The sequence below is a fragment of the Micromonospora matsumotoense genome (assembly GCF_900091525.1).
GTDB classification, from domain to species: domain Bacteria; phylum Actinomycetota; class Actinomycetes; order Mycobacteriales; family Micromonosporaceae; genus Micromonospora; species Micromonospora matsumotoensis.
Genome location: NZ_FMCU01000001.1, coordinates 287,693 through 518,378 on the forward strand (window position 1 = coordinate 287,693; position 230,686 = coordinate 518,378).

Genomic DNA, 230,686 nt, shown 5'->3' on the forward strand with positions numbered 1-230,686 from the left:
CGGCTTCGACTGCGACGCCTTCTGGGTGGCCGACCGGGGCGAGCTGATCGAGGCGCTGACCGTCATGCCGGAGTTCCTCCGCAACGCCGCCAGCGAATCCGGGGCCGTCATCGACTACCGGGACTGGCAGGTCCCGCTGGGCCGCCGGTTCCGGGCGCTCAAGCTCTGGTTCGTCCTGCGTTGGTACGGCGTCGAGGGGCTGCGCGCGCACCTGCGCTCCGGGATCGCCCTGGCCGACCGGTTCGCCGCCCGGGTACGCGCCGACGACCGGTTCGCCCTCGCCGCCCCGCACCCGTTCTCCCTGGTCACGTTCCGGCTCCGGGCCGGTGACGAGGCCAGCGCGGCGCTGCTGGCCCGGGTCAACGACAGCGGACAGGTGCACCTGACGCACACCCGGGTCAACGGCCGGTACACCCTGCGCCTGGCCGTCGGCGCACCGCTGACCGGGCCGGAACACGTGGACCGGGCCTGGGACCTGCTGTCGGCGGCGGCCACGGACATCCTCGCCGGGGTCACCTCGACCGGCGGGTCCGCCCGGGCCAACACACCCCCCGGGTGACCGTCACCGCCCCGCCCCGGGTCGACCGGGGTCCGCGACGCCCGCGACGGTCATCGCGACGGGCGATGCCGGCGGCGTACCCCGTCGCCGGTCAGCGCTCGACGACGGCCAGCCGGTCATCGGCCCCGGCCGGGTCGCTGCCGGTCGGCGCGGTGCTGGCCGGCTTGGTGCCGGTCGGCGCGGTGCCCGTCGGGTCGGTGCCGGTCGGGGCGGGCCCGGCGACGGCGGTAGGCGCGGTGCCCGTCAACGGCGGCGTGCCAGCGGCGGTGGCACCGGCGTCGGCGGCGGTGGCACCGGTTTCGGTGGCGGCGTCGACGATGGCGCGGGCCTGGCGGGTCCGCCGCAGCGCGCGGACGGCCAGCGTCAGGGCCACCACCCACCCCACCGCGAGCAGCGCGTAGACAACGGGACGGACGGTGGACCCCGCGTCGCTGGTCTTCAGCAGGATGCGGGCGTTGGTCAGCACGATCACCCCGCCGATGGTGGCACCCAGCAGTTGCGCGGGGACGATCCGCACCAGCCAGGCGGCCACCGGCGCGGCGATCAGGCCACCGATCAGCAGCGCCGCGACGGTGGGCAGCAGGAAGCCCTCGCTGCCCAGGCCGATCAGGAAGCCGATGCTGGCCGCCCCGGCCACCACGAACTCGGCGGTGTCCACCGAGCCGATCACCTTGCGGGGCTCCATCCGACCGGACACCAGCAGCGCCGGGGTGGCCACCGGCCCCCATCCCCCGCCACCGGTGGCGTCGACGAACCCGGCGACCAGGCCGAGCGGGCCGAGGAACCGGCCGCGCAGCCGCCCGGCGCCGGAACGCTGGCGCAGCGGGCGGGAGAAACGCACCAGCAGGTACGCCCCGAGGGCGAACAGGATGCCGGCCATCCACGGGGCGGCGTTCTCGGTGGAGATGGAGCTGAGGAAGGTGGCCCCGAGGAACGCGCCGACCGCGCCGGGCAGGGCGATCCGGGTGACCACCCGCCAGTCGACGTTGCCGAACCGCCAGTGCGCTACACCGGCGGCGAGCGTGGTGCCGATCTCGGCGAGGTGCACCGACGCCGAGGCGGCGGCCGGTGCGACGCCGACGAAGAGCAGCAGGGTGGACGAGGTGAGCCCGTACGCCATGCCGAGCGCGCCGTCGACCAGCTGCGCAGCCAGCCCGACCAGGGCGAGGATCAGAAGCTTGCGCACGAGCCCTCCGTACTATTCGGCATCTCCTATCGACTTGGTCGACAATGCGGCACGGACGCTCCCGGGTCAACCCCCCGATCGGTGGGTGGGACAACGCAGGGCGCGGTGGGGCGACTCCACGCGCGGGGTCAACTCCACGCGCGGGGGCGACTCCTGGCGGGGTCAGCTCCAGGCGCGGGGGTCGGCGGCCAGCTCGGTGATCCGGCCCGGCAGCACCCCGGCCGCCACGTCGGCGATGGTGACCTGCTCCAGGATCTCCCGCTCGCTGGCCCGCAACGCGATCCAGACCTCCTGCAACGCCTGCGCCGCGCCGTGGTAACCGAGCTGCTCGGGGCGCTGCCCCCGGACGTGGGCGAGCGGACCGTCGATCACCCGGATCACCTCGGCGAGGGAGATCTCCGCCGCCGCACGGGCCAGCCAGTAGCCGCCCTCCGGGCCCCGCTGGGCGTGCACGATGCCACCCCGGCGCAGTTGGAGCAGGATGCTCTCCAGGAACTTCGGTGGGATGTCCTGCGACCGGGCGATCTGCTCGGCGGTGACGGGACGGGACCGTCCGGAGTCCGCGCCATCGGCGACCGACGCGAGTTCGGCGGCCGCACGGAGGGCATAGTCGACCCGAGCGGAGAGGCGCATGGCCGCAAGGTTAGTCGGCGACCCGGCCGGCCGGGTCGCCACCCTCCACCGAACGGGTAGGGTGCCATGTCCCGGTGGCGTGGGCATGGCACCATACCCGTGTCGCCGGCAGGGTCGCCGGGGCACGACACACACACCAGCGCACCGAAGCACCGGCCGATGGGGGCAGCGACAGCGATGCCGGACGTGACGCCGCTGAACCCACGGGACCCACGCCAGGCCGGGCCGTACGAGCTGATCGGTCGACTCGGCGCGGGCGGTCAGGGCGTGGTCTACCTGGGCCGCGACGAGCAGGGCCGGTGGGTCGCGGTCAAAGTGATCAATGTGGACCTGCACCAGCACCCCGCGGCGAAGTCCCAGTTCACCAAGGAGATCGCCGCCGCCCGGCGGGTCGCGCCGTTCTGCACCGCGCAGATCCTCTTCGCCGACGTGGACGGCGACCTGCCGTACGTGGTCAGCGAGTTCATCGAGGGCGTCACCCTGCAACGGCACGTCCGCGAGCAGGGCCCGATCGGCGGCAACGCGCTGCACCGGCTGGCCGTGGGCACCGCCACCGCGCTCGCCGCGATCCACCAGTCCGACGTGGTGCACTGCGACCTCAAGCCGGACAACGTGATCCTCGGGGCGGACGGCCCCCGGGTGATCGACTTCGGCATCGCCCGCGCGCTGGACGTCACCGAGACGATGACCAACCGCATCATGGGCACCGCCCCCTACATGGCCCCGGAGCGGTTCCGTGACGACGCGGTCGGGCCGGCCAGCGACGTGTTCGCCTGGGCGGGCACCATCGCCTTCGCGGCGGGCGGACAGCCGCCGTTCGGCACCGGCCCGATCGCGGTGGTGATGCACCGGGTCCTGCACGACCCCCCGGCGCTGACCGGGCTCTCCGGCCCGCTGGCCACCCTGATCGGGCAGTGTCTGGACAAGGACCACCAGGCCCGGCCGACCGCCCAGGAGGTGCTGCTGCGGCTGCTCGGCCGGGACACCCACCCGGGGGCCGACGTGCCGTTGCAGACCGTCCTGCGGGCCGGCACCGACGCGGCGGCCACCCAGCAGCTGTCCCGGACCCTGTCCACCCCGCCGCCCCCGCCGGTCACCCCGCACGCGCCGACCAGCGCAGCGGCCGATCCGTGGCCGACCGGCGCGGCGGCGGACCCCTGGCCGACCGCCGGGGTGGCGCAACCCTGGCCGACCACATCGACCGGCCACCCGGCACCGCCCGTGCCGAGCGGGCAGCAGCCGCCGGCGGCGGCACCGTGGCCCACCACGTCGACCGCCCACCACGCGCCGCAGCTGCCGACCGACCCGGCCACGGCCCCACCGGCGACGGCCTGGTCCGCCCCGCCCGGACCGACGGCACCCCCGGGGACCCGGGCCACCGCCCCTGCCCCCGCCCGCCCGCCCGCACCCGCCCGGACGGCCACGGCCCCACCGGCCACGGTGGTCACCGCGCCGGCCCGGCGCGACGGCTTCGGGCGGCGGCTGCGCCGGCAGTGGGCCGACCCGTGGGGGGTGTCCACCGCGATCTTCCTCGGCGCGGTGGGCGGCGCCACCGGGTACGTCGCCAGCACCGCCGTGGGCACCGCCGCCGCCGTCGGCTCGCTCACCCTCGTCGTGGTCTACGGTGTCCGTCTGCTGGTCGCCGCCGCGCTGACCCCCTCCGCCGCGCCCCACGGCCCCCCGCCGCAGCCCGCCGGACAGTCCGTGCCGGCACCCCGTACCGACGCCTGACCCGCCGCACCAACCCCTGGAGGAGCCGATGGCCACCGGTGAGCGTCCCGCCCGACCGTTGCTCCCGTACGCGGTGGCCGTCGTCGCGGGGCTCGCGGTGATCGCCGCGGCCTACCTGTACGTCCGGCCGACGGACCGCGCCGACTGCGTACGGCTGGAGGTCAGCTCCTCCACCGAGAAGAGCGAGTTGGTCGCCCAGCTCGCCGACCGGTACAACGCCGCCGACCGGCGCTTCGGCGGCCGGTGCGCGCAGGTGACCGTGCACGGCCTCAACTCGGGCGAGGCGATGGAGGCGCTGGCCGGCGGGTGGGCGCTCACCCAGCCGAAGGTCGCCGAACCGCAGGTGTGGCTGCCCACCTCGTCGCTGTGGACCGGGCAGCTGCGCCTGCTCGACAAGGCGGCGGGCCGGCCCGTCCAGACCCCCGGGCAGTACCCGTCGATCGCCAACAGTCCCCTGGTCATCGCCATGCCCAAGGACCGGGGCGAGGTGGTGCAGCAGCGCGGCCCGCTCGGCTGGGCCGACGTCCTCGGCCTCTCCGGCGACACCGGCTGGGCGGCGTTCGGCAAGCCCGAGTGGGGCCGGTTCACCTTCGGTAAGGACAACCCGCACCTGTCCACCTCCGGCCTGGCCGCCACGATCGCCACCTACTACGCGGCGGTCAACCGGGCCAGCGATCTGACCAGCGAGGACCTCGCCCAGCCGGCGGTGACCCAGTTCGTCCGGCGGATCGAGGCCAACGTCTCGCACTACAGCGACGACTCGGTGGATCTGCTGCGCAACCTCGCCGAGGCCGACGCCGCCGCCACCGGGGACGCCCCGGCGACCGACATGAGCGCGATCGTCCTCCAGGAGGAGCTGGTCTACCTCTACAACCAGGGCCAGCTCAGCCCCACCGGCAGCAAGCCCCGGGTCCCGCTGGTGGCGGTGCACCCCAAGGAGGGCACCTTCAACCTCGACCACCCGTACGTGGTGCTGCCCTCGGCCGACCCGGTGCAACGCCAGGGCGCCGAGGACTTCCTCACGTTTCTCCAGGACGGCCCGCAGCAGCGCAGCTTCGCCGCCCTGGGTTTCCGCGACGACGAGCGCCAGCCCGCCGACACGCTGCTGGCCACGGTGGCCGGGCCGGGTGGTGACCGGCTCACCTACTTCGACCCGCCCACCCCGGAGGTGGTCGGTGCGATCCTCGGCAGCTGGGACACCCTGCGCAAGAAGGCCAACATCCTGCTCGCCGTGGACACCTCCGGCTCGATGAAGGCCAGCGTCGGCGACCAGACCCGGTTCCAGGTGGCGAGCGACGCCGCCAGCAAGGCGATCGAGCTGCTCAACGCCGCCGACCAGGTGGCGCTCTGGTCATTCTCCAGCGAGACCCCGCAGCGGCCGAAGAAGCCGTACAGCGAGGAGGTGCGGCTCGCGCCACTGAACCGGGGCGCGTTCAACCGGAAGCTGGCCGGGCTGCGCATCGGCGGCAACACCGCGCTGTACGCGACGGTCCGCGCGGCGCACCGCGCCCTGCTCGACAAGTACGACCCGAACCGGATCAACGCGGTGGTGGTGCTCACCGACGGCAAGAACGAGTACCAGAAGGACAGCGACCTGAACCGACTGCTGCGGGACATCGCGTTGGACCCGAAGCAGCCGGTGAAGGTCTTCTGCGTGGCCTTCGACCAGGAATCGGACCTGACCGCGCTGGACCGGATCGCCAAGGCGTCGGCCGGCAAGGCATTCGACGCCAGAAACCCGGCCACCATCGACGAGGCGTTGGTGAAGGTCGTCAGCAGCTTCTGACCGGTCGCCCGGTCGGCACCTGCCGGGTGGCCTTCTGCTCGCGCAGGTGCCGGGCGGTGGGTCGGCGGCGCTGCCGGGTCAGGTGCCGACGCGGCGCAGCAGGCCCTCCTGGACGGCGCTGGCGATGTGCCGGCCGTCGAGGGTGAACAGCCGGCCGGTGGCCAGGCCCCGCGCGCCGGAGGCGGACGGGCTCCAGCAGTCGTAGAGGAACCACTCGTCGGCCCGGAACGACCGGTGGAACCACAACGCGTGGTCCAGGCTCGCCCCGACCAGGCCGCCCGGACCCCAGACCTCGCCGTGCACCGACAGGACCGAGTCCAGCAGGGTCAGGTCCGAGGCGTAGGTGAGGGCGCAGGCGTGCAGCAGCGGATCATCGGGCAGCTTGCCGTCGATGCGCATCCAGACCCGCTGGTACGGGTCGGCGGGGCGGTCGCCGGGGCGTACCCAGCCGGGTTCGCCGACGTAACGGACGTCGATCGGGCGGGGGATCTGCCCCCAGATGCCGAGCCGCTCCGGATAGCGGGCCAGCCGGTCGGACATCGTCGGGACGTCGTCCGGGGCGGGCACGTCGGGCGGGGTGGGCGCCTGGTGTTCCAGGGCCTCTTCCTGCCGCTGGAAGGACGCCGACATGAAGAAGATCGGCTTGTCGTGCTGCAACGCCACCGAGCGGCGGACCGAGAAGGACCGCCCGTCCCGGACGTTCTCCACCTGGTAGTCGATCGGCTCGGCCGGGTCGCCGGGCCGGACGAAGTAGCCGTGCAGGGAGTGCACGAACCGGTCCGGGTCGACGGTGCGCCCGGCGGCGACCAACGCCTGGCCGGCGACCTGCCCCCCGAACACCCGCTGCGGACCGACCGAGGGACTCACGCCCCGGAAGGTCATCGCGCCGGTGTGGTCGAGGTCGAGGACCTCGAGGAGCTGGTCGACCGCGGCCTGGCCGGTCGCCGCCGGACGCCCGTTCACCGGATTCTCTCTGTTCGCGACTGCGGGGCGCGCAACCCCGGCGCACTCCTCGCGCTCACCGGGCGGACACTGTTCGCTGCGCCGACGGGCTCACTGGAGCGCCCGGGCGGAGGCGGCGTCGACCAGGGAGCCGAGCTGGTGCACGCGCAGGGTGTTGGTGGAGCCGGGGGTGCCGGGCGGGCTGCCCGCGACGATCACCACGTAGTCGCCGGGGGTCGCCTGGTTGAGGCCGAGCAACGCCTGGTCGACCTGGCGGAACATGTCGTCGGTGTGCTGGACGAACGGCATCAGGAAGGTCTCCACGCCCCAGCAGAGCGCGAGCTGGCTGCGCACCTCGGGGACCGGGGTGAAGGCCAGCAGCGGCAGGTCGCAGTGCAACCGGCTGAGCCGCTTGACGGTGTCGCCGGTCTGCGAGAAGGCCACCAGCGCCTTCGCCCCGATGGCGCGGGCGATCGAGGACGCGGCCACGGTCAACGCGCCACCGTGGGTGCGCGGGTCGTGCTGGAGCCGGGGCACCCCGATCGAACCGGCCTCGGTGGTGGTGATGATCTTGGCCATGGTGCTGACGGTGAGCACCGGGTACTTGCCGACGCTGGTCTCGCCGGAGAGCATCACCGCGTCCGCGCCGTCGAGCACCGCATTGGCCACATCGGAGGCCTCGGCGCGGGTCGGCCGGGAGTTCTCGATCATGGAGTCGAGCATCTGGGTGGCCACGATGACCGGCTTGGCGTTCTCCCGGCACAGCTGCACGGCCCGCTTCTGCACCAGCGGCACCTGGTCCAGCGGCATCTCGACGCCGAGGTCACCCCGGGCCACCATGACGCCGTCGAAGGCGAGCACGATCGCCTCCAGGTGGTCGACCGCCTCGGGCTTCTCGACCTTGGCCAGCACCGGGCGGCGTACGCCCTCCTCGTCCATGATGTTGTGGACGAGCTTGATGTCCTCCGCCGAGCGGACGAAGGAGAGCGCGACCAGGTCGACGCCCAGGCCGAGGGCGAAGCGCAGGTCCTCGGCGTCCTTGTCCGACATCGCCGGGACGCTGACCGCCACGTTCGGCAGCGAGACGCCCTTGTTGTTGGAGACCGGGCCACCCTCGGTGACCAGGCACCGGATGTCGTTGCCGGTGACGTCGCTGACCTCGACGGCGACCCGGCCGTCGTCGATCAGCAGCCGGTCGCCCGGCTTCACCTCCTGGGGCAGCTTGCGGTAGGTGCAGGAGACCCGGTCCCGGGTGCCGAGGATCTCGTCCCCGGTGATCACCACCGAGTCGCCGGTACGCCACTCGTGCGGCCCGTCGGCGAACTTGCCGAGCCGGATCTTCGGGCCCTGGAGGTCGGCCAGGATGGCGACCGGCACGCCGACCGCCTCGGCTGCCTCGCGGACCATGCGGTACACCGACTCGTGGTCGGCGTGACTGCCGTGGCTGAAGTTCAGCCTGGCCACGTTCATGCCCGCCTCGATGAGGCCCCGAAGCCGCTCCGGGGACGAGGTGGCGGGACCAAGAGTGCAGACGATCTTCGCGCGGCGGTTCACGCCCATCAGGCTAGTCTCTCCTCCGGGTCGACCTGGGGGCCGACCCCTTGCGGACTGAGGAACAGGGGTCCGACGACGCGCGGGGTGGGCACCTGGCCGGCGGGACGCAGGCCACGCCGGGACGTCGGGGAGTCGCGGGCATCGGCGACCGCGCGCCGGGAATCGTACCGCCCGGGGGCCAACGCCGTCCGCGCGCTCCCGTGCTCAGCCGCCCCGGTACCGGCACCGTCGGTCACCACGACCCGACGTCCTCCCGCCGTAGCTCCTAGCTGTCGGTCTTGACCAGCGGGAACTCCAACGAGCCGGCCGGGCACAGGAAACTCAGCACGTCGACCATGTAGAGGCCGGCCTGTACCGCCGGGTCCGCCTCCATCACGCTGCGTACGCCGTCGACCGAGCCGGTGCGGGCCAGGCCGATGCCGATCGGCGGGGCGGGTTCCCGGGCCGGGCCGTCGATCGAACCGGCCACCAGCACCAGACCCCGGCGTTGCAGGGCCCGCATGTGTGCGGTGTGCTCGGCCTGGAGCCGCTGCACGGTCTCCTTCGGCAGCACCCGACCGGCCGGTCCGGGATAGAGCACGATGCACTCGTACGTGTCGAGTGCGAAGTCCAGCCGCGGCGTACCCGCCATCGCGTCCCCTTCCCCCGCGTCGGCGCCACCCCGCGCCGGTCTCCCCCGGACCCGGCCAGCGTCCCACGATGGGGACGCCCTCGGCGGCGGGTCGGGACAACTCCCCGGCGGCCGTCGTGCACCGGTCGGATGCGGCAGCGGGCACCGGGACCGGCGGCGCGGGGGCGGCGGCCGGGACGGGCGGCGCGGCGCGGATCCGCCGGGTGGCCCCCGGTGCCGGTCCGCCGGACAGCGGGGGTGACGTTCCGGCAGGCCGTACCGGATGATCGACAGACGTACGCGTCGGCCGACGCTGGTACGGTCCGACTGATGGGGAAGCGCTCGATCCGCAGAGCGGAGGTCCCGACATGACTCGCGCCGCCGCCGCTCCCCGGCCGACGGACGACGCACGCTGGCGGGCCCTCGTCTCCGGCGCGGGCCGGACCGGCCGCTGGATCGTCGCGCACGACTGGACCGGCAGCCCGCTCGGGCCCCTGCGGGACTGGCCACAGAGCCTGCGTACCGCCCTGGTCATCTGCCTGCACAGCCCGACCCCGGCGGCGATCTGGTGGGGCCCGGAACTCGTGCTGCTACCCAACGACGGATACCTGGCGCTGCCCGACCCGACCGGCCCGCAACTGCCGGGCCGCCCCGGGGCGGCGGTCTGGCCGGACGCGGTGCCGGCGCTGACCGGGGTGCTGACCGCGGCCGAGGTCACCTGCCGGCAGGAACGGGAGTTCGACTCCGGCGGGGAGCGACGCCGGTGGGTCTTCTCCTCCGGTCCGATCGTCGATGCGACCGGCCGGCCGGGCGGCGTCTTCACCACCGTCACCGCAACGGTCACCCCCGCCGACCGGGCCACCGACGTGGCCGAGGCCACCGACGTCGACGAGCCCGCCGCTGCCCGCCGGCCGGACGCCGCCGGCACCGGCACCGGCACCGGGATTCCCGCTGCGCGCCGTGACCTCGATCCACCGGTCCCGCATCAGCATGGCGGGGAGCGGCGGCGGGCGCTGCGGCAGGCCGAGGGGCTGGCCCGGCTCGCCGGGGCGCTCAGCGCCGCCGGGAGCCGCGAGGCGGTGACGGAGGTGGTCACCACGGTCACCCCGACGCTGGTCGGGGCGGCCGAGGTCCGCGTCGCGGTGGCCGCGGCGGGCGCGTTGGACCTGACGGTCACCGGCGGGAGCGGCCCCGGACGGCTCGCGGTCGCCGACGACGCACCGCTGGCCCGCGCGGTACGCGAGGAGACGACCGTGGCGCTGCCCGACGGGCTCTGCCTGCCGTTGCGCGACGGAGGCGGCGCGGTGCTCGGGGCGTTGCAGGTGCGGTGGGCCGGACCGGTCGCCGACGAGGAGGCCCGCCGCATCCTGCTCGACGCGGTGGCGGGGCTGTGCAGCCAGGCGTTGCGCCGGGCCGAGCTGACCGCGTCGGCGCGGGCGATGGCGGCGTTCGCCGCCCGGCTCAGCGTCACCCGGTCCACCGGTGAGGCGATCGAGGTGATCCTGGACGCCGCACCGATGGCACTCGGCGCGGCGCTGCCCGGCCTGGCGATGCGGGACGAGGGCCGGCGGATCCGGCTGTGGCACGGCGGGCTGCCCACCGGGCTGATCGCCACCTTCGACGACCTGACCATCGACGATCCGCGGCCGTTCGCCCGCGCGCTGCGCACCGGTGAGCGGATCATCCTGCGCAACCGGGCCGAGTTCGCCGCCCGGCATCCCGGCCTGCCGGACCCGGCCGGCGCGTACGGCATGGTGACCACGGTGGTGCTGCCGCTGCTGGACGCGTCCCGGCGACCCATCGCCGCGCTGGGTTTCGGCTGGTCCCGGGAACGCCCGCTGCACGACGACGACCTGGCGTTGCTGGACACCATCGCCGACCTGTGCGAGCAGACCCTGGAGCGGGTCCGGTTGGCCGCCGCCGAGCACAACCTGGTGACCCGGCTGGCGGGCCGGCTGCGCACCTCGGCCGCGATCGGGCCGCCCGGCCTGGAGGTGGCCACCCGCTACCAGCCGGCGATGAGCGGCCTGCACCTGGGCGGCGACTGGTACGACCTGGTCGACCTGGACGACGGCCGGCTGGCCGTGGTGGTCGGTGACGTGGTGGGCCACCAGGTCGAGGCGGCGGCCGACATGGCGCAGCTGCGGACGGTGGTGAACACCCTGATCCGGTCCGGGGTGCCGCTGGCCGAGGTGTTCCCCCGGTTGACCGGGCTGCTCGGGGTCGGTTTCCTCGGCACCTGCCTGGCGATGGTGGTCGACCCGGTGGCCGGCGAGGCGCAGGTGGCCCGGGTGGGGCATCCGCACCCGGTGCTGCTGCCGTCGGGACGGCCACCCGAGACGGTCTGGACGGGGCACTCGCTGCCGCTGGGGCTGGTCCGCGATCCGGTGCCGGTGACCACTGTGGCGTTCGGCCCGGGTGACCTGCTGGTGGCGTACACGGACGGGTTGGTGGAGCGGCGCGACCAGGCGTACGACGCCGGGGTGACGGCGTTGCACGAGGTGCTCGTGCCGGTACGCGACCAGCCGGTGGAGGCCATCGCGGACACCCTCCTGGCCAAGCTCTCCGGCTCCGACGACGACCAGGCGCTGGTGGTCATCCGGCACGTCGGCTGAGCGCGTGTCGGTGCCCACATTCGGCCCGCGGGTGTTGCCGACGGCGATCTTCGGGAAAGGCGTTGTGGTGGTGGCTAGATTTGCCGCTGACGACAACGAACAGGATCGGGGTACGGCACATGGGGTCCAGCAGTCAGCCCGCGAAGGCGTCCGGCACCTACCGGATCGGTGGCGACCTCCAGGTCGACCGGCTCGGTTACGGGGCCATGCAGCTCACCGGGCCGGGGGTGTGGGGTGACCCGAAGGACCCGGCCGAGGCGGTCCGGGTGCTGCGCCGGGCGTACGAGCTGGGGGTCACGTTCATCGACACGGCCGACTCGTACGGGCCGTTCGTCTCCGAGTTGCTGATCAGGGAGGCGCTGCACCCGTACGCCGATGATCTGGTCATCGCGACCAAGGCCGGCCTGACCCGTTCCGGGCCGGGCGACTGGCGGCCGGTGGGACGCCCGGAATACCTGCGCCAGCAGTGCGAGCTGAGCCTGCGGCACCTGGGCGTGGAGTCCATCGGGCTCTACCAGCTGCACCGGATCGACGCGAAGGTGCCGCTGGAGGACCAGCTCGGCGAGCTGGCCCTGCTCCAGCAGGAGGGCAAGATCCGACACATCGGGCTGTCCGAGGTGACCGTCGCGCAGATCGAGGCGGCCCAGCAGATCACCCCGATCGTGTCGGTGCAGAACCTCTACAACCTGGCCGACCGCAGCGCCGAGGACGTCCTGGACCACTGCGAGCGCCACGACCTGGCGTTCATCCCGTGGTTCCCGATCGCCACCGGCAACCTGGCCAAGCCGGGCGGCCCGCTGGACGCCATCGCCACCGGCCACGACGCGACGCCCGCCCAGCTGGCGCTCGCCTGGCTGCTGCGCCGCTCGCCGGTCATGCTGCCCATTCCGGGTACGTCCTCGGTCGGTCACCTGGAGGAGAACGTCGCCGCCGCCCAGGTGCAGCTCACCGACGAGGAGTACGACGCCCTGGCCAAGGCCGCCTGACCGGCTCACCCCTCACCCGACGACCGCCCCGGCGCGCCACCACCCCCGGTGCCTGACCGTGGCGGCCGCAGCGGACCACGGTGCCCGCGGGCGACCACGGTGCCCGCGGGCGACCACGGTGCCCGCGGGCGACCACGGTGCCCGCGGGCGACCACGGTGGTCGCGGTACCGACGGCAGGCTCCCACCGACAGGCGGCGGTGACGGCGTCGGCCCTCTGCACCGGCGTGTCGCGCCTGATGGCAATAGGCCGAACAACGCTTATGCCTGTCCGTCATCAATATGACGGACAGGCATAAGCGTCTCGGTGGGAAGTACACCGGGAATCCTCGCCGCGCCGGGCACGCCACTGGGGCGATGTAGCGGTATCCACAACCCGGGATGCCGCTACATCGCCCCCCTTGCTGAGCGCCAACGGGCATGGAGGGGCCCACGGGCGGGCCGCGGGGCCGGGGGGCGCGGGGCCGGGGGGCGCGCGCCCGCCGGCAGTGGGTCAGCCGGCGGGGGTAATCTCGCTGCCGGGGTCGTCCCGGTGCAGGGCCCGCTGCGCCTCGTCGAGCAGCTTCGCCGGGTCGGTCCGGCCGTTGACCTGGATCTCCACCTCGGAGTCGCCGACCTGGAGCCGGATGCTCACCTCGGTACGCTGCTGGTCCACCCAGCTCTGCACCAGGTTGAACAGGCCGGGCAGCAGCCCCTGGGCCACCACCGCGATGATCACCGCGTCGCTGAAACCGGGCCGGCCACCGGCCTGCCCGGCGTCGCGCACCAGGGTGCGGTAGCGCGGGTCGCGGTGCAGCCAGGTCAGCAGCGGCACCCGGTGCGGGCCGGCGGCACGCGGGGCCAGCACCAGCCGGGCCGGGGCGGTGGAACGGGGCGCGGTCATCTCGATCTCCCTCTCAGTCGTCGCCCACGGTGCGGTCCGGCACCGGGCGGCTCCGTCGGCACCGTGGGCCCACCCGGCACCGCGTAGGCCAGTCGTCACCGGGCGGCTCAGTCGTCCACGGGCGGCTCAGTCGTCCACGGGCGGCTCAGTCGTCACCGGGTTGGAAGGTCAGCTTCCCGTCGACCACCGACAGCACGCCGCTGACCCCGAACGTCCCGGTGTCGGTGAACGGGGTGGTCCCGAAGTAGCCGACGGTGCTGCCGGTGGCGCGCGCCGAGCCCTGCGACTCGTACGCGGTGGAGACCCGGGCGGTGGTCGGGCCGGTCAGGGTCAGCTCGATCGTCGGGTACTCGGTGATCTTCCAGGCGATCTTCTTCACCGTCGCGCCGCCGCTGTAGTAGCGCAGCGGGCAGCCCTGGGGCGCGGCCACCGCCTGCGCCGCGCAGGCGTCCAGGTAGGACCGCACGCTCTGCTCCGCCGCCGACTGCGCCTCGGGTCGCAGCGTGGGCGTCAGCTCCGCGCCGCTCACACTCTGCTGCCCGGGTACGACATAGACCACCCGCGACGCCGTCTCGCTGAGCGCGTTGCTCTCCCCCGCCACCGTGTACGCCCCGGGCAGCAGCGGCACCGCCACCTGCTCCGGACCGGTCGGCGCGGGCACCCCGTTGACGGTTAGCCGGGCCGGCCCGCCGGGCAGGGTCAGGCTGGCCGGGGCTGCGGCGATCCGCCACCGGTGGAACAACCCCAGCACGGCCGAGTCGTCACGGCGCAACGACAGCTCGGCGGTCAACTGCTGCCCGCCGAGGGTGTAGGCGACGGTGGCGGACGCCTCGTCGCCGTCGCGCTCCACCGCCGTCACGGACACGTCGGTGGGCGGCTGGTAGCCCTTCGCCTCCACCATCCGGGCGAGCTGGCCACCGTCGCCGACCGCCGCCCGCACGTCGGGGATGAGCTGTGCGAGGGCGGCCGGGGCGTCGTGGTCGTCCAAAGCCGCGAAGTAGTCACCGACCGCCGCCTGCGGCCGGAAGAACGCCCACTGGGCCGCCGTCAACCCACCGCCGAGGCAGCTCACCAGCACCAGCGCGCCGACCAGCAGCAGGGCCCTGCGGGAATTGAGCGCCGCTGTCCCCGTACCGCCGAACAGCGCGTCGAGGTCGCGCGCGGTGGCGGCCCGGTCGGTGACCGGGTCCGGGGCGGGCTGGTCCAGCCGGTCCAGGCGCAGCTCGGACGGCGGGTGGGTGGCGCAGACCGCCTCGTCCCAGCCGCTGCGCCCGGTCTCGAAGGAGCGTCGCCGCTCCAGCATGGCGCGCATCCCCTCCCGGTGTCCGGCGAGCACCGCGCCGGTGTCGGCCCGGTATTCGGCGGCCCGGACGTCCCGGCGGTGGCAGGGCAGGACCAGGTAGCGCATGGTGAGCAGCACCGGCCAGAAGAACAGGAACACCACGAAGTCGGTGGCCGGGTGCGGGAACCGGCGCATCAGCCAGGCCGGCAGCGCGTGCACCAGCACCAGCGGCAGGCCGACGCCCCGAATGAACGCGCTGGTCACCTCGTCGCCCGTCCGCCAGTGCACCAGCTCGTGGCTGAGCAGCGCGGCGATCTCCTCGTCGGAGCAGTCGAGCACGGCGGTGGTCACCACCACGTGCCGGGCGTACGCGCGGGCGTTGGTCAGCACCGGGTCGTCCTCGATCAGCAGCCGGGGTTCACCGGGCAGGCCGAGCCGGGCCGCGCAGTCGGTCAGCAGCGGACGCAGCCGGTCGGCCTCCCGACGGCTGAGCGGACGCGCGCCGGAGACACCCAGCAGCCACGGTTCCAGCAGCACCCGCCCCACGGTGTACAGCATCCCGACCAGGCCGGCGGCCACCACCATTCCGGCCAGGCCGGTGAACAGGTTGGCCGGCTCGTCGAAGGCGTTGCGCCAGGGCAGCACCAGCACGACCAGAAAACCGACAAGCGCGCCGACCACGAACCCGGCGAACCCGCCGACCACCCCGCCGGACCGCGCCACGAAGGCGTCCAGCAGCGGCCCGACCAGCGGCGCGTCCCGCAGCAGCGCGGGCACCGCCTCGTCGGACCGGGTGCCCCCGGCGATCAGCCCGTACAGGCCGAGGGCCAGGCCACCCCAGACGGCCGACACCAACGCCAACGGTACGTAGAACCAGGTGGCCAGGAATGAGCCGAGCACGCCCCGCCAGTCCCGCAGGATGCCGGCGCGCAACCAGACCAGGGCGCTCGGGTAGCCGGGTGGCCGATGGGCGAACCGGTCACCGTCGGATCGGGGCCCGGTCGGCTCCGCCCCATCGGCCGGCCCTGCTCCATCGGCCGGCTCAGCTCTACCGGCCGGCCCTGCTCTACCGGCCGGCTCAGCACCGCTGGCCGGTCTGAGCGGAACTTCGCCCGTCGGGGTGGGTCGCGCACCGGCGGTCTGCGCGGGCGGGGTCGGACGGGGTTGCGGCTCGGGGCCCAGGTCGGACACGGGAGGCTCCTCGACTACGGATGTCGCCGGCCGTGACGACGGGCCCGGCGGACCGAACGGCCGGCGGATCGGACGGTCGGCGGATCGGACGGTCGGCGGATCGGACGGCCGGCGGGTGAGACGGCCGGCGACCCGCAGGGGTCGGCAGCCCGATCGTCGCCGGCGACAATGACACGAAGCTGTCGACCGACTCCGCGGTTGGCGGAATTCGATGCCGCTGGACATTACCTATCGCGAATGCCGCCCGCGATCCCATTTCGCGTTCCCGCAGGGCTTTCCGAAACAGTGTCGGATATCTGTCCATCGGCAGTTCCGTGCCGACATTCGGGTGCGCCGTTCAGTCGGCGGCGAGCAGGGCGGCGAGGTGTCGTACCGCCGGGTTGGTGGTGCCCCGACGCCAGGCCAGGGCCACGTCGACGGTCGGCACCGGGGCGGCGAAGCGCCGCAGGCGTACCCCCGCAACCTTCAGGGCGCGGGCCCGGCCGGCCGGGACGGCCGCGACCACGTCGCCGCCGGCCACCGCGCGCAGCAACTGCTCGTCGTCGGGTTCCTGGCGGACCAGGTGGAAACCGCCGTCGGGCCAGATCTGGGCGATGGTGCGGTCGAACATGCCGGGGCCGTTCTCCCGGGGCCACATCACCGCGGGCAGCCCGACCACCTCGGTCCGGCGCACCCGGGCCCGGCCGGTCGCGAGCGGATGCCCCACCGGCACCGCCAGCAGCAACTCCTCCCGATCGACGGTACGGCAGGTCAGGCCCGCCTCCGGCACCGGCGGGCGGACGAAGGCGACGTCGAGCCGGCCGGTGAGCAGCCCGGTCACGTTCGGCGCGGTCCACCCGGTCTCGGGCACCACCTCCACCTCGGGATGGGCCGCCCGGAACCGGGCCACCAACGCGTCCACCCGGCCACCCCGGGCCGACCGGGTGTACGCCAACCGCAGCCGGCCGCCGCGCCCACCGACCAGGTCACGGATGCGGGCGGTGGCGGCGTCCACCTCGGCGAGCAGCCGACGGGCCTCGCCGGCCACCTGCGCACCCACCCCGGTCAGCGTGCAGCCGTGACTGTCCCGGTGCAGCAGGGTGACCCCCAACTGCCGTTCGAGGGCACGGATCTGCTGGCTGAGCGCGGGTTGGGCGATCCGCAGCCGGGCGGCGGCCCGGGTGAAGTGCAGTTCGTCGGCGAGCACCACGAAGTACCGCCACCGGCGCAGGTCCCACCCGTCCCGCCCGACCTCCGGCCCGTCCGACGCCGGCTTCGGACCGGCCTGACCGCCCGGCGGCCGATCCCACGCTGCCGCCGCCCGGCCCCCGCCCCGCTCCGGTCGGTCCCGGCCCAGCTCCGGTCGGTCCCCGCCCCGGGCCGGTCGGGCCGGGTCGCCGGTCGGTGGCAGCCCCATCCGGTGAGCATAAGCGGGGCTTATCGCCGGCCGCCGGATCTGTCTTGGACCGGGCTGTCGGGTCGGGGCGACGATCCAGGTCCGGCCGCCCGGACCGGGGCGGCACCGACGGGAGGTCGACGATGGACACGGACGTGCTGGTGGTTGGGGGCGGGGTCATCGGGTTGACGGCGGCGGTGCGGCTGCGGGAGCGGGGCGTACGGGTGACGCTGCTGACCGCCGACCCACCCGAGGACACGGTGTCGGCGGTCGCCGCCGCCGTCTGGTATCCCAGCCACACCGACGCCGACCCCCGGGTGCTGCGCTGGGCCACCGAGACCCACGCGGAGCTGGGCCGGCAGGCCACCGCGGGGGTGCCCGGGGTGGTGGCCCGGGCGACCCGGATGCTGCTGCGCCGGCCGTGGGCCGGCCCGCCGTGGTGGGCGGCGGCGACCGGCGACCTGGTGACCGGGCCGGGCTTCGGCCCGTACACGGCACAGTTGCGGTTCACCGCGCCCACGGTGGAGATGTCGCCCTACCTGGACTGGCTGCGGGACCGGTTCACCGGGGCCGGTGGGGTGCTCCGGGCCGGCCGGCTGGACCGGCTCGACGACGGATTCGCCCTCGCCCCGACGGTGGTCAACGCCACCGGCCTGGCCGCCGGCCGGCTCGCCGACGACCCGGCGGTGCACCCGGTACGCGGACACCTGGTGCTGGTGGCCAATCCGGGCCTGACCACCTCGGTCCGCGACGAGGAGAACCCGGCGGGGATCACCTACGTGCATCCGCGCCGGCACGACGTGGTGCTCGGCGGCACCTTCGAGCCGGACGAGTGGGACATCGGCCCGGACCCGGCCACCTCGGCGGCGATCCGGGCCCGGTGCGTGGCGCTGGTGCCGGAACTGGCCGACGCCCCCGTGCTCGCGGTGCGGGTCGGATTGCGACCGGCCCGGCACGGCGGGCCGAGGGTGGCGGTGCAGGCCACGTCGGGGCGGCGGCTGGTGCACGCGTACGGCCACGGGGGTGCGGGGGTGACCCTGGCCTGGGGCTGTGCGGACGAGGTGGCCCGGTTGGCGCTGGACACCTGACCGGCCGGGACGGGACGCCACCCGGCCCTGCCCCACCGGGCGGGGACCGTGGGACAGGGCCGGGGGTCAGGACGGGGAGGGTGGCGGACTCCCCGCGCTACCGGCGTTCGTAGAAGGTGATGCTCACGCCGCCCGGGGCGGAACCCGGGTCGGAGCTGAGCCAGGTGTTGGCGTTGAGGAAGGCGTACGGGCCGGCGGCGCGGGCCTCGAAGGTCGGCACCAACCGGCCGAACGCCCCGCAGTTGCGGACCAGGATCAGCTCCCGGTCGTTGGTGGACAGCACGTACCGGGCGTCCAGCGTGCTGGTCGCGCCGATGAGCTGGTAGTCCGCCCCGCCGGGCAGGACCGAGCCGGCCACCCGGCCGGTGGTGGTGCCGCCGGTGATGGGGATGATGTTGCGGGTGCCGCGCTTGCTGGCCCCGACCGAGACGCTGCCCCCGAGCGTGACGGTCTCGGTGAACACGGTGGCGCCCCGCGTGCCGCTGCCGGTCAGGCAGTCCCACGACTGGTGGGCCACCCCGGCCGGGTCCCGCAGTTGCACGCGCGGGTCGGCCGGCGAGACCCCGGAGACGTCGTACACGGCCAGGGCGAGGGTGTTCGTCGTGGTGTCGACCGTCCGGGTGCCGACGTACGTCCCGGTGTTCAACCAGGCGTACGCGCTGGAGTTCGGGGCCTCGAAGTCGGGCACGATCCGCACGGTGGACTCGCCGGCCGGTGCGACGCCGCAGCTGCGCAGATAGATGGGGGTGCCGTCGCCGGTGCGCAGGATGGCGACCTGTTCCAGCTCGGTAGCGCCGTCGCCGAGGGTGAGTTCGAGGTCGAGGCCGCCGGTGAGGATGGTGCCGTTGATCCGGTCCCCGGTGATCGTGCCGCCCCTGATGTCGAGGATGCGGCGGTGGCCGTACTGGGTGACGCCGACGTCGCGGATCGCCCCGAGCTGGGCGGTGGCGCGGAAGACCAGCCGGCCACGGGGCGGGGGCACGATGCCGGCGGACCGGCCGCAGGTCCAGGACGGGTCGGGCACGATGGTCGCCTCCGCGCCGCTCGGGGTGGTGCTCGGGGTGGGGGGCGGGGTGCTCGGCGGCGGCGTGGTGGGCGGCGGCGTGGTCGGGGTGGGTGGCGGTGTGGTGGTGGGTGGTGGGGTGCCCGGGGTGGGCGTGTTCGGCGTGGTGGGCGGGGTGGGCGGGGTGGTGCCGCCGGTGCAGGGGGTGCCGTTGAGCGCGAAGTCGGTGGGCACCGGGTTGCTGGCGTTGTTCCACGAGCCGTTGAAGCCGAACGAGGTGCTCGCCCCGGTGCCGAGCGCGGCGTTCCAGGTGGTGTTGCCGACGGTGACCCGGCCGCCGTTCTGGGTGACGGTGCCGTTCCAGTACTGGGTGACCTGCTGCCCGGCGGTGAACGACCAGGTCAGCTGCCAGCCGTTGAGCGGGTCGCCGAGGTTGGTGACCGCGACGTTGGCCCCGAAGCCGCCGTTCCACTGGCTGGAGACCGTGTAGGTCACCCGGCAGCCGGTGGCGGCGGAGGCCGCTGTGGCGACCCCGACGACGCCGACGAGGGTGGTGGCGGCGAGCGCTCCCGCGAGCAGGGGCCGCCGGTGTACGAGCCTCATCTGGTCCTCCCGGAGCGGCAGCGCCACGCCTTGCATGCACGGTTATGTTTCAACCAGTGTCCCGATCGGACAAAATTCTGTCAATCGACGAATCTCGATTGATAGACGTCAACTCCCAGCCAGCGGCACGCCCGCCTCGACGCCCACGAAGATCGTTTCGTGTCCTGTTGGTGACCCTCGGTAGGGTGTCGCGCATGAATCAAGGTGCCTGGCGGCGGCATGCGTGGTGGGTGGGTATCCCGGCCACGGTCGCCGGGTTCGGCGCGTGGGCCGCGCTCGCCGACGACAAGACCGGTTGGACGGTGGTCTCCGCTGCCGCCGCCGGGGTGGTCGGGGGCTTCGGGCCGACGGTCGCCGACCGGCTGGCGGCGAAGCGGGAGACCCGGCGGCAGCGGGAGGACGCGCTGCGCGGGGTGACGTCGGCCGAACTGCCGGAGTCGGTGGCGTGGCTGCTGCACCCCGGACAGGCGGTGGTCGACTTCATCGGTCGCGGCTGGGTGCTGCGCCAGTTGGAATCCTGGACGACCGACTTCGACACGGTGGCGGTACGCCTGCTGACCGGCGCGGGTGGGGTGGGCAAGACCCGGCTGGCCCGGGAGTTCGCCGGCCGGCTGCCCGGTTGGCGGTGCGAGTGGATCCACGCCGGGGCCGAGGAGCAGACGGCCGCCCTGATCACCTCGGGTGGCGTACCGTCGCGGTTGCTCGTGGTGGTCGACTACGCCGAGACGCGGGACCGGGCCGGCGTGGCGGCGCTGGTCTGCGCGGCGCAGCGGGCCACCGGGGTACGGGTACGCGTGCTGCTCATCGCCCGGGGTGCCGGGCTGTGGTGGGAGACGCTGTCGGCGGCGTACCCGCAGCAGGCGCAGTTGCTCGACGCGCTGACCGGCCGGTCCCAGGTGGTGCAGTTGCCGGCCCGGATCGAGGAGAGCGAACCCGACGAGATCGTCGCCCTCGCGGCGGGGGAGTTCGCCGCCCACCTGGCGCTGCCGGTGCCGGCGGTCGAGGAGCGGGACCGCCCGGCGGACACGCCGGTGCTGCGCCTGCACGCCGAGGCGTTGCTGGCCGTCCTGGACGGGGAACCCCGGCACGGCCGGTACGATGTGCTGACCGAGGTGCTGGGGCACGAGGCCCGCTACTGGCGGTTCGCGGCTCGGCGGGCGGGCCTGCTGACCGCCGACGACCCGGCGTCGGACGCGCTGCTGCGGCAGGTCGTCGGGGTGGCGGCGCTGCTCGGCGCGGACGGGCCGGACGAGGTCGCCGGCCTGGTCCGGCGGGTCCCCGCGCTGGTGGCCGCCGAGCAGGAGCGGGTGGCCCGGTACGCGGCGTGGCTGGCCGACCTGTATCCGGCTGCCGACGGCACCGGGCTCGGCGTGGTGCAGCCCGACCTGCTGGCCGAGGCGCTCGTGGTGCGGGTGCTGCGGGACTACCCGGCGGCCGACCGGGCGCGGGTGTTCACCGGCCTGACGGTGGCGCAGGCGGTACGGGCGCTGACGGTGCTCGGCCGGGCGAGGACGCACCAGGCCGACGCGGCGGCGCTGATCGAGGTGGCGTTGGGGGTGGACGTGCCCCGGATGGTCGAGGCGGTGCTCCAGGTTGGGGTGCAGTTCCCGGGGGTGTTCACGCCGGGTGCGGTGCGGCTGCTGGCGGACGCGGACATCGATCTCGACTGGGCGCAGTGGACCGCTGAACGTGTGCCGTACCCGTCGATGGAGTTGGGGCGGCTGGCGGTGGCGCTGACGACCCGCATCGTCGCCGGCTTCACCCCGGACACCCCGCGTGAAGTCCATGCTCGCTGGATGAGCACGCACTCCATCCGCCTAGCCGAAATCGGGCGACGGGCTGAAGCCCTCACCGCAAGCCAAGAAGCCGTCTGCCTTCGACGCGAACTCACCATCACCAACCGCGACGCCCACCTCCCCGACCTCGCCAAATCACTCAACAACCACGCGAATCGACTCACCGAAGCCGGACAACACACCGAAGCCCTCACCACCAGCCACGAAGCCGTCAACCTCTACCGACAACTCACCACCAACCGCGACCCCCACCTCCCCTACATCGCCAAATCACTCAACAACCACGCGAACCGACTCACCGAAGCCGGACAACACACCGAAGCCCTCACCACCAGCCACGAAGCCGTCAACCTCTACCGACAACTCACCACCACCAACCGCGACGCTCATCTCCCCGATCTCGCGAACTCGCTGTGGAACATCGGATATGTCGGACTCATAGCCGACAGCGTGACCGAAGAGGCTATTGCTTTGACCGCCGAAGGTGTCTGCTATTTCGACGAACTCGCGGCGGCGTATCCGGCAGCGTTCGAGGAACGTCGTCAAGCAGCCAGACGCACCCTTGACGAGTTGCACCGTGCGGCTGGCGGAGCCGAGGTGAACGAAAATCTCCGCGACGCGGAGGGATGATCGCCTCGGTCATCGGCTCCGAGTCACTGCGGGCGGGGGCGGTCGGGTCGATGGGACGCGCCGGGAGGTGGCGGCGCGGGAGGCGGGGACGGGCCGGCGGGTCGGGGTGGCTTGCGGGGCGGGCTCGGGTGGCAGGAGTTCGGCGGGTTGGACGTAAATCGAGCGGCGGGCCACCGCGTCACCCTTGGCGTTGATCTGGTAGCCGTCGAGCCAGGCCCAACCGTCGTACGTGATCCACTCGGTGCGGACCCGGATCAGGCGGAACAGGATCGGCTTGACGAACTGCGGGCTCGCCTTCCGCGTCACCTGCACGAGCACCCCGGCTCGCAGCGCGATCATCGCGGCCCCTCCTGGCTCGGCCAGTGCCGCTGGTTGATCGGGATGCGGTGCCGGTAGCGACAGGCCAGTTCGTTGCCGCACCGACAGACGAACCGCCACCGCCGCCACGACCACGCCGGCCGGTGCCGCCGCGCCAACGTCATGGCCGTAGCGAGTAAATACTCCTGGTATGACACGTTCCGTCGCATACGAACACGATGCCCGTCAGCCAGTCGATTAGTCAACTGGCAATATCCTCTTGACTAGAAGTTACCACCATACGTTCGCTTCATGGATCGTGGCCCTGGGAGCCTGATGGGTCCCTACGAGATCGCCCAGCGGATGGGTGTCTCGCGGCAGCGGTTCCAGCAGCTCACCCGGCATCCCACCTTCCCGCGGCCCTACCAGGAGCTACGCGGCATGAAGGTGTGGCTGGCCGAGGACGTCGAAGAGTGGATCACGAAGCACCGGCCGCCGCGCCCCACCGAGGACGACACCCCGGAGTAACCGGCCGCCCCTCGGCGCACGTCCGCTCGTGGCCGGCACTCACGACGTACGCGACACAGTCGGATCTTGGCGTGAGCGGGTCGGGCAACGACGGCAATGTCCCCGCCGTCAGAGGTCAACATTGATTGTGAAGAGTTCTTGCCGCCAGGACGGCAAGAACTCTTCACAAAGGAGACCGAGGGCCGGCGTACGGCGGAACGGTGTGTCGCGGGGTGGCCCGACGTACCTCGGCAAGGCGGTGTCGGAGCTGTGCGTTGCGCAGTTCCTGTTTGCCAGCTTCGACAGCCTGTTCCCCACCGGCCTGTTCGACGTGCTCCACGCGGATGTCCTTCCACCGCACGTAACCGCTGTTCACAGCACCCTCGTTCCTTCACACATGCCCCATACCGGTCTACGGCACAGATGGGCTGGCCTCACGGTAGTTCATGGGTACGGCCGGGCGAGATCGAATCACGCCCGGCCGTCGTGCCGAAGGCCCCGTCCCGAACAGCAGTTGCGGTCAGTCGGTGTCGACCCGGGTACCCGTCGCGCCGAGGGCTTCGGCGATAGCGGCGAACTCGCGTAGGGCCGCCTGGAGGTCCTCGACGATCTCCTGGGCGATCACCTCGGGTGGCAGCAGCGCGTCGGCGTCCTCCAGGGAGGCGTCCTTGAGCCAGGTGATGTCCAGGTTCACCTTGTCGCGGGCGATCAGCTCGTCGTAGGAGAAGGGGCGAAAACGTTCGGTTTCCACCCGCTCGGCGCGGTCCTTGCCGGGCAGGTAGCAGTCGACGAAGTCCTGGAGGTGTTCCCGGCGCAGCGGGTTCTGCTTGAGCGTGAAGTGCTGGTTGGTGCGGAAGTCGTACACCCAGAGGTTCTGGGTCCAGGGTTCCTCGCGGGCGCGCTTGCGCTCGAAGAACAGCACGTTGGCCTTGACGCCACCGGCGTAGAAGATGCCGGTGGGCAGGCGCAGCATGGTGTGCAGGTCGTACTGCTTGAGCAGCCGGCGGCGGATGGTCTCCCCCGCGCCGCCTTCGAACAGCACGTTGTCGGGCAGGACGACCGCCGCCCGGCCGTCGATCTCCAACAGCGCGGCGATGTGCTGGACGAAGTTGAGCTGCTTGTTGGCGGTGGTGGCCCAGAAGTCGGCGCGTTCGATCTCGCGTTCCTCGCGGGAGGACCGGCCGTCCTCCCCCACCATCCGGATCGACGAGCTGCGCCCGAACGGCGGGTTGGCGAGCACCAGGCTGACCCGCTGGTCCGGCTCCCGGCCGAGGGCGTCGCGCACGGCGATCAGCGACGGGCCGTTGGGGGTGCCGATGCCGTGCAGCAGCATGTTCATCGCCGCCAGGCGGGCGGTGCCGTCGACCAGCTCGGTGCCGGTGATCGCGCCGTGGGCGAGCCGCCGCCGCTGGTCGGGAGTGAGGGTGCTGCCGTGGTGGCGCTGGATGTGGTCGTAGGCGGCGAGCAGGAATCCGCCCGTGCCGCAGGCCGGGTCGGTGATCGTGTCGTCGGCGGTGGGCAGCATGCAGTCGACCATCGCGGCGGTCAACGCACGCGGGGTGAAGTATTGCCCCGCGCCGGATTTCGCGTCCTCCGCGCCCTTGGCCAGCAACTCCTCGTAGGCGTCGCCCTTGACGTCGACCCCGGTGCCCGACCACTCCTGCTTGTCGATCAGGTCGACGATCAGCCGCTTGAGCTTCGCCGGGTCCTGGATCTTGTTCTGCGCCTTGCGGAAGATGGTGCCGAGGGTCCCACCCTCCCGGGCCAGCCCGGTGAGAATGTGCCGGTACTGCACCTCCAGGTCGTCGCCCTCGGCGTCCAGCAGGGTCTGCCAGCTCAGCTCGTCGGGCACGATCTGCTCCGGCCGGAACGTCCGGTTGGCCCGCTCGTCGGCCATCTTGAGGAACAGCAGGTAGGTCAACTGCTCCACGTAGTCGATGGTCGACACGCCGTCGTCCCGCAGCACGTCGCAGTAGTTCCACAGCTTCTGCACCAGACGGCGCGAATCCACAGTGCTCACAGTGGCAAGGTCTCCTGCTGATAGTCGTCGCCGGTCACCCTGGTCGGCGGCGCCGCCAACTCCTTCGGGGTACGCCGGGAGCGCGTCCGCTGCTTCGGAATGGTCGCCGCCCGCTCCGCTTTGATCCGGGCCAGCAGTTCCGAGGCCGGCTCGTCATTTGGATCCTGCGCCACCAACCGCCCCGCGAACGCCTCCGCCAACAGAGAGCGATGCAGGCTTTTGGCCTTCGCCTGGCTATGCAGAACAGCCTTTGCCACCGTCTCCTGCACTGCCAGCAACTCATCTACCTTTTGCACGATGGCAATTTGCTCAGAGGGATGCGGTAGCGGGAACGGCATCTCCCGCAGATCACTGATGTTGACACCTTTGACCGCAACACCCCTTGCGATTCTCGTTAGATGTCGCTGCACCTGAGGACTCCGCAGGTAGATGCATGCGAAGTTCGGATCCACACCCGCCAGAAAACTCAATCGAGCCGAATCCTGGGTAATGTTCGCACCAGCCAAGCCTGGGGTCACTTTAACGACACGACCATAGGTTCCCCTGATGGATATCAACACATCATCCGAGGCAAGTCGGGCTCGCGAATACTGGTCGTCGATCTCGGAGGATGTCCGATGGAGATCCCCCGACGAGATTCGATCATTCCTCATATTAACGACACGCACATACGGAACACCATCGGAAAGATTAGGGCCAGGCTTCAGTATCCCATAGGAAATGGTTCTTTCCGGGTGAGTCAACTCCTCCATCGACATCACAGCCCAGCGCTCCGGAAAGTCAAGGCCATGACCAGCAACAACAGGCAGAGGATCAGGTCTACCGCGTCGGACATTTCCAGAGATCTCTCGGCGCAATTCCAGCATCTGCACCCTCCGACACTCGGCCGCATACGCATTCTCTTCGAAATTCGAGAGCCGACCGGCTATAGCGCTTCTCAGAACAGCAGCCTTGAGCTGGACAGATCGCCCAGCACCCTGCACCAGGCCGACCTCCGCAGCCCGCAGACGCAGCAAGCGCTCGTCAAGGGTAGCAACGATGCGGCGCTGTTCGGCAAGTGGCGGAAGTAGCAGGGCGATTGACTTCAAACTCGCACCCGAGACACCCGCTTGTCCGGCGGTCGTGCGCGCAACAGCACGCACAAGCGACCGCACTCGTGCAGTTTCAAAAGAATATTGAATATAGCGGGGATCAACGAACGCTGGATTCACTCTAACCCGGATCAGCTTGTCGGGATAAGTGAGATCGCCAATACCCTCAGGAACCATCGCACATGCACCGACATAATCGATATTTCCGTTGTAGCGGGTAAAGAGCAGGTCACCAGGCAGAAGCAGCGCGTCGGAGTCTCTTAGCTCGCGTATGCCTTTGGCACTGTAGCGAACATCGCGAAGATTCAGAACACCCGGTCGCACAGAGCTAATACGGAGAATTGGAACCCCATTCGGCTCAAACCCTGGGCGAGAAACGAAGATGCCGTTCTTCACAGATTCGGCGATATCTCCAAGAGTTACTTCAGTCCAACCAGGTGGCAGGTCGGTCACGCGGTTAGCTCCTGGTTGAGTTCGCTGAGGAGGGGTTCGGCGCGGTTGCCGAAGGCGCCCGCGTACCCGTCGATGCCGCCGCGTTCGGTGAAGGGTGCCCCTTCCAGGTCGTCGGGGGTGATCTCCACGCTGACCGCTATCACGTCCTTGATCCTCTCCAGCCACCACACCTGATCGGCAGTGAAGGTAGCGCCCGCCTGTTGCTGCCGCAGCAGCCACCCACGGAAACGCTCCTCTGTGGCCGTACGAAATGGACGTAGCTCCTGGTCAAGGCCGAGTTCGTAGCGGATCAGGGCGACCAGGTCGGTCACCCCGCGCGGCCCGGCCTGCTCGGCGGTCCGGCCGAGCAGCACGTACGCCTTCCACAGCGACTCCGGCGTCCACGCCTGCGGAGGCCGGGCGATCCGCGCCGCCAACTCCTTGAGCTGGTCGTAGCTGATCCGACCCTTGCCCTCATAGAACACCTGCAAAGCAGTGATCTCGTCGCGGTGCTGATCCAGGTAGTCGTGCCAGCTCCGCACGGTCACCTGGGCGCGTTCGGCGGCGGGCACCCCGGCCGCCGACACCAGCTTGTCGACGTTGACCTCGTCGATGGTGATGTCGTGGGCGCGGCGGATCTCCAGGATGCGGTCGCGCAGCTGCGGGTTCGCGGCGAGCGGGCGCAGCGCCCCGGCCAGCAGCTCGCGGACGGCGTCCGGCCCGGCCTGGGTGGCCGGATTGAGCTGTTCGGGGGCGACGGCGTCGACCAGGCCACGGACGATGCCGGTGAGCGGCTGCCCGCCCAGCTCCGCCAGCTCGGCACGCTCGGCGTCGGTGAGCTGCCGGTCGAGGCGGGACAGCCGCGAGGCGAGAGTGGCCACCTCGTTGGCGTCGGCGGTCAGGGTGCCGGCCTTGCGCAGCAGGTCACGCAGCGAGATCTGCTGCTCGGTGTGCCGTTGCAGCGGCACCGCCTCGTCGAGGTCGGCTTCGGTGACGCCGACCGCGTCGACGATGACGAACCGGTCCTTGACCTGGGCGTCGGGGGTGACGGACTGGAAGTCGGCCGGGTCGATGGTGCGCGCCCCGCGCCCCTTCATCTGCTCGAAGTAGGTGGCGCTGCGCACCGGCCGGAGGAAGAACACACACTCCAGCGGGCGTACGTCGGTGCCGGTGGCGATCATGTCGACGGTGACCGCGACACGCATCTCCGGGCTGTTGCGGAACGCCTGGATGAGGGTGTCGGGGTTGTCGCCGTCCCGCCGGGAGGAATAGGTGATCTTCCTGGCGAACTCGTTGCCGCGCCCGAACACGAGCCGGACCATGGCGACGATCTCCTCAGCGTGGTTGTCGTCGCACGCGAAGATCAGCGTCTTGGGCACCGTGGAGCGGCCGGGAAAGATCTCGGTGAACAACCGCTCGCGGAAGGTGTCGAGCACCAGCTTGAGCTGCCCCTTCGAGATCACCGACCGACCGACCTGGCGGCCCGCGTACGAGAAGTCGTCTTCCAGCTCCTGGTAGCGCTCGGCGCGGGTGCGGCGGTCGCGCAGCGGCACGACGGTGCCGGCCTCGATCTTCTGCCCGCCCTCGGTGATCTCGGTCTTGATCCGGTAGACGTCGAAGTTGACGTTCACCCCGTCGGCGACCGCCTGCTCGTAGGTGTATTCCGAGACCAGGTTCTGCTGGAAGAAGCCGAGGGTCTGCTTGACCGGGGTCGCGGTCAGCCCCACCACGAAGGCGTCGAAGTACTCGATGACCGCCCGCCACTTGCCGTAGATCGACCGGTGACACTCGTCGACCACGATCAGGTCGAACGTCTCCGGCGGAAGCTGCGGGTTGTAGCCGACCTCGGCCGGCTCGTCGAGGTCGTAGCTGTCGTAGGCCCGATCGTCGAGATCGATGTCGGGCAGTTCGGTGCCGCGCAACGCCCCGTACAGGCGTTGGATCGTCGAGATCACCACGTTCGACGAGTCGAGCAGGCCGGCCCCGGAGAGCCGGTCCACCGTATACAGCTCGGTGAACTTCCGCCCGTCGTCGGGGGTCTGGTAGCCGGCGTACTCGCGCAGGGTCTGCTTGCCGAGGTTGTTCCGGTCGACCAGGAACAGGATGCGGCGGGCACGGGCGTGCTTGAGCAGCCGGTAGCTGCCGGTGACCGCCGTGAAGGTCTTGCCCGCCCCGGTGGCCATCTGGATCAACGCCCGGGGCCGGTCCTCGGCCAGCGAACGTTCCAGGCCGTCGACCGCGTCGATCTGCGCCGGGCGCAGGCCCAGCCGGTCCAGCGCCGGCATCCGGCGCAGCCGGGCCCGCAGCGTCGGCGCGGCCGGCTCGTCGTCCGCCTCCCGCATCCACCGCGCGAGCGTCTCCGGCCGATGAAACGCGAACACCTCCCGGGTACGCGGAAACGGGTCGAGCCGGTTGACGAACGCGGTCTCGGTGCCGGTGGCGACGTACCCGAAGGGCAGCGCCGCCTCCCGCCGCCAGGCGCTGAGCCGCTGCTCGGCGGTCAACCCGTTGAGGTAGCGGTCTAGCTGCGCCTCGACACCACGCGGGGCGGTGCCCTCCCGCTTGGCCTCGACCACCCCGACGAGACGCTGGTGGACGTAGAGCAGGTAGTCGGCCCGGCCGGTCGCCAGGGTCACCTCGCGCACCGCGACGCCGCTGCCCGCGAAGAGGTTGAGTTGGTTCTGGTCCTGTACCTGCCAGCCGGCGGAGGTGAGCTGACGGTCGATCTCGACCCGGGTCTGCACCTCGTTCAGCGGCTCGTGTGAGGCTCGGCGGGCGCGGGCGATGAAGGCCTCACGCTTCGCGGCGGACACCTTCACCGGCTGCGCGGTGTCGAATGCCTGCTGCGCCGCCTCGGCGGCCGGTTCGAGACTGGCGACCAACGCGGCGGCCTGCGGGCGTCGGGCGTCGGCGTCCCGCACCGCCTGCTCGGCGGCATCCGTCGCGGCGGCCTGGGCCAGCGCCAGCGAGGGTTGCCCGTCCAGCAACAGCTTCGTCTGGGCAAGCTCCTGCTTGTATCGTTCGATCTCGGCGCGCAGCCCCTCGGCAATCGACACCGGGATCTGTGCCGGAGGTGGGGTCGGGGGCACGAAGCCACGCGGGGAACGGTCGTCGGTCAACGCCCGGTGGTACCAGACGCCCAGCTCGAAACAGGTCCGCAGCAGCACCAGTGCCTCACGGACCTCGCCGAGGTGGTCGTGGACCGCCCGGTTGCCGGTGTCCCGCAGGCGGTCGAAGGCGGCGTAGACCTTCGCGGTGACGGCACCCGAGGTGTGCAACGCCTGCACCTGGTGAAAGAACGTGTCCTTGGCCGGGGTGACCTGGGTACGCCGTACCAGGTCCCGGGCGAGGACGTCGCCGAACGCGCGGGCCTTGAACATCGCCGACTGCGCGTCGACGTAGACGAGCAGTTCCGCCCCGGCGCCGTACCAGACCAGCAGCGGATGGTCCGCCAAGAATCCGAAGTTGGCAGACTGCTCTGCCAGGCGGCGTACCTCTCGATGATCCACGACTCTCCACGTCCATAGCCGACGGTGAACACGTCAGAATATGAACGGGCGTACATCTTCGGAACCTGGTGCGTTATCGGAAACCCGACAGTGTTCTTCACCGACCAGCGGGCAGCTCCGTGACAGTGCCGGCCACCTCGATCGCGGCTTCCGCCTCGAACCGCTCGACGTCCACCAGCACGTCGACGGCGAGGCCCGGCCGGACGAGCCAGAACGCCTCACCCCCGCCGGCCAGCCCGACATCCCCGCCACGGGCGAACTCGGCCAGCGGCCACTCGGCGGAATCCCGTTCGTGGTAGCCGGCCAGGAACTCGTGCAGGCGCACCAGCGTGGTCAGCTGTTCACCGCGCAGCACGTGCACCCGCAGATCCACCTGGTAACCGGCTTCGACCGGGCGTTCCCAGACTCGGGTGGCGAAGGTGACGTCCTCCCACTCGGACGCGAAGTCCGACACCAGATCGCCCGCTTCGGCCGGCACCCACCCGACGTGGAACCCGTCCAGCTCGCCGCCGTCACGCCCACCGGGGCCGGTCGTCGTCACCACGTCATCGCCTCCACCCTGTCCGGCCGGCCCCCGGCGGCCCGGCACGCGCACCGTCCACGATAGAGGGCCTGTCAGGGGCCGGGGCCGGCACCGGGACCACCTGCGGGTGCTGCGGACCGGTCCAGGGTGCCGGCGGCCCCGGGGATTCGGGGCCGCCGGCACGGTGTCGGGCCTGATCAGCGCGGCAGGCGGCGCAGGAACACGTCGATCACGCCGTTGGTGTCGCCGGGGACCAGGTTGGTGGCCCCCGAGGCGAAGGCGACCTGGCGGCCGTCCGGTGTGACCACCCCCTGGTAGCTGTGGTTGTTGGCCTGCCTGCCGCCGGCCGACAGGCTGACCCGGACCGTCGTGCCGGCGCGCAGGAACACGTCGGGCACGCCGTTGGTGTCGCGCGCCACCAGGTCGGTGGCATCGGAGCTGAGGACGACGTACCGGCCGTCGGCGCTCAGCGCCGGGCCGTAGCTGCCGCCACCGGTGGCCGGGCCGCCGCCGGCCGCCGAGCTGGCCCGGACGGTGGTGCCGGCGCGCAGGTCGCGGACGTACACGTCGTTCACGCCGTTGGTGTCGTCGGGGGCCAGGGCCGCATCGGAGGTGAACGCCACGAACCGGCCGTCCGCGCTCAGCGTCGGCGAGACGGTGATTCCCTCCACGTAGTCACCGGTGGTGGACACGTTGACCCGCTGGAGGCTGCCGGCGCGCACATCATGGACGTACACGTCGTACACGCCGCCGATGTCGTCCGGGACCAGCGCCGCCTCGGTGGTGAACGCCACGAACCGGCCGTCCGCGCTGATCACCGGCCCTTCCGACGGCGCGTCGGCGTTCTCACCGCTGACCCGGACGATCGTGCCCGCCTGCCGGTCCCGCAGGAAGATGTCGGTCAGACCGTTGGTGTCACCCGGCACGTGGTTGGTTGCTTGAGAGGCGAACGCCACGAACCGCCCGTCGGCGCTGATCGCCGGTGCGTAGCTGTGGGCGTCAGCCTGGGTGTCGCCGTCGGTCAGGGTGACCCGGGTGGTGGTGCCGGTCCGGCGGTCGTGGACGAAGCCGTCGTACACACCGTTGGTGTCGCCGGGCACCAGGTTGTCCGCGTCGGAGGCGAAGGAGACGTACCGGCCGTCCGGGCTCAGCGACTGGCCCAGGCTGGCGCTGTTGCCGGGAGTTCCCGTGGTCGACCGGCTGACCTGGCTCGTGGTGCCGGTCCGACGGTCGTGGACGAACACGTCCGAGTTGTCGTTGGTGTCGTCCGGCGTCAGGTTCGGCGCCTCGGAGGTGAAGGAGACGTACCGGCCGTCCGCGCTCACCCCGAAGGGCTCGCTGTAGTACTCGACGGCCTGGCCGCCGGTGCTGTCCACGCTGATCCGGGTGGTGGCCGGCGGTGCGGCGGCGGAGGCGACGGGCGCGGGGACGGCGGCGGAGGCGGCGGCTCCGGGGCCGGCGAGGCCGGCGAGCAGGGCCAGACCGGCGGCGGCAATCGGGCGGTGGAGACAGCGCGGTACGGTCCTGCGACGCGCGGCGGATGCCCGCAACAAGGTTGTCATGTCTGGTTGGTCCTAGGCTGCGCCACGATAGTTCGCCGGTGTCGGCCACCCGACATCCGGGTGGCCGCGGGACGTCGTCGGAGCCGCCGACGGGTTCACCCGTTCGGCCTGCCCGTGGCGAGGTGCTCGCGGCCCCGCTCCCGATGCGGCCCGTCCGCAGCCACCGAGGCGTTCCCGGCTGCGGACGGGCCGGCGTCGGTCAGTAGTCGTGCAGGGACGAGACCCGGTTGTCCCAGGCGGAACCGAAGTTCTTGCCGCCGACGTACGGCTCCGAGTGCCGGAAGTCGCCGGAGTAGCCGGGCAGGTCCCAGAAGTCCCAGTGGTGACCACTGTTGTTGTAGAAGCTCTCGATGTTGTTGTTCATACCGGTCGGGCCGTTGCTGTCGCCCAGGTCGCCGTCACCGACCGCGAAGGACGCCATGGTGCCGGAGCCGTTGGGGCCCGTGAACACACACATCCTGAACTGCGGGCAACGGTTGTAGCCCGTCGCGGCCTGGGCGGGCAGGGCGCTGACGCCCACCAGCGCCGCCGCCATCGACGCGGCGGCGATGACTTTCCTCAATGGCATAAGGCCCTCATCTCATCCCAGTGAACGCGGCGGGGGCACGTCGTCCGACGTGATCCCGGTCGTCTCTCCCCCGTGGTCGTACGCCCGGCAGATGTCCCTGTCGCGAGCGCCCGGCCGTAGCCGGGGGCCGACGCACGTCAGCATCGCAGATCCACTCCGGTACCGCCGGGTGAGCGACTCGCGGCCTGGTCCACAAAGGACGGCTGCCGGCCACCCGCTCAGCGCACGAGGCGGAACAGCAGCAGCGTCACGCAGTACGCCAGCGGCACCAGCAGGACGCAGATGACGAAGCCGAGTGGGGCGTACCGGGGCGGATCGGTGCTGGCCAGGGCCGGCCGCCCCCAACGCCCGAGGATCAGCCAGCCGGCGACGAAGGAGATCAGCGGCAGCCCGGCACAGGTCAGCGCGCCCAGCGTGACGCCGTTGACCACGCCGATGCCGTTGGCGACCACCAGCACCAGCATGACCAGCGCCCCGATCGCGGCACAGCCGACATAGACGGCGACCGCGCGGGCGGTCGGTGACCAGGTGGGCAGCAGAGCAGGCTGCTGGGCCAACGCCTCGGCCTGCTGGCCCAGCCGGTCCGCCTCGTCGACCAGCCGCCCGGCCTCCGCCAACACGACCACCGGATCGACGTCACCTCCCGTCCCGTCCACCCCGTCGTGGCCCGCACCCGGACCGGCCCCGGCCACCGGACCGGCCCCAGCCACCGAGTCCGAGCCAGGCACCGAGCCCGGCCCGACGGGACCCACACCGACGGCCGGACCAGCGCCCGGGGCCACGACCGGACCGGGACCGGTTCCCGACGCAGGGTCGGTCACCGGGGGCAGGCCGGCGGCGGCCCCGAGCTGGGCGAGGCGCTGTTCCTGGGCGGCCAGCCGCTGACCGAGCCGGCTGACCCCGGTGTGCAGGGTGCGGCGGCGTTCCGCCTCGGCGGCGGCACCCCGCTCGCCCTCCCGGATCCGGGCGGAGAGCTGCCGGACGGCCGCCGCGTACTCGTCGTAGCCGGCCACTCAGCGCTCCTCTTCGGGGTGGTGTCCGGGGCGGACGAACGGCACGATCAGCGCGGTGCGCTGGGCGTGCCGGTCGACCAGCAGGGCCCGGTCCGGGCGCGGGGTCCAGGCCAGGTCGGTCACCCCGAGGTACAACCCGAGGTCGTCGGCGGGCACGTTCAACGCCACCAGGCACGCCACGTCGTCCCGGTTCTGGCTGCCGCCGAGGTCGTCGGCGAGCCGGCGCAGGCCCCGCCACCAGCCGAGCAGGTGCACCCCGCGCCCCGGCCCCGCCCGCAGCAGCGCCCGCAGGTCGTCGTGGCCCGAACGGTAGGTGTCGGGGTCGGCGGCGGCGAGCACCGCGCCGGCCGCGTCCACCCCGAAGACCACCAGGTAGGTCCGGCTACGCTCCCCCGGGCCGGCGGCCAGCTCACCGATCCGCGCCCGCAGCCCGGCCGCGTCGACCTGGGTCACCGGGTGCCCGGCGGCCTTCAGCCCGGCGGCCGTGTCGTCGGCCAGCTCGTCGGCGGCGGCCACCAGCGGGGCCAGCACGAACTCGGCCTCCCCGGGCCGGTGCTGGCCGGCCAGGCTCAACGCGGCGGCCCGCAGCACGTGCCCGCCGGTCGCCGAGGTGCCCACCACGGCCAGGTGCCGGCCGGGCGAGGCGTCCAGGTCGCACCGGGCGGTGCTGCCGGCCACGTCGACCGTCCGGCCCACCAGCACGGCCGGGCGGCGGGTGGTGGCAGCGGACGGCGTCGGCTCGTCCTCCAGGTGCGCGGTGGCATAGCCCCGGAAGACCGCGGGCGGGGCGGTGCCGTCGGGGCGGGCGTCCCACAGCTCGTAGCGCAGCCGGGCGAGCTGCCGGGCGTCGGCGTGCGCGTCGGGGAACCGCAGCAGGATGTCCGCGCCGGCTGCCCCGGCGGCGGTGTTGACCACCGCCGTGCCGATCCGCGTCGCGCCGCCGACCACCCCGCGCGGGCCGAGCACCGGCTCACCGCCAGGCAGCGCCACCCGCAGCGCGAACTGCCCGAACAGCGACTCGGCCCGGCCGTACAGGGCCTCCACGCCGCTGGTGCTCTGGCTGGCCAGCACCAGGTGTACGCCGTACGAGCGGCCCTTGCGGGCCAGCTCCTCCAGCAGGTCGACGGCCTCCCGGGCCAGCCGGTCGTTGCCGGCGAACAGCACGTGGAACTCGTCGATCACGGCCACCGTGCGGGGCACCGGTTCGGTGTCCGGCAGGTCGGCGAGCTTGGTCACCCCGTGCCGCTTGAACAGTCCGGCCCGCCGGCCCAGCTCCCGGCGCAGCTCCCGGAGCACGGCCAGGCCGTACTCCCGGTCGGACTCGACGCCGACGGCCCGCGCGTGCGGCAGGAACGACGGGTCGCGGTCGGTGGGGACGAACTCGGTGAAGCTCACCCCCTCCTTGAAGTCGAGCAGCCACAGCTGCAACTCGGCCGGGGAGTAGCGGGCCGCCAGGCCGTAGAGCACGTCGAGCAGGAAGACCGTCTTGCCCGCGCCGGTGCGGCCACCGACCAGCCAGTGCGGGGTCGCGTCGTCGAAAGCCAAAGTCACCGGGGTACGACCGGAGCGGCCCACCACGGTCCGCAGGCCGGCGCGGGCGGACTCGGTCCAGCGCCGCTCGGGCAGCAGGTCGGCCAGGTGCAGGGCGGTGTCCCGGCGCACCTGCGCGCCCAGCCGGTCGGCCAACGCCTGGACGGCCGGGGCGGGCGGATCGCCGTCGAGCAGCACCGGCACGGCCAGCCCGGTGCCGTCGTCGCTGAACGGCTGCCCCGGCGGGTCGCCGATGCGGGCGTAGCGTTCGTCGAGGCGTATCTCGGTGGTGCCGCCCAGCGCGGGTGGGGCCTGGCCGGGCGTGGTCACCGCGCGCCCGGCGAACAGCACGCACACCCCGGCGGTCGGCCCGGCGTGGGTGAGCGCGGCGAGCCGGGCCAGCTCCCGTGGGCCGGGCGCGGACGCGGCCACCACCAGCAGCAGTTCCGCCTCCCCCGCACCGACCTGGCCGCCGCCCGACGCCACGCCGGCCTGACCCACGCCGCCCGACGCCGCGACGCCCGACACCGCGCCGGGCTGGCCCACGCCGTACGACGCCACGCCGGGCTGGCCGGCGGCGGACCGGGCCGGGTCGGCGTGCTGGGCGGCGCGGGCGTGCGCCTCGGCGGCGTCCAGCAGCGCGCCGATCTCCGCCTCGGTGGTGGCGACGCCGCCGAGCACCCCGGCGTCGCGCAGCGGGCGCAGCGGAATGAAGGTGGCACCCCACGCGGCCGGGTCGATGCCGACCACCCGCACGCTGCCCGGCGCGGCCGTGGTGAGCAGCCGCAGCACCAGCACCCGCAGCAGCACCGCCACCCGGGGATCGCGGGCGTCCCGGTCGACCGCCAGGTGCCGGCCGGCGCCCAACGGCAGCAGCAACGGGAACCGACCGTCCGCGGTGGACGCCTCCCCGATGCGCACCGGCGCCGGGCCGTCCACGGGCGCGACGGTGCGGGTGGCACGGGCCGGGCCGGCACCCGGGGACACGGCGACGTACCCGGGCGGCGGGCCACCGGGTGACGCTCCGACGGGGCCGGTCGGCGGGCCCGACGGACCCACCCGGTCGCTGCCGCCGGGTGGCGGGGCGGCCAGCGCGTCGGCGAGCCGGGCCAACCGGGCGACCAGGTCGGCGGTACGTTCCGGGACGGGTTCCCCGGCCAGCCGGTCCAGCAGCGCACGGGCCGCCGTCCACCGCTGCCGGGCCTGCCGGTGCGCGGCGACCGCCTGCCCGTACGCCGATGCGAGCCTGCCCACCCACTGCTCCCCACCGACGCGCGGACGAATCGAGGGGAACCCTAGCGCCCCACCGGGTCAGGGCGCACGACCCGCCCACGGGCCGGACCGGCCGGCAGCCGTGGTCACGTCGGGCGGCAGCCCGGGTCCGGCCCGCTGTCGGCGGCACCGCAGTGGAACACCTCGACCGGCTCGGCGGCGACGTCCGGCACCCGGGCCACCCGCAGCAACGCCAACCGCTTGGCGACCGGCTCCCCGGAGTCGGGGGCGTACCGGATCACGCCGGCCACCCCCGGGTAGCCGGCGGCGGCGTTCTGCCGCAGCACCTCGGCGTGCACACCGACCGGGTTGACCGAGCGGGGCTCCCAGCGCCGGCCGGTGTCGGCGTGCCGCAGCCGGGCGGCGAGGCTCTCCACCGCCCGCACCACCATCATCGCCGCGTCGTAGGCGAGGCTGACCCGCTCGCCGACCGGTGCGCCGGCCCCGTCGCGGCAGCGCGGCGGGTCGAGCAGGTCGGCGGCACCGACCCAGGTCAGGAAGCTGCCCCGGGCGTCGTCGCGGGCGGCCTGCGCGGCCCGCAGGGAGGCACAGGTGGCCAGCGACGCCTTCGACACGTACGTCACCGGGAGGTTGCCCGGGGCGCTGGCCCGCAGCCCCGGATTGGCCATGTACCGGTTGACCGAGTCGTCGGCGACGAGGTGCCGGGGCGGGTCTGCGCCGCACTCCTTCAACGCCCGCAGGAACCCGTCGAACTCCGACCAGCGCCCGGCGAAGAGCAGCAGCCCCCGGTAGCCGCACTCGGCGGTCAACCGTCGCCCGGTACGCCACTCGTCGAGCCGGGTGAGCCGGGTGCCGAACCGCTCGCGCAGCCCGTCGACCAGGGTGCCGACGTAGAGGTCCTCGGTGAGGGAGCTGTCCTCCCCGGTGCTGTAGTAGGCGTGCGCCTCGGTCACCCGCAGCACCTGCCGGGCGTACGTCTCGATCATCGCGACCTGCGCCGAGTTGGGCGCGGAGATCTGGAGGTAGAGGCTGGAGTTGTCGTCCATCCGGTCGGCCGACAGGGTGGGCGCGAGCACCGGCAGGCCGACCCGGTTGAGTTCCCGCAACGCCGAGGCGGTGCTGGTCCGGCTCTCCACCAGCCCCACCACCCCGAGCACGGTCGGATCGTCGCGGGCCAGGGCCTCCAGCATCCGCACCGCCGGCCCGGCGTGGCGCATCTGCCGGCCCCCGTTGGCGACCACCACGTGCAGCAGGGCCGCGCCGTCGGCCGCCGCGGACTCCTTGAGCAGGGCGTACTGGGCGGTGGCCAGGCCCTCCAACTCCTCCCGTTCGGAGACGTACGACTCCTCGTCCGCCCGGGTCCGGTTGCCGGTGAGGGTGCCCAGGTAGACCAGGGTGAGATAGGGACGACGCCGGTCGCTGCGCTGCCAGACCTCCTCGGCGGCCCGGTTCTGCGCGAAGATCCGCCGTTGCACCGCCCGCAGCCGGTCCTGGCCGGGTTCGCTGTTGAACACCTGCGCCGCGCCGTCGCTGTAGCCGACGCACTCCCCGGCGATCAACTGGACCCGCACCTGACCGGTCAACGCCGGGTGGCAGTCCAGCGTCCAGCGGCTGTCCGCCCACGCGCCGGCCCCGACCAGCAGGGCCAGCACCACCGCCGCCGGCAGGAACCGCCGCGCCCACCACGGCGGGTCTGGCGCGACCAACGCGGGCGGGGCCAACCCCGGTGGTGGCGTGACGTCGTCGTCGTCCGGGCGCAGCGTCACCAGCCAGGCGGCGGCCCGCCGCAGCCGCCGGGTCTCGGGCAGCGCCTCGGCCCACTCGTCGCAGGCGTCGTCCGCCTCGCGCAGCGGACGGGTGCCGGGCAGCTCCGGTGGTGGTGCGGTGGCGAGCGCCACGACCAGCAGCGGGTCGTTGCGTCCGGTCTCGTTGCGCACGTCGTTGAGCAGCCGGGCCAGGGTGTGCCCGACGCCGTCGACGGTCACCCCGTCGAGCAGCAGCACCGGGTAGGCGGTGCGCCGCCAGTCACCGGGCCGCCAGACCCGCCGCCGGTACGCCTGCCGCAGGTCCTCCAGGAACGCGTGCAGCAGCAGCTTGTCCACCTGGGCCGGTTGTTCGCCGTCGCGCCAGCCGGCGGTGAGTCGTTCGGCGAACCCGAGGAAGGTCACCGACTGGCGGGGGGCAAGGTACTGCTGCCGCATGAACCAGCGGTACTGCCCCCCGACGACCGGCACCCGGCCGGAGACGGCGACCCGGAACACCGCGCTGGGCACCGCGCGGCGCAGCAGCCAGAGCAGCACCTGAAGCGCCGTACCGACCACCGATTCCCCGCTGACCTGCGGCTCCTCGACGGAGCGCCGCCCCCGCCAGTCGCGCAGCCGGCGGACCAGGGTGGCCCGGCCGCTGGCGGCGGTGTCGGCCCCCACGTCGAGGCTCTGGTGCATCAGCCAGTCGGCCAGCGGGTAGTGCCGGAACCGCAGCCGGGCCGCCCCGAACGCCTCCAACGACAACTGCCGGTGCAACTCGCGCAGGACCGCCGGCACGTCCGCGACGTCGGGCCGGGCCGTCAGGTCCAGCACGGCGTGCGGTACCCGACGACCGGCGCCCTGCCCGACGAAACGCCGCAGCAGGGCACCCGGGTCGCCGCCGGTGGCGGCCCGCACCAGCCAGAGCACCGGCAACCGCCGGTCGCCCCGGCGCGGCCGGCGCAGCAACCGGGTCAACAGGGACGGCAGCTCCGCCCCGCCGGTCGGGGGACCGTCCGGGACGGGCCGGGCCAGCGGTGGCGTCACCGGCTCGCGCATACGGGTACCTCCGCCGCGTTCCTGGGAACCAGACTCCCCATTGTCGACGACGTGGGCAACTGACGGTGTCCGGTGGATCGCCACCGGTGACCCGGGCCGACCGGCCAGGGTCCGGGCGCGTCGGACGTGGGCGTCCCGCCATGGTGGGCGCGCGTGCGTCCTGACGCGCCAGCGACGGCGTCGGACCTGCCCGGCCTGGCCGACGCCGGGCGCGCGGCGGTCGGCGACCCGGGTGCCGGGCCGCCGACCGCCGGTGCCGGTCAGCGCAGCGCGGCGGTGAGCGCCGGCAGGTAGCCGTACCGGTAGCCGTCGGCGTTCGGGTGGTACGCCTCGATGACGCCGCTGACGTCGCGGATCCACGGGGCGGCGGCACAGACGCCGTGCCCGGTGAAGAACGGCCGGGTGTCGGCGAAGGTGGCCCCGGCCGCGCCGGCCCGCGCGGCGGTGACCGTGGCGAGCGCGTCGGCGGCCTCGTTGAGGATGGTCCGCTTGTAGCTGCTCATCGCCAGCACGCCGCAGGAGCCGGTCTCGAAGAGCCGGGGGTAGCCGAGCACCACCAGTCGGGCGTTCGGGGCCCGGTTGCGGATCGCGGCGTAGGTGGCGTCGAGCCGGCCGGGCAGCGTCGAGGTGGCGAAGCTCTTGGCCTTGTCGACCGCTGCCGTGCAGTTCGCCGTGCTGCCGAACCGGCAACTGGTGATCACGTCGGCGAAGCCGGCGTCGTTGCCGCCGATGGTGATGGTGACCAACGTGGTGCCGGCGCTCAGCGTACCGACCTGCTTGTTGATCACGTCGGAGGTGACCGCACCGCCGCAGGCGGGGAAGGCGAAGCTGCTCACCGCGTTGGCGGCGGCCCAGAGCGGGGCGTACGACTTCTGGCTGCGCAGGCAGGTGGACAGGTCGTACGGGCCGGCGCCGACACCGGAGGAGTACGAGTCGCCGAGCGCCACGTAGTGGACGGTGGCGGCCTGGGCGGCGGTGGGGACGAGCACGACACCGGCGACGGTGGCGAGCAGGGCGGCGAGTGCGGTGACGGCACGGGCCAGGACACGGCGGGGTAGGGCGCGGTGGGGCATGACGGTCCTCCGGGGGCAGGAAGGGAAGAGCCTCTGGACCGCGCGCGTGGCCAAGGGGTGAGGCGTTGTTACTAGTCGGTAATGCTAGCGAAACATCGACATAAAGAGAACAGGTGATCCCCACCGTCCGGGACGCACGGTTCCACCGCCGTCGATTAGGTTGTCGGTGCGAACACCCCGATGGAGGGAGTCCACCCCGTGCGACGTGTTTTCACGGCGGCCATCGCCGCCCTGACCGTCACCACCGCCGGCACCCTGGTGACCGGCACCCCCGGCCAGGCCGACGCCCGACCGGGCAAGAGCCGGTCGGTCGCGGTCTCGGCCGCCCCGAAACCCGGCAGCCCCGGTCTCGGTGACCCCTACTTCCCCGACTACGGCAACGGTGGCTACGACGTCGACCACTACGACGTGCGGCTGCGCTACGAGCCGGCCACCGACCGGCTCAGCGGCACCACCACCATCCTGGCGACGGCCACCCAGGACCTCTCCCGGTTCAACCTGGACTTCCTGCTCGACGTGGAGTCGGTGCGGGTCAACGGGTGGACCGCCCGGTTCGCCCGGGAGGGCGTCCACGAGCTGGCGGTCACCGCGCCGCGCGGCATCACCACCGGCCAGGCGCTGACCATCGTGGTCACCTACGCCGGCGTGCCGTCGGAGACCCTGGTGGACGGCTACTCCGGCTGGACCCGCACCAGCGACGGCGCGCTCGCCGTCAACGAGCCCGAGTCGGCCTGGTGGTGGTTCCCGTCCAACGACCACCCGCTCGACAAGGCCACCTGGGACGTCTCGGTGTCCGTGCCCAACGGCGTCGAGGTGATCAGCAACGGCGTCCAGCCCCGGCCCCCGCTGGCCGAGGCCGGCAACCGGATGCGGTGGGGCTGGCGCAGCACCAAGCCCGGCGCCACCTACCTCGCGTTCCTGGCGATCGGCCAGTACGACATCGTCACCGACACCGCACCGAACGGCCAGCCGGTGATCAACGCCTACAGCACCACGCTGGGCGATCGGGGTCCCGCCGCCCGGGCCAGCATCGAACGCACCGCCGAGATCGTGGACTGGGAGAGCGGCATCTTCGGGCCGTACCCGTTCGAGGCGCAGGGGGGCGTGGCCGCGCCGATCGACAGCCTGAGCTTCGCCCTGGAGACGCAGACCCGCCCGGTGTACGGGCCCGGCTTCTGGCGACGCGGCAGCAACCCGTACGTGGTGGTGCACGAGAACGCCCACCAGTGGTTCGGTGACTCGGTCTCGGTGGCGAACTGGAGCAACATCTGGTTGAACGAGGGCTTCGCCTCGTACGCCGAGTGGCTCTGGTCGGAGGCTCAGGGTGAGGGCACCGCGCAGGAACTGTTCGACTTCACCTACGCCGACTACCCCGCGGACGACGAGTTCTGGCAGGTCCTGCCGGGCAACCCGGGTGCCAGCGCGGTCTTCGACGGCGCGGTCTACGACCGGGGCGCGATGGCCCTGCACCAGCTCCGGCTGACCGTCGGCGACGACGCGTTCTTCCGGATCCTGCCCGCCTGGACCGCCGAGCACCGGTACGGCAACGGCACCATCGCCCAGTTCCAGGCCCTCGCCGAGCGGATCTCCGGCGTCGACCTGGACCCGGTCTTCACGACCTGGCTGTTCACCCCCGGCCGCCCCACCCCGGCCGCTGCCACCCGCACCACGACCGCTCCGGCACAGCCGAAGTCGTGGTCCCAGATCCGGGCGGCGCACCAACTGCTGGCGCGCTGACCGACCCCGGTTCGGGCTGCCTGCCCCCGGCACCGGGCAGGCAGCCCGAACCGGCCCCGTCCCCACGCATCTCCCGAGCACCCCCACCGCCCCGATAGCCCCCACCGCCCAGCTGTCCCAGCGGCCCGGCGGCCCCAGCGGTCCCGACGGCACAGCGGCCCCGGCCTTGGGCGGCCTAGGTGGGCCAACTGCCCCGACGGCCCGGCTGTCCCGGCGGCCCCGGCTGTCCTGCCACCCCAGCGGTACCAGGGCCCCAGCGGTTCCGACGGGCCAGCGGTTCCGACGGGCCAGCGGTTCCGACGAGCTCGACGGGCTCGACGGGCTCGACACTCACCGCTCGCAGGCTCCGACGCTGGCACCATCCCGCTGGTCCCCACCCCGACCCCGGTGTTGGCCCCTGCTCCGACTCGGCGTGAGACCAGCTTCGGGGCCAGCTTCGACCCGGCCGGAACAGCAACCCCCGGAGAGCACTATGCCCAGCAGGCATATTCATGCCTGCTGGGCATAGCTTCCTCTGCGAGACAGTGCCCCCCGGGGGCCGACCCGCAACGGCCCTGGCGCACCGCACGAAACCCGGGACAGGTACAGCACGGGAACCGTGACAGGTCATGCCGCGAAACCAGCTGCCAACTGGCGGAGTGGACCGGGCGACCCCAGCCGTCAGCCGACCTGCGGACCAGGTCGACTGACGGCCACCAACCGCTCTGCTCCGTCGGGGTGGACCAGCCGGTCGAGCACACCGAGCGGAACAGCGAACGGAGCGAGACCGCGAACCGAACGCGACAGCGAACCGAGCGGAACAGCGGGTTAAGGGGGTCAGCGGGCGGCGAGGGGTTGGCGGGCCGGGTCGACCGGGGCGGGCAGGGAACCGATCCCGCCCAGGTAGGAGTGGATCGCGGCGGCGGCAGCCCGTCCCTCGGCGATCGCCCAGACGATCAGCGACGCCCCCCGGTGCATGTCCCCGGCGACGAAGACGCCGTCGGCGTCGGTCTGCCAGTCGGGGCGGGCGTCGACCGCGCCCCGGGCGTTGCGGGTCACCCCGAACTGGGCCAGCAGCGGCTGCTCCTCGGTGCCCTCGAAGCCGATGGCCAGCAGCACCAGGTCGGCCGGCAGCTCGCGCTCGGAGCCGGGCAGCGCGGTGACCACCCGTCGCCCGTCGCGCCGTTCCACCGTCACCTCGGCGATCCGGACGCCCTTGACCTGGCCGGTGCCGTCGTCCACGAACTCCTGCACGGCCACCGCGAAGACCCGGTCGCCGCCCTCCTCGTGCGCCGGGTAGTTGCGCAGCACCCATGGCCAGGTCGGCCACGGGTCCCGTTCGGCGTCCCGGCCGTGCGGCGGCTCCGGGTAGAGGTCGAGCTGGTGGACGCCGGCCGCGCCCTGCCGGTGGGCCACGCCCAGGCAGTCGGCGGCGGTGTCGCCACCGCCGATGATCACCACGTGCCTGCCGGCCGCGTCGATCGGCGTGCCGTCGGGCAGCACCGCCGGCGCGGGTCGACCGTCCCCGGCCGCCGCGACCACCCGGTTGGCGGCGACCAGGTGGGTCATCGCCTGGTGGACGCCGCGCAGCGGCCGACCGGGCGTCTCCGGGGTGTCCCGGCCCTGGAGCGCGCCGCAGGCCAGCAGCACCGCGTCGTGCCGGCCCCGCAACTCCTCGGCGGTCACGTCGACGCCGATGTTCACGCCGGTACGGAACTGCACACCCTCGGCGGCCAGCTGGGCCACCCGCCGGTCGATGTGCTGCTTCTCCAGCTTGAAGTCGGGGATGCCGTACCGGAGCAGGCCACCGATCGCGTCGTCCCGCTCGTACACGGTGACGGCGTGACCGGCGCGGGCGAGCTGTTGGGCGGCGGCGAGCCCGGCGGGCCCGGAACCGACCACGGCGACCGACCGGCCGGTCGACGCCGGCACCGGGTGGGGGTTCAGCCCGCCCCGGGCCACCGCCGCGTCGGCGATCTCCACCTCGACCTGCTTGATGGTGACCGGCTGCTGGCCACCCAGGCCGAGGACGCAGGCCGCCTCGCAGGGCGCCGGGCAGAGCCGGCCGGTGAACTCGGGGAAGTTGTTGGTGGCGTGCAGCGACTCGACCGCAGCGTCCCAGTTGCCGGTGCGGACCAGGTCGTTCCAGTCCGGAATGCGGTTGCCCAGCGGGCAACCGTCGTGGCAGAACGGGATGCCACAGTCCATGCAGCGGGTGGCCTGCTCCCGGATCAGCTCGGCACCGGCGGGCGGGTAGACCTCGCGCCAGTCGGTGATCCGCACCGCCACCGGGCGACGCGCCGGCAGCTGCCGCTCGTAACGCAGGAATCCGTTCGGGTCAGGCACGAGCCACCTCCTGGGCGACCGCCCGCGGGACGGGCGGCACCGACGCGGTCAGCGCTGACATGACCGCGTCGTCGACGTCGCGGCCGGCGGCTTCGGCGGCCTTCATGATCTCCATTACCCGGCGGTAGTCCCGGGGGACCACGGCCGTGAACTCCTCCACCGCCTCCGCCCAGTTCTTCAGCAGCTCCGCGCCGACCGCCGAGTCGGTCTCCGCGACGTGCCGCTGCACCAGGTCGTGCAGCAGCTCACGCTCGGCGTCGCGCAGCGGGGCCAGGTCGACCAGTTCCGCGTTGACCCGGCCGGTGTCCAGTTTGTGCACGTACGCCGTACCGCCGGACATGCCGGCGGCGAAGTTGCGGCCGGTCGCACCGAGCACCACCACCGTGCCACCGGTCATGTACTCGCAGCCGTGGTCGCCGACGCCCTCGACGACGGCCACCGCGCCGGAGTTGCGGACCGCGAAGCGCTCCCCCACCCGGCCGCGCAGGAACAACTCGCCGCCGGTGGCCCCGTACAGGATGGTGTTGCCGGCGATGATCTGGTCCTCGGCGCGCTGCCCGGCGACGGCCTCGGGGTCGACGAACGGCGCGGCGGCGTCCGGGCGGATCACGATCCGGCCGCCGGAGAGCCCCTTGCCGACATAGTCGTTGGCGTCGCCGTGCAGCCGCAGGGTCACCCCGCGCGGCAGGAACGCGCCGAAGGACTGCCCGGCGGTGCCCCGCAGCACGAACTCCACGGTGTCGTCCGGCAGGCCGGCACCACCGTGGCGGCGGGTCACCTCGCCACCGAGCATCGCGCCGACGCTGCGGTGCTCGTTGCGCACCGCCACCTCCACCCGCACCGGGCTGCCGTCGCGCAGCGCCGGTTGGGCCAGCGCGATCAGCTCGTTGTCCAGAGCCAGCTCCAGGCCGTGGTCCTGGGCCCGGATGCCGCGCCGGGCGGCACCCTCGGGCAGCTCCGGGGTGTGCAGCACCCGGGCCAGGTCGAGCCCGTGACCCTTCCAGTGGTCGATCGCCGGTACGACGTCGAGCACCTCGGTCTGCCCGATCGCCTCTTCGATGCTGCGGAAGCCCAGCTCGGCCAGGTAGCCGCGGACCTCCTCGGCGAGGAAGAGGAAGAAGTTCTCCACGAACTCCGGCCGGCCGGTGAAGCGTTCCCGCAGCACCGGGTTCTGGGTGGCGATGCCGACCGGGCAGGTGTCCAGGTGACAGACCCGCATCATCACGCAGCCCTCGACGATCAGCGGGGCGGTGGCGAAGCCGAACTCCTCCGCGCCGAGCAGCATCGCCACCACCACGTCCCGACCGGTCTTGAGCTGGCCGTCGACCTGCACGGTGACCCGGTCGCGCAGCTTGTTGAGCAGCAGCGTCTGCTGCGCCTCGGCCAGGCCCAGCTCCCAGGGGGTGCCGGCGTGCTTGAGCGAGTTGAGCGGGGACGCGCCGGTGCCGCCGTCGTGCCCGGAGATCAGGATGACGTCGGCCTTGAGCTTGGCGACCCCGGCCGCGACCGTGCCCACGCCTACCTCGCTGACCAGCTTGACGTGCACCCGGGCGGCCGGGTTGACGCACTTGAGGTCGTGCACCAGCTGGGCGAGGTCCTCGATGGAGTAGATGTCGTGGTGCGGCGGCGGGGAGATCAGGCCGACGCCGGGGGTGGCATGCCGGGTCCGGGCGATCCACGGCCAGACCTTGTTGCCGGGCAACTGCCCGCCCTCGCCCGGCTTTGCGCCCTGCGCCATCTTGATCTGGAGGTCGTCGGCGTTGACCAGGTATTCGCTGGTCACCCCGAAGCGCCCGCTGGCGATCTGCTTGACCGCCGAGCGGCGGGCCGGGTCGTGCAGCCGGTCGACGTCCTCGCCGCCCTCGCCGGTGTTGGACTTGCCACCGAGCCGGTTCATCGCGATGGCGAGCGTCTCGTGCGCCTCCGCCGAGATCGACCCGTACGACATGGCCCCGGTGGCGAACCGCTTGACGATCTCGGTGGCCGGCTCGACCTCCTCGATCGGCACCGCCGGGCGCAGCCCGGTCCGCAGGGTGAACAGCCCCCGCAGGGATCCGGCCCGCGCGGCCAGCTCGTCGACCTTGGCGGTGTACTGGCGGAACACGTCGTACTGCCGGCTGCGGGTGGCGTGCTGGAGCAGGAAGACCGTCTCCGGGTTGAACAGGTGCAGCTCGCCCTCGCGCCGCCACTGGTACTCGCCGCCCACCTCCAAGCGGGCGGAGCCGACGGTGCCGGGCGTGGGCCAGGCCTGCCCGTGCCGGGCCGCGACCTCGGCGTGGATCTCGGCCAGCCCGATCCCGCCGATGGTGCTGGGGGTGCCCCGGAAGTAGCGGTCGACCAGGCGGGTGTCCAGGCCGACGGCCTCGAAGACCTGCGCGCCGCAGTACGACGACACCGTCGAGATGCCCATCTTGGACATGATCTTCAGGACGCCCTTGCCGAGCGCCTTGACATAGTTGCGGACCGCCTTCGCCGGCTCCACCCCGGCCAGGGCCCCGGTGGCGATCATGTCCTCCACCGACTCGAAGGCCAGGTAGGGGTTGACCGCCGCCGCGCCGTACCCGATGAGCACCGCCGCGTGGTGCACCTCGCGGCAGTCGCCGGACTCCACGATCAGCGCCACCTGGGTCCGGGTCTGCTCCCGCACCAGGTGCTGGTGCACCGCCGCGGTGAGCAGCAGCGACGGGATCGGCGCCAGGTCGGCGTTGGAGTCCCGGTCGGACAGCACCAGGATCCGGACGCCGTCCTCGATCGCCTCGGACACGTGCCGGCAGATCTCGGTCAGCCGGGCCTTGATGCCGGGCCCGCCGTCGCGGATGCGGTAGAGCCCGGAGACCCGGACCGCCTTGAAGCCGGGCAGGTCGCCGTCCTCGTCGACGTCGAGCAGCTTCGCCAGCTCTTCGTTGTCGATCACCGGGTAGGGCAGCACGATCTGCCGGCAGCTCGCCGCGCCCGGGTCCAGCAGGTTGCCCTCCGGGCCGATGGTCGACGCCAGGCTGGTCACCAGCTCCTCCCGGATGGCGTCCAACGGCGGGTTGGTGACCTGCGCAAAGAGCTGGTGGAAGTAGTCGTAGAGCAGCCGGGGCTGGGTCGACAGCGGCGCGATCGGGGTGTCGGTGCCCATCGAGCCGAGCGGCTCCGCCCCGGTGCGGGCCATCGGGGCGAGCAGGATCTTCAGCTCCTCCTCGGTGTAGCCGAAGGTCTGCTGCCGCCGGCGCACCGAGTCGTGGGTGTAGACCACGTGCTCGCGGGGCGGCAGGTCGTCCAGCTCGATCAGGCCGGCGTGCAGCCACTCGTCGTACGGCTGGGCGGCGGCCAGCTCGGTCTTGATCTCGTCGTCCGAGACGATCCGGCCGTTGACCGTGTCGACCAGGAACATCCGGCCCGGCTGGAGGCGGCCCTTGGCGACCACCGTGGCCGGGTCGAGGTCGAGCACGCCCGCCTCGCTGCCCAGCACCACCAGCCCGTCGGCGGTACGCCACCAGCGTCCCGGCCGCAGGCCGTTGCGGTCCAGCACCGCGCCGACCACCTCACCGTCGGTGAAGGCCACCGACGCCGGGCCGTCCCACGGCTCCATCAGGCTGGCGTGGAAGCGGTAGAACGCGCGCTTGTCCGGGCTCATCGCCGGGTCGTTCTCCCACGCCTCCGGGATCATCATCAGCACCGCGTGCGGCAGGCTCCGACCGGCCAGGTGCAGCAGCTCCAGCACCTCGTCGAAGTTGGCCGAGTCGGAGGCGGCCGGGGTGCAGACCGGGAAGACCCGCCGGATGTTGCCCGGCAGCTGCGGGCTCCGCAGCAGCGCCTCGCGGGCCTGCATCCAGTTCCGGTTGCCCCGGATCGTGTTGATCTCGCCGTTGTGCGCGATGAACCGGTACGGGTGGGCCAGCGGCCAGGACGGGAAGGTGTTGGTGGAGAACCGGGAGTGCACCAGCGCGATCGCGCTGTCGACCCGCGCGTCGGTCAGCTCCGGGAAGAACTCCGGCAACTGGTCGGGGGTGAGCATCCCCTTCCAGGTCATCGTCCGCGCCGACAGCGACGGGAAGTATGCGGTCACCCCCCGCTCGGCGGTCTCCCGCTCGGCCTGCTTACGGACGCAGAACGCCACCCGGTCCAGGTCGATGCCGGCCAGTGGGGAGCCGGCCGGGCCCGCCGGGGTGTCGGTGAGCCGGTGCGCGGCCAGGAAGAGCTGCCGGATCCGGGGCATCGCCGCCAGCGCCGTCTCGCCCAGCCCGCTCGGGTCGGTCGGCACCTCGCGCCAGCCGAGCACCTCGGCCCCCTCGACCAGGGCGTACTTCTCCACCACCTGACGGGCGCGGGCCTCGCCGCCGTCGTCGTCGGGGAGGAAGACCAGGCCGGTGGCGTACTGGCCGGCCGGGGGCAGCGGGAAGTCCACCACCGCGCGCAGGAACGCGTCCGGCACCTGGATCATGATGCCCGCGCCGTCGCCGGTGTTCTGCTCGGCGCCCCGGGCGCCGCGATGGTCGAGCCGGCAGAGCGCACCGAGGCCGTTCGCCACCACCGCGTGGGAGCGCCGCCCGTAGAGGTCGGCCACGAAAGCCACCCCGCACGCGTCGTGCTCGTGCGCCGGGTCGTACAGACCGGCCGCGGAAGGGACCGGCTGCGGGCTGTGCGGGTACGGAAGGGCCACCGGGTCTCCTGTCGTCACTCAGGTTGTTTCATGGTCGGGACGACGTCGGCCCTGGGCGGTCTGTTGAGTCTACGTTAGGGCGACCCGGGCAGGGCCAGTGCAGATTGATCACACCTTCCAGACTCTGGGACGTGTAGTCTCGCGCGGTGGATCCTGCACACCGCGAGCTGTTCGACCGGTTGGAACGTTTCTACGACGCGGTGCCCCGGGACGCCGCCCGTGCGGAGGAGCACGGCGCACTGGTGTTGTTCGCCCGGGACGGGGCCGGTTGGCCGTTCTATGCCCGCCCCCGCCTCGACGCCACCGCGCCACCGTCGCTCGCCGACGTGCACACGGTCCGGGAACGGCAGCGTGAGCTGGGCCTGCCGGAGGCGTTCGAGTGGGTGCACGAGACCACCCCGGACCTGCTCGCCACCGCCCGGGCTGCCGGCCTGAGCGTGCTGGAGGCCCCGCTGATGGTGCTCGACCCGGGTGCCACCCCGGCCGACCCGGCGACGCTCACCGACGTACCGGTGCGGGTGCTGGACCCGGATGCGCCCGGCTTCGCACTCGACGTGGCGGCCCGGCGCGCGGTCGCCGCGGTCGGTTTCTCCGCCGCCGGCACCGCCCGGGGTGACGCCGGCCCGGCCGAGCGGGACGCCGCGATGACCGAACTGGACGTCGCCGCGCTGGACGAGGAACGGGCCCGGATCGCCGACGGCCGGCGAATCTCGGCGATCGCCTGGACGCCGGACGACGGCGCCCTGGCCAGCGGGATGGCGATGCGGGTCGACGACATCGCCGAGATCGCCGGGGTGGCCACCCTGCCCGCCGCCCGGCACCGGGGGCTCGCCGCGGCGGTCACCGCCACCCTGGCCCGCACCCTGCGCGACGCCGGCACCGACCTGGTCTTCCTCTCCGCCGGCAGCGAGGACGTCGCCCGGATCTACCTCCGCGTCGGCTTCCGCCGCGTCGGCACCGCCTGCATAGCCGAACCCACCGCCCTCATCTGACCTCCCCGCCCTCCCCCGCCACCCTCGGCCCAGCTCGCCCCGGCTCGCCCCCGGCCCGGCTCGCCCCGGCCCAGCCCGGTGATCAAGAAGTTTGCGTCAGGAAATGCGCCGCGAATGACGTAAACCTCTTGATCACCGACCAGGGACGGGCGGGAACGGGGGCGGGGGCGCGCGGCGGGGTGGGGGGTGGGGGTGGGTCAGGGGGTGGGTGGGGGGCGCCAGGCGGCGGCTGCGGCGGCGGCGCCGGAGAGCAGGCGGGGGCTGATCGTGCCGAGGGCCGCGTCGCGGGCGCGCAGGGCCAGCCGGCCCCGGGTCTGGAGCACCGCTGACATCCGGCGGGTCTGCCGGACCACGGTGGCCGCCCGGGGACGGCGCAATCGGTCGTACGCCAGCACGGCGTCGGGCAGCCGGGACTCCCGCAGCAGCGACGACAGGGTGGCCGCGTCCTCGAAGGCCAGGCAGGCGCCCTGCCCGAGGTGCGGCGGCATGGCGTGGGCGGCGTCGCCGAGCAGCACCACCCCGCCCGGCCCGGCAGGAAAGCCGTACGCCCGGGGTAGCGGGCGCAGCTCACGGATCTCCTGCTGGACCAGGTCGGCGGGCTCGGTGGCCGCCAGGAGGTCGCCGATCGGCGCGGGCCAGCCCGCGTACCAGCGTTTGAGCAGGGCGAGCTGGGTCTGCGGGGGCTCCGGGCGGGGCGCACCGGCGGCGGTGGCCACCCAGTAGATGCCACCCCGACGGGACGCGCCGGAGGACCCCCGCTCGCCGAGCGAGGCGGCCACGAAGCGGTAGCCGGCACCCAGCACCTCGCCACCGACCGGCTGGTCGGCCGGCAGCGGCGCGCGGTACCAGGGGATCACCGCCCGCCAGGCGGCGCAGCCGGAGCTGACCACGGCGGCCTCGGGAGCGAGCTGACGGCGCAGCACGCTGTCCGTGCCGTCGGCGGCGACCACCAGGTCCGCCTCGAGGAACTGTCCGTTCAGCCCGACTCCCGGCCGCTCGTCGGCGTTCGCCCGGACGCTGTCCACCGCGACCCCGGTCCGCAGCTCGACCCGGTCGCCGAGGCCGGCGATCAGGGCGTCGTGCAGATCCTCCCGGTGCACGACCACCGGCATCCGGTCGGCCGGGGTGGGCCGGGGCTGCGCCAGCCAGTGACCGTCGGGGCGGCGGATGCCGCCGTCGGGCAGCGGGGTGGCGATGGCGTCCAGGCCGGCGCCGAGGCCGAGCACCCGCAGGGCGCGTACCCCGTTGGGCCACAGCACCACGGCGGTGGGCTCCGGGCGGACCCGGTCGGCCCGTTCCAGCAGGGTGACCTGCCAGCCGGAGCGAGCCAGCGCCCCGGCCACCGACAGCCCGCCGAGCCCGGCGCCGACCACCACCGCGCTGCGCACGCCGCGCCCGCTCAGCTGTCCCGGTCGGCGGGCCGGCCACCCGCGCCGCCGGCCCGGTCGGCCCCCGCCGGCGCGTCGGTGCCGTCGCCCGCGTCGGGCTCGTCACCGGTTCCGGCGGGTCGGTCACCGCCGACCGTCGCGTCCGCACCGCCGCTGAGCCGGTCGTCGGGCTCCGACGACCGGTCGTCGTGGCCCGCGGGCTGGTCTTCGTGGCCCGAGGGCTGGTCGTCGGTCACCGGCACGTCGTCGTCGGCGGGTCCGGCGGGCCGCACCCCGGTCTCCTGGTACGTGGTGAACTGTTCCTCGTCGACCACCTGGTAGCCCACCGGCGCGACCGGCGCAGATCCCTTACCGGCGCGGGACAGGTCGACCTGGGAGACGTCGCCGCCGGTCACCGGGGCCGGCGTGGGGGCGTCGATCGGGATCAGGTAGTCACGGGGGCCTCGCACCCGCAGGAAGTAGATCAGCGCGCCGACGAAGACCAGACCGGCGGTCCACACGTTGAGCCGGACACCGAGGATCCGGTTCGCCTCGTCGCTGCGCATCAGCTCGATCCAGAACCGGCCGGCGGTGTAGCCCATCACATACAGCGCGAAGGCCCGGCCACGACCCAGCTTGAACCGGCGGTCCAGGGCGAACACCAGGCCGGCGACGCCGAGGTTCCACAGCGCCTCGTAGGCGAACGTCGGGTGGTAGAGGCCGGGTTCCAGGATGGGCTGGTTGGCGTCGTCGCGCAGCGCGTGCCCGGGATTGTCCGGGTCCATCCGGTGGATCTCCAGGCCCCACGGCAGGCTGGTCCGCCCGCCGTACAGCTCGTTGTTGAACCAGTTGCCGAGCCGGCCCACCGCCTGGGCCAGCGGCAGGCCCGGGGCCAGGGCGTCGCCCACTACCGAGAGCGGGATGCCGAGCTGCCGGGCGGCGATCCAGGCGCCGACCGCGCCACCGGCGACGGCCCCCCAGATGCCGAGACCGCCTTCCCAGATGGCGAAGGCCTTCCAGGGGTCGCCACCGGTGCCGAAGTACTTCTCGGGTGAGGTGATGACGTGGTAGATCCGGGCGCCGATGATGCCGGTCGGGACCGCCCAGACCGCGATGTCGAGCACCGCGCCGGGGGCGACGCCGCGCTGGCGCAGCCGATGCTCGGTCACCAGACAGGCGACCACGATGCCGGCGACGATGCAGAGGGCGTACGCCCGGAGCGGGACCGGCCCGAGCTGCCAGACGGCGGTTGTCGGGCTGGGCAGCGCCGCCAAGGGCGTCATCGAGACATGGGTCACGGGTGCACAGGCTACCGCTGCGGACCCCCGCCGTGGCACCCCGGTCCGGTCAGACCTGCCGCCGGGCCACTCCACCCCACCGCGACCCGATCCCACGGTTGACACCGGTGGGGCGAAATGGCGGTATCTACTCCGGCGGATACCGCCACTTCGCCCCCATTGAGTTGATCAGCCCCAGACAGGCCAGGTCGGGCGGGGGCCGGATCGAGCCGGGTGGAAAGGCCCCGCCGGGCGGCTCAGCGGGTGGGGTTGCGGACGCCCTCGGCGAGTTCGGCGGAGAGGGTACGCAGGGCGGCCAGGCCGGCGTCGAGGTCCGGTGCCTCCAGCAGGCGGCGGATCAACGCGCTGCCCACGATCACCCCGTCGGCGTACCCGGCGACGGTGGCCGCCTGCGCGCCGGTGCCGACGCCGAGCCCCACCCCGACGGGCAGCTCGGTGACCTCCCGCAGCCGGGAGACCAGCACCGGGGCGGCGTCCGAGGTCTGCGACCGGGCCCCGGTCACCCCCATGATGGCGGTGGCGTAGACGAAGCCCCGGCAGTGCTCGACGGTCATCCGCAGCCGGGCGTCCGTGGACGACGGGGAGACCAGGAACGTCCGGTCCAGCCCGTGCGCGTCCGAGGCGGCCAGCCACTCGCCGGCCTCGTCGGGAATGAGGTCGGGGGTGATCAGGCCGGTGCCCCCGGCGGCGGCCAGGTCCCGGGCGAACGCGTCCACCCCGTACTGCTCGATCGGGTTCCAGTAGGTCATGGTGACCACGGGCGCCCCGGTGGCCGCGACCGCTTCGATGATGCGCAACGTGTCGGCGGTACGGACGCCACCGGCCAGCGCGATGTCACTGGCCTTCTGGATCACCGGGCCGTCCATCACCGGGTCGGAGTAGGGGATCTCCACCTCGATGACGTCCACCCCGGCCTCGACCATGGCGGTCATCGCGGCGATGCTGCCCTCGACGGTGGGGAACCCGGCCGGCATGCAGCCGACCAGGACGGCCCGCCCGTCGGCCCGGGCCTTGTCGAAGGCCACCCCGATCCGGCTCACGGTCTCACTGCTCCTTGTCGAGGATGCCGAAGTACTCACCGGCGGTGTGCACGTCCTTGTCACCACGACCGGAGAGGTTGACCACCAGGACCGGTTCCCGGCCCAGCTCGGCGGCGAGTTGCGGGGCGACCTGCACCACGCCGGCGAGGGCGTGCGCGCTCTCGATCGCCGGGATGATCCCCTCGGTGCGGCAGAGCAGCTCGAACGCGGCCATCGCCTCCCGGTCGGTCACCGGCTGGTAGCGGGCCCGGCCGGTGTCGTGCAGCCAGGCGTGTTCGGGGCCGACCCCGGGGTAGTCCAGGCCGGCGGAGATCGAGTGCGACTCGATGGTCTGGCCGTCGGCGTTCTGCAGCACGTACGTGCGGGCGCCGTGCAGCACCCCGGCGCTGCCGCCGGTGATGCTGGCCGCGTGCCGGTCGGTGTCCACGCCCTCGCCGCCGGCCTCGAAGCCGTACAGCCGCACCTCGGTGTCGGGCACGAAGGCGTGGAAGATGCCCAGCGCGTTGGAGCCGCCGCCGACGCAGGCGAGCACCGCGTCCGGCAGCCCACCGGTCAGGTCGAGGCACTGCTGACGGGCCTCGTCACCGATGCCGCGCACGAAGTCCCGGACCATCTCCGGGAACGGGTGCGGGCCGGCGGCGGTGCCGATCAGGTAGTGGGTGTCGTCGACGTTGGCGACCCAGTCCCGCATCGCCTCGTTCATCGCGTCCTTGAGGGTGCGCGAGCCGGTGGTCACCGGCACCACGGTGGCGCCCAGCATCCGCATCCGGGCCACGTTGAGCGCCTGCCGCTCGGTGTCCACCTCGCCCATGTAGACCACGCATTCGAGGTCGAACAGGGCGGCGGCGGTGGCGGCGGCCACCCCGTGCTGGCCGGCGCCGGTCTCGGCGATCACCCGCCGCTTGCCCATCCGCCGGGTGAGCAGCGCCTGGCCCAGCACGTTGCGCACCTTGTGCGCGCCGGTGTGGTTGAGGTCCTCCCGCTTGAGCAGCACCCGCGCGCCGACCTTGGCGGAGAACCGCTCGGCGGAGTACAGCAGGGAGGGGGTGCCGGCGTAGTCGCGCAGCAGGGCCGCGAACTCGGCGAGGAACTCCTCGTCGGTCATCGCCTTGCGGTACACGGCGTCCAGCTCGTCGAGCGCGGCGACCAGCGCCTCGGGGACGAACCGGCCACCGAACCGGCCGAAGTGACCGGCGGAGTCGGGGAACCGCTCGGCCGGGGTCGACACGTCGGCGCTCATGCCGCCGCTCCCCGGCCGCCCGCGCACCGACGCTCCGTCGCGTCGCCGGTGACGAATCGCTCGCGCTCGCTCATCGCGATGTCCTCTCGCTGCGCAGATCTGCCCATCGGGTCAGCGCGCCGGGCGGGGCGTGGCCGGGTGGTTCCCGGCGTTGACCAGCTCGGCGACCGCCTCGCGGGGACTCTTCTGGGTGACCAGCCCCTCGCCCACCAGGACGGCGTCGGCGCCGGCCGAGGCGTACCGGATCAGGTCGTGCGGGCCCCGCACGCCGGACTCGGCGATCTTGACGACGCTGCTGGGCAGGCCGGGGGCGATCCGCTCGAACACGGACCGGTCGACCTCCAGGGTACGCAGGTCACGGGCGTTGACCCCGATCACCTGCGCGCCGGCCTCCAGGGCCCGGTCGGCCTCCTCCTCGGTGTGCACCTCGACCAGCGCGCACATGCCGAGCGACTCGATCCGCTCCAGCAGCCCGACCAGGGCGTTCTGCTCCAGCGCGGCGACGATCAGCAGCACCAGGTCGGCCCCGTGCGCCCGGGCCTCGTGCACCTGGTAGCTGGAGACCACGAAGTCCTTGCGCAGGACCGGCACCTGTACGGCCGCGCGGACCGCCGCCAGATCGTCGAGCGATCCGCCGAACCAGCGCCCCTCGGTCAGCACGCTGATCGCCCGCGCGCCGCCCGAGGCGTACTCACCGGCCAGTTCGGCCGGATCGGCGATCTCGGCCAGTCGGCCCCGGCTCGGCGAGGAACGCTTCACCTCGGCGATCACCGCCACGCCGGGCTTGCGCAGGGCCGCGTACGCGTCCAGCGGCGGCGGCGCGGCGGCGGCCAGTTCGCGCAGCCGCTCCAGCGGAAGCTGCTCCTGCCGCCGCGCCACATCCTCGCGGACGCCGGCCAGGATCTCGTCGAGCACGCTTGCGGACGCCGCCGAACCGGCCCCGTCCCCCTCTGCGTGCGCATGCTCAGCAGTCACCAACGGACTCCCCTCTCCGGGTGTCATGGGCCGATGCTAGGGGGCGCCACCTGGCGACAAGCGCCGGGGGTATGGCGCTCCTCACGAGATGGGCTGTGGCATGATGCCGGACCTCCGGTGAACGGAATGTCACACAGCGCCACCATACCCGTCGGTCGGTGTCATCGACATCAGTCGTCCGGAGCACTCCGGACCATCGATCGACACCCATACGCTATGAGATCACGTCCCGGCGCGGCGCGCAGCTCGGCCCGGCTCCCGGTGGCTGTGACGAAGCTCAAGGACGCCCGTCCGGTGCAGGTGGAGGCCGTTGACCGGCCCGTCACCAGGGCGAAACGTGAGCCCGGCAGCATCGTTTCGGGCAGACTCGACGATGCGCCTGCCCACCATCGGATCTCATCGTGCGGGGTGATCTATGAGCACTGCGGAGCCGAACGCCGGCATCGGACTCACCACCATCTCCCGAACCGTCGTCTCGCTGGCCGTCGAGGTGGTGCACACCCTGGAACGGGTCGTGGCGGGCGAGGGGCGGGTGCGGACCGCCCGGGGCAACGCCTGGGAGGCGGTCTGCGCCGACCGGGCCCGCGCCGACCAGCGCGCCGAACTGGACCGCCTGGTCGCCGAACTGGCCGCCACCCGGGCCGCGGCCCGGGACCGGCACGCGAGCCAGGACCGGCACGCCGCCCGCGCCCCGCAGCCGGTCAGTTGACGGTCGGGTCCTCACCCCGGTCGAGCGCGTCCCACGCCGCCCGGTTGCCCCGGTCGGCGATCGGCAGGCCCGGCCCGTCCGGGGCATCGGCGCGTGCCGTCCGCTCGTAGCGGGCGCCCATCCCCGGCCAGCCCCCGCCGCGCCGTGCGGTGAGCAGGCCCCCGCCGGCCGCCACCAGCCCGCCGAGCAGGCAGAGCGCCGGCCACTGCCGGTGCGCCTCGGCACCGACGTCGGCGACCAGCCCGTAACCGCCGCCGACCGCCACCGCCAGGCCGAGCAGGGTGATGAGGCCGCCGAGCAGTTGCCGGAGCCGTCCCCGGGTGGCCAGCACCGCACCGCCACCGGCCAGCGCGACCAGCGCCAACGCGGAGAGCCACGGCAGCAGGTCCGCCCCGGAGCGGTCCTGCCGGGTCGGCGGCAGCGCCCCCCGGGCGAGCACCTCCACCGACCAGGTCCGGGTCGCCGCCCAACTGGCCAGGCCCGCACCGACCAGGCAGAGCAGCACGGCGTACGTCAACTCGCGCCGGCCGGTCGAGGCAGCGGCGGACGGGCCGGTCGCGTTCGTCCCGCCGGCCCCGGTGCAGCTCACCGGGCCGGTCGCAGGGTCTCGGCGGCGGCGATCGCGGCCAGCACGGCGGCGGCCTTGTTCCGGGTCTCCTGGTCCTCGGCGGCCGGATCGGAATCGGCCACCACCCCCGCCCCGGCCTGCACGTACGCCCGACCGTCGCGGATCAGCGCGGTACGGATCGCGATCGCCATGTCCAGGTCGCCGCCGAACCCGAAGTAGCCCACGGTGCCGCCGTAGAGGCCCCGGCGGACCGGTTCCAACCCCTCGATGATCTCCATGGCCCGGACCTTCGGTGCACCGGACAGGGTGCCGGCGGGAAAGGTCGCGGCCAGCGCGTCGAAGGCCGTCCGGTCCTCGCGCAGGGTGCCCACCACGGTGGAGACGATGTGCATCACGTGGCTGTACCGCTCGATGGTGGCGAACTCCGGCACCTGGACGGTGCCCGGCTGGCAGACCCGGCCCAGGTCGTTGCGGCCCAGGTCGACCAGCATCACGTGCTCGGCCCGTTCCTTCGGGTCGGCCAGCAGCTCGGTGGCGAGCCGGGCGTCGGCGACCGGGGTGGCCCCGCGCGGCCGGGTCCCGGCGATCGGGTGCAGCATCGCCCGGCGCTGCCCGTCGGTGTCGGCGTTGACCTTGAGATGTGCCTCCGGGGAGGAGCCGACGATGTCGAACCCGTCGAAGCGGAGCAGGTACATGTACGGGCTCGGGTTGGTGGTCCGCAGCACCCGGTAGACGTCCAGCGGGTCGGCGTCGGTGGCCCGCTCGAACCGTTGGGCCAGCACGATCTGGAAGCACTCCCCGGCCCGGATCGCCTCCTTCGCCGCCTCGACCGCCTTCGGGTAACCGCCGTCCGGGGTCCGGCTGACCACGTTGCCGGCCGGTGGCCGACCCACCGTCGAGATCATGGGCGGAATCGGTCGGGACAGCGCGGTGGTCATCGCGTCGAGTCGACCCACCGCATGGTGGTAGGCGGCGGTGACCCGCTCCGCCCGGTCCGGGTCGTCCAGCGGTGGCAGCACCGCGTTGGCGACCAGGATCGCCGAGCCGTCGTAGTGGTCGAGCACCACCAGGTCGGTGGCGAGCATCATGCCCAGTTCGGGCACCCCGAGGTCGTCCTCGGTCAGCTCGGGCAGCCGCTCGAACCGGCGGATCAGGTCGTACCCCAGGTAGCCCACCATGCCGCCGGTCAGCGGCGGCAGGCCGGCATCCGGGTCGGGGGTCCCACCGGCGAGCGCCGCGACGGTCTCCCGCAGCACGTGCACCGGGTCGCCGGAGGCCGGCACCCCGGCCGGCGGGGTGCCGGTCCACGTCGCGACACCGTCCCGCTCGACCAGGGTGGCGCTGCTGCGCACCCCGATGAACGAGTACCGCGACCAGGCCATGCCGGCCGAGCCGACACCCTGTTCGGCGGACTCCAGCAGGAAGGTGCCCGGCCCACCGGCCAGCTTGCGGTAGACCCCCACCGGGGTCTCCGCGTCGGCCAGCAGCCGCCGGGTCACCGGCACCACCCGCCACCGGGCCGCCGCCGCCACGAAGCCCGCCAGGTCCGGGCTGAGCGCGCCGTCGGTCATGAGGACGCTCCCTGCGGGGAGGTGACCGGGAGTTCGGTGAAGAAGCAGGTGCGCTCGCCGGTGTGGCAGGCCGCGCCGACCTGGTCCACGCCGACCAGCAACGCGTCGCCATCACAGTCCAGCGCCACCGAACGGACGTACTGGTGGTGGCCGGAGGTGGCGCCCTTGACCCAGTACTCCCGGCGGCTGCGCGACCAGTAGGTGGCCCGGCCGGTGGTCAGGGTGCGGTGCAGCGCCTCGTCGTCCATCCAGGCGACCATCAGCACCTCGTCGGTGTCGTGCTGGCGCACGACCGCGGCGACCAGGCCGTCCGGGGTGCGGCGCAGCCGGGCGGCGATGGCCGGGTCGAGACGGGACGGGCGGGCCGCGGCGGCGGGTCCGCCGTCGCTGGGAGCAGAGTCAGGTACGGGCACAGTTACCGATTGTCCCGCACGCGGCGCGGGCACCTGCGCCCCGTCCCCGATCGCCCGGGACAACTGGACGACGTACCGGTCCAGCCGACCGTCGCGCAACGCCAGGGCGAGGTCCGGGCCGGCCGTCTCGGCGATCCGGTCCGCGTACGGCCGGACCAGCGGGAGCACCCCGGTCACCAGGCGGGCTGCGGCGGCACCGACCTCGACGGCGGCGGCGGGGCGTACCCCCAGGCAGAGCAGCATGTCGTCGCGGTAGCCCGGCGGCGCGACCGGCAGGTCCAGGGCGGCGGCGAAGGCGGTCCGGCGGGATGCCACCCGGACGCCCGGGTTGGCCGGTCGCAGCACGCACGGGCAGAGCCGGGCCAGGTCGGCGGCGGCCAGCCGGACGCCGAGCGGGTCGTCGGCGGCGAGGGCCCCGGCCACCTTGCCGAGGGTGGCGACCAGTTCCTCCAGGCGGGGCTGGTCGGCGGGTTGGCAGAGCACCGGCAGGTCGATCCGGCGACGCCAGGTCGGGTCGGCCCAGAGCAGTCGGGCGGGGGTGGTCACCGGCAGCCCGAACGCCCAGTCGGCCGGTTCGCCGAGCCGGTCGACCCAGGTGCGGACGTCCCGGGCGGCCACCGAGACGTGCACGATCCGCCCGTCCACCTCGGTCAGGTAGGCGCGGCGGGCATCGTACGGCGTCTCGGCCGAATCCGACGGCGGCGGCGGGTGTGCCGAGCCCGGCGGGACGGGCTGGTTGGCCGCGGCGACCAGGACGTCGAGGTCGACGTCGCTGTAGGCGGTGGCGGCCGACCGGGCGTGACTACCGCGCAGCAGTATCCCGACCACCGGGCGCTCGGCGGAAGCGCGCAACCGGTCGGTCCAGTCGGCCAGGAAGGCGGCCTCCGGCAACGGAGCGTGATCCACCGCGCCATCGTGCCGTAGGTCCGATCGGGGCGCAATGCCCGAAGGCGGACTTCCTGTCCGATCCGAAGGCTAGCGCCCGATCCCAAGACAAGCGCCCCGAGTCGGAGGCTAGTGCCCGGGACGATGCTTAAAGTCCGATACGAAGGCTGGCGCCCGATGGGTGGCCGCCGACCGATGCGGCCGGGGCCCTGGCCCTGCCGCGCAGGTGGCACGCCGGCAGCGCGGGGTCGGGCCGGCGCGCCGGCCCCGGCGGCGCTGCCGGCCGGTGCCGGCAGCGCCGCGCCCGGTGCGCAGGTCAGTGCCCGACCGTCTGCATCCCGGAGGTCGGATACCGCGCGCCGACCACCGCATCGGCGGGGACCGCCTCCCGCAGCCGGGCCTGCTGGGCGGCGGTGAGCCGCAGCTCGGCGGCGGCGGCGTTCTCCTCCAGGTAGCGGACCCGCTTGGTGCCCGGGATCGGGAGCACGTCCGGGCCCTGGGCGAGCAGCCAGGCCAGGGCGGCCTGGGCCGGCGTGCAGCCGATCTCGTCGGCCACCGCCCGGACGGCGGCCACCAGGCGCAGGTTGGCGTCCAGGCTCTCCGTCGCGAACCGGGGCGCCGCCGCCCGCCAGTCACCCTCGGTGAGCTGGTCCCGGCCGGTGATCGCCCCGGTGAGCAGCCCCCGCCCGACCGGCGAGTACGCCACCAGCGTCACCCCCAGCTCCCGGCAGGTGTCCAGCATCTCCCCCTCGACGTCCCGGGTGAACAGGCTGTACTCCATCTGCACGGCCGAGATCGGGTGCACCGCGTGGGCCGTCCGCAGGGTCGCCGGGCTGACCTCCGACAGTCCGAGCAGGCGCACCTTGCCCGCCTCGACCAGCTCGGCCATCGCCGTGACGGTCTCCTCGATCGGGGTGCCCGGGTGGCGACGGTGCAGGTAGTACAGGTCGATGGTGTCGACCCCGAGCCGGCCGAGGGAGGCGTCACAGGCCTGACGGGCCCAGGCGGCGCTGCTGTCGACGTACGCCCCGGAGCCGTCGGCGGTGCGCCGGTTGCCGAACTTGGTGGCCAGGAAGACCTCGTCGCGACGGGCCCGCACCACCGGGGCGAGCAGCCGCTCGTTGGCGCCGAAGCCGTACATGTCGGCGGTGTCGAGGTGGTTCATCCCCAGGTCGAGGGCACGGTGCAGGGTGCGCGTCGACTCGGCGTCGTCCGGCCCGCCGTAGGCGAAGCTCATGCCCATGCAGCCCAGCCCGATGGCGGAGACCTCCGGGCCGGCTGCCCCGATCCGTCGACGGATCATCGTTCCTCCTCGGTGCGGCGGTAGAGATCGATCTTGTAGTCGAGCATCTTGAGGTCCTCCTCCAGTTCGGCCATCCGGGTCAGCACCCGGATGCGGTGGCTCTCGAACAGCGCCCGGCGGGCGGCCAGCGTCCGGTCGCCCAGGCGGGCCAGTTCGGCGTACCGGCGCATGTCGCGCACGGGCATGCCGGTGCGGCGCAGCCGGGTGAGCAGCACCAGCCAGTCCAGGTCGCCCTGGGTGTAGCGGCGGCGGCCGGCCGAGTCGCGGCCGACCGGGGCGACCAGCCCCTCCTGCTCGTACCAGCGCAGCGTGTAGGTGGTCAGGCCGACCCGGGCCGCCGCCTCGCCGACCGACAGGCCGCTGTCCCGCGTGCTGATGTCCACGGGCTCCAGGCTTCCAGTTCGAGCGCGCTCGAAGTCAACAGTTGCGCGCGGTCGGTTAATTCATCTAGCGTTGATTTCAACGAACGATGAGTTTCTGAGGAGGCGCGATGGACGACGCCATCGCCGTCCGCGACCTGGTCGTCGACCGGGGTCGACGACGGGTGCTGGACGGCATCGGCTGCACGGTGCCGCGCGGCGCGGTCACCGGGCTGCTCGGCCCGAGCGGCAGCGGCAAGACCACCCTGATGCGGGCCGTGGTCGGGGTGCAGACCATCAACTCGGGCACGGTCACCGTGCTGGGCCGACCGGCCGGCACGGCCGAGCTGCGCCACCGGGTCGGCTACCTGACCCAGGCACCCAGCGTCTACGCCGACCTCACGGTCCGGGAAAATGCCCGCTACTTCGCCACCCTCCAGGGACGCCCCGCCGCCGACGCCGACCGGGCGGTCACCGACGTCGGCCTGGCCGCCGCCGCCGGCCAACTGGTCGGCACCCTCTCCGGCGGGCAACGCAGCCGGGCCTCGCTGGCCTGCGCGCTCGTCGGCGAACCGGAACTGATCGTCCTGGACGAGCCCACGGTCGGGCAGGACCCGGTGCTGCGGGCCGACCTGTGGGCCCGGTTCCACGCCCTGGCCGCCGCCGGGACCACCCTGCTGGTGTCCAGCCACGTGATGGACGAGGCGGCCCGCTGCGACCGGCTGCTGCTGATCCGTCAGGGCCGGCTGATCGCCGACGACACCCCCGACGCCGTCCGCGCCGCGACCGGGGTGGACGACCTGGAGGAGGCGTTCCTGCGCCTGATCCGGGCCGGCGGAACCGACCCGACGACCACCGGGGAGACGGCGTGAAACCGACGATCCTGGCCGCCACCACCGGACGCATCCTGCGTCAACTGCGGCACGACCGGCGTACGGTGGCGCTGCTGGTGGTGGTGCCGACGGTACTGCTCACCCTGGTCTACTACATGTACGCCGACCAGCCCGCCCCACCCGGCCAACCGGCCCCCTTCGACCGGGTCGCCCTGGTGATGCTGGGCTTCTTCCCGTTCATCATCATGTTCCTGGTGACCAGCATCGCGATGCTGCGGGAACGCACCAGCGGGACGCTGGAACGGCTGCTCACCACCCCGCTGGGCAAGCTCGACCTGCTCTTCGGCTACGGCATCGCGTTCGGGCTGGCCGGGGTGGTGCAGGCGACCGTCGCCGCCGCTGCGGCGTACTGGCTGTTCGGGCTGACCACGGCCGGGGCCGCCGGGCTGGTGATCCTGATCGCCGCCGTGAACGCGGTGCTGGCCGTCGCGCTGGGGCTGTTCTGCAGCGCCTTCGCCCGTACCGAGTTCCAGGCGGTGCAGTTCATGCCGGTGGTGGTCGCCCCGCAACTGCTGCTGTGCGGGCTGTTCGTGCCGCGCGGGCAGATGGCCGGCTGGCTCCAGGCGGTCAGCGACGTGCTGCCCCTGTCGTACGCGGTGGAGGCGCTCCAGGAGGTCGGCGCACACGCCGAACCGACCGGCCTGATGTGGCGGGACGTGACGATCGTGGCCGGTGCGGCACTGGCGGCCCTGGTGCTGGCGGCGGCTACCCTGCGCCGGCGCAGCGGGTGACCCCGGTGATCCGACGGACCGGCCGCCGCCCCGGCAACCCGGACACCCGGGAGGCGATCCTCACCGCCGCCCGGTCGGCCTTCGCCGAACGCGGCTTCGACGCCGCCTCGATCCGCCAGATCGCCACCGCCGCCGGAGTGGACCCGGCCCTGGTGCACCACTACTTCGGCAGCAAGGAGGAGCTGTTCCGGGCCACCATCGACATCCCGATCGACCCGGCCGTGCTGCTGCCGGCCGTGCTGGCCGGCGACCCGGACCAGATCGGGGAACGGCTGGTCCGCACGTTCCTCGGGGTGTGGGACTCGCCGGCCGGGTCGGCGGCGGTGGCGCTGCTCCGCTCGGCGACCAACAACGAGTGGACGGCCCGGCTGCTGCGCGAGTTCCTGGTCACCCAGGTGCTACGCCGGGTGCTCGACCAACTCGACCTGGACCCGGCGGAGTTGCCGCTACGCGGCGCACTGGTGGCCACCCAGATGATCGGCCTGGCCATGATGCGCTACGTCATCCGCCTGGAACCGGTCGCCTCCGCCACCCCCGACACCCTGGCCACCACCCTCGGCCCCACCATCCACCGCTACCTCACCGCCCCCCTCCCCTAACCCCCCGCGCCCACCCCCACCCCCACGCCCCGCCCGTCCGGCCCCGCCCCGCCCGGCCCCGCCCCGCCCGGCCCCGCCCGGGCCGGGCCGGGCCGGGCCGGGCCGGGCCGGGCCGGGCCGGGCCGGGCCGGGCCGGGCCCGCACCGGTGATCAAGAGGTTTACGTCACGACAGCCGTCCGGCATGACGTAAACCTCTTGATCACCGGGAGCCGCCGGCGGCGGGCGGGAGGCGGCGAGTGGAGCGGGGGCGGGGGGCGGGGGGCGGGGGGCGCGTCAGGGGTGGGGGTGGGCGGGGGTGGGGAGGGGGAGCAGGGGGAGCAGGAGGTGGGGCAGGTCCGCCGGGTCGGCGAGCGGGTGAGGGAAGGGCAGGCGGGCCCGGCGGCGGTCGCCGGGGCGGCCGTACGCCACGACCAGGCCGTAGCGGTCGAGGCGTACCACCCGGGGTTCGTCGCCGGTCAGGTGGAGCCGACCGCGCAGGTACGCGACCACCTCCGGCCCGTGGTGGTCGGCGAGGTCGGCCAGCAGCGCGGCCTCGTCGGCGTGCAGCGGGTCCGGCTCGGCGGCGGCGTACTCGCCGGGATCGACCCGGTGCACCACGCCGGCGGTCTCCAGCCGGGCCTCGGCCACCTCGAAGCGGTGCAGCCGGAAGCGGCTCCCCACGTCGAGCAGATCACCGGTCGGGTCCACGGCGGCGAAGTCGACGGCGGCGCGACGGGCCGACTCGCCGTCCAGTGGCACCGCCCAGCCGGAGACCCAGGCCCGACCGGCCGACGGCGCTCCGGCGGCCGGGGGCAGGTCGAGCACGTCGAGCACCACGGCGACGTCCCGGGCGGCACCCGGGTCCAGTTCGGCGGCCAGGTCGCTGAAGACCGGAACGAGCAGCAGCACCCGCCCCTCCAGGTCGGTGGCGTGCCGGACGTGGAACGGTCCGGGCCGGTGGGCGAGGTGCACCAGGCCGGGCAGCCGACCGGCCACCAGGGTGCGGATCAGCTCAGCAGGGGTCGGGGCCACCGGGCACCTCCGATAAAGGTTAGCCTTACCTAACCGCAGCGTAGAGCACCCGGGGCGACGGCGTCCACCGACCACCGACTCCACCGTGGGACGCGCTTTCGGCGACGCCCGACCCGGGGCGGTGCTCCCCCGCCCCGGTGCCCACGTCGAACGTCAGCGGGTCTGTTCCAGCCAGGAGGCGTAGAGCAGGGCATACACCGAGTCGGGGTCGCGGAGCAGCTCCTCGTGCGGGCCGCGCTGCACGATCCGGCCCCGGTCCACCACCACCACCTCGTCGGCGGCCTGCGCGGTGGAGAGCCGGTGCGCGATGGCCAGCGTGGTCCGACCCCGGGTCACCGCGTCCAGGGTGCGTTGCAGGCGTACCTCGGTGGCCGGGTCGACGGCGCTGGTCGCCTCGTCCAGGACGAGCAGATCCGGATCCGCCACGTAAGCCCGGGCCAGCGCCACCAACTGCCGCTCGCCGACGCTCAGCGCCTCCCCCCGCTCACCCACCGGGGTGGCCAGGCCCGCCGGTAGACCGTCCAACCAGTCGGCCAGGCCCAGCTCGGTGAAGGCGGTGGTGAGCTGCGCGTCGGTCAGCTCGGGACGGGCGAAGCGGACGTTCTCCCCGACCGTGGCGTCGAACAGGAACCCGTCCTGCGGCACCATCACCACCCGGGACCGCAACGAATCGAACCGCACCTCGTCCAGCGGCACCCCGGACAGCAGCACCCGCCCCTCGGTCGGGTCCATCAGCCGGGTGAGCAACTTGGCGAAGGTGGTCTTGCCGCTGCCGGTCTCGCCGACCACCGCCACCCGGCTCTTCGCCGCGATGTCCAGGGTGACGCCGTGCAGCACCGGCGGCCCGCCCGGATAGGCGAACGTCACCCCGGCGAAACGAATGTCCAACGGCCCGGCCGGCAACTCCCGGCCCTGCTCCCCCGGGTCGGCCACGTCCGGCGCGATGTCCAGCACGTCGAGCACCCGCCGCCAACCGGCGATGGCGTTCTGCGCCTCGTTGAGGACCTCGGTGGCGATCTGCACCGGCTGGATGAACAGGGTGACCAGGAACAGGAAGGCGGTGAGCTGGCCGACGGACAGCGTCCGGTCCGCCCCGAGCGACACCCCGACCACCACCACCCCGGCCAGCGCCACCCCGGCCGCCAACTCCCCCACCGAGCTGCCCATGATGCTGATCCGGATCGCCCGCTGCTGGGCCACCCGCTGCCCCTCGATCGCCGTGTCCAACCGGCGGGCCGTCCGGCCGGAAACCCCGTACGCCCGGATCACCGGCGCACCCACCACGCTCTCGGCGATCGTGCCGAGCAGGGTGCCCATCCGCTGCCGGACCACCCCGTAGGCCCCGGCCAACCGACGCTGCAACAGCCGGATCATCAGCACCGCCGGCGCGAAGGCGACGAGCACCACCAGCGTCAGCTGCCAGGAGTACGCCAGCATCACCGCCGTGGTGACCGCGAGCTGACCCAGGTTGACCAGGAGGATGACCCCGCCCCACTGGAGGAACTGGGTGATCTGGTCGACGTCGCTGGTCACCCGGGAGACCAGCGAACCGCGCCGCTCCGACTGCTGGTGCAGCATCGACAGGTCGTGCACGTGCCGGAACGCCCTGGTCCGGACGTTGGCCAGCGCGGTCTCACTGACCGTGAACAGTCGCCGCATCATCAGGTAGCCGCAGGCGGTGGTGGCCACCAGCACCGCCGCCGTGGCGGTGACCACGGTGACGATCACCCCCAGATCCGGGCCACCGGGCACCGCGATCCCCTGGTCGATGCCGCGCTGCACGGCCACCGGCACGGCCACCCGGCCGACCATGTAGAACAGCGCCAGCGCGACGGTGCCGGCCAGGCCGGTACGCAGCTCCGGCGAGAGCGCCAACCCCCGCCGCAACGTCTGCCAGGTCCCCTCGACCCGCTCGTCCCCGTCACCCGCGCTCACCGGTGCCGACCTTCCGTTCACGACTGCGGGGCTCCGCTGCGCTGCACTCCTCGCGCTCACCGGGCCAACCCTTCGTTCACGACTGCGGGGCTCCGCTGCGCTGCACTCCTCGCGCTCACCGGTCCACCTCGATCTCCAGGCCCGACGGCAGCGGGGCGGCCTCGTCGTATGTCCGGTTCTGTTCCCGTTCCTGCTCGGCCTGCTCGTAGGCGGTGACCAGGTCGACGTAGCCGGGCACGCTGGCCAGCAACTCGGTGTGGGTGCCCCGGGCCAGCACCCGGCCCTGCTCCAGATAGATCACCTCGTCGGCGAGCGCGATGGTGGCCCGCCGGTACGCCACCACCAGGATCGACGCGGCGGCCTGCTGCCCGGGCGCCGGGGCGCGCAGCCCGGCCAGGATGGCGGCCTCGACCCGGGGGTCGACCGCGCTGGTGGCGTCGTCGAGCACCAGCAGCCGGGGCCGGCCGGCCAGCGCCCGGGCCAGGGTGAGCCGTTGCCGCTGACCACCGGAGAGCGAGGTGCCCCGCTCACCGACCATGGTGTCCAGCCCGTCGGGGAGGGCCGCGACGAAGCCGTCCGCCTCGGCCAGCCGCAGCGCCGCCCAGACGTCCTCGTCGTCGATGCCCGGCCGGTCCAGGCCGATGTTGGCCCGGACGGTGTCGTCGAAGACGAACGGCACCTGGGCGACCAGGGCGGCGGTCGAGGCGAGTGACGCGGCGGTGAGCCGGCGTACGTCCACCCCGTCCAGGGTGACCGTGCCGGTGGCCGGGTCGACCAGCCGGACCGCCAGCGAGGCGATGGTGGACTTGCCGGCGCCGGTCGGGCCGACCAGCGCCACCGTCCGCCCGGCGGGCACGGTGAAGGCGACCGCACCGAGCACCTGCGTCCCGGGCAGGTGCGCCTCGGCGGGTTCGTACCCGAAGTGGACGCCGTCGAAGGCGAGGGTGGCGGGCGTCCCGCCGTCGTCGAGGGTGTCGTCCCCGTAGGGCATCTCGCCGGTGGCGTCGAGCACCCGGCTGACCCGGTCCCAACCGGCCACGCTGCGGGGCAGTTCGGCCAGCACCCAGCCGATGGCCCGCACCGGGAAGGCCAGCACGGTGAAGAGGAAGGCGACGCTGACCAGTTCGGTGACGGTGATCGCGCCCTGCCGCAGTCGGATCGTGCCCACCACGAGCACCGCCAGGGTGCCGAGGCTGGGCAGCGTCTCCAGTAGCGGGTCGAAGACCCCCCGCAGCCGACCGACCGAGATCAGCGAGTCCCGCAACTCCCGGGCCCGACCGGCGAACCGGGCGGTCTCCTGGGCCTCCCGGCCCATGGTCTTGACCACCAGGGCGCCGTCGAAGCTCTCGTGGGCGATGCCGCTGACCTCGGCCCGCAACCGCTGCGCGAGGGCCTGGCGGGGGGCCATCCGGCGGGAATAGACCACGTTGAGCGCGAACAGGGCGGGGAACACGGCCAGCCCGACCAGGGCGAGCGCCCAGTCGGTGAAGAAGAGCGAGCCGACCGCACCGACCAGCATCACCAGCGTGCCCACCGCGAACGGCAGCGGCGCGATCGGATACCAGGCCGCCTCGACGTCGGAATTGGCGTTGGACAGCAGCGTGCCGGTGGCGTTGCGGTGGTGCCAGGACAGCGGCAGTTCCAGGTAGCGGCGGGTCACCCGGCGGCGGTAGGCGGCCTGGAGGCGGAACTGCATGTAACCCGCGCCGAGCCGGCGGCCGAAGATGCCGACCACCCGCAACACGCTGATCCCGAACAACGCCACGGCGGCCAGGGCCAGTGTGCTGGTGCCGACCTCGCCGGACTCGACCGCCGGCACCACCACGTCGCCGACGACCGCGCCGACCACGTACGCGCTGACGATCACCAGCCCACCGAAGAGCACGCTGCCGGCGACCGCCACCGCGAAGATGCGTGGTTGTTCCCGGATTGCCCGGCCAAGGACCCACAGCCCCCGGTGGATCACGTCCCGACTCGTCCCGCTCGCCACGCTCTCCCCCGCCGTAAGCCGCAATTATCTCCCTTATCCTTACCGCTCGCAGCCACCTACGCCGCCCGGCGTGGTATGTCGACCATCACGTCGCCGATCGCACCGCCCGCACGCGTCCCCCGCCGGTGGAGCGGACCGCTCGCCGCGCCGACGGCGGCCCGCCGACCTACGATCGCTGCATGCCGCGGTACGCCCGAGCGGAGCGCGAGGCGCTCGCCGACCTGATGCTGGAAGTGGGCCCGGACGCCCCGACGATCAACGAGGGGTGGACCGCCCGGGACCTCGCCGCCCACCTGGTGGTGCGGGAGCGCCGCCCCGACGCCGCCGGCGGCATCCTGCTGCCGCCCCTGCACGGGTACGCCGAGCGGGTGCGGCTGCGGGTCGCCGCCCGGCCCTGGCCGGAGCTGCTCGACCAGGTGCGCCGCCCCCCGGTGTGGAGCCCGGTCAGCAACCCACTCACCGACGAGCTGGCCAACACGATGGAGTTCTTCATCCACCACGAGGACGTCCGGCGGGCCCGGCCGGGGTGGCAACCCCGGGACCTCCCGCCCGGGCTGGCCGCCCGGTTGTGGAAGCCGGTCGCCCTGCTCACCCGGACCCGGGCCCGACGGTTCCCGGCGAACCTGCTGGTCCAGGCACCGGGCCAGGGTGAGGTGACCGCCGGCCGGGGTGGCGACCGGGTACGCCTGGTCGGCTCCCCCGGCGAGCTGGTGCTGTTCCTCTCCGGCCGGCAGCGGGTGGCCCGGGTCCAGATCGACGGTCCACCGGCGCTGGCCGAACGGCTGCGTACCGCCCCCCTGGGGTTGTAGGCACCCCGGCGGGCCCGCCCCCTGGGGTTGTCGGCACGCCGGGGGGACCGGCCCCTGGGGTTGTCGGCACGCCGGCGGGACCGGCCCCGGGGTCGTCGGCACCCGGTGGGACCGGCCGCGCCCACCCGGGCACGGGACCGTTCGCCCCCGCGACGAACACCCTGCGCGGCCGACGGATCACCCGACGGAGCGGACCACGTCGCTGTTGGCGGTAGCGGTGGAATCGGTCACTTCGACCCCCGCCAGCAATGATCGATGTCGATTCCCTTGGCGTACTCTCCGGCGACGCCACCGGTGGGGGGTGGCCGACTGGGGAAACCATGCACAGTTTCAACGTCTCGGCGTTACTCGAACCACCCTTCGTCAGCCGGCGGCACGCCGCCACCGACGGGGTGGCGGCGGAGAGTACGGAGTGGGCCCGCCGGCAGGGCCTGATCGAGGGCGGGCGGGCGACGGCCCGACTGCACCGGGCCGGTGCCGCCGAGCTGGCCGGACGCGCCTGCCCGCAGGTGTCGGTGGCGCAGCTGCGGCTGCTCACCGACCTGCTCTCCTGGCTGTTCGTGATGGACGACGTCTGCGATGACGACGGGCTGGGCAGCGCGCCGGCCACCCTCGCGCCGACGATCGCCGCGCTGCTGGACGTCCTCGACCGGCACGGCGCACCGGCCGACCGGTCGCCCCCGGCCGGCCACACCGTGCCGACCAGCCGACCCGCGCCGACCGACCGCGCCGTACCGACCAGCCGACCCGCGCCGACCGACCGCATCGGGCCGACCAGCCGGCCCGCCGGCAGCAGGCCGACCGACCACGCCGGGCCGGACAGCCGGGGCGCACCGGGCGGGGCGCTCGGTGCCGCCCTGGCCGACCTGTGCCGCCGGGTCCGCGACCAGCGCCGCCCCACGCTGCTGCTGCGGCTGGTCAGCCAGTTGCGGGCGTACCTGCTCGCGCTGCTGTGGGAGGCGGCGAACCGGGAGCACCGACGGGTCCCGGGGGTGGCCGAGTACCGCCAGATGCGGCGGCACACCGGCGGGGTACGCCCCAGCCTGACCCTCACCGACCTGGCGTACGGCCGACTGCCCGGCCCGACGCGGCGGGTCGATCCCGCGGTGATCGCGCTGGACGACCTCGCGGTCGACCTGGTCTGCTGGTGCAACGACCTGTTCTCCTACCGCAAGGAACAGGACACGGCGGCCGACCCGCACAACCTGGTGACCGTCCTCGCCACGCAGACCGGGCGGGGCGAGGCGGCGGCGTTCCAACTGGCCGCCGGGTGGTTCAACGACGGGCTGGCCGGCTACCTGGTCCGCGAGGCGGCGCTGGTCGCGCACGGCGGGCCCGCACTGACGCCCTACCTGGCGGCCCGCCGCTCGTGGCTGCGCGCCACCTACGACTGGTCGGTGCGGGTGGACCGGTACGGCTGACCACGCCCCCGCACCGCACGCGGCAGCCGGTCCGGCGCGGGCGTCGGACCGACCCCGTCGGGACTCAGCCGCCTCACAGGTACGGGGGCTAGCCGATGCCCCGGCGCAGGCAATACCCTTCGGTAACCGCAGCGCGACGTGACCCCCGTCACGTCACCCACCCCCTGAAGGCGGCTATCACGATGGCTCTCGATATCCCATACCGTTCCATCCCTGACATGTTCCGCAAGCGGGTGGCCGCGACCCCCGACCAGCACGCCTTCGCCCACCCGGCGCCGGACGACTCCGGGCCGGTCTGGTTGACCTGGGCCCAGGTCGGCCGGCGGGCCGACGCGGTCGCCGCCGGCCTGCACGGGCTCGGGGTCGGGCTGGAGGACCCGGTGGCGATCCTGGCGAACACCCGGCTGGACTGGATCATCGCCGACTTCGGCGTCATGTGCGCGGGTGGGGCGACCACCACCGTCTATCCCACCACCGAGCCGCAGGACGCGACGTACATCATCGCCGACTCCGGTTCCCGGGTGCTGTTCGCGGAGAACCCGACCCAGGCGGCGAAGATCGCGGGCGCGCAACTGCCCGCGCTCACCCACGTGGTGCTCTTCGACGGCACCCCCGACCCGACCGCCGCGGTGCCGCAACTCACCCTCGCCGAGTTGGAGGCGCAGGGGGCACAGGCCCTCGCCGCCGAGCCCGACCTGATCGCACGGCTGGTCGCCCCGGTCGGCCCGGAGCACCTGGCGACGCTGATCTACACCTCGGGCACCACCGGCCGGCCGAAAGGCGTCGAGTTGCTGCACGGCGGCTGGTGCTGGGAGGGGGTGGTGCAGGCCGAGACGGGTCTGCTGCGCGACGACGACGTGCAGTACCTGTGGCTGCCGCTGTCGCACTCGTTCGGCAAGACGCTGCTCTGCGGCTCGACGCACGTCGGGCTGCCGACCTACGTCGACGGCCGGGTGGACAAGCTGGTCGAGATGCTGGCGGTGATCCGGCCGACGCTGATGTGCGGGGCGCCCCGGGTCTACGAGAAGGTCTACAACAAGGCGGTCACCACCGCGCAGGACGCCGGCGGCGCGAAGGCGAAGATCTTCGCCTGGGCCGTCACGGTCGGCAAGGAGAAGGTCGCCCTGGAGCAGGTTGGCCGGCCGGTGCCGGGCGGCCTGAAGCTCAGGTACGCGCTGGCCGAGAAGCTGGTGTTCAGCAAGCTCCAGGCCCGGCTCGGCGGACGGATCCGGGTGCTCGTCTCCGGTGCGGCCCCGCTGAGCGCGGAGATCGCCACCTTCTTCGCCGCCGCGAACCTGCCCATCTCCGAGGGGTACGGCCTGACCGAGACCAGCGCCGGCAACTTCGTCAACCCGCCCGACGGGCTGCGGATCGGCACGGTCGGCCGGGCGATGGGCGACCTGGAGTGCCGGATCGACACCGACGGCGAGATCCTGGTCCGGGGTCGGCCGGTGATGCGCGGCTACCACAACCTGCCCGGGGAGACGGCCGCCGCGTTCACCGAGGACGGCTTCTTCCGTACCGGCGACATCGGCAGCCTCGACGACGACGGCTACCTGCGCATCACCGACCGCAAGAAGGACCTGGTCAAGACCTCCGGCGGCAAGTACGTCGCGCCGTCGCACATCGAGGGCATGTTCAAGGCGATCTGCCCGTACACCTCGCAGGCGATCGTGATCGGTCAGGCCCGCAACTACTGCACCATGCTGGTCAGCCTGGACCCGGACGCGATCCGGGGCTGGGCGGCGGGTGGCCCGCTCGACGGACGGGACTACGCCGAGATCGTCGCCTCGCCCGAGGCCCGGACCATGGTCGAGGAGCACGTCGCCCAGCTCAACGCCAAGCTCAACCGCTGGGAGACGATCAAGAAGGTCACCGTCCTGCCCCGCGACCTGACCATCGAGGACGGCGAGATGACCCCGTCGCTGAAGATCAAGCGGCGCGGGGTGGAGAGCAACTTCGCCGCCGAGATCGACCGGATGTACGCGGGCAGCCTGGCCGAGATCTGAGCCGTCCGGGCTGGTCGGCGTCCGTGTCCCCCCGTCCCGGGACACGGACGCCGACCGGTCACAGGTGCTCGTGACGCCACCGGCTCTGCTCGGCCTCGGTGGCCTCCTGTTCCGCCAGGGCCAGCTGGCGCACCCGGTGCCGGCGACGGCCCTGCCCCCGGGTCTCCACCACGACCAGGGCGACGCAGACCAGTGCCAACAGGGCCAACGCGCCCACCTCGGGCACCCGGGCCCCCAGCGGGGCGAACGCGCCCAGCGCCAGCACCGCCAGCACCGGTGGCCAGCGCAGCACCCGTACCGTCCGCAGTCCGCAGGCGACCAGACTGAGCAGGTAGAGGCTCACCCCGCCGTAGAGCACCAGCACCCACCGGCCGCCCAGCGGCAGGCCCCAGTCCGGATTGCCCGGGTCGGCCACCTCGGCCAGCAGGTCCTTGAGCCCGAGGGCGAAGAAGATCACCCCGGCGACGATCGGCAGGTGCAGGTAGGTGTAGGCGTCCCGGGCCAGCCGGGCCCGGGACACCGGATCGCGGCTGCGGTGCAACGCCTGCTCCATGGCGAGCGCCAGGGTGTCGAAGTAGGTCCACCACAGCACCGAGGCGACGGCGATGCCGAGCGTCGCGGCGATCACCACCGGCCAGGTCAGCGGCAGGCCGGTGACGAATTTCGGGCCGACCCCGAGCGCGATGATCGACTCGCCGAGGGCGATCAGCACCATCAGGGCGTGCCGTTCCGCCCAGTGCCCGGCGGAGAGCACCGACCAGTAGGCCCCGCCCAGGCGTACCCCGGCCACGTACTCCAGCAGCAGGGCGAGCGTCCAGAGGGCGAGTTGCAGGGCGGTCGCGATGCCGTCCCCGGCGATCCGGTGGGGCAGCACCGCGGAGACGACCAGCAGCGCCGTGGCGCCCACCGGCAGCAGCGCGAGCCGGGTCCACTGCCGCCACCGGACCGGGTCGCCCCGGGCCAACACCCCGAAGACGGACAGCTGGCTGGCCCTGACCAGAAAGTAGCAGCCGGCGAAGACCAGCGGGCCGTGCAGACCGCCGGGCTCGTCGAGGAACGCCCCCGGCATGCTCAGCGCCAGCAGGAAGGTGGCGGTGACGGTGACGAAGCCGAGCACCGGCAGCAGCCCCTGGTCGGCGCGGACCGCGTTGCCGAGGCCGGCGAACCCGGTCCAGCACCACCAGAGCAACCCCAACACCAGCAGGCAGCGCAGTAGGTTGCTGGCAGTGGGCTCCCGGGAGGTCAACGCGGTGACGTTGAAGAACGCGAAGACGAAGACCAGGTCGTAGAAGAGTTCCAGCCGGGTGGTCCGGGAGCCGGGCGCACCGAGCCGGACGCCGCGCGACCACCCCGGGCTGCCCACCTCGGCAGTCTCCCAGCCGCCGCCGGCCGACCGGGCCGGTTCGTCCCGACCGCGTCCCTCGGCGGCCCCGGGGCGGGTGGGTCAGGCGATGACGGCCGGTTCCCGCCAGCGCGGGCGGCCGGCGCCCCGGTCGAGGTCGTAGCGGATCGCGGCCAGCCGGCCGACCGCCTCCACCAGGTCGGCGGCGGGCAGGGTGAAGGGCAGCCGCAGGAAGCGCTCCAGGGTGCCGTCCAGGCCGAACCGGGGGCCGGGCGCCAGCCGTACGCCGACCTCCTCGGCGGCGCGGGCCAGGGCACTGGAGATCGGGCCGTCCAGCTCGGCCCAGAGGGTGACGCCGCCGCGGGGCACTTCGACCCGCCAGTCCGGCAGCCGCTCGGCCAGCACGTCGAGCAGGGCGTCCCGCTGGGTGACGAGCTGGTCACGACGGGCCGCGACGATCGCCGGGGCCTGGGCGAGCAGGTGCACCGCCACCAGTTGGTCGAGCACCGGGCTGGCCATGTCCACCCCGACCCGGGCGGCGGCCAGCCGCTGCACCTGCGGCGCGGAGGCGCGTACCCAGCCGATCCGCAGGCCACCCCAGTACGGCTTGCTCATCCCCCCGATGGAGATCACCCGGGAGTGCCGGTCGAAGACGGCGGTCGGCGGCGGCAGCGGCGTGCCGTCCAGCGGCAGATCCACGAAGGACTCGTCGATGACCAGGTCGGTGCCGGCGGCGTGGGCCGTGGCGACAAGCCGTTCGCGCAGCTCGGCAGGCATCAGGTGACCGGTCGGGTTCTGGAACTCGGGGATCAGGTAGGCAAGCTTGGGCCGGGTCTGCCGGACGCTGCCCAGCAGCAGGTCGGCGTCCCAGCCGGGGCCGTCGACGGCGAGGCCGTGGGTGCTGATCCGGGCCCGTCGGGCGGCCAGCGCGGCGAGCGCGTTCGGGTAGGTGGGCGATTCCACCAGGACGTTTCCGCCGGGCGCGAGGGCCAGCCGCAGCACCAGGTCCAGCGCGTGCTGGGTGCCGCTGGTCACCATGATCTGCTCAGCGCTGGTGGGCAGCCCCCGTGCGGTGTACGCCCGGGCGACCGCCTCGCGCAGCTCGATGATGCCGGTCGGGTGGTAGCCCGCGCCGGACAGGTAGCGCGGCAGGTCCTCCACGGCGGCGTGGGCGGCCGGCACCAGCTCGGGCGGCGCGGCCAGCGCGGCCACCCCGAGATCGATCATGTCGCGGTCGTCCAACGGGGTCCACAGGCCGGTGCTGGCGACCCGGTGGGTGCCGGGCAGCATGGTCCAGCTCCCCGCGCCGCGCCGGCTGGCCAGGTGGCCGGTCTCCCGCAGCTGCCGGTACGCGGCGGTGACCGTGGTCCGGCTGATCCGCAGCGCCTCGGCCAGTTCCCGCTCGGCCGGCAGGCGTACCCCCAGGGGGAGCCGGCCGTCGGCGAGCAGTCCCCGGACGGCGGCGGCGAGCGCGGCGTAGTCGGGGCTGCGGCGGCGGCCCGGCAGCGCGTGCCACTGCCCGAGCAGCCGGGCCAATTGGACCCCTCGCACCTGGCTGGTCACGGCCACCCCTTAGGAATTGGCTCTTCTCTGGGCAGTATTGGACCCTAGGGTGGCATGCATGGCTCCGATTGGCAATCTCCGGCACCGCCCCGTCCGGCGGCTCACCCAGCTCTATGCCGGGCTGGTCCTCTACGGGGTCAGCATGGCCATGATGATCCGCTCCGGGCTCGGGCTGGACCCGTGGGACGTCTTCCACCAGGGGCTGGCCCGGCAGACCGGTCTGTCGTTCGGCACCGTGACCATCGCGGTCGGCGCGGCGGTGCTGCTGCTCTGGATCCCCCTGCGGCAACGCCCGGGGCTCGGCACGGTGAGCAACGTGGTGGTGATCGGGCTGGTGGTGGACGCCGCGGTGGCCCTGCTGCCGGCCGGGCTGCCGCTGGCCGCCCGGATCGGCCTGCTGCTCGGCGGGATCGTCGCCAACGGCGCCGCCACCGGCCTCTACCTCGGCGCGCGGCTCGGCCCCGGCCCCCGTGACGGCCTGATGACCGGGTACGTCGCCCGCCGACCGGGCCGCTCGGTCCGGCTGGTCCGCACCGTCATCGAGATCACCGTGCTGGCCCTGGGCTGGCTGCTCGGCGGCACGGTCGGCATCGGCACCGTCGCGTACGCGCTGGGCATCGGCCCGCTGGCCCAGTTCTTCATCCCCCGCTTCGCCGTCCCCGCCGAACCGGTCCAGTCGAACCGGGCCCGCCCGGCACCGGTCGGCACGGCATCGGGTGGCAGGGCATTGGATGGCACGGCGTTGGGCGGCACGGCATTGGATGGCACGGCATTGGGCGGCACGGCACCGGTGTCCGTGCCGCCGGTGTCCGCCGACCCGCCGGCCCCGGAATCCGGCCGCGGGAAACCGGTTTCCGGCGGAATCGCTCCCCGAGGGTCCGGAGGTGACCACGCTGAGCTGCGCTGACACGACAGGGGGAAAGTAGGTGTTTCCTCAACGGACACCTACGGGCATCATTCGTGCATGGGGGAGAACGCGTGGCGCTGGACGGACGCCTGGATCTTCGTGTCACTGGTGATCGCCAGCGGTGCCGGACGGCACCGCCGCGCGGCGGATTCCCGCCGCCCGGAGGGGGTCCGGCTCACTGACGTGTTGTCCACCGCCGACCACCTCAACCAGGCGATACCCGAACGGCACGACGTGGAGACAGCGGTCCAGCGGCTGGTCGGCGCGGGGTTGGTCACCGTCTCCGACGGCTGGTTCCGGATCACCCCGGACGGCGAGCAGCTCTGGCGTACCCGGCCCCGGGCCGGCGTGGGCGGCACGGTCGACAGCGTGCAGGGGGTGCTGGTCCGGCGGCACGCCCCCGGCAGCGCGCAGTGGCACCTGCCCGAGGAGGACCACGCCGCCGCCGTGCAGGAGTACGTGGTCCGGTCGATTCCGGCCCCGCGCCGCTCCCCGGAGGGGCAGACCGGCCGCTGAGCCACCCGCCCGCGCGCAGAGCAGGGGTGACCGGCGGCGCCTTGTCCAGGCTCCGCCAGGAGCCACCCGCCCCGCGCGCGGGGCAGTGTCCCTTGCCCAGCCAGCTGGGTGAGGGAGCCACCCGCCCGTGCGCGGAGCACCCGCCGTGTGTAGAGCGCGGGCGGAGCGGCGGGGATCAGGGTGTCCCGGTGGCGTGGATCGTCAGCGGACGGGGTGGCCGGCGTCGCGCAGGGCGTCCTTGACCTCGCCCACGGTCAGCTCGCCGAAGTGGAAGACGCTGGCGGCGAGCACCGCGTCGGCGCCCGCGCCGATCGCGGGCGGGAAGTGCGCCACCCGGCCGGCGCCGCCGCTGGCGATCACCGGCACGTCGACGACCGCGCGGACCGCCTCGATCAGGGTGAGGTCGAAGCCGGCCTTGGTGCCGTCGGCGTCCATCGAGTTGAGCAGGATCTCCCCCGCGCCCAGCTCGGCACCGCGCGCCGCCCACTCGACCGCGTCGAGCCCGGTGCCCCGGCGGCCACCGTGGGTGGTCACCTCGAAACCGCTGGGGGTGGTGCCGGTGGGCGCCCGCCGGACGTCCAGCGAGAGCACCAGGACCTGCCGGCCGAACCGGTCGGCGATCTCGGCGATCAGTTCGGGGCGGGCGATGGCGGCGGTGTTCACCCCGACCTTGTCCGCCCCGGCGCGCAGCAGGGTGTCCACGTCGGCGACCTGCCGGACGCCGCCGCCGACGGTGAGCGGGATGAAGACCGACTCGGCGGTACGGCGTACCACGTCGAGCATGGTGCCCCGGTCACTGGAGGACGCGGTGACGTCCAGGAAGGTCAACTCGTCCGCGCCGGCCCGGTCGTACGCCGCCGCCAGCTCCACCGGGTCACCGGCGTCGCGCAGGTCGAGGAAGTTGACCCCCTTGACCACCCGACCGGCGTCCACGTCCAGACATGGGATCACCCGTACCGCCACCGTCATGCGATGAGCCTATCCAACACCCCCGCCCCGGCGACCGCCCTGTGCGACCGACCTGTGCGACCGACCCGGGGCTCCCGACGGTGATCAAGAGGCTTACGTCAGTTCGATCTCCAAGAATGACGTAAACCTCTTGATCACCGCTGCGGCGCCGGGGCGGCGGGGCGCCCGGGGGGCCCGGGGGCCGGGGGCGGACTGCGGGGTGGGTGGGGGCTAGAGGCGGACTAGCATCTTGCCGAGGTTCTCGCCGCGTAGCAGGCCGAGGAACGCGTCGGGGGCGTTGCCGATGCCGTCGACGATCGTCTCGTCGTAGGAGAGCCGGCCCTCGCGCAGCCAGCCGCCGACCTCGGCGACGAACTGCTCGCGCAGGCCGCCGTGGTCGCCGACCAGGAAGCCGCGCAGGGTGAGCCGCTTGCCGATGACCAGCGCCAGGTTGCGCGGCGCGGCCGGCGGCTCGGCCGAGTTGTACTGCGCGATCATGCCGCAGATCGCGGCCCGGCCGTGCAGCTTCAGCGCACCGATGGCGGCCTCCAGGTGCTCGCCGCCGACGTTGTCGAAGTAGACGTCGATCCCGTCCGGGGCGGCGGCCTTCAGCGCGTCCCGCACCGGCCCGTCGTGGTAGTCGAAGGCGGCGTCGAAGCCGAGCGCCGTCAACCGCTGCACCTTGGCCGGCGAGCCGGCGCTGCCGACCACCCGGCCGGCGCCCCGCAGCTTGGCGATCTGACCGACCATGCTGCCCACCGCGCCGGCCGCGCCGGAGACGAACACCGTCTCCCCCGGCTGCATCGCCGCCACGTCGAGCAGCCCGGCGTACGCGGTCAGCCCGGTCATCCCGAGCACGCCCAGATAGGCGCTGACCGGGGCGACGTCCGGGTCGACCCGGCGGGCCGACGCGCCGTCGAGCAGCGCGTACTCCCGCCAGCCGAGCCCGTGCAGCACGGTGTCGCCGACGTTGATCCCGTCGGCCCCACCGGCCACCACCTCGCCGATCGCCCCGCCGTCGAGCGGCGCGTCCAGGGCGAACGGTGGCACGTAGGACTTGGCGTCGTTCATCCGGCCGCGCATGTACGGGTCGACCGACATGAACTGGTTGCGGACCACGATCTGCCCCGGACCCGGGGTGGGCACCTCGGTCTCGACGAGGCGGAAGTTGTCTGCGGTCGGCCAACCCTGTGGGCGGGAGGCCAGGTGGATCTCACGGTTGCTGGTCATCGGCTGTCGTCCTCTCGTACGCGATGGTGGTGGCCCGGTGCGGCGCTCAGGCCGCGGCGGCCTCGCGCACGGTGAGCGCCACGTCGATGTTGCCCCGGGTGGCGTTGGAGTAGGGGCAGACCTGGTGGGCGGCCTCGACCAACTGCTGGGCGGCGGAGCGCTCGACGGCCGGCAGGTCCACCACCAGGGTGACGGCCAGTCCGAAGCCACCGCTGCCGTTCGGGCCGATGCCGACCTCGGCCTCGACGACCGAACCGGTCACGTCGGCCTTGCTGCGGCGGGCGACCATGCGCAGCGCGGAGTGGAAGCAGGCCGCGTAGCCGGCGGCGAAGAGCTGCTCGGGGTTGGCTGCGCCGCCCGCGCCGCCCATCTCCTTCGGGATGGCCAGGTCCAGCTCGACGGTGGCGTCGGAGGTGCGGACGTGGCCGTCGCGGCCGTCGCCGGTGGCCGTCGCGGACGCGGTGTAGAGCACCTGCATGGGAATCACTGCTCCTTCTGTCGGTGGATCGTCTCGGTGACCCGGGTGAGGGTGTCGCGCAACGCGACCAGCTCGGCCTCGTCGAGGCCGGTGGAACAGGCCACCCGCAACGGCACGTCGGTCATCCGCTGGCGCAGGGCCGCGCCGTCGGCGGTCAGCCCCACCTCCACCCGCCGCTCGTCGAGCACGGAGCGGGTGCGGACCACCAGGCCCGCCGCCGCCAACCGCTTGAGCAGCGGGGAGAGCGTGCCGGAGTCGAGCCGCAGCGCGGCACCCAACTCGGAGACCGTGGGTGGGTCGTCGCCGCGCTCCCAGAGCACCAGCAGCACCAGGTACTGCGGGTAGGTGAGTCCGAACTCGTCGAGGATGGGCCGGTAGACGTCGGTGAGCGCGCGGGACGCCGCATAGAGGGCGAAGCACACCTGCCCCCGCAACACCAGATGGTCACTCACCCGGAAAACGTAGCTCGCAATCCAATTGCGCACAACTTATCTGGCCCGAAGTGACCCACGTCTCGCACCGGGGAGACCGGGACGGATCAGGACGGCGGGAGGTACGCCTCCAGCTCGATCTCCACCAGGTGGTCCGGATCGACCAGGCCGGCGACCACGACCATCGTCGCGACCGGCCGGATCGCGCCGAAGACGGCGTTGTGGGCCCGGCCCACCTCGTCGACGACGAGCCGATCGGTCACGTACATCCGGGTCCGCACCACGTCGGCGGCGCTCGCACCCACCTCGGCCAGGGCGGCCAGGCCGATCCGCAACGCCTGGGCGGTCTGCGCGGCGGCGTCCCCGACGTGCGTCACCACCCCGTCGACGGTCGACGTGCAGCCGGCCGTCCAGGCCGACCGACCGGCCCGCACCACCCGCGAGTAGCCGTACACCGCCTCCCACGGGCCGCCCGAGCCGAGCCGGGTGACGGTCGCGTCACCCGGCTCCCGGCCGGCGTCGGTCACCCGGCGGCGCGCAACGTGGCCAGCGCCTCGGCCACCGTGAACGCGCCCGCGTAGAGCGCCTTGCCGGCGATCACGCCCTCCACGCCCGCCGGCTCCAGGGTCGCCAGGGCGCGCAGGTCGTCCAGGGTCGAGACGCCACCGGAGGCGATCACCGGGGCATCGGTGCGGGCGCAGACCTCGGCCAGCAGCTCCAGGTTCGGCCCGCGCATCGTGCCGTCCTTGGTGATGTCGGTCACCACGTACCGGGACGCGCCGGCCGCGTCCAGCCGGGCCAGCACCTCCCACAGGTCACCGCCGTCGCGGGTCCAGCCCCGCGCCGAGAGGGTACGACCCCGCACGTCCAGGCCGATCGCCACCCGGTCGCCGTACTCGCCGCAGATCCGGTCACACCACTGCGGGTCCTCCAGCGCGGCGGTGCCGATGTTCACCCGGGCCGCGCCGGTGCCGAGTGCGGCCCGCAGCGACGCGTCGTCCCGGATGCCCCCGGAGAGTTCCACCCGCACGTCCAGCTTCCCGACCAGCTCGGCGAGAAGCGCGGCGTTGGAGCCCCGACCGAAGGCCGCGTCCAGATCGACCAGGTGGATCCACTCCGCCCCATCGCTCTGCCAGGCCAACGCCGCGTCGAGCGGGTCGCCGTAGGCGGTCTCGCTGCCGGCGGCGCCCTGCACGAGCCGGACGGCCTGGCCGTCGGCGACGTCCACAGCGGGCAACAGGGTCAGGCTCACGTTCTCAGACTCCTCGTATCAGATCCGACGGTCCAGGGCGATCACCACGATCGCCGGCAGGACCAGCAGCAACAGCACGACCAGCGCCACCCGCAGCGCAAGATCGTCGACGAACACCCAGATCAGCACCAGCGCCGCCCCGGTCAACCCGACGATGGCGGCCCGCTCCCCCCGGCTGCGCCGGGCCAACCGGCCGGTCCGGCCCCGCCGCCACTGCGGGGTGACCCGGCGGACCAGGGCGCGGCGACGCTGCCGACGCGCCAACTTGCGCTGCCGTACGACGCGGTCGCGGGCGGCCTCCGCCTCCCGGACGGCCCGCCGACGGGCCCGCTCCTTACTCACCGCGCACCCGACCCGGTCCGGCCGGATGCGCCGCCCCGGGTCTCAGTCAACCGTGGCCAGCCAGTTGCGCAGCAGCAGGGCACCGGTCTCGGCCGACTTCTCCGGATGGAACTGGGCGGCCGACAGCGGACCCCGCTCCACCGCGGCGACGAAGTCCGTGCCGTGGTGGGCGGTGGTGACCCGGACGCCCGCCTCGGCCAGCGCCGCCCGGTCGAGCACCCCGTAGGAGTGCACGAAATAGAACCGGCTGTCGGCGGGCAGCCCCGCGAAGAGCACCGAACCGGCCGGCGGCGTCACCGTGTTCCAACCCATGTGTGGCAGCCGCTCGGCGGGCAGCCGGGTCACCCCGCCCGGCAACAGTCCCAGCCCCTTGGTCACCACACCGTGCTCGTCGCCGTGCGCGAAGAGCACCTGCATGCCCACGCAGATGCCGAGCACCGGGCGGCCGGTGGCGACCCGCTCCGCGATCACCGGGCCGGCGCCCGACGCCTCGATCCCGGCCATGCAGGCCGCGTACGCCCCGACGCCGGGCACCACCAGCCCGTCGGCCCCGGCGGCGGCGGTCAGGTCGGCGGTGACCGTCACGTCCGCCCCGGCGTGGGCCAGGGCCCGCTCGGCCGAACGCAGGTTGCCCGAGCCGTAGTCGAGCACCACGATCCGCTTGCCGCGCCCCCGCCCGGCCGTGCCGGCGTCGTGCGCGCCCATCAGCCCTCCCCGGGTAGCAGCCAGAGCACCCCGCCGACGGTGGCCAGCACGGCGAGCAGCCCGGTGACCACGATCGCACCGCGCGGCGCGTCCTGCCGGTACAACGACCAGGCCCCGCCGACGAGGATGCCGGCGAGGATCAGCAGCAGGGTCGGCAGCACCGGGCCCATCAGCGCGACCCCCCGGCCCGGTCCGCCCCGACCGGGAAGCGCCGGTCCGGGCCGGGCCCGGTCGCGACGGCGCGGTCGGGTCGGGGCAGGCCGGTCACAGCGCGCCCTTGGTGCTCGGCACCACGCCGGCGTTGCGCGGGTCGAGCGCGGTGGCCTCCCGCAGCGCCCGGGAGACCGCCTTGAACTGGGCCTCCACCACGTGGTGCGCGTCCGGGTGGCCGCCCGGGCGGGCCGCCCGCAGCACGTCCACGTGCAGGGTGACCCGGGCCGACTGGCCGAAGGACTCCCAGATGTGCCGGGTCATGCTGGTCGGATAGACCGGCCCGATGTACGGGGCCAGCGCCGGCTCGTCGTGCACCACGTACGGGCGGCCGGACAGGTCGACGGCGGCCCGGACGAGCACCTCGTCCATCGGGACGGTGGCCGAGCCGTACCGCCGGATGCCGGCCTTGTCGCCCAGCGCCTGGTCGAACGCGGCGCCCAGGGCGAGCGCGGTGTCCTCCATCGTGTGGTGGGCGTCGATCTCCAGGTCGCCGACGGTGCGGACGGTCAGGTCGAAGCCGCCGTGCCGGGCGATCTGGTGGAGCATGTGGTCGTAGAAGCCGACCCCGGTGCTGATCTCGGCCTGGCCGGTGCCGTCGAGGTCGATCTCGACGAGGACCTTGGTCTCCTTGGTGATCCGCTCCACCCGGGCGGTGCGACTCATGACAGTTTCTCCATCGCGGTGAGGAAGGCGTCGGTCTCGGCGGGGGTGCCGGCGGTGACCCGCAACCAGCCGGGCAGGCCGACGTCCCGGACCAGCACCCCGGCGTCGAGCAGGGTCCGCCAGGCGGTGGCCTGGTCGCCGCCGACGGCGAAGAGCACGAAGTTGGCGTCGCTGTCGGCCACCCGGAAACCCCGGTCCCGCAGCGTGCCCACGATCCGGTCCCGCTGCGCCTTGATCGCGTCGACGGTGCCGAGCAGGGCGTCGCGGTGGGCCAGGGCCGCGCGGGCGGCGGCCTGGGTGAGCGAGGAGAGGTGGTACGGCAGCCGGACCAGCTGCACCGCCGCCACCACCGCCGGGTCGGCGACCAGGTAGCCCAGCCGGCCACCGGCGAACCCGAACGCCTTGCTCATCGTCCGGGTCACCACCAGCCTCGGGTGGCCCGGCAGCAGCGCCAGGGCGTCGCTCGTGCCCGGTCGGGCGAACTCGGCGTACGCCTCGTCGACGACCACCATGCCGGGCGCGACGTCGAGCACGGCGGTGACCACCGCCGGGTCCAGCGCGGTGCCGGTCGGGTTGTTCGGCGAGCAGAGGAAGACCACGTCGGGGCGGTGCGTCCGGACCTCGGCGACCGCCTCGTCGGCGGTCAGCCCGAAGTCCACCCCCCGCTGGGCCGGGACCCACCGGGTGCCGGTGCCCAGGGCCAGCAACGGATGCATCGAGTACGCCGGCACGAAGCCCAACGCGGACCGCCCCGGCCCACCGAACGCCTGGAGCAGCTGCTGCTGGATCTCGTTGGAGCCGTTGGCCGCCCAGACCTGCGCCGCGGTGATCCCGTGACCGAGATAGCCGGCCAGGTCGGCGCGCAGCGCCACCGCGTCCCGGTCCGGGTAGCGGTTGAGGTCACGCAGCTCGGCGGCGAGTGCCTTGCCGATCGCCTCCACCACCGGCTCGGGCACCCGGTAGGAGTTCTCGTTGGTGTTCAGCCGAACCGCCACGTCGAGCTGCGGCGCCCCGTACGGCGAGCGACCGCGCAGGTCGTCGCGGATCGGCAGGTCGTCCAGGCCGGTCACGACGACTCCCCGGCGAAGCGCACCGCGACCGCCTGGCCGTGCGCCGGCAGGTCCTCCACGTTGGCCAGGGTCACCACGTGCGGCGCGACGTCGCGCAGCGCCTCCCGGGTGTACTCCACCAGGTGCACGCCGCGCAGGAAGGACTGCACGGACAGGCCGGACGAGTGCCGGGCGCAGCCGCCGGTGGGCAGCACGTGGTTGGAGCCGGCGCAGTAGTCGCCGAGCGACACCGGCGCCCAGGCACCCACGAAGATCGCCCCGGCGTTGCGCACCCGCAGCGCCCAGTCGCGGGCGTCCCGGGTCTGGATCTCCAGGTGCTCGGCCGCGTACGCGTCGACCACCCGCAACCCGGCGTCGAGGTCGTCGACCAGCACGATGCCGCTCTGCTCCCCGCCGAGCGCGGTGCCGACCCGCTCGACGTGCTTGGTGGCCGGCACCTGCCGGGCCAGCTCCCGGTCCACCGCGTCGGCCAGCTCGACCGACGGGGTGACCAGCACGCTGGCCGCCAGCGGGTCGTGCTCGGCCTGGCTGATCAGGTCGGCGGCGACGTGCACCGGGTCGGCGGTGTCGTCGGCCAGCACGGCGATCTCGGTCGGACCGGCCTCCGCGTCGATGCCGACCACGCCCCGCAGCAGCCGCTTGGCGGCGGTGACCCAGATGTTGCCCGGCCCGGTGATCATGTCGACCGGCGCGCAGTGCTGGGTGCCCCCGGCGTCGACCGCCGCACCGTAGGCCAGCATGGCGACCGCCTGGGCGCCGCCGACGGCGTACACCTCGTCGACGCCGAGCAGCGCGCAGGCGGCGAGCACCCGGGCGTCGGGGAGGCCCCCGTTGTCCTGCTGCGGCGGGCTGACCACCACCAGCGAGCGGACCCCGGCCACCTGGGCCGGGACCACGTTCATCACCACGGTCGACGGATACATCGCCAGCCCGCCGGGGACGTAGAGGCCGACCCGGTCGACCGGCACCCAGCGCTCGGTCACCGTGCCGCCGGGCACCACCTGGGTGGTGTGGTCGGTGCGGCGCTGGTCGGCGTGCACCCGGCGGGCCCGGTCGATCGACTCCAGCAGCGCGGCCCGCACGTCGGGGTCGAGCGTCCCCTCCGCCTCGGCGATCGCCTCGGTCGGGACCCGCAGCACCGCGGGGCAGATGCCGTCGAACCGCTCGCTGGCCTCCCGGATCGCCGGGTACCCATGGTCCCGGACCGCCTCGACGAGGGGGCGGATCCGCTCGACGGCGACGGACACGTCGAGTTGGGCACGGGGCAGCAGTCGGCGCGGGTCACGGACCCCGCCGCGCAGGTCGATCCGATTCAACACGCTCCCGAGTCTAGGCGGCGGCCCGGAGGGCGACCCGCGCCGCCCGTACCGCGAGACGGTGAGCCGGGACACGCCGACGTCGCACGATCCGGCTACGCTCGGACACGTGACCGCACGGCTGCCGGTGTTTCCCCTTGCCACGGTGCTCTTCCCAGGTCTGGTGCTGCCGTTGCACATCTTCGAGGAGCGTTACCGCCACCTGGTGCGGGACCTGGTCGGGCAGCCCGAGGGGGCGCCCCGGGAGTTCGGTGTGCTGGCCATCCGCTCCGGCTGGGAGGTCGCCCCGGGCGCGGGCCGGGCCACCCCGGGCGGTGGCGAGGTGACCCTGCACGAGGTGGGCTGCACCGCCGAGCTGCGTCAGGTCACCGAGCTGGACGACGGCGGCTTCGACATCGTCACGGTGGGCCGGCGACGGTTCCGGGTCGCCGAGGTCGACCGGGAGTCCGCCCCCTACCTGACCGCCGCCGTCGAGTGGCTGCCCGAGCCGACCGGCCCGGACGAGGCGGCGGAGCTGCTGGCGGCCCGGGTGATCGCGGTCTTCCGGCAGTACCTGGGCCTGATCCGGGCCGACCCGCAGGAGCTGTCCGAGCAGTTGCCGGAGGACCCGACGGTGCTGTCGCACCTGGTGGCGGCCACCGCCGTGCTGACCGTGGCGGACCGGCAGCGGCTGCTCGCCATCGACGACACCGCCGCCCGGCTCCGCGCCGAGCTGCGGCTGCTCAATCGCGAGTCGGCCCTGCTGCGTCAGGTGCGGGCGGTTCCGGTGCCGTTGTCGGAGCTGGCCTCCCCACCGGCCCCCAACTGACCCCGCCCGGCACCCCGGGAGCACCGGGCCGGTCCCGACCGCTGTCGACGCCGGGCCGGTCCTGGTCGCCGTAGGCGTCGGGCCGGTCCTGGCGGCCGTGGGCGTCGGGACGGTCCCAGTCGCGGTAGCCGTCGGGGCGGTCCGGGACGGTGCTGCCGGTCGGTGGGGCGGTGCCGGTCGGGCCGTCGGGCCGGTCGGTGGCGGCGGGGCCCGGCCAACCGGCGACCTCGGGGCCGGTCGGCCAGTCGGGCTCCGGCTCCGGGCGCAGCGAGGGCCAGCGGGACCAGCCGGCCAGCAGGGTGTACGTGACGGCGGCGGCGAACGCCGGCAGCAGCAGGTTGCCGTACGGCAGCGGCAGCACGCCGAGGACCCGTTCGATGCCCCCGGCCCGCAGGTCCGCCGGTTTGTCGAACGCCGTGCCGGCGGGGGCGGAGGCGAGCAGCCGCTGGTAGCCGTCCAGCCCGATCCGACGGCCCACCTGCCAGGCCACCAGGGCGGTGCCGAGCGCGCCGACGGTCGTCGCGACCAACCCGACCGGCCCGCGTCGGCGACGCAGCAGCGTCCACACCGCGATCGCGGCGAGCACCCCGAAGCCGAGCCCGAGCAGGCTGAACCAGCCGTCGGCGGCGATCGGCTGCTCCGGCTGCGGCTGGGCGTAGATGGCGCCCTCGGCGGTCTTGAGCACCGGGGTGTCCGGGGCCAGCGCCGCCCAGAGCAGCCCCAGCGGCACCCCGAGCGCGGTCAGGCCCAGCACCAGGGTGACCGCCACCGCCGGGGTGTGCCGGGGCTGCTGGTCGGGCGGCGGCGGCAGCGCGGCGGACGGCGGCGGCGGCCAGGGCAGGTACGACCCCGCGGGGTCGTACCTGGGCGCGGACGGGGTGGGCGCGACACCCGCCGGGGCGTCGGCCGGGCGGTGCGGATCGGGGGTGTCCGGGCTCACCCGATGATCCTCTCAGGCGTAGCGGTGCGGCGGGGCGGCGGAGCCCGTACCGCCCCTCAGCGGGCGAACGGCTCCAACATCACCGAGGCGGCCCGCAGCCAGGCGGCCCGGGTCTCCGCCTGGAGCTGGTGGTACTCGATCGACGAACCGGTCTCCAGCACCGGGTCGTACGGCACCACCGCGACGGCCCGGGTCCGGGTGGCGAAGTGCCGCTCCAGGTCGTCCTGGAGGGTCGACCGGCCCGGGGTGGGGCAGGAGATCAGGGTGATCGCGTTGTCGGCCAGCTCACCCATCCCCTCCTCGTGCAGCAGGTCGAGCATCCAGTCGGCGCTGAACGCCGCGTCCTCCCGGGGCACGGTGGTCACCACGAGTTGGTCGGCGGCGTGCATGACGGTGCGCCAGTTGGGGCTCTCCACGTTGTTGCCGGTGTCGACGCAGACCACGTCGTGGGTGCGGCGCAGCAGCTCCAGCACCCGTTTGACGGTGAACTGGTCGAGGCGCTGGGCGAACCGGGGACTCTCCTCCCCGGCCAGCACGTCGTACGAGCCGTCGGAGGCGTGCCGCAGGTAGTCGTCGAGGGACTCCAGCAGCTCGGCGCCGTCCCGGATCTCGATGTGCGCCAGGTCGCTGATCAGGTGCCGGATGGTCCGGGCGTGCCGGGCGCTGCCGGCGCGCAGGCCGAGGGTGCCGCGCAGTTCGTTGTCGTCCCAGGCGAGCACGCCCCGGCCCCGGACGCTGCCGACGGTGGCGGCGGCGAGCACCGTGGCGGTGGTCTTGTGCACCCCGCCCTTGGGGTTGGCGAACGCGAGCACCCGGGGGGTGCCCAGGTCGCGGCGGAGGATGCCGGCGGCCCGTTCCTGCTCGTCCTGGGGACCCTGCTGACGCCACTCGATGCGGGCCGGTTCGATCCGGGCCGGGTAGCCCCGGTCGGCGGTCACCGCCGGCGGGTAGGCCGGCTGCTCCGGCTGGTAGGCCGGCTGCTCCGGCTGGTACGTCGGCGCGGCCGGGTAGCCGGGCTCCGGGTACGCCGGCTCGGGGTAGGCGGGTTGCGGCGGCTGGTACGTCGGCTCCGGCGGCGCGTAGCCGGGCGCGCGGTAACCGTTGTCCAGCAGGGCGTACCGGGACTCGGGGGGTGGCGGCTCGGACCGGTAGCCGTTGTCCAGCAGGGCGTAGCGGGACGGGACGACCGGCGGCTCCGGCGGCCGGGCCGGCTCCGGCAGGTATCCGGGGTCGGCCGGATAACCGGGGGCGGCACGGTAGCCGGGCTCGGCCGGGTAGCCCGGCTCGGCGCGGTAGCCGCCGGGCTCGGCCGGATAGTCCGCCGCGACGCGGTGGGCCGGGTCGACCCGGTAGCTGGCTTCGGCCCGGTAGCCCGGGTCGGGGTCGTAGCCGGGGTTCGCACCGTAGCCCGGGTCGGCGGGTGGCGGCACGGCCGCCGACCCCCGTCCGGACCAACCACCGGCGGGCCCACGGCCGGGCAGCGGGTCCCGGGCCGGGTCCTCGCCGCGGCGCTCCGGCTCCGCCTGTTCGGCGGCGCGTCCGCCGAGGCGGGCGCGTTCGAAGAGCGCCCGCCATCGCGGTGCCGGTTCGGCCGACCGACCCCAGCCGGTCTCGCTGCCGTCCAAGGCTCGCCCTCCCGCGCCGTCGATCTCCGCCTGACAGGCTACGAACGAAACCCTATTCGGACCACACCGGTCTGCACACATCCCCCGGGCACAATACTTACGGCGACCGGACGGACGACCCGCTGCGACGGGAGTCCGGGGAGGTGGGAGCGGGGGTCGACACCGACCGCTCCGATCCGGTCCCGGTCGGCGACGGTACCGGGGCGATCACGGCGGGTGCTCCTTCCGACGAATCGCCCATCGTCGCACCCGGCGACGGTACCGGGTCGGCGGACGTCGGGGCCCGTCCGGCGGGTGGCCGGGCCGTGTCAGCCGGGGGCCGGGCCGTGTCAGCCGGGGGCCGGGCCGTGTCAGCCGGGGGCCGGGCAGTGTCCCGTTGCTCCGGCAGCGGGGGCAGGAACACCGTCCGGTCCAGTCGGGTCACCTCGGGGGCCGGGTCGAGCGCCCGCACGCCGTCCCGTCCGGCCAGGGCGCGCAGGGCGGCCGGTGCGGCGCGGACCACCGCCGCGTAGACGCAGGCGCAGGCCGACCGGTAGCCGGCCGCCTCCCGCGCGGCGACCTGCGCCCCGGTCTCGTACCCCTGGCGGGTCGTCGGGTCGGCGGTGTCGGCGGCTCGGCTCCGCTGGTCGGCGGCCTCCCGGTCCTTGCGGTCCGCGAGGCCGGCCATCCCGGCGGTGACGTCCTGCGGCAGCAGCTGCGCCGGCAGCCGGACCACCTCGGTCTGCCGGTCCGGCAGTGGCACCCGGACCACCACCGCCGCCACCTCGACGTCGGCGAGCAGCGCCGGCAACCGGTCCGGCGCGAGGTAGCGGTCGAAGCTGACCAGCGCGTACGCCCCGGCGGTCAGCGCGGCGAGTTCGGCCCGGGTGGCGGCGGCGTACCCGGGCAGCGAGTCGCCCGGCAGCACCCCGACCCGGGTCACCTGCCCGACGGTGCGGTCACCCACCGGCTCGGGCCGGCGGGCCGCCCAGCCGACGGTGAGCAGCACCGCGCCGACGGCGAGCACCGCCGCGGTGACCAGCCCCCGGCGCGGCCGGGGCGGGACAGCGGGCGGGTCGACACCCGACGGCCGGCGCGGCACCGGTCAGTCGCGCAGGAGCGTCAGCGCGCGGGCCAGGTCGTCCGGGTACTCGCTGACGAAGGTGACGTCGTCGCCGGTACGCGGGTGGGCGAAGGTCAACGACCGGGCGTGCAGCCACTGCCGGCGCAGTTCGAGCCGCGCCGACAGGGTCGGATCGGCCCCGTAGGTGAGGTCGCCGACGCACGGGTGCCGCAGGGTCGAGAAGTGCACCCGGATCTGGTGGGTACGCCCCGTCTCCAGCCGGACGTCGAGCAGGCTGGCCGACGGGAACGCCTCGATGGTGTCGTAGTGGGTGATGCTCGGCTTGCCGTCGGAGACCACCGCCCAGCGGTAGTCGTGGTGCGGGTGCCGGTCGATCGGGGCGTCGATGGTGCCGCGCGACGGGTCGGGGTGCCCCTGGACCACCGCGTGGTAGCGCTTCTCCACCTCGCGGTACTTGAACGCCCGCTTGAGCGCGGTGTACGCCTGCTCGCTCTTGGCCACCGCCATGATCCCGGTGGTGCCCACGTCGAGCCGGTGCACCACGCCCTGCCGCTCGGCGGCTCCGCTGGTGGAGATCCGGTGGCCGATCGCGGCGAGGCCACCGATGACGGTCGGGCCGGTCCAGCCGGGGCTGGGGTGGGCCGCCACCCCGACCGGCTTGTCCACCACCACGATGTCGTCGTCGGCGTAGACCACGGTCAGCCCGGGGACCGCCTGCGGCACCACGGTCGGCGGCGCGACCGGCGCGGGCAGCGTCACCTCCAGCCAGGAACCGGCCTTGACCTTGTGCGAGTTCTGCCGGGCCGCGCCGTCGACCAGCGCGTCACCGGCGTCGACCAGCGCGGCGGCCGCGGTACGCGAGAGCCCGAAGAGGCGGGACACCGCCTGGTCCAGCCGCATGCCGTCGAGGCCATCCGGAACGGGCAGGGAGCGGTGGTCGCCGCCGGCGGCGAAGGCGGCGGTCATGCCCGCTCCTGCGGCTCGGCGTCGGCCTTCGTCGACCCGGCGGCGGCCGGTCCGGTGGGGGTGGCGTCGGCGGGGGCGGCGTCGCCCTTGGCGCCGACCCGCCGCCCGTCGCGCTGGCGGCCGGTCAGCTCCAGCAGCACGGCCAGCAGCACCCCGGAGACCAGGCAGCTGTCGGCCAGGTTGAACACCGGCCAGACCTGGCCGTACGGGTCGAAGAGGCTGACCATGTCCACCACGTGACCGACGAAGTGGCCGGGGGCCCGGAAAATCCGGTCGGTGAGGTTGCCCAGCGCGCCGCCCAGCACCAGCCCCAGGGAGACCGCCCAGGGCAGTGAGCGCAGCCGCACCGCCATCCAGCTGATCCAGCCGACCACCCCGATGGTGATCAACGGGAACACCCAGGTGTGGTCGGCGCCGATGCTCCACGCCGCACCGCTGTTGCGGGTCAGGGTGAGGTAGACCACCCCACCGAGCAGCCGAACCGGCGCCCGGTCGTCGAGCAGTTGCAGGGCGAGGTGCTTGGTGAGCAGATCCGTCAGCAACGCGAGCAGCGCGATGCTGACGAGGACCACGACCGCCCTGCGGCGGGGGGTGCGGCCGGCCGGCTCGGTGGTGCCGGGTCCGGCGGTCGGTGCTGTGGTCATCGACTCCCCATCGACTGTCTCGACGACGTGGGTCCGCCGTCTCACGAGATCACCGGGGAGTGGACGTCAGCGCCGCTCCGCCAGCTGCTTGCAGGTCACGCAGAGGGTCGCCGACGGGAAGGCGGCGAGCCGCTCCACCGGGATCGGGTTCCCGCACCGCTCGCACCATCCGTAGCCACCCTCGTCGAGCCGCTCCAGGGCACGCTCGACCTGAGTGATCCGTTCCCGGATGCTGTTCGCGAGGGAGATCTCCTGCTCGCGCTCGAACGTCTTGGTGCCGGTGTCGGCCTGGTCGTCCCCGGCCGAGTCGGTCAGCCGGTCGCGCTGCAGCTCGGTGATCTCGCTCAGCGTCTGATCGTACTCGGCGCGCAGCTCGTCCCGTCGGGCCGCCAGGGCCGCCCGGATCTTCTCGGTCTCCGCCGCGCTGCGGGTGGCCTGCGCAGTGGCCTTCGCCGCCGGTTTGCGACCGGCGGTCCTGGTGTCGGCTGGCTTCGCCATCGTCAGCTCCCTCAGCCGCGGGACGCGGCGGTCGGCGGTGCCCGGACAGGGTCCGCCGACGTGGCGTCCCCAGGTAACAAAACGGGCGCACGGCAACGGTGGCCGCGCACTCCGGAGATTGGCAAGAATACGGAACGTACAGGCGTCCGACAACGTGCCGGACCGTCGCGCCGCTATTCAGCCCCCAATAACCCATAAATGGGGCAAAAGGAAGACTAGCAGATCAGGCGTCCCGATCCTCGCCGTACTCGCCGAACCACCTCGCCAGGCGACCCCGCCGGCTGACCGCCCGCAGCCGGCGCTCCGCCTCGTCCCGCACCCCGGCGGTCGCCACGATCAACAGGCTGTCCCCGGTCTTGAGCCGGGTGTCCGCACCGGGCACGAAGCCCACCCCGTCACGCAGCACCAGGGTCACCGACGCGCCCACCGGCAGCCGCAGCTCGTCGACGTGCACCCCGGCCAGCCGGGACCCCGCCGGCACCTCCAACTGGAGCAGGTCCGCCCGCATCCGCTCCAACGGGGCGGTCTCCACCCGGATCTCCGCCAGCTCGGCCGGGGCGGTCACCCGCAGCCGACGGGCGGCCGGCGCGAGCGTGCCCGCCTGGAGCACCGTGAAGATCACCACCAGTACGAAGACCGCGTCGAAGAGCCGGTCCGCCCCGGGCACCCGGGCCGACAGCGGGATGGTGGCCAGCACGATCGGCACCGCGCCCCGCAGCCCGGCCCAGGACAGGAACGCCTGCTCGCGCAGGTTCACCCGGAACGGCAGCGCGGAGACCAGCACCGACAGCGGCCGGGCCAGCAGCAGCAGGGCCAGCCCGGTGACCACCGCCGGCAGCAGCGCGGTGTGCAGCCGCTCCGGCGTGGCCAGCAGGCCGAGCAGCACGAACAGCCCGATCTGGGCCAACCAGGCCAGCCCGTCGGCGAAGCCCAGGATGGCCTGCCGGTGCGGCAGCCGGGCGTTGCCGAGCAGCACCCCGGCCACATAGACGGCGAGGAAGCCGGAGGCGTGCAGCATCGCCCCGGCGGCGTACGCCAGCACGGTGAACCCGACGGCGGCGATCGGATACAACCCGGACGAGGGCAGCGCCGCCCGACGCAGCGCGAACCGACCGGCCAACCCGGCGGCCAACCCGACCGTCGCGCCCACCCCCAGCTCGTAGCCCACCAGGAAGACCTCGAACCACCACGGGTGCTCGACCGGGCCGCTGCGGGACAGCAGCACCACCAGGATCACCACCGGGGCGTCGTTCATGCCCGACTCGGCCTCGAGGGTGGCCACCAGCCGGGGTGGCAGCCGCAGCCGGCGCAGCGTGGCGAAGACCGCCGCCGCGTCGGTGGAGGAGAGCACCGCGCCATAGAGCAGCGCCAACCGCCAGTCCAGCCCGAGCAGCAGGTGCACCACCAGGCCGACGACGACGATGCTGACCAGCACCCCGACCGTGGACAACGCGCCGGCCAACCCGAGCACCGGGCGCAGGGTGCTCCACCGGGCGGTCAGCCCGCCCTCCGCGATGATCACGATCAACGCGCAGAAGCCGAGCACCCGGGTCAGCTCGGCGTCGTCGAACCGGATGCCCAACCCGGCCTCGCCGATCGCCACCCCGAGCGCCAGATAGACCAGGAGACTCGGTACGCCCAGCCGGCTGGAGAACCGCACCGCCCCGATCGCCACCAGCAACACGGCCGCCCCGAGGAGCAGGGCCAGATCCAGTCCCGGCGTCACGGGCGCCCGACCCGGGGCGCCGTCACCCGACCGATCCGTCGCGCAGCCGCCGCAGCAGCTCGGTCAGGCCGGGTGTCGGACGGTCGACCAGGAAGAGCTTGTCCCGGCTGGCCGCACCGGCGCGCAGCGCCACCACCGCCGGACGGACGCCCAGGGCCCCGGCCAGCGCCCGACGGGCCGCCTCGGTGGCCCGGCCGTCCACCGCCGGGGCGGTCACGGCGATCACCAGGGCGGGACCGTGCGGGCCCGCGAAGCAGCCGCCGACCCGGGCTCGGGACGCGCCGGGCTTGACCCGCACCGCGACGGTCAGCGTGTCGTCCGTGGGCATCGAGGCCGGCCTCAGCGGGGGTAGGTGTCGGCGAGCAGGGCAGTGTCCGGTTTGCAGAGACCGCACGGGGTGAACCCCAGGGAGATCGCCTCGTGCACCGGCAGCGGCTCGTGTTCCCGCTCGATCAGATGGGCACACGAGAGCAGGTGGTAGCGGGGATGCCCGTCGACGACCAGGACCTCGGCGTCGAGCTGGGCCACCCGGGCGGCGTCACCGGGCGGAACCCGCTGGGCGGGCGGGTCCCACGGGGACGCGGCGTCGTCCGACGGCTCCCAGGGGGGCCCGAGATCGTCCCCGGCCGCCCAGGCCGGGTCGTCCACGGGGTCCCCGCGGGGGTCGTCCGGGTAGTCGTCCGCGTCGATCCGGACGGGGTCGGTCACCCGACCCGGGGTGTGGTCGGTCGGCGGGTCGGCGCGGCCCGGGTCCGGCGGGGAGGGCACGACGACCGGGTCCCACGGGGCCTCCGCGTCGGGCTCCCAGGCGCCGGCGTCCGGGCGGGTGGAACCGCCGACGGGTTCGCCGGCGACCGGCGGGCCGGGTGGTTGCCGCCACCCGGCACCACCGGCGTCGATCGTCGTCGGTGCGTACGTCGTCGGGGTCTCCGACGGCACGGTCACGGCCGGCGAGGCGGGCGGGCGGGCCGCTGCCGCGCTCGGACCGGCCGCCTGGGTCCGCTCCGCCGCCCTCGCCCTGGTCGCGGCTGCCTGGCGGGCACCGGTCACCAACGCGACGGCGGCCAGCAGACTGGCCGCGAGGGAACTGGTCAGCAGGGTGCTGGAGCCGTCGACGAGACCGAGCACCAGCAGGACCACCGCAACGAGGATGAGCAGAAGACTGGCGACTAGCACGGCTCACCCCCGCCGCGTCGTGGGTCGTGGCTGGGTCGGCGACCATCGGGGGACGGCCGCCGACCGCGGATCAGCGGCCCGCTTCGAGGGCGCCGGAGCGACCGCCGCCGTACGAGCCGGCGAGGCCCGCTGCGGCAAGACCGTTGCCACCGACGGCACGGGTGCCCTCGGCGCGGGTCATCTCGGCCTCGAGGCCCTGGCCCCGACCGTCAAGATCACGCAGCTGGCTCTCCAGGTAGGCCTTGAGCCGGGTGCGGTACTCGCGCTCGAACTGCTTGAGCTCCTCGATGTGCTTCTGCAACGCGGTCCGCTTGGCGTCCAGGCCCCCCATGGCCTCCTGGTGCCGCTGACGGGCGTCGCGCTCCAGGGCGTCGGCCTTGGCCCGCGCCTCGCGGGTGACCTCCTCGGCCTTGGAGCGGGCCTCGGAGAGCAGCTGGTCGGCCTCGCGACGGGCGTCGGAGACGTGGTCGTCGGCGGTGCGCTGGGCCATCATCAGCACCCGCAGCGCCTGCTGCTCGCCGTCGCCGCCGGCGGCCGGGCCGCCGGTGGTGCGGACCTGCTCCAGCTCCGCCTGCATCGCGCGGGCGGCCTGCTCGGCGGCGGCCTTGTCGCGCTGCACCCGGTCGAGCTGGGCCTTGACGTCGTTGAGCTCCGCGGCGAGCCGGGCGTCGCCACCGGGGCCGGCAGGGGCCCCACCGCGACCGCCGCGCTCCACCTGCGCGCGCAGCTCGTTGTTCTCCTCGATCAGACGGGCAAGCTCACGCTCGACCTCGTCCAGGAAGGCGTCGACCTCCTCCTCGTCGTACCCCCGCTTGCCGATCGGCGGCTTTTTGAAGGCGACGTTGTGCACGTCGGCCGGTGTCAGCGGCATCGAAACTCCTCGGGTCAGTTGCGGCCGCGAAAGCGCGCGCTGGTCAGGAGAAGTTCCTGATCAGCGGATCTAACACAAACCTCATCAGCACGAACAGGATAACCAGGAGCACAAGGGAGGCCAGGTCGATGCTCACGGTACCAATTCGCAGTGGGGGGATCACCCGCCTCAACGCCTTGAGAGGCGGATCAGTGACGCTCCACACGGACTCTAGTCCGGCGGACGCGCCACGCCCCGGTTGCCACCGACGACCGTACTGGAGGACTGCACCGAGAACGAATCGGGCCAACAGCACAATAAGAAAAAGATACACAATCAGGTACAAGAGCTGGAACATGATCGACAACACAGCAGGCGACGTCCCTCGGTCGGGTGGACTTAGCTCAGGGAGAAGAAGCCGCCCTCAGCGATCTTGGCTTTGTCCTCCGCGGTGACCTGGACGTTGGCCGGCGAGAGCAGGAACACCCGGTTGGTCACGCGCTCGATCGTACCGCGCAGCCCGAACGCCAGCCCGGCGGCGAAGTCCACCAGCCGGCGGGCGTCGGCCTCATCCATCTCGGTGAGATTGATGATCACCGGGACACCGTCGCGGAAGTGCTCGCCGATGGTCCGCGCCTCGCGGTAGGTGGTCGGGTGCAGCGTGGTGATCTGGTAGCGCTGCTCCTCCTCGGCCACCACCGGCCGCTCCCGCGGCGACGCCTGCGGCGCCAGGGCGAGATTGTCCCGGGTGTGGTAGCTCAGCGCGCCCGAGGTCTCCGACCCACCGGACCGGGTGATCGACCGGACGCTCGCCCGCTCCGACCGCTCCGACCGCTCGGCCCGCTCGTCGTCGGCGCGGTCGGCCTCCGCGAGCCGGCTCGACCGGTCGGCCAGCCGACCCCGGTCGCCGAGGCGCGGACGCGGCGCCGGCGGCTCCTCCGCGTCGTCCTCGTCGTCGTCGGCGAACTCCTCGGTGTACCGGCTCGACCGGTACCGCGACTCGCGGTAGCCGGGCTTGTCGTAGCCCTCGTCGTAGCCCCGCTCGTCATCCTCCTCGACGAGACCGAGCCAGACCCCCGCCTTGCGCAGTGCACCCATCCCGCGCCCTTCCGTCCGCCGTGCGGCACGCACCCCCGTGCCGTGTCGCCATGATCGCGAATGGACTTCCATGCCCACCGGATCGAAGTGGCAATCCCCCGACGCGCGATTCGCGGCTCGCCCGTCGTGGCCCCCGACCTGGGGACGCCGCTCCTGAACAACACTGATGTAATTTGCTTCTATCGCGGTCAGGCTACCGCAGCGTGGAACGCATTCCGAGCAACGCGCTGCCGACGCGGACATGTGTCGCGCCGTATCCGATGGCCACCTCCAGGTCGCCGCTCATCCCGGCGGAGAGCGCGGTCGCCGCCGGATGCCCGGCCCGGAATCCCTCCGCCACCTCGGCCAACCGGGCGAACGCCCGCTCCGGCTCCCAGCCCAACGGCGCCACCGCCATCAGCCCCGCCAGCCGCAGCGACCCCAACCCGGCCAGCGCCTCGGCCACCGGACCGAGCCCCCGGTCGGCGTCGGCGGCACCCGGCAGGGCGCCCCCTCGGGCCGCGTCACCGTCGATACTCACCTGCACCAACGTCTCCAACGGACGGTCCCGGCCGGACTCCGCGGCGGTGGCCAGCGCGCGGGCCAACCGGACACTGTCCACGGAGTGGACCACATCGGCGTACCGGACCACCGAACGGGCCTTGTTGCGTTGCAGCTGACCGATGAAGTGCCAGCGGGCGGTCACCCCCGCCGCCGCCACCTCGGCCGCCTTCGGCGCCGCCTCCTGGTCCCGGTTCTCCCCCAGGTCGGTGACCCCGAGCCCGGTCAGCGCGACCGCGTCGCCGGCCGGGTACGTCTTGGTCACCGCGATCATGGTCACCCCGGCCGGGTCCCGGCCGGCGGCGGCACAGGCGTCGGCGATCCGGGTACGCACCACGGCCAGTCCGGCCGTGAGTGCGGCGCGGCGGTCCGGACCCACCGGGTCGGGCCGGCCGGTCATCGGCCGGGCCGCCCGGTCACCGGCGGGGCGACGTCACCACCCGGTGGACCGCTCGGCGTCGGCGGGGCGGCGTGGTCACCGACGGGGCTGCTCGTCATCGGCGGGCTCAGGAGCCGTTCTTGAGGAAATCGGGCACGTCGACGTCGTCGAAGAGCACCCGGCGCGGCGACTGCTGCGGCGGCGGCATGGTGGCCGGCGCGGTGACCGCCGGGGACTGCGGGGTCGGCTGGTTCTGGTTGCTCTTGCGCGGTGACTCCGACGCCTTGTACGCGGGCGTGCCACCGTCGAAACCGGCGGCGATCACGGTGACCCGCACCTCGTCGCCGAGCGCGTCGTCGATGACCGCACCGAAGATGATGTTCGCGTCCGGGTGGGCCGCGTCGGTGACCAGCTGCGCGGCGTCGTTGATCTCGAACAGGCCCAGGTCGGAGCCGCCGGCGATGGAGAGCAGCACGCCCCGCGCGCCGTCCATGCTCTGCTCCAGCAACGGGCTGGAGATGGCCGCCTCGGCCGCCTCCACCGCCCGGTTCTCACCCCGGGCGCTGCCGATACCCATCAGCGCGCTGCCCGCCCCACTCATCACGCTCTTGACGTCGGCGAAGTCCAGGTTGATCAGGCCCGGGGTGGTGATCAGGTCGGTGATGCCCTGGACACCGGAGAGCAGCACCTGGTCGGCGGTGCGGAAGGCGTCCATCATGCTGATCCCACGGTCGCCCAGGGCCAGCAGCCGGTCGTTCGGGATGACGATCAGCGTGTCGCACTGATTGCGCAGTTCGTCTATCCCCGCCTCGGCCTGCACCTGGCGGCGCTTGCCCTCGAAGGAGAACGGCCGGGTCACCACGCCGATGGTCAGCGCGCCGAGCTTGCGGGCGATGTTGGCCACCACCGGCGCCCCGCCGGTGCCGGTGCCGCCGCCCTCGCCGCAGGTGACGAAGACCATGTCGGCGCCCTTGAGCACCTCTTCGATCTCGTCGCGGTGGTCCTCGGCGGCGTTCTTGCCGACGTCCGGGTTGGCGCCCGCGCCGAGTCCCCGGGTCAGCTCCCGGCCGACGTCGAGCTTGACGTCGGCGTCGCTCATCAGCAGCGCCTGCGCGTCGGTGTTGATCGCGATGAACTCGACGCCCTTGAGCCCAACCTCGATCATCCGGTTGACGGCGTTGACGCCGCCGCCGCCGATGCCGACGACCTTGATGACCGCCAGGTAGTTGTGCGGAGGTGTCATCTCCGGTCCTTTCCGTTCGAGATTGGCTCGCACCGCCCCGGTTCGGCGTGGCCCAGACCGGTGGTCGACGAGCTGTCACCAGCGAGGATCAGAGCTGAACCCTAACCCTCTACTAGAGGCTTACAGTTATGTCAACCACTGATCCTCTTCGGGGCAACGTAAGCGCCTCCACGCCGAGAGCCAAGGACCTCACCGGCGTGTCGCCGCCGCGAGCGTAACGACTCACGTTCCACACGGGCCTCACCTGAAGGTCACCACGTCCGGCGCGCTCACGTCGATCGTGTCGGCCTTGCGACTCAGCAACGCCGTCGCCACCCGCGCCTTGTCCTCGCCCCGGGTCGCGTCGCCCCACACCACCGTCCGCTCGTCGCGCAGGGTCAGCCCGATCCGGGCCAACCCCTCGACGGTCACCTCGACCAGGACGGCCCGCAACTGGGGGGTGAGGACGGTCAGCACCTGCAACGCCGCCCGGGTGCCCGGATCGTCCGGCCCCGGCTCGGCCAACCGCACCAGCGGCAGCCCCTGCGGGGGGCGGGGCAGCGTCCGGAACACCACCCCGGTCCGGTCGAGCACCACGAACCGGTCGTCCCGGGGCACCACCGCCACCCCGGTCCGCTCCACCACCGTCACCACCAGGGTGTCCGGCCAGTCCCGGTGGACGGTGGCCCGCTCGACCGGGGCCAACCCCCCGATCCGCCGGGCCGTCGCGGCCAGGTCCACCCGGGCCAACGGCACCCCGTCCGGCACGGCCGCCGCATCGCGCACCTCGACCGGGGTGACCAGCCGGGCCCCCTCCACCCGGACCTCACGCACCCCGAACAGGCCGGAGCCGAGCACCGCCCAGGCCACCAGACCGGCGAGGACCAGCACCCCGGCCAGCACCGCCCAGGGCAGGGCGGCCCGCATCCGCCGCTGCCGGGCCCGCGCCATGAACCGCCGGGTGGACGGCGGGACCGCGTCGCTGCCGGCCCGGACGAGCTGCCAGCGCCGTGCCGGACCACGTCGGGAGCCGCCGCCGTCCGCGCCCGCGGGACGACCCCGCGCCGGGCCCGGACTCATCCGGTGGTGGAGACCGCGCCGTCCGGGCCGACGACCGGGCCCGGGGCGATCGGGGCGGCGACCCCGCCGACCCGGGCGGTCAGCGTGTCGAGCAGTTGGTCACCCAGCAGGGAGATCGGTGGGGCGCCCATGGTCACCACCACGTCACCGGGGCGGGCCCGGCGGGCCACCTCCACCGGCGCGTCGTCGAGCGAGTCCACAAAGACCTTGTGCGCGGCGTCCAGCGGCACCGCCGCCAGCAACGCCGCCGACCCCTCGCCCGGCTGGCGCAGCTCACCGGGGCCGAAGACCTCCAGCAGCACCAGTTCGTCGGCGATGCCCAGGGCGGCGGCGATCTCCGCCTGCAGATCCCGGGTGCGGTACAGCCGGTACGGCTGGAAGACCACGATCAACCGGCCGTCGCCGGCCACCTCGCGCAGCGTCCGCAGGGCCAGGGTCATCGAGGTCGGGTGGTAGGCGTACTCGTCGTAGACCAGCACGCCGTCGGCGACGCCCTTGCGTTCGAAACGCCGGCGTACCCCCGGGAACACGGCCAACGCCGCCTCCGCCGCTGCCACCGGCAGGCCGAGCAGGTGGGCGGCGAGCACCGCCGCGGCGCTGTTGAGCCCCATGTGCCGGCCGGGCACCGGCAGCCGGATCTCGCCCAGCGAACGGCCGTCGAGCGCGGCCAGGTACCGCGCACCCTGGGCGGACGAGGCCATCTCGGACAGCCGCAGGTCGGCGTCGGGCGCCTCGCCGTACGTCCAGACCCGCCGGCCCTCGGCGCGCAGCGTCTCGGCCAACCGCCGGCTGCCCGGGTCGTCGGCGCAGGTGATGACGAATCCGGCCGGGTCGGTGAGCCGGGCGAACTCGGCGAACGCCGCCTCCAGGGTCGCCAGGTCGCCGTAGGTGTTCAGGTGGTCGGCCTCGATGTTGGTGATGATCGAGACGAACGGGCGGTAGATCAGGAACGACCGGTCGCTCTCGTCCGCCTCGACCACGAAGTGCTCACCGGTGCCGTGGTGCGCGCCCGAGCCGACCTCGGAGATCTCCCCGCCGATCACGAAGGACGGGTCGACGCCGGCCTGCTGGAGCACCATGGTCACCATCGAGGTGGTGGTGGTCTTGCCGTGGGTGCCGGCCACCGCGACGGTACGCCGCCCGGTCATCGCCGCCGCCAGCGCCTCGGAGCGGTGCAGCACCCGCAGCCCGCGCCGCCGCGCCTCGACCATCTCCAGGTGGTCCTGCGGAATGGCCGAGGAGTAGACCACGGTGTCCACCCCGTCGAGGTTGGCCGCCTCGTGGCTCATGTGGATGGTGCCGCCCAGCGCCCGCATCCCGGCCAGCGACGGCCACTCGCGCAGCTCGCTGCCGGAGACCGGCAGCCCCCGGGTGAGGAAGAGCCGGGCCAGGCCGCTCATGCCGACCCCACCCACCCCGATCAGGTGGATCCGGCCCAGGTCCTCCGCGGTGAGCGTGCCGGCCGGGGTGAACTGCGCGGTGTTCATGCCAGGTACCTTCCCGTCGCGGTGGACCGGCTCACCGGGCCACCGCCTCGTAGACGAAGTTGAGCAGGGCCACGTCGCCGTCGCGTCGGCCGTACGCGGCGGCGGCGTTGCTCATCGCGTACAGCCGCTGCGGGTCCCGCAGCAGGGGCAGCACGGTGCGCTCCAGCCAGGCCGGGGTCAGCTCGGCGTCGTCGACCAGCAGCCCGCCGCCGGCCTCCACCACGGGCAGCGCGTTACGCTTCTGCTCCTGATTGGAGTGCGGGTAGGGGACATAGATGGTGGGCAGCCCGATGGCGGCCACCTCGGCGCAGGTCATCGCCCCGCCCCGGGCGAGCATCAGGTCGGCGGCGGCGTAGCCCAGCTCCATCTCGGACAGGTAGGGCAGCGCCACGTACGGCACCGGCAGATCGGTGGGGATCGGCACCGGCTCGTTGCGGGCGCCCATCACGTGCAGCACCTGCACGCCGTTGCGGGCCAGCTCCTTGGCCGCGCCGGAGACCGCCAGGTTGATCGACCGGGCCCCCTGCGAGCCACCGGCGACGAAGAGCACCGGCAGGTCGGGGCGGAGCCCGAAGTGCGCGCGGGCGGCGGCGCGGGCGGCGTTGCGGTCCAGCCCGGCGATGCCCCGGCGCAGCGGCACCCCGACCACCCGGGCGTCGCGCAGCGCCTCGGACTGGGCCGGCTGGTGCGGGAAGCCGACCGCGAGGTTCTTGGTGAACTTCATGCCGAGCCGGTTGGCCACTCCCGGCGGGACGTTCACCTCGTGGATGACGATCGGCATCTCGCGTCGCCAGGCGGCCAGGTAGCCGGGCACCGAGACGTACCCGCCGAAGCCGACGACCACGTCGGCGGCGACCTCGTCGATCACCTTGCCGGCGGCGCGGGCCGCCTTCCACATCCGGTCCGGGGTGCGCATCAGGCCCAGGTTGACCGAGCGGGGCAACTGGTAGGCCGGGATCGTCCGCAGGTCGTAGCCGGCCGGCGGGATCAGCTCGTTCTCCAGCCCCTTGGGGGTGCCGAGGCAGGTGATCCGGACGCCCGGGTCGTGTCGGCGCAGGCAGTCGGCGAAGGCGAGCAGCGGGTAGATGTGCCCACCGGTGCCCCCTCCACAGAGCACCACCGAACGCAGCGGACCCATCAGCGTCTCCTCTCGCTCGCCGGCCCGCCCCGGGTCCGGTCCTGCCGGACGCCGCGCGGTACGGCCTGATCGTCGGGTCGCCGCCCGCGCGCCCGGGGTACGGACCCCGGGGCAGCCGGCGGCGGTGCCGGTCGGCTCCGCGCGCCGGGAAGCGGCGGCAACGGGGCCCAGACTAGTCGGACCCATCGGGCGGGCGGACGGGCGTGCAGGGCTCGGGCCGCGTCGGGTTCGGCGCGGGCGAAGGAGGCGAGCATGCCCACCGCCGCCAGGGTGACGACCAGGGCGCTGCCGCCGTCGGAGATGAACGGCAGCGGCACGCCGGTCAGCGGCAGCAGCTTGGTCACCCCACCGACGTTGATCACCGCCTGGCCGGCCAGCCAGGCGGTGACGGCGGTGGCGGCGAGCCGGCGGAACGGGTCGGCGACCCGGCGGGCGATCCGCAGCCCGGTGTAGGCCAGCACGGCGAAGAGCACCAGGATGACGGTGCAGCCGACCACGCCCAACTCCTCGGCGATGACGGCGAAGATGAAGTCGTTGTGGGCGGCCGGCAGCCAACCGAACTTGAGGCTGCCCTTGCCCAGCCCGACGCCGAACCAGCCGCCGTGCTCGATGGCGTTGCGGGCCTGGACCATCTGCCAGCAGGCGTCCTCGACGCACTTGGCCGGGTCCGGCGTGTCGAGGAACGAGGTGAGCCGGGCCAGCCGGTAGTTGTCCTGGCCGCGCGCCCCGGAGCCGGCCCCGAGCGAGGCCACCGCGACCAGCAGGCCGATGCCGGCCAGGCCGACCGCGGAGAGGGCGGCGAAGACCCGCAGCCGCACCCCGGCCGCCCAGAGCAGCCCGACCACGATGGCCAGCAGGCAGAGCATGCTGCCCAGGTCGTTGTAGCCGACCAGCACGAAGAGCAGCCCGACCACCGGGAACAGCGGGGTGGCCAGTTCCTTCCACCAACCCAGCGCCGCACCCTTGCGGGCCACCACGTGCGCGCCCCAGAGCACCAGCGCCAGTTTGGCCAGTTCGGCGGGCTGCACCTGGATCGGCCCGAGATAGAGCCAGAGCAGGTTGGCCCGCAGCGGCCCGAGGGACTCCAACCCGAACAGCGCGTCCAGGGCCACCAGCAGGTTGAGCACCAGCAGCAGCACCACGGCACCCCCGAGCAGGGGCCGGCCCAGCGAGCGGAAGGTGCTGGCCGGCAGCCGCTGGCAGGCCCAGAACGCGACGATGCCGATCACCGCGAAGATCGCCTGCTTGGTCACCGAGGCGGCGGCGTCGCCGGCCTCGGCGTAGTCCCGCACGCTGGTCGCCGAGAAGACCATGGTCAGGCCGATCAGCAGCAGCAGGCCGGCGCTGGACAGCAGCAGGTAGTAGGAGGCCAGCGGGCGGGCCAGCAGGCCGCGCAGCGCCGCCAGGCCACCGGCCGGGTCCAGCCCGGCCCTCCCCGCCGGCGGATCGGCGGTACGCCCCGCGCCCGCGACCCGCCGTGGCTGGGTCTGCGCCGTCGTGCCGGTGCTGGTGCCTCGGTCCTCCCCCACCCGCCCATCATCGCCGCTGCGGGCGGCCCGTTCCGGCCGTTCCCCCCGGTCGGCGTGTCGAAATGCGGAACAGGGGCCCCTCCGGTAGGAGGAGCCCGCGTCCGTGGTCGTCCGGCGGCGGGTCCGGGCCGGCCGGAGCCGGCACGCGGGCCGGCACTGGACCCGGCGCGCGATCAGCCCATGCTGGCCAGGAAGTCGCTGTAGAACAGGCCGAGCGCGATGGCCACCCCGATGCCCGCGATGATCCAGAACCGGACCACGATGTTGACCTCGCTCCAGCCGGCCAGCTCGAAGTGGTGCTGGAGCGGGGACATCCGGAACACCCGCTTGCCGGTGGTCCGGAACGAGATGATCTGGATCACCACCGACATCGTGATGATCACGAAGAGCCCGCCGAGGATGGGCAGCAGCAGGATCGTCCGGGTGGACATCGCCATCCCGGCGATCAGGCCACCGAGGCCCAGCGCGCCGGTGTCGCCCATGAAGATCCGGGCCGGCGAGGTGTTCCACCACAGGAAGCCCACGCATGCCCCGGCCGCCGCCCCGGCGATCAGCGCGATCTCCAACGGGTCCCGGACGGCGTAGCAGTAGTTGTCCGGGTTGGCGGTGTACGTCGGGTCGGCGCACCAGTGCCGGTACTGCCAGAACGCGATCAGCGCGTACGCGGCGAGGACCATCACCGACGCGCCGGTGGCCAGCCCGTCCAGGCCGTCGGTGAGGTTGACCCCGTTGGTCGCCGCCATCACCACCAGGATGATCACGATCACCGAGGCGATCTTGCCGATCTCCAGGGCCGGGATGTCCCGGATGAAGCTCAGCGTGCTGCTGCCCACGGTCTCGGTGTTGGTCGTCGCGCCGCTGGCGTCGGTCATGCTGCTCGGGAAGTAGAGCGCGACCACCCCGAAGATCGCCCCGACCAGGATCTGCCCGAACAGCTTGCCGCGCTTGTTGAGCCCACCGCTGTGCCGCTTGCGCACCTTGAGAAAGTCGTCGATGAAGCCGACCGCCCCGGAGAAGACCATCAGCCCCAGCAGCACCAGCGCGGTGATGGTCGGCTCGACCTGGGCGATCTGCGCGTCCGGCAGGGTGGTCAGGGCGAGGTGACCGGCGACGTACGCGATCACCGTGGCCAGGATGAAGACCACACCGCCCATCGTCGGTGTGCCCTTCTTGCCCTCGTTGCTGGCCAGCCCGAGGTTCGAGCGGATCGGCTGGCCGGCCTTGAGCCGGGCGAACACCTTGATCGCGAGCGGGGTGGCCAGCAACGACACCAGGAACGCCACGCCGATGGCGACGATGACCGCCCTCACGCGGCACCCCCCGCGCCCGCGCCGGCCCCGGCACCGGAGGCGTCGACCCGCAGCGCGTCGGCGACCTCCCAGGTGCGGTACCGGGAGCCCTTCACCAGGACGACGTCTCCCGGCCGTAGCTCGCTGCGCAGCACCTCGACGGCCGCCGCCTGATCGGTGAGCAGCACCGACTCTCCTCCCCAGTCACTTACCGCTGTCGCGCCCTCGTGGATCGGCGCGGCCGGCTCACCCACCACGAGCAGCCGGTCGACACCGAGTTCGGCCGCGAGCCGGCCGACCTCCCGGTGCCCCTCGTCCTCGTACTCGCCCAGCTCGGCCATGTAGCCCAGCGCGGCGAACGTCCGCCCACCCCGGTCCATCCCGGCCAGCGCGCGCAACGCCACCGCCGTCGAGGCCGGATTGGCGTTGTACGAGTCGTCGATCACGGTCACCCCGTCGGGACGCGCGAAGACGTCCATCCGGCGGGTGGAGACCAGCCCCAGGTCGCCCAGGGCCGCCGCCAGCTCGGCCAGCGGCATGCCCAGCTCGCGGGCGACCGCCGCCGCGGCGAGCGAGTTGGAGACCTGGTGCCGGCCGGTCAGGCCGAGCCGCACCGGCGCGGTCCCCTCCGGGGTGACCAACGTGTACGACGGCCGACCCCGCCCGTCCAGGGTGACCTCCACCGCGCGGACGTCGGCGTCGGCGGACTCGCCGTAGCGGACCACCCGGGCGGCGGTGCGGGACGCCATCGCGGCGACCAGCGGGTCGTCGGCGTTGAGCACGGCCAGCCCCTCGGCCGGCAGCGCCTCCACCAGCTCCCCCTTGGCCAGGGCGATGTTCTCCACCGAACCGAACTCGCCCAGGTGCGCGACCCCGACGTTGAGCACCACCGAGATCTGCGGCGGCACCACGTCGCAGAGGTAACGGACGTGCCCGACGCCCCGGGCGCCCTTCTCCATCACCAGGTACCTGGTCTGCGCGGTGGCCTGCAACGCGGTGTACGGGTGGCCCAGCTCGTTGTTGAACGACCCGGGCGGGGCCACCGTCGGGCCGAGCCGGACGGCGAGCTGGGCGATCAGGTCCTTGGTGGTGGTCTTGCCCGACGAACCGGTCAGCCCGATCACGGTGAGTCCGGGCAGCCGGTCCACCACGGTCCGGGCCAGCCGGCCCAGCGCGGCCAGCGCGTCGTCCACCAGCACCATCGGCACCCCGGGTAGCTCCCGGGTGCCGAGCACCGCCACCGCGCCGTCGGCGACCGCACCCGCGGCGTAGTCGTGTCCGTCGACCCGCTCGCCGGGGAAGGCGACGAAGAGCGCCCCGGCGACGACCTTGCGGGAGTCGAACTCGACCGGACCGGTGACCCGGGCGGCCGGGTCGGCGGCGTGCAGTCGACCACCGACCGCCGAGGCGACCTCGGCCAGGCTCAGCGGGATCACCGCTGACCCGCCAGGTCGCCGAAGCGGACGCGCAGCGCCTCCGCCAACTCGGTGCGGTCGTCGAACGGGTGCACCTGGCCGGCGATCTCCTGACCCCGTTCGTGTCCCTTGCCGAGCAGCGCCACCACGTCCCCCGGCTCGGCCAGCCGCACCGCCTCGGCGATCGCCTCCCGCCGGCCCGGCACCTCGATGACCTCGGCGGCGGCGTCGGCCCCGTACGCCCCGGCCAACACCTCGGCCCGGATCGTCGCCGGGTCCTCGGTACGCGGGTTGTCGTCGGTCACCAGCACCACGTCGGCGCCCCGGGCGGCGGCGGCACCCATCACCGGCCGCTTGCCCCGGTCCCGGTCGCCACCGGCGCCGATGACGCAGATCAACCGGCCGGCGCCGGTGGCGCGCAGCGCGGCCAGGGCGGCCACCACGGCGTCGGTCTTGTGCGCGTAGTCGACCACCCCGCGCACCGGCGCGTCCCCGCTGACCAGTTCCAACCGGCCGGGCACCCCGCCACAGGCGGCCACCCCGGCGGCGGCGGTCACCGGGTCGACCCCGGCGGCGACCAGGCAGGCGACGGCGAGCAGCGCGTTCGCCACGTTGTGCCGGCCGGGCAGGGCCACCCCGGCGGGCAGGACCAGGTCGTCGGGGCCGTGCGCGGTGAAGCGCTGGGCGTAGCCCTCGCCGCCGACCCGGTCGGCCCACCAGGTGGCGGTCGGGTCGCCGGCCGCCGAGTAGCTGACCGTCGCCGGGCGGAACAGCGGGCGCAGGGCCGCGTCGTCGTGGTTGAGCACCTCGACCCGGCAGCGCCCGTCGAACAGCTTCGCCTTGGCGGCGAAGTAGTCGGCCGAGTCGGCGTGGAAGTCGAGGTGGTCGGAGCCGAAGTTGGTGTAGCCGCCCACGGCGAACCGGACCCCGCCGACCCGGCCCATCGCCAGGGCGTGACTGGACACCTCCATGACCACCGCGGTCACCCCGCGCTCGCGTGCGGCGGCGAGCAGGGCGTGCAGGTCGGTGGCCTCCGGGGTGGTCCGGACGCTGTCGATCACCAGGTCGCCCAGCCGGGTCTCCACCGTGCCGATCAGGCCGGTGACGTGGCCGGCGGCGCGCAGCCCGGACTCGATCAGGTAGGCGGTGGAGGTCTTGCCGGCGGTGCCGGTCACCCCGATCACGGTGAGTCCGTCGGTCGGGTCGCCGTAGACCGCGGCCGCCAGCTCGCCCAGCACGGCCCGCGGGTCGGGCGTCACCAGGACGGGCAGCCCGGTCGCGCCGGCCGCCGCCGCACCGGACGGGTCGGTCAGCACGGCCACCGCACCGGCCGCGGCGGCACCGGCGGCGAACTCCGCGCCGTGCCGACGGGCGCCGGGCAGCGCGGCGTACAGGTCGCCGGGGCGGACCTCCTGGCTGGCGTGGGTCACCCCGGTCACGACCAGCTCGGCGGCGTCTGCCGGCGGCGCTACGGCGAGCCGGTCGGCGAGGTCGCCGATCCGGACTCCGGGCACGGTACGGGGGCGTGGATTGCCGGGCACGGCGTCAGACCCTACCCGGTCGTCCGGTTCCGGCCGCACAGCCGCCCCGGTGGTTCGTCGGCACTCACCGATGATGTCCCGCCGTTCCCGGTCAGCGCGGAAAGACCTCGAAGTTGGGGGATTTCCCGCGCGACGGCGGGACCCGGTAGTGACGCAGCGTGAAGCCCATCATCTCGCGGAACGCCGGTGCGACGACCGCGCCGCCACCGCCCTCGGGGTTCCACACGAAGACCGCCACCACGTACCGGGGTGCCTCGGCGGGGGCCATCCCGATGAACGACCCCACCTCGCCGGGCTGCTGCTTGCCGTCGACGTAGCGCAGGCCGGTGCCGGTCTTGCCGGCGATCCGGTAGCCGGGCACCGCGGCGGCCCGGCCGGTCGCGCCGTCGACGGTGGTGACCGCCTCCAGCAGGGTGCGCAGCGCGGCGGCGTTCTGCGGGCTGAGCACCGAACGGGTGACCGGGGCGGCGGAGGGGGTGCGCTTGCCGTCCGCCCCGACCACCTCCTTGATCAGGTGCGGCTGCACGTAGGTGCCGTCGTTGGCGATGGTGGCGTACGCGGCGGCCATCTGCAGCGGGGTGGCGTCGACGCTGTGCCCGATCGGCACCGACCCGTACGACGAACCGCTCCACTGGTCGGCCGGGAGCAGCCGCCCGGACGCCTCGCCGGGCATCCCCTCGCCGGTGGGCTGGCCCAACCCGAACCGCTTCTGGTAGTCGATCAGCCGGTCCGGGCCGAGCCGGTCGCCGATCTCGATGGTGCCGACGTTGGACGAGTAGGCCAGCATCCCGGCCACGCTCAGCTTCTTGCCCTCGGCCGGGTGGGTGTCCCGGAAGGTCACCCCACCCCTGGTGACGGTGTTCGCGACCGGCCAGGCGCTGTCCGGGGTGATGACCCCCTCCTGCAGGGCCGCGCCGTAGGTGATCGCCTTGTGCACCGAGCCCGGGTCGACCACGAAGCTGGTGGCCGCGTCCTCCCGGTCGGTGGGTCGGCTCTGCTCCGGCGTGGCCGCGTTGTAGGTGGGGTTGCTGGCCTGGGCCAGCACGTCACCGGTCTTGGCGTCGAGCACCACGGCCGCGCCGATCGCGCCCCGGGTCTGCGCCATCTGCCGGCTGAGGATCTGCTGCACCTGGAACTGGAGGTCTCGGTCGATGGTGAGCACCAGCGAGCTGCCCGGCTTGGGGGCGGTGGTCTGGCTGTAGCCGCCGGGGATCGCCGCGTTCAGGTCGCCCGCGCCGGCCTCGTAGACCCACCGGCCGTCCTGCCCCCGCAGCAGGTCGTCGTAGCGGGCCTCCAACCCCTCCAGGCCGTCCAGGTCCAGACTGGTGAAGCCGACCAGGTTGGCGGCGAGGTCGCCGCCGGGCACCTCGCGACGCTCGTCGCGGTGGGTGCCGATGCCGGCGAGGTCGAGCGCCTCGATCTGCTTGGCCCGGGCGATGTCGACACCCCGGGCCAGGTAGCGGAACTGGAGTTCGCCCTGGCGCTTCATCTTCTCGGCCAGTTCGGAGACGGGGACGCCGAGCAGCGGGGAGAGCAGCTTCGCGGTCTCCGTCCGGTCCTTGACCATCGTCGGGTCGGCGAAGACGTACCGTGCCTCGATGCTGCGGGCCAGCGGGGCGCCGGTGCGGTCCTCGATCGACCCGCGCGGGGCCGGCAGGTCGATCCGGCTGAGCCGGTTGCCGACGCCACCGCCGGCGTACGCCGGGGTGTCCACGGCCTGCAGGACGACCAGCCGGATGCCGATCACGGCGAAGACCGCCAGCACGAGCACGGTGCCCAGCCGCAGCCGGCGACGCGGTTCGGCCAGCTTCGGCGGGCGGCGCGGCTTGCGCACCGGTCGCCGGCCGGCGGGCCGGTCGGTACGGCGGGGCGCCTCGGTGCGGCGCGGGGCACCCCGGCCGGGCGTGTCGGTGCGACGCGGGGGGGTGCGGCCGGGGCGACGGCGCGGCGCGGGCGGCTCGGCGAACTCGTCGTCGTCGGGGGCGGCCCGGGGCGGCACGGTCCGGATGACACCGGTGCGCCTGGTCGGGGCGGCCTCCCGGCGGCCGGCCCGGTTGGCGACGGCCCGACCGCCGTCGAGCACCTGGAGGGCGGGGCGGAACGGGTCGCCGGACCGGCCGGCCCGGGGGGTACGCCGCTGCCCGCCCCGTTCCTCGCTGCTCTCCCGGATGGTCCGGCCCCGTGGCGTGTACGCCCGCGCGTCGGAGATCCCCCCGACGTCCCCGGCCCGGGGCTCCCCGGTGCGGGACTCCCCCGTGCGCGGTCCGGTGGCGGGTGGCTCACCGGTCCGTGGCTCACCGCCCCGGGCGGTCCCACCACGAACCGCACCGCGCCGGGAGCCTGTGGCGTCCCGGCGCGGTTCGTCCGATCTCGGTGGCACGGGTCTACCCCCCGTTGCCCTGCTGGCTGGTGATCGCCGGCTGCCCGTCGGCCGGTTGCGGCACGCCGATCAGCCGACCGTCCGGCAGCCGGATGTACGCCGGTTCGCCCGCCTCGACCAGGCCCAGCTTGCGGGCTTCGGCGGTCAGGTTGCCCGGCTCCTTGGCCTCCTCGATCTCCTTCTCCAACTGCTGCTGGTCGACGTCGAGGCGGGCCTGCTGCTGCTGGAGCTGCTGGAGCTTGAAGGCGTTCTCGTTGATCTTGGTGTTGACCGCGAGGATGCCCAGCACCCCGCCGACCACGAGCACCACGATCAGCGCCGCGAACGGCGCCCGGGGCACCCGGACCGGCGGCGGCGGCGCCACCCGCAGCCGGGGTGACCCGGTGCCGGTGGTCCGGGTGGCCGGCTGCTCTGCCGGCCGCAGCGCGGCGCTGCCCTGGGTGGGGAACTCGCGCGCCCCCCGGCGAGCCTCCCCCTGCTGACCGGCGAGGTCCGCCGGCGTCGCGGTGCGGTTCGTGCGCTGCGCCGTGGTCCGGCCCCCCGACCGCGGTGCGCGCTGCCCGACGGCCGCGTCGCGGCCGTCACGCTTGTTGACGTTCATGTCCCCTCCCCCTGTTCGTCCGTCCTGCCGTCCCCCGGTGACGACCCCAGATCCACTGTGGGACCCGCCGTCGACACCGTTTCCGGTTGGTGCGTCGCCCTGGCCCGTCGGCGGGACCGTTCGCGGTCGGTCCGCCCCTGCTGCCCGGTGGCCGGGTCGAGTCGCTCCGCCGCCCGCAACCGGACCGATGCGGCCCGCGGGTTCGCGGTGACCTCCGCCTCCCCGGCGAGTTCGGCGCCCCGGCTGAGCAGCCGGAACGTCGGACCCGACCCGGGCAGCTCCACCGGGAGGTCGACCGGGCCCTTACTGCGGACTCGGTCGGCGAGCGCCTGCTTGGTGAGCCGGTCCTCCAACGAGTGGTAGGACAGGACCACCATGCGGCCGCCCACATCGAGCGTGTCGAGGGCGGCCGGCAGCGCCGTCTCCAGCACTGCCAGTTCCCTGTTTACCTCGATCCGTAAAGCCTGAAACGTTCTCTTGGCCGGGTGTCCCCCGGTTCGTCGTGCTGGTGCCGGAATGCTCTCCCTGACCAGTTCGGCCAGCCGGGCCGAGGACGTGATCCGGCCCCGCTCCCGCTCCCGCAGGACCGCCGAGGCGATCCGGCCGGCGAACTTCTCCTCGCCGTAGACCCGCAGCACCCGGGCCAGATCAGGGTGGGAGTAGCTGTTGACCACCTCTTCGGCGGTCACCCCCCGGGTCTGGTCCATCCGCATGTCCAGCGGCGCGTCCTGGGCATAGGCGAACCCGCGGTCGGGCGCGTCGAGCTGCAGCGAGGAGACACCCAGGTCGAACAGCACCCCGTCGATGCCCGGATAGCCGAGCCGCGCCACCACCTCGGGCAGTTCGTCGTAGACGGCGTGCTCCAGGTGGATCCGGTCGGCGAACCGGGCCAGCCGGACCCGGGCGTGCGCCAGGGCCTCGGTGTCCCGGTCCAGGCCGATCAGCACCGTGTGCGGATGCCGTTCCAGCACCGCCTCGGCGTGCCCGGCCAGACCCAGCGTGGCATCGACGTGGACCGTCCGGCCGCCCCGGTCCAGCGCGGGGGCCAGCAGCTCGAGACACCGCTCGAGCAGCACCGGCACGTGCGTGCCGCGTAGCTCCCCCATGTCGACCCCCACTGTGGAAATAGTTCTTCGTGTCGCGCTCTGCTCGTCGGACGACGTCGTGCCGTCGTACCGCCAGATCCCCATCCGCTCCCGCTCCGGCCCCGGGCCACGGCCCGGGGTGGAGATCGTGCCCCTGGCACCGGGGAAGGGGCGCCAGGAACTCGAAAGCGGCTGGAGATCTCGCAGTACGTCGGGCGTCGCCACGCCCTACAGACCGCCGGGCAGCACCCCCTCCTCGATGTCGGCGAAGTCGTCTTCGCTCTCGGCGAGGTAGGTCTCCCAGGCCGCCCGGTCCCAGACCTCCACCCGGGTGCTCGCCCCGATCACCACCAGGTCCCGGTCGAGCGCGGCGTACGACCGGAGGTGGGCGGGGATGGTGACCCGGCCCTGCTTGTCGGGGACCTCGTCGTGCGCGCTGGCGAAGAAGACCCGGCTGTAGGCCCGGGCCGCCTTGTTCGTCATCGGCTGCGCGCGCAACTGGTCGGCGATCCGCTGGAACTCGGGCGTGGGGAAGACGTAGAGACAGCGATCCTGTCCTTTGGTGATCACGACACCCCCCGCCAGTTCGTCCCGGAACTTGGCCGGAAGGATCAACCGGCCCTTTTCGTCCAGGCGCGGAGTGTGGGTGCCGAGAAACATCGGCCCAACCCCCTCGCCCTGAGCGGCGTTCGCGGCGCCGCTGACCCCCTGGGCCGGTGGGCCCTCCCGGCCTCACCAATGCGCCCCACTCTACTCCACTTCCCTCCACCTGCAACCAGAATCGCCCGCCCGGCGCGTCGCCGTCGCGGCTAAAACCGCACGTCAGAGCCGGTGGAGCGAAGTGGAGGGGCGGAGCGCTCCCGCCCCGCGTCCGCTACCCGACATTGATCGACTCCATCCGGTGGAGCGTCCGCCGACCGGATGCCCGGCCCACCCCGACCGAACGGTTCGCCGTCGGCGGCGATCTGGCGGGCGCGGAGGTCCGGTAACCTCGCTCGGGTGACAGACGCGAAGATGCCCCTGCGGGCGAAGGTGGCCAGCTCCGTGTCGAGGACCGCCGCGGCGTTGTCGCGCGCCGCCGGCCGGGGCGACGGCTCGGTGATCGGCGGGTGGATCGGTCTGAAGATCGACCCGGACCTGCTGGCCCACCTCTCGGCCGGGCGCGCCATCGCGCTGGTCTCCGGCACCAACGGCAAGACCACCACCACCCGGCTCAGCGCCGCCGCCGTCGGCGTGCTCGGCCGGGTCGCGACCAACTCCTTCGGCGCCAACATGCCCACCGGGCACACCTCGGCGCTGGCCAAGGCCGGCAGCACCCCGTACGCGGTGCTCGAGGTCGACGAGCACTATCTCGCGCAGGTGCTGGAGGCCACCGAACCGCACGTGGTGGCCCTGCTCAACCTCTCCCGCGACCAGCTCGACCGGGCCAAGGAGGTGGCCATGATGGCGCAGCTCTGGCGGGCCGCGCTGGTCCGGCACACCGACGTGCGGGTGGTGGCCAACGCCGACGACCCGATGGTGGTCTGGGCGGCCACCCCACCGGCCGACCCCGCACAGGGCGTCCGACCGCCGCACGTCACCTGGTTCAGCGCCGGCCAACGCTGGCACGACGACTCCTGGGTCTGCCCGGAGTGCGGTTCCACCATCCAGCGCTCCGGCGAGCAGTGGTGGTGCACCGGCTGCCCGCTGCGCCGCCCGGACGCCCAGTGGACGGTGGAGGACGACGGGGTGCTCGACCCCACCGGGGCCTGGCACAAGGTGACCCTCCAGCTCCCCGGCAAGGTCAACCTCGGCAACGCGGCCACCGCCCTCGCCGTCGCCGCCGAGTTCGGGGTACGCCCCGTCGACGCGGTCTCCCGGCTGCACACCGTGAGCTCGGTCGCCGGCCGGTACGCCCAGGTCGACCGGGACGGTCGCAACATCCGGCTGCTGCTGGCCAAGAACCCGGCCAGCTGGCTGGAGGCGTTCGACATGGCAGACGAGGCACCCACCCTGCTCTCCATCAACGCCCGCGACCCCGACGGGCTGGACACCTCCTGGCTCTTCGACGTCGACTTCGCGCCGCTGCGCGGCCGGCAGGTGCTGATCACCGGTGACCGGGCGTACGACCTGGCGGTCCGGCTCGACGTCAACGGGGTGCCGTTCCAGCACGTCCGGGCGTTCGGCGAGGCGGTCCGGGCGGTCCCGCCGGGCCGGCTGGAGGTCATCGCGAACTACACCGCCTTCCAGGACATCCGAGCGGAGTTGGACCGTGTCAACTGAGAGCCTGCGCATCGTCTGGATCTACCCCGACCTGCTCTCCACCTACGGGGACCGGGGCAACCTGCTGATCCTGGCCCGCCGGGCGCAGCAGCGCGGGATGCCGGTCGAGGTGCTGGAGGTCCGCTCCGACCAGCGGCTGCCCGCCACCGCCGACATCTATCTGCTCGGCGGCGGCGAGGACGGCCCACAGGCGCTCGGCGCGCAGCGGCTGCTCGCCGACGGCGGCCTGCACCGGGCCGCCGCCCAGGGCTCGGTGGTCTTCGGCGTCTGCGCCGGCTACCAGCTCCTCGGCACCTCCTTCTTCGCCAAGGGCACCAAGTGCGCCGGGCTGGAGCTGCTCGACCTCTCCTCCGACCGGGGTCCCACCCGGGCGGTCGGCGAGCTGGCCGGCGAGATCGACCCGAGGCTGGGGGTGCCGGCGCTGTCCGGGTTCGAGAACCACGGCGGCCGGACCCACCTCGGCCCCGGTGTGTCCCCGCTGGCCCGGGTCAGCGCCGGGGTCGGCAACGACGGCGTCACCGAAGGGGCCTGGCGGGGCAGCCTGCTGGGCACCTACTCGCACGGGCCGGCGCTGGCCCGTAACCCGGCCCTGGCCGACCTGCTGCTGCGCTGGGCCACCGGCAGCCACCAGCTCCCGCCGTTGGACGACACCTGGACCGACCGGCTCCGCTCCGAACGCCGCGCCGCCGTGGCCGCCGCCGCCCGGACATGACCCACCGTCGGGCGGCCGCGATCGCCGCCGCCCGGCGGTCGTTCGGCCAGCCGTCCGCACGCCGGTTCGTCCTGTTGCTGGTCATGCTCGCCGGGTTCGCGGCGCTGCTGCTGCTGGCGCCCCGTCCGGACCTCACCGAGCTGCCCCGGCTCGCCGGCACCCTCGGCGGGTACGCCCCGGTCGCCGGGGTCGTCATCGGGGCGTTGCTGCTGGTGGCGCTGGTCCCGCGTACCTTCGTCACGCTCGCGGCGGGGGCCGTCTTCGGCCCGGTGGAGGGCGCGGCGTACGCGCTGGGCGCGGCGCTGCTGGCCGCCGCGCTCGGCTTCGCCGTCGGCCGGGTGCTGGGGCGGGAGTTCGTCGCCGAACGGGTACGCGGCCGGTTGGCCCGGCTGGACGGCTGGTTCGCCCGGCAGAGCGTGCTGGGCGTGATCACCGTACGGATGCTGCCGATCGCCGGATTCGGGCTGGTCAGCTACGGCTACGGCACCACCGGGGCCCGGGTGCTGCCGTTCCTGGCCGGCAGCGTGCTGGCCTCCGCCCCGACCGCCTTCGGCTACGCCGCCATCGGCGCGGCGGCCAGTTCCCCCGGCCACATCAACTGGTACGCCGCCGCCCCGGCCAGCCTCGGGCTGATCGCCAGCGCGGTGCTGGCGTACCAGTGGTGGCGGGCCGAGCGGCAGCGCCGGCCCGGCCCGGGCTGACCTGGTCGGCGCAACCCGCGGCGACCGCATCCGGTCGCCCGGGACACCGCGCCGGCCGGTCCGCGCACCACGCGACCGGTCCGGGGCCGCGCGGCCCCGGACCGGTCGCGCACCCGCAACGGGGGGTTACTTCTTCGCCGGTGACGCGTAACCGACGACGCCCGACTCCCAGTTGCCGTGCAGGACGTGCGTCACCGCGTTCGACTGGTTGCCACCGACCACGTAGTGGTTGCCGTCGGTGGTGGTGTCGTAGTACGAGGTGACGATCGCGACGTGGTCGTAGCTTCCGTTGCCGTCCCAGTCGTAGACCGCCGCGTCACCCTTGCGCGGCACGTAACCGCTGCCGCGGCCGTGCCAGGTGCCGTTGTTGATGCCGTACGTGCGGAAGCTGCCGGCGGCGGCGGTGAGCCCGGTGTACTTCGCGCCGCCCCAGTAGAAGGCGAACTTCGCGAAGTCGGCGCACCACGCCCGCGCCCGCCACCGCACGTCGTCCCAGGTCTTCGACCCGTTGCGGTACATGTAGCCCGGGCTCACCGGTCCGCACGTGCCGTAGCCCGAACCGTCGTACCGGTCGTTGTTCGGGTCGGCCCAGAAGCCGGTGTAGAAGTTGCAGTCCGCGCCGCTGCGCTCCTTCAGCCGGTAGGCCACGTCCGAGTTGGTGGAGGTGTACTGCTCCCAGGCGATGTTGCCGACGTCGATGCCGAGCTGGGTGTCGGCGGCCTGCGCGACGCCGGGGCCGACGACGAGGCCCGCGGCGGTGGCGACCACGGCCACCAGGGCCATGCGGATGGATTTCATGGGGAATCGAGTCTCCTGTCTCCGGCTCACAGCCAGGAACCGCAGCGTCGGTCGGTGTTGGCGTCGCTGGTGCAGACCTTCAGGGAGACGCCGGAGCTGAACGGGCCGTACCACTCGTCCTCGGCCCAGTCGCCGGCGCCGCGGGTCGCCTCGTCGAGCTTGACGCCGGAGGACGAGGTGCTCGGTGTGCGGAGCCACACCTCGGCGCGGCGACCGTCCTTGGCCGTGTCCTCCAGGAAGTAGCTCAGGCCGGTGGTGACCGCCTCCGGGCAGATCTGGTATTGCAGCCTCGCGCCGGAGATCGTGCTCGTGCCCGTGCGGCAGGCCGCCGCCGAGGCCGCCGTGGGCGACAGCACGATCGCGGCGGATCCGACCAGGCCGGTGGCGACGGCGATGCGCAGACCGCGTAGCCAGGTTCTGTTCACGTGTCCTCCCGTGTGGTGTGTGGACGTCGCCTGTTCCCGACGTCCCGGGGTGGTTCTCCCGCCCCGTGCAGGCACACCCTCCCGGCACCCCGTGGAACCGGCGTGGAAGACGCGTGCAAATCCCGCACGCGATAATTGCGTCGAATCCATACACTGTGCGGCGAGGCGAGATGCGAAGGGCTCGGGGGCATTCGGATGGCGCAGCTACGGATCGCCGTACTCGGTCCCCTGGAGGTCGAACGGGACGGCGTCACCGTGCCGCTCGGCCCCCGGCAGGCGGAACTCCTCTCCGTGCTGGTCCTCGCGCTGGGCCGGCCGGTGCTGGCCCACCGGCTGGTCGACCTCCTCTGGGATGCCGGGGCCGGTGACGGCGCGGCGGCGACCCTGCGCAGCCACGTCTCGCATCTGCGTCGCACCCTGGCCCCCGGTCGACAGGGCAACGCCGGGGAGGCGGTCGTGACCACCGTCGGCACCGGCGCCGGCCTGGCGTACCGCCTGGACCTTCCGCCCGACCAGTTGGACGCCCACCTGTTCGAAGAGGAGATCACGCAGGGTCGGCGGCTGCTCGACCATGGCGATCCCACCGGTTTCCTGCGCGCCACGGAACTCTTCGGCACCGCACTGGCCCGCTGGCGCGGGCCGGCATTCGCCAACGTGGCCGGCCGTCCGTACGCCCTGTCCGAAGTGGCCCGGCTGGAGGCGCTGTGCCGCACGGCCCGACGGGGGTCGGCCGAGGCGCTGATCGCGCTGGGCCGGCACTCCGCAGCGGCCGGCGATCTCACCGGCGCGGTCGCCCAGTTCCCGTACGACGAGGGCCTGCGCCGCCTGCTCGCGCTGGCCCTCTACGCCGAGCAGCGGGTGGACGAGGCCGCCGAGGTGTGCCGTCAGGGCGCGGCCCTGCTGCGGGCCCGGGGCATGGAGGCGCCACAGTTGCAGCGGCTGCACACGACGATCCTGCGTCGCGAGGAGCTGCCCGTCGCGACGCCGACGCCGGTCGCTGCCAGATCCACGCCGAGGCCGCTCGATCTGCTGCCTCCGAACCCACCACAGTTCGTCGGCCGGGCCGCCGAGCTCGACGACGCCCGGCGGCACTGCGTGGCCCCCTCCCGGAACCAGATCCTGCTGGTCACCGGCGCGGCCGGAGTGGGTAAGACCAGCTTTGCCGTCCGACTCGCGCACCTGCTGGCCGGTGACCTGCCGGACGGATGCCTCTACGTCAATCTCCGCGGCTTCGATCCCGGTGGCGCGGCACTCTCGGGCGACGAGGCCCTGCGGCTCTTTCTCGACGTGTTGCAGGTGCCGCCGGAGCAGATTCCGTCGAGCCAGGAGGGCCGGGCCGGCCGTTACCGTTCCCTGCTGTCACCACGACGGATGCTGATCGTGCTGGACAACGCCCGGGACGCCGAGCAGGTGCGCCCGCTGCTGCCCGGCACGCCGGGATGCGCGGTGGTGGTCACCAGCCGGTCGCAGCTGCCCGGCCTGGTGGCCGTCGAGGGCGCACGCCCGATCACGCTCGGCCTGCTCACCGTGGCCGAGGCCCGCGAGTTGTTGGCGACACGGCTGCGTGACGGTCGGATGGCCGCCGAGCCGGGGTCGGTCGACGGCATCATCGAACGGTGCGCCCGGCTGCCGCTGGCCCTGGCGATCGTGGCGGCCCGTGCGGCCGCCCATCCCGGCTTCTCGCTGACCGCGCTGGCCCACGAACTCGCGGAGTCGCAGGGCAGCCTCGACGGCTTCGCCGCCGGGGACCCGACCACCGACCTGCGGTCCGTCTTCTCCTGGTCGTACCGCGCCCTCGGCGAACCCGCCGCCCGGATGTTCCGCCTGCTCGCGCTGCACCCGGGGCAGGACATCTCGGTCCGGGCCGCCGCCAGCCTCGTCGCCCTGCCCGAACGGCAGGCGCGTCCCGTCGTGGCCGAGCTGGCCCGCGCACAGCTGGTGGTGGAGCGGGTGCCCGGTCGGTACAGCTGCCACGACCTGCTGCGCGCGTACGCGGCCGAGCTGGTGGAGTCGAAGCCCGAGGAGGTACGCCGCGCGGCCCGGCACCGGATCGTGGACCACTACCTACACAGCGCCCGGGCCGCCGACGGACGGCTGTCCCCGCTGCGCAGCACGATCACGCCGCCACCGGCGCGGCTCGGCGTGACGCCGGAGGAACCTGCGGACAGCGGCCGGGCCCTGGCCTGGTTCGCCGAAGAGCACCAGGTCCTCGTCCGGGTGGTCGAGATGGCCGGCCGGCACGGCTTCGACCGGCACGTGTGGCAGCTGGCGTCGGCGCTGACCACCTTCCTGAGCCGCCGGGGCTACTGGGAGGACCTGATCGTCGTGCAGAAACACGCACTGGCCGCCGCCGACCGCGCCGGCGAGCCGGCAGCGGCGGCGCAGGCACACCGCGACGTCGCCGCCGCCTACTCGGAGACGGGTCGGCTGCCGTCGGCCCGGGCGCACCTGGAGTCGGCCCTGGCCCTGCTGGCGGAGCAGGCCGACCAGGTCGGCCAGGCGCAGACCCTGCTGACTCTGAGCTGGGTCAGCGAGAAGGAGGGTGACCAGGCGACCGCGCTGGGCCACGACCAGGTCGCGCTGCGGCTCTTTCGCGCCGCCGGTCACGAGGCCGGCGAGGCCCGGGCGTTGAACGCGGTGGGCTGGGACCATGCCGTGCTCGGCGAACACCGGGAGACGGTGCGCTACTGCCAGCGGGCGCTGGTGCTGCAGCGACGGCTCGGCGATGCGCTCGGCGAGGCGAACAGTTGGGACACGTTGGGCTACGCCCACCACCACCTCGGGCACCACCAGCGGGCGGCCCGTTGCTTCCGGCGGGCGCTGGCACTCAGCCGCGAGTTGGGGCACCGCTACAACGAGGCGGAGGCGTTGCAGCACCTCGGCGACAACCACGAGGTCCTCGGCGATCCGGTGGCTGCCCGCCACTGCTGGGTCCGCGCGCTGGAGATCCTCACGCAGATGGGACATCCGGCAGCCGAGCAGCTCCGGGGCAGGCTCGCCGCCGGCCACGGCCGCACGCCGACCGGCGGCACAGGGTGTCAGGAAGGGCCCCTTGCTGCGCAGAAGCGCTGACAAGGAGCCCTTCCCGGCACCTCAGGCGACGACCGAGACCAGCCGGCCCGGCACCACGATGACCTTGCGGGGTTCCTTGCCGGCCAGCGCGGACGCGACGGCCGCCAGGGCCGCCGCCCGGACCACGTCCTGCGACGCGTCCGCGGGCACCTCGACCCGGCCCCGCACCTTGCCGTTGACCTGCACCGGATAGGTGACCGTCTCGGCGACCAGCAGCGCCGGGTCGGCGGTCGGGAAGTCCGCGTACGCCAGGGAGGTGTCGTGGCCCAGCGTGCGCCACAGCTCCTCGGCGACGTGCGGGGCGAACGGGGCCAGCATCAGCACCAGCGGTTCGGCCACCTCCCGGGGGGTCTCCGACAGCCGGGTCACCGCGTTGGTCAGCTCGATCAGCTTGGCGATGGCGGTGTTGAACCGGATGCCCTCCATGTCGGTCCGGACCCCGTCGACGGTCCGGTGCAGCAGCCGGCGGGTCTCGGCGTCGGCGGGCGCGTCGGTGACCCGCAGCGCGCCGGTCTGCTCGTCGACCACGGCCCGCCAGACCCGTTGCAGGAACCGGTAGGACCCGACCACCGCCCGGGTCTCCCACGGGCGGGACACCTCCAGCGGGCCCATCGACATCTCGTACACCCGGAAGGTGTCCGCGCCGTAGGCCGCGCACATGTCGTCCGGGGTGACGACGTTGCGCAGCGACTTGCCCATCTTGCCGTACTCCCGGGTGACCTCCTGCTCGCCGTGGAACCAGCGGCCGTCGACCTCGACGACCTCCTCCGCGGGCACGTAGACGCCCCGCGGGTCGGTGAACGCGTACGCCTGGATCATGCCCTGGTTGAACAGCTTGCGGAACGGCTCGAACGACGACACGTGGCCCAGGTCGTACAGCACCTTGTGCCAGAACCGGGCGTACAGCAGGTGCAGCACGGCGTGCTCGGCGCCGCCGACGTACAGGTCGGTGCCCCCGCAGTCACCTCCGGCCTGCGGCCCCATCCAGTACCGCTCGTTCTCGGCGTCGGCGAACCGGTCGGTGTTGGTCGGGTCCAGGTAGCGCAGCTCGTACCAGCAGGAGCCGGCCCACTGCGGCATCACGTTGGTCTCCCGGGTGTACCGCTTCGGCCCGTCGCCCAGGTCCAGCTCCACCTCGACCCAGTCGCGCCGCCGCGACAGCGGGGTCTCCGGGTTGCTCCCGGCGTCGTCGGGGTCGAACGTCTTCGGGGAGAAGTCGTCCACCTCGGGCAGCTCGACCGGCAGCATCGACTCGGGCAGCGCGATGGTCGCGCCGGTGGAGTCGTACACGATCGGGAACGGCTCGCCCCAGTAGCGCTGCCGGGAGAACAGCCAGTCCCGCAGCCGCCAGGTGACCGCGCCGACGCCGTGGCCGTTGGCCTCCAGCCACCCGATCGTCGCCGCCTTGGCCTCGGTCACCCGCAGCCCGTTCAGGTCCAGGCCGCGCGCGGGCGCGGCGCTGTTGACCGCCGGCCCGTCCCCGGTGTACGCCGTCCCGGCGAACCCGTCGGCCGGCTGCACGGTCCGCACGATCGGCAGCTCGAAGACCTCGGCGAACGCCCAGTCCCGCTCGTCCTGGGCGGGCACCGCCATGATCGCGCCGGTGCCGTAGCCGGCCAGCACGTAGTCGGCGATGAAGATCGGGATCTGCCCGCCGGTGACCGGGTGGGTGGCGTACGCGCCGACGAAGACGCCGGTCTTCTCCTTGGTGTCGGCCTGCCGCTCCACGTCGGTCTTGGCCGCCGCCGCCTTCCGGTACGCCTCGACCGCCGCCCGGGGGCTGGCGTGCCCACCGGTCCAGGCGTCCCGGGTCCCGGCCGGCCAGGCGGCCGGGGCCAGCGCGTCGACCAACTCGTGCTCGGGGGCCAGCACCAGGTAGGTGGCGCCGAAGATGGTGTCCGGCCGGGTGGTGAAGACCCTGATGCGGGCTTCGCCCGCGACACCGGAATCAGTGGTCCCGGTCGGGAAGTCGATGTGCGCGCCGGTCGACCGGCCGATCCAGTTGCGCTGCTGCAGCTTGATCGACTCGGGCCAGTCCAGGGTGTCCAGGTCGTCCAGCAGCCGGTCCCCGTAGGCGGTGATCCGCATCATCCACTGCTTCAGGTGACGCTTGAAGACCGGGAAGTTGCCCCGGTCGGAACGGCCGTCGGCGGTGACCTCCTCGTTGGCCAGCACGGTGCCCAGCCCCGGACACCAGTTCACCGGCGCCTGCGAGACGTACGCCAGCCGGTGGTCGTCGACGATCCGCCGCCGCTCGGCGTCGGTCAGCTCGGCCCAGGCCCGGCCGTCCGGGGTGGGCCGGTCACCGGCGGTGAACTCGGCGATCAGCTCGGCGATCGGCCGGGCCTTCGCGGCGTCGGAGTCGTACCAGGAGTTGAAGATCTGCAGGAAGATCCACTGCGTCCACCGGTAGAAGTCGGTGTCGATGGTGGCCGCCGAGCGCCGCTCGTCGTGGGCCAGCCCCAGCCGGCGCAGCTGCGTCTTGTACCGCGCGATGTTGGCCACGGTGGTCGTCCGGGGATGGGTGCCGGTCTGCACGGCGTACTGCTCGGCAGGCAGGCCGAACGCGTCGAAGCCCATCGCGTGCAGCACGTTGCGCCCGGCCATCCGCTGGTAACGGGCGTAGCAGTCGGTGCCGATGTAGCCCAGCGGGTGGCCGACGTGCAGCCCCGCACCGGACGGGTACGGGAACATGTCCAGCACGTACAGCTTCTCCGCGCCCGCCCGCGGGTGGTCCGGGTCGGCCAGCGGGCCGGTCGGGTTCGGGGCGTGGAAGGTGCCCTCCCGCGCCCAGGTGTCCTGCCACCGACGCTCGATCTCGTCGGCCAGGACCGCGGTGTACCGGAACGGGGGGATGTCACCCGCCGGTGCAGCTGCCTCACTCATGCCTTCTCCTTGGCGCGGTCATCGCGGTCATGTCGCACTGGCGCGATCATCGGGGACCGGTGCCCTCGGACGGGACCGGCGCGGTCGTGTCGGATCTGGGGAGCGTCGGGGCCCGGGGACCCTGCCGCGGGCACGAAAAAGCCCCTCGCACAGGAGGGGCCGCCGTGCTGTCGCGCGTCAGCGCATCAGCACGGCCCGGTAAGAAGCAGGGAGACTCCGGTCATGTTCCGCAGTGTACCCCCTGACCTCCGCCGACCGGGGACCGCGCCCGACCCGACGGTCACCTTGCGTGATCACCTCGCCGCGTCGGGTCCCCCGACCTGACGAATATCCGCTGTGTGGCCGGCTGACTTCCGGCAGGGTTCGGCGTTCACCGTAAACATGGTTAGCCTGAGAGACCAGTGCGATTCCTGCGGCAGACGAGGCTTCCCGTTGCGAACCGAACGACGGGTCCAGGTGCTCTTTACCGAGCTGCCGTCGCGACGAGGAGAAGGCCCGTGACACAACAGACCTGGGACGAGGTGGGCGGCGTACTGCCGCACGACGAGTTCCGCGCCGCCAGCGAGGCCGTCGTGGCCAACATCGAGCAGGTCATCGAGGGCAAGACAGCCACGGTGCGGCTCGCCCTGGCCGTCCTGCTCGCCGAGGGTCACCTGCTGATCGAGGACGTCCCGGGCGTCGGCAAGACCAAGCTGGCCAAGGCGCTCGCCCGGTCCATCGACTGCTCGGTGCGGCGCATCCAGTTCACCCCCGACCTGCTGCCCAGCGACGTCACCGGGGTCAGCGTCTACAACCAGGAGACGCACGACTTCGAGTTCCGGCCGGGGGCGGTCTTCGCCAACCTGGTGGTCGGCGACGAGATCAACCGGGCCTCGCCGAAGACCCAGTCCGCACTGCTGGAGTGCATGGAGGAGCGCCAGGTCACGGTCGACGGGGTGACCTACCAGCTCCAGACGCCGTTCATGGTGATCGCCACCCAGAACCCGATCGAGATGGAGGGGACGTACCCCCTCCCCGAGGCGCAGCGGGACCGGTTCACCGCCCGCATCGCGATGGGTTACCCCGGCCCGGAGGCCGAGCTGGCCATGCTGGACGGGCACGGTGCGGCCGACCCGCTCCAGGAGCTGCGGCCGGTCTCCGACGCCGACACGGTGCGGCGGCTGATCGCCACCGTCCGTAACGTGCACGTCGCCGACGCCGTCAAGCAGTACGCCGTCGACCTGGTCACCGCCACCCGGGAGGCCCCGGACCTGCGGCTGGGCGCGTCCCCCCGGGCCACCCTCCAGCTGCTGCGCACCGCCCGCGCGGTGGCCGCCCTGGAGGGGCGGGACTACGTGCTGCCCGACGACCTCCAGGCGCTCGCGGTGCCGGTGCTGGCGCACCGGATCATCCCCACCGCGGACGCCCAACTGGCCCGCCGCACCACCGACGCGATCGTCGCCGAGCTGGTGCACCGGCTGGCCCTGCCGGCCGACCGCAAGCGCCCCACCGGGTACGACACGCCCCGGCCCGCCGCCGGCAACGGCCGCCCGCCGTTCGAGCCGCGGAGGCCGTGACGTGCGTGCCGGGCTGCGTGGTCTGACCACCCGGGGCCGTTCGTTCCTGGCGGCGGCGATCGCCGCGGCGATCTCCGCCGGCATCCTCGGCGAACGGGACCTGCTGCGGGTGGCGGTGCTGCTCGGCGTCCTGCCGCTGCTCGCCGCGCTGTACGTCGGCCGGACCCGGTACAAGCTGGCCTGCAACCGCTCACTGGACCCGCACCGGGTGCCGGTCGGGGCCAGTTCCCGGGTGGTGCTGCGGTTGCAGAACATGTCCCGGCTGCCCACCGGCACCCTGCTGCTGGAGGACCGGCTGCCGTACGCGCTGGGCAGCCGGCCCCGGGTGGTGCTGGAACGGCTCGGCGCGCACCAGGCCAGTTCGGTGGCCTACACGGTCCGCGCCGACGTGCGCGGCCGCTACGAGGTGGGCCCCCTGGTGGTCCGGATGACCGACCCGTTCGGGCTGTGCGAGCTGAGCCGGGCCTTCCCCAGCACCGAGCAGCTCACCGTGATCCCCCAGGTCACCCCGCTGCCCTCGGTACGCCTGCCCGGCGAGTACGCCGGCAGCGGTGACAGCCGGGCCCGGTCGGTGGCCGTGCACGGCGAGGACGACGCCGCCACCCGGGAATACCGCCGGGGCGACGACCTGCGCCGGGTGCACTGGAAGTCGACCGCCCGCACCGGTGAGTTGATGGTGCGCCGGGAGGAGCAGCCCTGGGAGAGCCGGGCCACGGTGCTGCTGGACACCCGGGCGCACGGTCACCGGGGCGACGGTCCGACGGCCAGTTTCGAGTGGTCGGTCTCCGCCGCCGCCAGCATCGCCTCACACCTGCGGCAGGCCGGATACAAGCTCCGCCTGGTCACCGGGGACGGGGTGGACGTGGACGCCACCGAGGCCAGCGGGGACGGCCTGCTCCTCGACCAGCTCGCCGACGTCCGGCTCGACCAGCGCGGCGACGTGGCGAGCCTGGTGCAGCGGGTCCGGCAACGCGCCGACGGGGGCCTGATCATCGCGCTGTTCGGCGCGCTGACCACCAGCGAGGCGGAGCTGCTGAGCGGGCTGCGCGGCAGCGGCGCGACGTGTGTCGGCTTCGTGCTCAACAGTTCCACCTGGCTCAGCCTGCCGGAACGGGCCCGGTTCGAGGCCGAACAGACCCACGCCGCCGCCGCGTTGGCCCTGTTGCAGGGCGGCTGGCGGATCATCGGGGTGGACCACGACGGTCAGCTACCGGTGCTCTGGCCACAGGCGGGGCGCGGTTCGCAGGGCTTCGCGCTGCGCGCGGCCCTCGCCGAGACGGTCGCCGGGGCGGTCCGGTGAGCCGTCCGACGCACCCGCGCCGCGCGCCCGCCGCAGGCCCCACCGGTGTCCGCGCCACCGCCGGCCACCGCGCCGGTCCGGATGCCGGCGCCGGTGTCCGACGACAGAGAGGGTGACGTCGTGATCGCGTCCCGGAACATCGGCTTCGTGGCCGCCGTGGCGACCCTGTTCGCCGCCGCCCCACTGTCGTCGATCTTCCAACAGTGGACCTGGCTGATCCAGTCGACCATCGCGGTCGCCGTGGTGGCCGGCGCGGCGGCGCTCACCCGGCTGGTCCGGGCCCCGCTCTGGGGTCAGGTGCTGGGCATGCTCGCCGGCCTGCTGCTCGCCCTGACCTGGCTCTTCCCGGGCGGCGGCGAGCTGATCGCCTTCCTGCCCACGCCGGCGACGCTCGCCCACTTCGGCGAGCTGGCGCAGGGCTCGTTGCAGGACATGCGCTCCTACGGGGTGAAGGTGCCGGACACCACCCCGCTGCTGTTCATCAGCGTGCTCGGGGTGGGCTCGGTCGCGGTGGTGGTCGACGTCCTCGCCGTCGGGCTGCGCCGACCGGCCCTGGCCGGGCTGCCGATGCTGGCCATCTACTCGGTGCCGGTCGCGGTCTACGTGGACAGCGTCCCCGCGCTGCCGTTCGTGGTCGGCGCCGCCGGCTACCTCTGGCTGCTGGTGACCGACAACGTCGACCGGGTCCGCCGGTTCGGCCGCCGGTTCACCGGCGAGGGCCGTGACGTGGACGTCTGGGAGTCCTCCCCGCTGGCCGCCGCCGGTCGCCGGCTGGCGGTGGTCGGGGTGGCGCTGGCCGTGGTGCTGCCGCTGGCCGTGCCGGGGATGACCGGCGGACTGCTGGACCAGTTCAACACCGCCGGCAACGGCACCGGCAACGGACGCGCCGGGCAGGGCGGCGGCCCCGGCCGGATCGACCTCTTCGCCTCCCTCAGCGGGCAGCTCAACCAGTCCGAGGTGGCCGACATGGTCAAGGTCACCACCACCGAGCAGAGCCCGTTCTACCTGCGTTTCGGCGTCGCCGACGAGCTCCGGCCGGACGGCTTCCGGGTGCGCCCGCCCAACGGCCGGCCGGTGAACCGGGAGCTGCCCGACCCGTCGGGCCGGGCCGGGCCGGGGGTGGAGCAACAGACCTACCGGGCGACCGTGGAGGTCAACCGGACGCTGAACATGCCCTTCGTGCCGCTCTACACCGACCCGGTCAGCTTCGACGGGCTCAACGGCAACTGGTCGTACGACCAGAACCTCGGGGTGGTCTTCTCCAACCGGGACAACTCCCGGGGCAAGCGTTACTCGTTCGAGTACGTGCGCTCGACGTACACCCCGGCGGCGTTGCGCCGGGCCCGGCCGCTGCCGGCCGAGCACCCGATCCGGCTGCAACAGACCCGCACCCCGGAGGTACGGGAGGTCGGCGAACTGGTCAACCGACTGGTGGCGGGGAAGTCCACCGACTACGACCGGGTCCGGGCGCTCTACGACTACTTCTCCCGGGAGAACGGCTTCAGCTACTCGCTGAGCACCAAGGGCGGCACCAGCGGCCAGGAGATCGTCGACTTCCTCAGCAACAAGGTCGGCTACTGCCAGCAGTACGCGGCGGCGCTGGCCTGGCTGGTGCGGGAGGCCGGCATCCCGGCCCGGGTGGCGTTCGGCTTCACCAACGGCAGCAGCGCCAACGGCGACACCTACACGTTGACCAACCGGAACCTGCACGCCTGGACGGAGGTCTACTTCGACCGGTTCGGCTGGGTCCCGTTCGACGCCACCCCGGCGTACGGCGTCCAGGGGTCGTCCCGGTCGGCGTGGGCGCCGGACTCCGACGCCCCCGACCCGGAGCCGTCGGACACCGCCGCACCGGCCGCACCGGAGGACCCGGGGGCCACCACCGGGCCGCAGCGGGACGAGCCCGCCGACAAGGACACCGATGCCGGCTTCGACCCGACCACCGGCGCACCCGTCGAACGCGCCCCGACCTGGCCCTGGTGGACGGTGGGCGCGCTGCTCGCGTTGTTGGCGCTGCTGGCCGTCCCGGCGCTGCGTCGGCGCGCGCTGCGCCGGCAACGGCACCACCGGCCGACCCCGGTGGCGGCCGGGGTGGCCCCGGACGACGGGGCGGGCGGGAGCATCCCGATGACGGTGTTGGGCGCGGACGCCGAACGGGCCCGGGCGGACGCCCATGCGGCCTGGGACGAGTTGCTCGACACGCTTGTCGACTACCGGGTCCGGATCGACCGGACGGAGACCCCCCGGGCGACCGCCGAGCGGCTGGCCCGGGAGGCGGTCGGCGAGGACGCCGGTTCGGCCACGGCGGTACGGCTGCTCGGCCGCGCCGAGGAACGTGCCCGGTACGCCCGGGACCCGCTCACCGGCGAACCACTGCACCCGGCGTTGCGGACGGTACGTGGCACCCTCGCCGCGCGGGCGGACCGGCGTACCCGGCTGCTCGCCGCCGTGCTGCCGCCCTCGGTGCTGCTGCGCTGGCGTACCTCGCTCGGCGACACCTCGGCGCGACTGGTGACGGCCTCCGGTCGGCTCCGTCGCCTGATGCTGCGCTGGAACCCGCGCCGGCTGATCGCCACCCGTCGCGCCTGACCCGCCCTCGTCCGTTCCGACGCCCACCATGGGGCGACATGGCGGTATCAGCTGTGCTGGATACCGCCATGTCGCCGCACAGGAGTGGATCAAGGACGGCGGTAACCCGTCAGGGGCCCGGGCATGCCAATGCGACGGAGGTGGCCGGACCAGGTCCGGCACCTACCGTCGTCGGTGACGCCCGTCCACCCCGGGGGTGGGCGGGTTCAGCGATGTCCCTCCGGACGTTGCCGCCACCGATCCTCCATGCGGTCCAGCAGCGACGGCCGACGGCCGCCCCGGCCACGCGGACGACGACGACTCGTCGTGCCGCCCACCACGTGCAGGTCCGGTGACTGCGCCCGCCGGTGCGACTGCACCGCGTAGCCCAACGCGGCCAGCATGACGACGAAGCCCGCCACTGCCAGTGGCGGTGTCTTGATCACCGCGCCGTAGACCAACAGGGCCAGGCCGACGACCACCACGCCGGCAGCGACGAGCAGGCGACGCCGCGTGTGGAAACGCGGGTCGCTGGCGCGCACGGCCGAGGCGAATTTGGGGTCCTCGGCAAGCGACCGCTCGATCTGCTCGAACAGCCGCTGCTCGTGCTCCGAGAGCGGCACGGCACTCCTCCCCGGTCACGTTGGTCGGCCCGGTCGGGCCGACAGACCGTGGCAGCCATCCGGCTGCTTGCCGCCAAGTCTACGAGGGGGGTCGCGCGTCGGAAAGCGGGACGACCTACGGCCGACTGCTATTTTCTCCGCGCCGGGGATCACGTTTACCGAGCAGACTGGCCGGACCTATGACGGACCGCCCGAAACGGGCAGCCGCCGCGTCGGCTGCGGTCTCCGCTTCCCGCCAACCCCGCTCCGGTGCGCCCAGGGTGAGCTGTCTCGGCGTGTCGACCGTCCCGGCCAGTCCCTCCACCCGGACGCCGACCAGGCGGACCGGCTCACCCGGGTCGAGAACCGTCCAGAGACCCCAGGACGTGTCGAATATCTCCCGGGCCACGTCGGTCGCCACGCCGAGGGTGCGAGACCGGTTGACGGTGCGGAAATCCGACAGTCGAACCTTGAGCGAGATCGTCCGGCCGACCTGACCGGCCCCGCGCAGCCGGCTGCCCACCTTTTCACTGAGGGCGAGCAGCGCCCGGCGGATCTGCTGCGGGTCGACGACGTCGACGTCGAAGGTCACCTCGGCCCCGATCGACTTCTCCACCTGGTCCGGGCTGACCGGGCGGGGGTCACGCCCCCGGGCCAGCTCGTGCAGGTGGGTCGCGGACGCCACCCCGAGCGCCTTGCGGAGCATCCCGACGGGCGCTTCGGCCAGGTCGCCGATGGTGCGCAGGCCGAGCCGACGCAGCGTCTCGGCGGACCGCTCCCCCACTCCCCAGAGCGCGTCGACCGGCAGCGGGTGGAGGAACTCCAGCACCCGGCCCGCCGGCACCACGAGCAGGCCGTCCGGCTTGGCCCGGGTGGAGCCGAGCTTCGCCACGAACTTGCTCGGGGCCACCCCGACCGAGCAGGTCAACCCCTGCTCGGCGGTCACCCGGGCACGAATCCGCCGGGCGATGGCGGCGGGCGCGCCGAACAGCCGGCGGGCACCCGTCACGTCGAGGAACGCCTCGTCGAGGGAGAGCGGCTCGACCAGCGGGGTGACGTCCCGGAAGATCCGCATCACCGCGTCGGAGGCCGCCCGGTAGCGGGCGAAGTCGGGAGGCAGGTAGACCGCACCGGGACAGAGCGCCCGCGCCCGGGCGGTGGGCATCGCGCTGCGGACGCCGTACCGGCGGGCCTCGTAGCTGGCGGAGCTGACCACGCCGCGCGGCCCGATGCCGCCGACCACCACCGGCCGGCCGCGCAGCTCGGGCCGGTGGCGCACCTCGACGGAGGCGAAGAAGGCGTCCATGTCGACGTGCAGGATCGGGCTGGCCGAGTCGTCGGCGTCGGGCCCGAAGCGCGGGTTACCACCGCGCGGCAACGACTGACTCCGACCCATCACCGCAGGCTAGCCGCCCGGTACGACAACCGACCCGCCGGCCGCCGCACAGGTCCCGACCCACCGGCCGGTACGACAACCGACCCGCCGGTCAGCCCCGGACCACCAGCAGCGGCACGGTCGTCTCCGCCGCGGTGTCCGCCCCGTGGTAGGCCACCAGCCGGGACGCCGCCGGCGGCTCGGACCGGGTGGCCAGCACCGCGTAGGTGTCACGGCAGGTCACCACCACGTCGCCGACCCGGCGCAGGTGGTCCTCGCCGACCGGGCCGAACCAGCCCTCGGCGACCATCTCCTCGCGGGTACGCACCCGGGCGGCCGGCCCGAGCACCGCCGACCAGGTGGCCACCACGTCGTCGACCGCACCCGGCTCGACGTGCAGGTAACGCACCCGGGGCTCCCCGGCGACCACCCGGACGCCGGCCCGCAGCCGCAGGTCGGTGTCCAGGTCGAAGCGGTGCGCCGCCGGCACGTCGAGCTGGCCGTGGTCGGCGGTGACCAGCAACGCCGCGTCCGACGGCAACCCGTCGACGAGCCGGGCGAGCAGGCCGTCCACCTCGGCGACGGCTATCCGCCAGGGCGCGGAGTCGACCCCGCTGAGGTGCCCGTGCCGGTCCAGGTCGGGGTGGTAACCGGAGACCAGGGTGGGCCCGGTCCCGGCGCCCAGCGCCGCCAGCATCGTCCGGGCCAGGGCGTCCACCCCGGCGGCCCCCCGGTAGTCGCCGCCCCGGTTGGCGGCCAGGGTGAGCCCGCTGCCGGCGTACTCGGGGCGGCTCACCACGGTCACCGCGACCCCGGCGGCACGGGCCCGCTGCCACTGGGTGCGGACCGGCTGCCAGCGCAGCGGGTCCGGGTCGCCGTTCCAGTCGATGTGGTTGAGCACCCGGTCGGTGCCGGGCACCCGGACGGTGAACCCGAGCACCCCGTGCGCGCCGGGGGCCGCGCCCGCGCCCAGGGTCACCAGGCTGGTCGGGGTGGTGGAGGGGAAGCCGGAGGTGAGCGGGCGACCCACCGTCGCGGCCAGCCCGGTCAGGGTCGGGGCGTACCGGGCGGCGGTGGGAAGCTGGTACCAGCCGAGGCCGTCGACGAGCAGCACGGCGACCCGGCGTACCCCGGCCAGGCCCGGGGCGAGCCCGAGCAGGTCGACCGCGCCCGGCACGCCGAGCACGGCCAGCGCGCTGGGCAGCACGTCGGCCAGGCTGCCCCCGCCGTAACGCGGCGACACCACCGCCAGCGGGTCCGCCGGGGGCACGGGCCCGGCCGGCCGGTCCGCCGGCACACCGGCCGGCGGCACGGTCGTCCCGGCCGGCGGCACCGGCGCACCGGCCGGGGGCAGGTCGGTCATGCCGGTCGGCGGGCGAACAGGTGCAGTTGGGCGGCGAGATCCCGGTACGGCGGGTGCCCGGCCAGCGCCCGTTCCAGCTCGACCAGGGCACCCGGCTGGCCGTCGGCGACGGCGGCGGGCAGCAGATCGGCGAGGACGCGTACCCCGTGGATCTCCTCCACGGTGAGGCCGGCGGCGCGCAACAGCGTGGCGGCCTCCTCGGCGGCGAACCGGCGACGCAGGGTGTCCCGTGGACCGGCCGCGCCGTCGGCGGCGGCGGCCAGGGCGGCGGCGACGTCGAGGTGGCCGTTCATCGCCCGGCCCAGCACGGCGGCGGCCCGGCCGGCGACCAGCACACTCGCCGCGCCACCGGGGCGCAGCGCGGCGGCCAGCGCGGTCGTCACCGGCAGCGGATCGTCGACCACCTCCAGCACCGCGTGGCACAGCACCAGGTCGACGGAGGCCGGCTCGACCAGGCCGGTCAGCGCGTCGCCGTCGCCCTGCACGGCGTGGACCCGGTCGGCGACCCCGGCCTCGGCGGCCCGGCGGGTGAGCGCGGCGAGCGCGTCGGGGCTGGCGTCCACCACGGTCACCTGGTGGCCGGCCTGGGCCAGCGGCACGGCGAACCCGCCGGTGCCACCGCCCACGTCGAGCACGGTCAACGCGACATCGGCCCGCCGGTCCAGCTCGGCGGCGAGCACCGACCAGATGACGGCGGTACGGGGGGTCAACGGCGGCTCGACGAACCGGCCTCGGGTGCGCTGTTCCACCCGGTGGAGCCTAGTCACCCGCGCCACCCGACCCCCCGCTGGCGGTACCGACGTCGACGGCTCAGATCTCCCCGCCGCCGGCCGGGTCCTCCTCGGCACGGGACCGGCGGTCGTTCGCCACCGGGCCCTCGGTCACCTGGTACTCGCGCGGCTCGGCGTCCTGGGCGGGCGTCCAACCGGCACCCAGCCGGGTGCGCCGGGCGTTCGCCAGTCCACCGGTGTACGTACTGTCCATCGTCACTGGTCATCCCCCTTGCCACGAGCGGGCCGCTCTGCCCGCGCGTGCCGGAAGTCTCCCGTCTCCCGGCCCGGAAAACCGTAATGTGGATCACTTCACCGGAAGTCGCGGGAGGCGGGCGCAACCGGCGGCGTGATCGGGTCCAGCCGGTCGGCGGTGAGGTTGGTGACCCCCTCGTGCCGCTGCAACCGACCGCGGACCACCAGGGCGACGCTGGTGCGGGCGACTCGACGATAGCGCTGCCACAGCCCCGGCGAACACGTGACATTGAGCATTCCGGTCTCGTCCTCCAGGTTGAGGAAGGTCACTCCACCGGCGGTGGCCGGCCGCTGCCGGTGGGTGACGATCCCGCCGACCCGGACCCGCCGACCCGACTCCACCCGGCCGAGTCGGGCGATCGGCACCGCACCGAGCGCGTCGAGCCGGTCCCGGACGAACCGGGCCGGGTGGCTCTCCGGGGACAACCCGGTGGCCCAGACGTCGGCGACGAGCCGGTCCACCGCCGCCATTCCGGGCAGGGTGGGCGCCGCCGCGCCGGTCACCGTGCCGGGCAGCCGGCCCGGCCGGTCCTGGGCCGCCGCCCCGGCCGCCCAGAGCGCCTGTCGCCGGGTCAGCCCGAAACAGGCGAAGGCGTCCGCAGTGGCCAACGCCTCCAGCTGCCCGGCGGTGAGACCGACCCGCCGGGCCAGATCCGGCATGTCCCGGTACGCCCCGTGCGCCGTCCGCTCCGCCTCGATCCGCTCGGCCACCGGATCGCCGAGGGTACGCACGCCGCCCAACCCGAGCCGGACCGCCGGACCGCCCAGCCCCCAGGCGTGCGGTGGCTCCCCCGGCACGCCGCCCCACCGGGTCTGCGGGGTGGACTCCAGCACCGCCTTGGCCGCGCTGGCGTTGACGTCCGGCCGGCGGACCTCGACACCGTGCCGACGGGCGTCGTCGACCAGGGTCTGCGGCGAGTAGAACCCCATCGGCTGGGCGTTGAGCAGGGCGGCCAGGAACGCCGCCGGGTGGTGGCGCTTGAGCCACGAGCTGGCGTACACCAGGTAGGCGAAACTCATCGCGTGGCTCTCCGGGAAGCCGTAGCTGGCGAACGCGGTCAGCTTGCGGTAGACATCGTCGGCCAGCTCGCCGGTGATCCCCCGCTCGGCCATCCCGGCGTAGAGCCGGTCGGCGAGCTGCGCCATCCGCTGCGCCGACCGTTTCGCCCCCATCGCCCGGCGCAGCTCGTCGGCCCCGGCCGCGTCGAAGCCGGCCAGGTCGATGGCGAGCTGCATCAGCTGCTCCTGGAACAGCGGCACCCCGAGGGTCTTCTCCAGCGCGTTGCGCATCAGCGGGTGCGGGTACGTCACCGGTTCCTGGCCGTTCTTGCGCCGGATGTACGGGTGCACCGAACCGCCCTGGATCGGGCCGGGCCGGATCAGCGCCACCTCCACCACCAGGTCGTAGAACTCGCGCGGTTTCAGCCGGGGCAGGGTGGCCATCTGGGCGCGGCTCTCCACCTGGAACACCCCGACCGAGTCGGCCCGGCAGAGCATGTCGTAGACCTCGGGGTCGTCCAACGTCATGTCCCCCAGGTCGAGGGTCTGGTCGATGAGGTCGTAGCCGTAGTGCAGGGCGGAGAGCATGCCCAGGCCGAGCAGGTCGAACTTGACCAGCCCGACGGCGGCGCAGTCGTCCTTGTCCCACTGCAGCACGCTGCGGCCGGGCATCCGCCCCCACTCCACCGGGCACACCTCGATCACCGGCCGGTCGCAGATCACCATGCCGCCGGAGTGGATGCCCAGGTGCCGGGGGAACCCCGCCCACCGCCCCGAGTTGCCGGTCAACTCGTTGGCGTACGCCACCACCTGCTCGGGGATGCCCTCGACGTCCACCGCCGCGACCGAGCCCCACCGGTCGATCTGCTTACTCCAGGCGTCCTGCTGGCCGGGCGAGAAGCCGAGCGCCTTCGCCACGTCCCGCACCGCCGACCGGGGCCGGTACGAGATCACGTTGGCGACCTGGGCGGTGTGCTCCCGGCCGTACCGGGCGTAGACGTGCTGGATCACCTCCTCCCGCCGGTCGGACTCGATGTCCACATCGATGTCGGGCGGCCCGTCGCGTTCCGGGGCGAGGAACCGTTCGAAGAGCAGCCGGTGCCGGACGGCGTCCACGTTGGTGATCCGCAGCGCGTAGCAGACCGCCGAGTTGGCCGCCGAGCCCCGGCCCTGGCAGTAGATGTCCTGCGCCCGGCAGAACGCCACGATGTCGTAGACCACCAGGAAGTAGCCGGGGAAGCCCAGCTCGTCGATCATCCGCAGCTCGTGCGCCAACTGCGCGTACGCCTCCGGGTGCGCCTCGGGCGGGCCGTAGCGTTCCCGGGCGCCGTCCAGGGTCAACCGGCGCAACCAGCTCATCTCGGTGTGCCCCGCCGGCACCGGGTACGCCGGCAGCCGGGGCGCGACGAGCTGCAGGTCGAAGGCGAGTTCCGCGCCGAACTCGGCGGCCCGCGCCACCGCCCCCGGGTACCCGGCGAACCGGGCCGACATCTCCGCGCCGCTGCGCAGGTGGGCGGTGGCGGCGGCGGGCAGCCAACCGTCGATCTCGTCCAGGCTGCGGCGGGCCCGGACAGCGGCCAGGGTGGTCGCCAACCGCCGCCGACCCGGGCTGGCGTAGTGCACGTTGTTGCTGGCCACCGTGGGCAGCCCGGCGGTGGCGGCCAGCTCGGCGAGGGCGTCGTTACGGTCGGCGTCGACCGGGTGCCCGTGGTCGGTCAGCTCCACCGCCACCGTCTCCGCGCCGAACAGCGCGGTGAGCCGGTCCAGCTCCCGGGCCGCCGCGTCGACCCCCTCGGTGAGCAGCGCCGCCGGCACGTGCCCCTTGCGGCAGCCGGTCAGCACCAGCGCGTGGTCCCGGAGTTCGGCGGCGACCTGCTCCAGCTCCCCGTAGACCGGACGGCCCTTCTCCCCGCCGCGCAACTGGGCCCGGGAGATGACCGACGCGAGTCGGGCGTACCCCTCGTGGCCGTGGGCGAGCACCAGCAGGTGCCGGCCCAGCGGGTCCGGTTCGCCCTGCTGCGGGCCGGGCAGCCCCAACGACAGCTCCGCACCGAAGACCGTCGGCAGGCGCAGCGTACGGGCCGCCTCAGCGAACCGGACCACGCCGTAGAACCCGTCGTGGTCGGTCACGGCGAGCGCCGTCAACCCCAACCGGGCGGCCTCCTCGGCCAACTCCTCCGGGTGGCTCGCCCCGTCGAGGAAACTGAAGTTGGTGTGCGCGTGCAGTTCGGCGTAGGGCACCGCACCGTCCGGGCGGGTCAGCTGGGGGGGCGCGTACCGCTCGCGGTGCCGGGTCCAGGCCGGTGAGTCCCCGCCGTCGACGTCGGCGAGCGGGTCCACCACGTGCAGGTGCCGTTCCCCACCCCGCCGCCCGCCCCGAGACCCCTCCCCCCGGGAACCGTCACCTCGATGCCCGTCACCCTGATCCCCGCCACCTCGGGAGCGGTCAGCCGGGGAACGGTCGCCCGGGGAACGGTCGGTGGGGTAGCGGTCGGCCGGGGAACGGCCAGCCGGGGAACGCTCGGTTGCGGAACGGCCAGTTGCGGAACGGTCAGCCGGGGAACGGTCGGTGGGGTAGCGGTCGGCCGGGGAGTCGCTGCCTCGGATGCGGTCATCCGCGCGGCCGTGGGCGGGTCGCCCGGACAGCACCCGCTCCAGCTCCGACCAGGGGAGCTTCGGATTGTGGAAACTCATCCGGCCACCCGCACGCGGCCGGGCACCCACACCCGGCAGACTGTCTCCATGCGGCCGGACATCTCCGCACAGCCGGACATCTCCACGCCGCCACCCGCCCCCGCGCAGTCCACCACCCCCGCCCCCGCATGGCCGCCTACCCCCGCGCAGCCCACCGCCCCCGCGCAGCCCACCGCCCCTGCGCCGCCTGCCGCCTCTGACCTGCCGGACACCCCTACGCCGCTGGAGGCACAGCGGGGCAGGGCCGCTACGGACAGGGATGATGCGCCTGGTGAGCGGTATGCCGCTGGGTCATAAATATGACCCAGCGGCATACCGCTCGTGAGGAAACATGTCTGCGGAGCGGCGAGCCCGGCATGCCCAACAGACCCGGCAGGTGCGGCAGGTCCGGCAGACCCGGCAGGTCCGGCAGGCCCAGCAGGTCCAGCAGGTGCGGCCCATCCCGGCACAGAGCACCTCACCGCTCGGCCACGAGACTGCCGGCCACCGAGCCAGATCAGCACGAACCAGAGCGACGGCGAGCCCACCAGGGCGGCACCGCCATGAGCTTCGGGGGCAGGTCGACCGGGAAACCACGGCCGTTGTCGGTGCCCCCGGGCCCCGCCGTCGGCGAGCCGAAGGGGCCCGGCCAGCACGGAATCGACCTGCACGGAGTCAACCTGCACGAACCGGACCGCCGTCGGACGGGCCGGCACGGGCCACCGGTCAGTCATAGATCGCCTCCACCAGCCATCGCCCCGCCTCGACGGCCAGCAGCAGGGCGGCACCGTCGGCCAGACAGACCTGGAACCGGGCCCGGCGGCGGGCCTCGGCGGGGGCCCACCACCGCTCGTCCACCGGCCACGGGCCGGCCCAGCCGACGATCTCCGTCGGCGCGGCACCGCCGACGACCAGCCGGGCCGGGGCGGCGCTGACTGCCAGCCGGGCGCTGACCAGCACCGGTTCCCCGGCGGCATCGTGCACGGTCGCGGTGAGGGGGGCAGGCAGCACCACAGCCGGCGAGGGTGGCGGCAGTCGCCCCGGCCAGGGTGGCACGGAACTCCCCCGCCGCTTCCCGGCCCCGCCCCGCCCCTGCCCGACCGGCACAGGCCCGCCCACCGGCGGCACGGCAGAGCGCCCACCCACCGGCGGCACGACGGCAGGCCCGCCCACCGGCGGCACCACAGGAGACCCACCCACCGGTGGGTCGGCGGGCACGCCTGGCGGTGGGGGCGGACCGGGACGGGTGGGAAGCCGCTCGTCCCCCCACGGGACCAGCCGCGTCTGGTCGGCCGGGGACCGACCACCACCCAGCACGGCGGTGACCACCGCCTCCGGGCCGAGGATGCCCTGTACCCGGCTCAACGCCCGGTGTGCCCGGTCCCGTTCCTCGCCGGCCTCCCCCCACAGGCCGGGTTGCAGCCCGCCTCGGGTCAGCAGCCCGTCGGGGACCAGCCGCAACCGGATGATCCCGGCGGTCGGTCGGGGTGGTCGGGCACCGGCCCGGCCGGTGCTGCCGGAGAGCCAGCCGTCGAGCTGCCAGCGCACCCGGTCGGCGATGGCGGCGGCGGTGAGCAACCCGTCGTGCCGCCACACCCGGTGCAGTTCCTGGCCGTGGGCGGTGACCGCCTCGATGCCGAGCCGGGTGCAGGCCAGCCCGTACCCGGCCAGCCGGTCGTGCAGGCGTTCGGCGAGCACCCGGGCGGCGAAGGCCGCCGCGTCGACCCGGTCGAGCGGCTCGTCGTGGTGGGCGGCGACCGTCAGGTCGACCGGCGGCTGCCGAACGGCCAGCGGCCGGTGGTCGCGCCCGGCGGCAAGCCGGTGGGCGAGTGCCCCGTCGAAGCCGAACCGGGCCAACACGTCACCGGCGGGCAGCGCGGCGAAGTCACCCAGCGTCCGCACCCCGAGGCGGCGTAGCAGATCGGCCAGGGCCGGCCGGCCGATCGCCTCGACGGGCAGCCCGGCCAGGAAACCGGGCGTCCCACCCGGCGGCACCACCTGCCCGGTACGCGCGGCGAGGCCGGCGGCGAAGACCCCGTCGGCGATGCCGATCTGGCTCTCCACCGCACAGGACTGGGCCACCTGTTCGACGATCCGTTCGGCGGCTGCCTCCTCGCCGCCGAGGTAGCGGGCGGGGCCCCGGGCAGCGAGCGCGCAGACGCCGGGACGGACCACCTCGACCCCGGCGACGACCTCCTCGACGGTGGCGACGACCGGCTCGAAGGCGCGGGCGTCCCGACCGGGATCGTGCTCGACGACGGTCAGCGAAGGGCAGCGACCCTGCGCCTCGCGGCGACGCAGGCCCCGGCGCACCCCGGCGGCACGGGCCGACGCGGAGCAGGCCACCACCCGGTTGGCGTGCAGCACGGCCACCGCGCCGGTGGCGGGCACCCCGTCCACGATCTCGGCGGCGAGCACCGGCCAGTCCGGACACCAGAGCAGCAGGGTGCGTACCGGCGTGCCGGTCACACCGGCCCGACCACGGTGAATCCGCCCGGCCGGGACCCGACGGCGGACGCGGGTGAGCCGGCCGGTGCGGTGCGGGGGATGATCCGGGTGAGCCCGTCGCCGGGCAACCACATCGTGATCTCCTTGGGGCGGGCCGCCGCTCCGCGTCCGCGGGCCGACACGGTGACCTCCCGACGGCGCAGCCGGCCCCGCCCCGCCCCGAGCCCCTCCCAGACCCCCCGGACCACCTGGAGCGTGACGTCCGCACCGGCCCACCGGCCGTACGGGACGAGCACGCAGCCGCGTTGCCGGGCCCGGGCGGCCAGCCGGTCGGCGACCGAGGCGGCGACGCTGTGCGGTACGGCGGTCACCACCACGTCGACCCCGTCGATCAGGGCGGCGACCACGGTGGGCCACTCCGGGCCGGGATGGGGCACCAGCGCCAGCCGGTCCAGGGCGATGCCGACCTCGGCGGCGGCTCCGGCACCGAGGGTGGGCACCCCGACCACCGCACACCACGACCCGGCCCGGGACGCCTCGGCGAGCAGCGCCAGCACCAGGGAGGTGCCGCCGCTGTGCCGGGGCTGGCCGACGGTGACGGCGACCGTGCTGCCCCGGCGCAGCCCCCGGTGCGGCAGCAGGCCGGTCAACTCGGGTGCCACCGGGAGCAGCCGGTGACCGGCGGCCGGGTCCGGGGCGCTCGCCGGGCGTACCAGAGCGGCCAGTGCGGCGGAACCGCCCACCATGCGGCCCGCCATCGGACCAGCCCCCCGTCGTGTCGTTGCGTGGATCAGATGCTCGGCGGGCGGTCGCCCGGCGGGGACCCGGGCCTGGCCGGATCAGCTGCCCGGTGGGCGGCGGCCCGGCGGGGAGCCGGGCGGGCCGCTGGGGCGGATCAGGCGGCGAGGCCGTCGAGGGCGGGTTGGTGGGTCAGTCCGAGCGCGTCCTCCACCACCGCCACGAACTGCTCGGCGGCCCGGAGCAGGTCATCGGCCTCCCGGGCGCTCACCACCCGGGGTATGCCGGCCTCGGCGGCGGCCCGCTTGCCGGCGGCGGCGGCGAAGTGGCGGGACCACTCGTCCAGCTCGGGGGCGACGGTGGCGAGCAGCACCCAGACGCTGGTGATGCGGCGTCGACGGGCGGGCGCGGGCCGGGCCCGGGCGGCGAGCAGGGCGGCGGCGGCACGCAGCGCGGCCAGGTGGGCGGCGGCGTAGCGCAGCCCGTCGGGGCGGGTCTGGGCGGCCTCGGCCAGCCCGCGCCGGGCCACCGCGAGGAGTTGGGTGGGGGTGCGGTGCGGCAGCACGTGCGCGGGCACCGTCGGCGCCTGGGCCGAGTTGGTCGGCATGACTGTCTCCTCCGCGTGACCGGGTCGGGCGGGACGCACGGTGGAGGAGATCCACCGGCGCGACGCCCGGGGCGGGTGGTGCGGAGGAAGACGCACCGATGGGGGCCGGCCGGGTGTGGATGCTTCCCCACACCACACCCGGCCGGCGAACCGGCGGGTTCGTCGCCCGCCGCCCGGGGGTCGTGGGCGGCGGGCGACGACCTGCCTTGACGGGACCGGGCTCGCGACTGCCCGGAACCCGGTGCGGTTCGCGAAACCGCACCTGCCCGGGTCGGCGCCGCGAAACGCCACTCCCGGGGGCGTTGGAACGGGTGTGCGAGTGAATCGAACACTCGTTCTAACTGCTTTGACAGTACACCCTGCCCCCGACGAAAACGCAACGTGTGGCGTACGCGTGGCACCGGTGATTCCCAGCCCACGGGGAGTCCCGACCCAGCCGGGCCCGGGGATCAGGGCCGGGATCAGGGCCGGGGATCAGGGCCGGGGATCAGGGCCGGACCGACGGCTCGGGCCGGGGCAGGGACCACGCCGGCGGCGCCGGGGTCCGGTAACGGCCGGGGTGGTCCGGTAACGGCCGGGCGGGGACGCCGGTGTGGCCGGCTGCGGGGCGTCGGGGCGTACCGGGGAGAATGGGCCGCATGCAGTCACACCCGAACGTGCAGGCGGTGCAGCGGGCGCTCGACGACGCGGACGCGCGCGACGGTTCCGGCGCGGCCAGCCAGGTCCGTCTGCTGCCCGTGGCGGCGCACACCGCCGCCGCGGCGGCCGACGCGCTCGGCGTCGACGTCGGCGCGATCGCCAACTCGCTGGTCTTCGACGCCGACGGCACGCCGCTGCTGGTGCTCACCTCCGGTGCGCACCGGGTGGACGCCGCCGGCCTGGCCGCCCGACTCGGGGTGACCCACCTGCGCCGGGCCACCCCCGACTTCGTCCGGGAGCACACCGGCCAGGTGATCGGCGGGGTCGCCCCGGTCGGCCACCCCGGGCCGCTGCGCACCCTGGTCGACACCGCCCTGGCCGGGCACGCCGAGGTGTGGGCCGCCGGTGGCGTGCCGCAGGCGGTCTTCCCCACCACCTACCCGGAGCTGCTGCGGGTCACCGGCGGCACCCCCGCCGAGGTGGCGTGAACACCACCCCGGAGCTGGTCACCCTGCACGTGTGGCGGGTACCCCGGGCCGCTCTCGGTCAGGCGTTGGGCCGGATGGCCCGGCACCCTGGCCGGTTGCGACGCACCCCCGGCGTACGGTTCGGCAAGCTGCTCGGCACCGGGACCGGCACCGGCTTCGGCCCGGGGGACGCCGACCTGACCCGGTGGGCCGCGCTGGTGGTGTGGGACTCCCCCGCCGCGGCGGCCGGCTTCGACGCCTCCCCGGTGGGCCGCTCCTGGGCCCGGATCGCCCGCTCCTCGGCCCGGCTGGAGCTGCGCCCGGTGACCAGCCGGGGCGAGTGGTCGGGCCGGCGTCCGTTCGGCGATCCGGCGGGCGGCCGGGTCGACGGGCCGGTGCTGGCACTGACCCGGGCCCGGTTGCGTCCCCGCCGTGCGCTCACCTTCTGGAAGGCCGTCCCGCCGGTGGCCGCCGCGCTGCACGCCGCGCCGGGGCTGCTCGCCCGGTTCGGCGTCGGTGAGGCGCCGCTGGGCTGGCAGGGCACGGTCAGCGTGTGGCGCGATCCGACGGACCTCGTGGCGTTCGCGTACCGTCACCCGGAGCACCGCGCGGCGATCACCCGCACCCCCACCGAGGGGTGGTACGCGGAGGAGTTGTTCGCGCGCTTCGAGGTGCGCGCAGTGGTCGGTGACCGGTCGGCGCTGGGATGGGTCGCCGACGGTGATCCGCAACCGTGAGAGGACGCGCATGAGGTTGGTGCGGTGGACGCCGGAGGATCTCGTCCGGCGACTCGACGACGTGGTCGCGGTGTACGGGGAGGCGATGGGCTACCGCAGCGACCTGCTGGAGGCCCGACGCGGTTACATCGCCACCCACGCCCGCCGGCCCGGGTTCCGCGCCGTCGCCAGCCTCACCAGCGAGGGCCACCTGGCCGGCTTCGGGTACGGCTATCTCGGCGCGGGTGGCCAGTGGTGGCACGACCAGGTCTACCGGGCGCTGCACCCGGACGCCCGACAGCGCTGGCTGACCCACTGCTTCGAGGTGGTCGAGCTGCACGTCCGACCGCCCGCGCAGGGGCACGGCCTGGGCGCCCGGCAGCTCACCGCCCTGCTCAGCCTGGCCGAGGGCGGCACCACCCTGCTGTCCACCCCGGAGGCCGACGAACGGGCGTCCCGGGCCTGGCGGCTCTACCGGCGGTTCGGCTTCGTCGACGTGCTGCGGCACTTCCGGTTCCCCGGCGACGAACGGCCGTTCGGGGTGCTCGGCCGGGACCTGCCGCTGCCCCGACCCGACACGTCCGGCCCGGCTACGCCGTGATCCGCCGGCACGTCCCCTGGCTGCTGCTGGCCGTCCTGGTCCTGACCCAGATCTGCTATCCGCTCACCACCGGGGTCACCCGGGCCCGGCTCACCGTCGCCACGGTCGTCCTCGGCTACCTGCTGTCGGTGGGGCACGCGCTGCTGCGCCGGGGTCCCCGGGCGGCGCTGGCGCTGGTCGCGGTGGCCACCGGCGGCGGGTTCGCGATCGAGGCGCTGGGGGTGGCCACCGGCTTTCCGTTCGGCAGCTACGACTACTCCGGCGAGTTGGGGCCGAAGCTGGCCGGGGTGCCGTTGATCATCCCGCTGGCCTGGACCTGGATGGCCTGGCCCGCCTGGCTGGCCGCTGTCCGGCTGACCACGCCCGCCGGACGGGCAGCCGGCACCGCGACGGCCGGCACGGGGACGCCCGGATGGGCGGGGCACGTCGGGCGGGTGGCGTTGGCCACCGTCGGGCTGGCCGGTTGGGACCTCTTCCTCGACCCGCAGATGGTGGCCGAGGGCTACTGGGTGTGGCGCGACGCCACCCCGGCGCTGCCCGGACTGCCCGGCATCCCGATCAGCAACTACCTGGGCTGGCTGCTCTTCGCCGTGCTGCTGATGAGCGCGCTGCGCCCGCTGGCCGGGCCCGCCGTCGCGGTCACCGACTCCCGCGACGACCCGATGTTCGCGCTCTACCTGTGGACGTACTTCTCCAGCGTGCTCGCGCACGCCGTCTTCCTCCGGCTGCCCGCCTCGGCGATCTGGGGCGCGGTCGGCATGGCGGTCGTGGCGGTGCCGCTGGCGGTGACCCTGCTGCGCGCCCGCCGACGGCCCGTCGACCGGCCGGCACCGCAGCGCACCGGCGTCGACACCCCGGCATGAGCGGGCGCGGGCCGGCGGGGGGTCGGCGGTGACCGTGGTCGCGCTCGTGCTGGCCGTCGCGGTGACCGCGCTGACCGGGCACACCTGGGTCAACGCCGGGCACTGGCTGCGCCGGCCCGTCGACGGGCCGGTCGAGGTCGGCGAGACCGTGGCGGTGCTGCTGCCGCTGCGCGACGAGGCCGACCGGGTCACCCCGTGCCTGCGCGCGCTGCTCGCCCAGCAGGGGGTGCCCGGCTTACGGATCGTGGTGCTCGACGACGGCTCGACCGACGGCACCGCCGAGGTGGTCCGCGCGGTGGCGGGCGACGACCCCCGGGTCACCCTGCGCACCGGGGTCACCCCGCCACCGGGCTGGCTGGGCAAGCCGTACGCCTGCCACCAGCTCGCCGGGCACACCGACCCGGCCGCCACCGTGCTCGCCTTCGTCGACGCGGACGTGGTGCTCACCCCGTACGCGGTCGCGGCGGCGGTGACCGAGCTGCGCGCGGCACGGGCGACGCTGTTGTCGGCGTACCCGAGGATTCTGGTGCGGACGGTGGGTGACCGGCTGGTGCAGCCGCTGTTGCAGTGGTTGTGGTTGACCTTCCTGCCGCTGCCCGCGATGGAACGCTCGGCGCGACCGTCGCTGGCCGCGGCCGGTGGGCAGTTCCTGCTGGTGGACCGGGCCGGCTACGACCGGGCCGGCGGGCACGCCGCCGTCGCCGACCGGGTGCTGGAGGACATCGAGCTGGCGCGGGCGGTGAAGCGCTCCGGCGGGCGGATCGCGCTGGCCGACGGCTCCCGGCTGGCCGCCTGCCGGATGTACGAGACCTGGCCCCAACTGCGCGACGGCTACACCAAGTCGCTCTGGGCCACCTTCGGCCACCCGGGGGCCGCCACGGCCGTGGTCGCCGCGCTGCTCCTGCTCTACACCGCGCCGCCGCTGCTGGCGGTGGCGGCGCTGGCGGCGGGTTCGGCACCGGTCGCCGGCCTGGCCCTGCTCGGGTACGCGGCGGGAGTCGCCGGCCGGGTGCGCAGCGCCCACGCCACCGGCGGCCGGGCCTGGCCCGACGCGCTGGCCCACCCCGTGTCGGTCGTGGTGCTCGGTTGGCTGACGCTGCGGTCGTACCATCTGCGGAAGCGGCGTCGCCTGTCCTGGCGGGGCCGTCCGGTCAGCTAGGAGGACGCGGCTATGGCGCGGATCGTGGTCATCGGCGCCGGCGTGGGCGGGCTGGCCACCGCCGCCCGGCTCGCCGTCAGCGGGCACGAGGTGACCGTCTTCGAACGGTCCGACACCGTCGGCGGCAAACTCGGCCGGTACGTCCACGACACCCCGGCGGGCAGCTTCCACTTCGACACCGGGCCGAGCCTGCTCACCCTGCCGCAGGTCTTCCACGAACTGTTCGAGGCCACCGGCGCGAAGCTCGACGAGTACCTCGACCTGGTCCCGTTGGACCCGATCGTGCGGCACGTCTTCCCCGGCGGTGGACCCGTCCTCGACTCGTGCGCCGACCCGGACGAGTTCGCCGCCCGGATCGGCGTCACCCTGGGCGACCGGGCCGCCGCCGACTGGCGGCGGTTGTGGCGACGGGCCGCCCGGGTCTGGACGGCGTCGCACCGCGACATCCTGCGGCGTACCGTCGACTCGCCGCGCGACCTGGCCGCGCTGGCCTGGCGGCTGGGCGACCTGGCCGCCATCGGGCCCGGCCGCACCCTGCGCGGGCTGGGCCGCAGCCACCTGTCCGACCCCCGGCTGCGGATGCTGCTCGACCGGTACGCCACCTACACCGGCGCGGACCCGCGCCGCGCCCCGGCCGCGCTGGTCGCCGTCCCCTACGCCGAGCTGACCTTCGGTGGCTGGTATCTGCGCGGCGGGCTGGGCACCCTGGCCGACGCGCTGCTGTCGCGCTGCCTGGACCTGGGCGTGACGGTGCGCACCGGGGAGACGGTCACCCGGATCGACGCCGCCGGTGGCCGGGTGCACGGGGTACGCCTCGCCGGGGTCCACGCGCCCGTCCCCGCCGACGTGGTGGTCGCGAACGCCGACGCGCTCACCGTCTACCGGGACCTGCTGCCGCACCCGGGCCGGCTGGCCGCGCTGACCCACCGCAGCCTGGCCGGTTTCGTGCTGCTGCTCGGGGTCCGCGGCGACTCCGGGCTGGCCCACCACAATGTCCTCTTCCCCGGCGACTACGACGCCGAGTTCGACGCCGTCTTCGGTGACCCCGGCCGGGGGGTCCGGGCCCGGCCGGCGACCGACCCGACGGTCTTCGTCACCGTCGCCGACGACCCGACCGCCCGCCCGGCCGGGCACGAGGCGTGGTTCGTGCTGGTCAACGCCGCCCGCCACGGCACCGCCCCGGACGCCGTCGACTGGCGTCGGCCGGGGCTCGCCGACGCGTACGCCGACCGGATCCTCGACGTGCTCGCCGAGCGGGGGGTCGACGTCCGGGACCGGCTGGTGTTCCGCGAGACCCGTACCCCCGCCGACCTGGACGCCGCGACCGCCGCGCCCGGCGGGTCGATCTACGGCACGGCCGGTGGGCTGCTCCGCCCCGCCAACCGGGGTCCGGTGCACGGGTTGTGGCTGGTGGGTGGCTCCAGCCACCCCGGCGGCGGCCTGCCCATGGTCACCCTGTCCGCCCAGATCGTCGCCGACGAGATCGGCCCCGCCTGGTGACGCCCCCGCCCGCAGCCCCACCGGGGCTGCGGGCCGGGGCTGCAGGCCGGGCACGGCGCTACGGGGGCGAAAGAGGGGTATCCGACGCTGGGGATACCGCTACCTGGCCGATCTTGAGTCGATCATCGCCGGCCGCGCCGCCGACCGGGCGTCAGCGGGCAGACCGTCAGCCGGCGTCGACGAGGGCGCGGCGGACGGTGGAGAGGAGCTGGCCCAGGCCGAAGCCGGCCAGCAGCACCCAGACGGCGGTGGCCATGGTGATGGTGCCGGCGGCCAGGTCGAGGTCGATCAGCCCGGTCAGCCCGGCCAGCAGCAGCCCGACCAGGGCGACGCAGACCCGGGTGGGCCGCTCCCCCACGGTGACCGCGCCGATCTCCCGCATCCCGGCGGCGACCGCGCGGGCCCGGACGTACTCGTGCAGCCAGGACAGCGCGCCGGCCGCGACCACCAGCGCACCGGGCGCTCCGACCAGCCAGAACGCCGCCAGCCAGGCGATCTCACCGAGCCGGTCGGCGACCGAGTCGTAGACGTAGCCGAGCCGGGTGGTCCGGCCGGTGGCGACCGCGACCGCCCCGTCGACGCTGTCGGCGACCGAGGCCAACAGCACGAACAGCGCGCCGACGATCGGCCCCTGGACCGACCGGACGCTGAACAGCGGCACGCACAGGCAGAGCAGCACCCCGGCGACGGTCACCGCGGTCGGGGTCACCCGCAGCCGGCCCAGCACATAACCGACGTGGTACGCGAAGCGCAGCCAGGCCCGGACCACCGGCGCCGCGACCCGGGGGTCGAAGCCGCCGTGCAACCGCGCCCACGCGGTCGCGTACTCGTCCCATTTCAGCTGTGTGCCCACCATCGGTCAACCGTCGCGGCGCGGTCGAGGTGTCGGGGTCGACGCGTTCACACCCGGGCGTCGGCCCGCAGGCTGCGCCACACCTCCCGGGTCGCGGGCGAACGGTTGAGGGTGATGAAGTGGATGCCGGGCACCCCCTCGTCGAGCAGCCGGGCACACATCTTGCTGGCCTGGTCGATGCCGAGCCGACGGACCGCCTCCGGGTCGTCGGCGACCCGGTCGAACCGCTCGGCCAGCGCGGGCGGGAAGGGCGCGCCGGACAACTGCACCGAGCGTTCGATGGTGCCGATCTGGGTCACCGGCATCACCCCGGCCAGGATCGGCGTGTCACAGCCGGCCGCCGCCACCCGGTCGCGCAGCCGCAGGTAGTCGTCGGCGTCGAAGAACATCTGGGTGATGGCGAACTCCGCGCCGGCCCGACACTTGCGGACGAAGTGCGCGGTGTCGCTGTCCACGTCGACCGAGCGGGGATGCTTGTACGGGAATGCGGCCACCCCGACGCTGAAGTCACCGGCCTCGCGCACCAGCCGGACCAGGTCCTCGGCGTAGTCGACGCCCTCCGGATGACGGATCCACTCGCCGCCCGGGTCACCGGGCGGGTCACCGCGTACGGCGAGCACGTTGCGGACGCCGACGCCGGCCAGCCGCCCGATCACGTTGCGCAACTCGGCGACGGAGTGGTTGACGGCGGTCAGGTGCGCCATCGGCAGCAGCGTGGTCTCGGTCGCGATCCGTTCGGTCACCGCGACGGTGGTGTCCCGGGTCGAGCCGCCGGCCCCGTAGGTGATCGACACGAACGACGGGCGCAACGACTCCAGCTCGCGGATGGCCTGCCAGAGCAGCCGCTCACCCTGTGCCGTCTTGGGCGGGAAGAACTCGAATGAGAACGTCGGCTGGCGGTCGCGGATCAGCTCCCCGATCGCCGGCTGGGGATTGGGAAGGACGGAGGGAAGACCGAGCGCCACGAGACGACTCTAGCGGGCGTCGCCGCCCGACCCCACGCACTTCCCACCAGAGCATCGACATCCACCGAAACCCGGCCGACCAGCCCCATGGCAAACGTCGTACCCCGGGGGTAGAACGAACGGGCGCGGGTGGCGTCGGTCGGGGCCGATGCCCGGGGTCACGCGCGGGGGTCGGCCGCAGTGACCGGCGGCACGTCGGCCGCCCTGCGGGGCGGGTGGGCGGAGCCGCGTCGACATCCCGCCGGAGGACCGATGGCCCCGCCCGACCCGAGCCTGCTCGGGCCGCTGATCAGGCAACTGCGGCTGGCCCGTGGGTGGAGCCAGCAGCGGCTCGCCGACGAACTGTGCGCTGCCGCCGGCACACCCACGCTGACCCGGCACGAGGTGTCCCGGTGGGAGCGGGCGGTACGGGTGCCGGGCGACCGCTGGCGGCGGCAGCTCGCCGTCGTCCTCGACGCCCCGATCGGGTCGCTGGCCGACCGGCCGACCCGCGTCCGACGGGCCGACCCGACCCGACGGACCGACCCCACCCGACGGGCCGCCCAGAAGCCGACCCGGGCCAGCAACGCCGCACCGGACCGATGGGTCGAGCCGGGTCCGGGCAGGCCGACACCGGAGCGACGCCGGACCGGGCCGATGTCGGGCAACGGGCCGATGTCGGGCAACGGGCCGATGTCGGGCAACGGGCCGTCCCGTCCGGCGGGACGGCCCGGCCGCCGGTCGGGCGAGGTCGGGGCGGCGACCGGGATGACGCGCCGAGCCGCTGGTGAGGCGGCGGCGGTGGCGACCGGCTAGCGTCGTGGCGTGACCCACGCTGCTCCCGTCTCCCCTGTCGACCGTGCCGGCCTGCGGCAGCGCGTCGACAAGGCGCTGACCGAGTTCCTGTGCGGCCGGCGCAGCTGGATGGCCGGCATCGACGACGCTCTGACACCGGTCGCCGAGGCGATCGAGGGGTTCGTGCTCGGTGGCGGCAAGCGGCTGCGTCCGGCCTTCGCGTACTGGGGATTCCGGGGCGCCGGAGGGGTGGACGCCGACCAGGTGGTGACCGCCCTGGCGGCACTGGAGTTCTTCCAGGCCAGCGCGCTGATCCACGACGACCTGATGGACCGGTCGGACACCCGGCGCGGTGAGCCGGCGGTGCATCGACGGTTCGCCACCCGACACCGGGCGTCCGGTTGGCACGGTGATCCGGACGGCTTCGGCGACGCGGCGGCGATCCTGCTCGGTGACCTCTGCCTGGTCTGGTCCGACGAGCTGCTGCACTCCGCCGGGCTCGACCCGCACACGGTGGCCCGGGCCCGGCCGGTCTTCGACGAGATGCGCGGCGAGGTCACCGTCGGGCAGTACCTCGACGTGCTGACCCAGGCCACCGGGGAGGTCTCGCTGGAACGGGCCGGCAAGGTGGCCCGGTACAAGTCGGCCAAGTACACCGTCGAGCGGCCGTTGCTGCTCGGTGGCGCGCTCGCCGACGCGTCGGCCGACGTGTGCACCGCCTACTCGGCGTACGGGTTGCCGCTCGGTGAGGCGTTCCAGCTCCGCGACGACGTGCTGGGGGTGTTCGGCGACCCGGCACAGACCGGTAAGCCGGCCGGGGACGATCTGCGCGAGGGCAAACGCACCTACCTGGTGGCGGCGGCGGTGGAGGCCGCTGACGAGGCCGGCCGGGACCTGCTGCTCGGCCGGCTCGGCGATCCGGACCTGGACGAGGACGGGGTGGCCCGGCTCCGCGAGCTGATCAGCGGCACCGGCGCGTTGGCCCGGACCGAGCAGCGCATCGTCACCCTGACCGACACCGCCCTGGCCGCCCTGGCCGGCGTCGACCTCGACACCGAGGCCCGCCAGGCCCTGGTGGACCTGGCCATCGCCGCCACCCGCCGCGCCGACTGACCCCTCCCCACGCCCACCGCACCACCCACGCTGAACGCGCCCCCCGCACCGAACCACCCCGCACCGGACCACCCGCGCCGGACCACGTTGATCAAGAGGTTTCGGTCACGAATGCCTCGGCAGATGACCCAAACCTCTTGATCAACTGACCTAAACCTCTTGATCAACCTGGGGAGAGGGGAGAAGCGGGGTCAGAAGCCGAGGGCTTGGGCGCGGCGCTTCACCTCGCGGGCGTGGTCGCCGCCGAGGGTGACCGCGCCCGTGCCACCGGAGAGGGTGTCGTCGGGCTCGTAGAGCCAGCGCAGCACGGCCTCGTCGTCGTAGCCGGCGTCGGCGAGCAGGTTGAGCACACCGGGCAGGTGCTTGAGCACCGTCGCGTTGGCCACCAGATCGGCGGGGATCCGGCGGATGCCGTCCCGGCGGACGGCGATCAGCTCGCGGTCCCGGATCATCTGGTGGACCTTGCTGATCGACAGGTCGAGCCGCTCGGCCACGTCGGGGAGGCTCAGCCAGTCGGCCGGGTCGCGGGGGCCGCCGAGGTCGCTTCCGGTGGACTGGTCGGCGGGTACGGAATCGGTCACCGGACCACCCTGCCACGTCGCCCCGCCGCACGTGCAGCGGCACCCCGTCGTGCCTGGGTGAGCGCGGCGGGACGGACCGGTGCGGACCCCGGCTGTAGCATCCTGTTCAACCTTCACCCTCAGGACACATAGACTCCCTGCCGATGGACATTCAGGTCGCCGACACGTTGCTGGGCTCGCTGCTCGACGGGCGCTACCGCATCCGCGGTCGCGTGGCCCGTGGTGGCATGGCGACCGTGTACACCGCCACCGACGAGCGCCTGGAGCGTACCGTCGCGGTGAAGATCATTCACCCGTCCCAGGCCGCCGAGGCGCGATCCCGGCTGGCGGGCTTTCCGGACCGGTTCACCGACGAGGCCAAGGCCATCGCCCGGCTGACCCACCCCAACGTGGTCGCCGTCTATGACCAGGGCACCCACCAGGGGCTGCCCTACCTGGTGATGGAGTACGTCCGGGGTCGCACCCTGCGCGAGGTGCTCGCCGAACGCCACCGGCTGAACCCCGACGAGGCGCTGGCGATCATGGAGCAGATGCTCGCCGCGATCGCCGCCGCGCACCGGGCCGGGCTGGTCCACCGTGACGTCAAGCCGGAGAACGTGCTGGTCGCCGAGGCACCCACCGGCGGGGTCGCCAACCTGGTCGACAGCGTGGTCAAGGTCGCCGACTTCGGCCTGGCCCGCGCCGTGGAGGCCAGCGCCGAGGAGGGCGACGGCAACCAGCTGATGGCAACCGTCGCGTACGTGGCACCGGAGCTGGTCACCGACGGGCGGGCCGACACCCGTACCGACGTCTACTCGGCCGGCATCGTGCTGTTCGAGATGCTCACCGGCCGGGTGCCGTACGACGGGGACCGCCCGGTCGACGTGGCCTGGCAGCACGTCGACCGGGACGTCCCGGCCCCGTCGATCCTGGTGCCGGGCCTGCCCCGGGTGCTCGACGAGCTGGTCGCCCGGGCGACCCGACGGGACCCGGGTGCCCGCCCGGCCGACGCGGGCGCCCTGTTGGCCGAGGTGCAGGTGGCCCGGGACGACCTGGGCAACCCGAACGCGCATACCGCCGTGCTGGGCCGGGTGGCCGAGGATCTGCCGGCGGTGGCCCAGCCCACGATGGTGGTCGCGGCGGTCACCCCGGTGACCCGGCCGACCTGGGCCCGGCTGCCCGAGCCGGCCACCCCGCAGCAACGCCCGCACCGACGCCGGGCCGCCGAGAGCACCGGCCTGGGGTCCCGCCTGGCGGAGCTGCGTACCCGGGTGATGGGCAGCCCGCGCGGCCGGCTGTCGGTGGCGGCGGCCGTGGTGGTGGTCGGCCTGCTCGCCGCGATGGGTGGCTGGTGGGTGGGGGTGGGCCGCTACACGGTCGCTCCGCAACTGGTGAACCTCAGCCGGGCCGACGCGCAGGCCCAGGCGGACCGGGCGGGGTTCCGCCTCACCTTCGCCGCGCCGCGCTACGACGAGAAGATCCCCCGCGACGGTGTCGTCGCCCAGGACCCCGGCTCGGCCGCCAAGATCCTCAAGGGCGGCACCATCACGTTGACCCTCTCCCTCGGCCCGGAGCGGTTCCCGCTGCCGGACGTGGTCGGCAAGGAGTTCGACCTGGCCGAGGCCGACCTGACCGGCGCGAAGCTGGTGGTCGCCAAGGGCAGTCCCCGCTATGACGACAACCTGCCGGCCGGGGTGGTGGTGGACACCAACCCCAAGGTGGGCACCGAGGTCAAACCGGGCACCAAGGTGACCGTCATCCTGAGCCGGGGCCGGGCCCCGATCACGGTGCCCGACCTGGTCGGCAAGAGCCTCAACGACGCCCGCAGCGCCCTGTCCCGGCTCGGGCTGGTGCCGGTCGAGACCTACAAGGACTCCGACAAGCCGCGCGACGAGGTGCTCGGGCAGAGCCCGGCCGACGGCGCGGGCGTGGAGAAGGGCACCAAGGTCAAGCTGGACGTCAGCAAGGGCCCACCGCAGGTGGCCGTCCCCCGGGTGGTCGACCTGCCCTGCCAACAGGCCAAACAGCAACTGGAGGGGGCCGGGTTCACGGTGAACGTCCAGTTCAACCCCAACGGCATCGTCCGGTTCCAGAACCCGGGTGAGAACTCCCAGGTGCCGCCGGGCACCCCGGTCACCCTGGGCTGCCTGTGAGCACCCGCCGACCGGTCGGCTCGCACACGCCCACCTCTGGTGGGCTGGCCAGGGCGGCCCTGCCGTACGTGGACGCGACCGGCTCCCAGGTGGTGCAGGTCTACGTCGCCAACTCGCGCGGCTGGGCGCTGCCGGCCGGCGACCCGGCCCAGGACGCGCTCTTCGCCGACGGCTGCGCCACCCGTGGCGTACCGGTCTACATCCACGCGTCGCTGCTGGTGAACCTCGGTTCGCCCACCCCGGCGACGGTGGAGAAGTCGACGCAGACGCTGGCGCACGCGCTGCGCCGGGGGCGGGCGATCGGGGCCCGCGGCGTGGTGTTCCACGCCGGCAGCGCCGTCGACGCCGGTTACGCCGAGACCGCCCTGCGGCAGGTACGCGAGTCACTGCTGCCGCTGCTCGACGAGACCACGGCCAGCGGCGGTCCGCTGCTGCTGGTGGAGCCGAGCGCCGGTGGCGGCCGGTCGTTGGCCTCCCGGGTCGAGCACCTCGGCCCCTACCTGGACGCGGTCGACCGGCACCCGGGGCTGGGGGTCTGCTTCGACACCTGCCACGCCTGGGCGGCCGGGCACGACCTGGCCGCCGAGGGTGGCATGACCGCCACCCTGGACACCCTGGTCGCCACGGTCGGGGCGGACCGGCTGAAGCTGATCCACGCCAACGACTCCAAGGACCTGTGCGGCTCCACCCGGGACCGGCACGAGAACATCGGCAAGGGCAGCATCGGTGAGCCGGCCTTCGCCGAGTTGATGGCCCACCCGGCGACCGCCGGCATCCCCGTCGTGGTGGAGACCCCGTCGGACAGACACGAGGGCCACGCCACCGACATAGCCACCCTCACCCGCCTCCACCCCTAACCCCACCCCACCCCACCCGCCCGCACGCACGCCCTCCCCCGCCCGACGCCTCCGGTGATCAAGAGGTTTACGTCAACTTTGATCTTCAGGCTGACGTAAACCTCTTGATCAACACCGGAAGGCGCGGGTGGTGCGGGGCGGCATGAGGAGGGGAGGGGTGGGGTTAGGGGGTTAGGGGGTTAGGAGGTGGGGGAGGACCTTGGTGGCGTGGTCGATGGCGGCGTCGTCGAGGTCGAGGTGGGTGACCAGGCGGGCGGTGCGGGGGCCGAGCACCGACAGCAGCACCCCTTCCGCGCGGGCGGCGGTCGCCAGGGCCCGCGCGTCGAGCCGGTGCCCGGTCAGGTCCAACGGGACGATGTTCGTGCGCACCGGCCCGGCGAGCACTCCGAACGGGGCGACCGCCTCGGCGAGCCGGGCCGCACGGGCGTGGTCGTCGGCGAGCCGGCCGAGGTGGTGGGCCAGGGCGTACCGGCCGGCGGCGGCGAGCACCCCGACCTGCCGCATCCCGCCACCCATCCGCTTGCGCAGGAACCGGGCCCGGGTGATCTGCGCGGCGTTGCCGATGACCAGCGAGCCGACCGGTGCGCCGAGACCCTTGGAGAGGCAGACCGACAGGGTGTCGAAGAGCGCGCCGTACTCGTGCAACGGCACCCCGTCGGCGACATGCGCGTGCCAGATCCGGGCACCGTCGCAGTGCAGGGCGAGGCCGGCGGTGTCGGCGACCCGGCGCAACTCCCGCAGGGTCGCCAGCGGGATCACCCCGCCACCACCCCGGTTGTGGGTCTGCTCCACGGCGATGGCCCGGGTCGGCACCGCGAAGTAGCCGTCCGGCCGGATCATCGCCTCCACCACGCCCGGGTCGAGGTCCGCGCCGAGGGCCGGCCAGGTCCGCGTGGAGATCGCGCCGTACGCCGCCGCCGCACCGACCTCGTACGTGACCACGTGCGCGTCGGCGTCGCAGAGCAACTCGTCGCCCGGTGGGACGACCAGTTGCAGGGCGATCTGGTTGGCCATCGAGCCGGTCGGGGCGAAGAGCGCCGCCTCGTGCCCGAAGAGCGCGGCGACCTCGGCCTCCAGCGCGTTGACCGTCGGGTCCTCGCCGTAGACATCGTCGCCGACCTCGGCGGCGGCCATCGCCTCCCGCATCCCGGCGGTGGGCCGGCTCACCGTGTCGGAGCGCAGGTCCACCACCGGGCCCGGGTCGCCGGGGTGCCCATCCGCCCGCCGGCCGGCACCCGGGGCACCCCGTCCGTCCGTCGTGCCCCGTCCGTCCGTCGTGCCCGTCGTGTCCCGTCCGTCCGTCGGGTCGCCGGCCAGGCCGGTCGGCTGGTCAGCCACGGAGCATCTCCGCCACCAGGAAGGCCAGCTCCAGTGACTGCTGGGTGTTCAGGCGCGGGTCGCAGGCGGTCTCGTACCGGCCGGGCAGGTCGAGGTCCTCGATGCCCTGGGCACCGCCGAGGCACTCGGTGACGTCCTCACCGGTCAGCTCGACGTGGATGCCGCCGGGGTGGGTCTCCAGCCCCCGGTGCACCTCGAAGTAGCCGAGCACCTCGTCGACGATCCGGTCGAAGTGCCGGGTCTTGTAGCCGTTGGAGGACTCGTGGGTGTTGCCGTGCATCGGGTCGCACTGCCACACCACCTTGGCCCCGGCGGCGGTGACCTTGGCGACGATCGGCGGCAGCGCGTCGCGGACCTTGTGGTTGCCCATCCGGCTGATCAGGGTGAGCCGGCCCGGGATGTTCTCCGGGTTGAGCTTCTCGCACAGCTCGATCGCCTCGTCCGGGCTGGTGGTCGGGCCGAGCTTCACGCCGATCGGGTTGGCGATGCGGGAGATGAAGTCGATGTGCGCGCCGTCGAGCTGTCGGGTCCGCTCGCCGACCCAGAGGAAGTGCCCGGACAGCCCGTACGCCCGGCGGTCGGAGACCCGGGTGAGCGCCCGGTCGTACTCCAGGGCCAGCGCCTCGTGGGAGCAGTAGAGGGTGACGGTGCGCAGCGCGTCGTCCTCGGTCATCCCGCAGGCCCGGATGAACCCGATGGCGCGGTCGATCTCCCGGGCGATCGCCTCGTAGCGCTCCCCCGCCGCGGAGTTCTTCACGAAGCCCTTGTTCCAGTCGTGCACCGCGTGCAGGTCGGCCAGGCCGCCGGCCAGGTAGGCGCGGAGCATGTTCATCGCGGCGGCCGAGTTCGCGTACGCCCGGATCATGCGCTGCGGGTCGGCGACCCGGGCGGCCGGGTCGGCCTCCAGCGCGTTGATCATGTCGCCCCGGTAGGCGGGCAGGCCCCGGGCGTCGGTCGGCAGCGACCGGGGCTTGGTGTACTGGCCGGCGACCCGGGCCACCTTCACCACCGGCAGGGACGCGCCGTAGGTGAGCACGATCGCCATCTGGAGCAGGGTGCGGGCGTTGGCCAGCAGGTGGCTCTCGGTGTTGTCGGCGAAGGTCTCGGCGCAGTCACCCCCCTGGAGCAGGAACGCCTTGCCCTCGCAGACCAGGGCGAGCTTGCGTCGGAGCTGGTCGACCTCGTAGGGGGCGACCACCGACGGCACGGTGTCGAGCACCTTGCACACCTCGGCGACCTGGGCCGGGTCGGACCACGGCGGGATCTGCTGACGGGGCAGCTCACGCCACCGGTCGAGGCCGAGAGCGGCGTCCTCGGCCGAGTCGACGGTGGGGCGGCTGGTCTGCAGCCCGGGGCTGCTCACGGCGGGGTAGCTCAGCTGATGCCACTCATGGCGCATGGGAGAAAGCGTACGGCGACGGTCCGGACGCTGCGGCCCCGAGGGGCGGGGTTCCGGTAGTTGGGAGTCAGGGGGTGACCGACGGCGCGGGGAGGTGTCCGCCGGGCTCCTCGCCCGCGATGCACCAGTCCGCGCCGTCCCTGGTGACGGTGAACAGCAGCGACCGGGTGGCCTTCTTCGTCCCCACCGAAACGGTCACCGTGGTGCTGACCTCCTGACCCTTGGCACCGGTCCGGATGTCGGTGATCGTCGCGGCGGGCACCTTGAAATGGTCGGCGAAATCACCGTTCGGCCCGGTCGCGGCGGCGTCGAAGCCCGCCTGCATCGTCGCGCAGAGCTGGTGGCGACCGGCGGCCGGGTCCTTGGCCGCCATCGCGTCGAGGTACGCCTGGACCCGCTCGCGGGCCTTGGTGGACGCCTCCTGGACGGGGACCCGGGTGGGCCCGCCGTCGGCCTTGTCGTCCCCACCGAGACCGCAGCCGAGCAGGGTGAACGGCAGCAGGGCCAGCGGTACGACGCCGGCGGTGCGGAGCCTGCGGCCCATGCGTCCTCCCCGGGTGCGGATGTCGACGGTGCGGATGTCGGCCGGATGCCGACCGGCGAGTCTGCCACACCGCACCCGTCGGGTGGCAACCCGGCACGGCCGTGCCGCCCCGACCGGCCGGCGTTTCGCCCGGCGGGACCGCCGTTGACCGGGCCGGACAGCCGGGCGGGGAGGGACCGTGACCGGTCCCTCCCCGCGCGGGTGGTGTGTCGTGGCGCTCGGCTCAGCCGAGGCCGCCCTTGATGGCGCCGATCAGCTCGCCGTTGCCGGTGTCACCGGAGAGTTCCCAGAAGAACGCGCCGCCGAGACCCTGGTTCTTGGCGTAGGTCATCTTGCCGCCGATGGTGGCCGGCGTGTCGTAGCTCCACCAGTTGCTGCCGCACTTGGCGTACGCCGTCCCGGCGATCGTGCCGGTGGCCGGGCAGGTGTTCTTGAGGACCTTGTAGTCCTCGATGCCCGCCTCGTAGGTGCCGGGGGCGGCGCCGGTGGCGCTGCCCCCCGGGGCGGCCTGGGTCACCCCGGTCCAGCCCCGACCGTAGAAGCCGACGCCGAGCAGCAGCTTGTTGGCCGGGACCCCCTTGGACTTGAGCTTCTGGATCGCCGCGTCGGAGTGGAAGCCCTGCTGCGGAATCCCGGTGTAGGAGGTGAGCGGCGAGTGCGGGGCGGTGGGGCCCTGCGCGTTGAACGCGCCGAAGTAGTCGTAGGTCATCGGCATCAGCCAGTTGAGGTTGCCCACCGCACCGGCGTAGTCGGTGGCGTCGATCTTGCCACCGTTGCTGCCGTCGGCGGTGATCGCGGCAGTGACCAGGGCAGACGAGCCGAACTTGGACCGCAGCGCGCCGATCACGCTCTTGAAGGCGTTCGGGCCGCTGGTGTCACAGGTCAGGCCGCAGGCGTTGGGGTACTCCCAGTCGACGTCGATGCCGTCGAAGACGTCCGCCCAGCGGGGGTCCTCGACCAGGCTGTAGCAGCTGTCGGCGAACGCGGCCGGGTTCTGCGCGGCCTGGGTGAAGCCGCCCGACCAGGTCCAACCGCCGAAGGACCAGATCACCTTCAGGTGCGGGTACATCTTCTTGAGCTTGCGCAGCTGGTTGAAGCTGCCGCGCAGCGGCTGGTCCCAGGTGTCGGCGACGCCGTCCACGCTGTCCGCCGCGGTGTACGCCTTGTCGTAGTCGGCGTAGCTGTCCCCGATCGTGCACCGGCCGCCGGTGGTGTTGCCGAAGGCGTACAGGATGTGGGTGAGCTTGGCGGCGGAGCCGCTGGTGGCGATGTTCTTGACGTGGTAGTTGCGGCCGTAGACGCCCCACTCGGCGAAGTAGCCGACGACCTTCTTGTCCCCGCTGGGCGGGGTGGTCGTGGGCGGCGGGGTCGTCGGGGGCGGGGTCGTCGGCGGGGCGGTCGTGGGCGGCGCCGTGGTGGGCGGCGGGGTGGTCGGCGGCTTCGTGGTGGGCGGGGTGCCCCCGCCGCACGACGCGCCGTTGATCGTGCAGTTCAGCGGCGCCTTGTACGGCCCGGTGCCGTTGTAGCCCCAACTGAAGCTGGCCCCCGGACCGAGCGGCCCCGCCCAGCTCTTCTTCACCGCCACGTAGTGGTTGCCGCTGCTGGTGACGTCGGCGTCCCAGAAGCTGCTGATGGTGGTGCCGGACGGCAGGTCGAACTCGATGCGCCAGGTGCTGATGCTGGCGCTGGAGCCGTTGGCGACGGTGACCCGGCCCTCGTGGCCGGTCCCCCAGTCCTGGGCCGAGGCGAATGTCGCGGTGACGCTTCCGGCGCCGAACGCCGAGGTCACCGGTACCGCCGCCACGGTCAGCGCCACGACGGCGCCGGCCCAGAGGGCGCGGCGGAGCGATCTCTTCATGAGGCGCCTCCTCAAACAGTTAGGAAACTTTCCAAATCGATGGGGAGACGCTACTCACACCGTCATCACTTCGTCAAGATGCGCATCCGTCGATTCATCACCCGGGGACCGCGAGGCGTCCGCCGCCGGGACGGTGAGGCGTCCGCCGCCCCGGGCCGGCGTCGCCGCGTAGCCTCACGACATGACCGTCTTCGACATCGAGATCGACGCGCTGACCGGCGGATCCGCCGACCTGACCGGCTACCGGGGCCGGGCCCTGCTGGTGGTGAACGTGGCCTCCCGCTGCGGCCTCACCCCGCAGTACGCCGGCCTCCAGGAGCTGGCCACCGGGTACGCCGACCGGGGCCTGGTGGTGCTCGGCGTGCCGTGCAACCAGTTCGCCGGCCAGGAGCCCGGCACGGCCACCGAGATCGACGAGTTCTGCCAGGTCAACTATCGCGTCACCTTCCCGCTGACCGAGAAGGTCGACGTGAACGGCCCGGCCCGGCACCCGCTCTATGCGGCGCTGGTCGACACCCCCGACGCCGAGGGACACACCGGGGACGTCCGGTGGAACTTCGAGAAGTTCCTGGTCGCTCCGGACGGCACGGTCGCCGCCCGGTTCGCCCCCACGGTCACCCCGGACTCCGCCGAGCTGCGCGCCGCGATCGACAAGGTCCTCCCCCACTGACCAGCCGCACGTCCGCACGGTCCCGGCACCCTTCGTGACCGGGTACGCCACGCCACCGCCGCCCACCCGTCGGGACGGACCGCCGCCACCCCGGGGACGGACCGCCGGCACCCGCCGGGACAGATACGGAAGGGCCCGGGACGGCGTACCGTCCCGGGCCCCCGTGGTCAGCTCAGGCGCACCGCTGCCCGTTGAGGGTGAAGGCGGCCGGCACCGGGTTGGACCCGGTCCAGGTGCCGTTGAAGCCGATGGCGGCGGAGGCTCCTGGCGCGAGCCTGCCGTTCCAGCTCAGGCTCTCGGCGGTCACCGAGGCCCCGGTCTGCTTCCAGGTCGCCGACCAGCCGTGCCCGACCTGCTGCCCGGCCGCCGGGAAGTCGAAGTCGAGCTGCCATCCGTCGAGCGCCGCAGCGCCGGTGTTGGTGATCGTCAACTGGGCGGTGAAACCGCCGGGCCAACTGCTCGACACCGCGTAGCTGACCTGGCAGCCACCGGTGGGTGTGGACACCGGGGCGGTCCGCACGGTCAGCCCGGGTGAGGCGGCCGAGACGTTGCCCGCCGCGTCCCGCGCGGTCACCACGAAGGTGTACGCGGTGTCCGCGGTCAGCCCGGTCGCGGTGAACGAGGTGCCGGTGGCGCTCCCCAGCTTCTCCGTGCCGGTGCCCTCGACCCGGTGCACGTCGTAGCCGGTGACGCCGACCCGGTCGGTGGCCGGTGCCCAGCTCAGCGCGACACTGTCGGTGGTGATGGCACCGGCGACGGGCCGACCGGGCGCGGTGGGCGCCTCGGTGTCGGCGTCGTCGCCGCGCGGCAGCACCAGGTGGGTGATGGAGTTGGCCGGGAAGGTGGCGGTGAAACCGGTCGCGCCGACCGGCTGGTCGGCCGCCCGGACGACACCGGCGAGGTTCGCCCCGCTGTACCGGTAGACCTCGGCGGTGCCGGCCCCGACGCCGGTCAGGGCGACCGGGGCGGTCAGCTCGTCGCCGGACTTGTTCACCACGACCAGGGTGAGCGCCTTGTCGGCGGACCGCTCGGCCGCGTAGACCGCGAGCTTGTCCTGATCGGCGCTGGTGGCCCGGACCGACGTCTCGCCGAAGGCGCCGCCGTCGCCGTCGTAGTTACGGAAGATCCGGAAGGCGTGCGCCACCGGCTGGTCGGTCGTCGGCGCGGTCCACAGGTTGGCCATGTCCAGGCCCTCGCGGCCGAAGATGCCGAGCAGGTCGGCCTGGGCGAGCGCACCGTTGATGTCCCCGTACGCGCCCCAGCTGTACTCGGTCATCGCGATCTTGGTGCCCGGGTAGTGCTGGTCCACCAGGTCCCGCATCCGGGGGATGAACCGGACCGGCTGGTTGATCCAGCTCTCGTCGACGTACGTGGGGTCCCAGAGCTGGCGGGTGGAGCGCAGCCGCAGGGCCTTGGTCGTGTCGTTGCCGGGCTCCTGGCTGAACACCCCGGACTGCTGCGGGTACAGGTGGATGTCGAAGTAGTCGAGCAGCCGGGTGCCGTGCTGCTGCTCGTAGGCGCGCATCTGGTCCAGGTACCAGGGGCCGAGGTCCTGACCCCCGTGCGCGGCCTTGTCCGGCGGGTTCGACCAGCAACCGGTACGGCTACAGGTGTCCTGGTCGAGCCCGGAGTAGGTGATCGAGTTCAGCCCCCAGCCGACCGGCCCGAGGACCTTCGCGCCCGGGTCGGCGGCCTTCACCGCGGCGGCGTACTCGTAGGTCCGGTCGCGTAGTTCGTCGTAGCCGAGCCCGGCGGACCGGACGTCGCGGTGGGTGCTGTGCCACAGGTCGGGTTCGTTGTCCAGGTTGTAGAACCGGACCCCGCCGTCGCCGGCGGCACCGAACTCCGTCTTGAGGTGGGTGATCCAGTCGGTGACGTACTCGGGGCCGACCGCGACGCTGGTGTCCCGGGGGTCGTTGCCGGTGATGTTCGTGCCGTCGGGCTTCTTCCCGTTGCCGCAGTCCGGGGCCCACGGATCGGTGGACTCCTGCGGGCCGTATTTGGCGACGCTGAACGCGCAGGCCCTGGCCCGTTCCTTCGCGATCCAGCCGAGCATCGGCAGGGTCAGCACGGTCTCGGCCCCGGTGGCCTTGTCCCCGGCGATGAACCGGTCGGACTCGGAGCCCTTCGGCAGGCTCTCCGGATCGGCGTTGTCGTTCGGGATGTTCTCGAAGTACCAGTCCGCCGCCCGGTTGGTGGTGTCGGCGCGGAAGTTGTAGCGGGTCGTGGCGTTGCCGCCGTAGCGGTTCACCGGCAGTCGGATGTCGCGGGCCAGCGCGGCGTCGGCGAAGTTCATCCCGTAGACGTACGGGCTGATCGGATGCCGGCCGGCGGTGGCGTCGACGGCCAGGGCGGGGCCGGTCGCGGCCCGGGCCGGTTGGGGCAGGGCCAGCCCGCCGAGGGCCACGGCAAGGGCCGCCGGGAGTAGTGCGGTAGTGATACGCACGAGCGTTCCTTCCTAAGGAATCGATGCTCGACGATGGGAGCGCAGGCCAAGGATCACGCTTTCCCTTGTCCCGAGTCAACCCGGGACCGCGCCCGCCGATCCTTCGGCACCCCTGCGCACCCATCCGGCCGCCCACCACCGACCAGGCCGCGCCGACCACCCGGAGGGGTCGGCGCGGCCTGGCACGCGGTGGCCCGCCCGGGCTCAGCCCGCGGCGGAGCGGAAGACCGGGTAGTAGCCGCCGGACTGGCCGGCCGCCGTCGGGTGGTAGGAGACGCCCAGGTTGACGAAGTTCAGCGCGTGCAGCCACTTCTCGCCGTAGCTGCACAGCTGGTGACCGACGAAGATGGACCGCACGTCGGCGAACGTGAAGCCGGCCGAGGTGGCGGCGGTACGGGTGATGTCGTCCACCAGGTTGATGCCCTCGTTGATCTTCGCGCGGGAGTTCGCGCTGAGCCCCACGCAGACCGTGCCGAGCTGGTAGAAGACCGGGTAACCGACCACCACCACCCGGGCCGACGGCGCGCGGGACCTGATCCCGTTGTAGACGGTCGCCAGCTTGGCGGGCAGTTCCGCGCGGGCCTTGTTCTCGGCGGCCTGCACGGCCGCGACGCACTGGGTCTCCCCCTGGAGCACGCAGGTCGACATGATCGACGTGAAGCCGACGTCGTTGCCGCCGATGGTGACGCTGACCAGCGTGGTGGTCGAGGTCAGCGCGGAGAGCTGACTGTTGACCACGTCGGTGGTCGTCGCCCCGGAGCAGGCCACCGACTTGTACGAGGCGGGCTTGACGTTCGTGTTGTACAGCGCCGGGTAGGCGTTGGTGCTGCGCTGGCAGGCACCGCTCTCGGAGGTGTAGCTGTCGGCGCCGACGCCCGAGGCGTACGAGTCACCGAGGGCCACGTACCGGTCGCTGGGGGCGGCCTGGACGGGCACCGCCGCGCCGAGGGTCACGCCGATGGATGCCGCGAGACTCACGGCGAGGGTCACGAGTCGGGATCTCCGCACGTCGCACTCCTGGGGTGGGGAAGTGGTGGTGGGAGATAGATATCACTCAATTACATGCTTAGGGAAGGTCATCGATGAGTAACAGGGGTGACTAGGGGTTCATCCGCGCGTGACGTCGCCGTCGGACGGTCGACTCGGCGGACCGCTGTGGACGGTCGACACCGCCGCATAACCCATCGACCAAGTCGGGAATACCCACCCGGCCGGGCCGGTTGGTCACCGGCATGACAACTGTGGGACTCATCGGCAGCGGCAACATCGGCAGCACCCTGGCCCGGCTGGCGGTCACCGCCGGCCACGACGTGGTGCTCAGCAACTCACGCGGCCCGGAGACGCTCAAGGACCTGGTCGACGAGCTGGGCATCCGGGCCCGGGCGGCCACCCCGGCCGAGGCGGCGGCAGCGGGTGACCTGGTGGTGGTCACCATCCCGCTCCGGGCCTACCGGGAGGTGCCCGTCGCGCCGCTCGCCGGCAAGACCGTCATCGACACCAACAACTACTACCCGGAGCGCGACGACAGCTTCCCGGAGCTGGACGACGAGTCGACCACCACCAGCGAGCTGCTCCAGCGGCACCTGCCGCAGTCGCGGGTGGTCAAGGGCTTCAACAACATCTACTTCAAGCACCTGCTCGCCCTGGCCCGCCCGGCGGGGGCCGCCGACCGCACCTCGCTGCCGGTCGCCGGGGACGACGCCACGGCCAAGGCCGAGGTCACCGCGTTCATCGACTCCATCGGGTACGACACGGTCGACGTCGGGCCGCTCGCCGAGGGCTGGCGGTTCCAGCGGGACACCGCCGCGTACGGCGTCTTCTACACGGCCGACCCGGCCGCCGGCTTCGAGCAGCCGGGCCTGCCGACCGACGCCCAGCGGCTACGGGACGCCCTGGCCGCCGCCCGCCGCTACGCCGACGTCTGAGCCGACATCCGACCGCCCGGGGCGGGACGGCAGCCGCGCCGCCGGCCCGCCCCGGGCGGTCCGCCCGATGATCCGGCCGGATGATCGCCGCACACGGGTATGCCTGCGGCCGGGGCAGCGGACGGCCCGCGCCCAGCGGTCAGCCGGTGGCCCGCCACTCGTCGGCCAGTACCGCCCAGACCTCGATGTCCACCCGGCCCGTCGGCGCAGAGGCGACCTGGCGCAGGGTGCCCTCGTGCCGCATGCCGAGCCGCCGGGCCACCGCGATGCTGCGGACGTTGCCGGCGCTGGTCCGCCACTCGACCCGGTGGATGCCGCGTTCCCGGATCGCCCAGTCCACGATCCGGGTCGCCGCGCGGGTCACCAGGCCCCGACCCTCGGCGGCCGGCTCCAGCCAGCAACCCGCCTCGGCCACCCCGGTCGCCGTGCTGAACGACACGAACAGCACCCCGCCGACCAGGACGCCGTCGCGCCAGATCCCCCAGATGCCCCCGGCGTCGTCGGCCCACTTGTCGGCGGACCGACGCAGCACCCGGCGGGCCGACTCCAGGTCGGTGGCCACGAAGGACGCGCCCACCCAGGGGGCGATGTGTTCCCGGGCCCGGTCCAGGTGGGTCAGGAACTCCTCCGCGTGCCACGGTGAGAGCGGACGCAGCTCGGCGTCCTCGGTCAGCGGCAACGCGAACATCCGTCAGTTCCTCCGGTGTGCGACGGGCAGGCTCAGCCGTAACGTGGGCCCGAAAGTGGGCCCGAAACCCAGCGACCGGTAGAGCGGTTCACCGTCGGGTGAGGCCCGCAGGTCGACCTTGCCGACCCCGCGCTGCCGGTACCAGTCGAGCAGCGCCTCCAGACAGGCCCGGGAGTAGCCGCGCCGACGGTGCACCGGCTCGGTGACCACGTTGAAGACGTATCCGGCCAGGCCGTCGGGGTTGCCGGGGCCGCCGAGACGCTGCTCGATGGTGCCGGTGGCACAGGCCGCCAGGACGCCCGGCCGGTCCGGGTCGTCCACGACGAAGACCGCCATCAGGTCGGCGGGCTCGGCCAGCCGCCGGTGCAACACCTCCCGGGCCGCCTGCTGCCAGGGCCCCGGCGCGGGGGCCATCTGGTCGATGTCGGCCAGCATCACCCCGCGCAGGCGGACGATCTCACCGGCGTCGGCGACGACGGCCCGTCGAACGTTGATCACGAACGGACGGTACCGGATGCGCCGGGCGGACCGTGGACCCGAACCACGCTGATCGGAAACAGCGGGACACGACGGCCGGTCAACTTGCCATCGGGTCCCGTTCACGGGACGCTGGGGGCCGGGACCGACACCACCCTCGGAGGCGAGATGCCCCAACTCCCCACCGCGCCACGCCGACTGCTCGCCGCCGCCGGCACGCTCCTGCTCGGCAGCGCGCTGGCCACCACCGGCGTCGCGCCGGCCAGTGCGGCGGCCGGCGACGTCGGCTACGTCCGGCTGGCCCACCTGTCCCCCGACACCCCCGCCGTGGACGTCTACCTCTCCGCCCCCGGCAACGACGCGCCGCAGGTCTTCCCCGCCGTCGGCTACGGCGTCGTCTCCCGCTACCTGCCCCTGGCCGTCGGCCGGTACGCGGTGGCGATGCGGCAGGCCGGCGCCCCGGCCAGCGAACCGCCGGTGCTCACCACCGAGGTGGCGGTCGACGCGGGCGAGGCGTACACGGTGGCCGGGGTGGGTCGCTATGCCGACCTCGGCCTGCGGGTGCTCACCGACGACCTGACCGCCCCGACGGCCGGCCAGGCGAAGGTTCGGGTCGTCCAGGCCTCCGTCCGCGCCCCGGTGGTCGACGTGAAAGCCGATGACGGCCCCACCATCGCCGACGCCGTCCGGTTCGCCACCACCACCAAATACCGGCAGGTCGAGCCGGGCCGCTGGCGGCTGCGCCTCGGCGGCGGCAACGGACCGACCGCCGATGCCGAGGTGACCCTCACCGGCGGTCGGGTCTACTCGCTGCTGGTGCTCGACGGCAAGCGGGGCGGGCTCACCACCGAGCTGCGCGAGGACGCCCGGGGTGGCGGGGTCGCCCCGGCCGGTGGCGTGCCGGCGGGCGCCGGTGGGCTGGCCGGGGGCGGGCTCGGGGCGTACCCGATGATGGTGGCCGGCGGGCTGCTCGCGGGGGCCGTGGTGGTGGGCACGACGGTGCTGGTGCGGCGTCGGCGGCGACCGGTCTGGTGACCGGGCCCGGCTTCGCGATCCGTCGGCACCGCGCCCGGACGCCTGCCGCCGCCCTGGTCGCGGCCGGTGCGGCGCTCTGCCTGGCCGCCGGCACCGGCGTCGGCCTGGCGGCCACCGACAGCGGCCCGACCACCGACTCCGCCCGGCCGGCCGGCGCGGCCGGCAGCTGGCAGCCCGGCTGCGTGGCCGGTTGCGCCACCGGGGCCGGCACCCCCCGCGCCACCCCGACGCCCCCCACCCGGGTACGCGTGGCGCGGATCGGCGTCGACTCCGCGCTCACCGCGCTCGGGCTGGACCGGGCCGGCACCCTGGTCCCCCCGGCGGACTTCACCCGGGCGGGCTGGTACGGCGGCGGCCCCGCACCGGGTGACCCGGGACCGGCGGTGATCGCCGGGCACCTGGACTCGCGGCGCGGCCCGGCCGTCTTCGCCCGCCTCGGCGAACTACGGCCCGGCGACCGGATCGAGGTGTGGCGGGGCGACCGCCGGGTGAGGTTCCGGGTCACCGGCGCGCTGCGCACCCCCAAGGACGCCTTCCCCACCGCCACCGTGTACGGCCCGACGCCCGTCCCCGAGCTGCGCCTGATCACCTGCGGCGGCGACTTCGACCGACGCGTCGGCCACTACCGGGACAACGTGGTGGTCTTCGCCGTCACCGACCCGCCGGCCGACCCCCTCCCCCGCTCCGCCGCCGACTGACCCGGCCACGGCCGCCCGGCGGCGGTGGCGCTCAGCCCGGCGGCGGTGGCGCTCAGCCCGGCGGCCGGTTCGACGCCGGCGTCGGCCCCGCGCGGCGCACCGACGGCGGGGTCAGCGGACCGGGCGACGGCCGGCGAAGCCGCACTCGACCCGGTGGTACCAGCGCACGTCGGAGTCGCCCTCCAGCCAGCACCAGAGCACCGCCCGACCCTCGCGCTCGCCGGGGAAGTCGAGCAGCACCGGGGCGATCCCCTTGACCTGGATGTCGTGCGAGTTCAAATCCTCCAGCACGCCGTGCAACCGGGCCTCCAGGGCCTTGACCTCGGCCCGGCCGCCCAGCGCCGACATCCCGGGGCCGGCCAGGTCGGCCTGTAACTCGGCCAGGTCGGCCCGGATGCCGATCAGCTCGTCGATGCGGGGCTGCAGGGTGGCGACCAGGTACCGCGCCTGGGCGAGAGTGAACACCGGGCCAGTATGGGGCACTCACGTCCTGCGTACCGACCCGTCGCCGGCTTCAGTCGACTTCCGAGCCGGAGCTTTCCCGGGTGACCTCGTCAGCCAGGACCCGGACGTGAGCCAGGAGCGCCGATGGGTCGGCGGCCAGGTCGAGTGCGTGGCAGACGATCTCGACCCCGGCATTGCGTACGACGTGCCGGGTCGGTGGGCGCGCACCGAGGGCGTAGACCAGGTGCCCGCGAGATAGCCGGTAGGCGACGCAGCAGGCGAGCATCTGGTAGACGTCAGGGCCAACGACCTTCGGCCAGTTGGAGAGAGACCCGGTGCGCGAACCGGATCGCCCGGCAACCGGCCAGGCCGCTCAGGACGTCATCCACACTGAGTTTCGGCCGTCCGCCTCTGCCGGTGGCCTCCGCCTGCTGTACGACGATGTCGGCGATTCGTTCCGGGTCGTCCTCCAGCAGCAGGCAGAGGAAGTCGTCCGGGTGCAACGCCTCGATGGCGTACGGCGCGAGCGCGTGGTCCGGGAAGTCACGGAGGTTGGCGGTGACGATCACCTCCGCGTCGGCGGCAACGGCAGCGGCGAGCACATGGCGGTCCTTGGGGTCGTTGGTCATCTCGGCGATGAGATGCTCATAGCCCGAGACCATCGCGGTGGGAAAGTGCTCTCGCATGACCTCGACCCTGCGTTCGGCCTTGGCACCGAGCGCCGACGGCGGCAGGTTCCGGCGAACCTCGTCGAGGATCGCCCGCGTCCAGAGCGGGCGGTACAGGTCCTGCTCGGCGCAGCGCAGCAGGGTATCGGCGAGGACGCTGGGCACGAGGACGCAGGCGTCCAGCACGGCAACGGTCATCAGTGGGCGGTCACTCGTCCGGCTGGTCGCCCGACGGCCTGCGGCCGCGCCGGATCGCTTCGTCGTAGACGCCCATGTCGATCGCGTCCGTTGTCAACTCGTCCAGGGCCTCACGGCGCGCTCTCGACCGGCGCTCCTTGTAGGCCAGCACATCGTGCAATGCGACCCGGCGGCTGGAGTTGGGGCGGGTGTAGGGCAGAACGCCATCGGTCATCAGCTTGACCACCGTCGGGCGGGTCACGCCCAGGATCGCGGCGGCCTCCCCGGTCGACAGCTCGACATTCTCCGCCATCACCCGCACCGGCCGCCCTCGACCGAGGATCGACACGACTTCGGCGAGGGCCTCGCCCACCACGGACGGCACGTCGACCGGTTCTCCGCCGTCGACGATCAGTTGCAGCCGCCGCCCCCGCAGCGACCGTCGGGCAAAGCGCCGCAGCTCGTCACCGTTGGGCGCCGATCCGCCTGCGGGTACCACCGTCACAAGATCCTCCGACGTCATCGATCCCGTCACCACGATACCCGCCAAAACGAAAAAAACGATAGGGTTAGGCGACATGCTCGGTCGGCAGGTGGATGCGCTCGGCCGGCACCCCGGCGGCGAGCAGCCGCAGCCGTGACCCGGCCACCATCAACGGCGGCCCGCACAGGTAGACCTCCTGGCCGGGCCGGTAATGGTCCAGCGCGACGGTCAGCGCGTCGCCCCGCTCCCCCGCCCCGGCGAGCGGGTCGTGCGAGAACGCCGGCACCAGGGTCAGCCAGTCGTGGGCGCACTGGAGCTCGGCACATCCAGCGGGCAGTGAAGGAGGGTCGGGACCCCGTGATGCCGCAGCATGACGCTTGGCGAAGCGCCAGCGTCATCAAGTCCAACCCGGACAAGGCCCAACTGCCGGTGCGGCTGCGGGCACTTGCCGACGGCAAACTCCTCTACATGGCGGTTCCGAAGATCGCCGACATCCGCCCCTTCTACCTGCTCGATCCCACGACCCTCCGCGCAGCGCCAGCCGACGCCGCGGCCGGCAGTGGAGCAGCGGACCACGCGCCGAAAGTCGGCATCAGCGAGATGCACCCCGTGGACCTGGTGGTGTGTGGCAGCGTCGCGGTCAACCGTGACGGGAGTGCGGCTCGGAAAGGGCGCGGGCTACTCGGATATCGAGGTTGCCCTGCTCACCGAAGCCGGCCTGGTCGGTCCCTCCACCATCCTCGCGACGACGGTCCATCCGTTGCAGATGGTTGACGGGCCGCTCCCCGAGTCGTCGCACGACTTCGGCATGGACCTGATCGTCACTCCGGATGAGGTGATCGAGTGCCGGCGGCGGCCGCGCCCGACCGGCATCTACTGGGAAAGCCTCAGCGCCCAGAAGATCGACGCCATTCCATTCCTCAAGGCATCAGCGGCGTCCCGGATGAGGTCGGCATGAACCGTACGCGATCAGCCTTGGTCGTCGTCCCACCGCCACAACTACCCGGGCAGCCCCTTCGATCTGCCGCCGGTGGTGTACTCGGCGAAGATCTCGTCAAGTATCCTCCGTGAGATCGCCGCCGCCTCGCTCTCGTCCGGCGCGTTGGCGTAGTTGACCAGCGTCTTCCAGAGCGCCCAGCCGCGCCCGCGCGCCCATGTCGCGTCATCGACGGACAGCCGCTCCCGGAGCACCCGCCGGCCGTCGGCGGTCAGCAGTGTCCAAGCGACCGCCAGGTCACCGGAAGGATCGCCGACGCCGCACGTCCCGAAGTCGATGATCGCCGCGAGTTGCCCATTGCCGAGCAGGAGATTTCCCGGGGCGATGTCACCGTGGAACCAGCGCTCCGTACCGTCCCAGGGCGCATCCAGGGCGCACTTCCAGATCTCGCTGGCGAGATCGACATCGACACGGCCGTCGAGAGCGATGAGCCCTCGGCCGGCCTGCCCGTCGTAGGTGCGCAGGGTGCCGCCCCGGTACCAGTTGTGTTGGCCCGGGCGGGGGCCGTCAGCGGCATCGACGGCTTGCAGGGCCACGATGAACTCGGCCAGGTCGAGCGCGAACCGGACCGGGTCGGCGATGCGATCCACCCGCGCTGTTTCGCCGTCGAGCCACCGGTAGACCGACCACGGGTACGGATAGCCCTCGCCGGGCTCGCCTCTCGCCAGCGGGGTGGGTATGGGCAGCGGGAGACGGGGGGCGAGCACGGGAAGCCAGGTGTGTTCCTTGTCGACCGCCTGGGTGTACTCCCACGCGCTCGGCAGGCGTACCGACATCCCCGGACCGAGGTGGAAGGTGCAGTTGTCCCAGCCGCCGTTGGCGACCCGCTCGACCGGGAGGTCGGCCCAGTGCGGGAACTGGCTGGCGACGAGCCGGCGCACCTGGTCCACGTCGACCGCGATGCGTGTCGGCAGCGGACCGAGATCGGGAATGTCGTTCGATCCCCCGTCCGACATCGGCCAGTGACCTCAGTCGGCCTGGGCGGCCAGTTCGCGGGCGCGGTCCCGGGCCGCTTCCAACGCGGCGAGCAGCGCCGCGCGTACCCCGTGCTTCTCCAGCTCGCGGATGGCGGAGATGGTGGTGCCGGCGGGGGAGGTGACGGCCTCGCGGAGCTTGACCGGGTGTTCGCCGGAGTCGCGCAGCATCACCGCCGAGCCGATCGCGGTCTGCACGATCAGCTCGTGCGCCACCTGCCGGGGCAGGCCGAGCAGGATGCCCGCGTCGATCATGGCCTCGACCAGCAGGTAGAAGTAGGCCGGCCCGGAGCCGGAGAGCGCGGTCACCGCGTCCTGCTGCGACTCGGGCACCCGCAGGGTCGCGCCGAGCGGGGCGAACATCTCCTCGGCCAGGGCCAGGTGCTCCCCGGTGGCGTGCGCGCCGGCCGAGATCGCGCTCATCGCCTGGTCGACCAGGGCGGGGGTGTTGGTCATCACCCGGACCACCGGGGTGCCCTCGGGCAACCGGCGGCTGAAGAAGCTGGTGGGCAGCCCGGCACAGAGCGAGACGACCAGCTTGTCGGCCGGCACCTTCGGGCCGATCTCGTCCAGCAGGACGCCCGCGTCCTGGGGTTTCACCGCGATCGCCAGCACCGCCGCCTCGGTCACGGCGGTCAGGTTGTCGACCACCCGTACGCCGTACCGGGTGGCCAGTTCCTCGGCCCGGACGGGACGGCGGGCGGTCGCCAGCAGGCGCTGCGCCGGCCACCCGGACCGCAACAGCCCGGAGAGCACCAGCTCGCCGATCTTTCCCGCCCCGATCACCGCGACGGTGTGCTTCGCCGACCCCATCTCCACCTTCCGTCCGGTTCACCCTGTCCCGTGCGCCCTTCCCCTCCGGCGCGCAACGGCGGAGGGGAAGGGCGGGGCGGGTCAGCTGCCGAAGAAGACCTCGGCCTCGTCGTAGCGCTCGACGGGGACGGTCTTCAGCTCGCGGGTGGCCTCGGCCAGCGGCACCCGGACGATGTCCGTGCTCTGCATCGCGACCATCTTGCCCCAGTCACCCTCGTGGGCGGCGTCGATGGCCTGGAGGCCGAGCCGGGTGGCGAGCACCCGGTCGAAGGCGGTCGGGGTGCCACCGCGCTGGATGTGCCCGAGCACGACGGTACGGGCCTCCTTGCCGGTCTTGGCCTCCAACTGCTCGGCGAGCCACTGGCCGATGCCACCGAGGCGGACGTGCCCGAAGGCGTCCAGCTCCTGGTTGTGCAGGACCATCTGGCCGTCGAGCGGCTGGGCGCCCTCGGCGACCACGACGATCGGGGCGTACTGGTGCTGGAAGCGCTTCTCGACGTAGCCGGCGACCTGCTCGACGTCGAACTTGCGCTCCGGCAGCAGGATCACGTTGGCGCCACCGGCCAGGCCGGCGTGCAGGGCGATCCAGCCGGCGTGCCGACCCATCACCTCGACGACCAGGGTGCGGTGGTGGCTCTCCGCGGTGGTGTGCAGCCGGTCGATCGCCTCCATGGCGATGTTGACGGCGGTGTCGAAGCCGAAGGTGTAGTCGGTGGCGCCCAGGTCGTTGTCGATCGTCTTCGGTACGCCGACCACGTTGACGCCCAGCTCGTGCAGCTTGGTCGCGACACCCAGGGTGTCCTCGCCACCGATGGCGATCAGCGCGTCGACGCCCTGCGCGGCGAGGTTCTCCTTGATCCGCTCCACGCCGTTCTCGATCTTGAACGGGTTGGTGCGGGACGAGCCGAGGATGGTGCCGCCACGCGGCAGGATGCCCCGCACCTCGGGGATGCCGAGCGGCTTGGACAGGCCCTCCAGCGGACCCTTCCACCCGTCCCGGAAACCCACGAACTCGTGACCGTAAGTAGCCACGCCCTTACGGACCACCGCCCGAATGACCGCGTTGAGACCTGGGCAGTCGCCGCCGCCGGTGAGCACGCCGATACGCATGATCTGCTCATCCTCCTGGAACGTCAGGTGAAGCCCGGATAAGCCCCAGGATATGTGTCAGATCAGACCATCGGCGCCGTTGCCGGCCCGGGGCGGGCCGTCAGTGCGCACTGTAGTCGCCGTAGGTGTACGCCGACACCGCGCCCCGGCCGCTCCCACCCGTCCCGGTGGCTACCGGTCAGTAGCTGACCTCGTGGTTCTCCCCCGCCTCCGGCGGCTTCCCGGTCACCGCCGCCTTGGCGAACCCGAGCAGGTTGACCACCGTGCCACCCGGCGAGTCCCAGTACTCGGCCGAGCTGGCGTGCACCTTGAGCAGGGTCAGCCCCGGGGTGTCCAGACCGTCGGGGAACCACGCCTTGTACAGCGGGTTCCACAGCTGCTCGGCCCGCGCCCGGTCGTACGCCTCCTGGGCGGTGCCGGAGACCGAGACCCAGGCGTGGTGGCGCTGGTCGGAGAAGGCGACGTTGACCTCCGGGTTGACCCGGAGCTGGCGCATCTTGGCGGAGTCGGTGTACGCGAAGAACCACAGGTCGCCGTCGAACTCGGCCTCCTGGAGCGCCATCGGCCGGCTGAGCATCCGACCGTCCACGCCGATCGTGGTCAACATGCAGATCCGGGCGTCCCGGATCAACTCGGTCACCCTCCGCCGGGCGTCGGTGATGGTGGTCGCGTCGTCGGCCATGGCGCACTCCCTCGGATCGGCTCGCCCGAATCCGGTGCCCCCGACGGCACCGGTCAAACCTGCCGGTCATCACGGGCTGTCATCATCCGCCCAGCAGGCCGGGCGGCGCCGAGGGTCAACCATTCCGGCAGGGCGGTCCGAGGGCCAGCCACTGGCCGGCAGCGCGGCACCGAGAACAAGACGCTGGCCGGCAGCGCGGCACCGAGAACAAGACGCTGGCCGGCAGCGCGGCGCCGGATCAGGCCGGACGGGCCGTCATGGTCCGCCAGCGGTCCAGGTTGTGCCGGGCGTCGACCAGGGCGTCGTGCCGGTCGGCTGCCGCCTCCGGCAGCCGGGGCCTGCCGACGTCGTCCCAGAGCTGCCGCAGCTCCTTGGTGAACCGGGGGATCTCCCGGGGCAGGGCCGGCATCGCCCCCCAGAGCTGGGCCAGCACCACGTGGTCGTACGCGGCGTACCAGGCCCACAGCTCCAACTGCTCGCCCGGCCGATCCCGGATCGGCTCCAGCAGGAACTCGTGCAGGTCGTCGCGGATGCGGGCCCGCGAGCGCCAGGCCCGGTCGGCCGGCGAGGGGAGCTTGTCCAGCACGTTACGGCGGACCCAGGGCACGGCGCGGGAGTCGTCGAACTCGGTGGAGACCGCGTAGAACTCGCGGCCGTACTCGTCGACGACACCGATCGAGACGAGGTCGACGCTCCGGCCGTCCTCGATGAATTCGCAGTCGTAGAAATAGCGGTAGACCATCGCCGTCCATCCTCGCCCACCGCCGGTGACCGTCGTCGGGCGGGGGCGGCGGGCGGACGGTGCCGCACCGCCCGCCGGGTCCGCACCCGCGACCGCATCGGCGTCCTCAGGCCGTCCGCCGCAGCTCGGGAGTGTCACGGAAAGGTCTACAGGGGTGTACAGCAAGCGACTGGGCCGTCATGATCTGATGTGTACCGCTACCGGACGCCGAACCGGTGTCAGTTCACCTCTGCAGGGGCCGTCAGGGTTCACCCGGTGAGCGAAATTTGTGGTCCGTGACCGGGGAGGGGTGGGGCGGTGGAGATGCGCCTGCCGGAGCCGGGTGACGCCCTCACGGGGGTGGAAATGTTCGCCGGTTTGGAGCCCGAGGTGCGCCAGCGGGTGATCGCCGCGGCCGTGCCGCGCACCTACCGCAAGGGTCAGCTGCTCTTCGTCGAGAACGATCCCGGCGAGTCGCTGATCGTGCTGCGCCGCAGGGCGGTGGCGGTGTTCCGTACCGCGCCGACCGGGGAACGCGCCGTGCTGTCGGTCATCCGACCACCGGACGTGCTGGGTGAGGTCTCCCTGCTGGACGCCTCCACCCGATCGGCCTCCGCCGAGGCGATCGAGGACTGCGCGGCGCTCGCCCTGTCCCGTCCGGCCTTCATGGAACTGGTGCACTCCAACCCGCGCATCCTGGACGCGGTGATGCGCTCGCTGGGCGGCCTGATCCGGCGGCTCACCGAGCAGAACGCCGACCACGTCTTCCTCGACCTGCCCGGCCGGGTGGCCAAGACGCTGGTCCGGTTGGCCGGCGAGAGCCAGGCCCCGATGATCACCATCGAACTCAACCAGAGCCAGCTCGCCGAGATGGCCGGTGGCTCCCGGCAGAGCGTCAACCAGGCGATCGGTTCCTTCGCCAGTCGGGGTTGGCTGCGTACCGAGGGGCGACGGATCGTGGTCACCGACGTGGCGGCGCTGCGCCGACGCGCCGGCATGAGCGACCGCTGACCGACGCTCCCCGGCGGACGCCCGCACCGTGACGACGGACGGCGGGCACCCGGGGCCGGGCCACGGTGAGTCACCACGCGACGACGACGGCGGGGCCGGCGGACCTGGTCCGCCGGCCGCGCCGGTTCACTCACTTGCCGTCGTCGTCCGCAGGCGGGGCACCCGGCCCGGGTCCGATCTCGTCCGGCGGTGTGCCTGGTCCGGGCCCGATCTTCTGCGGCTTGGACGGCGAGGTCGTGGTCGTGCCAGTGTCCGAGGACGTCTTGCTGTCGGGATTCTCCACCATGCCCTGCTCCTCCATTCTGGCGAGAGTGACCGCGTCGACGTCGACCGTCTCCCCGGGAGACCGGACTGTACCGTTCGGGTCGGTCCAGTAGGCGGACAATCGCACCTGCACGGCACTCTCCTGACAGTGAGTTTTCCTCGTGAGGAACACTAGTGGCGGCCGACCAGCGGCAGGGTCCGCCCGCACGTCGGGTACCCGACTGGCCCGCCGCAGCGGGATAATGGGATCTCCTCACGTACGGAGTTCGTCATCGACCTCAAGTGTGGGCACTGCTCTCGGGCGGCGGGACCGGACGACCGCTTCTGCGGCGGCTGCGGACAGGCGCTGTCGCTCGACTGTGCCTCCTGCGGCCACGGCAACAGCCCCGAGGTCAACTTCTGCACCAACTGCGGGCAGCCGCTGCGCGACCACGGGGTCACCGTGCAGGAGGACCGCCGTCAGGTCAGCGTGCTCTTCATCGACATCGTCGACTTCACCACGTACGCCGAACGGGCCGACCCGGAGCAGGCGCGCAGCCTCCAGCAGGCGTACTTCGCCACCGTGCGCAAGCTGGTCCACCAGTACGGCGGGGTGGTGGAGAAGTACATCGGCGACGCGGTGATGGCGTTGTTCGGCGCCCCGGTCGCCACCGACAACGACGCGTTGCGCTGCGTACGGGCCGGTCTGGAGCTGCAACGCAGCCTGGCCCGGCAGACCGCCGGACCGCAACCGCCGCTGGGCTTCCGGGTCGGCGTGGCCACCGGGGAGGCGCTGGTGGACCTCTCCGCCACCCGCGACGGTGGCCAGGCGTTCGTCACCGGCGACGTGGTGAACACCGCCTCCCGGTTGCAGGCGCTCGCCCCCACCGGTGGGGTGGTCGTCGACGAGAGCACCTGGTCGGCCACCCGGCACGAGTTGGAGTACGTCGACCGGCCGCCGGTCACCCTGCGGGGGCGCTCGGCGGTGAGCCGGATCTGGCTCGCCGTGCGGGCCCGGCCGCGCACCGGCCCGCAGGCCGTCGAGCTGACCCCGATGGTCGACCGGGAGCACGAGCGCGGCCTGCTGGTCAGCGCCCTGCACCGCACGGTCAACGAGCGCACCTCCCAGCTGGTGACCGTCTTCGGTCCGGCCGGGGTGGGCAAGAGCCGGCTGCTGCGCGAGCTGTCCCGGCACGCCGCCAACCTGCCCGGCCACCGGGTCACCTGGCTGGTCGGGCAGTGCCCGCCGTTCGGCGAGAACGTCACCTACGCCGCGCTGGCGGACATCGTCAAGGGGTGGCTGGGGGTGCCGGAGACCGACGACCCGGAGCCGCTGCACGCTCGGCTGCGCCAGCGGCTGGGCCAACTCGGCGACCCGCACGCCGCCCGGTTGGCCAGCGCCCTGGGGCCGCTACTGGGGGTGGCGGCCGGCGCCCGGCTCCACTCGGGCGAGACCGAGGCGGCCTGGCGGCGGTTCCTGCTCGCCCTGGCCCGGCAGGGCCCGACGGTGCTGGTCTTCGAGGACATGCACTGGGCCGACCAGGCGATGCTCACCTTCGTCGAGCAGCTCGGGGCGGCGGCCCGGGGCGTACCGCTGCTGGTGGTGGCGACCGCGCGGCCGGAGCTGCGGGAGCGGCAGCCGGCCTGGACCGGCACGATCAGCGGGGCGATGTCGATCTCGGTCCCGCCGATGCACGACGCGGACATCGACACCCTCTACTCGTTGCTGCTCGGGCAGGCCGCGCTGCCGGCGGCGGCCCGCGAGCCGCTGATCGAGTTCGCCGACGGCAATCCGCTCTACGCCCAGGAGTACGCCCGGATGCTGTTGGACGGCGGGCTGCTGGAGCCGGCCGCCCGGTTCGACCCGGCCGGCTCCACCGACATGCCGCGCACCGTCCAGGCGGTCATCGCCAACCGGCTCGACCTGCTCGACCCGGCGGACCGGTCGGTGCTCCAGGCCGCCGCCGTGGTCGGGGTGCAGTTCTGGCCGGTGCCGGTGGCCACCGCCCTGGGCCGGACGGTGGAGTGGGTGGAGCGGGCACTGGACCGGTTGCAGCGCCGGGACATGGTCTTCGAGCTGCCCACCTCCACGATGGCCGGTCAGCCGGAGTACCGGTTCCGGCACATCCTGGTCCGCGACGTGTGCTACCAGCGGCTGCCCCGGGCGGAACGGGTGCTGCGCCACCAGCGCACCGCGGACTGGCTCGCCCAGCTCACCGACGCCGGACAGCAGGACCTGGCCGAGGTGCTGGCCAACCACCGCTGGACCGCCCACGAGATCGCCCGGACGGTCGGACTGGACCCGGCCCCGTACGCGGTGGCGGCCCGGACCGCACTGCACCAGGCCGCCCGTCGGGCGTACGAGCTGCACGCGCTGGAGAACGCCGCGACGCTGGTCGGCCGGGCGCTGGCCGTCGGCGGCGACCCCGACCCGGGGCTGGAGCTGTTCGCCGCCGAGCTGGCCTTCTTCCGGGACGGGGACGCGTTCCTGGTCGACGGGGGAACCGAGGTGTTGACCGGGCTCACCGAGCGGTTGGCCGCCGTCGGGGACCGCTCCGGCGCGGCCCGCGCCTGGACCCGGCTCGCCACCGCCGCGTGGAGCCGGGCCGACCGCTCCGAGACGTTGCGCTGCCTGGACCGGGCCAACGGGATCTATGCCGAGCTGCCGGAGTCCGAGGAGAAGGCGGAGGCGCTGCTGGAGCTGGCCCGGGCCCGGATGCTCAACGCCGAGACCGACCAGGCCTGCGCGGCGGCCAGTGCGGCGGCCGAGCTGGCCGAGCGCCTGCTGCTGCCCGAGGTACGGGCCAATGCCCGGATCACCCTGGCGGTGGCCCGGTACATGGCCGGCGAGCAGCAGGCGTACGCGGAGCTGGCCGAGGTGGCCGAACAGTGCCGGGTGGACCGGTTGGCCAGCCGACGCCGGGCGGTGCAGAACCTGGCCTGGGCGGCGCAGGAGGAGGGCGACCTGGCCCGGTCGGCCGAGCTGGTCGACGAGCAGCGCACCCTCGACCTGGGTGGCGGGCACAGCCTGGCGACCAGCTTCGCCGCCCAGTGGGCCCGGGCGTACTACGCCGGCGACTGGGTGTCGACGCTGGAGCTGGGCACCGAGTCGACCCGTCGGCCGACCGCCGAGTGGGACCTGCACATCGTCGCGATCTCGGGGTGGATGCGCGCCCTGCGGGCGGACCGCCCGGCGGTCGACCCGGCGGCCCGACCGCCGGTGCCGACCCAGCCCGGCCCGGCCGACGAGGGTTCGCGGCTGTCGCCCACCGCGCGTCGCGCGCCGACCGACACCGCAACGACCGACACCGGCGCAGTCGACGCCGCAGCGGCCGATGTCCGCGCAGTCGACGCCGGGGCGGGCAGCACCCACCCAGTCGACGCCGGGGCAGGCGGCACCCACCCAGTCGACGCCGGGGCAGGCGGCACCCGCACAGTCGACGCCGGGGCCGAGGACCATGATCTGGTGTCGTGGGCCCTGGTCGCCGCCCGGCGCAGTGGTTTCCACCGGGTGTTGCAGTCGACGCTGGCGCACGCCGCGCTCTGCCGGGCGGTCCGGGGTCGCCGGGACGAGGCGATGCGGCTGCTGGTGGAGCTGGACGAGGACTGGGGCCGGACCCGGATGATCCCGTTCGCCGAGTGGGTGCCGGCGGTGGGCCACGTCGCTGCGGTGCTCGGCCCGGACGCCGCCCGGCTGGTGCACGACATGCTCGACCGGTCCCCCCGGATGACCCCCTGGGCGGAGGCCGCCGGGCAGGTCGCCGACGCCACCCTGGCGCTGGCCGACGGGGACGCCGATCGGTCCGCCCGGCTGTTCCGGGCGGCCGCGCAGAGCTACGCCCGGATGACCGACACCACGGACCACGTGCTGACCACCGCGCTGTCGGTGCGGGCGCTGACCGTCGCCGACCCCGCGCAGGCGGCAGCCACCCTCGACCGGGTACGCGACTTCGCCGACCGCAACGACATGCCCGGCCTGCTCCGGCTGGCCACCTCGACAACGGCCGCCCAGACCTGACCCGGCCCTGACCCGGACCATCCCTCCGGGCCGGGCGGGCTTACAGATCAACTCGCTTGGGCCGACGTTGCGGTGTCAGGCGGGATTCGACACCGCTGTTTCGGCCCCCGAGAGTCGATCATCAGCCGCAGGGCGTCGGGCGGGCGGGCAGATCGTCGCGCTTCTAGGCGAGGTATTTCGCTTTCGCGTCGAATGTGACTTCTTGCAGGCCACTGCCCGGGTACGGTCCGGCAGGAAGCAGCGGAACCCGTCGCCGACGACGGGCACCGGCTCCCCGGCGGGCAGGTCGGCCGCCCCTCGCCCCGCAGCGGACGGTCCCACCCCGCTGGACGGAACGCCGATCAGGTGCGCTACCAGCCGGTACGGCACGGGTGTCCGCCCCGGCCCGGGGCCGACGACCTCCGCAGCGGGCCGTCCGGGCAGGTCGCGGGGAGGGTCGAACGGGCCTGCGGGAAGGTGGCCGACGGGGACGCCCGCCGACCCGGAGCCGACGAACCACGAGCGGCACGCCACAACGCACTCCCGGAACCGGGTGCCGACGTGTCACGATTCAGAGCACGGCGTACGGGGCGCCGACACGACCGCACCGGGAGGTGCGCGGAGGAGGATGTCCGGTGTCAGCGGGTGGCGCCCGCCGGGGACGGCGGGACAACGGGCTCGACGCGAGCGAGTACGCCGTCGCGGGCGACGTCGATCCGCGCGTCGGTGAGCACCTGCTCGACGTGCTCGCCGCAGGCGGGATCGCCGCCTACCTCCAGCCCTCCGCCGACCTGAACCCGATCACCCGGACGACCACGGTGCCGTCCCGGCCGGTCGACCGGCTCTACGTGGACCGCTCGCACCTGACCACCGCCCGCGACTACCTGACCCAGCTCGCCGACGAGGCGACACCGGAGCCCTCCCGCGCCGAGCCGGACGTCGACGCCGAGTGGGAACGCCTCGTCGCCGCCTTCCACACCGCACCGGCTGCCGGCAGTCACCCCTGGCCGGCCTCGGAGGACGTCGACGACGAGCCGACCGACCCGACCGCCCGGTCCGGTGGCCCGGCGACCCGGGCCGACGAGCCGACCGGCCCGACCGCGACCGACGTACGACGGCTGCCGTACGCGGCCGACATCTCCGGCATCTCGGTGACCCCCCGGGGCCGGCAGGACGAGCCGTCGCTGCTGGACGGCCTGGACACCTTCGGGGCCGACCTGCCGGACGACCCGGAGGAGGGCTACACCCCGCCACCGCCACCGCCGCTGCCCCGGATCTCGAAGTACGCGGTGGTCGGCGTGCTGGGGATCGTGATCGGTTTCGTCCTCTTCCTCAACCCCTCGTTGCTGCCGGTGGACGCCTCGCTGGTCACCCTGCTCGGTTTCACCGGCATCCTCGCCGGATTCGTCACGTTGATCTGGCGACTGCGTCCCGGCGACGAGGACGACCATGACCCCGACGACGGCGCGGTCGTCTGAGTCCCTCTCTCCCACCCGCACATCCCCACCCCCGCCGTCCACCGTCGCCCGCATCCCGGGACACCGTCGACCCCCACGCCGGGCGTAACAGTGGTGTAACTTACGGTCAGTAGGAATACCGCTGTAGGTCACTTCCCCCACCGACTGCCCGGTTGTTCCTTGCTCGCGTGGTCGGTCCACTGCCGATCGGAATGCCCGAGATGCGACAGAGTTCCCTGGTGGTGGTCGCCAACCGGCTCCCCATCGACGACAGCGTGGCGCCCGACGGCGCCTGCGAGTGGCGCCGCAGCCCCGGCGGGCTGGTCAGCGCGCTGCACCCACTACTCCGACAGACCCCCGCTACCTGGGTCGGCTGGGCCGGCGGCACCGGGCCCGCGCCCGTGCTGCCCGACGTGGACGGCGTGCACATGCAGACCGTCCCGCTCACCGCCGACGACCTGCGCGACCACTACGAGGGCTTCGCCAACGCGACCCTCTGGCCGCTCTATCACGACGCGGTCGAGCAACCCGAGTACCACCGCCGCTGGTGGGAGGCCTACCAGCGGGTCAACCAGCGGTTCGCCGAGGCGACCGCCGAGGTGGCCGACCCGGGCGCGGTGGTCTGGGTGCAGGACTACCACCTGCAACTCGTCCCCGGGCTGCTCCGCGAGCTGCGGCCCGACCTGCGGATCGGCTTCTTCCTGCACGTGCCGTTCCCGCCGCCGGAGCTGTTCATGCAGCTGCCCCGCCGGGCGGAGCTGCTGCGCGGGATGCTCGGTGCCGACCTGATCGGCTTCCAGCGGGCCCAGGCGGCCCACAACTTCGCCCAACTGGCCACCAAGGTGCTCGGCCTGCCGGCCACCGACCGGCGGATCGGCGTGCAGGACCGGGTGGTGCGGATCGGGGCGTACCCGGTCTCGATCGACACCGCCGAGATGGCGGCGCTGGCCGGCCGACCGGACGTCACCGCGCGGGCCCGCCGGCTCCGGCACGACCTGGGCGATCCCGAGCGGGTCATCCTCAGCCTCGACCGGATGGACTACACCAAGGGCATCGAGCAGCGGCTGAAGGCCTACAGCGAGCTGCTGGCCAGCGGTGACGTCAAGGTCCGCGACACGGTGCTGGTGCAGGTCGCCATGCCGAGCCGGGAGCGCGTCGGCCAATACCAGATCCTGCGGGAGCGGATCGAACGCGAGGTGGGCCGGATCAACGGCGAGTTCGGCCGGGTCGGCGAGCCGGCCATCCACTACCTCACCCAGCCCTTCGACCGGGCCGAGCTGGCGGCGCTCTACCGGGTCGCCGACGTCATGGCGGTCACCCCGCTGCGCGACGGGATGAACCTGGTCGCCAAGGAGTACGTGGCCGCCCGGGTCGACGACACCGGCGCGCTGCTGCTCAGCGAGTTCGCCGGCGCGGCGGCCGAGCTGGACCAGGCGTACCTGGTCAATCCGCACGACCTGGAGGGGCTCAAGCAGGGGTTGTTGTCGGCGCTGCGGGCCGCGCCGGGCGACTCCGGCGACCGGATGCGGGCGATGCGCGACCACCTGCACCGGCACGACATCCGGGCCTGGGCCCGCTCCTACCTGAGCGCCCTGGACGACACCGGCTCGCTGCTCACCCGGCTCAGCAGCACCGGCTGACCCGCCCCGACCACGGCCCGGCGGCCTGACCACACCGGTCGGCTGGCGTCCGCCGGGCCGGCGGGCCACCGGGACGGGCGGTCAGCGCCGGCCCGGGTCCTTGACCAGCCAGTCGAGGAGGGCGTCCAGCGGCTCCTGCCACCGGGTGTCCAGCATCAGGTCGTGCCCCATGCCGGGGAACAGCAGCGGGGCCGCGCCGTACCGGCCGGCCGCCCGGGTCAGTGCGGCCGGCGGGACGACCCGGTCGTCCGGGCTGCCCAGCACCAGCACCGGTGGGCGGCCCACCGCCGGCTCGGCCGGCCGGCCGGCGAGCAGCTGCCACTGGGCCCGCCGGCCGGCCCGACCCAGCCGGGCCAGGTGCCGTCGGGCGTCCGCGTCGGGCAGCTCCCGGCCGAACAGTTGCCGACGGTGCAGCCGCAACGCCCCGCCGAACAGGGCGGGCAGCGTGCCGACCGGGTTGGCGCGCAGCGCCAACCCGGCCGTGGCGGGGCCGCCGAGCACCGGCGCCACCAGCACCGCAGCCCGGGCCGGGTAACGCGCCAACGCGTGCGACACCACCAGCGCCCCGGCGCCGTGCCCCACCAGCACCGCCTGCCGCGGCAGCTCCGCCGCCGCCTGGACCACATCATGGGTGTACGCCCGCAGCGTCGCCCCCGACGCCGGCTCACTGCCGCCGTGCCCGCGCAGGCTCACCGCGTAGGCGGGGAAACCACGCGACGCGGTGTGCTCCAGCCAGTGCTCGGCGAACGCCCAGGCCCCGTGCCCGAACCCCGGCACGAACAGCAGCGGCGGACGCCCCTCGTCCACTTCGGGGACGGCGCTGAGCACCTCCCGGCGGGCCGGGCGGACCGGGTGCGCCCACTCCCGACCCCGCAGGATCCGGACCCGCTCATCGGTCGTGCCGCTCACTTGCCCTCCAGTTCGTCGAGGGCGCGCTGCACCGCGCGCAGGTAGTCGACGTGGCCCACCTCGAACCAGTGCCGACTGCTGTCCTTGACCTTCCCCGCGTACCGCTCCCCCGCGCCGGCCGCCGCCCGGGAGGCGAACGCGGCGGCCCGCTGCGGCTGCTCCCGACGCAGCCGCAGCGACCGGGCGAAGAGCACGGTCTGCCAGTGCGCCAGGGTGAACAACCCCGAGTCGGGCTGCAACAACCCGGCCACCGCCAGGGTCGGGTGGCCCGGCGGGAAGGCGTGCAGCCAGAGCCGGGGCCGGCCGGAGCCGTCGGCGTCGCCGAGGATCCCCGGGTCGAGGAACTCGAAGCGGGGCAGGTAACCGGTGGCGAAGACGACCAGCTCCGGGTCGATCTCCCGACCGTCGGTGAGGGTCACCCCGCCGGGATGGAACCGGGCCACCTCCGGGACCGGGGTGATCTCGCCGTGGCCGACGTAGTAGACCAGTTGGCTGTTGGCGATCGGGTGCGTCTCGTAGACCCGGTGGTCCGGCTTCGGCAGCCCGAACCGGGTCAGGTCGCCAACGGTCAGCCGCAGGGTCCGGTGGTAGAGCCACTGCCGCAGCCGCAGCGGCACCCGCCACGACAGCAGCGCGTCGTTGACCTGGTCGGCGGGGCGGCCGAGGACGTACTTCGGGGCGTACCAGTAGCCGCGGCGGGTGGAGTGCCAGCAGCGGGACGCCTGCTGGGCCGCCTCGACCGCCAGGTCACAGCCGGTGTTGCCGGCCCCGACCACCAGCACCCGCTTGCCGCGCAGCTGGGCCGGGTCCTTGTAGGACGAGGCGTGCATGACCTCGCCCCGGAACTCCTCCAGCCCCTCGTAGCGGGGCAGTTTCGGCGACCAGTTGTGCCCGTTGGCGACCAGCACGGCGGCGTACCGGGAGGTGCGCTCGGGGCCGTATCCGCCGGTGCTGCGGGTGGTGACGTCCCACCGGTCGCCGTCGACCGGCTCCACCCGGACCACCTCGGTGCCGAACCAGATGTGCCGGCGCAGGTCGAAGTGGTCGGCGTACCGCTCGAAGTAGGACAACAGCTGGCTGTGGTGCGGGTAGTCCGGCCAGGAGTCCGGCATCGGGAAGTCGGGGAACTGGGTGAACGGCCGCGACGAGATCAGGTGGGTGCTGGCGTACACCGGGCTGCGGTCGTGCCGCCAGTTCCAGCCGCCGCCGACGCCGGTCTCCCGTTCGTAGCAGTCGACGCCGAACCCGTGCTCGGTGAGGTTCTTGACGGCGGTGAGGCCGCTGGCCCCGGCACCGATCACGCAGACCGTGTCGCCCCGGTCAGAGACCGGCCGGCCGTCCCGGCTCGGGGCGAGCGTCGTGGTCTCCGGATCGGGCCGGCCGTGCTCGGTGGAGGGGGACACCGGGAATCTCCTTTTGTGCGGCCAGGTACGCCGGTTCGACGGGCATCCTCCCCGTACCCGCAGCCCTTGTCCAGCCCGGCTCGCGGGGGCGTGCGGACACGACGGCGGCTGGTCCCCGACCGGCCGCGACGGCCTGCCGGGGACGCCCTCCGCCCCGGCCGGTCAGCCGGCGGGCAACAGCAGGTCGACCAGGACCGGGAAGTGGTCGCTGGCCCGGCGGGTCGTCGGGGTGTCCACCACGTCGTAGCCGACCACCTCGACGCGCGGGTCCACGAAGAGGGCGTCGATGCGCCGGCGCGGGTTGGTGCACGAGTAGGTGTGCCGGTCGGCCGCGTCGGCGGCGATCGCGGCGTCGGTCAGCCCGGCCGCGACGGTGCCCCAGGCCGCGCCGTCCGGGCCCTCGTTGAGGTCGGCCCCGAAGACCACCGGCAGGTCGCTCGCGGCCAACTCCCGCTTGAGCAGGGCGGCCTGGCCGGGGCGTTCGACCGGGTCGGTGGCCAGGTGCGAACCGGCCAGCAGGAACCGGGCCCCGCCCACCTGACAGCGGGCGTACGCCGCGCCGCGCAGGTGCCGGCCCGGGGTGAGCGGGAACCGTTGACAGTGCGTCCCGGTCACCCGGACCCGCAGGCTGGTCAGCAGCAGGTTGCCCAGCGAGGGCAGGCCCCCGGCGGCCACCACCAGGCCGAACGAGTCGGCCAGCAGGGCGGATTTCTGCCGCCACCGGAACCGGCGCGGCGCCTCCTGCACGATCACCACGTCCGGGGCGGCCTCGCGGACCACGCTGGCCAGCGCCGCCGCGTCGTCGCGCTGGCTGTGGATGTTGTACGACACCACCCGCAGCGGCACCCGTGCGGCGTCGGCCGGGGCGGGCCCGCCGGCACCCGCCGCCGCTGAGGCCGGTGTCGCCGGCGGGGCGTTGCTCCCCGCGTCGGCGTCGGCCGGCGCGGTGACGGCGGGCGCGGCCTCGGCGGGCGCGGGGGCGTCCGGACGCCGGTCGGTCGGGCCGGTGCTCATCGGCGGCGGGCCAGGTCGGCGGCACCGATGACACCGGCGGTGTTGCCCAGCTCGGCGGGGCGTACCTCGGCCACCGGGAGCCGGCTGCGCTGGGCCAGCGCGTCGGCGAAGGACCGCCGGGTCGGGCCGAGCAGCAGGTCACCGGCGTCCACCACGCCACCGCCGACCACCAGCACCTGCGGGTCGAGGATCTGGGCCATGTCGGCGAGGCTGGTGCCGAGCCAGCGGCCGATCTGGGCGAACGCCTCGGCCGAGATCGGGTCACCGGCCTGCGCGGCGGCGGTCACCATCGGGCCGGTGATCGCCTCGGCCTCGCCACCGGCCAACTCCAGCAGGGCGGTGGCCCGCTGCGGCTCCTGCCGGGCGCCGGCCCGGGCGAACCGGACCAGGGCGCTGCCGCTGGCGTACTGCTCGATGCAGCCGAGCCGGCCGCAGCCGCACTGGTGGCCGTCGGGGACGGTGAGCATGTGCCCCAGCTCGGCGGCGATGCCGTGGGCGCCGCGGACCAGCTCACCGCCGAGCACGATGCCGCCGCCGACACCGGTGCCGATGGTGAACATGACCATGGAGTCGTCGGCGTCCCGGGCCGCGCCGTGCCGGAACTCGGCCCAGGCCGCCACGTTGCCGTCGTTCTCGACGATCACCGGCAGCCCGGTGGCGGTGCTGACGTAGTCGCGCAGCGGTTCGTCGCGCCAGGCCAGGTTGGGGGCGAAGAGCACGGTGGAGCGGGAGGCGTCGATCCAGCCGGCCGCGCCGATCCCCACCGCGTCGACCTGGTAACCGACGGCCAGCTCGGTGACCAGCTCGATGATGACGTCGCGGGTCTTGCCGACATCGTCCGCGGGGGTGTCCCGCCGGGCCTGCACGAGAACCCGGCCGGTGTCGTCCACGACACCGCCGGCCACCTTCGTGCCACCGACGTCGACTCCGATGGTCAGCGTCACCGCGGCCACTCCCCTCTGCTGTGCTGCCCGGCATCGACCGAAACCGGCCGTACGCTGCCGGGATGTCCGGTGGTCAGGCCCCGTCGCCTGGTGCGTCCCCGTCCACGCCGGCCGGCGCGCGCGAGGCGGGCACCACGCCGCCGTCGGCCGTGGGCCGGACCTGCTGGGCCGGCACGGCCGGCCCGGCGTCGTCGACGGGCGGTGCGGGGACGGCCGGTGCGACCGCGTCCTCCGCCCGGGTGGCGGCGGACCAGACGTCCCGCTCGGGCGCCGACGCAGAATCATGCCCGGTGCGGGTGGCCTCGCGCCACACATGATCGGCCTCGGAATCGGAAGGGCCGGCCCGACCGGTCGTCGCGCTGGCGTCACCGGGCGTCCCGTGGGATGCTTCCCCGCCTGTGGGCGGGCTGAAGGCGCGCATCAGGCTGGCGACGCCGGCCGCCAGATCACCCGCGCCGGTGGCGAGCCGTTCGGCGAACTCGGGGCTCGGATCGCGCAACGCGGCGATAGCCCGGCAGATCGGACAGATGCAGCACTCCGTCGATCCGGTGCTGAAACCGTCGGCCCGGTGGCTGCCGCCGGCCGGGCGGGACGGGCCGGCACTGTGACCGAGGACACCCGAGACGATCCCACCGAGCGGACCCCACGGTCCCGCCCCCGAGCCGGTGCCGGCGGACGCCAACCGGGCCGTCGCGATCAGCGTGGCGACCAGCCGTTCCGCTTCCTCCCGGGCCGAGCCCGGTTCCGTTGCGCCCATGGTCGGCTCCTCCGTCGTGTCGCCGGCCGTTGTGTCGCTACGCCGCACCGGGTGCTTCTACCCGGCGCTTGAGCTGCTTCAACGCCGTATCCATGATCATTTTTTCGGCCTTGCGGCGAAACATGCCGAGCATGCCCACCGACAGTTCGACCTCCAGCGTGTAGGTCACCGTGCAGGTGCCGTCCGGGTTGCCGACCAGGTCGTACGAGCCACGCTGGGTCTTCTGCATCTTCGAGGGCGCCACCAGGTGCCACTCGACGCGGGACAGGTCCTCGGCGTACTCGTAGGCCAGCACGTACTCGTCGGCCATCACCCCGGCGTCGATGGTGAACCGGACCTGGCTGGCGTAGCCGTCCTCGTACTCCTCGACGACCTCGGTCCGACGCACCGCCTCGGTCCACTCCGGGTAACTCGCGAAGTCGCAGATGACCGCCGCCACCCGGTCCGGTGACGCGCCGACGATGATCGACTGGGTGGAGGAGTCCGCCATGGGGGGAGGCTACCCGGCGTGCCCGCCGGACGCCCCGCTCCACCCCCGAAGCGCGGTCCGGGCCACCCCCGGGCGGGGTCCGGGCCGGTGGGCGGGCAACCTGCCTGGCGCGTTCGCCGGGGCGGCCGGGTAGGTTTCGACCATGCCGGCCCGGGTTCGGCCCGGCCAGTGCGAGCACGAGGGAGTGCAGGTGCGCGAGTTCTCCGTTCCGCCGATCGTCAGCATCGGCGACGCGGCAAACCTGACCGACCCGGTCTGGGACAACGCCGACGCCGCGCCGGACGCGGTGCAGTTCGTCCGGCCCGCCGCGGACGGCCGCGCCCGGGTCGACGTCACCTGCCGGCAGTTCCGCGACGAGGTCGTGACGGTCGCCCTGGGCCTGGCCGGGGCGGGTATCGCCCCCGGTGACCGGGTCGCCCTGATGAGCCGCACCCGCTACGAGTGGACCCTGCTCGACTACGCCATCTGGGCGGCCGGCGCGGTCACCGTCCCGATCTACGAGACGTCCAGCGCCGAACAGGCCGCCTGGATCCTCGCCGACTCCGGTGCGGTCGCGGTGGTGGTGGAGACCAACAGCCACGCCACCCTGGTCGCCGGGGTCCGGGACCGGCTCCCCGAGCTGCGCGACGTGTGGCAGATCGAGCTGGGCGGGGTGGACGAGATCGTGGCCGCCGGCGCGTCGGTCGACCCGGACGAGATCGAGCGCCGCCGCACCTCGGTCCGCGCCGCCGACGTCGCCACGATCATCTACACCAGCGGCACCACCGGCCGCCCCAAGGGCTGCGTGCTGACCCACCGCAACATGTACGCCGACATCGCCAACGCCGTGCCGGTGCTGCCGAACCTGTTCCGGCCGGGGGCCTCGACCCTGCTCTTCCTCCCCCTGGCGCACGCCTTCGCCCGGCTCATCCAGATCGGCGTCGTGCAGGCCCGGGCCACCATGGCGCACTGCGCCGACACCCGGGACCTGGTCGCCCAGCTCCAGGAGTTCCAGCCGACCTTCGTGCTCTCCGTACCCCGGGTCTTCGAGAAGGTCTACAACGGCGCGCGGCAGAAGGCCCAGGCCGACGGCAAGGGCGCGATCTTCGACCGGGCGGAGAAGGTCGCCATCGCCTGGAGTGAGGCGCAGGAGACCCCGCAGGGTCCCGGGTTGGCGCTGCGCGCCCAGCACGCCCTCTTCGACCGGCTGGTCTACCGCAAGCTGCGGGCCGCGCTCGGTGGCCGCTGCCGGGATGCGATCTCCGGCGGCGCACCGCTCGGCGCCCGGCTCGGGCACTTCTTCCGGGGCATCGGGGTGACCATCTGCGAGGGGTACGGCCTCACCGAGACCTCGCCCGCCGCCGCGGCCAACCTGCCCACCGGCACGAAGATCGGCACCGTCGGCCGGCCGCTGCCCGGCGTGACCATCCGGATCGCCGACGACGGCGAGATCCTGATCGCCGGTGACCTGATCTTCCAGGGCTACTGGAAGAACGAGTCGGCCACCGCCGAGGCGCTCGCCGACGGCTGGTTCCGCACCGGCGACCTGGGACACCTCGACGACGACGGCTTCCTCAGCATCACCGGCCGCAAGAAGGAGATCATCGTGACGGCCGCCGGCAAGAACGTCGCCCCGGCCGTGCTGGAGGACCAGGTCCGGTCGCACCCGCTGGTCAGCCAGTGCGTGGTGGTCGGTGACCGGCAGCCGTTCATCGCCGCCCTGGTCACCATCGACGAGGAGGCGCTGCCGAAGTGGCTGGCCGGGCACGGGCTGCCCGAGGACACCCCGGTCGCCCGACTGCTGACGCACGACGGGCTGCGGGCCGAGATCCAGGGCGCGGTGGACACCGCCAACCTGGCGGTCTCCAAGGCGGAGGCGATCAAGGTGTTCCGCATCCTGCCCCGCGACTTCACCGAGGCGACCGGCGAGTTGACCCCCTCGCTCAAGGTCAAGCGGCAGGTCGTCCACAAGACGTACGCGGCCGAGATCGCGGACATCTACCAAGGCTGACTACGATCCGTCACGTGTCCGCCTCCACAGCCGCCCGCCCCCAGACGCGACCCGTCGCCGCCGCCGCGCGCGCGGTGATGCTCGCGCTGGTCGGCGCCCTGACCCTGATCGCCACCCGCGATCCCGCCCAGCTCTGGTGGATCGCCCTGTTGGCGGTCGCCGGGGCGCCCGCCCTGCTGGCCCCCGAACACCGGTTGATCGGCCCGTTGAGCCGGCTCGCCGAGGCGGTGGTGATCGGGCTGGCCGCCAGCCAGGTCGCCGTCTCCTCCGCCCTCGGCTCGTCGGTCGGCGGGCTGGGCGCCTCGGCCGTGCTGCCCTACCTGGCGGTGCCGGTGACCGTCACCGCGCTGCGCCGGCAGTTCCGCGAGGGAGCGGTGCTGCTCGGGGTCACCGCGGCCACCCTGCTGGTGGCCGGCGGTTTCACCGAGGTCGACGGCGGGCGGCAGCTGGGCCAGCCGGGCTACCTGGCGGTCTGCGCCCAGTGGCTGATCCTCGCCGGGCTCGGCCTCTACGCCGCCGGCACGCTGCACCAGGTGATGCGGGTCCGCGCCGAGGGCAAGCCCCAGCCGTACGCCGAGGCGACCCGGCTGCTGACCCAGCTGCGTACGGTCGCCCGGCAGCTGCCCGGGGCCACCCTCGACCCGGGCGGCATCTCCGAGCACCTGCTGGAGGAGCTGCGTACCGTCGCCCCCGGCAACCGGGGCGCGGTGCTGTCGGCCAGCGGCGGCGGACGACTGGTGGTGCTCGCCCAGGTCGGCGTGGACCGGGTCGACTGGGAGACGACGCTGGACTCCGACTCGGCGATCGCCGACGCCTGGGCCAGCCAGCAGCCGCAGACCGCAGCCCGGTCGCAGGCCCGCTCGCACGCCGGCGGGGACGTCTCGTCGCTGATCGTGCCGCTGGTCGCCGGGGTCCGTACGGTCGGCCTGGTGGTGCTGGAGGCGGACGCGGCGCACGCCTACCCACCGCCGGTGGTGTCCCGGGTGACCGCGCTGACCGGCCCGGCCGCGCTGCGGCTGGAGGCGGCGCTGCTCTTCGACGACGTACGCTCGCTGGCCACCAACGAGGAGCGGCAGCGGCTGGCCCGGGAGATCCACGACGGGGTGGCGCAGGAGCTGGTGATGGTCGGCTACGGCATCGACAACGCGCTGGCCTACGTCGACGAGGACCCGAAGGAGACGGCCGAGGCGCTGCGCACCCTGCGCGGCGAGGTGACCCGGGTGATCACCGAGCTGCGGCTGAGCCTGTTCGAGCTGCGCAGCGAGGTGGACCGGCACGGCGGCCTGGCGGCGGCGATCGCCGAGTACGCCCGCACCGTGGGCTCGGCCGGCGGGTTGCGGGTGCACCTGTCGCTCGACGAGTCGACCGCCCGGCTACCGGCCGCCACCGAGGCCGAGTTGCTGCGCATCGCGCAGGAGGCGGTGACCAACGCCCGCAAGCACGCCGGGGCGTCGAATCTCTGGGTCACCTGTGAAGTGGACCCCCCGTACGCGCAAATTGAAGTGTCGGATGACGGTCACGGCATCGGTGACCAGCGCACCGACGGTCACTACGGCCTTGCGATCATGGCGGAGAGGGCGGAACGTATCCGGGGCCGGTTGGAGATCAGTCCCCGGCACCCCAGCGGAACGACCGTGGCGGTGGTGGTGGGTTCGTCGCCCCGGCGCGATAACGTGCGTGGCAGCGCAGCAGCAGAAGTGGAGTAACTCGAGGATGACCACAAGCCCGACACCGGCCACCCGTACCAAGGTCCTCCTTGTCGACGATCACGACCTGATCCGCAAGGGGCTGCGGCACGCCTTCGAGCGTGACCGTCAGTTCGAGGTCGTCGGCGAGGCCGCCACGGCGGCGGAGGGCGTGCGCCAGGCCGGCGCGCTGCAACCGGACGTCGTGATCATGGACCTGCGGCTCCCCGACGGCAGCGGCCTGGAGGCCACCCGGGCGCTGCGCAAGTCCAGCGCCTCGATGGGCATCGTGGTGCTCACCATGTACGCCGGCGACGACCAGCTCTTCGGCGCGCTGGAGGCGGGGGCGAGCGCCTTCGTGCCGAAGACCGCGCCGGCCGACGAGGTGGTCGCCGCCGCCCGGCACGCCGCCTCCTCGCCCAGCGCGTTCACCGCGGCCGACCTGGCCGAGGCGATGAAGCGTCGGCTGGCCCCGTCCGGCCCGCAGCTCTCCCCCCGTGAGGGTCAGGTGCTGCGGCTGCTCGCCGACGGCATGAGCGTGGCCGGCATCGCCAAGCAGCTCTTCGTCAGCGAGTCCACCGCCAAGACCCACATCTCCAAGCTCTACGAGAAGCTGGGCGCGGCCAACCGGGCGCAGGCGTTGATGACCGCCCTGCGGTTGGGCCTGCTCGAGGCGCCGGACGCACCGAAGTTCTGAGGCGGGCCCCGCCCGCCGGGCCGACCGGCCCGGGTCCCCCGCCGGACCCGGGCCGGTCGCCGACCGACCTGCCGGTGGCGATCGCTCCCGGTAAGGGGACGGTCGCGCACGGATCACGGTCTTTGCACCGGCACAGCTGACGGGCAGAATACCCGGGTGAACCGCACGGACGAGGGCGCTCGCGGCGGTACTCGACAAAGGGGTTGGGGATGCAGCGACCGGACTGGGCACCCGACGACATCGACGTCGAACGCCCCAGCGTCGCCCGCATGTACGACTACTACCTCGGCGGCTCGCACAACTTCGCCGCCGACCGGGTGGCCGCCCGGGCGATGGTGGAGGCGGTCCCCGACGCGCCGTTGATGGCCCAGGCCAACCGGGCGTTCCTGCGCCGGGTGGTGCAATACCTGGGCGACTCCGGCATCCGGCAGTTCCTCGACATCGGCTCCGGCATCCCCACCGTCGGCAACGTGCACGAGATCGCCCAGCGGGCCGCCCCGGACGCCCGGGTGGTCTACATCGACGTCGATCCGGTCGCCGTGGCGCACAGCCAGGAGATCCTGGCCGGCAACCGCAACGCCGCCGTCGTCCGGGAGGACCTGCGCCGGCCGGCGGCGATCCTGCGGCACCCCGAGGTGACCCGGCTGATCGACTTCTCCCAGCCGGTGGCCGTGATGGTCGTGGCGGTGCTGCACTTCATCCCGCACGCAGACCATCCCGAGGAGACCCTGCGCACGTTGCGCGCGGCGCTGGCCCCGGGCAGTCACCTGGTCCTCTCCCAGGCCGGCGAGGACGGTCGCCGCAGGGCGGAGCAGGTCGAGGCGGAACGGGTCTACCGCCGCACCGACAATCCGCTGTGCATCCGCAGCCGGGCCGAGCTGACCGCGTTCTTCGACGGCTTCACGCTGGTCGATCCCGGGGTGGTCTGGGTGCCGCAGTGGCGACCCGAGACACCGGAGAGCGCCGAGGACGCCGAGCGGGCCGGCTTCCTGGGCGGCGTCGGGCGTCTCGATGGGTGAGCCGGTGACCCCCGGGGCGTCCTGCCCGGGCACCTTCGCCCGCGCCTGGGCCAAGGCGGTCTCCGGCACCAGCTACCTGCCGATGACCCAGGCCCAACTGGAGGAGATGCTGCAACGGCTCACCCACCGGTTGGCCGCCGCGCTGCGGGCCGAGCCGTTCGACCCGCGCGTCGGTCACCAGGTGGGCGCCGAACTGGTGGCCGCGCACATCGCCTCGGCCGAGGGGCTGGGGCGTACCGTCGAGGTCATCCAGCTCCGCCTGCTGCGGGACCTCGGCCTGGTCGGCGACGACATCTCCGACCGGCTGGCCCGGCTGCTGGCCACCGTCACCACCGGGTACGCCCGCGCGCTGCGCGACCGGACGCTCGACGAGCAGGAGTCGATCCGGCGGGCCGCGATGGTGGCCCGGGTGCAGGCCGAACGGGCGCTGCGCGACAGCGAATCCCGGTTCCGCCACCAGGCCACCCACGACCCGCTCACCGACCTGCCCAACCGCACCCTGTTCACCGACCGGCTCGCCGCCGCCATCGCCGTGCCGGGGCGGGGTGCCGACCGGGTCGGGGTCTGCTTCCTCGACCTCGACCGGTTCAAGGTGGTCAACGACTCGCTCGGACACCAGGTCGGTGACGCGCTGCTGGTGCAGGTGGCGCAGCGGCTGCGTCGGGCGCTCGGCGACCACCTGGTGGCCCGGCTCGGCGGTGACGAGTTCGTCATCCTGGTCGAGCGGACCGGCGGCACCGACGACGTGGTCGAGGCGGCCGAGGCGGCGCTGGCGGCGGTCAGCGAGCCGGCCCTGGTCGACGGGCACGAGCTGAGCGTCACGGCCAGCGTCGGCATCGTGGAGCGGCCGGTGGCCGGCACCACCCCCGGTGAGTTGATGCGGGCCGCCGACAGCACCCTGCACTGGGCCAAGGCGGCCGGCGGCGCCCGGTGGGCGCTGTTCGACCCGGCCCGGCACCGCACCGAGCTGGCCCGGTACGCCCTGTCGGCGGCGATCCCCGCCGCCCTGGACCGGGGCGAGTTCTTCCTGGACTACCAGCCGCTGACGTCACTGCGCGACGGCACCCTGCTCGGGGTGGAGGCGTTGGTCCGCTGGCGGCACCCCGAGCTGGGGGTGTTGAGCCCCGGCAGCTTCATCGGGCTGGCCGAGGAGACCGGGCTGATCGTCCGGCTCGGCGGCTGGGTGCTCGCCGAGGCGTGCCGGGAGGCGGAGAGCTGGGCGGCCGGCGGCGGACCGGCGCCGTTCGTCAGCGTCAACCTCGCCGTCCGGCAGGTCAACCGTCCGGATCTGGTGCAGGAGGTACGCGGGCTGCTGGCGCAGACCGGCCTGCCGCCGGAGCGGCTCCAGCTGGAGATCACCGAGAGCACCATGATGAGCGCAGGTGCCGAGGACCCGGTCCGGGCCCTGCGGGCGCTCAACGACCTGGGCGTCCGGATCGCCATCGACGACTTCGGCACCGGCTACAGCAACCTGGCCTACCTGCGGGACCTGCCGGTGACCGAGCTGAAGATGGCCGGTGAGTTCGTGACCGGGCTGCGTGCCCCGCAGGTCGACCCGGCCAGCCGTACCGACGAGCGGATCCTGGCCTCGTTGGTGTCGTTGGCCCACGCGCTGGACCTGACCGTCACCGCCGAGGGGGTGGAGACCGCGGACCAGGCCGACCTGCTGCGTGCCATCGGCTGCGACGCCGGCCAGGGCTGGCACTTCGGCCGACCCGCTCCCGCCGCCCGCATCCTCGAACAGATCCGCTGAACCGCCGGCCGGGCCGACCGGCACGGCACCGGCCGCTGAGGTGACGCGCACCGGGGCGGCCGGGCCGATCGGCGGGGTCGGTCAGTGGCGGCTCAGCCGGGTGAGGTGGTGCCGGCGAGCAGGTCGGTCAGTCGACGCGCCTGGCTCTCCCAGCGCCACTCCTTCTCCACCCAGGCCCGGCCGGCCGCGCCGAGCTGGCGGGCCAGGTCCCGGTCGGCGAGCAGGGTGGCCACCCGGTCGGCGAGCTGGGCGACGTCGCGGCCCGGGACGACGTATCCGGTCTCGCCCTCGCGGACCGCGTCGGGTGCGCCGCCGGAGTCACCGGCCACCACCGGCAGCCCGGTCGCCGACGCCTCCAGATAGACGATGCCCAGCCCTTCGACGTCCAGGCCCCGGTTGCGGGTCCGGCAGGGCATCGCGTAGACGTCGCCGGCCGCATAGTGGGCGGGCAGCTCGTCCCACGGGACCGAACCGGTGAACACCACGTCCTGCTCGACACCGGTGGATCGGGCCAGCTTCTCCAGCGTCGCCCGGTAGGGGCCACCGCCGACCACCAGCAGCGCCGCGTCGGGCACCCGACGGCGGATCGCCGGCAGGGCCCGGATCAGCATGTCCTGGCCCTTGCGCGCGACCAGCCGGGAGACGCAGACCACCACCGGCCGGTCGGTCAGCCCGAGCCGGGCCCGCACCGGTGCGCCGTCCACCCCCGGGTGGTAGGTGTCCACGTCGACCCCGGGGGCCAGCCGGTGCAGCGCGGTGACGCCGTGCAGGGCGCGTTCCAGCCGTACCCGGGTGTAGTCGCCGAGGTAGGTGACCACGTCGGTGTCCCGGCCGATCCGACGCAGCGCGGTGCGGGTTCCGGGCAGGGTCGCCCAGCCGGCCTCGTGGCCGTGGGTCAACGCGACCGCCCGCCGGATGCCGGCACGTCGGCGCAGCCCACCGGCGAGCAGGCCCAGCGGGGCCGCGGCACCGAACCAGACGGTGTCGCAGCCGTGCTCGCGGGCCAGCCGGGCGGCCCGGCGGGCGACCCGTGGGGTGGGCAGCAGCACCCGGGTGGCGTCCCGGATCACCGGGAAGGGCTGCGCGGCGTCGAACTCGGCGGTGTCCCGCCAACTGGAGGCGTAGACCACCACCGAGCCGGGCGGCTGGCGGACCGCCAGGTGGTGCACGAACGACTGGATGCCGCCGGGGCGGGGCGGGAAGTCGTTGGTGATCAGCAGGGTGCGACTCATCGGCCGGCCTCCCGGGCGTAGGCGCGGGCGGCGGCCATCCGCTCCACCGTGGACGGATGCGACGCCGACCAGAGGTACGCCCAGCGGGGCGGGTCGGGGTCGGCCAGGTTGACCCCGGCGAGCCGGCGTTGCATCGCCTCGAAGGTGGCCGGGTCACCGGTGAGCGCCATCGCGTGCGCGTCGGCCCGCGCCTCGACCCGGCGCGACATCAGCGCCTGCACCGGGCCGGCGATCAGCCCGACGACCGTCACCAGGGCGACCAGCAGCGCGAACGCGCGCGGCTCGGCGATCGAGTCGACGCCGGCCCGGCGCAGCAGCGGCGTCCAGGAGCCGAGCAGATAGAGCGCGACGACCGCGGCGGCGGCCCCGAGCGCGCCGGTCACCGTGCCGGTCCAGACGTCCCGGTCCTTGGCGTGACCCAGCTCGTGCGCGACGACGCTGGTCACCTCGGCGGGGGTGGCCTCGCGCAGCAGGGTGTCGTAGACCACCACCCGCCGGGTCGGCCCCAGACCGGAGACGTACGCGTTGACCGCCGTGGTCCGCCGGGAGGCGTCCGCGACCAGCACGTCCCGCACCGGTACGCCGTCGCGGGCGGCCAGCGCGGTCAGCTCGGTGCGCAACGGCCCCTGCGCCATCGGGGTGAACCGGTTGAACACCGGCTCCACCAGCACCGGCAGCACGAAGGAGAGCAGCACCACCAGCCCTGCCGCGCCGGCCGCTCCGAACGCCCACCACCAGCGCGGGGCGAGTCGGGTGACGGTGTAGAAGCCGAGCAGCACGACCGCGGCGACCACCGCGCTGAGCGCGTACGACTTGAGCAGGTCGACCGTCCAGCCGCCCCAGCCCTGGGTGCTCAGCCCGTAGCGGGTCAGCACCGACTGCCGCCAGGCGGCGAAGGGCAGGGTGAGCAGGTCGGCGACGAGCACCACGGCGATCCCGCCGAGCACGGCGCGGGCGATCCAGTGGTCACCGAAGGGCCGCCCGGCCAACTCGACCAGTCTCGCCCCGAGCGGGGTCAGCCCGAGCAGCAGCGCCACGACGAGCCCGACGGCCAGCCCGGTGTAGCGGCCGGGGCGCAGGGCCGCCTGCAACGCCCGCCCCCGGGCCACCTGATCGGCGGGCAGGTCACGCAACGCGGCGAGCTGGTCGGACCGGGGGGCCGGGGGGCGGCTCCACGGGACCAGCAGGACACCGACCACGAGCAGGGCCAGCACCAACGCCGCCAGGGTGAGCACCGCCCAGCCGCGCGGGGTCACCTCGACGCCCCGGGGACGGACCTGCGGGTGTGGCGTCGTACCCGTGTCATGCCGCCGCTCCTCCCGCCGTGAGCGCCCATCCTATGGCCCACCGAGGCGGGCCCGGCGCGGTGTGTGCCCCGGCCCCACCCGGCCCGCACGGAGCAACCGTCAGCCACGGACATCGCTGGCCCGGCGGGCCTGCTCCGGCGGGGCGGCGGCGGTCAGGCGACCCGGCGGCGGGTGGACCGGGCCCGGCGGGTCTCGTGGGCCAGCACCTCCACCTCGAAGCCGGACCGGGTGAGCACCTCGATCGCCCGGTGCTCGGCGGCACCCAGGCCGGCGGCCGGCGAGTCGGTGTCGAGCAGGGCCGTCACCAGGCAGCCGGCGCAGCCCGCGCCCCGGACCCGGCAACCGTCGCAGTCGATGAGCATCGTGCCTCCTGACGCAGTGCGGCGTCGGGCGGAAGACCATCGTCACCACCCGAGCACCGTCGGTCAGGTCGGACACTAGCCATCGGGTACGACACAATCGGACAACCGGTGATCAACCAGCAAGTCGATGACGATCGGGGCGGTCATGGATTTGATCGATGTCGTCCGATGTGCTTCATCCGCTGCGGAGCTGGCCGCCGGGGCGAGTCAGCACGTCATAGAGCGGAGCACCGTTCCAACTCGGCTGGAGTTTGGTGATTTTCCGCCAGCCCCATGAGCGGTAGGCCGCCTGTGCCACGAAGTTGTCGGGATCAGCGAGCAGCGTCGAACGTTCCTCCGCCCGGGTACCAAGCAGTTCGTGGTGTAACGCCCTACCGATGCCACGATGCTGCCAGGATGGACGCACCAGAAGCTCGCTCAGGGCGAAGGTCCGCGTCCCGCTCTCCTGGGTGAAGCCGGCAGGAACGGGTTGCTGGATGCCACTCCACCATCGTGTCTGAGCAGACAATGGGAAGCCGTAGGCGTACCCCACCAGCTCGCCCTTGGCTGTCGCCGTGACCAACTCCCATCCAGGCGCCTGCATGTGCCCCCCGAGTTGGCGGCGGTAGCGATCCTCGCTGTGGAACTCGCCGCCGTCGGGATAGACCGCTAGGTAGAGGGACACCAACTCGTCAACGATCCGCCGCGCTTGATCGGCGTCGTGGTGGTGTAGTCGCACGTCCACGCTCATAGCCTCACCGCTTGGTCGTAAGCAGCTACGAACTGCCGGGTTTCCGAACTCGCCTGCCGATGTCGGCCGACGTTCTTCCGGACCTGCGCAAGGAGGCGGTTCACCCGGCCCGAACTCATCTGGCTCACCGCGAGCAGAGCGTCTTGGCCGTGGTGGGCGGCTCCGTTCACGTCCCCTTGGCGGTACATCGCGTCAGCGAGTTGGACCGTGTAGTAAGCCTGGTTGCGGCGAAAGGCAGGGGATGGGCTCATCGTGATGGCTCGAAACGACTCGGCGGCGCGATCCGGACGATTCAGAGCGAGGTAGGACAGCCCTGCGATGCCATTCAGTTCCTGTGCTGTCACGAAGTTGAGGAACGGGAGATCGTCATCGCTGGTTCCTCGGTGGAAGGCGTGTTTGGCCTTAGCCATCTCGCGGGTGAAACCGCTCGCATCCTGAAGGGATGCATAGGCACGGGCAGCACGCAGGTGCAACAGGGTGGTCAACCGGGGCGTGGCCCAACCGGCGGACGACCGGAAAGCGGCGTCCGAGCAATGCAGTGACTCGCCCGGTCGGTCGTCTCGGATCAGCAACATGGAAAGGCAGGACAGAGCCCGCACCTCGGCCTGCTGGTCGTCAGCCAGGCGAGCGCGGGTGATGGCCTCGTTGAGGTAGGGTTTCGCCTCCGACCGCCGGTCTGCGTCTATCGCGAGCCAGGCGGTCTCGACGACGAGGTCCGCCAGTGCGCTTTGGAGCGCGTGGCCCACCTGCCTGCTGTAGGTAGCCTTCGCCGCCCAGAGGGACATTCGGGCGTGCACCTGGCCGGCTACGTCGCAGAGAGCGTCGGCACCCACCGCCGCATCGACCCGTCGAAGTTCTTCGACCAACGAGCTGGCGAAGACCACATGCTCCAACTCGATGTTCCTGGGAGCATCCGACTGCGTCGAGATCAGACCGAGGTAGCCGGTCGCACCGAGTCCTGCGAGCGTGGCCAATGTGTTGAATCGTCGTCGGTCCGTAGTATCACCCCCGGTGTCTGCTATGACTGGTGCTGCATTCCCGGTGACTGTCTCGCTGCCACCCCTGCTCGGTTCGCCGGCGGCGCTGGCACGGCTGGACGGGCGTCTGCTGCCGGGAAGCTCGAACCAAAGGTGGCCGGCAGGTATCCGCAGTACCTGCGCCCAGTGCGCCAGCCGGTCCAGATGCACCACCGGCGGCCCATTCTCCAGCCGGCTCAACTGGGCCTGGGTGATCCCCATCCACCCCGCCACCACGGTCTGCGGCAACGCGTGCCGCCCGTGGTACGGATGGCACCGGTAGGCCCTGATCACCTGCCCGAGGTGACGTGACGCGAGCGCCTGCCGTACCGGCTGGTGGTCCCAGAAGGACGCCGACACCGCAGGCGGCGCGCTGAGCCGGTCGCGCTCGGCGGCCTGGCAGGGCGCACAGCGTCCGCTGTCGTTGTCCCGGGCGAGTCGCCCGCCACAGCGTGGGCAGTTCGCAGATGTCACCGGCAACCTCGCCAATCGCGGGCGGCTGAGTCCGAAGTCGAGCGTAGCCATTCAACCCGCTCCGTGCAGGAGCGGTATACGTAGCGCGCATATCGAGGACGCCCATGCTCATGTCGTACCGGTCGGCCGGCCTGTTCGACGGAGGGTGTCGACCACGATCGCCCAGCGGTCAGCCGTCATCTCGTCACCGGGCCGGAGGAAGCTGGCGTCATGGAAGACGACCCCGGCTTCCCCGAGCAACCGGAGGTGCCCTGCATAGGCGGGGTGGGCGGCGAGAGTCGCCTTCACCCGGGGAAAGGCGTGGACCGGCAGGCCGGTGCCGATCGCCTCGTTGAGGATGCCCAGCGCCAGCGTGTCACTCGCCCCGACCGCCCACTTGTTCACCGTGTTGAAGGTGACCGGAACGACCAGCAGCGCGTCGGCCGGTGGATGAGGCTCCGTATCACCGGGTCTGCGCCACTGCGCCCGTACCGGATAGCCGGTCTGTTCCTGCATCGCCACCCCGGTCGAGCCAGGACGCCGCGACCGGGGTGGCGATGAGGCACACCGTCCACCCGTCCGCCATCAGCAGGTCGACGAGTTCGCCGATGCGGTCCACCGGCGGGGCCGCGCAGACCACGAGATGCAGCACTCCCCGATCACTCATGCCAGCAGTGTCACCCACGGGCGAGCGGGTCCATCCGCGTAGTCGGTCGGATACGGTGCGCGCATGCCGCTCACGATCAGCACCGCATAGCGGAACCCCTGGTCAACGGCGATGGTCGACGGCATGGCCCGGGGCGGGTGCCGGGCTCCGGGGTGGTGTCGACCCGAACGACACGACCCCGTCCCCGCCCGCCCCGGTGTCCGTCCATCTTTCGCGACGCACAGGGGCGCAGACACGATGACCACCAGGACAGACATCCCCGACGGGGACCGGCCACCCGGCGACGGCCAGCCGGGGCAAGACGCCTGCGGCATGACACCGGCCGAGATCGTCCGCCGCTGGCTGCGGCTGGTGACGGCGGACGCGGAGCTGTCCCCGTACCTCGTGGGGGTGGATCGGGTCCGGCTGGCCGCGCACCTGACGGCGAGCGTGGCCGCCGCGCTCGCCGGGGAGCCGGCGGACGCGTGGGGTGGGCTCGGCCTGTCCGAGGAGCAGCACCGGCGCGTCGGTGACTACCTGGTCGGGGTGTGCTGGGCGGCCGGCCTGCCCGACGAACGGATCGCCCAGGTGCGCCGGGCGGTGGCCCGATGAGCGCCACCCACCACCCGCCGTCGGAGCGGTCCGCCGCACTGCCGCAGTCGACGCGGGCCGACGACACCGCCGAGCCGGCAGGGTGGGCCGGCGACAGCGTGCCGGCCCGGGTGATCGATCACGACCGGCCCTGCCCCGGCACCGCCATCCTGACCGTCCGCCCCTGGTCCCGGCTGGCCTACCGCCCCGGCCAGGCCGTCCCCGTGCACACCGCACACCACCCCGGCCGGTGGCGCTGGTACTCCCCCGCCAACGCACCCCGCCCCGACGGCACCATCGAGCTACATGTCCGCGCGGTGCCCGCCGGCACCGTCTCGGCCAGCCTCGTCAACGAGGTACGCCCCGGCGACCTGCTGCACCTCGGCCCGCCCCGCGACACCGGCCTGCACCTGCGCGACGCTGACCTGCTGCTGGTCGCGGGCGGCACCGGCCTGGCCCCACTGCGCGCCCTGGTCGAACAGGTCGCCGCCGCCCCCGACGGCCGACGGGTCACCCTGATCGCCGCCACCCGCACCTTCGCCGACCTGTACGACCCGATCACCCTGGACAGGCTCCAGCAGGCCCACGACTGGCTGACCATCGTGCCCGCCTTCTCCCACGACCCGCACGCCGCGCCGGCCGAGCAGGGCGACGCGCTCACCCTCGCCCTGCGCCACCACCGACCCCACCACCAGGTGTACGTCTGCGGCCCACCAGCGCTTCTCGACGACGCCCGCCGCCGGCTCCCCCTGGCGGGAGTGCCCGAGGACCGCCTCCACCTGCCCCACCCGATGGCCCCGGAGATCCCCCGCTGACACTGTGGCCAGCCCGGACCGGACGTCCGCCCGGTCCTCCTCACGGGGTACCGCAGCGCGCCCGCCCGGTTCGGCGCGCTCGCCGCCGAGACGGTGCCCGCACACCCCGGTCGACGGCCACCGCACCGACGCCGTCCGCGTCGCTCAGGAGCGGGCGAGCCGGCGCAGCAGCGAGTCCGCGCCCAGCGGGTACGCCCCGTGCCGGCGTACCCCGTCGGCGACCTCCCGGTCGGAGGAGACCACCACCACCGGGCGGCCGGGCGGCTCGGCCCGGACCAGCCGACGGATCAGCTCGTCGGCGGTCTCGCCCTTGCGGGAGAAGAGCACCCGCACCCCGCGCGGGGTGGGCGGCAGGCCGTGCATCCGCTCCGCCCCGTCGAAGACCACCGTCACCTCGTCACCGGTCTGCGCGGCGATCCCGCCGAGCCCGGTGATCAGCCGTTTGCGCTGCTGCTCCAGGGACATCTCACCGAACCCGCGCTTGGTGACGTTGTAGCCGTCGACGACCAGGTGCGCCCGGGGCAGGGCGAGCAGTTGGTCCAGGCGGGCCGGGTCGTCGGTGTCCCGGGCGCGGGTGGCCGGCCCGCTCTGGGCGGTGACCGGGGCGTCGGTGAAGGCGTCGGCCACGAAGTCGGCGGGGAGCTTGTCCACCGGGTCCAGGGCCAGTTCCCGGCGCAGCCCCACGGCGGCCTGGCCGATCGTCTCCAGCAGCAGCCACAGCCGGGCGTCGTCGACCGAGCGGGCCTCCTTGGCGCTGGCCTTGGCCACCCCGGCCGCCGCCTCGGCCTCGGCCAGCCGGGCCCGCGCCCGGCGCAGTTCGGCGTCGCTGTCGGCGGCGGCCCGGGTGGCCCGGCCGCGTTCGGTGGCGAGCAGTTCGTTGGCCCGGCGTTCCCGGGTCTGGGTCTCCCGCAGGCTGCGCTGGAGCTGCCGGGACTCCTCCCGGAGCTGGCCCAGCTCCTCGCGGACCCGGGCCAGTTCGTCGCGGAGCTTCTCCGCCTCGACCCGGGCCACCGCCCGGTCGTGCTCGGCCCGGGTGGCCCGCTGCTCGGCCTCCCGGACCAGCTCGGCGACGACCGCGCTGTCCGCCTCGGCACGGACCGCCGCGCCGCTGGCGTCGATCAGCTCCCGCCAGCCCCGGGGTCGGACCAGGTAGGCCAGGGCGGCCACCTCGACCGGGTCGGCGGCGGCCGGCGCGGTGCCCTCGACCACGGCCGCGCCGAGGTCACCGGCGTCGGCCAGCACCCGGGCGGTGACCCGCTGCCGGAACAGCGGGTCGGCGGTGAGCTGGGCGGCGATGACCGAACCTCCGAGCCGGGCCCGGCGGTTCGGGGCGAACTTCGCCACCCGGCGCAGCGGCACCGGCACCTCGTCGGCGGGCAGACCGGGCAGGACGGCGGCGGTGAGCGCCACGATCCGCTGCCGGACCGACTCGGGCAGGGTGGGCTCCGGCTCCGGCAGGCCAGCCTCGGACTCGGGCAGGGTGGGCTCGGGCTCCGGCAGGGTGGGCTCGGGCTCGGGCGCCCCCGCACCCGAGTCCCCGCCGGCCTCGGGCACGGCGACGGACGACCCCTCCTCCGGGAGGTGGTCGTCGTACGGCTCGGTGAGGGGCATGGGGCAAGTCTCCCACCGCGACCGGGCCCACCGTCGGATGAGTGAGCCGATCTCTCATCCTATGCCGGCAGGGGCCCCTGGGGCTGCGGTGACGGGAGTGTCGCACCGAACGGTTAACCTGCCGCCCGTGGCACCTGGGGAGTACGTCCAGCAGACCCTGGCCGGCCTGGACCAGTCGGCCGGCGGCGTCGATCCGGCCCTGCCGTTGTATGCGACGACGTTCGTGGTGGTCGACCTGGAGACCACCGGCGGCTCACCCGACGGCGGGGGGATCACCGAGATCGGCGCGGTCAAGGTGCGCGGCGGCGAGGAGCTGGGGGTGCTCGCCACCCTGGTCAACCCGGGGGTGCCGATCCCGCCGTTCATCACCGTGCTGACCGGGATCACCCAGGCCATGCTGATCCCCGCCCCGCCGATCGAGGAGGTGCTGCCGAGTTTCCTGGAGTTCATCGCCGACGCCGTGCTGGTGGCCCACAACGCGCCCTACGATGTCGGGTTCCTCAAGGCCGCCTGCGCGAAGCACGGCTACCGCTGGCCCAACCCCCGGGTGCTGGACACGGCGGCGCTGGCCCGCCGGGTGCTCAGCCGCGACGAGGTGCCCAACCGCAAGCTGGGCACCCTGGCCGCCTACTTCCGTACCACCACCCAACCCACCCACCGGGCGCTGGACGACGCCAAGGCGACGGTGGACGTGCTGCACGGGCTGATCGCCCGCCTCGGCGGGCACCGGGTCGACACGGTCGGCGAGGCGATCGAGTTCGCCCGGGCGGTCACCCCCACCCAGCGGCGCAAGCGGCACCTGGCCGACGGGCTGCCCAAGGCACCCGGGGTCTACATCTTCCGGGCCGCCGACGACCGGCCGCTCTACGTGGGCACCTCCGGCGACATCGCCACCCGGGTCCGCAGCTACTTCACCGCCGCCGAGAAGCGGGCCCGGATGTCGGAGATGCTGGCCGCCGCCGAGCGGGTGGAAGCGGTGGAGTGCGCCCACCCGCTGGAGGCGGAGGTACGCGAGCTGCGGTTGATCGCCGCGCACGCGCCGCCGTACAACCGCCGGTCGAAGTATCCGGAGCGGATGGTGTGGCTCAAGCTGACCGACGGGCCGTACCCCCGGCTGTCGGTGGTGCGCGGCCTGGCCCCCGGCGACACCGCCTACCTGGGCCCGTTCCGCTCCAAACAGGCCGCCGAGCTGGCCGCCGCCGGATTCCACGACGCGGTGCCGCTACGGCAGTGCACCCACCGGCTGTCGCTGCGCACGATCACGCCGGCCTGCGCGCTGGCCGAGCTGGGCCGCTGCCCGGCACCCTGCGAGCACCGGATCACCCCGCAGGAGTACGACGACCGCGCGGTCGCCCCGTTCCGCACCGCCACCACCAGCGACCCGCAGGTGGTGGTGGACGCCCTGCTGGCCCGGATCGAGGCGCTGGCGACCACGCAGCGCTACGAGGAGGCGGCGGTGGTGCGGTCCCGGCTGGCGGCGGTGCTGCGGGCCGCTGTCCGGATGCAGCGGCTGGCCGCGTTGACCCGGATCGCCGAGCTGGCCGCCGCCCGGCCCGCCGCCGGGGGTGGCTGGGAGTTGGCGCTGGTCCGGCACGGGCGGCTCGCCGGCGCCGGGGTGTCCCCGCCGGGCGTCCATCCGCGACCGACGATCACCGCGATCCGGGCCACCGCCGAGACGGTGGAGCCGGGCGGGCACGGTCCGGTGCCCCGGGCCACCGCCGAGGAGACCGAGCGGATTCTGTCCTGGTTGGAGCGACCGGAGACCCGGCTGGTCGAGATGACCTCCGTTTGGTCGTCCCCGGTGGCCGGCGCGGGGCGGTTCCGTGACCTGCTGGCGAAGGCCGAGGGCGGGGGGTCCCACCAACTCTCGACCGAACGCCCATGAGCAAGTGACCGATCGGACGACCTCGCCTCGCTTAGTCTGTTAAGGGAGTGCAGTCCTGCCCGTTTCGTGGGCCTGCTTCCGGTTGCCGGGGACGGTGACCGTGGAGCCGGGGTGAGGAGGTGTCCCTCGTGGACGTCGACGCCGGACACGGCGCCGCCCTGGGGGGTGCGCTCCCGGCCCAGCCGGGTGAGTTGCCCCTGACCCGGCGGCTCCGGTCCCTGTTGAGTTGGCCGGCCAACGACGCCGACCCGGTGACCCAGCTCGTCCGCACCCACCGCGGCATCCATTCCAACGCGGACGCCTCGGTGCTACGCCGGGCGTACACGATCGCCGAGAACATGCACCGGGGTCAGTTCCGCAAGAGCGGCGAGCCGTACATCACCCATCCGCTGGCGGTCGCCCAGATCTGCGCCGACCTCGGGATGGACACCACCACCCTGGTCGCGGCGCTGCTGCACGACACGGTGGAGGACACCCGCTACACCCTCCAGGCGCTCAGCGAGGACTTCGGGCACGAGGTGGCGCACCTGGTCGACGGGGTGACCAAGTTCGACAAGGCGTTCTACGGCAAGGCCGCCGAGGCGGAGACGATCCGCAAGATGATCATCGCGGCCGGCAAGGACGTCCGGGTGCTGATCATCAAGCTGGCCGACCGGCTGCACAACATGCGCACCCTCGGGGTCCGCTCGGCCGCCTCCCGGGAGCGGATCGCCCGCAAGACCCAGGAGGTGCTGGTCCCGCTCTGCGACCGGCTCGGCATCCAGACCCTCAAGCGCGACCTGGACGACGTGGTGCTGCTGCACCTGGAGCCCGACGAGCACGCCCGGCTGGCCCGGCACGTGCACGACCGGCCCGGCTGGGACGCCTACCTCGACGACGTGGTGGCCCAGGCCAAGGTGTCGCTCCGCCGCAGCCGGGTCGACGCCGAGGTGAGCGTCCGCCCCCGGCACCTCTACTCGATCTGGAAGGACACCGTGGCCGGCGGGCACGCCATCCCGTACGACCTGCCCCGGATCGTGATCGTGGTGGACGGCCCGGCCACCGACTGTTACGCCGCCCTCGGCGCGGTGCACGGGCGCTGGCGGCCGATCCCCGGCCGGTTCAAGGACTTCATCGCCTCCCCCAAGAACAACCTCTACCGGTCCCTGCACACCAGCGTCTGCGGCCCGCAGGACCGCACGGTCGAGGTGCTGATCCGCACCCGGGAGATGCACCGCTGCGCCGAGTACGGGGTGGCTGCCGACTTCCGCTTCCCCCGCGCCGCCACGGGGGGCAGCCAGACCGACCAGCTCTCCTGGCTGCGCCGGGTGCTCGACTGGGAGCAGGAGGCGCCCGACCCGGCCCAGTTCCTCCAGTCGTTGCGGTGCGACCTGGCCGAGGCGCAGATCCAGGTGGTCGCCGACGGCCGGCAGGTGGTGCTCCCGGCCGGGGCCACCCCGGTCGACCTGGCGTACGAGCTGGGCACCGAGCGGGGCGACCACTGCCTCGCCGCGCGGATCAACGGCCGGCTCGCCCCGCTGGCGTCCGAACTGGACGAGGGCGACGTGGTGGAGATCTACTCGGAGAACGACGCGGAGAGCGGTTTCGCGGCGGACGTCGCCCCCCGGGGCCCCCGTCGCGAGTGGCTCGACTTCGTCAAGTCGCCGCACGCGCAGATGCAGATCAGCCGCTGGTTCACCGAGCACGTCGAGCCCGGCATCTCGATCACCGACAAGGTCCGCCTGGGGCGGGCCACCATCGGCCTGGCGCTGCGTACGCACCACCGAGGGCTGGCCAGCGACCTGCCGTTGCTGCGGCTGTCGGAGGAACTCGGCTACCCCGACCTGGAGACCCTGCTGGTCGCGGTCTTCGACCGGGCGGTCGAGCCGGACACCGTGGTCCGTCAGCTCATCGACCTGGTCGACCATCGACAGTGAGTCCCTGGCCGGGTGACCGGTCGCCCCGCACCCCACGACAGCGCACCGACGGCCTAGCCTGGAGCCATGATCCTCCGTTCCCGCGCCACCGGCCGGGCCGTCGCGTACAAGGTCTTCTACCGGCTGCCGGTCTCGGTGCGGCGTCGCCTGGTCCGGCTCGCCGGGCCCAAGTACGTCGTCGGCGCGGTGACCCTGGTCCGGGACAGCGAGGCCGGCGGGGCCGGCCGGCTCCTGCTGCTGCGCCAACCCCCCGGGCACAGCTGGACGTTGCCCGCCGGGCTGCTCCAACGCGGTGAGGCCCCGGTCGTCGGGGCGGCCCGCGAGCTGCACGAGGAGTCCGGGGTGCGGCTCGCCCCGGAGCAGCTCCGCCCGGCCGTGCCGAACGCCCTGGTGCACGCCCGGGGCTGGGTGGACATGGTCTTCGAGGCGGAGGTGCCCGCCGCCACCACCACGCTGAAGGTGGACGGTGCGGAGGTCTTCGAGGCGGCCTGGCACCCGCTGGACGACCTGCCCCGGCTGAGCCGGGCCACCGCCAACCTGCTCGGCCACTACGGCATCGGGCCGCAGGCCGGCCAGCCGACGACGTGACCGCCCCGGACGGCCTGTGCGCGGTGGTGCTCGCCGCCGGTGAGGGCACCCGGCTGCGCCCGCTCACCGCCCGGGTGCCCAAGGCGCTCTGCCCGGTCGGCAACGTGTCGCTGCTGGACCGGGCCCTGGCACGGCTCGCCGGCCTCGGGTTCACCGGGGCGGACCGGGTCGCGGTGAACGCCTGCTACCTCGCCGACCAGGTGGTGGCGCACGTCGGCGACCGGGCGCACCTGTCGGTGGAGCCGGGCGATCCGCTGGGCACCGCGGGGGGCCTGGGCAACCTGCGGGACTGGATCGCCGGCCGGGGGGTGCTGGTCGGCAACGCCGACGCCTACCTGGCCGATCCCCGGGCCACGCCGGGCCCGGACATCGCGGCGCTGCTGGCCGGCTGGGACCACCGGTCCGTACGGCTGCTCGGCCGGCCGGCCCCGGACCCGACCGCTCCCGGCACCTTCGACGGGCACGTCTTCACCGGCTTCTCACTGCTGCCCTGGCACCGGGTGCGGGAGCTGCCGGCCCGCTTCGGCGACCTGGTCCGCACGGTGTGGCGGCCGGCCGAGGCGGTCGGTGAGCTGACCGTGGTGCCGTACCCGGGCACATTCTTCGACACCGGCACCCCGACCGACTACCTGGCGGCCAACCTGCACGCCGCCGGCGACGACGCCCTGATCGCCCCGGACGCCACCGTGACCGGCCGGGCCCGGCGCGCGGTGGTCGGTGCGGGCGCGGTGGTGCGCGGCGACGTGGAGCGGGTGGTGGTCTGGCCCGGCGCGACGGTCGGCCCGGACGAACGGCTGCGCGACGTGATCCGGGCCGACGGCCTCACCGTGGCCGCCGTACCGGGCGGGCCTTGATCGCCGGTGTCAGAATCACCAGCATGCAGCCTTCCGCCCCCCGGATCACCCTGTCGGTCGGCTACCGGTCGGGCCGTACCGGTCGCATCGTGTCGTTGCTGGTGCTGGGTGCCATCCTGACGGTCGGTTGCGGCTGTGTCGGCGCCTTCATCGGGACCGGCCTGAACGCGGCGGCCGGCAACAACACCTCGGGCAGCACGGCGGTGCCGGCGCTCGTCGCGCTCCTGTCGGCCGGGCTCGTCATGCTCCTCATCGGCCTGCTGGTGACGAGCGTCGTGCGGGCCGGCGCCTGGCTGGAGGGCACCCGGCTCACCGTGGTCAGGCTCGCCTCCAAGACCGTCGACCTGCGGGCCGCCCGGTCGGTGTCGTTGCGCGCTACGGCCATCGCGCAGACCGGCGTCTCCAGCGACGGCGGGCTGGTCGCCACCGGCGCGGTCACCCGGACCCCGGTGCTCACCGTCAGCACCGACACCGGCACGGTCAAGCTGGGGCTGCGCAGCAAGGAGAGCCTGCTCATCCCACCCCCCGAGATGTACGCCCTGGCCGCCGCGCTGGACACCGCCCGCTGCCCGGGGGCGGCGGAGGCGGCCGGTTGGCTGCGCGCCATGGCCGCCGACCCGCGCACCATGCTGCTCTGACCCGCACCCCGCACCCCGGGCCCGGCACACCCGCAACTGCTCTGACCCGGGCCCGGCACACCCGCAACCCACCGCCCCGATCAGCCCGCCGCCCTGCCCTCCACCATTCCGGCCCTCCACCACTGCGGCCCGCCCGGGTTCGTCCCGCCGCCAACCCGGTCTTGGTCGACTCGAAATCGCCGGTCTTGCGGTATCCACTCGCTCGGATAACGCTGGAACAGCGACATTGCGACGGTCCGGTCATCGGTGGTCCGACAGGCCCACGCGTTCGGGCGCCACGACAGCAGCCGTTCGCGGCGAGCCCGCCGCTGCCGGGTTCAGTGAATCCTCGGCAACGACGTCACGGGCCAGGCAGGCCAGCAGACCGCCTCCGGACCTCGGGCTTCGCGGGCCGGGCAGGCCAGCGGTTCGTCCGAGCGGCGGGCCATGCGGGTAGGCGAGCCTTCCCCACCCACACTATGTGGCGCGACGCGTATGCCTGGCTGGCATAAATGTGCCCGGCAGGCATACACCCTTCCGTCCGATGTTCACGCCGAGGGCTGGCGCGCTCGCAGCAGACCCCTACCGGATTGCTCGCCGGCCGTCACCCGAACACTCGCCAGCCCTACCTGGGGAGCCCGACCAGCCAATTCGCCCGCCTCCGCCACACGTCGAGCAACCAGTAGATGCGAGATCAGGAGCAGACGGCAGGGGCAAGGGCCAGAGGCGAGGAGCAGAGGCGAGGAGCAGAGGCGAGGAGCAGAGGCGAGGAGCAGAGGCGAGGAGCAGAGGCGAGGAGCAGAGGGCAGAGGGACAGGGCGAGGAGCAGGGGGCAGGGGCGAGGGACGGGGACAACCGGGAGAGGCAGCTGGGTGCGGCACTAGCATGGTCAACGACACCAGGCCGGCGTCGCGCCGGGCACGACGAACGGAGAATCGTCCAGTGATCACCGCGATCGTCCTGATCGACTGCGCCACCGACTCGATCCCCGAGGTGGCCGAGAACCTGGCCAATCTGCCCGGCGTCAGCGAGGTCTACTCGGTGGCCGGGCACGTCGACCTGATCGCCATCGTCCGGGTCCGGGAGTTCGAGCAGACCGCCGAGGTCATCGCCGGCAGCATCTCCAAGATGCCCGGGGTGCTCAACACCGAGTCGCACATCGCCTTCCGCGCCTACTCCCAGCACGATCTGGAGGAGGCGTTCGCCATCGGCCTGGCCAGCGCCGACTGACCGACGTCACCGGCACGGCGGCCAACGCCGGCGCACCGCCGGGTCGACCGCCCGACCCCACACCGGCCCGACCCGACACCGGCCCGACCCGACGCCGACCGGCACCGCCGCACCGGCCGACCCGACACCGACCAGCACCGACCGATGCCATCGGTCGCGGGCACCGGCAGGCACGACGGTGGCCGGCCCCGGGGGACCGGCCACCATCAGGTGGTACGAGACGTCAGCTGTTGTCCGGGGCGGGCGTCTCGGTGATGCCACCCGGTTCGGGTGACTCCGTGGTGCCACCCGGGGCCGGGGACTCGGTCGTGCCGCCCGGTGCCGGCGTACCGCTGCCACCGGGGCTCGCGGTGCCGCTGGCGCTGGTCTGCGGGACCGGGATGCCCAACTCCTGGGCCAGGGCCACCAGCGCGTCGTAGTGCGCCTGCAACACCGGCAGGGCGTCCTGCGCCAACTGGACCACCGACTGCTCGGAGCCCTGCGAGATCTCCGTCTGGGTGGCCTGGATGGCCTGCACGTGACCGGCCAGCTCAGCGGTCACCCACGCCTTGTCGAACGCAGCTCCGTTGAGGCCGTTCAGCTTGTCGATCACCTTCTGCTGATCGGCCGTCGGCGCGTTCGGCAGGGTCACGTTCAGCTGCTGCGCGGTGCTCTGCACCGTCTGGTCGAGCTGGGTGTGATCCGTGACGAACTGCTGGCCCAACTGCTTGACCTGCTCGTTCTGCCCCTTCTTCTGGGCCAGGTTCCCGGTGACGATCTCCGCCAGGTTCACCTGGTGCACCGCCTGCAGGTACTGGGTGTCCTGCGCCGACGGCTGCGCGGCGGCCTGCGCGGCAGCCGCGGGTGCCAGGCCGACCACCGCCAGCGTGGCCAGCAGTCCCAGGCGTTTGATACCCAACATGTTTCCTCCCCGTTTTCGTTGGACCGCACGGATACCCGGCTGGCGAGGGTTAATCCTGTGCTTTCCACCCGTTGGGGTCCGGTCGCGCCGGCCCACCGGGCCGGGAAACGGACACCGCACCGGACCCCCGCCGGACCGGAGACGGACGAGGCAGGCCGGGCAACGGACGAGGCGCCCGCCGGAATCCTCCGGCGGGCGCCTCGGTCGAGTGGATCGGGGAGGTCAGCGGCGGGACTCGCCGCTGCCGATCTCCGCCCGCTCCGGGCGGGGTTCCACCGGCGGGTGCCCCGGCGAGACCGGCGCCTCGACCGGCTTCTCGATCGGGTAGAAGAAGCCCCGGATCGCCGGGCCGAGCGCCCCGAGCCGGTTCATCTTCTTCGGTACCACCCAGCCGACGTAGTCCAACTCGGCGTGCCCGTGGCCGTCGGCGGCGCTGAGCGGCTGGTGGACCTCCTCGAAACGGCCGTCGGGCAGGCGGCGGATGATGCCGGTCTCCACGCCGTGGGCCAGCACCTCCCGGTCGTGCTGCTGCAGGCCGAGGCAGATCCGGTAGGTGACGTAGTACGCCAGCGGCGGGACGATCAGCAGGCCGATCCGGCCCGCCCAGGTCATCGCGTTCAGGCTGATGTGGAACTTGTCGGCGATCACGTCGTTGGCGCCGGAAAGCGTCAGCACGATGTAGAAGGCGACGGCCATCGCGCCCACCGCGGTCCGGGCCGGGACGTCCCGGGGCCGCTGCAGCAGGTTGTGGTGCCGGTAGTCCTTGAGCTGCCGGGCCTCCACGAACGGGTAGAGCGTGGAGAGCCCGACCAGGATGCCCGGCAGCACCACCGTCGGCCAGAACAGCGGCGGGATGACGTACCCGTTGCCGATCGGGATGTTGATCTCCCAGGCGGGCATCAGTCGGGTCGAGCCGTCGAGGAACATGACGTACCAGTCGGGCTGGCTGGCGGCCGAGACCACCCACGCCTCGTACGGACCGAAATACCAGATCGGGTTGATCTGGAACAGACCACCCATCAGGGCGATCACGCCGAAGACGACCATGAAGAAGCCGCCCTGCTTGAGCGCGTAGCGCGGGAACATCCGCTCGCCGACCACGTTCTCGTTGGTCCGGCCGGGGCCGGGCCACTGGGTGTGCTTCTGCTTGAACACCAGGCCCAGGTGGGCGCTGATCAGGGCGACCAGCAGACCCGGGATCAGCAGCACGTGGGCGATGAAGAACCGGCTGATGATGATCTCACCGGGGAACTCGCCCCCGAAGATCGACGAGGTGACCCAGGAGCCGATCACCGGGATCGACAGCATGATGCCGGAGGCGATCCGCAGACCCGTGCCGGACAGACCGTCGTCCGGCAGCGAGTAGCCGGAGAAGCCGGCCAGGAAGCCGACCCAGAACAGCAGCGAGCCGATGATCCAGTTGGTCTCCCGCGGCTTGCGGAACGCGCCGGTGAAGAAGATCCGCATCATGTGCACCACGATCGCGGCCATGAACAGCAGCGCCGACCAGTGGTGCATCTGCCGCATGATCAGGCCACCCCGGACATCAAACGAGATGTCCAGGCTGGAGGCGTACGCGGCGGACATCGGGGTGCCCCGCAGCGGGGCGTAACTGCCGTTGTAGACCACCTCGGTCATCGCCGGCTCGTAGAAGAAGGTCAGGAAGACACCGGTCAGCAGCAGCACGACGAACGAGAAGAGCGCGATCTCGCCGAGCAGGAACGACCAGTGGTCCGGGAAGACCTTGTTGAGCAGCTTGCGCAGCGGGGTGGCGACCTGGAAGCGGTCGTCCACTCCCCCGGCGGCCTTGCCCGGCACCGCTGCTACGTCAAACTTTCGGCGCTTCATGGCCGCTCCCAGAAGTCGGGGCCGACGGTTTCGGTGTAGTCGGACTTCGCCACGAAGAAGCCTTCCTCGTCCACCTCGATCGGCAGCTGGGGCAGCCGCCGGCTCGCCGGGCCGAAGACCGGACGGGCGTTGTCGGTGATCAGGAACTGGCTCTGGTGACACGGGCAGAGCAGCCGGTTGGTCTGCTGCTCGTACAGGCTCGCCGGGCAGCCGGCGTGCGTGCAGATCTTGGAGTACGCCGCGTAGTTGCCCCACATGTAGTCACCGTGGCCGACCCGCGAGTTGGCCTGCCGGGACTTCTCCGCGTCGGTCTCCCGCAGGTGGATCAGCAGCGTCGGCGAGTCGGCGTGCTTGTTGCTCACGCCGTGCTCGATGCCGGGGAAGACGGTCAGCTGGCCACCGGCGCTGACGTCGGCGGGGCGGATCGGCCGGCCGTCCTCGCGGACCAGCCGGATCTTCTTGCCCTCGGCCGGCGCGAAGCCGGTGGTGAACATCTGGTTGTTCTTGTGCGGGTTGGAGATCAGGCCACCGATCAGCGGGGCCGCGGCGACCGCACCGACCGGCAGTAGACCGGCGACCAGCGAGACACCGAGCAGCGGACGACGCCGTACCCCCATCTCGTCGGCCAGGTAGAGCATGGTCTCGCCGGTGATCTTCCGGTCCTCCGACGACCCGGGACCGTCGTGCCGGTCCTGGATCGAGACCTCCTTGGGCAGCAACTTCTTGCCCCAGGTGAGGATACCGAAGCCGACTCCGAGCAGAGCGACGCCCAGGGTGAGGCCGAGCAGCGGGGTGTACCACTTGTCACCGCCGCGACCCGGCTCGTACTCCCAGGGCCACCAGATGTAGACGACCAGGAACGCCGTGGCGGCCAGGCCGGTGAGCAGGAACATCGCCGCGACCGTACGGGTCAGCCGGCGCTCGGCCTTGCTGCCCGGGACGACCTGCTCCTCGTAGTGGACGATCTCGATGTCGTCCCGGCGGGCGCCCTCGGTGACGATGTCGAACCGGGAGAGCCGGGGGTCGTGGACGTCGAGCGGCTCCCGACCCTGCGGGGCGTGCTGCTCGGTCTGGGTGCTCATGCCGTCACCTCGCTACGGGCGGTGCCGGCGCACGGCACCACGGCAATGCTGTTGACTATCCGCCCGGTCACGACTTGCCCGCAATCCACAGGCTCGCGAAGACCAGCGCGACGATGCCCACCAGGAAGATCGCCAGGCCCTCGGTGGACGGGCCGTACCGGCCGAGGTTGAAGCCGCCCTGGTCCTGGTCGGCCTTCAGGGACTCCTGGATGTAGGCGATGATGTCCGCCTTCTGCTCCGGGGTGATCTGGTTGTCGCCGAACACCGGCATGTTCTGCGGGCCGCTGAGCATTGCGGCGTAGATCTGCGCGTCGCTGGCCGGCGCGAGGCTCGGGGCGTACTTGCCCGAGGAGAGCGCGCCGCCGCCACCACCGAAGGCGTGGCACTGCGAGCAGTTGATCCGGAACAGCTCGCCACCGGTGGACAGGTTGGCACCCTCGCGGAGGTTGCCCTGCGGGACCTGCGGGCCGCCGCCGAGCTCCTGGATGTACTGGCCGAGCTGGCGTACCTGCTCGTCGGTGAAGACCGGCGGCTTGCGCATGGCCTGCGCCTCCTGCCGGGCCATCGGCATCCGACCGCTGCTGACCTGGAACTCCACCGAGGCGGAGCCGACACCGATCAGGCTCGGGCCACGACCCTCGACGCCCTGGGCGTTGCGGCCGTGGCAGGTCACGCAGCTCACGTCGAACAGCGCCCGGCCCTCGGCCGCGGCGCCGGTCAGCGGCGGGTTTTCCTGCGCCTGCACGCCGGGGGCGAAGACGGTGTAGGCGCCGCCGGCCAGCGTCAACGCGGCGATCAGCCGGAACGCCGCGCCCAGCCGGCGGCGGCCCCTGCTGCGCGCCGCGGGCCGCCCGCGCAGGCGCGCGAGCAGACCGCGTCGGCGGTCGTTGTCAGAAGTCATGACCTGTGTCCTTAACCGGTTGGACCTTGTCTCAGGGGACGGAGCAGCGGCGCGGAACGTGACACGCCAAGATCACTGAAGCCAGTAGATCATGGCGTAGAGCCCGATCCACACGACGTCGACGAAGTGCCAGTAGTACGACACGACGATCGCCGACGTGGCCTGGGCCGGGGTGAACCGGCCCATGGTCGTGCGGATCATGAAGATGATGAAGGCGATGAGACCGCCGGTCACGTGCAGGCCGTGGAAGCCGGTGGTGAGGTAGAACATCGACCCGTAACCGTCTTCGTTGATCTTCACGCCCTCGTGCACCAGGGTCAGGTACTCGTTCGCCTGGCCGAGCACGAAGATCAGGCCCATCACGAAGGTGAGCGTGAACCAGCGCCGCAGGGCGTGGACGTCACCCTTCTCGGCCGCGAAGACACCGAGCTGGCAGGTCACCGAGGACAGCACCAGGATCACCGTGAAGGTGGTCGCATAGGGGATGTTGAGTACCTCGGTGTGCTTCTCCCACTGCTCCGGCGCCGCCGCACGGATCGAGAAGTACATCGCGAACAGCGCCGCGAAGAACATGAGTTCGCTGGAGAGCCACACGATCGTCCCGACGCTGACCATGTTGGGCCGCGTCAGAGAGTGGATCCGGCTCTTGTCAATGGCTGGGGCCGCAGTCACGCGGTCATTATTGCCCTTGACCGGGGCGGGCGATCAGCGGGGGGCCAAACCCGGGTGAGGGATGGCCCGATCGTGGTGGTCCGGTTCGCCTGGCCTAGCCTGAAAAGCGTGCTGCACGTCGATTCGATCTTCGCCGCCACCTCGACGACCCCGCCCACCAGCCTCGCGGCGGGCGGCGTCGAGGTACCGCCGCCGTTCGACATCACCCGGGTCTTCACCGAGACCCGGCTGGACAGCTGGCTGGCCCTGGGCCTGGTGCTCGCCGCCGGCCTCTACCTCTACGGGGTCTACCGGCTCCGGCTGCGCGGCGACCGCTGGCCGGTGGTCCGTACCGTCTGCTTCCTCGGACCGGGCCTGGGCGGCATCGCCGCGGTCACGGTCAGCGGACTGCACGCCTACGACACCGCCCTGCTCTCGGTGCACATGGTGCAGCACATGGTGCTGTCGATGATCTCCCCGATCTTCCTCGCCCTGGGTGCGCCGATCACCCTGGCGCTGCGCACCCTGCCGGTCGGCCCGCGCCGCCGGCTGCTGGCGGTGGTGCACAGCCGGATCGCCCGGATCTACAGCTTCCCGCTGGTGGCGTTCACCATCTTCGTGGTCAACCCGTTCGCGCTCTACTTCACCGACCTCTACCGCTACACCCTCGAACACGCCTGGGCGCACGAGCTGGTGCACGCGCACTTCATCATGACCGGCTGCGTGTTCTTCTGGCCGCTGCTCGGGCTGGACCCGCTGCCGGGCCGCTGGCCGTACCCGGCGCGGGCGCTGCTGATGCTGCTGTCGGTGCCGTTCCACACCGTGCTCGGGCTCACCATCATGCAGAGCACCACGCTGTTCGGCGGCGACTGGTACCCGTCGCTGGGCCTGGCCTGGTCGGACCCGTGGAACGACCAGGTGGTCGCCGGCGGCATCCTCTGGGCGGGTGGCGAGTTCGTCAGCGTGACGATGCTCGCGGTGCTGGTGGTGCAGTGGGTCAAGCAGTCCGAGCGGGAGGCCCGCCGGGTGGACCGCGAGCTGGACCGCCAGGAGGCCCGCGACCGCGCCGCCGAGGCCGCCGCCACCCCGGCCGCGGCCCCCGGCACCCCGACCTGAGCTGCCGCGACACCCGGTCCACCCGGGGTCGGCAGGCGGATGTCGGGTACGCCACACCGCCCGGTACGATCAACGGCAGCAACGAGGAGTACAGCCCATGAGTGAGCGCAGCGAGCGAGTCAGGCTCAGTGCGACGGTGCCTCATCACGGCACGGAGCGAAGCGGAGTGTCGGCATGAGCGAGCGTCTCTGCACCGTCCTGCTCTACAGCGACGACGCGCAGGTCCGGGACCGGATGCGGCTGGCCATCGGCACCCGTCCCGCCCCCGGGCTCAAGATCGAGTTCGTCGAGGCGTCCGACTACTTCGGCTGCATCCGGCTGGTCGACGACTACGAGATCGACCTGATGCTGCTCGACGGCGAGGCCAGCCCCGGCGGCGGCCTCGGCATCGCCCGCCAGATCAAGGACGACCGGGACGACGCCCCGCCCACCTGCGTGGTCATCGCCCGTGCCGCCGACCGATGGCTCGCCTCGTACGCACAGGTCGACGGCGTACTGATGTACCCGCTCGATCCGGTGGCCACCGGCACCACGGTCGCCGAGCTGCTGCGTACGCACGCCGCCGCCTGAGTCAGAAGTACACGGCGGCGCCCAGGCGCCCGGGGTGACGGGCGCATCCGTCCACCACACCCCACGCCCGCTCGGGAGGCCCATCATGGGCGAACGGACCTGGCCGCACCTGCTCAACGCGCTGCTGCGCGGCGACGAGCTGTCCACCGCCGACACCGCCTGGGCGATGAACGAGATCATGGCCGGTGCCGCCAGCCCGGCGCAGATCGCCGGTTTCGCGGTCGCGCTGCGCGCCAAGGGGGAGACCCCCGCCGAGCTGGCCGGTCTGGTCGAGGCGATGTTCGACAACTCGGTCCGGGTGACCCTGCCGGAGGAGCTGCGCCGGACGGCGGTCGACGTGGTGGGCACCGGTGGTGACCTCGCCCACACGGTCAACATCTCGACGATGACGGCGCTGGTGGTGGCCGGCGCCGGGGTCCGGGTGGTGAAGCACGGCAACCGCGCCGCCTCGTCGCTGTGCGGCACCGCCGACCTGCTGGAGTTCTTCGGCGTACCGCTGGATCTGGGCCCTGAGCAGGTGGCCCGGTGTGTGGCCGAGGTCGGGATCGGCTTCTGCTTCGCGGCCCGGTTCCACCCCAGCATGCGGCACACCGGCCCGGTCCGGCGGGAGATCGGCGTGCCGACCGCGTTCAACTTCCTCGGCCCGCTGACCAACCCGGCCCGGCCGCACGCCGGGGCGGTCGGCTGCTTCGACGCCCGGATGGCCCCGGTGATGGCCGAGGTCTTCGCCGGCCGGGGCGACTCGGTGATCGTGATGCGCGGCGAGGACGGCCTGGACGAGTTCACCACCGCCGCGCCCACCCGGGTCTGGGTGGCCCAGCAGGGCACCGTCCGGGAGGCCGTGCTGGACGCTGCCGACCTCGGGGTGCCCCGGGCCACCCTGGCCGACCTGCGGGGCGGTGACGCCGCGCACAACGCCGCCGTGGCCCGCCGGCTGCTGGCCGGTGAGACCGGTCCGGTACGCGACGCCGTCCTGGTCAACGCGGCCGTCGCGCTGGCCACCCAGACCTCGCTGGACGGGGACCTCACCGAGGCGGTACGTGCCGGCATGGCCCGGGCGGCGGAGTCCGTCGACTCGGGGGCGGCAGCGGCGGTCCTGGACCGCTGGGTCGACGTCGCCCGCTCCCTCTGACCCACTTCCTCCGCCCACCCACCTCCCCCGGCCCACCCCGCGCGCCCAGCGCCGGGGGTGCGGCGTGGCGGAATGACCAGTGGCGCACAAGCCCGGTGGCCCGGTGCCACGGTGGCGGGGTGGCGGGGTGGCGGGGTGCCACGGTGGCGGGGCGGCGGGGCGGCGGGGCGGCGGGGCGGCGGGGCGGCGGGGCGGCGGGGCGGCGGGGAAGTGTCGTAGGGGCGTGGGAAACTACACGGGAGTAATTTTCCGTTTCCAGGTGATGGCGGCGATGTCCATCGGCGGGTTCCGGAGCGAGAGGAGACGCCCGTGTCGGACCGCGAGCTCTACTGCGACACCTGCGAGGGCGTCCAGCCGTTCGAGGTGCCGCCGTGCCCCGACGGTCACGGCGTCGACTGCCCCGAACTGCTCTGCACCGGCTGCGGCACGGCGGTGCTGATCGCGACCTTCGCCTTCCAGCCCACCCGGCTGGCCGACCGCCGCCGCCGGCCGTCACCCGGCCGCCACGCGGCCTGACTCTTCTCTGATGTCGGCCGCGACCGGCGCACCCTGTCCCGGCTCTCTGCTGAGCTGACGGGAAGTGTGCGTAGCCGGGCCCTGCTCCCCCGGCCCCCGGTGTGACAGGTGGCGATCTATGGTGGGGCGATGCCCGAGCAGTGGTCGTTGACCGTCGACTGCGCACGCCCGCGCGAACTGGCTGCGTTCTGGTGCCTCGCGCTGGGGTACGTCCTGGCCGCACCACCGGAAGGGTTCGCCAGCTGGAACGCCTGGCTGATCCATTTCAATGTCTCCGAGGACGAGTGGGACGACGGCGCCTTCATCGAGGACCCTGAGGGCGTCCGGCCCGGTGTTTCCTTCCTGAAGGTGCCAGAGCCCAAGGTGGTCAAGAACCCGCATGCACTTCGACATCCATGTCGGCGGCGGCCGGCAGGAGCCGTTCGAGGTGTGCTGGCCGCAGGTCCAGGCGGTCGTCGACAAACTGGTGGCGGCAGGTGGGACAGTGCTCCGGGTGGACGAAGCGGACGGTACGCCTGACCACGTGACGATGGCCGACCCAGAGGGCAACGAGTTCGACGTCCTTTAGGCCCGTTCAGGCCGGGCAGTTGGCCGCTGGCTCCGAAGTGCGCATCGACTGCCCGGTCTCGCTCGGCTCCGCCTACCCCGACCACCACCGGCCCGCCCTGCGTGGTAGATCCACTCAGGTGAGCCGATATAGCGGTATCAAGTCGAGGGGATACCGCTACTTCGGCCCACTGGAGTCGATCATCTCGATGTCCCGACCCCGCGCCGGAAGCCAGGGTTGCGTCGGCAGAGGCTCGGTCGGCGGGGCGGGGGTGGCCGGAACGCCCTTGCGGGGCGGCGCGAGACGCGGAAGCCTGATCGGCGATGCGGTGGTCGGCGGCAGGAAAGCGGACAGGCCCGCTTCCCGGGTGGGAGGCGGACCTGTCCGCGGTTCGGACCAGGGGTCGACCAAGCGAGCCGGACCAACCCTCGACGAGGCGAGCGGGATCAGTGCTCGGCGGTGCGGCGGGTGCCGGAGTAGTACTCGAAGAGCAGGCCGCAGGCGGTGACGATGACCAGCACCAGACCGAGGCCGAGCAGCCAGAACTGCCAGAACACCAGGCCCAGGCCGGCGATCGCGGCGGCCAGCGCGATGCCGACCGGCCAGTAGCTGCCGGGGCTGAAGAAGCCGATCTCGCCCGCGCCGTCAGCCATCTCGCCGTCCGGCCGGTCTTCGGGGCGCAGGTCGATGCGGCGGGAGACGAACCAGAAGAAGCCGCCACACATCGCGCAGAGCAGGAAGGACAGCAGCAGGGCCACCGTGCCGACCCACTCGACCTGGCCGCCGGAGTCGCCGTACGTCCAGGCGCCGTAGAGGACCGTCGTGCCGAGGAGGAACCCGGCGATGATGAGGAAGATACGCCACTCGGTCTTCATGCCGGATACCTCAGTTTCCCGCGCCCGCGGACGCATCGTCCGGGTTGAAGTTGTCCTTGGTCCGCCGGGTGTCGAACGGTTGGGTGGTCTTCGCGTAGGGGTCCTCGCCGATGGCGGTGAGGGCCTCCTGCGTCGACTTGCCGTCCCGCTTGGCCGTCAGGAACTGGTCGTACTGCTCCGGGGAGACCACCCGCAGCTCGAAGTTCATGAAGGCGTGGTAGCTGCCGCACAGCTCGGCGCAGCGGCCCACGTACGCGCCCTCGGACTCCAGCTTGGAGACCTCGAACACGTTACGGATCTTGCCAGGCATCACGTCGCGCTTGAACAGCAGCTCCGGCACCCAGAAGGAGTGGATGACGTCGCGGCTGGTCTCCTCGAACCGGATGGACCGGTTGGTCGGCAGCACCAGCACCGGGATGACCTCGCTGGTGCCCAGCACCGACGCCACGGTGTTGGCCTCGGTGCCCTGGCCGTCGCGGTAGTTGAACTGCCAGTTCCACTTGAAGGCGACGACCTCGACGGTGACGTCGGGGTTCTTGGTCGTCCGCACCACGTCGGTCTGGACCACGGCCGTGTAGTAGAAGAGCACCGAGACGATCAGGATCGGCGCGATGGTGTAGAGGAACTCCATCGGCAGGTTGTAACGGGTCTGCACCGGCAGCTCGTTGCCGCGCTTGCGGTACCGCACCACGCACCAGAAGATCAGGCCCCAGACGAAGACCCCGACCGCCAGGGCGGCGATGCAGGAGGCGATCCACAGGTCGTACATCCGGTGCGCTTCGGGGGTGATGCCGCCCTGCGGCCAGCCGAAGCCGCCGACCGAGCGGCCGACGTCACACCCGGTGAGCAGAACCAGCAGCGCAGCTCCGCCGAGACCGAGCCCGGCGAGCCGGCCAGCACCACGCCGCCGACGCTCACCGGCTCCGGGGGAAGCGCTGTGCCGTACGGCCGACGGCCGTACCTCCGAACTCCTTGCGACCACCTGGTCCTGCCTCCCTAGCGCGCCGCGGTGGGGCTTTCCATCAGCACCGACGGCAAAGGCGTCACCGACGGTCGCAGATTACTCGACCATGGCGGGCTCGACCGTCTTGGGGTCGCTGTCCGACCCCATCGGGGGGATCGTGCGGATACCGACGCGATAGCGTGACCAGTCGTGAGTGCCCACCCGGTCTACCTGGACGCGGCCACCGCCGCGCCGCTGCACCCGGTCGCCCGGCAGGCGTTGCTGGCGGCCCTCGACGACGGCTGGGCCGACCCCGCCCGCCTCTACAGCCGGGCCCGCCGGGCCGCCCAACTCCTCGACGCCGCCCGCGAGGCCACCGCCGCCACCCTCGACGTCCGCCCGGACGAGGTCTCCTTCACCCCCAGCGGTACGCACGCCGCGCACTCCGCCGTGCTCGGCGGCCTGGCCGGGCGGCAGCGCAGCGGCGACACGCTGGTGCACTCGGCGATCGAACACTCGGCGGTGCTGCACGCCGCCGAACGGCACGTGGCGACCGGTGGCACCGCGACCTCCGTACCGGTGGACCGGCTCGGCCGGCTCGACCTGGCCGCCTGGTCGGCGGCGGTGCACTCCCCCGGGGTGGCGCTGGCGGCGTTGATCGGGGCCAGCCACGAGGTGGGCACCGTCCAGCCGGTCGCCGGGGCCGCCGCCGCCTGCGCCGCCGCCGGGGTGCCGCTCCACGTGGACGCGGCCCAGTTGGTCGGCCGGGTGCCGGTGCCGGACGGGTGGTCGGTGCTGACCGCCAGCGCGCACAAGTGGGGCGGTCCGCCCGGCGTCGGGTTGCTGGTGGTCCGCAAGGGCACCCGCTGGGAGTCGCCGTGGCCGGCCGACGAGCGGGAGTTCGGGCGTACCCCCGGGGTGGTGAACCTGCCGGCGGTGGTGGCGGCGGCGGCGAGCCTGCGCGCGGCGGCGGCCGACGCGGCGGCCGAGGCAGCCCGGTTGACCCCGCTGGTGGACCTGATCCGGGCCCGGGTCGCCGCCGAGGTGCCGGACGTGGAGGTCGTCGGCGACCCGGTCGACCGGCTCCCCCACCTGGTGACGTTCTCGTGCCTGTACGTCGACGGCGAGGTGCTGCTGCACGCGTTGGACCGGCGCGGCTTCGCCGTCTCCTCCGGCTCCTCCTGCACCTCCTCGACGCTGCGCCCGTCGCACGTGCTGGAGGCGATGGGGGTGCTCTCGCACGGCAACGTCCGGGTCTCGCTGCACCGGGACACCACCGGGGCGGACGTGGAGCGGTTCCTCGCCGAGCTGCCCGGGATCGTCGCCGAGCTGCGCGCCGACGCCGGCGTGGTGGGCCTGTGACCACCCCGACCGGGCCGGACGACTCCCCGGCCAGGCCGGACGACTCCCCGGCCAGGCCGGACGACTCCCCGGCCAGGCCGCCCGCCCCCACCAGGCCGGACGACTCCCCGGCCAGGCCGCCCGCCCCCACCAGGCCGGACGACTCCCCGGCCGGGGCGGGCGGCGACAGGGCCGGGGCGGGCGGCGACAGGGCCGGGGCGGGCGGCGACAGGGCCGGGGCGGATGACCGCCCGGCCGGCGCGGGCGGCGGCGGGGCCGGGGCGGTGGAGGTGCTGGACTGTCGGGGGCAGCGGTGCCCGCTGCCGGTGATCGCGCTGGCCCGTCGGCTGCCCGAACTGCCCATCGGCGCGGTGCTGCGGGTGCTCGCCGACGACCCGGCCGCCGCCGTGGACATCCCCGCCTGGTGCCGGATGCGCGGCCAGGAGTTCGTCACCGCCGTCCCGGACGGACCGGGCTACGAGGTACGCCGCGCCCGCTGAGCCCCTTCCCGCCGCAGGATGCGCGGGTCGTCAGGAACGGAGCTGGGGTAGAGGTGCGTAGTGGGGCCGCGAACCGATCCGTCCGCGCTGCGCTGGCTGGTCGGTGCCGAGTTGGGCCGGTACCGCCGGGAGGCGCTGCTGACGCTGACCGAGCTGTCCACCAGGACCGGGATCGGCAAGCCGAAGCTCGGCCACATGGAGACCGGTCGCTACCAGCAGTTTCCCGAGGACATCGCGACCGTGCTCCGCGCCTGCGGGGCCGACCAGCCGGCGATCGACCGGCTGACCGCCCTGGCCGGCCGCTCCGACGCCAAGACCTGGTGGGCGCCCTGGGCTGCGGTGCTGCCGGACTGGTTCAAGACGTACGTCGGCCTGGAAGGGCTGGCCGACGGCGCGTTCGTGTTCGAGTCGATGGTCATCCCCGGCCTGCTCCAGACCGAGGAGTACGCCCAGGCACTGACCCTGGGCACCGGGTTCGTCCGCCCCGACCACGCCGAGCGTTTCGTGTCCTTCCGGCAGACCCGCGCCCGCCGGCTCACCGACGACGACCCGCTCACCCTGCACGCGGTGATCGGTGAGGCGGCGCTACGGCTGCGGGTCAACGGCGACGAGACCCGGCGGGCGCAGCTCCGGCACCTGGCCACCATGTCGGAGCTGCCGAACGTCACCGTGCAGGTGCTCCGCCCCGAGGACGGCCCGCACGCCGCGACGCCGCTGGGCAAGTTCGTCCTGCTGGACTTCGCCCAGGTCCGGCCGATCGCCTACACCGAGGTGCTGGACGGGGCGACGTACGTGCAGGACCCGGACAGTGTCCGGACCTACAGCTTCGTGGCGGACAACCTGCGCCAGGTCGCCCTCTCGCCTGCCGAGTCGCGGGCGTTGATCAGGGAGCTGGCCGGCGCGGCCTAGCGCCCCCGGAGGCCACCGTGCGCACCCCCGACCTCACCACCGTCCGCTGGTTCACCAGCAGCCGCAGCACCGACAACGGCGACTGCGTCGAGTGCGCCGTGCTGCCCGGCCTGGTGGCGGTGCGCGACAGCAAGGACCGGTCCGGCCCGGCGCTGATCTTCCCCGGGCACCAGTGGTCGGCGTTCGTCGCCGCGCTCCCGGCCCGCTCCCCCGGTCAGGCCAGATAACGCAGGATCGCCGGGAGCGGGTCGATCGCGATGGTGGTGTCGACCACCAGCCGGGGGCCGATCAGCGGCTCGTACTCCGCGCCGCGCCGTCGGACCTGCTCCCAGGTCGGGGCGAGCGGGTCGGCGGCGTGCCGGGCCTCGACCCGGCGGCGCAGCTCCGCCTCGTCACCGCAGTAGACCTCGATCAGCCGCAGCGGCACCCCGGCCCGCGCGGCCAGGTCGAGCCAGAGCCCCCGCGCGGCGGCCACCGGGTTCACCGCGTCGACCACCACGCTGGTCCCCAGCCCGAGCTGCACCTCGGCCAGCCCGGCCAACGCGTCATAGCCGACCAGGCCCGAACCGTGGCCGGCCAGCCCCGCCCCGGGGCCGGTCAGCCCGTGCCGGGCCAGCGCCCGCTCGATCGGGTCGACCGGCAGCACCGGGGCACCCAGCGCCACGCCGACCTGCCCGGCGAGGGTGCTCTTGCCCACCCCCGGCAGGCCGGCGAAGACGACCAGGAGCTGCATCATGGCGCCAGGTGCGGCCGAACGTCCTCGGCGGCGGCGTCCCCGTACGACTCGGCCAGCCGCTTGACGAACAGGTCGCGGCGCACGTCGTACTCCTGGGTGCCGACGGTCTCCAGCACCAGGGTGGCCAGCAGCGAGCCGACCTGGGCGGCGCGTTCCAGGCCGAGCCCCCAGGACAGGGCGGCGAAGAAACCGGCCCGGAAGCCGTCGCCGACCCCGGTCGGGTCGATGGCCCGGATCTCCCGGGCGATCGGCACCCGGAACGGCTCCGCGTCCCGGGTGGCGATCTCGACGCCGTCCTTGCCGAGGGTGGTGACCCGGACCTTCACCCGCTCCAGGAGCTGGGCGTCGGTGAGGCCGGCCTTGCTCTGGAGCAGCGACTTCTCGTAGTCGTTGGTCATCAGGTACTCGGCGCCGTCGATCAGCGAGACCACGTCCGCGCCGTCCATCCGGGCGAGCTGCTGGGACGGGTCGGCGACGAAGGCGTATCCCCGGTCCCGGCACTCGGCCGAGTGCCGGATCATCGCCGCCGGGTCGTTCGCGCTGACCAGGACCAGGTCCAGGCCGCCCAGCCGGTCGGCGACGGGACCCAGCTCGATGTTGCGGGCCTCACTCATCGCGCCGGCATAGAACGAGGCGATCTGGCACATGTCGGTGTCGGTGGTGCAGACGAAACGGGCGGTGTGCGCCACCTCGCTGACGTGCACCGAGTCACAGTCCACCCCGTGCCGCTCCAGCCACGAGCGGTAGTCGGCGAAGTCGGCGCCCACCGCGCCGAGCAGGACCGGGCTCAGCCCGAGCTGCCCCATGCCGAAGGCGATGTTGGCGGCCACCCCGCCCCGGCGCAGCACCAGGTCGTCCACCAGGAAGGAGAGCGACACCTTGTGCAGTTGGTCGGCGATGAGCTGGTCGGCGAAGCGACCCGGGAAGCTCATCAGGTGGTCGGTCGCGATCGAGCCGGTTACGGCGATCTTCATGTCAACCCTCGGGGTCGGGAGCACGGCGCGGGTCAGCCTACCGGTCCCGCGCGAACGACGGTCGAGGGTCGGACGAGCACCGGCTACCACCTGCTCATCCGCCGGACACGGGCCGGACAGCCTCCGCCTGCGCCCACAACAGGGCCGCCGGACACGCGGGCCGGAGCAACAGGGCCGCCGGTCCGGCGGGCCGGACGCGACGACGGGGCCGCCCCGTAGTGGGACGGCCCCGTCGGGCGCGACGAGTCGCGACTCAGCTGAACGAGTCGCCGCAGGCGCAGGAGCTGCCCGCGTTGGGGTTGTCGATGGTGAAGCCCTGGGCGTCGATCCGGTCGGCGAAGTCGATGGTCGCCCCGGACAGGTAGGGGGCGCTCATCCGGTCGACGACGACGCCGACCCCGTCGAAGTCGGTGACGACGTCACCGTCGAGCGAACGCTCGTCGAAGAAGAGCTGGTACCGCAGGCCGGAGCAGCCACCCGGCTGCACCGCGACCCGGAGCCGCAGGTCGTCGCGGCCCTCCTGCTCGATCAGGGCCTTGACCTTCTGCGCCGCGACGTCGGTGAGGACGACGGAAGTAGGGGCCTGAGCCTCGGTCGAGTCGGTCTGCGCTGGCGTGGTCACGTGGAAATCTCCCTGCGCGGTATGGGTCCGGACACCCTGGCCAACAGTGCGCGTCGCCCAGTGATTCCCGGTGTGGTCCAGCTCCGATGGTACGCCGCTCCGGCCGACCCCACCCGGCCGGCGTGATCGCCGCCCCGGGCCACCTGCACCACGCCCGGCCGCCCCCGCCCCGCCGACCCGGCCCGGCTGCCCGGTCAGCGGCTCCACTGGCGGGCCAGCCGGGCCCCGAGCGCCCGCAGCCCCTCGGCGGGCCGGCCCATCGCCGCCGCCACCCCGCCGCGTTCCTCGCCGCCGAAGTGCTCCACCAGGCTGTACGCCTCGGTCACCCCCGCCGAGGCGGCCTCCCGCCGGCCGGTGCTCACCCGCCCCGCCAGCACCACGCAGGGCACCCCCCGGTCGCGGGCCGCCCCGGCCACCCCGGCGACCACCTTGCCGCGCAGCGACTGGTGGTCGAACGACCCCTCCCCGGTGATCACCAGATCGCAGTCGTCCAGCGCGGCGTCCAGCCCGATCGCCCGGCCGACGAGGTCGATGCCCGATTCGCAGCGCCCGCCGAGAGCCAGGATCGCCGCGCCGAGGCCGCCGGCCGCGCCGCCGCCGGGCAGCGCGCCCAGGCCGGGCGGGCAGCCGGGCAGGTCCTGCTCCAGCACCGCCGCCCAGCGCTCCAGCGCGGCGTCGAGCAACAGCACGTCGGCCCGGTCGGCGCCCTTCTGCGGCCCGTAGACGTTGCTCGCGCCGTGCAGGCCGAGCAGCGGGTTGTCCACGTCGGTGGCGGCGACCAGGGTCGCCCCGCGCAGTCGGGGGACGCCGTCGAGGGCGGCGACGGCGGTCAGCGCCGCGCCCCCGTACGGCAGGGCCCGGCCGGCGTCGTCGAGCGGGGTCGCGCCGAGCGCGGCGAACAGGCCGGCCCCACCGTCGTTGGTCCCGGAGCCGCCCAGCCCGATCACCACCGTCCGGGCCCCGTGCTCCACGGCGGCGGCGACCAGCGCGCCGAGACCGTACGAGGTGGTGGCCTTCGGGTCCCGCTCGGCGGCGGCCAGCAGATGCAGCCCGCACGCCTGGGCGCTCTCCAGGTAGCCGACGCCGTCGGCGGTGAGCAGGATCTCACCGGTGACGGGCCGGCCCCGCGGGTCGACCGTCGGCACCGGCACCCGGCGGCCGTCGAGCGCCCCGGCGAGCACCGTGACGAAGCCCGGCCCGCCGTCGGCGAGGGGACGGATGAGCAGCTCGTCCGCGTCGTCCACCTCGCGCCAGCCGGCGGCGACGGCGGCCGCCACCTCCGGGGCCTCCAGGGTGCCGGCGAACTTGTCCGGGCAGAGCAGCACGCGCATGCCCAGAGTGTGGCAGGCCACATCGGCGCGGGGCAGTGTGGCAGCCCACACCGGCAGCGGTCGTGCGAACGCCCCGTTGTGGGACCATGAGGACGTGACTTCGACCTGGGTGGAACCCTCCAACACGGCGACCGCGCTGCTGCTCCTCGGCCGCGGCAGCGACCCCGCCACCGAGCGTGGCGTGGAGTGTCCGGGAGACCTGCCGGCGCCGAGCGACCCGGACCTGGTGGCCCGGGCGGCGGCGGCGAAGGCCGCGCTGGGCACCAAGGTGTTCGTTCTCGGCCACCACTACCAGCGCGACGAGGTGATCCAGTTCGCCGACGTCACCGGCGACTCGTTCAAACTGGCCCGGGAGGCGGCGGCCCGGCCCGACGCGGAGTACATCGTCTTCTGCGGTGTGCACTTCATGGCCGAGAGCGCGGACATCCTCACCACCGACGCGCAGCGGGTGATCCTGCCCGACCTGGCGGCCGGCTGCTCGATGGCCGACATGGCGGTGCTGTCGCAGGTCGAGCGGGCCTGGGAGGTGCTGACCGACCTGGGCGTCGCGGCGGACACCGTGCCGGTGACGTATATGAACTCCTCGGCGGACATCAAGGGCTTCGTCGGCCGCAACGGCGGCGTGGTCTGCACCTCGTCGAACGCGAAGCGGGCGCTGGACTGGGCGTACGCGCAGGGTGCGAAGGTGCTGTTCCTGCCCGACCAGCACCTGGGCCGCAACACGGCGGTGCTGGAGATGGGCTACTCGCTGGACGACTGCGTGCTCTACGACCCGCACAAGCCGAACGGCGGGCTCACCGCCGCACAGCTGCGGGACGCGAAGATGATCCTGTGGCGCGGGCACTGCTCGGTGCACGGCCGGTTCACCCTGGACAGCGTCACCGACGTCCGGGCCCGGGTGCCCGGGGTCAACGTGCTGGTGCACCCGGAGTGCCGGCACGAGGTGGTCACCGCCGCCGACCAGGTCGGCTCGACGGAGTACATCATCAAGGCCATCGAGGCGGCACCGGCCGGCTCGGCGTGGGCGGTCGGCACCGAGCTGAACCTGGTCCGTCGGCTGGCGCTGGCCCACCCCGACAAGCAGATCACGTTCCTGGACAAGGCGGTCTGCTACTGCTCCACGATGAACCGGATCGACCTGCCGCACCTGGTGTGGGCGCTGGAGGAGCTGGTCGCCGGCCGGGTGGTCAACCAGATCACCGTCGACGCGGACACCGCCCACCACGCCCGGGTGGCGCTGGACCAGATGCTCGCGCTGCCGGCTGCCGACACCCCGCCGCCCGCCGCCGCCTGATCACCTACGGTCACCGCCGAGTACGGGAACGTACCGGATTCGCCGGTTCGTTCCCTGAT

The 230,686-nt window shown here is 73.5% G+C and carries 197 protein-coding genes and 8 pseudogenes (1 of these 205 only partly in view); 69 read left to right on the top strand and 136 right to left on the bottom strand.

Annotated elements, in window-relative coordinates; genetic code table 11:
* Nucleotides 1-559, top strand: the 3' end of a protein-coding gene (locus GA0070216_RS01225; RefSeq protein WP_245722240.1) for a pyridoxal-dependent decarboxylase. 920 nt of this gene lie to the left of the window's left edge; only the last 559 of its 1,479 coding nucleotides appear in the window; its start codon lies beyond the left edge, outside the window; it ends in the stop codon at nucleotides 557-559.
* Nucleotides 560-650: 91 nt separating this feature from the next.
* Here GA0070216_RS01225 and GA0070216_RS01230 read toward each other — a convergent pair whose 3' ends face one another.
* Nucleotides 651-1,745, bottom strand: coding sequence for a sulfite exporter TauE/SafE family protein (locus GA0070216_RS01230; RefSeq protein WP_091237383.1), 1,095 nt, complete (start codon nucleotides 1,743-1,745; stop codon nucleotides 651-653).
* 162 nt (nucleotides 1,746-1,907) lie between these two features.
* A complete protein-coding gene (locus GA0070216_RS01235; RefSeq protein WP_091237384.1) occupies nucleotides 1,908-2,378 on the bottom strand; it encodes an RrF2 family transcriptional regulator in 471 nt (156 codons plus the stop codon).
* Between the two features lie 159 nt (nucleotides 2,379-2,537).
* Here GA0070216_RS01235 and GA0070216_RS01240 point away from each other — a divergent pair, with 159 nt between their 5' ends.
* Nucleotides 2,538-4,109 carry a serine/threonine-protein kinase gene (locus GA0070216_RS01240; protein WP_176738779.1) on the top strand — a complete coding sequence of 524 codons (1,572 nt, stop codon included), beginning with the start codon at nucleotides 2,538-2,540 and terminating at the stop codon, nucleotides 4,107-4,109.
* A 28-nt stretch (nucleotides 4,110-4,137) separates the two neighbouring features.
* A complete protein-coding gene (locus GA0070216_RS01245) occupies nucleotides 4,138-5,895 on the top strand; it encodes a vWA domain-containing protein (protein ID WP_091237386.1) in 1,758 nt (585 codons plus the stop codon).
* Between the two features lie 78 nt (nucleotides 5,896-5,973).
* Here GA0070216_RS01245 and GA0070216_RS01250 read toward each other — a convergent pair whose 3' ends face one another.
* From GA0070216_RS01250 to GA0070216_RS01265, 3 genes are all read right to left on the bottom strand, one after another.
* Nucleotides 5,974-6,858 (bottom strand): acyl-CoA thioesterase, encoded by an 885-nt coding sequence (locus GA0070216_RS01250; RefSeq protein WP_091237387.1) that lies wholly within the window; start codon nucleotides 6,856-6,858, stop codon nucleotides 5,974-5,976.
* Between the two features lie 90 nt (nucleotides 6,859-6,948).
* Nucleotides 6,949-8,397, bottom strand: a complete 1,449-nt coding sequence (pyk, locus tag GA0070216_RS01255) for a pyruvate kinase (RefSeq protein WP_091237388.1) — start codon at nucleotides 8,395-8,397, stop codon at nucleotides 6,949-6,951.
* A gap of 259 nt (nucleotides 8,398-8,656) precedes the next feature.
* A complete protein-coding gene (locus GA0070216_RS01265) occupies nucleotides 8,657-9,022 on the bottom strand; it encodes a YciI family protein (protein WP_091237390.1) in 366 nt (121 codons plus the stop codon).
* A gap of 347 nt (nucleotides 9,023-9,369) precedes the next feature.
* Here GA0070216_RS01265 and GA0070216_RS01270 point away from each other — a divergent pair, with 347 nt between their 5' ends.
* Together GA0070216_RS01270 and GA0070216_RS01275 are read left to right on the top strand one after the other, a co-directional pair.
* On the top strand, nucleotides 9,370-11,616 hold the full coding sequence (locus GA0070216_RS01270) for a PP2C family protein-serine/threonine phosphatase (RefSeq protein WP_091237391.1): 2,247 nt from the start codon (nucleotides 9,370-9,372) through the stop codon (nucleotides 11,614-11,616).
* A gap of 119 nt (nucleotides 11,617-11,735) precedes the next feature.
* Complete coding sequence (locus tag GA0070216_RS01275; RefSeq protein ID WP_091237392.1) at nucleotides 11,736-12,602, top strand: aldo/keto reductase; 867 nt, start codon at nucleotides 11,736-11,738, stop codon at nucleotides 12,600-12,602.
* Nucleotides 12,603-13,093: 491 nt separating this feature from the next.
* Here GA0070216_RS01275 and GA0070216_RS01280 read toward each other — a convergent pair whose 3' ends face one another.
* The 3 genes from GA0070216_RS01280 to GA0070216_RS01290 form a co-directional block, all read right to left on the bottom strand.
* Complete coding sequence (locus GA0070216_RS01280) at nucleotides 13,094-13,483, bottom strand: effector-associated constant component EACC1 (protein WP_091237393.1); 390 nt, start codon at nucleotides 13,481-13,483, stop codon at nucleotides 13,094-13,096.
* 145 nt (nucleotides 13,484-13,628) lie between these two features.
* Nucleotides 13,629-15,698: a M48 family metalloprotease gene (locus GA0070216_RS01285; RefSeq protein ID WP_091237394.1), complete on the bottom strand. Its 2,070-nt coding sequence runs from the start codon at nucleotides 15,696-15,698 to the stop codon at nucleotides 13,629-13,631.
* 595 nt (nucleotides 15,699-16,293) lie between these two features.
* A complete protein-coding gene (locus GA0070216_RS01290) occupies nucleotides 16,294-17,352 on the bottom strand; it encodes a LysR family transcriptional regulator (protein WP_218108112.1) in 1,059 nt (352 codons plus the stop codon).
* Nucleotides 17,353-17,474: 122 nt separating this feature from the next.
* Here GA0070216_RS01290 and GA0070216_RS01295 point away from each other — a divergent pair, with 122 nt between their 5' ends.
* On the top strand, nucleotides 17,475-18,419 hold the full coding sequence (locus tag GA0070216_RS01295) for an FAD-dependent oxidoreductase (RefSeq protein ID WP_091237395.1): 945 nt from the start codon (nucleotides 17,475-17,477) through the stop codon (nucleotides 18,417-18,419).
* A 97-nt stretch (nucleotides 18,420-18,516) separates the two neighbouring features.
* On the opposite strand, the gene GA0070216_RS01300 is transcribed toward GA0070216_RS01295, so the two are convergent.
* Nucleotides 18,517-20,025 (bottom strand): DUF3237 family protein, encoded by a 1,509-nt coding sequence (locus tag GA0070216_RS01300; RefSeq protein WP_091238817.1) that lies wholly within the window; start codon nucleotides 20,023-20,025, stop codon nucleotides 18,517-18,519.
* A 194-nt stretch (nucleotides 20,026-20,219) separates the two neighbouring features.
* Here GA0070216_RS01300 and GA0070216_RS01305 point away from each other — a divergent pair, with 194 nt between their 5' ends.
* On the top strand, nucleotides 20,220-22,451 hold the full coding sequence (locus GA0070216_RS01305; protein ID WP_141722993.1) for a tetratricopeptide repeat protein: 2,232 nt from the start codon (nucleotides 20,220-20,222) through the stop codon (nucleotides 22,449-22,451).
* A 9-nt stretch (nucleotides 22,452-22,460) separates the two neighbouring features.
* Here GA0070216_RS01305 and GA0070216_RS01310 read toward each other — a convergent pair whose 3' ends face one another.
* Complete coding sequence (locus GA0070216_RS01310) at nucleotides 22,461-22,790, bottom strand: hypothetical protein (protein ID WP_091237397.1); 330 nt, start codon at nucleotides 22,788-22,790, stop codon at nucleotides 22,461-22,463.
* A 270-nt stretch (nucleotides 22,791-23,060) separates the two neighbouring features.
* Between GA0070216_RS01310 and GA0070216_RS01320 the strand changes: the two genes are divergently transcribed.
* Complete coding sequence (locus GA0070216_RS01320) at nucleotides 23,061-23,276, top strand: helix-turn-helix transcriptional regulator (RefSeq protein ID WP_245722241.1); 216 nt, start codon at nucleotides 23,061-23,063, stop codon at nucleotides 23,274-23,276.
* 217 nt (nucleotides 23,277-23,493) lie between these two features.
* On the opposite strand, the pseudogene GA0070216_RS35195 reads toward GA0070216_RS01320, so the two are convergent.
* The 11 genes and pseudogenes from GA0070216_RS35195 to GA0070216_RS01375 form a co-directional block, all read right to left on the bottom strand.
* Nucleotides 23,494-23,631, bottom strand: a pseudogene (locus GA0070216_RS35195) (helix-turn-helix domain-containing protein); the annotation flags it as partial.
* 144 nt (nucleotides 23,632-23,775) lie between these two features.
* Nucleotides 23,776-25,266, bottom strand: a complete 1,491-nt coding sequence (locus GA0070216_RS01330; protein ID WP_218108121.1) for a type I restriction-modification system subunit M — start codon at nucleotides 25,264-25,266, stop codon at nucleotides 23,776-23,778.
* A 5-nt stretch (nucleotides 25,267-25,271) separates the two neighbouring features.
* Nucleotides 25,272-26,819: a restriction endonuclease subunit S gene (locus tag GA0070216_RS01335; protein WP_091237401.1), complete on the bottom strand. Its 1,548-nt coding sequence runs from the start codon at nucleotides 26,817-26,819 to the stop codon at nucleotides 25,272-25,274.
* The gene (locus tag GA0070216_RS01340) at nucleotides 26,816-30,253 is read right to left on the bottom strand and encodes a type I restriction endonuclease subunit R (RefSeq protein WP_245722242.1); all 3,438 of its coding nucleotides are present in this window, start codon (nucleotides 30,251-30,253) and stop codon (nucleotides 26,816-26,818) included. The genes GA0070216_RS01335 and GA0070216_RS01340 overlap by 4 nt, the downstream gene beginning before the upstream one ends.
* 151 nt (nucleotides 30,254-30,404) lie before the next feature.
* Entirely contained in the window at nucleotides 30,405-30,851 is a 447-nt protein-coding gene (locus GA0070216_RS01345) for a hypothetical protein (RefSeq protein ID WP_091237402.1), read from the bottom strand.
* Nucleotides 30,852-31,027: 176 nt separating this feature from the next.
* On the bottom strand, nucleotides 31,028-32,392 hold the full coding sequence (locus GA0070216_RS01350; RefSeq protein WP_141722994.1) for a TolB family protein: 1,365 nt from the start codon (nucleotides 32,390-32,392) through the stop codon (nucleotides 31,028-31,030).
* A gap of 199 nt (nucleotides 32,393-32,591) precedes the next feature.
* Nucleotides 32,592-32,960, bottom strand: a complete 369-nt coding sequence (locus GA0070216_RS01355) for a peptidase inhibitor family I36 protein (RefSeq protein ID WP_091237404.1) — start codon at nucleotides 32,958-32,960, stop codon at nucleotides 32,592-32,594.
* A gap of 218 nt (nucleotides 32,961-33,178) precedes the next feature.
* Nucleotides 33,179-33,973, bottom strand: a complete 795-nt coding sequence (locus GA0070216_RS01360; protein ID WP_091237405.1) for a hypothetical protein — start codon at nucleotides 33,971-33,973, stop codon at nucleotides 33,179-33,181.
* Entirely contained in the window at nucleotides 33,974-36,757 is a 2,784-nt protein-coding gene (locus GA0070216_RS01365) for an FtsK/SpoIIIE domain-containing protein (protein ID WP_245722243.1), read from the bottom strand. It abuts the gene before it with no gap.
* A 104-nt stretch (nucleotides 36,758-36,861) separates the two neighbouring features.
* Nucleotides 36,862-39,540 (bottom strand): hypothetical protein, encoded by a 2,679-nt coding sequence (locus GA0070216_RS01370; protein ID WP_091237406.1) that lies wholly within the window; start codon nucleotides 39,538-39,540, stop codon nucleotides 36,862-36,864.
* 260 nt (nucleotides 39,541-39,800) lie between these two features.
* Nucleotides 39,801-40,613: an SGNH/GDSL hydrolase family protein gene (locus GA0070216_RS01375; RefSeq protein ID WP_091237407.1), complete on the bottom strand. Its 813-nt coding sequence runs from the start codon at nucleotides 40,611-40,613 to the stop codon at nucleotides 39,801-39,803.
* A gap of 198 nt (nucleotides 40,614-40,811) precedes the next feature.
* Between GA0070216_RS01375 and GA0070216_RS01380 the strand changes: the two genes are divergently transcribed.
* The gene (locus tag GA0070216_RS01380; protein WP_091237408.1) at nucleotides 40,812-42,350 is read left to right on the top strand and encodes a M1 family metallopeptidase; all 1,539 of its coding nucleotides are present in this window, start codon (nucleotides 40,812-40,814) and stop codon (nucleotides 42,348-42,350) included.
* An 816-nt stretch (nucleotides 42,351-43,166) separates the two neighbouring features.
* Here the strand turns inward: GA0070216_RS01380 and GA0070216_RS01385 are convergent.
* Together GA0070216_RS01385 and gltB are read right to left on the bottom strand one after the other, a co-directional pair.
* Entirely contained in the window at nucleotides 43,167-44,675 is a 1,509-nt protein-coding gene (locus GA0070216_RS01385; protein ID WP_091237409.1) for a glutamate synthase subunit beta, read from the bottom strand.
* The gene (gene gltB / locus GA0070216_RS01390; RefSeq protein ID WP_091237411.1) at nucleotides 44,668-49,323 is read right to left on the bottom strand and encodes a glutamate synthase large subunit; all 4,656 of its coding nucleotides are present in this window, start codon (nucleotides 49,321-49,323) and stop codon (nucleotides 44,668-44,670) included. Before gltB ends, GA0070216_RS01385 begins: the two co-directional genes overlap by 8 nt.
* A 146-nt stretch (nucleotides 49,324-49,469) precedes the next feature.
* Between gltB and GA0070216_RS01395 the strand changes: the two genes are divergently transcribed.
* Nucleotides 49,470-50,315 carry a GNAT family N-acetyltransferase gene (locus GA0070216_RS01395; protein ID WP_091237414.1) on the top strand — a complete coding sequence of 282 codons (846 nt, stop codon included), beginning with the start codon at nucleotides 49,470-49,472 and terminating at the stop codon, nucleotides 50,313-50,315.
* Between the two features lie 197 nt (nucleotides 50,316-50,512).
* On the opposite strand, the gene GA0070216_RS01400 is transcribed toward GA0070216_RS01395, so the two are convergent.
* The 5 genes from GA0070216_RS01400 to trpC form a co-directional block, all read right to left on the bottom strand.
* A complete protein-coding gene (locus tag GA0070216_RS01400) occupies nucleotides 50,513-51,703 on the bottom strand; it encodes an FAD-dependent oxidoreductase (protein ID WP_091237417.1) in 1,191 nt (396 codons plus the stop codon).
* Between the two features lie 11 nt (nucleotides 51,704-51,714).
* Nucleotides 51,715-52,980 carry a prolipoprotein diacylglyceryl transferase gene (lgt, locus tag GA0070216_RS01405; RefSeq protein ID WP_425413121.1) on the bottom strand — a complete coding sequence of 422 codons (1,266 nt, stop codon included), beginning with the start codon at nucleotides 52,978-52,980 and terminating at the stop codon, nucleotides 51,715-51,717.
* 236 nt (nucleotides 52,981-53,216) lie between these two features.
* On the bottom strand, nucleotides 53,217-54,020 hold the full coding sequence (gene trpA, locus GA0070216_RS01410; RefSeq protein WP_091237421.1) for a tryptophan synthase subunit alpha: 804 nt from the start codon (nucleotides 54,018-54,020) through the stop codon (nucleotides 53,217-53,219).
* Between the two features lie 4 nt (nucleotides 54,021-54,024).
* Entirely contained in the window at nucleotides 54,025-55,260 is a 1,236-nt protein-coding gene (trpB, locus tag GA0070216_RS01415; RefSeq protein WP_091237424.1) for a tryptophan synthase subunit beta, read from the bottom strand.
* Nucleotides 55,261-55,371: 111 nt separating this feature from the next.
* Nucleotides 55,372-56,175 (bottom strand): indole-3-glycerol phosphate synthase TrpC, encoded by an 804-nt coding sequence (gene trpC, locus GA0070216_RS01420; RefSeq protein ID WP_176738808.1) that lies wholly within the window; start codon nucleotides 56,173-56,175, stop codon nucleotides 55,372-55,374.
* Between the two features lie 475 nt (nucleotides 56,176-56,650).
* Here trpC and GA0070216_RS01425 point away from each other — a divergent pair, with 475 nt between their 5' ends.
* Entirely contained in the window at nucleotides 56,651-56,944 is a 294-nt protein-coding gene (locus GA0070216_RS01425) for a hypothetical protein (RefSeq protein WP_091237429.1), read from the top strand.
* Here GA0070216_RS01425 and GA0070216_RS01430 read toward each other — a convergent pair.
* From GA0070216_RS01430 to GA0070216_RS01450, 6 genes and pseudogenes are all read right to left on the bottom strand, one after another.
* The gene (locus tag GA0070216_RS01430; RefSeq protein WP_091237432.1) at nucleotides 56,937-57,533 is read right to left on the bottom strand and encodes a Trp biosynthesis-associated membrane protein; all 597 of its coding nucleotides are present in this window, start codon (nucleotides 57,531-57,533) and stop codon (nucleotides 56,937-56,939) included. The genes GA0070216_RS01425 and GA0070216_RS01430 overlap by 8 nt on opposite strands.
* Nucleotides 57,530-59,083: an anthranilate synthase component I gene (locus GA0070216_RS01435; RefSeq protein WP_091237434.1), complete on the bottom strand. Its 1,554-nt coding sequence runs from the start codon at nucleotides 59,081-59,083 to the stop codon at nucleotides 57,530-57,532. Before GA0070216_RS01435 ends, GA0070216_RS01430 begins: the two co-directional genes overlap by 4 nt.
* The gene (hisI, locus tag GA0070216_RS35200) at nucleotides 59,080-59,529 is read right to left on the bottom strand and encodes a phosphoribosyl-AMP cyclohydrolase (RefSeq protein ID WP_425413126.1); all 450 of its coding nucleotides are present in this window, start codon (nucleotides 59,527-59,529) and stop codon (nucleotides 59,080-59,082) included. Before hisI ends, GA0070216_RS01435 begins: the two co-directional genes overlap by 4 nt.
* Before the next feature lie 144 nt (nucleotides 59,530-59,673).
* Nucleotides 59,674-60,402: pseudogene (locus GA0070216_RS36335) on the bottom strand (phosphoribosyl-AMP cyclohydrolase); the annotation flags it as partial.
* A 295-nt stretch (nucleotides 60,403-60,697) separates the two neighbouring features.
* Nucleotides 60,698-61,684, bottom strand: coding sequence for an aldo/keto reductase (locus tag GA0070216_RS01445; protein WP_091237436.1), 987 nt, complete (start codon nucleotides 61,682-61,684; stop codon nucleotides 60,698-60,700).
* Nucleotides 61,681-62,067, bottom strand: coding sequence for a MerR family transcriptional regulator (locus GA0070216_RS01450; RefSeq protein WP_091237438.1), 387 nt, complete (start codon nucleotides 62,065-62,067; stop codon nucleotides 61,681-61,683). The genes GA0070216_RS01445 and GA0070216_RS01450 overlap by 4 nt, the downstream gene beginning before the upstream one ends.
* A 107-nt stretch (nucleotides 62,068-62,174) precedes the next feature.
* On the opposite strand from GA0070216_RS01450, the gene GA0070216_RS01455 reads away from it, so the two are divergent.
* From GA0070216_RS01455 to GA0070216_RS01465, 3 genes are read left to right on the top strand one after another with little or no spacing between them, the layout of a single operon-like run.
* On the top strand, nucleotides 62,175-62,915 hold the full coding sequence (locus GA0070216_RS01455; protein ID WP_091237440.1) for an ABC transporter ATP-binding protein: 741 nt from the start codon (nucleotides 62,175-62,177) through the stop codon (nucleotides 62,913-62,915).
* The gene (locus GA0070216_RS01460; RefSeq protein ID WP_091237443.1) at nucleotides 62,912-63,667 is read left to right on the top strand and encodes an ABC transporter permease; all 756 of its coding nucleotides are present in this window, start codon (nucleotides 62,912-62,914) and stop codon (nucleotides 63,665-63,667) included. Before GA0070216_RS01455 ends, GA0070216_RS01460 begins: the two co-directional genes overlap by 4 nt.
* Before the next feature lie 5 nt (nucleotides 63,668-63,672).
* Complete coding sequence (locus GA0070216_RS01465; RefSeq protein ID WP_091238828.1) at nucleotides 63,673-64,266, top strand: TetR/AcrR family transcriptional regulator; 594 nt, start codon at nucleotides 63,673-63,675, stop codon at nucleotides 64,264-64,266.
* Between the two features lie 274 nt (nucleotides 64,267-64,540).
* Here GA0070216_RS01465 and GA0070216_RS01470 read toward each other — a convergent pair whose 3' ends face one another.
* The 3 genes from GA0070216_RS01470 to GA0070216_RS01480 form a co-directional block, all read right to left on the bottom strand.
* Nucleotides 64,541-65,278: a DUF2470 domain-containing protein gene (locus GA0070216_RS01470; protein ID WP_091237445.1), complete on the bottom strand. Its 738-nt coding sequence runs from the start codon at nucleotides 65,276-65,278 to the stop codon at nucleotides 64,541-64,543.
* Nucleotides 65,279-65,431: 153 nt separating this feature from the next.
* On the bottom strand, nucleotides 65,432-67,213 hold the full coding sequence (locus tag GA0070216_RS01475; RefSeq protein ID WP_091237447.1) for an ABC transporter ATP-binding protein: 1,782 nt from the start codon (nucleotides 67,211-67,213) through the stop codon (nucleotides 65,432-65,434).
* 115 nt (nucleotides 67,214-67,328) lie between these two features.
* The gene (locus GA0070216_RS01480) at nucleotides 67,329-69,203 is read right to left on the bottom strand and encodes an ABC transporter ATP-binding protein (protein WP_091237450.1); all 1,875 of its coding nucleotides are present in this window, start codon (nucleotides 69,201-69,203) and stop codon (nucleotides 67,329-67,331) included.
* Between the two features lie 179 nt (nucleotides 69,204-69,382).
* Between GA0070216_RS01480 and GA0070216_RS01485 the strand changes: the two genes are divergently transcribed.
* From GA0070216_RS01485 to GA0070216_RS01495, 3 genes are all read left to right on the top strand, one after another.
* Complete coding sequence (locus GA0070216_RS01485; RefSeq protein WP_091238831.1) at nucleotides 69,383-70,012, top strand: TIGR03085 family metal-binding protein; 630 nt, start codon at nucleotides 69,383-69,385, stop codon at nucleotides 70,010-70,012.
* A gap of 320 nt (nucleotides 70,013-70,332) precedes the next feature.
* Nucleotides 70,333-71,433: a terpene synthase family protein gene (locus GA0070216_RS01490; protein ID WP_091237453.1), complete on the top strand. Its 1,101-nt coding sequence runs from the start codon at nucleotides 70,333-70,335 to the stop codon at nucleotides 71,431-71,433.
* Nucleotides 71,434-71,615: 182 nt separating this feature from the next.
* The gene (locus tag GA0070216_RS01495) at nucleotides 71,616-73,442 is read left to right on the top strand and encodes an AMP-dependent synthetase/ligase (protein ID WP_091237455.1); all 1,827 of its coding nucleotides are present in this window, start codon (nucleotides 71,616-71,618) and stop codon (nucleotides 73,440-73,442) included.
* Nucleotides 73,443-73,500: 58 nt separating this feature from the next.
* Here GA0070216_RS01495 and GA0070216_RS01500 read toward each other — a convergent pair whose 3' ends face one another.
* Both GA0070216_RS01500 and yczR read right to left on the bottom strand, forming a co-directional pair.
* Complete coding sequence (locus GA0070216_RS01500; RefSeq protein WP_091237457.1) at nucleotides 73,501-74,805, bottom strand: low temperature requirement protein A; 1,305 nt, start codon at nucleotides 74,803-74,805, stop codon at nucleotides 73,501-73,503.
* An 81-nt stretch (nucleotides 74,806-74,886) separates the two neighbouring features.
* Complete coding sequence (gene yczR, locus GA0070216_RS01505; RefSeq protein ID WP_091238833.1) at nucleotides 74,887-76,347, bottom strand: MocR-like transcription factor YczR; 1,461 nt, start codon at nucleotides 76,345-76,347, stop codon at nucleotides 74,887-74,889.
* 58 nt (nucleotides 76,348-76,405) lie between these two features.
* Between yczR and yczE the strand changes: the two are divergent.
* Nucleotides 76,406-77,017 (top strand): annotated as a pseudogene (yczE, locus tag GA0070216_RS01510) (membrane protein YczE); the annotation flags it as partial.
* Nucleotides 77,018-77,311: 294 nt separating this feature from the next.
* Entirely contained in the window at nucleotides 77,312-77,770 is a 459-nt protein-coding gene (locus GA0070216_RS01515; protein ID WP_091237460.1) for a hypothetical protein, read from the top strand.
* A 201-nt stretch (nucleotides 77,771-77,971) separates the two neighbouring features.
* On the opposite strand, the gene hisF is transcribed toward GA0070216_RS01515, so the two are convergent.
* The 12 genes from hisF to hisD all read right to left on the bottom strand — a co-directional run bounded on the left by hisF (nucleotide 77,972) and on the right by hisD (nucleotide 86,421).
* Nucleotides 77,972-78,739, bottom strand: coding sequence for an imidazole glycerol phosphate synthase subunit HisF (gene hisF, locus GA0070216_RS01520; protein WP_091237462.1), 768 nt, complete (start codon nucleotides 78,737-78,739; stop codon nucleotides 77,972-77,974).
* 210 nt (nucleotides 78,740-78,949) lie between these two features.
* Entirely contained in the window at nucleotides 78,950-79,948 is a 999-nt protein-coding gene (locus GA0070216_RS01525) for an NADP-dependent oxidoreductase (RefSeq protein WP_091237465.1), read from the bottom strand.
* Between the two features lie 46 nt (nucleotides 79,949-79,994).
* Nucleotides 79,995-80,426 (bottom strand): organic hydroperoxide resistance protein, encoded by a 432-nt coding sequence (locus GA0070216_RS01530; RefSeq protein ID WP_091237467.1) that lies wholly within the window; start codon nucleotides 80,424-80,426, stop codon nucleotides 79,995-79,997.
* Between the two features lie 5 nt (nucleotides 80,427-80,431).
* Nucleotides 80,432-80,878, bottom strand: a complete 447-nt coding sequence (locus GA0070216_RS01535) for a MarR family winged helix-turn-helix transcriptional regulator (RefSeq protein ID WP_091237469.1) — start codon at nucleotides 80,876-80,878, stop codon at nucleotides 80,432-80,434.
* Nucleotides 80,879-80,964: 86 nt separating this feature from the next.
* Complete coding sequence (locus GA0070216_RS01540) at nucleotides 80,965-81,384, bottom strand: RidA family protein (protein ID WP_091237472.1); 420 nt, start codon at nucleotides 81,382-81,384, stop codon at nucleotides 80,965-80,967.
* Nucleotides 81,381-82,109 carry a bifunctional 1-(5-phosphoribosyl)-5-((5-phosphoribosylamino)methylideneamino)imidazole-4-carboxamide isomerase/phosphoribosylanthranilate isomerase PriA gene (priA, locus tag GA0070216_RS01545; protein WP_091237474.1) on the bottom strand — a complete coding sequence of 243 codons (729 nt, stop codon included), beginning with the start codon at nucleotides 82,107-82,109 and terminating at the stop codon, nucleotides 81,381-81,383. The genes GA0070216_RS01540 and priA overlap by 4 nt, the downstream gene beginning before the upstream one ends.
* Nucleotides 82,110-82,127: 18 nt before the next feature.
* The gene (locus GA0070216_RS01550; RefSeq protein ID WP_091237477.1) at nucleotides 82,128-82,451 is read right to left on the bottom strand and encodes a hypothetical protein; all 324 of its coding nucleotides are present in this window, start codon (nucleotides 82,449-82,451) and stop codon (nucleotides 82,128-82,130) included.
* Between the two features lie 42 nt (nucleotides 82,452-82,493).
* A complete protein-coding gene (hisH, locus tag GA0070216_RS01555; RefSeq protein WP_091237479.1) occupies nucleotides 82,494-83,156 on the bottom strand; it encodes an imidazole glycerol phosphate synthase subunit HisH in 663 nt (220 codons plus the stop codon).
* Nucleotides 83,156-83,326, bottom strand: coding sequence for a hypothetical protein (locus GA0070216_RS34295; protein ID WP_168222542.1), 171 nt, complete (start codon nucleotides 83,324-83,326; stop codon nucleotides 83,156-83,158). The genes hisH and GA0070216_RS34295 overlap by 1 nt, the downstream gene beginning before the upstream one ends.
* A gap of 94 nt (nucleotides 83,327-83,420) precedes the next feature.
* On the bottom strand, nucleotides 83,421-84,032 hold the full coding sequence (hisB, locus tag GA0070216_RS01560) for an imidazoleglycerol-phosphate dehydratase HisB (protein WP_091237481.1): 612 nt from the start codon (nucleotides 84,030-84,032) through the stop codon (nucleotides 83,421-83,423).
* A complete protein-coding gene (locus tag GA0070216_RS01565; RefSeq protein WP_091237483.1) occupies nucleotides 84,029-85,102 on the bottom strand; it encodes a histidinol-phosphate transaminase in 1,074 nt (357 codons plus the stop codon). Before GA0070216_RS01565 ends, hisB begins: the two co-directional genes overlap by 4 nt.
* Nucleotides 85,099-86,421, bottom strand: coding sequence for a histidinol dehydrogenase (hisD, locus tag GA0070216_RS01570; protein ID WP_091237485.1), 1,323 nt, complete (start codon nucleotides 86,419-86,421; stop codon nucleotides 85,099-85,101). Before hisD ends, GA0070216_RS01565 begins: the two co-directional genes overlap by 4 nt.
* A gap of 106 nt (nucleotides 86,422-86,527) precedes the next feature.
* On the opposite strand from hisD, the gene GA0070216_RS01575 reads away from it, so the two are divergent.
* Nucleotides 86,528-87,226 (top strand): LON peptidase substrate-binding domain-containing protein, encoded by a 699-nt coding sequence (locus GA0070216_RS01575; RefSeq protein WP_091237487.1) that lies wholly within the window; start codon nucleotides 86,528-86,530, stop codon nucleotides 87,224-87,226.
* A gap of 154 nt (nucleotides 87,227-87,380) precedes the next feature.
* Here the strand turns inward: GA0070216_RS01575 and GA0070216_RS36525 are convergent.
* From GA0070216_RS36525 to mraZ, 26 genes and pseudogenes are all read right to left on the bottom strand, one after another.
* Nucleotides 87,381-88,166 (bottom strand): annotated as a pseudogene (locus tag GA0070216_RS36525) (DUF2567 domain-containing protein); the annotation flags it as partial.
* Nucleotides 88,167-88,222: 56 nt separating this feature from the next.
* Nucleotides 88,223-89,791, bottom strand: a complete 1,569-nt coding sequence (locus GA0070216_RS01585; RefSeq protein WP_091237488.1) for a MinD/ParA family ATP-binding protein — start codon at nucleotides 89,789-89,791, stop codon at nucleotides 88,223-88,225.
* 97 nt (nucleotides 89,792-89,888) lie between these two features.
* Complete coding sequence (locus GA0070216_RS34305) at nucleotides 89,889-90,872, bottom strand: hypothetical protein (RefSeq protein ID WP_176738782.1); 984 nt, start codon at nucleotides 90,870-90,872, stop codon at nucleotides 89,889-89,891.
* A gap of 3 nt (nucleotides 90,873-90,875) precedes the next feature.
* Nucleotides 90,876-91,820 (bottom strand): RluA family pseudouridine synthase, encoded by a 945-nt coding sequence (locus GA0070216_RS01595; protein WP_091237493.1) that lies wholly within the window; start codon nucleotides 91,818-91,820, stop codon nucleotides 90,876-90,878.
* Complete coding sequence (lspA, locus tag GA0070216_RS01600; protein WP_091237495.1) at nucleotides 91,817-92,464, bottom strand: signal peptidase II; 648 nt, start codon at nucleotides 92,462-92,464, stop codon at nucleotides 91,817-91,819. The genes GA0070216_RS01595 and lspA overlap by 4 nt, the downstream gene beginning before the upstream one ends.
* 66 nt (nucleotides 92,465-92,530) lie before the next feature.
* Nucleotides 92,531-92,962 carry a TraR/DksA family transcriptional regulator gene (locus tag GA0070216_RS01605; RefSeq protein WP_091237497.1) on the bottom strand — a complete coding sequence of 144 codons (432 nt, stop codon included), beginning with the start codon at nucleotides 92,960-92,962 and terminating at the stop codon, nucleotides 92,531-92,533.
* Nucleotides 92,963-93,185: 223 nt separating this feature from the next.
* Nucleotides 93,186-94,688, bottom strand: coding sequence for a potassium/proton antiporter (locus tag GA0070216_RS01610; RefSeq protein ID WP_091237499.1), 1,503 nt, complete (start codon nucleotides 94,686-94,688; stop codon nucleotides 93,186-93,188).
* A gap of 22 nt (nucleotides 94,689-94,710) precedes the next feature.
* The gene (locus tag GA0070216_RS01615) at nucleotides 94,711-95,016 is read right to left on the bottom strand and encodes a DUF167 domain-containing protein (RefSeq protein WP_091237502.1); all 306 of its coding nucleotides are present in this window, start codon (nucleotides 95,014-95,016) and stop codon (nucleotides 94,711-94,713) included.
* A gap of 11 nt (nucleotides 95,017-95,027) precedes the next feature.
* A pseudogene (locus GA0070216_RS36530) lies at nucleotides 95,028-95,390 on the bottom strand (hypothetical protein); the annotation flags it as partial.
* 147 nt (nucleotides 95,391-95,537) lie between these two features.
* Nucleotides 95,538-95,864, bottom strand: a pseudogene (locus GA0070216_RS36535) (hypothetical protein); the annotation flags it as partial.
* A gap of 70 nt (nucleotides 95,865-95,934) precedes the next feature.
* Nucleotides 95,935-96,735 (bottom strand): DivIVA domain-containing protein, encoded by an 801-nt coding sequence (locus tag GA0070216_RS01625; protein ID WP_091237507.1) that lies wholly within the window; start codon nucleotides 96,733-96,735, stop codon nucleotides 95,935-95,937.
* A 43-nt stretch (nucleotides 96,736-96,778) separates the two neighbouring features.
* The gene (locus GA0070216_RS01630) at nucleotides 96,779-97,084 is read right to left on the bottom strand and encodes a YggT family protein (RefSeq protein ID WP_091237509.1); all 306 of its coding nucleotides are present in this window, start codon (nucleotides 97,082-97,084) and stop codon (nucleotides 96,779-96,781) included.
* Between the two features lie 29 nt (nucleotides 97,085-97,113).
* Nucleotides 97,114-97,812, bottom strand: coding sequence for a cell division protein SepF (locus GA0070216_RS01635; protein ID WP_091237511.1), 699 nt, complete (start codon nucleotides 97,810-97,812; stop codon nucleotides 97,114-97,116).
* A gap of 193 nt (nucleotides 97,813-98,005) precedes the next feature.
* Nucleotides 98,006-98,752, bottom strand: a complete 747-nt coding sequence (locus tag GA0070216_RS01640) for a YggS family pyridoxal phosphate-dependent enzyme (RefSeq protein WP_091237513.1) — start codon at nucleotides 98,750-98,752, stop codon at nucleotides 98,006-98,008.
* Nucleotides 98,753-98,858: 106 nt separating this feature from the next.
* The gene (gene ftsZ / locus GA0070216_RS01645; RefSeq protein WP_091237516.1) at nucleotides 98,859-99,974 is read right to left on the bottom strand and encodes a cell division protein FtsZ; all 1,116 of its coding nucleotides are present in this window, start codon (nucleotides 99,972-99,974) and stop codon (nucleotides 98,859-98,861) included.
* Nucleotides 99,975-100,214: 240 nt separating this feature from the next.
* Nucleotides 100,215-101,033: a cell division protein FtsQ/DivIB gene (locus tag GA0070216_RS01650; protein WP_091237518.1), complete on the bottom strand. Its 819-nt coding sequence runs from the start codon at nucleotides 101,031-101,033 to the stop codon at nucleotides 100,215-100,217.
* Nucleotides 101,030-102,520: a UDP-N-acetylmuramate--L-alanine ligase gene (gene murC, locus GA0070216_RS01655; protein WP_245722244.1), complete on the bottom strand. Its 1,491-nt coding sequence runs from the start codon at nucleotides 102,518-102,520 to the stop codon at nucleotides 101,030-101,032. Before murC ends, GA0070216_RS01650 begins: the two co-directional genes overlap by 4 nt.
* 31 nt (nucleotides 102,521-102,551) lie before the next feature.
* Nucleotides 102,552-103,658 carry an undecaprenyldiphospho-muramoylpentapeptide beta-N-acetylglucosaminyltransferase gene (gene murG, locus GA0070216_RS01660; protein ID WP_091237520.1) on the bottom strand — a complete coding sequence of 369 codons (1,107 nt, stop codon included), beginning with the start codon at nucleotides 103,656-103,658 and terminating at the stop codon, nucleotides 102,552-102,554.
* Nucleotides 103,658-105,064 (bottom strand): FtsW/RodA/SpoVE family cell cycle protein, encoded by a 1,407-nt coding sequence (locus tag GA0070216_RS01665; RefSeq protein WP_091238838.1) that lies wholly within the window; start codon nucleotides 105,062-105,064, stop codon nucleotides 103,658-103,660. Before GA0070216_RS01665 ends, murG begins: the two co-directional genes overlap by 1 nt.
* A 296-nt stretch (nucleotides 105,065-105,360) precedes the next feature.
* Nucleotides 105,361-106,497: a phospho-N-acetylmuramoyl-pentapeptide-transferase gene (gene mraY / locus GA0070216_RS01670; RefSeq protein WP_091237523.1), complete on the bottom strand. Its 1,137-nt coding sequence runs from the start codon at nucleotides 106,495-106,497 to the stop codon at nucleotides 105,361-105,363.
* Nucleotides 106,494-107,912, bottom strand: a complete 1,419-nt coding sequence (locus tag GA0070216_RS01675) for a UDP-N-acetylmuramoyl-tripeptide--D-alanyl-D-alanine ligase (RefSeq protein WP_091237526.1) — start codon at nucleotides 107,910-107,912, stop codon at nucleotides 106,494-106,496. The genes mraY and GA0070216_RS01675 overlap by 4 nt, the downstream gene beginning before the upstream one ends.
* Entirely contained in the window at nucleotides 107,909-109,471 is a 1,563-nt protein-coding gene (locus tag GA0070216_RS01680; RefSeq protein ID WP_091237529.1) for a UDP-N-acetylmuramoyl-L-alanyl-D-glutamate--2,6-diaminopimelate ligase, read from the bottom strand. Before GA0070216_RS01680 ends, GA0070216_RS01675 begins: the two co-directional genes overlap by 4 nt.
* A gap of 52 nt (nucleotides 109,472-109,523) precedes the next feature.
* Nucleotides 109,524-111,812: a penicillin-binding transpeptidase domain-containing protein gene (locus tag GA0070216_RS01685; RefSeq protein WP_091237531.1), complete on the bottom strand. Its 2,289-nt coding sequence runs from the start codon at nucleotides 111,810-111,812 to the stop codon at nucleotides 109,524-109,526.
* A gap of 4 nt (nucleotides 111,813-111,816) precedes the next feature.
* Entirely contained in the window at nucleotides 111,817-112,413 is a 597-nt protein-coding gene (gene ftsL, locus GA0070216_RS01690; RefSeq protein WP_091237534.1) for a cell division protein FtsL, read from the bottom strand.
* Nucleotides 112,410-113,519, bottom strand: coding sequence for a 16S rRNA (cytosine(1402)-N(4))-methyltransferase RsmH (rsmH, locus tag GA0070216_RS01695; RefSeq protein ID WP_091238841.1), 1,110 nt, complete (start codon nucleotides 113,517-113,519; stop codon nucleotides 112,410-112,412). The genes ftsL and rsmH overlap by 4 nt, the downstream gene beginning before the upstream one ends.
* 207 nt (nucleotides 113,520-113,726) lie before the next feature.
* Nucleotides 113,727-114,158, bottom strand: a complete 432-nt coding sequence (gene mraZ, locus GA0070216_RS01700; RefSeq protein WP_091237536.1) for a division/cell wall cluster transcriptional repressor MraZ — start codon at nucleotides 114,156-114,158, stop codon at nucleotides 113,727-113,729.
* Between the two features lie 354 nt (nucleotides 114,159-114,512).
* Here mraZ and GA0070216_RS01705 point away from each other — a divergent pair, with 354 nt between their 5' ends.
* Genes GA0070216_RS01705 through GA0070216_RS01715 form a run of 3 tightly spaced genes read left to right on the top strand, consistent with a single transcriptional unit; the run spans nucleotide 114,513 to nucleotide 117,173 of the window.
* Nucleotides 114,513-115,760, top strand: a complete 1,248-nt coding sequence (locus GA0070216_RS01705; protein ID WP_091237539.1) for a MurT ligase domain-containing protein — start codon at nucleotides 114,513-114,515, stop codon at nucleotides 115,758-115,760.
* Complete coding sequence (locus GA0070216_RS01710) at nucleotides 115,750-116,472, top strand: type 1 glutamine amidotransferase (RefSeq protein ID WP_091237541.1); 723 nt, start codon at nucleotides 115,750-115,752, stop codon at nucleotides 116,470-116,472. Before GA0070216_RS01705 ends, GA0070216_RS01710 begins: the two co-directional genes overlap by 11 nt.
* Complete coding sequence (locus tag GA0070216_RS01715; RefSeq protein ID WP_091237544.1) at nucleotides 116,469-117,173, top strand: TVP38/TMEM64 family protein; 705 nt, start codon at nucleotides 116,469-116,471, stop codon at nucleotides 117,171-117,173. The genes GA0070216_RS01710 and GA0070216_RS01715 overlap by 4 nt, the downstream gene beginning before the upstream one ends.
* Nucleotides 117,174-117,299: 126 nt before the next feature.
* Here the strand turns inward: GA0070216_RS01715 and GA0070216_RS01720 are convergent, their stop codons facing one another.
* Nucleotides 117,300-117,971 carry a CHAP domain-containing protein gene (locus tag GA0070216_RS01720; RefSeq protein ID WP_091237546.1) on the bottom strand — a complete coding sequence of 224 codons (672 nt, stop codon included), beginning with the start codon at nucleotides 117,969-117,971 and terminating at the stop codon, nucleotides 117,300-117,302.
* A 26-nt stretch (nucleotides 117,972-117,997) separates the two neighbouring features.
* Complete coding sequence (locus GA0070216_RS01725; RefSeq protein WP_091237547.1) at nucleotides 117,998-118,396, bottom strand: hypothetical protein; 399 nt, start codon at nucleotides 118,394-118,396, stop codon at nucleotides 117,998-118,000.
* A gap of 195 nt (nucleotides 118,397-118,591) precedes the next feature.
* Here GA0070216_RS01725 and GA0070216_RS01730 point away from each other — a divergent pair, with 195 nt between their 5' ends.
* The gene (locus GA0070216_RS01730; RefSeq protein WP_091237549.1) at nucleotides 118,592-121,468 is read left to right on the top strand and encodes an AfsR/SARP family transcriptional regulator; all 2,877 of its coding nucleotides are present in this window, start codon (nucleotides 118,592-118,594) and stop codon (nucleotides 121,466-121,468) included.
* A 21-nt stretch (nucleotides 121,469-121,489) separates the two neighbouring features.
* Here the strand turns inward: GA0070216_RS01730 and leuS are convergent, their stop codons facing one another.
* On the bottom strand, nucleotides 121,490-124,354 hold the full coding sequence (gene leuS / locus GA0070216_RS01735; protein ID WP_091237551.1) for a leucine--tRNA ligase: 2,865 nt from the start codon (nucleotides 124,352-124,354) through the stop codon (nucleotides 121,490-121,492).
* A gap of 497 nt (nucleotides 124,355-124,851) precedes the next feature.
* Between leuS and GA0070216_RS01740 the strand changes: the two genes are divergently transcribed.
* From GA0070216_RS01740 to GA0070216_RS01750, 3 genes are all read left to right on the top strand, one after another.
* Nucleotides 124,852-125,910 carry an AAA family ATPase gene (locus tag GA0070216_RS01740; RefSeq protein WP_091237553.1) on the top strand — a complete coding sequence of 353 codons (1,059 nt, stop codon included), beginning with the start codon at nucleotides 124,852-124,854 and terminating at the stop codon, nucleotides 125,908-125,910.
* Nucleotide 125,911: 1 nt separating this feature from the next.
* Nucleotides 125,912-127,210 (top strand): DUF58 domain-containing protein, encoded by a 1,299-nt coding sequence (locus GA0070216_RS01745; RefSeq protein ID WP_091237555.1) that lies wholly within the window; start codon nucleotides 125,912-125,914, stop codon nucleotides 127,208-127,210.
* A gap of 120 nt (nucleotides 127,211-127,330) precedes the next feature.
* A complete protein-coding gene (locus GA0070216_RS01750) occupies nucleotides 127,331-129,799 on the top strand; it encodes a transglutaminase TgpA family protein (RefSeq protein ID WP_091238844.1) in 2,469 nt (822 codons plus the stop codon).
* 206 nt (nucleotides 129,800-130,005) lie between these two features.
* Here GA0070216_RS01750 and GA0070216_RS01755 read toward each other — a convergent pair whose 3' ends face one another.
* The 9 genes and pseudogenes from GA0070216_RS01755 to GA0070216_RS01795 all read right to left on the bottom strand — a co-directional run bounded on the left by GA0070216_RS01755 (nucleotide 130,006) and on the right by GA0070216_RS01795 (nucleotide 141,608).
* A complete protein-coding gene (locus GA0070216_RS01755) occupies nucleotides 130,006-130,401 on the bottom strand; it encodes a DUF3040 domain-containing protein (RefSeq protein ID WP_067301847.1) in 396 nt (131 codons plus the stop codon).
* 115 nt (nucleotides 130,402-130,516) lie between these two features.
* On the bottom strand, nucleotides 130,517-131,776 hold the full coding sequence (locus GA0070216_RS01760; RefSeq protein ID WP_091237557.1) for a DNA polymerase IV: 1,260 nt from the start codon (nucleotides 131,774-131,776) through the stop codon (nucleotides 130,517-130,519).
* Between the two features lie 91 nt (nucleotides 131,777-131,867).
* Complete coding sequence (locus GA0070216_RS01765; RefSeq protein ID WP_091237560.1) at nucleotides 131,868-133,118, bottom strand: alkaline phosphatase family protein; 1,251 nt, start codon at nucleotides 133,116-133,118, stop codon at nucleotides 131,868-131,870.
* The gene (locus GA0070216_RS01770; protein WP_091238847.1) at nucleotides 133,115-133,885 is read right to left on the bottom strand and encodes a methyltransferase domain-containing protein; all 771 of its coding nucleotides are present in this window, start codon (nucleotides 133,883-133,885) and stop codon (nucleotides 133,115-133,117) included. The genes GA0070216_RS01765 and GA0070216_RS01770 overlap by 4 nt, the downstream gene beginning before the upstream one ends.
* A 43-nt stretch (nucleotides 133,886-133,928) precedes the next feature.
* Entirely contained in the window at nucleotides 133,929-134,108 is a 180-nt protein-coding gene (locus tag GA0070216_RS34310) for a hypothetical protein (protein WP_067301863.1), read from the bottom strand.
* Between the two features lie 92 nt (nucleotides 134,109-134,200).
* Nucleotides 134,201-137,491: an error-prone DNA polymerase gene (locus tag GA0070216_RS01775; protein WP_342670704.1), complete on the bottom strand. Its 3,291-nt coding sequence runs from the start codon at nucleotides 137,489-137,491 to the stop codon at nucleotides 134,201-134,203.
* Between the two features lie 1,050 nt (nucleotides 137,492-138,541).
* A pseudogene (locus tag GA0070216_RS01785) lies at nucleotides 138,542-140,284 on the bottom strand (DNA polymerase Y family protein).
* Nucleotides 140,281-141,021 carry a hypothetical protein gene (locus GA0070216_RS01790; protein ID WP_091237567.1) on the bottom strand — a complete coding sequence of 247 codons (741 nt, stop codon included), beginning with the start codon at nucleotides 141,019-141,021 and terminating at the stop codon, nucleotides 140,281-140,283. Before GA0070216_RS01790 ends, GA0070216_RS01785 begins: the two are co-directional and overlap by 4 nt.
* A gap of 137 nt (nucleotides 141,022-141,158) precedes the next feature.
* A complete protein-coding gene (locus GA0070216_RS01795; protein WP_091237570.1) occupies nucleotides 141,159-141,608 on the bottom strand; it encodes an SAV_6107 family HEPN domain-containing protein in 450 nt (149 codons plus the stop codon).
* A 638-nt stretch (nucleotides 141,609-142,246) separates the two neighbouring features.
* On the opposite strand from GA0070216_RS01795, the gene GA0070216_RS01800 reads away from it, so the two are divergent.
* Genes GA0070216_RS01800 through GA0070216_RS01825 form a run of 6 tightly spaced genes read left to right on the top strand, consistent with a single transcriptional unit; the run spans nucleotide 142,247 to nucleotide 147,553 of the window.
* Nucleotides 142,247-142,735, top strand: coding sequence for a YbaK/EbsC family protein (locus GA0070216_RS01800; protein ID WP_091237575.1), 489 nt, complete (start codon nucleotides 142,247-142,249; stop codon nucleotides 142,733-142,735).
* A complete protein-coding gene (locus GA0070216_RS01805; protein WP_091237579.1) occupies nucleotides 142,732-143,451 on the top strand; it encodes a monooxygenase in 720 nt (239 codons plus the stop codon). Before GA0070216_RS01800 ends, GA0070216_RS01805 begins: the two co-directional genes overlap by 4 nt.
* 10 nt (nucleotides 143,452-143,461) lie before the next feature.
* Nucleotides 143,462-144,031 carry a GNAT family N-acetyltransferase gene (locus GA0070216_RS01810; protein WP_091237581.1) on the top strand — a complete coding sequence of 190 codons (570 nt, stop codon included), beginning with the start codon at nucleotides 143,462-143,464 and terminating at the stop codon, nucleotides 144,029-144,031.
* Nucleotides 144,028-144,894 carry a carotenoid biosynthesis protein gene (locus GA0070216_RS01815; RefSeq protein WP_425413122.1) on the top strand — a complete coding sequence of 289 codons (867 nt, stop codon included), beginning with the start codon at nucleotides 144,028-144,030 and terminating at the stop codon, nucleotides 144,892-144,894. The genes GA0070216_RS01810 and GA0070216_RS01815 overlap by 4 nt, the downstream gene beginning before the upstream one ends.
* A 34-nt stretch (nucleotides 144,895-144,928) precedes the next feature.
* Nucleotides 144,929-146,053, top strand: coding sequence for a glycosyltransferase family 2 protein (locus tag GA0070216_RS01820; protein WP_091238852.1), 1,125 nt, complete (start codon nucleotides 144,929-144,931; stop codon nucleotides 146,051-146,053).
* Nucleotides 146,054-146,065: 12 nt separating this feature from the next.
* Complete coding sequence (locus tag GA0070216_RS01825; protein ID WP_091237583.1) at nucleotides 146,066-147,553, top strand: phytoene desaturase family protein; 1,488 nt, start codon at nucleotides 146,066-146,068, stop codon at nucleotides 147,551-147,553.
* Between the two features lie 166 nt (nucleotides 147,554-147,719).
* On the opposite strand, the gene GA0070216_RS01830 is transcribed toward GA0070216_RS01825, so the two are convergent.
* Both GA0070216_RS01830 and metF read right to left on the bottom strand, forming a co-directional pair.
* Complete coding sequence (locus tag GA0070216_RS01830) at nucleotides 147,720-148,409, bottom strand: CDP-alcohol phosphatidyltransferase family protein (protein WP_091237585.1); 690 nt, start codon at nucleotides 148,407-148,409, stop codon at nucleotides 147,720-147,722.
* 44 nt (nucleotides 148,410-148,453) lie between these two features.
* Nucleotides 148,454-149,371: a methylenetetrahydrofolate reductase [NAD(P)H] gene (gene metF, locus GA0070216_RS01835; protein ID WP_091237587.1), complete on the bottom strand. Its 918-nt coding sequence runs from the start codon at nucleotides 149,369-149,371 to the stop codon at nucleotides 148,454-148,456.
* Between the two features lie 252 nt (nucleotides 149,372-149,623).
* Here metF and GA0070216_RS01840 point away from each other — a divergent pair, with 252 nt between their 5' ends.
* On the top strand, nucleotides 149,624-150,166 hold the full coding sequence (locus tag GA0070216_RS01840; protein WP_091237589.1) for a helix-turn-helix domain-containing protein: 543 nt from the start codon (nucleotides 149,624-149,626) through the stop codon (nucleotides 150,164-150,166).
* A gap of 9 nt (nucleotides 150,167-150,175) precedes the next feature.
* Nucleotides 150,176-151,258 (top strand): polyprenyl synthetase family protein, encoded by a 1,083-nt coding sequence (locus GA0070216_RS01845; protein ID WP_091237591.1) that lies wholly within the window; start codon nucleotides 150,176-150,178, stop codon nucleotides 151,256-151,258.
* 191 nt (nucleotides 151,259-151,449) lie between these two features.
* Here the strand turns inward: GA0070216_RS01845 and GA0070216_RS01850 are convergent, their stop codons facing one another.
* Nucleotides 151,450-151,839 carry an Rv2175c family DNA-binding protein gene (locus GA0070216_RS01850; RefSeq protein WP_091237593.1) on the bottom strand — a complete coding sequence of 130 codons (390 nt, stop codon included), beginning with the start codon at nucleotides 151,837-151,839 and terminating at the stop codon, nucleotides 151,450-151,452.
* A gap of 143 nt (nucleotides 151,840-151,982) precedes the next feature.
* Here GA0070216_RS01850 and pknB point away from each other — a divergent pair, with 143 nt between their 5' ends.
* Complete coding sequence (gene pknB / locus GA0070216_RS01855; protein WP_091237595.1) at nucleotides 151,983-153,971, top strand: Stk1 family PASTA domain-containing Ser/Thr kinase; 1,989 nt, start codon at nucleotides 151,983-151,985, stop codon at nucleotides 153,969-153,971.
* Nucleotides 153,968-154,828 (top strand): deoxyribonuclease IV, encoded by an 861-nt coding sequence (locus GA0070216_RS01860; RefSeq protein WP_091237598.1) that lies wholly within the window; start codon nucleotides 153,968-153,970, stop codon nucleotides 154,826-154,828. Before pknB ends, GA0070216_RS01860 begins: the two co-directional genes overlap by 4 nt.
* A gap of 171 nt (nucleotides 154,829-154,999) precedes the next feature.
* On the opposite strand, the gene GA0070216_RS01865 is transcribed toward GA0070216_RS01860, so the two are convergent.
* The 4 genes from GA0070216_RS01865 to GA0070216_RS01880 all read right to left on the bottom strand — a co-directional run bounded on the left by GA0070216_RS01865 (nucleotide 155,000) and on the right by GA0070216_RS01880 (nucleotide 159,967).
* Complete coding sequence (locus GA0070216_RS01865; protein ID WP_091238855.1) at nucleotides 155,000-156,019, bottom strand: threonine aldolase family protein; 1,020 nt, start codon at nucleotides 156,017-156,019, stop codon at nucleotides 155,000-155,002.
* 139 nt (nucleotides 156,020-156,158) lie between these two features.
* Nucleotides 156,159-157,565 carry a class II 3-deoxy-7-phosphoheptulonate synthase gene (locus GA0070216_RS01870; protein ID WP_091237600.1) on the bottom strand — a complete coding sequence of 469 codons (1,407 nt, stop codon included), beginning with the start codon at nucleotides 157,563-157,565 and terminating at the stop codon, nucleotides 156,159-156,161.
* A gap of 67 nt (nucleotides 157,566-157,632) precedes the next feature.
* Nucleotides 157,633-158,109 carry a hypothetical protein gene (locus tag GA0070216_RS01875; protein WP_091237602.1) on the bottom strand — a complete coding sequence of 159 codons (477 nt, stop codon included), beginning with the start codon at nucleotides 158,107-158,109 and terminating at the stop codon, nucleotides 157,633-157,635.
* A gap of 223 nt (nucleotides 158,110-158,332) precedes the next feature.
* A complete protein-coding gene (locus GA0070216_RS01880) occupies nucleotides 158,333-159,967 on the bottom strand; it encodes a glycosyl hydrolase family 18 protein (protein WP_091237605.1) in 1,635 nt (544 codons plus the stop codon).
* A 181-nt stretch (nucleotides 159,968-160,148) separates the two neighbouring features.
* On the opposite strand from GA0070216_RS01880, the gene GA0070216_RS01885 reads away from it, so the two are divergent.
* Nucleotides 160,149-160,637, top strand: coding sequence for a glutathione peroxidase (locus tag GA0070216_RS01885; RefSeq protein WP_091237607.1), 489 nt, complete (start codon nucleotides 160,149-160,151; stop codon nucleotides 160,635-160,637).
* Between the two features lie 172 nt (nucleotides 160,638-160,809).
* Here the strand turns inward: GA0070216_RS01885 and GA0070216_RS01890 are convergent, their stop codons facing one another.
* Entirely contained in the window at nucleotides 160,810-163,083 is a 2,274-nt protein-coding gene (locus GA0070216_RS01890) for a glycoside hydrolase family 44 protein (RefSeq protein ID WP_091237608.1), read from the bottom strand.
* A gap of 204 nt (nucleotides 163,084-163,287) precedes the next feature.
* Nucleotides 163,288-164,091, bottom strand: a complete 804-nt coding sequence (locus GA0070216_RS01895) for an SGNH/GDSL hydrolase family protein (RefSeq protein ID WP_091237610.1) — start codon at nucleotides 164,089-164,091, stop codon at nucleotides 163,288-163,290.
* A gap of 224 nt (nucleotides 164,092-164,315) precedes the next feature.
* On the opposite strand from GA0070216_RS01895, the gene GA0070216_RS01900 reads away from it, so the two are divergent.
* The gene (locus tag GA0070216_RS01900; RefSeq protein WP_091238859.1) at nucleotides 164,316-165,008 is read left to right on the top strand and encodes an NADPH-dependent F420 reductase; all 693 of its coding nucleotides are present in this window, start codon (nucleotides 164,316-164,318) and stop codon (nucleotides 165,006-165,008) included.
* A 139-nt stretch (nucleotides 165,009-165,147) separates the two neighbouring features.
* On the opposite strand, the gene GA0070216_RS01905 is transcribed toward GA0070216_RS01900, so the two are convergent.
* Both GA0070216_RS01905 and GA0070216_RS01910 read right to left on the bottom strand, forming a co-directional pair.
* Nucleotides 165,148-165,696 (bottom strand): GNAT family N-acetyltransferase, encoded by a 549-nt coding sequence (locus GA0070216_RS01905; protein ID WP_091237613.1) that lies wholly within the window; start codon nucleotides 165,694-165,696, stop codon nucleotides 165,148-165,150.
* Between the two features lie 3 nt (nucleotides 165,697-165,699).
* Nucleotides 165,700-166,194: a GNAT family N-acetyltransferase gene (locus tag GA0070216_RS01910; protein WP_091237616.1), complete on the bottom strand. Its 495-nt coding sequence runs from the start codon at nucleotides 166,192-166,194 to the stop codon at nucleotides 165,700-165,702.
* Nucleotides 166,195-166,341: 147 nt separating this feature from the next.
* On the opposite strand from GA0070216_RS01910, the gene GA0070216_RS35995 reads away from it, so the two are divergent.
* Nucleotides 166,342-167,208 (top strand): DUF4397 domain-containing protein, encoded by an 867-nt coding sequence (locus tag GA0070216_RS35995; protein WP_091237619.1) that lies wholly within the window; start codon nucleotides 166,342-166,344, stop codon nucleotides 167,206-167,208.
* Entirely contained in the window at nucleotides 167,205-167,906 is a 702-nt protein-coding gene (locus tag GA0070216_RS01920; RefSeq protein WP_245722279.1) for a class F sortase, read from the top strand. Before GA0070216_RS35995 ends, GA0070216_RS01920 begins: the two co-directional genes overlap by 4 nt.
* Nucleotides 167,907-168,017: 111 nt before the next feature.
* Here GA0070216_RS01920 and GA0070216_RS01925 read toward each other — a convergent pair whose 3' ends face one another.
* The 5 genes from GA0070216_RS01925 to GA0070216_RS01945 are packed head-to-tail and all read right to left on the bottom strand — an operon-like array spanning nucleotide 168,018 to nucleotide 169,965.
* Entirely contained in the window at nucleotides 168,018-168,371 is a 354-nt protein-coding gene (locus tag GA0070216_RS01925; protein ID WP_091237621.1) for a DUF2203 domain-containing protein, read from the bottom strand.
* Between the two features lie 49 nt (nucleotides 168,372-168,420).
* Nucleotides 168,421-168,636, bottom strand: a complete 216-nt coding sequence (locus GA0070216_RS34315) for a hypothetical protein (protein ID WP_091237623.1) — start codon at nucleotides 168,634-168,636, stop codon at nucleotides 168,421-168,423.
* 10 nt (nucleotides 168,637-168,646) lie between these two features.
* Nucleotides 168,647-169,216: a PIN domain-containing protein gene (locus tag GA0070216_RS01935; RefSeq protein ID WP_218108114.1), complete on the bottom strand. Its 570-nt coding sequence runs from the start codon at nucleotides 169,214-169,216 to the stop codon at nucleotides 168,647-168,649.
* A gap of 10 nt (nucleotides 169,217-169,226) precedes the next feature.
* Nucleotides 169,227-169,718 (bottom strand): helix-turn-helix domain-containing protein, encoded by a 492-nt coding sequence (locus tag GA0070216_RS01940; protein ID WP_176738783.1) that lies wholly within the window; start codon nucleotides 169,716-169,718, stop codon nucleotides 169,227-169,229.
* Between the two features lie 46 nt (nucleotides 169,719-169,764).
* Nucleotides 169,765-169,965 carry a ferredoxin reductase domain-containing protein gene (locus GA0070216_RS01945; RefSeq protein ID WP_245722245.1) on the bottom strand — a complete coding sequence of 67 codons (201 nt, stop codon included), beginning with the start codon at nucleotides 169,963-169,965 and terminating at the stop codon, nucleotides 169,765-169,767.
* 369 nt (nucleotides 169,966-170,334) lie between these two features.
* On the opposite strand from GA0070216_RS01945, the gene GA0070216_RS36340 reads away from it, so the two are divergent.
* Nucleotides 170,335-170,637: a 5-formyltetrahydrofolate cyclo-ligase family protein gene (locus tag GA0070216_RS36340; protein WP_342670703.1), complete on the top strand. Its 303-nt coding sequence runs from the start codon at nucleotides 170,335-170,337 to the stop codon at nucleotides 170,635-170,637.
* 41 nt (nucleotides 170,638-170,678) lie between these two features.
* Here GA0070216_RS36340 and GA0070216_RS01955 read toward each other — a convergent pair whose 3' ends face one another.
* The 5 genes from GA0070216_RS01955 to GA0070216_RS01975 all read right to left on the bottom strand — a co-directional run bounded on the left by GA0070216_RS01955 (nucleotide 170,679) and on the right by GA0070216_RS01975 (nucleotide 174,997).
* Nucleotides 170,679-171,632: an aminoglycoside phosphotransferase family protein gene (locus tag GA0070216_RS01955; protein ID WP_091237630.1), complete on the bottom strand. Its 954-nt coding sequence runs from the start codon at nucleotides 171,630-171,632 to the stop codon at nucleotides 170,679-170,681.
* Nucleotides 171,633-171,644: 12 nt separating this feature from the next.
* On the bottom strand, nucleotides 171,645-172,463 hold the full coding sequence (proC, locus tag GA0070216_RS01960) for a pyrroline-5-carboxylate reductase (protein ID WP_091237632.1): 819 nt from the start codon (nucleotides 172,461-172,463) through the stop codon (nucleotides 171,645-171,647).
* An 81-nt stretch (nucleotides 172,464-172,544) separates the two neighbouring features.
* On the bottom strand, nucleotides 172,545-173,573 hold the full coding sequence (locus GA0070216_RS01965) for a 6-phosphofructokinase (RefSeq protein WP_091237634.1): 1,029 nt from the start codon (nucleotides 173,571-173,573) through the stop codon (nucleotides 172,545-172,547).
* A 178-nt stretch (nucleotides 173,574-173,751) separates the two neighbouring features.
* Nucleotides 173,752-174,255, bottom strand: coding sequence for a pyridoxamine 5'-phosphate oxidase family protein (locus GA0070216_RS01970; protein ID WP_091237636.1), 504 nt, complete (start codon nucleotides 174,253-174,255; stop codon nucleotides 173,752-173,754).
* 238 nt (nucleotides 174,256-174,493) lie between these two features.
* The gene (locus GA0070216_RS01975) at nucleotides 174,494-174,997 is read right to left on the bottom strand and encodes a polyadenylate-specific 3'-exoribonuclease AS (protein WP_091237639.1); all 504 of its coding nucleotides are present in this window, start codon (nucleotides 174,995-174,997) and stop codon (nucleotides 174,494-174,496) included.
* Nucleotides 174,998-175,294: 297 nt separating this feature from the next.
* On the opposite strand from GA0070216_RS01975, the gene GA0070216_RS01980 reads away from it, so the two are divergent.
* Nucleotides 175,295-175,987 carry a Crp/Fnr family transcriptional regulator gene (locus tag GA0070216_RS01980; RefSeq protein ID WP_091237642.1) on the top strand — a complete coding sequence of 231 codons (693 nt, stop codon included), beginning with the start codon at nucleotides 175,295-175,297 and terminating at the stop codon, nucleotides 175,985-175,987.
* A gap of 130 nt (nucleotides 175,988-176,117) precedes the next feature.
* Here the strand turns inward: GA0070216_RS01980 and GA0070216_RS01985 are convergent, their stop codons facing one another.
* On the bottom strand, nucleotides 176,118-176,384 hold the full coding sequence (locus tag GA0070216_RS01985) for a hypothetical protein (RefSeq protein WP_091237645.1): 267 nt from the start codon (nucleotides 176,382-176,384) through the stop codon (nucleotides 176,118-176,120).
* A gap of 138 nt (nucleotides 176,385-176,522) precedes the next feature.
* Between GA0070216_RS01985 and GA0070216_RS01990 the strand changes: the two genes are divergently transcribed.
* From GA0070216_RS01990 to GA0070216_RS02000, 3 genes are all read left to right on the top strand, one after another.
* Complete coding sequence (locus tag GA0070216_RS01990; RefSeq protein WP_245722280.1) at nucleotides 176,523-180,248, top strand: AAA family ATPase; 3,726 nt, start codon at nucleotides 176,523-176,525, stop codon at nucleotides 180,246-180,248.
* 614 nt (nucleotides 180,249-180,862) lie between these two features.
* Complete coding sequence (locus GA0070216_RS01995; protein WP_091237648.1) at nucleotides 180,863-181,705, top strand: DUF308 domain-containing protein; 843 nt, start codon at nucleotides 180,863-180,865, stop codon at nucleotides 181,703-181,705.
* 200 nt (nucleotides 181,706-181,905) lie between these two features.
* Nucleotides 181,906-183,324: an alpha,alpha-trehalose-phosphate synthase (UDP-forming) gene (locus tag GA0070216_RS02000; protein ID WP_091238864.1), complete on the top strand. Its 1,419-nt coding sequence runs from the start codon at nucleotides 181,906-181,908 to the stop codon at nucleotides 183,322-183,324.
* A gap of 81 nt (nucleotides 183,325-183,405) precedes the next feature.
* Here the strand turns inward: GA0070216_RS02000 and GA0070216_RS02005 are convergent, their stop codons facing one another.
* The 6 genes from GA0070216_RS02005 to GA0070216_RS02030 all read right to left on the bottom strand — a co-directional run bounded on the left by GA0070216_RS02005 (nucleotide 183,406) and on the right by GA0070216_RS02030 (nucleotide 188,841).
* Nucleotides 183,406-184,233 (bottom strand): alpha/beta hydrolase, encoded by an 828-nt coding sequence (locus GA0070216_RS02005; protein WP_091237651.1) that lies wholly within the window; start codon nucleotides 184,231-184,233, stop codon nucleotides 183,406-183,408.
* A complete protein-coding gene (locus GA0070216_RS02010; protein ID WP_091237654.1) occupies nucleotides 184,230-185,636 on the bottom strand; it encodes a flavin-containing monooxygenase in 1,407 nt (468 codons plus the stop codon). The genes GA0070216_RS02005 and GA0070216_RS02010 overlap by 4 nt, the downstream gene beginning before the upstream one ends.
* Nucleotides 185,637-185,798: 162 nt before the next feature.
* The gene (locus tag GA0070216_RS02015) at nucleotides 185,799-186,482 is read right to left on the bottom strand and encodes an endonuclease/exonuclease/phosphatase family protein (RefSeq protein WP_176738810.1); all 684 of its coding nucleotides are present in this window, start codon (nucleotides 186,480-186,482) and stop codon (nucleotides 185,799-185,801) included.
* Nucleotides 186,483-186,646: 164 nt separating this feature from the next.
* The gene (locus GA0070216_RS02020; protein ID WP_091238868.1) at nucleotides 186,647-187,594 is read right to left on the bottom strand and encodes an ROK family glucokinase; all 948 of its coding nucleotides are present in this window, start codon (nucleotides 187,592-187,594) and stop codon (nucleotides 186,647-186,649) included.
* Nucleotides 187,595-187,667: 73 nt separating this feature from the next.
* Nucleotides 187,668-188,351, bottom strand: coding sequence for a hypothetical protein (locus GA0070216_RS02025; RefSeq protein WP_091237661.1), 684 nt, complete (start codon nucleotides 188,349-188,351; stop codon nucleotides 187,668-187,670).
* Nucleotides 188,352-188,388: 37 nt separating this feature from the next.
* On the bottom strand, nucleotides 188,389-188,841 hold the full coding sequence (locus GA0070216_RS02030) for an SRPBCC family protein (protein ID WP_091237664.1): 453 nt from the start codon (nucleotides 188,839-188,841) through the stop codon (nucleotides 188,389-188,391).
* Nucleotides 188,842-189,031: 190 nt separating this feature from the next.
* Here GA0070216_RS02030 and GA0070216_RS02035 point away from each other — a divergent pair, with 190 nt between their 5' ends.
* From GA0070216_RS02035 to GA0070216_RS02055, 5 genes are all read left to right on the top strand, one after another.
* The gene (locus GA0070216_RS02035; RefSeq protein ID WP_091238871.1) at nucleotides 189,032-190,831 is read left to right on the top strand and encodes an AMP-dependent synthetase/ligase; all 1,800 of its coding nucleotides are present in this window, start codon (nucleotides 189,032-189,034) and stop codon (nucleotides 190,829-190,831) included.
* 14 nt (nucleotides 190,832-190,845) lie between these two features.
* Nucleotides 190,846-192,537 (top strand): GAF domain-containing sensor histidine kinase, encoded by a 1,692-nt coding sequence (locus GA0070216_RS02040; RefSeq protein WP_091237667.1) that lies wholly within the window; start codon nucleotides 190,846-190,848, stop codon nucleotides 192,535-192,537.
* 7 nt (nucleotides 192,538-192,544) lie between these two features.
* Nucleotides 192,545-193,213 (top strand): response regulator transcription factor, encoded by a 669-nt coding sequence (locus GA0070216_RS02045; protein WP_007072219.1) that lies wholly within the window; start codon nucleotides 192,545-192,547, stop codon nucleotides 193,211-193,213.
* A gap of 209 nt (nucleotides 193,214-193,422) precedes the next feature.
* Nucleotides 193,423-194,232: an SAM-dependent methyltransferase gene (locus tag GA0070216_RS02050; protein ID WP_091237671.1), complete on the top strand. Its 810-nt coding sequence runs from the start codon at nucleotides 193,423-193,425 to the stop codon at nucleotides 194,230-194,232.
* A complete protein-coding gene (locus GA0070216_RS02055) occupies nucleotides 194,225-195,985 on the top strand; it encodes a putative bifunctional diguanylate cyclase/phosphodiesterase (protein ID WP_091237674.1) in 1,761 nt (586 codons plus the stop codon). The genes GA0070216_RS02050 and GA0070216_RS02055 overlap by 8 nt, the downstream gene beginning before the upstream one ends.
* Before the next feature lie 92 nt (nucleotides 195,986-196,077).
* On the opposite strand, the gene GA0070216_RS02060 is transcribed toward GA0070216_RS02055, so the two are convergent.
* The 7 genes from GA0070216_RS02060 to GA0070216_RS35220 form a co-directional block, all read right to left on the bottom strand.
* A complete protein-coding gene (locus tag GA0070216_RS02060; RefSeq protein WP_091237677.1) occupies nucleotides 196,078-197,217 on the bottom strand; it encodes a glycosyltransferase family 4 protein in 1,140 nt (379 codons plus the stop codon).
* Nucleotides 197,214-198,473 carry a M48 family metallopeptidase gene (locus GA0070216_RS02065; RefSeq protein ID WP_091237680.1) on the bottom strand — a complete coding sequence of 420 codons (1,260 nt, stop codon included), beginning with the start codon at nucleotides 198,471-198,473 and terminating at the stop codon, nucleotides 197,214-197,216. The genes GA0070216_RS02060 and GA0070216_RS02065 overlap by 4 nt, the downstream gene beginning before the upstream one ends.
* Nucleotides 198,474-198,676: 203 nt before the next feature.
* Entirely contained in the window at nucleotides 198,677-198,886 is a 210-nt protein-coding gene (locus tag GA0070216_RS02070; protein ID WP_091237684.1) for a hypothetical protein, read from the bottom strand.
* A gap of 175 nt (nucleotides 198,887-199,061) precedes the next feature.
* Nucleotides 199,062-199,616 carry a GNAT family N-acetyltransferase gene (locus tag GA0070216_RS02075; protein ID WP_091237686.1) on the bottom strand — a complete coding sequence of 185 codons (555 nt, stop codon included), beginning with the start codon at nucleotides 199,614-199,616 and terminating at the stop codon, nucleotides 199,062-199,064.
* On the bottom strand, nucleotides 199,613-201,157 hold the full coding sequence (locus GA0070216_RS35215) for a helix-turn-helix domain-containing protein (protein ID WP_245722246.1): 1,545 nt from the start codon (nucleotides 201,155-201,157) through the stop codon (nucleotides 199,613-199,615). Before GA0070216_RS35215 ends, GA0070216_RS02075 begins: the two co-directional genes overlap by 4 nt.
* 57 nt (nucleotides 201,158-201,214) lie before the next feature.
* Entirely contained in the window at nucleotides 201,215-201,601 is a 387-nt protein-coding gene (locus GA0070216_RS02085) for a flavoprotein (protein ID WP_245722247.1), read from the bottom strand.
* Complete coding sequence (locus GA0070216_RS35220) at nucleotides 201,549-201,752, bottom strand: hypothetical protein (RefSeq protein WP_245722248.1); 204 nt, start codon at nucleotides 201,750-201,752, stop codon at nucleotides 201,549-201,551. Before GA0070216_RS35220 ends, GA0070216_RS02085 begins: the two co-directional genes overlap by 53 nt.
* A gap of 237 nt (nucleotides 201,753-201,989) precedes the next feature.
* Here GA0070216_RS35220 and GA0070216_RS02090 point away from each other — a divergent pair, with 237 nt between their 5' ends.
* Both GA0070216_RS02090 and GA0070216_RS02095 read left to right on the top strand, forming a co-directional pair.
* Nucleotides 201,990-202,343, top strand: a complete 354-nt coding sequence (locus GA0070216_RS02090) for a globin family protein (protein WP_245722249.1) — start codon at nucleotides 201,990-201,992, stop codon at nucleotides 202,341-202,343.
* Nucleotides 202,340-203,137, top strand: coding sequence for an FAD-binding oxidoreductase (locus GA0070216_RS02095; RefSeq protein WP_091237691.1), 798 nt, complete (start codon nucleotides 202,340-202,342; stop codon nucleotides 203,135-203,137). Before GA0070216_RS02090 ends, GA0070216_RS02095 begins: the two co-directional genes overlap by 4 nt.
* A gap of 144 nt (nucleotides 203,138-203,281) precedes the next feature.
* Here the strand turns inward: GA0070216_RS02095 and GA0070216_RS02100 are convergent, their stop codons facing one another.
* A complete protein-coding gene (locus tag GA0070216_RS02100; RefSeq protein WP_091237693.1) occupies nucleotides 203,282-204,748 on the bottom strand; it encodes an NYN domain-containing protein in 1,467 nt (488 codons plus the stop codon).
* Nucleotides 204,749-204,875: 127 nt separating this feature from the next.
* On the opposite strand from GA0070216_RS02100, the gene GA0070216_RS02105 reads away from it, so the two are divergent.
* The 6 genes from GA0070216_RS02105 (at nucleotide 204,876) to GA0070216_RS02130 (ending at nucleotide 211,838) form a co-directional block, all read left to right on the top strand.
* Nucleotides 204,876-206,633, top strand: a complete 1,758-nt coding sequence (locus GA0070216_RS02105; protein ID WP_091237696.1) for a DEDD exonuclease domain-containing protein — start codon at nucleotides 204,876-204,878, stop codon at nucleotides 206,631-206,633.
* Nucleotides 206,634-206,761: 128 nt separating this feature from the next.
* The gene (locus GA0070216_RS02110; RefSeq protein ID WP_091237700.1) at nucleotides 206,762-208,549 is read left to right on the top strand and encodes a RelA/SpoT family protein; all 1,788 of its coding nucleotides are present in this window, start codon (nucleotides 206,762-206,764) and stop codon (nucleotides 208,547-208,549) included.
* Nucleotides 208,550-208,615: 66 nt separating this feature from the next.
* Nucleotides 208,616-209,137 (top strand): NUDIX domain-containing protein, encoded by a 522-nt coding sequence (locus GA0070216_RS02115; RefSeq protein ID WP_091237704.1) that lies wholly within the window; start codon nucleotides 208,616-208,618, stop codon nucleotides 209,135-209,137.
* Nucleotides 209,134-209,991, top strand: coding sequence for a sugar phosphate nucleotidyltransferase (locus tag GA0070216_RS02120; protein WP_091237707.1), 858 nt, complete (start codon nucleotides 209,134-209,136; stop codon nucleotides 209,989-209,991). Before GA0070216_RS02115 ends, GA0070216_RS02120 begins: the two co-directional genes overlap by 4 nt.
* A gap of 23 nt (nucleotides 209,992-210,014) precedes the next feature.
* Nucleotides 210,015-210,629, top strand: coding sequence for a hypothetical protein (locus GA0070216_RS02125; protein WP_141722995.1), 615 nt, complete (start codon nucleotides 210,015-210,017; stop codon nucleotides 210,627-210,629).
* Nucleotides 210,630-211,550: 921 nt separating this feature from the next.
* A complete protein-coding gene (locus tag GA0070216_RS02130) occupies nucleotides 211,551-211,838 on the top strand; it encodes an Lrp/AsnC family transcriptional regulator (RefSeq protein ID WP_091237714.1) in 288 nt (95 codons plus the stop codon).
* Nucleotides 211,839-212,061: 223 nt separating this feature from the next.
* Here GA0070216_RS02130 and GA0070216_RS02140 read toward each other — a convergent pair whose 3' ends face one another.
* From GA0070216_RS02140 to ctaE, 5 genes are all read right to left on the bottom strand, one after another.
* Complete coding sequence (locus tag GA0070216_RS02140; RefSeq protein ID WP_091237720.1) at nucleotides 212,062-212,739, bottom strand: DUF4142 domain-containing protein; 678 nt, start codon at nucleotides 212,737-212,739, stop codon at nucleotides 212,062-212,064.
* 222 nt (nucleotides 212,740-212,961) lie between these two features.
* Complete coding sequence (gene qcrB / locus GA0070216_RS02145) at nucleotides 212,962-214,587, bottom strand: cytochrome bc1 complex cytochrome b subunit (protein ID WP_091237725.1); 1,626 nt, start codon at nucleotides 214,585-214,587, stop codon at nucleotides 212,962-212,964.
* Complete coding sequence (qcrA, locus tag GA0070216_RS02150; RefSeq protein WP_091237728.1) at nucleotides 214,584-215,669, bottom strand: cytochrome bc1 complex Rieske iron-sulfur subunit; 1,086 nt, start codon at nucleotides 215,667-215,669, stop codon at nucleotides 214,584-214,586. Before qcrA ends, qcrB begins: the two co-directional genes overlap by 4 nt.
* A 67-nt stretch (nucleotides 215,670-215,736) precedes the next feature.
* Nucleotides 215,737-216,570, bottom strand: a complete 834-nt coding sequence (qcrC, locus tag GA0070216_RS02155; protein ID WP_091237731.1) for a cytochrome bc1 complex diheme cytochrome c subunit — start codon at nucleotides 216,568-216,570, stop codon at nucleotides 215,737-215,739.
* Nucleotides 216,571-216,642: 72 nt separating this feature from the next.
* A complete protein-coding gene (gene ctaE, locus GA0070216_RS02160) occupies nucleotides 216,643-217,242 on the bottom strand; it encodes an aa3-type cytochrome oxidase subunit III (protein ID WP_067314692.1) in 600 nt (199 codons plus the stop codon).
* A 108-nt stretch (nucleotides 217,243-217,350) separates the two neighbouring features.
* Between ctaE and GA0070216_RS02165 the strand changes: the two genes are divergently transcribed.
* The 5 genes and pseudogenes from GA0070216_RS02165 to GA0070216_RS02185 all read left to right on the top strand — a co-directional run bounded on the left by GA0070216_RS02165 (nucleotide 217,351) and on the right by GA0070216_RS02185 (nucleotide 221,123).
* Nucleotides 217,351-218,337, top strand: coding sequence for a cytochrome c oxidase assembly protein (locus GA0070216_RS02165; RefSeq protein WP_091237734.1), 987 nt, complete (start codon nucleotides 217,351-217,353; stop codon nucleotides 218,335-218,337).
* Nucleotides 218,338-218,511: 174 nt separating this feature from the next.
* Nucleotides 218,512-218,907 carry a response regulator gene (locus GA0070216_RS02170; RefSeq protein WP_091237737.1) on the top strand — a complete coding sequence of 132 codons (396 nt, stop codon included), beginning with the start codon at nucleotides 218,512-218,514 and terminating at the stop codon, nucleotides 218,905-218,907.
* Nucleotides 218,908-218,992: 85 nt separating this feature from the next.
* Entirely contained in the window at nucleotides 218,993-220,039 is a 1,047-nt protein-coding gene (trpD, locus tag GA0070216_RS02175) for an anthranilate phosphoribosyltransferase (protein WP_091237740.1), read from the top strand.
* Nucleotides 220,040-220,348: 309 nt separating this feature from the next.
* Entirely contained in the window at nucleotides 220,349-220,555 is a 207-nt protein-coding gene (locus GA0070216_RS02180) for a hypothetical protein (RefSeq protein ID WP_091237743.1), read from the top strand.
* Between the two features lie 129 nt (nucleotides 220,556-220,684).
* Nucleotides 220,685-221,123, top strand: a pseudogene (locus tag GA0070216_RS02185) (VOC family protein).
* A gap of 425 nt (nucleotides 221,124-221,548) precedes the next feature.
* Here the strand turns inward: GA0070216_RS02185 and GA0070216_RS02190 are convergent.
* Nucleotides 221,549-221,977, bottom strand: a complete 429-nt coding sequence (locus tag GA0070216_RS02190) for a cytochrome c oxidase subunit 4 (RefSeq protein WP_091237745.1) — start codon at nucleotides 221,975-221,977, stop codon at nucleotides 221,549-221,551.
* Between the two features lie 10 nt (nucleotides 221,978-221,987).
* Nucleotides 221,988-222,959, bottom strand: coding sequence for an aa3-type cytochrome oxidase subunit II (ctaC, locus tag GA0070216_RS02195; protein ID WP_091237747.1), 972 nt, complete (start codon nucleotides 222,957-222,959; stop codon nucleotides 221,988-221,990).
* 171 nt (nucleotides 222,960-223,130) lie between these two features.
* Here ctaC and GA0070216_RS02200 point away from each other — a divergent pair, with 171 nt between their 5' ends.
* The 4 genes from GA0070216_RS02200 (at nucleotide 223,131) to GA0070216_RS02215 (ending at nucleotide 225,897) form a co-directional block, all read left to right on the top strand.
* Nucleotides 223,131-224,282 carry a cysteine desulfurase family protein gene (locus tag GA0070216_RS02200; RefSeq protein ID WP_091237750.1) on the top strand — a complete coding sequence of 384 codons (1,152 nt, stop codon included), beginning with the start codon at nucleotides 223,131-223,133 and terminating at the stop codon, nucleotides 224,280-224,282.
* A 263-nt stretch (nucleotides 224,283-224,545) separates the two neighbouring features.
* Complete coding sequence (locus GA0070216_RS02205; protein WP_091237753.1) at nucleotides 224,546-224,761, top strand: sulfurtransferase TusA family protein; 216 nt, start codon at nucleotides 224,546-224,548, stop codon at nucleotides 224,759-224,761.
* Nucleotides 224,762-224,821: 60 nt separating this feature from the next.
* Entirely contained in the window at nucleotides 224,822-225,670 is an 849-nt protein-coding gene (locus GA0070216_RS02210; RefSeq protein ID WP_091237757.1) for a helix-turn-helix domain-containing protein, read from the top strand.
* Nucleotides 225,671-225,687: 17 nt separating this feature from the next.
* The gene (locus GA0070216_RS02215; RefSeq protein ID WP_091237761.1) at nucleotides 225,688-225,897 is read left to right on the top strand and encodes a DUF397 domain-containing protein; all 210 of its coding nucleotides are present in this window, start codon (nucleotides 225,688-225,690) and stop codon (nucleotides 225,895-225,897) included.
* On the opposite strand, the gene GA0070216_RS02220 is transcribed toward GA0070216_RS02215, so the two are convergent.
* The 4 genes from GA0070216_RS02220 to GA0070216_RS02235 all read right to left on the bottom strand — a co-directional run bounded on the left by GA0070216_RS02220 (nucleotide 225,885) and on the right by GA0070216_RS02235 (nucleotide 229,333).
* Complete coding sequence (locus GA0070216_RS02220) at nucleotides 225,885-226,406, bottom strand: P-loop nucleotide/nucleoside kinase family protein (protein WP_091237764.1); 522 nt, start codon at nucleotides 226,404-226,406, stop codon at nucleotides 225,885-225,887. The genes GA0070216_RS02215 and GA0070216_RS02220 overlap by 13 nt on opposite strands.
* Entirely contained in the window at nucleotides 226,403-227,380 is a 978-nt protein-coding gene (locus tag GA0070216_RS02225) for a carbohydrate kinase family protein (RefSeq protein WP_091237767.1), read from the bottom strand. The genes GA0070216_RS02220 and GA0070216_RS02225 overlap by 4 nt, the downstream gene beginning before the upstream one ends.
* A 253-nt stretch (nucleotides 227,381-227,633) precedes the next feature.
* Nucleotides 227,634-228,002, bottom strand: a complete 369-nt coding sequence (gene erpA, locus GA0070216_RS02230) for an iron-sulfur cluster insertion protein ErpA (RefSeq protein WP_091237771.1) — start codon at nucleotides 228,000-228,002, stop codon at nucleotides 227,634-227,636.
* A 194-nt stretch (nucleotides 228,003-228,196) separates the two neighbouring features.
* Nucleotides 228,197-229,333, bottom strand: coding sequence for a glycerate kinase family protein (locus GA0070216_RS02235; protein WP_091237776.1), 1,137 nt, complete (start codon nucleotides 229,331-229,333; stop codon nucleotides 228,197-228,199).
* A 94-nt stretch (nucleotides 229,334-229,427) separates the two neighbouring features.
* Here GA0070216_RS02235 and nadA point away from each other — a divergent pair, with 94 nt between their 5' ends.
* Nucleotides 229,428-230,627 (top strand): quinolinate synthase NadA, encoded by a 1,200-nt coding sequence (gene nadA / locus GA0070216_RS02240; protein WP_091237779.1) that lies wholly within the window; start codon nucleotides 229,428-229,430, stop codon nucleotides 230,625-230,627.
* The last annotated feature ends 59 nt before the right edge of the window (nucleotides 230,628-230,686 follow it).

Bases quoted from the DNA above. Each gene is read 5' to 3' on its own strand.
- rsmH (WP_091238841.1), bottom strand. From the start codon at position 113,519: ATGGGGGAGCTACGCGGCACGCACGTGCCGGTGCTGCTCGAGCGGTGT.
- GA0070216_RS01275 (WP_091237392.1), top strand. From the start codon at position 11,736: ATGGGGTCCAGCAGTCAGCCCGCGAAGGCGTCCGGCACCTACCGGATC.
- hisH (WP_091237479.1), bottom strand. From the start codon at position 83,156: ATGGGCGCGCACGACGCCGGCACGGCCGGGCGGGGGCGCGGCAAGCGG.
- GA0070216_RS01485 (WP_091238831.1), top strand. From the start codon at position 69,383: ATGCCGCGGTACGCCCGAGCGGAGCGCGAGGCGCTCGCCGACCTGATG.
- murG (WP_091237520.1), bottom strand. From the start codon at position 103,658: ATGGGTCCGCTGCGTTCGGTGGTGCTCTGTGGAGGGGGCACCGGTGGG.
- GA0070216_RS01370 (WP_091237406.1), bottom strand. From the start codon at position 39,540: ATGCGCGAGCCGGTGACGCCACCGCTGGCCCGGCCCGTCCCGGACGGT.
- GA0070216_RS02000 (WP_091238864.1), top strand. From the start codon at position 181,906: ATGCGACAGAGTTCCCTGGTGGTGGTCGCCAACCGGCTCCCCATCGAC.
- GA0070216_RS02100 (WP_091237693.1), bottom strand. From the start codon at position 204,748: ATGCCCCTCACCGAGCCGTACGACGACCACCTCCCGGAGGAGGGGTCG.
- GA0070216_RS34315 (WP_091237623.1), bottom strand. From the start codon at position 168,636: ATGCTCGCCTGCTGCGTCGCCTACCGGCTATCTCGCGGGCACCTGGTC.
- GA0070216_RS02070 (WP_091237684.1), bottom strand. From the start codon at position 198,886: ATGCTCATCGACTGCGACGGTTGCCGGGTCCGGGGCGCGGGCTGCGCC.
- GA0070216_RS01730 (WP_091237549.1), top strand. From the start codon at position 118,592: ATGGCGCAGCTACGGATCGCCGTACTCGGTCCCCTGGAGGTCGAACGG.
- GA0070216_RS02190 (WP_091237745.1), bottom strand. From the start codon at position 221,977: ATGAAGACCGAGTGGCGTATCTTCCTCATCATCGCCGGGTTCCTCCTC.
- GA0070216_RS01705 (WP_091237539.1), top strand. From the start codon at position 114,513: ATGCCCCTGCGGGCGAAGGTGGCCAGCTCCGTGTCGAGGACCGCCGCG.
- GA0070216_RS01975 (WP_091237639.1), bottom strand. From the start codon at position 174,997: ATGGTCTACCGCTATTTCTACGACTGCGAATTCATCGAGGACGGCCGG.
- mraZ (WP_091237536.1), bottom strand. From the start codon at position 114,158: ATGTTTCTCGGCACCCACACTCCGCGCCTGGACGAAAAGGGCCGGTTG.
- GA0070216_RS01765 (WP_091237560.1), bottom strand. From the start codon at position 133,118: ATGACCGACCTGCCCCCGGCCGGTGCGCCGGTGCCGCCGGCCGGGACG.
- GA0070216_RS01935 (WP_218108114.1), bottom strand. From the start codon at position 169,216: ATGACCGTTGCCGTGCTGGACGCCTGCGTCCTCGTGCCCAGCGTCCTC.
- GA0070216_RS01830 (WP_091237585.1), bottom strand. From the start codon at position 148,409: ATGGTGGGCACACAGCTGAAATGGGACGAGTACGCGACCGCGTGGGCG.
- qcrC (WP_091237731.1), bottom strand. From the start codon at position 216,570: ATGACTTCTGACAACGACCGCCGACGCGGTCTGCTCGCGCGCCTGCGC.
- GA0070216_RS02115 (WP_091237704.1), top strand. From the start codon at position 208,616: ATGATCCTCCGTTCCCGCGCCACCGGCCGGGCCGTCGCGTACAAGGTC.
- GA0070216_RS01900 (WP_091238859.1), top strand. From the start codon at position 164,316: ATGACAACTGTGGGACTCATCGGCAGCGGCAACATCGGCAGCACCCTG.
- qcrA (WP_091237728.1), bottom strand. From the start codon at position 215,669: ATGAGCACCCAGACCGAGCAGCACGCCCCGCAGGGTCGGGAGCCGCTC.
- GA0070216_RS01965 (WP_091237634.1), bottom strand. From the start codon at position 173,573: ATGCGTATCGGCGTGCTCACCGGCGGCGGCGACTGCCCAGGTCTCAAC.
- pknB (WP_091237595.1), top strand. From the start codon at position 151,983: ATGGACATTCAGGTCGCCGACACGTTGCTGGGCTCGCTGCTCGACGGG.
- GA0070216_RS01875 (WP_091237602.1), bottom strand. From the start codon at position 158,109: ATGGGCCGCAGGCTCCGCACCGCCGGCGTCGTACCGCTGGCCCTGCTG.
- GA0070216_RS01640 (WP_091237513.1), bottom strand. From the start codon at position 98,752: ATGACCGGCCGGCCCGACCCGGTGGGTCCGGACCGCCGCGCCGCACTC.
- GA0070216_RS01955 (WP_091237630.1), bottom strand. From the start codon at position 171,632: ATGTCGGACGGGGGATCGAACGACATTCCCGATCTCGGTCCGCTGCCG.
- GA0070216_RS02060 (WP_091237677.1), bottom strand. From the start codon at position 197,217: ATGAGTCGCACCCTGCTGATCACCAACGACTTCCCGCCCCGCCCCGGC.
- GA0070216_RS35220 (WP_245722248.1), bottom strand. From the start codon at position 201,752: ATGAGTGATCGGGGAGTGCTGCATCTCGTGGTCTGCGCGGCCCCGCCG.
- GA0070216_RS01720 (WP_091237546.1), bottom strand. From the start codon at position 117,971: ATGAAATCCATCCGCATGGCCCTGGTGGCCGTGGTCGCCACCGCCGCG.
- GA0070216_RS02085 (WP_245722247.1), bottom strand. From the start codon at position 201,601: ATGCAGGAACAGACCGGCTATCCGGTACGGGCGCAGTGGCGCAGACCC.
- GA0070216_RS34295 (WP_168222542.1), bottom strand. From the start codon at position 83,326: ATGGGCCCGGTGCTGCCGACCCTGCTGCTGATCCTCGCCGGCATCCTC.
- GA0070216_RS01525 (WP_091237465.1), bottom strand. From the start codon at position 79,948: ATGACCAGCAACCGTGAGATCCACCTGGCCTCCCGCCCACAGGGTTGG.
- GA0070216_RS01305 (WP_141722993.1), top strand. From the start codon at position 20,220: ATGAATCAAGGTGCCTGGCGGCGGCATGCGTGGTGGGTGGGTATCCCG.
- GA0070216_RS01905 (WP_091237613.1), bottom strand. From the start codon at position 165,696: ATGTTCGCGTTGCCGCTGACCGAGGACGCCGAGCTGCGTCCGCTCTCA.
- GA0070216_RS02025 (WP_091237661.1), bottom strand. From the start codon at position 188,351: ATGGGCGCAACGGAACCGGGCTCGGCCCGGGAGGAAGCGGAACGGCTG.
- GA0070216_RS01270 (WP_091237391.1), top strand. From the start codon at position 9,370: ATGACTCGCGCCGCCGCCGCTCCCCGGCCGACGGACGACGCACGCTGG.
- GA0070216_RS35995 (WP_091237619.1), top strand. From the start codon at position 166,342: ATGCCCCAACTCCCCACCGCGCCACGCCGACTGCTCGCCGCCGCCGGC.
- hisF (WP_091237462.1), bottom strand. From the start codon at position 78,739: ATGACGGTGGCGGTACGGGTGATCCCATGTCTGGACGTGGACGCCGGT.
- GA0070216_RS01760 (WP_091237557.1), bottom strand. From the start codon at position 131,776: ATGGGTCGGAGTCAGTCGTTGCCGCGCGGTGGTAACCCGCGCTTCGGG.
- GA0070216_RS01715 (WP_091237544.1), top strand. From the start codon at position 116,469: ATGACCCACCGTCGGGCGGCCGCGATCGCCGCCGCCCGGCGGTCGTTC.
- GA0070216_RS01885 (WP_091237607.1), top strand. From the start codon at position 160,149: ATGACCGTCTTCGACATCGAGATCGACGCGCTGACCGGCGGATCCGCC.
- GA0070216_RS01265 (WP_091237390.1), bottom strand. From the start codon at position 9,022: ATGGCGGGTACGCCGCGGCTGGACTTCGCACTCGACACGTACGAGTGC.
- GA0070216_RS02030 (WP_091237664.1), bottom strand. From the start codon at position 188,841: ATGGCGGACTCCTCCACCCAGTCGATCATCGTCGGCGCGTCACCGGAC.
- GA0070216_RS01650 (WP_091237518.1), bottom strand. From the start codon at position 101,033: ATGAGTCCGGGCCCGGCGCGGGGTCGTCCCGCGGGCGCGGACGGCGGC.
- GA0070216_RS01355 (WP_091237404.1), bottom strand. From the start codon at position 32,960: ATGCCATTGAGGAAAGTCATCGCCGCCGCGTCGATGGCGGCGGCGCTG.
- GA0070216_RS02235 (WP_091237776.1), bottom strand. From the start codon at position 229,333: ATGCGCGTGCTGCTCTGCCCGGACAAGTTCGCCGGCACCCTGGAGGCC.
- GA0070216_RS02220 (WP_091237764.1), bottom strand. From the start codon at position 226,406: ATGATGCAGCTCCTGGTCGTCTTCGCCGGCCTGCCGGGGGTGGGCAAG.
- GA0070216_RS01235 (WP_091237384.1), bottom strand. From the start codon at position 2,378: ATGCGCCTCTCCGCTCGGGTCGACTATGCCCTCCGTGCGGCCGCCGAA.
- GA0070216_RS01625 (WP_091237507.1), bottom strand. From the start codon at position 96,735: ATGCCGCTGACACCGGCCGACGTGCACAACGTCGCCTTCAAAAAGCCG.
- GA0070216_RS01300 (WP_091238817.1), bottom strand. From the start codon at position 20,025: ATGAGGCTCGTACACCGGCGGCCCCTGCTCGCGGGAGCGCTCGCCGCC.
- GA0070216_RS01605 (WP_091237497.1), bottom strand. From the start codon at position 92,962: ATGGCGAAGCCAGCCGACACCAGGACCGCCGGTCGCAAACCGGCGGCG.
- GA0070216_RS01635 (WP_091237511.1), bottom strand. From the start codon at position 97,812: ATGGGTGCACTGCGCAAGGCGGGGGTCTGGCTCGGTCTCGTCGAGGAG.
- murC (WP_245722244.1), bottom strand. From the start codon at position 102,520: ATGAACACCGCGCAGTTCACCCCGGCCGGCACGCTCACCGCGGAGGAC.
- GA0070216_RS35215 (WP_245722246.1), bottom strand. From the start codon at position 201,157: ATGGCTACGCTCGACTTCGGACTCAGCCGCCCGCGATTGGCGAGGTTG.
- GA0070216_RS01295 (WP_091237395.1), top strand. From the start codon at position 17,475: ATGGACACGGACGTGCTGGTGGTTGGGGGCGGGGTCATCGGGTTGACG.
- lspA (WP_091237495.1), bottom strand. From the start codon at position 92,464: ATGACCACAGCACCGACCGCCGGACCCGGCACCACCGAGCCGGCCGGC.
- trpD (WP_091237740.1), top strand. From the start codon at position 218,993: ATGGGCGAACGGACCTGGCCGCACCTGCTCAACGCGCTGCTGCGCGGC.
- GA0070216_RS01320 (WP_245722241.1), top strand. From the start codon at position 23,061: ATGGATCGTGGCCCTGGGAGCCTGATGGGTCCCTACGAGATCGCCCAG.
- qcrB (WP_091237725.1), bottom strand. From the start codon at position 214,587: ATGAAGCGCCGAAAGTTTGACGTAGCAGCGGTGCCGGGCAAGGCCGCC.
- GA0070216_RS02125 (WP_141722995.1), top strand. From the start codon at position 210,015: ATGCAGCCTTCCGCCCCCCGGATCACCCTGTCGGTCGGCTACCGGTCG.
- GA0070216_RS01495 (WP_091237455.1), top strand. From the start codon at position 71,616: ATGGCTCTCGATATCCCATACCGTTCCATCCCTGACATGTTCCGCAAG.
- GA0070216_RS01825 (WP_091237583.1), top strand. From the start codon at position 146,066: ATGGCGCGGATCGTGGTCATCGGCGCCGGCGTGGGCGGGCTGGCCACC.
- GA0070216_RS01595 (WP_091237493.1), bottom strand. From the start codon at position 91,820: ATGACCGCCGCCTTCGCCGCCGGCGGCGACCACCGCTCCCTGCCCGTT.
- GA0070216_RS01425 (WP_091237429.1), top strand. From the start codon at position 56,651: ATGAGCACTGCGGAGCCGAACGCCGGCATCGGACTCACCACCATCTCC.
- GA0070216_RS01615 (WP_091237502.1), bottom strand. From the start codon at position 95,016: ATGCCCACGGACGACACGCTGACCGTCGCGGTGCGGGTCAAGCCCGGC.
- GA0070216_RS02090 (WP_245722249.1), top strand. From the start codon at position 201,990: ATGACCACCAGGACAGACATCCCCGACGGGGACCGGCCACCCGGCGAC.
- GA0070216_RS01870 (WP_091237600.1), bottom strand. From the start codon at position 157,565: ATGCGCCATGAGTGGCATCAGCTGAGCTACCCCGCCGTGAGCAGCCCC.
- GA0070216_RS02055 (WP_091237674.1), top strand. From the start codon at position 194,225: ATGGGTGAGCCGGTGACCCCCGGGGCGTCCTGCCCGGGCACCTTCGCC.
- GA0070216_RS02050 (WP_091237671.1), top strand. From the start codon at position 193,423: ATGCAGCGACCGGACTGGGCACCCGACGACATCGACGTCGAACGCCCC.
- leuS (WP_091237551.1), bottom strand. From the start codon at position 124,354: ATGAGTGAGGCAGCTGCACCGGCGGGTGACATCCCCCCGTTCCGGTAC.
- GA0070216_RS01940 (WP_176738783.1), bottom strand. From the start codon at position 169,718: ATGACGTCGGAGGATCTTGTGACGGTGGTACCCGCAGGCGGATCGGCG.
- GA0070216_RS01795 (WP_091237570.1), bottom strand. From the start codon at position 141,608: ATGCCGACCAACTCGGCCCAGGCGCCGACGGTGCCCGCGCACGTGCTG.
- trpB (WP_091237424.1), bottom strand. From the start codon at position 55,260: ATGAGCGCCGACGTGTCGACCCCGGCCGAGCGGTTCCCCGACTCCGCC.
- GA0070216_RS01490 (WP_091237453.1), top strand. From the start codon at position 70,333: ATGCACAGTTTCAACGTCTCGGCGTTACTCGAACCACCCTTCGTCAGC.
- GA0070216_RS01880 (WP_091237605.1), bottom strand. From the start codon at position 159,967: ATGAAGAGATCGCTCCGCCGCGCCCTCTGGGCCGGCGCCGTCGTGGCG.
- ftsL (WP_091237534.1), bottom strand. From the start codon at position 112,413: ATGAACGTCAACAAGCGTGACGGCCGCGACGCGGCCGTCGGGCAGCGC.
- GA0070216_RS02140 (WP_091237720.1), bottom strand. From the start codon at position 212,739: ATGTTGGGTATCAAACGCCTGGGACTGCTGGCCACGCTGGCGGTGGTC.
- GA0070216_RS01445 (WP_091237436.1), bottom strand. From the start codon at position 61,684: ATGATCCGTCGACGGATCGGGGCAGCCGGCCCGGAGGTCTCCGCCATC.
- GA0070216_RS01435 (WP_091237434.1), bottom strand. From the start codon at position 59,083: ATGACCGACGGCGCGCTCAGCCCGGACCTGGCGGGCTTCGTGGCGGCG.
- GA0070216_RS01280 (WP_091237393.1), bottom strand. From the start codon at position 13,483: ATGACCGCGCCCCGTTCCACCGCCCCGGCCCGGCTGGTGCTGGCCCCG.
- GA0070216_RS01245 (WP_091237386.1), top strand. From the start codon at position 4,138: ATGGCCACCGGTGAGCGTCCCGCCCGACCGTTGCTCCCGTACGCGGTG.
- proC (WP_091237632.1), bottom strand. From the start codon at position 172,463: ATGGGGTCGGCGAAGCACACCGTCGCGGTGATCGGGGCGGGAAAGATC.
- ftsZ (WP_091237516.1), bottom strand. From the start codon at position 99,974: ATGACACCTCCGCACAACTACCTGGCGGTCATCAAGGTCGTCGGCATC.
- GA0070216_RS02045 (WP_007072219.1), top strand. From the start codon at position 192,545: ATGACCACAAGCCCGACACCGGCCACCCGTACCAAGGTCCTCCTTGTC.
- pyk (WP_091237388.1), bottom strand. From the start codon at position 8,397: ATGGGCGTGAACCGCCGCGCGAAGATCGTCTGCACTCTTGGTCCCGCC.
- GA0070216_RS01290 (WP_218108112.1), bottom strand. From the start codon at position 17,352: ATGGGGCTGCCACCGACCGGCGACCCGGCCCGACCGGCCCGGGGCGGG.
- GA0070216_RS01530 (WP_091237467.1), bottom strand. From the start codon at position 80,426: ATGCAGGTGCTCTACACCGCGTCCGCGACGGCCACCGGCGACGGCCGC.
- GA0070216_RS01810 (WP_091237581.1), top strand. From the start codon at position 143,462: ATGAGGTTGGTGCGGTGGACGCCGGAGGATCTCGTCCGGCGACTCGAC.
- GA0070216_RS01970 (WP_091237636.1), bottom strand. From the start codon at position 174,255: ATGGCCGACGACGCGACCACCATCACCGACGCCCGGCGGAGGGTGACC.
- GA0070216_RS02075 (WP_091237686.1), bottom strand. From the start codon at position 199,616: ATGAGCGTGGACGTGCGACTACACCACCACGACGCCGATCAAGCGCGG.
- GA0070216_RS02225 (WP_091237767.1), bottom strand. From the start codon at position 227,380: ATGAAGATCGCCGTAACCGGCTCGATCGCGACCGACCACCTGATGAGC.
- GA0070216_RS01840 (WP_091237589.1), top strand. From the start codon at position 149,624: ATGGCCCCGCCCGACCCGAGCCTGCTCGGGCCGCTGATCAGGCAACTG.
- GA0070216_RS01455 (WP_091237440.1), top strand. From the start codon at position 62,175: ATGGACGACGCCATCGCCGTCCGCGACCTGGTCGTCGACCGGGGTCGA.
- GA0070216_RS01515 (WP_091237460.1), top strand. From the start codon at position 77,312: ATGGGGGAGAACGCGTGGCGCTGGACGGACGCCTGGATCTTCGTGTCA.
- GA0070216_RS02170 (WP_091237737.1), top strand. From the start codon at position 218,512: ATGAGCGAGCGTCTCTGCACCGTCCTGCTCTACAGCGACGACGCGCAG.
- GA0070216_RS01790 (WP_091237567.1), bottom strand. From the start codon at position 141,021: ATGGCGGGCCGCATGGTGGGCGGTTCCGCCGCACTGGCCGCTCTGGTA.
- GA0070216_RS01800 (WP_091237575.1), top strand. From the start codon at position 142,247: ATGCAGTCACACCCGAACGTGCAGGCGGTGCAGCGGGCGCTCGACGAC.
- hisB (WP_091237481.1), bottom strand. From the start codon at position 84,032: ATGAGTCGCACCGCCCGGGTGGAGCGGATCACCAAGGAGACCAAGGTC.
- GA0070216_RS02095 (WP_091237691.1), top strand. From the start codon at position 202,340: ATGAGCGCCACCCACCACCCGCCGTCGGAGCGGTCCGCCGCACTGCCG.
- GA0070216_RS01350 (WP_141722994.1), bottom strand. From the start codon at position 32,392: ATGACAACCTTGTTGCGGGCATCCGCCGCGCGTCGCAGGACCGTACCG.
- GA0070216_RS01375 (WP_091237407.1), bottom strand. From the start codon at position 40,613: ATGCCCCACCGCGCCCTACCCCGCCGTGTCCTGGCCCGTGCCGTCACC.
- GA0070216_RS01240 (WP_176738779.1), top strand. From the start codon at position 2,538: ATGGGGGCAGCGACAGCGATGCCGGACGTGACGCCGCTGAACCCACGG.
- GA0070216_RS01310 (WP_091237397.1), bottom strand. From the start codon at position 22,790: ATGATCGCGCTGCGAGCCGGGGTGCTCGTGCAGGTGACGCGGAAGGCG.